This window comes from Catalinimonas alkaloidigena (assembly GCF_029504655.1).
Taxonomy (GTDB): Bacteria; Bacteroidota; Bacteroidia; order Cytophagales; family Cyclobacteriaceae; genus Catalinimonas; species Catalinimonas alkaloidigena.
On the sequence record NZ_JAQFIL010000001.1, the window covers coordinates 5,829,643 to 6,060,328 of the forward strand.

Annotated in this window: 174 protein-coding genes, 1 tRNA gene and 2 pseudogenes (2 of these 177 running past the window's edge); 85 read left to right on the forward strand and 92 right to left on the reverse strand. The window is 41.1% G+C overall.

Annotation, left to right across the window (positions count from 1 at the left end; all coding sequences use genetic code 11):
* A protein-coding gene (locus OKW21_RS23660; RefSeq protein WP_277484262.1) for a PAS domain S-box protein crosses the window boundary here: on the forward strand, positions 1-3,855 show its 3' portion. Its footprint begins 1,809 nt before the window's first position; the window shows 3,855 of its 5,664 coding nt (coding positions 1,810-5,664); its start codon lies off the left edge, out of view; its stop codon occupies positions 3,853-3,855.
* Positions 3,856-3,966: 111 nt separating this feature from the next.
* Here OKW21_RS23660 and OKW21_RS23665 read toward each other — a convergent pair whose 3' ends face one another.
* Both OKW21_RS23665 and OKW21_RS23670 read right to left on the reverse strand, forming a co-directional pair.
* Complete coding sequence (locus OKW21_RS23665) at positions 3,967-4,224, reverse strand: hypothetical protein (RefSeq protein ID WP_277484265.1); 258 nt, start codon at positions 4,222-4,224, stop codon at positions 3,967-3,969.
* A 279-nt stretch (positions 4,225-4,503) separates the two neighbouring features.
* Positions 4,504-5,157 (reverse strand): LuxR C-terminal-related transcriptional regulator, encoded by a 654-nt coding sequence (locus OKW21_RS23670; protein ID WP_277484273.1) that lies wholly within the window; start codon positions 5,155-5,157, stop codon positions 4,504-4,506.
* A gap of 458 nt (positions 5,158-5,615) precedes the next feature.
* Between OKW21_RS23670 and OKW21_RS23675 the strand changes: the two genes are divergently transcribed.
* Positions 5,616-5,936: a hypothetical protein gene (locus tag OKW21_RS23675; RefSeq protein ID WP_277484276.1), complete on the forward strand. Its 321-nt coding sequence runs from the start codon at positions 5,616-5,618 to the stop codon at positions 5,934-5,936.
* A gap of 9 nt (positions 5,937-5,945) precedes the next feature.
* Here the strand turns inward: OKW21_RS23675 and OKW21_RS23680 are convergent, their stop codons facing one another.
* Positions 5,946-7,253 (reverse strand): FG-GAP repeat domain-containing protein, encoded by a 1,308-nt coding sequence (locus OKW21_RS23680; RefSeq protein ID WP_277484279.1) that lies wholly within the window; start codon positions 7,251-7,253, stop codon positions 5,946-5,948.
* Positions 7,254-7,267: 14 nt separating this feature from the next.
* Positions 7,268-10,393: a PVC-type heme-binding CxxCH protein gene (locus OKW21_RS23685; protein WP_277484282.1), complete on the reverse strand. Its 3,126-nt coding sequence runs from the start codon at positions 10,391-10,393 to the stop codon at positions 7,268-7,270.
* Positions 10,394-11,259: 866 nt separating this feature from the next.
* On the opposite strand from OKW21_RS23685, the gene OKW21_RS23690 reads away from it, so the two are divergent.
* The 3 genes from OKW21_RS23690 to OKW21_RS23700 all read left to right on the forward strand — a co-directional run bounded on the left by OKW21_RS23690 (position 11,260) and on the right by OKW21_RS23700 (position 13,129).
* A complete protein-coding gene (locus OKW21_RS23690; RefSeq protein ID WP_277484284.1) occupies positions 11,260-11,808 on the forward strand; it encodes an RNA polymerase sigma factor in 549 nt (182 codons plus the stop codon).
* The gene (locus tag OKW21_RS23695) at positions 11,789-12,058 is read left to right on the forward strand and encodes a hypothetical protein (protein ID WP_277484286.1); all 270 of its coding nucleotides are present in this window, start codon (positions 11,789-11,791) and stop codon (positions 12,056-12,058) included. Before OKW21_RS23690 ends, OKW21_RS23695 begins: the two co-directional genes overlap by 20 nt.
* Before the next feature lie 405 nt (positions 12,059-12,463).
* A complete protein-coding gene (locus OKW21_RS23700) occupies positions 12,464-13,129 on the forward strand; it encodes a ClpP family protease (RefSeq protein ID WP_277484289.1) in 666 nt (221 codons plus the stop codon).
* A gap of 117 nt (positions 13,130-13,246) precedes the next feature.
* On the opposite strand, the gene OKW21_RS23705 is transcribed toward OKW21_RS23700, so the two are convergent.
* The 5 genes from OKW21_RS23705 to OKW21_RS23725 all read right to left on the reverse strand — a co-directional run bounded on the left by OKW21_RS23705 (position 13,247) and on the right by OKW21_RS23725 (position 22,129).
* Positions 13,247-13,882 carry a 3-keto-disaccharide hydrolase gene (locus tag OKW21_RS23705; protein WP_277487771.1) on the reverse strand — a complete coding sequence of 212 codons (636 nt, stop codon included), beginning with the start codon at positions 13,880-13,882 and terminating at the stop codon, positions 13,247-13,249.
* Between the two features lie 182 nt (positions 13,883-14,064).
* Positions 14,065-15,714 (reverse strand): RagB/SusD family nutrient uptake outer membrane protein, encoded by a 1,650-nt coding sequence (locus OKW21_RS23710; RefSeq protein ID WP_277484292.1) that lies wholly within the window; start codon positions 15,712-15,714, stop codon positions 14,065-14,067.
* A gap of 35 nt (positions 15,715-15,749) precedes the next feature.
* Positions 15,750-16,871 (reverse strand): TonB-dependent receptor domain-containing protein, encoded by a 1,122-nt coding sequence (locus OKW21_RS23715; protein ID WP_277484295.1) that lies wholly within the window; start codon positions 16,869-16,871, stop codon positions 15,750-15,752.
* Positions 16,822-18,864 (reverse strand): SusC/RagA family TonB-linked outer membrane protein, encoded by a 2,043-nt coding sequence (locus tag OKW21_RS23720; RefSeq protein ID WP_277484296.1) that lies wholly within the window; start codon positions 18,862-18,864, stop codon positions 16,822-16,824. The genes OKW21_RS23715 and OKW21_RS23720 overlap by 50 nt, the downstream gene beginning before the upstream one ends.
* A gap of 205 nt (positions 18,865-19,069) precedes the next feature.
* The gene (locus tag OKW21_RS23725) at positions 19,070-22,129 is read right to left on the reverse strand and encodes a T9SS type A sorting domain-containing protein (RefSeq protein WP_277484298.1); all 3,060 of its coding nucleotides are present in this window, start codon (positions 22,127-22,129) and stop codon (positions 19,070-19,072) included.
* Between the two features lie 203 nt (positions 22,130-22,332).
* Between OKW21_RS23725 and OKW21_RS23730 the strand changes: the two genes are divergently transcribed.
* The gene (locus OKW21_RS23730; RefSeq protein ID WP_277484300.1) at positions 22,333-23,142 is read left to right on the forward strand and encodes a GNAT family N-acetyltransferase; all 810 of its coding nucleotides are present in this window, start codon (positions 22,333-22,335) and stop codon (positions 23,140-23,142) included.
* Positions 23,143-23,715: 573 nt separating this feature from the next.
* Here OKW21_RS23730 and OKW21_RS23735 read toward each other — a convergent pair.
* The 3 genes from OKW21_RS23735 to OKW21_RS23745 form a co-directional block, all read right to left on the reverse strand.
* Positions 23,716-25,254: an FAD-binding protein gene (locus OKW21_RS23735; RefSeq protein WP_277484302.1), complete on the reverse strand. Its 1,539-nt coding sequence runs from the start codon at positions 25,252-25,254 to the stop codon at positions 23,716-23,718.
* 183 nt (positions 25,255-25,437) lie between these two features.
* On the reverse strand, positions 25,438-26,100 hold the full coding sequence (locus OKW21_RS23740) for an SdpI family protein (RefSeq protein ID WP_277484304.1): 663 nt from the start codon (positions 26,098-26,100) through the stop codon (positions 25,438-25,440).
* Positions 26,097-26,387 (reverse strand): autorepressor SdpR family transcription factor, encoded by a 291-nt coding sequence (locus OKW21_RS23745; RefSeq protein ID WP_277484308.1) that lies wholly within the window; start codon positions 26,385-26,387, stop codon positions 26,097-26,099. The genes OKW21_RS23740 and OKW21_RS23745 overlap by 4 nt, the downstream gene beginning before the upstream one ends.
* A 190-nt stretch (positions 26,388-26,577) precedes the next feature.
* On the opposite strand from OKW21_RS23745, the gene OKW21_RS23750 reads away from it, so the two are divergent.
* The 7 genes from OKW21_RS23750 (at position 26,578) to OKW21_RS23780 (ending at position 38,026) form a co-directional block, all read left to right on the forward strand.
* Complete coding sequence (locus OKW21_RS23750; protein ID WP_277484309.1) at positions 26,578-29,595, forward strand: LpqB family beta-propeller domain-containing protein; 3,018 nt, start codon at positions 26,578-26,580, stop codon at positions 29,593-29,595.
* Positions 29,592-30,878 (forward strand): FAD-dependent oxidoreductase, encoded by a 1,287-nt coding sequence (locus OKW21_RS23755; protein WP_277484312.1) that lies wholly within the window; start codon positions 29,592-29,594, stop codon positions 30,876-30,878. The genes OKW21_RS23750 and OKW21_RS23755 overlap by 4 nt, the downstream gene beginning before the upstream one ends.
* 266 nt (positions 30,879-31,144) lie before the next feature.
* A complete protein-coding gene (locus tag OKW21_RS23760; RefSeq protein WP_277484313.1) occupies positions 31,145-34,492 on the forward strand; it encodes a SusC/RagA family TonB-linked outer membrane protein in 3,348 nt (1,115 codons plus the stop codon).
* Between the two features lie 2 nt (positions 34,493-34,494).
* Positions 34,495-35,958: a SusD/RagB family nutrient-binding outer membrane lipoprotein gene (locus OKW21_RS23765; protein WP_277484315.1), complete on the forward strand. Its 1,464-nt coding sequence runs from the start codon at positions 34,495-34,497 to the stop codon at positions 35,956-35,958.
* Positions 35,959-36,385: 427 nt separating this feature from the next.
* Positions 36,386-36,814, forward strand: coding sequence for a large-conductance mechanosensitive channel protein MscL (mscL, locus tag OKW21_RS23770; protein WP_277484317.1), 429 nt, complete (start codon positions 36,386-36,388; stop codon positions 36,812-36,814).
* A 186-nt stretch (positions 36,815-37,000) separates the two neighbouring features.
* Positions 37,001-37,237 carry a DUF819 family protein gene (locus OKW21_RS23775; protein WP_277487773.1) on the forward strand — a complete coding sequence of 79 codons (237 nt, stop codon included), beginning with the start codon at positions 37,001-37,003 and terminating at the stop codon, positions 37,235-37,237.
* 36 nt (positions 37,238-37,273) lie between these two features.
* Complete coding sequence (locus tag OKW21_RS23780) at positions 37,274-38,026, forward strand: class I SAM-dependent methyltransferase (protein ID WP_277484319.1); 753 nt, start codon at positions 37,274-37,276, stop codon at positions 38,024-38,026.
* A gap of 63 nt (positions 38,027-38,089) precedes the next feature.
* Here the strand turns inward: OKW21_RS23780 and OKW21_RS23785 are convergent, their stop codons facing one another.
* Positions 38,090-38,737, reverse strand: a complete 648-nt coding sequence (locus tag OKW21_RS23785; protein ID WP_277484321.1) for a hypothetical protein — start codon at positions 38,735-38,737, stop codon at positions 38,090-38,092.
* 132 nt (positions 38,738-38,869) lie between these two features.
* Between OKW21_RS23785 and OKW21_RS23790 the strand changes: the two genes are divergently transcribed.
* Positions 38,870-39,256 carry a DUF1801 domain-containing protein gene (locus OKW21_RS23790; protein WP_277484322.1) on the forward strand — a complete coding sequence of 129 codons (387 nt, stop codon included), beginning with the start codon at positions 38,870-38,872 and terminating at the stop codon, positions 39,254-39,256.
* Between the two features lie 18 nt (positions 39,257-39,274).
* Here OKW21_RS23790 and OKW21_RS32815 read toward each other — a convergent pair.
* A pseudogene (locus tag OKW21_RS32815) lies at positions 39,275-39,394 on the reverse strand (DUF6940 family protein); the annotation flags it as partial.
* A gap of 107 nt (positions 39,395-39,501) precedes the next feature.
* Here OKW21_RS32815 and OKW21_RS23795 point away from each other — a divergent pair.
* A pseudogene (locus OKW21_RS23795) lies at positions 39,502-40,329 on the forward strand (IS982 family transposase).
* Here OKW21_RS23795 and OKW21_RS23800 read toward each other — a convergent pair.
* On the reverse strand, positions 40,326-40,790 hold the full coding sequence (locus OKW21_RS23800) for a DUF6940 family protein (protein ID WP_277484327.1): 465 nt from the start codon (positions 40,788-40,790) through the stop codon (positions 40,326-40,328). The pseudogene OKW21_RS23795 and the gene OKW21_RS23800 overlap by 4 nt on opposite strands.
* 86 nt (positions 40,791-40,876) lie before the next feature.
* On the opposite strand from OKW21_RS23800, the gene OKW21_RS23805 reads away from it, so the two are divergent.
* Positions 40,877-41,434 carry a DJ-1/PfpI family protein gene (locus tag OKW21_RS23805; protein WP_277484329.1) on the forward strand — a complete coding sequence of 186 codons (558 nt, stop codon included), beginning with the start codon at positions 40,877-40,879 and terminating at the stop codon, positions 41,432-41,434.
* 80 nt (positions 41,435-41,514) lie between these two features.
* On the opposite strand, the gene OKW21_RS23810 is transcribed toward OKW21_RS23805, so the two are convergent.
* Together OKW21_RS23810 and OKW21_RS23815 are read right to left on the reverse strand one after the other, a co-directional pair.
* Complete coding sequence (locus tag OKW21_RS23810) at positions 41,515-42,405, reverse strand: alpha/beta hydrolase (RefSeq protein ID WP_277484331.1); 891 nt, start codon at positions 42,403-42,405, stop codon at positions 41,515-41,517.
* Positions 42,406-42,472: 67 nt separating this feature from the next.
* Positions 42,473-43,279: an RraA family protein gene (locus OKW21_RS23815; RefSeq protein ID WP_277484333.1), complete on the reverse strand. Its 807-nt coding sequence runs from the start codon at positions 43,277-43,279 to the stop codon at positions 42,473-42,475.
* A 1,433-nt stretch (positions 43,280-44,712) separates the two neighbouring features.
* On the opposite strand from OKW21_RS23815, the gene OKW21_RS23820 reads away from it, so the two are divergent.
* Positions 44,713-45,720 (forward strand): SDR family oxidoreductase, encoded by a 1,008-nt coding sequence (locus tag OKW21_RS23820; protein ID WP_277484335.1) that lies wholly within the window; start codon positions 44,713-44,715, stop codon positions 45,718-45,720.
* A gap of 557 nt (positions 45,721-46,277) precedes the next feature.
* Positions 46,278-47,051, forward strand: a complete 774-nt coding sequence (locus tag OKW21_RS23825; protein ID WP_277484338.1) for a polysaccharide biosynthesis/export family protein — start codon at positions 46,278-46,280, stop codon at positions 47,049-47,051.
* Between the two features lie 138 nt (positions 47,052-47,189).
* Here the strand turns inward: OKW21_RS23825 and OKW21_RS23830 are convergent, their stop codons facing one another.
* The 3 genes from OKW21_RS23830 to OKW21_RS23840 are packed head-to-tail and all read right to left on the reverse strand — an operon-like array spanning position 47,190 to position 50,461.
* Positions 47,190-48,251 (reverse strand): NAD-dependent epimerase/dehydratase family protein, encoded by a 1,062-nt coding sequence (locus OKW21_RS23830; protein WP_277484342.1) that lies wholly within the window; start codon positions 48,249-48,251, stop codon positions 47,190-47,192.
* A gap of 7 nt (positions 48,252-48,258) precedes the next feature.
* Positions 48,259-49,053, reverse strand: a complete 795-nt coding sequence (locus tag OKW21_RS23835; RefSeq protein WP_277484344.1) for a WecB/TagA/CpsF family glycosyltransferase — start codon at positions 49,051-49,053, stop codon at positions 48,259-48,261.
* Complete coding sequence (locus tag OKW21_RS23840) at positions 49,043-50,461, reverse strand: exopolysaccharide biosynthesis polyprenyl glycosylphosphotransferase (RefSeq protein ID WP_338130084.1); 1,419 nt, start codon at positions 50,459-50,461, stop codon at positions 49,043-49,045. The genes OKW21_RS23835 and OKW21_RS23840 overlap by 11 nt, the downstream gene beginning before the upstream one ends.
* 853 nt (positions 50,462-51,314) lie before the next feature.
* Here OKW21_RS23840 and OKW21_RS23845 point away from each other — a divergent pair.
* Together OKW21_RS23845 and OKW21_RS23850 are read left to right on the forward strand one after the other, a co-directional pair.
* On the forward strand, positions 51,315-52,430 hold the full coding sequence (locus OKW21_RS23845) for a glycosyltransferase (RefSeq protein WP_277484347.1): 1,116 nt from the start codon (positions 51,315-51,317) through the stop codon (positions 52,428-52,430).
* The gene (locus OKW21_RS23850) at positions 52,427-53,671 is read left to right on the forward strand and encodes a glycosyltransferase family 1 protein (protein ID WP_277484350.1); all 1,245 of its coding nucleotides are present in this window, start codon (positions 52,427-52,429) and stop codon (positions 53,669-53,671) included. The genes OKW21_RS23845 and OKW21_RS23850 overlap by 4 nt, the downstream gene beginning before the upstream one ends.
* A gap of 2 nt (positions 53,672-53,673) precedes the next feature.
* Here OKW21_RS23850 and OKW21_RS23855 read toward each other — a convergent pair whose 3' ends face one another.
* The 8 genes from OKW21_RS23855 to OKW21_RS23890 form a co-directional block, all read right to left on the reverse strand.
* A complete protein-coding gene (locus OKW21_RS23855; protein WP_277484351.1) occupies positions 53,674-54,930 on the reverse strand; it encodes a glycosyltransferase in 1,257 nt (418 codons plus the stop codon).
* Positions 54,931-55,292: 362 nt separating this feature from the next.
* Positions 55,293-56,078 carry a glycosyltransferase family 2 protein gene (locus OKW21_RS23860; protein WP_277484353.1) on the reverse strand — a complete coding sequence of 262 codons (786 nt, stop codon included), beginning with the start codon at positions 56,076-56,078 and terminating at the stop codon, positions 55,293-55,295.
* Positions 56,065-57,348 (reverse strand): glycosyltransferase family 4 protein, encoded by a 1,284-nt coding sequence (locus tag OKW21_RS23865; RefSeq protein WP_277484354.1) that lies wholly within the window; start codon positions 57,346-57,348, stop codon positions 56,065-56,067. The genes OKW21_RS23860 and OKW21_RS23865 overlap by 14 nt, the downstream gene beginning before the upstream one ends.
* Complete coding sequence (locus tag OKW21_RS23870) at positions 57,308-58,636, reverse strand: O-antigen ligase family protein (protein WP_277484358.1); 1,329 nt, start codon at positions 58,634-58,636, stop codon at positions 57,308-57,310. Before OKW21_RS23870 ends, OKW21_RS23865 begins: the two co-directional genes overlap by 41 nt.
* Positions 58,620-59,564 carry a glycosyltransferase gene (locus OKW21_RS23875; protein ID WP_277484360.1) on the reverse strand — a complete coding sequence of 315 codons (945 nt, stop codon included), beginning with the start codon at positions 59,562-59,564 and terminating at the stop codon, positions 58,620-58,622. The genes OKW21_RS23870 and OKW21_RS23875 overlap by 17 nt, the downstream gene beginning before the upstream one ends.
* A complete protein-coding gene (locus tag OKW21_RS23880; RefSeq protein WP_277484363.1) occupies positions 59,525-60,448 on the reverse strand; it encodes a sulfotransferase domain-containing protein in 924 nt (307 codons plus the stop codon). Before OKW21_RS23880 ends, OKW21_RS23875 begins: the two co-directional genes overlap by 40 nt.
* 75 nt (positions 60,449-60,523) lie before the next feature.
* Positions 60,524-61,912, reverse strand: a complete 1,389-nt coding sequence (locus OKW21_RS23885) for a flippase (RefSeq protein WP_277484365.1) — start codon at positions 61,910-61,912, stop codon at positions 60,524-60,526.
* Positions 61,909-64,266 (reverse strand): GumC family protein, encoded by a 2,358-nt coding sequence (locus OKW21_RS23890; RefSeq protein ID WP_277484369.1) that lies wholly within the window; start codon positions 64,264-64,266, stop codon positions 61,909-61,911. The genes OKW21_RS23885 and OKW21_RS23890 overlap by 4 nt, the downstream gene beginning before the upstream one ends.
* A 673-nt stretch (positions 64,267-64,939) precedes the next feature.
* On the opposite strand from OKW21_RS23890, the gene OKW21_RS23895 reads away from it, so the two are divergent.
* Both OKW21_RS23895 and OKW21_RS23900 read left to right on the forward strand, forming a co-directional pair.
* On the forward strand, positions 64,940-65,866 hold the full coding sequence (locus OKW21_RS23895) for a glycosyltransferase family 2 protein (RefSeq protein ID WP_277484370.1): 927 nt from the start codon (positions 64,940-64,942) through the stop codon (positions 65,864-65,866).
* Between the two features lie 84 nt (positions 65,867-65,950).
* Entirely contained in the window at positions 65,951-66,928 is a 978-nt protein-coding gene (locus OKW21_RS23900; protein ID WP_277484372.1) for a hypothetical protein, read from the forward strand.
* A gap of 106 nt (positions 66,929-67,034) precedes the next feature.
* Here OKW21_RS23900 and OKW21_RS23905 read toward each other — a convergent pair whose 3' ends face one another.
* The 7 genes from OKW21_RS23905 to OKW21_RS32875 all read right to left on the reverse strand — a co-directional run bounded on the left by OKW21_RS23905 (position 67,035) and on the right by OKW21_RS32875 (position 87,994).
* Complete coding sequence (locus OKW21_RS23905) at positions 67,035-71,756, reverse strand: right-handed parallel beta-helix repeat-containing protein (protein WP_277484375.1); 4,722 nt, start codon at positions 71,754-71,756, stop codon at positions 67,035-67,037.
* Positions 71,757-72,168: 412 nt separating this feature from the next.
* On the reverse strand, positions 72,169-75,447 hold the full coding sequence (locus OKW21_RS23910) for a right-handed parallel beta-helix repeat-containing protein (RefSeq protein WP_277484378.1): 3,279 nt from the start codon (positions 75,445-75,447) through the stop codon (positions 72,169-72,171).
* A 731-nt stretch (positions 75,448-76,178) separates the two neighbouring features.
* Positions 76,179-76,514, reverse strand: coding sequence for a transposase (locus OKW21_RS23915; protein ID WP_277484381.1), 336 nt, complete (start codon positions 76,512-76,514; stop codon positions 76,179-76,181).
* Positions 76,515-76,618: 104 nt separating this feature from the next.
* Entirely contained in the window at positions 76,619-84,262 is a 7,644-nt protein-coding gene (locus OKW21_RS23920; RefSeq protein ID WP_277484384.1) for a PKD domain-containing protein, read from the reverse strand.
* Between the two features lie 945 nt (positions 84,263-85,207).
* The gene (locus OKW21_RS23925) at positions 85,208-86,065 is read right to left on the reverse strand and encodes a sulfotransferase family protein (RefSeq protein ID WP_277484387.1); all 858 of its coding nucleotides are present in this window, start codon (positions 86,063-86,065) and stop codon (positions 85,208-85,210) included.
* Between the two features lie 54 nt (positions 86,066-86,119).
* Positions 86,120-87,454: a flippase gene (locus OKW21_RS23930; RefSeq protein WP_277484389.1), complete on the reverse strand. Its 1,335-nt coding sequence runs from the start codon at positions 87,452-87,454 to the stop codon at positions 86,120-86,122.
* A 336-nt stretch (positions 87,455-87,790) separates the two neighbouring features.
* On the reverse strand, positions 87,791-87,994 hold the full coding sequence (locus OKW21_RS32875; protein ID WP_477099979.1) for a transposase: 204 nt from the start codon (positions 87,992-87,994) through the stop codon (positions 87,791-87,793).
* A 2,065-nt stretch (positions 87,995-90,059) separates the two neighbouring features.
* On the opposite strand from OKW21_RS32875, the gene OKW21_RS23935 reads away from it, so the two are divergent.
* The 3 genes from OKW21_RS23935 to OKW21_RS23945 all read left to right on the forward strand — a co-directional run bounded on the left by OKW21_RS23935 (position 90,060) and on the right by OKW21_RS23945 (position 93,645).
* Positions 90,060-90,740, forward strand: coding sequence for a nucleoside-diphosphate sugar epimerase/dehydratase (locus OKW21_RS23935; RefSeq protein WP_277484393.1), 681 nt, complete (start codon positions 90,060-90,062; stop codon positions 90,738-90,740).
* A gap of 209 nt (positions 90,741-90,949) precedes the next feature.
* Positions 90,950-92,116: a glycosyltransferase family 4 protein gene (locus OKW21_RS23940; RefSeq protein ID WP_277484399.1), complete on the forward strand. Its 1,167-nt coding sequence runs from the start codon at positions 90,950-90,952 to the stop codon at positions 92,114-92,116.
* A gap of 113 nt (positions 92,117-92,229) precedes the next feature.
* A complete protein-coding gene (locus tag OKW21_RS23945) occupies positions 92,230-93,645 on the forward strand; it encodes a capsule assembly Wzi family protein (protein ID WP_277484401.1) in 1,416 nt (471 codons plus the stop codon).
* Here the strand turns inward: OKW21_RS23945 and OKW21_RS23950 are convergent.
* From OKW21_RS23950 to OKW21_RS24000, 11 genes are all read right to left on the reverse strand, one after another.
* Positions 93,642-94,490, reverse strand: a complete 849-nt coding sequence (locus tag OKW21_RS23950) for a sulfotransferase family protein (protein ID WP_277484405.1) — start codon at positions 94,488-94,490, stop codon at positions 93,642-93,644. The genes OKW21_RS23945 and OKW21_RS23950 overlap by 4 nt on opposite strands.
* Positions 94,487-95,662 carry a glycosyltransferase family 4 protein gene (locus OKW21_RS23955; RefSeq protein WP_277484408.1) on the reverse strand — a complete coding sequence of 392 codons (1,176 nt, stop codon included), beginning with the start codon at positions 95,660-95,662 and terminating at the stop codon, positions 94,487-94,489. Before OKW21_RS23955 ends, OKW21_RS23950 begins: the two co-directional genes overlap by 4 nt.
* A gap of 4 nt (positions 95,663-95,666) precedes the next feature.
* A complete protein-coding gene (locus OKW21_RS23960) occupies positions 95,667-96,806 on the reverse strand; it encodes a glycosyltransferase (protein WP_277484411.1) in 1,140 nt (379 codons plus the stop codon).
* Entirely contained in the window at positions 96,803-98,308 is a 1,506-nt protein-coding gene (locus tag OKW21_RS23965; protein ID WP_277484413.1) for an O-antigen polymerase, read from the reverse strand. The genes OKW21_RS23960 and OKW21_RS23965 overlap by 4 nt, the downstream gene beginning before the upstream one ends.
* Complete coding sequence (locus tag OKW21_RS23970; RefSeq protein ID WP_277484415.1) at positions 98,299-99,246, reverse strand: sulfotransferase domain-containing protein; 948 nt, start codon at positions 99,244-99,246, stop codon at positions 98,299-98,301. The genes OKW21_RS23965 and OKW21_RS23970 overlap by 10 nt, the downstream gene beginning before the upstream one ends.
* Positions 99,247-99,301: 55 nt before the next feature.
* The gene (locus tag OKW21_RS23975) at positions 99,302-100,480 is read right to left on the reverse strand and encodes a glycosyltransferase family 61 protein (protein ID WP_277484417.1); all 1,179 of its coding nucleotides are present in this window, start codon (positions 100,478-100,480) and stop codon (positions 99,302-99,304) included.
* Positions 100,481-100,504: 24 nt separating this feature from the next.
* Positions 100,505-102,031: a lipopolysaccharide biosynthesis protein gene (locus OKW21_RS23980; protein ID WP_277484420.1), complete on the reverse strand. Its 1,527-nt coding sequence runs from the start codon at positions 102,029-102,031 to the stop codon at positions 100,505-100,507.
* A 108-nt stretch (positions 102,032-102,139) separates the two neighbouring features.
* Positions 102,140-104,488 carry a GumC family protein gene (locus OKW21_RS23985; RefSeq protein ID WP_277484421.1) on the reverse strand — a complete coding sequence of 783 codons (2,349 nt, stop codon included), beginning with the start codon at positions 104,486-104,488 and terminating at the stop codon, positions 102,140-102,142.
* Positions 104,489-104,498: 10 nt separating this feature from the next.
* Positions 104,499-105,209 (reverse strand): polysaccharide biosynthesis/export family protein, encoded by a 711-nt coding sequence (locus OKW21_RS23990; protein ID WP_277484425.1) that lies wholly within the window; start codon positions 105,207-105,209, stop codon positions 104,499-104,501.
* Between the two features lie 271 nt (positions 105,210-105,480).
* Positions 105,481-107,010: a hypothetical protein gene (locus tag OKW21_RS23995; protein ID WP_277484427.1), complete on the reverse strand. Its 1,530-nt coding sequence runs from the start codon at positions 107,008-107,010 to the stop codon at positions 105,481-105,483.
* Between the two features lie 24 nt (positions 107,011-107,034).
* Positions 107,035-107,844, reverse strand: a complete 810-nt coding sequence (locus OKW21_RS24000; protein WP_277484431.1) for a glycosyltransferase family 2 protein — start codon at positions 107,842-107,844, stop codon at positions 107,035-107,037.
* 618 nt (positions 107,845-108,462) lie between these two features.
* On the opposite strand from OKW21_RS24000, the gene OKW21_RS24005 reads away from it, so the two are divergent.
* From OKW21_RS24005 to OKW21_RS24020, 4 genes are all read left to right on the forward strand, one after another.
* Positions 108,463-117,234 carry a PKD domain-containing protein gene (locus tag OKW21_RS24005; RefSeq protein WP_277484434.1) on the forward strand — a complete coding sequence of 2,924 codons (8,772 nt, stop codon included), beginning with the start codon at positions 108,463-108,465 and terminating at the stop codon, positions 117,232-117,234.
* Positions 117,235-118,099: 865 nt separating this feature from the next.
* Positions 118,100-119,266 carry a T9SS type A sorting domain-containing protein gene (locus tag OKW21_RS24010; RefSeq protein WP_277484436.1) on the forward strand — a complete coding sequence of 389 codons (1,167 nt, stop codon included), beginning with the start codon at positions 118,100-118,102 and terminating at the stop codon, positions 119,264-119,266.
* 33 nt (positions 119,267-119,299) lie between these two features.
* Positions 119,300-121,993, forward strand: coding sequence for a PKD domain-containing protein (locus OKW21_RS24015; RefSeq protein WP_277484439.1), 2,694 nt, complete (start codon positions 119,300-119,302; stop codon positions 121,991-121,993).
* 523 nt (positions 121,994-122,516) lie between these two features.
* Positions 122,517-123,980: a capsule assembly Wzi family protein gene (locus OKW21_RS24020; RefSeq protein WP_277484443.1), complete on the forward strand. Its 1,464-nt coding sequence runs from the start codon at positions 122,517-122,519 to the stop codon at positions 123,978-123,980.
* A gap of 46 nt (positions 123,981-124,026) precedes the next feature.
* On the opposite strand, the gene OKW21_RS24025 is transcribed toward OKW21_RS24020, so the two are convergent.
* The 24 genes from OKW21_RS24025 to OKW21_RS24140 all read right to left on the reverse strand — a co-directional run bounded on the left by OKW21_RS24025 (position 124,027) and on the right by OKW21_RS24140 (position 156,726).
* The gene (locus OKW21_RS24025; RefSeq protein WP_277484444.1) at positions 124,027-125,379 is read right to left on the reverse strand and encodes a DUF5723 family protein; all 1,353 of its coding nucleotides are present in this window, start codon (positions 125,377-125,379) and stop codon (positions 124,027-124,029) included.
* A gap of 252 nt (positions 125,380-125,631) precedes the next feature.
* Positions 125,632-128,211, reverse strand: coding sequence for a T9SS type B sorting domain-containing protein (locus tag OKW21_RS24030; RefSeq protein ID WP_277484447.1), 2,580 nt, complete (start codon positions 128,209-128,211; stop codon positions 125,632-125,634).
* Between the two features lie 448 nt (positions 128,212-128,659).
* Complete coding sequence (locus OKW21_RS24035; protein WP_277484451.1) at positions 128,660-129,598, reverse strand: hypothetical protein; 939 nt, start codon at positions 129,596-129,598, stop codon at positions 128,660-128,662.
* A 1,976-nt stretch (positions 129,599-131,574) separates the two neighbouring features.
* Complete coding sequence (locus OKW21_RS24040) at positions 131,575-131,916, reverse strand: DUF5615 family PIN-like protein (RefSeq protein ID WP_277484453.1); 342 nt, start codon at positions 131,914-131,916, stop codon at positions 131,575-131,577.
* Entirely contained in the window at positions 131,913-132,134 is a 222-nt protein-coding gene (locus OKW21_RS24045) for a DUF433 domain-containing protein (protein ID WP_277484456.1), read from the reverse strand. Before OKW21_RS24045 ends, OKW21_RS24040 begins: the two co-directional genes overlap by 4 nt.
* A 259-nt stretch (positions 132,135-132,393) precedes the next feature.
* Positions 132,394-132,849 (reverse strand): VanZ family protein, encoded by a 456-nt coding sequence (locus tag OKW21_RS24050; RefSeq protein ID WP_277484459.1) that lies wholly within the window; start codon positions 132,847-132,849, stop codon positions 132,394-132,396.
* Positions 132,850-132,932: 83 nt separating this feature from the next.
* Positions 132,933-134,042 (reverse strand): DUF6588 family protein, encoded by a 1,110-nt coding sequence (locus OKW21_RS24055; protein WP_277484462.1) that lies wholly within the window; start codon positions 134,040-134,042, stop codon positions 132,933-132,935.
* A 54-nt stretch (positions 134,043-134,096) separates the two neighbouring features.
* Complete coding sequence (locus OKW21_RS24060; RefSeq protein WP_277484467.1) at positions 134,097-135,503, reverse strand: capsule assembly Wzi family protein; 1,407 nt, start codon at positions 135,501-135,503, stop codon at positions 134,097-134,099.
* A 178-nt stretch (positions 135,504-135,681) separates the two neighbouring features.
* Positions 135,682-136,302 (reverse strand): transposase, encoded by a 621-nt coding sequence (locus OKW21_RS24065; protein ID WP_277484471.1) that lies wholly within the window; start codon positions 136,300-136,302, stop codon positions 135,682-135,684.
* Between the two features lie 448 nt (positions 136,303-136,750).
* Entirely contained in the window at positions 136,751-137,185 is a 435-nt protein-coding gene (locus OKW21_RS24070; protein WP_277484473.1) for a methyltransferase domain-containing protein, read from the reverse strand.
* 17 nt (positions 137,186-137,202) lie between these two features.
* Entirely contained in the window at positions 137,203-138,222 is a 1,020-nt protein-coding gene (locus tag OKW21_RS24075) for a glycosyltransferase family 4 protein (RefSeq protein ID WP_277484475.1), read from the reverse strand.
* Complete coding sequence (locus tag OKW21_RS24080) at positions 138,197-139,522, reverse strand: hypothetical protein (protein ID WP_277484479.1); 1,326 nt, start codon at positions 139,520-139,522, stop codon at positions 138,197-138,199. Before OKW21_RS24080 ends, OKW21_RS24075 begins: the two co-directional genes overlap by 26 nt.
* A gap of 134 nt (positions 139,523-139,656) precedes the next feature.
* Entirely contained in the window at positions 139,657-140,556 is a 900-nt protein-coding gene (locus OKW21_RS24085) for a sulfotransferase domain-containing protein (RefSeq protein ID WP_277484482.1), read from the reverse strand.
* The gene (locus OKW21_RS24090; protein ID WP_277484485.1) at positions 140,549-141,886 is read right to left on the reverse strand and encodes a flippase; all 1,338 of its coding nucleotides are present in this window, start codon (positions 141,884-141,886) and stop codon (positions 140,549-140,551) included. The genes OKW21_RS24085 and OKW21_RS24090 overlap by 8 nt, the downstream gene beginning before the upstream one ends.
* Positions 141,887-141,896: 10 nt before the next feature.
* Positions 141,897-144,260, reverse strand: a complete 2,364-nt coding sequence (locus OKW21_RS24095; protein WP_277484488.1) for a GumC family protein — start codon at positions 144,258-144,260, stop codon at positions 141,897-141,899.
* A gap of 929 nt (positions 144,261-145,189) precedes the next feature.
* The gene (locus OKW21_RS24100; protein WP_277484491.1) at positions 145,190-146,470 is read right to left on the reverse strand and encodes a WcaI family glycosyltransferase; all 1,281 of its coding nucleotides are present in this window, start codon (positions 146,468-146,470) and stop codon (positions 145,190-145,192) included.
* A 41-nt stretch (positions 146,471-146,511) separates the two neighbouring features.
* Positions 146,512-147,339, reverse strand: coding sequence for a nucleoside-diphosphate sugar epimerase/dehydratase (locus OKW21_RS24105; RefSeq protein WP_277484494.1), 828 nt, complete (start codon positions 147,337-147,339; stop codon positions 146,512-146,514).
* A 1,406-nt stretch (positions 147,340-148,745) separates the two neighbouring features.
* The gene (locus OKW21_RS24110; RefSeq protein ID WP_277484496.1) at positions 148,746-148,889 is read right to left on the reverse strand and encodes a hypothetical protein; all 144 of its coding nucleotides are present in this window, start codon (positions 148,887-148,889) and stop codon (positions 148,746-148,748) included.
* Positions 148,890-150,010: 1,121 nt separating this feature from the next.
* Positions 150,011-150,709, reverse strand: a complete 699-nt coding sequence (locus OKW21_RS24115; protein WP_277484498.1) for a DNA-binding domain-containing protein — start codon at positions 150,707-150,709, stop codon at positions 150,011-150,013.
* A gap of 692 nt (positions 150,710-151,401) precedes the next feature.
* Positions 151,402-151,548: a PIN domain-containing protein gene (locus OKW21_RS24120; RefSeq protein WP_277484499.1), complete on the reverse strand. Its 147-nt coding sequence runs from the start codon at positions 151,546-151,548 to the stop codon at positions 151,402-151,404.
* 25 nt (positions 151,549-151,573) lie between these two features.
* Positions 151,574-151,792, reverse strand: a complete 219-nt coding sequence (locus OKW21_RS24125) for a hypothetical protein (RefSeq protein WP_277484501.1) — start codon at positions 151,790-151,792, stop codon at positions 151,574-151,576.
* The gene (locus tag OKW21_RS24130) at positions 151,785-151,961 is read right to left on the reverse strand and encodes a hypothetical protein (RefSeq protein ID WP_277484502.1); all 177 of its coding nucleotides are present in this window, start codon (positions 151,959-151,961) and stop codon (positions 151,785-151,787) included. Before OKW21_RS24130 ends, OKW21_RS24125 begins: the two co-directional genes overlap by 8 nt.
* A gap of 450 nt (positions 151,962-152,411) precedes the next feature.
* On the reverse strand, positions 152,412-152,702 hold the full coding sequence (locus tag OKW21_RS24135) for a GIY-YIG nuclease family protein (RefSeq protein WP_277484505.1): 291 nt from the start codon (positions 152,700-152,702) through the stop codon (positions 152,412-152,414).
* Between the two features lie 766 nt (positions 152,703-153,468).
* Entirely contained in the window at positions 153,469-156,726 is a 3,258-nt protein-coding gene (locus OKW21_RS24140) for a PAS domain S-box protein (protein ID WP_277484507.1), read from the reverse strand.
* A 202-nt stretch (positions 156,727-156,928) separates the two neighbouring features.
* On the opposite strand from OKW21_RS24140, the gene OKW21_RS24145 reads away from it, so the two are divergent.
* Complete coding sequence (locus tag OKW21_RS24145; RefSeq protein ID WP_277484510.1) at positions 156,929-157,816, forward strand: metallophosphoesterase; 888 nt, start codon at positions 156,929-156,931, stop codon at positions 157,814-157,816.
* A 55-nt stretch (positions 157,817-157,871) separates the two neighbouring features.
* On the opposite strand, the gene OKW21_RS24150 is transcribed toward OKW21_RS24145, so the two are convergent.
* Positions 157,872-158,486 carry a RidA family protein gene (locus tag OKW21_RS24150; protein WP_277484513.1) on the reverse strand — a complete coding sequence of 205 codons (615 nt, stop codon included), beginning with the start codon at positions 158,484-158,486 and terminating at the stop codon, positions 157,872-157,874.
* 77 nt (positions 158,487-158,563) lie between these two features.
* Between OKW21_RS24150 and OKW21_RS24155 the strand changes: the two genes are divergently transcribed.
* The 4 genes from OKW21_RS24155 (at position 158,564) to OKW21_RS24170 (ending at position 162,924) form a co-directional block, all read left to right on the forward strand.
* Positions 158,564-159,505 (forward strand): exonuclease domain-containing protein, encoded by a 942-nt coding sequence (locus OKW21_RS24155; RefSeq protein WP_277484515.1) that lies wholly within the window; start codon positions 158,564-158,566, stop codon positions 159,503-159,505.
* A gap of 164 nt (positions 159,506-159,669) precedes the next feature.
* The gene (gene gatB, locus OKW21_RS24160; RefSeq protein ID WP_277484517.1) at positions 159,670-161,127 is read left to right on the forward strand and encodes an Asp-tRNA(Asn)/Glu-tRNA(Gln) amidotransferase subunit GatB; all 1,458 of its coding nucleotides are present in this window, start codon (positions 159,670-159,672) and stop codon (positions 161,125-161,127) included.
* Positions 161,128-161,150: 23 nt separating this feature from the next.
* On the forward strand, positions 161,151-162,299 hold the full coding sequence (locus tag OKW21_RS24165) for a peroxiredoxin family protein (protein WP_277484519.1): 1,149 nt from the start codon (positions 161,151-161,153) through the stop codon (positions 162,297-162,299).
* Positions 162,300-162,546: 247 nt separating this feature from the next.
* Positions 162,547-162,924 carry a response regulator gene (locus OKW21_RS24170; protein WP_277484523.1) on the forward strand — a complete coding sequence of 126 codons (378 nt, stop codon included), beginning with the start codon at positions 162,547-162,549 and terminating at the stop codon, positions 162,922-162,924.
* Positions 162,925-163,378: 454 nt separating this feature from the next.
* Here OKW21_RS24170 and OKW21_RS24175 read toward each other — a convergent pair whose 3' ends face one another.
* Positions 163,379-163,891 carry a helix-turn-helix domain-containing protein gene (locus OKW21_RS24175; RefSeq protein ID WP_277484526.1) on the reverse strand — a complete coding sequence of 171 codons (513 nt, stop codon included), beginning with the start codon at positions 163,889-163,891 and terminating at the stop codon, positions 163,379-163,381.
* A 120-nt stretch (positions 163,892-164,011) separates the two neighbouring features.
* Between OKW21_RS24175 and OKW21_RS24180 the strand changes: the two genes are divergently transcribed.
* The 5 genes from OKW21_RS24180 (at position 164,012) to OKW21_RS24200 (ending at position 166,782) form a co-directional block, all read left to right on the forward strand.
* Entirely contained in the window at positions 164,012-164,206 is a 195-nt protein-coding gene (locus OKW21_RS24180; RefSeq protein ID WP_277484528.1) for a hypothetical protein, read from the forward strand.
* 452 nt (positions 164,207-164,658) lie between these two features.
* On the forward strand, positions 164,659-165,303 hold the full coding sequence (locus OKW21_RS24185; protein ID WP_277484531.1) for a hypothetical protein: 645 nt from the start codon (positions 164,659-164,661) through the stop codon (positions 165,301-165,303).
* 4 nt (positions 165,304-165,307) lie between these two features.
* Positions 165,308-165,598, forward strand: coding sequence for a hypothetical protein (locus OKW21_RS24190; protein WP_277484533.1), 291 nt, complete (start codon positions 165,308-165,310; stop codon positions 165,596-165,598).
* Complete coding sequence (locus OKW21_RS24195; RefSeq protein WP_277484535.1) at positions 165,595-165,957, forward strand: hypothetical protein; 363 nt, start codon at positions 165,595-165,597, stop codon at positions 165,955-165,957. The genes OKW21_RS24190 and OKW21_RS24195 overlap by 4 nt, the downstream gene beginning before the upstream one ends.
* Positions 165,958-166,782, forward strand: a complete 825-nt coding sequence (locus OKW21_RS24200; protein WP_277484537.1) for a hypothetical protein — start codon at positions 165,958-165,960, stop codon at positions 166,780-166,782.
* A 61-nt stretch (positions 166,783-166,843) separates the two neighbouring features.
* On the opposite strand, the gene OKW21_RS24205 is transcribed toward OKW21_RS24200, so the two are convergent.
* The 4 genes from OKW21_RS24205 to OKW21_RS24220 form a co-directional block, all read right to left on the reverse strand.
* Complete coding sequence (locus OKW21_RS24205; RefSeq protein ID WP_277484540.1) at positions 166,844-167,800, reverse strand: type 2 periplasmic-binding domain-containing protein; 957 nt, start codon at positions 167,798-167,800, stop codon at positions 166,844-166,846.
* A 154-nt stretch (positions 167,801-167,954) separates the two neighbouring features.
* Positions 167,955-168,314, reverse strand: coding sequence for a hypothetical protein (locus OKW21_RS24210; protein ID WP_277484541.1), 360 nt, complete (start codon positions 168,312-168,314; stop codon positions 167,955-167,957).
* A 27-nt stretch (positions 168,315-168,341) separates the two neighbouring features.
* Positions 168,342-169,124 carry a hypothetical protein gene (locus tag OKW21_RS24215; protein WP_277484544.1) on the reverse strand — a complete coding sequence of 261 codons (783 nt, stop codon included), beginning with the start codon at positions 169,122-169,124 and terminating at the stop codon, positions 168,342-168,344.
* 71 nt (positions 169,125-169,195) lie between these two features.
* Complete coding sequence (locus OKW21_RS24220) at positions 169,196-169,492, reverse strand: helix-turn-helix domain-containing protein (protein ID WP_277484547.1); 297 nt, start codon at positions 169,490-169,492, stop codon at positions 169,196-169,198.
* 126 nt (positions 169,493-169,618) lie between these two features.
* Between OKW21_RS24220 and OKW21_RS24225 the strand changes: the two genes are divergently transcribed.
* From OKW21_RS24225 to OKW21_RS24335, 23 genes are all read left to right on the forward strand, one after another.
* Positions 169,619-170,104: a hypothetical protein gene (locus OKW21_RS24225; protein ID WP_277484552.1), complete on the forward strand. Its 486-nt coding sequence runs from the start codon at positions 169,619-169,621 to the stop codon at positions 170,102-170,104.
* A gap of 3 nt (positions 170,105-170,107) precedes the next feature.
* A complete protein-coding gene (locus tag OKW21_RS24230; RefSeq protein WP_277484555.1) occupies positions 170,108-170,914 on the forward strand; it encodes a transglutaminase-like domain-containing protein in 807 nt (268 codons plus the stop codon).
* Positions 170,915-170,923: 9 nt separating this feature from the next.
* Entirely contained in the window at positions 170,924-171,445 is a 522-nt protein-coding gene (locus OKW21_RS24235; RefSeq protein ID WP_277484557.1) for a hypothetical protein, read from the forward strand.
* A 6-nt stretch (positions 171,446-171,451) separates the two neighbouring features.
* Positions 171,452-171,781, forward strand: a complete 330-nt coding sequence (locus OKW21_RS24240; RefSeq protein ID WP_277484560.1) for a hypothetical protein — start codon at positions 171,452-171,454, stop codon at positions 171,779-171,781.
* A 2-nt stretch (positions 171,782-171,783) separates the two neighbouring features.
* Complete coding sequence (locus tag OKW21_RS24245) at positions 171,784-172,650, forward strand: hypothetical protein (protein WP_277484562.1); 867 nt, start codon at positions 171,784-171,786, stop codon at positions 172,648-172,650.
* A gap of 35 nt (positions 172,651-172,685) precedes the next feature.
* The gene (locus tag OKW21_RS24250; protein ID WP_277484565.1) at positions 172,686-173,345 is read left to right on the forward strand and encodes a hypothetical protein; all 660 of its coding nucleotides are present in this window, start codon (positions 172,686-172,688) and stop codon (positions 173,343-173,345) included.
* A gap of 49 nt (positions 173,346-173,394) precedes the next feature.
* On the forward strand, positions 173,395-173,988 hold the full coding sequence (locus OKW21_RS24255; RefSeq protein WP_277484567.1) for a hypothetical protein: 594 nt from the start codon (positions 173,395-173,397) through the stop codon (positions 173,986-173,988).
* A gap of 58 nt (positions 173,989-174,046) precedes the next feature.
* Positions 174,047-174,457 (forward strand): hypothetical protein, encoded by a 411-nt coding sequence (locus OKW21_RS24260; protein WP_277484570.1) that lies wholly within the window; start codon positions 174,047-174,049, stop codon positions 174,455-174,457.
* Positions 174,457-174,960, forward strand: coding sequence for a hypothetical protein (locus OKW21_RS24265; protein ID WP_277484572.1), 504 nt, complete (start codon positions 174,457-174,459; stop codon positions 174,958-174,960). The genes OKW21_RS24260 and OKW21_RS24265 overlap by 1 nt, the downstream gene beginning before the upstream one ends.
* 1 nt (position 174,961) lies before the next feature.
* Entirely contained in the window at positions 174,962-175,273 is a 312-nt protein-coding gene (locus tag OKW21_RS24270; protein ID WP_277484573.1) for a hypothetical protein, read from the forward strand.
* The gene (locus OKW21_RS24275; protein WP_277484575.1) at positions 175,260-175,592 is read left to right on the forward strand and encodes a hypothetical protein; all 333 of its coding nucleotides are present in this window, start codon (positions 175,260-175,262) and stop codon (positions 175,590-175,592) included. The genes OKW21_RS24270 and OKW21_RS24275 overlap by 14 nt, the downstream gene beginning before the upstream one ends.
* Positions 175,593-175,620: 28 nt before the next feature.
* On the forward strand, positions 175,621-176,598 hold the full coding sequence (locus OKW21_RS24280; RefSeq protein WP_277484577.1) for a hypothetical protein: 978 nt from the start codon (positions 175,621-175,623) through the stop codon (positions 176,596-176,598).
* A gap of 94 nt (positions 176,599-176,692) precedes the next feature.
* On the forward strand, positions 176,693-176,878 hold the full coding sequence (locus OKW21_RS24285; RefSeq protein ID WP_277484578.1) for a hypothetical protein: 186 nt from the start codon (positions 176,693-176,695) through the stop codon (positions 176,876-176,878).
* Between the two features lie 6 nt (positions 176,879-176,884).
* Positions 176,885-177,331 (forward strand): hypothetical protein, encoded by a 447-nt coding sequence (locus tag OKW21_RS24290; protein WP_277484580.1) that lies wholly within the window; start codon positions 176,885-176,887, stop codon positions 177,329-177,331.
* The gene (locus OKW21_RS24295; RefSeq protein ID WP_277484586.1) at positions 177,324-178,025 is read left to right on the forward strand and encodes a hypothetical protein; all 702 of its coding nucleotides are present in this window, start codon (positions 177,324-177,326) and stop codon (positions 178,023-178,025) included. Before OKW21_RS24290 ends, OKW21_RS24295 begins: the two co-directional genes overlap by 8 nt.
* A gap of 3 nt (positions 178,026-178,028) precedes the next feature.
* A complete protein-coding gene (locus tag OKW21_RS24300; protein WP_277484588.1) occupies positions 178,029-178,610 on the forward strand; it encodes a glycoside hydrolase family 108 protein in 582 nt (193 codons plus the stop codon).
* A complete protein-coding gene (locus tag OKW21_RS24305; RefSeq protein WP_277484590.1) occupies positions 178,601-179,032 on the forward strand; it encodes a hypothetical protein in 432 nt (143 codons plus the stop codon). Before OKW21_RS24300 ends, OKW21_RS24305 begins: the two co-directional genes overlap by 10 nt.
* A 57-nt stretch (positions 179,033-179,089) precedes the next feature.
* Positions 179,090-179,710, forward strand: coding sequence for a hypothetical protein (locus OKW21_RS24310; RefSeq protein ID WP_277484594.1), 621 nt, complete (start codon positions 179,090-179,092; stop codon positions 179,708-179,710).
* Positions 179,707-179,940 (forward strand): hypothetical protein, encoded by a 234-nt coding sequence (locus tag OKW21_RS24315; protein ID WP_277484597.1) that lies wholly within the window; start codon positions 179,707-179,709, stop codon positions 179,938-179,940. The genes OKW21_RS24310 and OKW21_RS24315 overlap by 4 nt, the downstream gene beginning before the upstream one ends.
* Positions 179,940-180,317, forward strand: coding sequence for a hypothetical protein (locus OKW21_RS24320; protein WP_277484599.1), 378 nt, complete (start codon positions 179,940-179,942; stop codon positions 180,315-180,317). The genes OKW21_RS24315 and OKW21_RS24320 overlap by 1 nt, the downstream gene beginning before the upstream one ends.
* A 7-nt stretch (positions 180,318-180,324) precedes the next feature.
* On the forward strand, positions 180,325-180,615 hold the full coding sequence (locus OKW21_RS24325) for a hypothetical protein (protein ID WP_277484602.1): 291 nt from the start codon (positions 180,325-180,327) through the stop codon (positions 180,613-180,615).
* A 685-nt stretch (positions 180,616-181,300) separates the two neighbouring features.
* Positions 181,301-183,301, forward strand: coding sequence for an STM2767 family DEAD/DEAH box helicase (locus tag OKW21_RS24330; protein WP_277484604.1), 2,001 nt, complete (start codon positions 181,301-181,303; stop codon positions 183,299-183,301).
* Entirely contained in the window at positions 183,302-183,919 is a 618-nt protein-coding gene (locus OKW21_RS24335) for an STM2766 family helicase-associated protein (protein ID WP_277484606.1), read from the forward strand.
* 150 nt (positions 183,920-184,069) lie between these two features.
* Here the strand turns inward: OKW21_RS24335 and OKW21_RS24340 are convergent, their stop codons facing one another.
* Complete coding sequence (locus OKW21_RS24340) at positions 184,070-184,630, reverse strand: recombinase family protein (RefSeq protein WP_277484608.1); 561 nt, start codon at positions 184,628-184,630, stop codon at positions 184,070-184,072.
* A gap of 261 nt (positions 184,631-184,891) precedes the next feature.
* Here OKW21_RS24340 and OKW21_RS24345 point away from each other — a divergent pair, with 261 nt between their 5' ends.
* The 11 genes from OKW21_RS24345 (at position 184,892) to OKW21_RS24395 (ending at position 205,377) form a co-directional block, all read left to right on the forward strand.
* Positions 184,892-185,395, forward strand: coding sequence for a BrxE family protein (locus OKW21_RS24345; protein WP_277484611.1), 504 nt, complete (start codon positions 184,892-184,894; stop codon positions 185,393-185,395).
* A 2-nt stretch (positions 185,396-185,397) separates the two neighbouring features.
* Positions 185,398-186,183, forward strand: coding sequence for a BrxA family protein (locus OKW21_RS24350; protein WP_277484614.1), 786 nt, complete (start codon positions 185,398-185,400; stop codon positions 186,181-186,183).
* On the forward strand, positions 186,164-186,736 hold the full coding sequence (locus OKW21_RS24355; protein ID WP_277484616.1) for a BREX protein BrxB domain-containing protein: 573 nt from the start codon (positions 186,164-186,166) through the stop codon (positions 186,734-186,736). Before OKW21_RS24350 ends, OKW21_RS24355 begins: the two co-directional genes overlap by 20 nt.
* A gap of 19 nt (positions 186,737-186,755) precedes the next feature.
* Complete coding sequence (brxC, locus tag OKW21_RS24360; RefSeq protein WP_277484618.1) at positions 186,756-190,403, forward strand: BREX system P-loop protein BrxC; 3,648 nt, start codon at positions 186,756-186,758, stop codon at positions 190,401-190,403.
* 1 nt (position 190,404) lies between these two features.
* Entirely contained in the window at positions 190,405-194,568 is a 4,164-nt protein-coding gene (pglX, locus tag OKW21_RS24365) for a BREX-1 system adenine-specific DNA-methyltransferase PglX (protein ID WP_277484620.1), read from the forward strand.
* Complete coding sequence (locus OKW21_RS24370) at positions 194,568-197,090, forward strand: PglZ domain-containing protein (RefSeq protein WP_277484623.1); 2,523 nt, start codon at positions 194,568-194,570, stop codon at positions 197,088-197,090. Before pglX ends, OKW21_RS24370 begins: the two co-directional genes overlap by 1 nt.
* Before the next feature lie 2 nt (positions 197,091-197,092).
* On the forward strand, positions 197,093-199,180 hold the full coding sequence (brxL, locus tag OKW21_RS24375; RefSeq protein WP_277484626.1) for a BREX system Lon protease-like protein BrxL: 2,088 nt from the start codon (positions 197,093-197,095) through the stop codon (positions 199,178-199,180).
* 38 nt (positions 199,181-199,218) lie between these two features.
* Positions 199,219-199,665, forward strand: coding sequence for a hypothetical protein (locus OKW21_RS24380; protein ID WP_277484630.1), 447 nt, complete (start codon positions 199,219-199,221; stop codon positions 199,663-199,665).
* 242 nt (positions 199,666-199,907) lie between these two features.
* Entirely contained in the window at positions 199,908-200,684 is a 777-nt protein-coding gene (locus OKW21_RS24385) for an HsdM family class I SAM-dependent methyltransferase (RefSeq protein ID WP_277484632.1), read from the forward strand.
* 2 nt (positions 200,685-200,686) lie between these two features.
* Positions 200,687-200,902: a hypothetical protein gene (locus OKW21_RS24390; RefSeq protein ID WP_277484633.1), complete on the forward strand. Its 216-nt coding sequence runs from the start codon at positions 200,687-200,689 to the stop codon at positions 200,900-200,902.
* Positions 200,899-205,377: a DEAD/DEAH box helicase gene (locus OKW21_RS24395; RefSeq protein WP_277484635.1), complete on the forward strand. Its 4,479-nt coding sequence runs from the start codon at positions 200,899-200,901 to the stop codon at positions 205,375-205,377. Before OKW21_RS24390 ends, OKW21_RS24395 begins: the two co-directional genes overlap by 4 nt.
* A 30-nt stretch (positions 205,378-205,407) precedes the next feature.
* Here OKW21_RS24395 and OKW21_RS24400 read toward each other — a convergent pair whose 3' ends face one another.
* The gene (locus OKW21_RS24400; protein WP_277484637.1) at positions 205,408-207,438 is read right to left on the reverse strand and encodes a hypothetical protein; all 2,031 of its coding nucleotides are present in this window, start codon (positions 207,436-207,438) and stop codon (positions 205,408-205,410) included.
* Positions 207,439-207,774: 336 nt separating this feature from the next.
* Between OKW21_RS24400 and OKW21_RS24405 the strand changes: the two genes are divergently transcribed.
* From OKW21_RS24405 to OKW21_RS24440, 8 genes are read left to right on the forward strand one after another with little or no spacing between them, the layout of a single operon-like run.
* Positions 207,775-208,785 carry a hypothetical protein gene (locus tag OKW21_RS24405; protein ID WP_277484638.1) on the forward strand — a complete coding sequence of 337 codons (1,011 nt, stop codon included), beginning with the start codon at positions 207,775-207,777 and terminating at the stop codon, positions 208,783-208,785.
* A 35-nt stretch (positions 208,786-208,820) separates the two neighbouring features.
* On the forward strand, positions 208,821-209,555 hold the full coding sequence (locus tag OKW21_RS24410) for a P-loop NTPase family protein (protein WP_277484642.1): 735 nt from the start codon (positions 208,821-208,823) through the stop codon (positions 209,553-209,555).
* Positions 209,552-210,247, forward strand: coding sequence for a hypothetical protein (locus tag OKW21_RS24415; RefSeq protein WP_277484644.1), 696 nt, complete (start codon positions 209,552-209,554; stop codon positions 210,245-210,247). The genes OKW21_RS24410 and OKW21_RS24415 overlap by 4 nt, the downstream gene beginning before the upstream one ends.
* Positions 210,247-213,936: a LamG domain-containing protein gene (locus OKW21_RS24420; protein WP_277484647.1), complete on the forward strand. Its 3,690-nt coding sequence runs from the start codon at positions 210,247-210,249 to the stop codon at positions 213,934-213,936. Before OKW21_RS24415 ends, OKW21_RS24420 begins: the two co-directional genes overlap by 1 nt.
* Before the next feature lie 32 nt (positions 213,937-213,968).
* On the forward strand, positions 213,969-214,664 hold the full coding sequence (locus tag OKW21_RS24425) for a hypothetical protein (RefSeq protein ID WP_277484649.1): 696 nt from the start codon (positions 213,969-213,971) through the stop codon (positions 214,662-214,664).
* Positions 214,661-214,996 (forward strand): hypothetical protein, encoded by a 336-nt coding sequence (locus OKW21_RS24430; protein ID WP_277484651.1) that lies wholly within the window; start codon positions 214,661-214,663, stop codon positions 214,994-214,996. Before OKW21_RS24425 ends, OKW21_RS24430 begins: the two co-directional genes overlap by 4 nt.
* On the forward strand, positions 214,989-215,306 hold the full coding sequence (locus tag OKW21_RS24435) for a hypothetical protein (RefSeq protein WP_277484653.1): 318 nt from the start codon (positions 214,989-214,991) through the stop codon (positions 215,304-215,306). Before OKW21_RS24430 ends, OKW21_RS24435 begins: the two co-directional genes overlap by 8 nt.
* A complete protein-coding gene (locus tag OKW21_RS24440; RefSeq protein ID WP_277484656.1) occupies positions 215,263-215,766 on the forward strand; it encodes a hypothetical protein in 504 nt (167 codons plus the stop codon). The genes OKW21_RS24435 and OKW21_RS24440 overlap by 44 nt, the downstream gene beginning before the upstream one ends.
* A gap of 27 nt (positions 215,767-215,793) precedes the next feature.
* Here OKW21_RS24440 and OKW21_RS24445 read toward each other — a convergent pair whose 3' ends face one another.
* The 5 genes from OKW21_RS24445 to OKW21_RS24465 form a co-directional block, all read right to left on the reverse strand.
* Positions 215,794-216,273, reverse strand: a complete 480-nt coding sequence (locus OKW21_RS24445; RefSeq protein ID WP_277484658.1) for a hypothetical protein — start codon at positions 216,271-216,273, stop codon at positions 215,794-215,796.
* 107 nt (positions 216,274-216,380) lie between these two features.
* Positions 216,381-216,776 (reverse strand): helix-turn-helix domain-containing protein, encoded by a 396-nt coding sequence (locus tag OKW21_RS24450; RefSeq protein ID WP_277484660.1) that lies wholly within the window; start codon positions 216,774-216,776, stop codon positions 216,381-216,383.
* Positions 216,773-216,958: a type II toxin-antitoxin system HicA family toxin gene (locus OKW21_RS24455; RefSeq protein WP_277484662.1), complete on the reverse strand. Its 186-nt coding sequence runs from the start codon at positions 216,956-216,958 to the stop codon at positions 216,773-216,775. The genes OKW21_RS24450 and OKW21_RS24455 overlap by 4 nt, the downstream gene beginning before the upstream one ends.
* A 57-nt stretch (positions 216,959-217,015) precedes the next feature.
* The gene (locus OKW21_RS24460) at positions 217,016-218,179 is read right to left on the reverse strand and encodes a site-specific integrase (RefSeq protein WP_277484665.1); all 1,164 of its coding nucleotides are present in this window, start codon (positions 218,177-218,179) and stop codon (positions 217,016-217,018) included.
* Positions 218,180-218,398: 219 nt separating this feature from the next.
* Positions 218,399-218,471, reverse strand: a tRNA-Lys gene (locus OKW21_RS24465).
* Positions 218,472-218,535: 64 nt separating this feature from the next.
* Between OKW21_RS24465 and OKW21_RS24470 the strand changes: the two genes are divergently transcribed.
* Both OKW21_RS24470 and hflX read left to right on the forward strand, forming a co-directional pair.
* Complete coding sequence (locus tag OKW21_RS24470) at positions 218,536-219,288, forward strand: SH3 domain-containing protein (RefSeq protein ID WP_277484668.1); 753 nt, start codon at positions 218,536-218,538, stop codon at positions 219,286-219,288.
* A 109-nt stretch (positions 219,289-219,397) separates the two neighbouring features.
* Positions 219,398-220,642 carry a GTPase HflX gene (gene hflX, locus OKW21_RS24475; RefSeq protein ID WP_277484671.1) on the forward strand — a complete coding sequence of 415 codons (1,245 nt, stop codon included), beginning with the start codon at positions 219,398-219,400 and terminating at the stop codon, positions 220,640-220,642.
* A gap of 58 nt (positions 220,643-220,700) precedes the next feature.
* Here the strand turns inward: hflX and OKW21_RS24480 are convergent, their stop codons facing one another.
* The 3 genes from OKW21_RS24480 to OKW21_RS24490 form a co-directional block, all read right to left on the reverse strand.
* Positions 220,701-222,803: a hypothetical protein gene (locus tag OKW21_RS24480; RefSeq protein ID WP_277484673.1), complete on the reverse strand. Its 2,103-nt coding sequence runs from the start codon at positions 222,801-222,803 to the stop codon at positions 220,701-220,703.
* 19 nt (positions 222,804-222,822) lie between these two features.
* Positions 222,823-223,569, reverse strand: coding sequence for a 3-oxoacyl-[acyl-carrier-protein] reductase (fabG, locus tag OKW21_RS24485; protein WP_277484675.1), 747 nt, complete (start codon positions 223,567-223,569; stop codon positions 222,823-222,825).
* Between the two features lie 143 nt (positions 223,570-223,712).
* Entirely contained in the window at positions 223,713-224,201 is a 489-nt protein-coding gene (locus OKW21_RS24490) for a GAF domain-containing protein (RefSeq protein WP_277484677.1), read from the reverse strand.
* 220 nt (positions 224,202-224,421) lie between these two features.
* On the opposite strand from OKW21_RS24490, the gene OKW21_RS24495 reads away from it, so the two are divergent.
* Positions 224,422-224,868 carry a DUF4174 domain-containing protein gene (locus OKW21_RS24495; protein ID WP_277484679.1) on the forward strand — a complete coding sequence of 149 codons (447 nt, stop codon included), beginning with the start codon at positions 224,422-224,424 and terminating at the stop codon, positions 224,866-224,868.
* Here OKW21_RS24495 and OKW21_RS24500 read toward each other — a convergent pair.
* Both OKW21_RS24500 and OKW21_RS24505 read right to left on the reverse strand, forming a co-directional pair.
* Positions 224,865-225,662: a DUF3108 domain-containing protein gene (locus OKW21_RS24500; protein WP_277484689.1), complete on the reverse strand. Its 798-nt coding sequence runs from the start codon at positions 225,660-225,662 to the stop codon at positions 224,865-224,867. The genes OKW21_RS24495 and OKW21_RS24500 overlap by 4 nt on opposite strands.
* A 273-nt stretch (positions 225,663-225,935) precedes the next feature.
* Positions 225,936-226,973, reverse strand: a complete 1,038-nt coding sequence (locus tag OKW21_RS24505; RefSeq protein ID WP_277484691.1) for an aminopeptidase — start codon at positions 226,971-226,973, stop codon at positions 225,936-225,938.
* 218 nt (positions 226,974-227,191) lie between these two features.
* Here OKW21_RS24505 and recA point away from each other — a divergent pair, with 218 nt between their 5' ends.
* The gene (recA, locus tag OKW21_RS24510; RefSeq protein WP_277484692.1) at positions 227,192-228,265 is read left to right on the forward strand and encodes a recombinase RecA; all 1,074 of its coding nucleotides are present in this window, start codon (positions 227,192-227,194) and stop codon (positions 228,263-228,265) included.
* 51 nt (positions 228,266-228,316) lie between these two features.
* On the opposite strand, the gene OKW21_RS24515 is transcribed toward recA, so the two are convergent.
* From OKW21_RS24515 to OKW21_RS24530, 4 genes are all read right to left on the reverse strand, one after another.
* Entirely contained in the window at positions 228,317-228,961 is a 645-nt protein-coding gene (locus OKW21_RS24515) for an alpha/beta hydrolase (protein WP_277484698.1), read from the reverse strand.
* Positions 228,962-229,015: 54 nt separating this feature from the next.
* Positions 229,016-229,447: a hypothetical protein gene (locus OKW21_RS24520; protein ID WP_277484704.1), complete on the reverse strand. Its 432-nt coding sequence runs from the start codon at positions 229,445-229,447 to the stop codon at positions 229,016-229,018.
* Between the two features lie 16 nt (positions 229,448-229,463).
* Entirely contained in the window at positions 229,464-230,372 is a 909-nt protein-coding gene (locus OKW21_RS24525; protein ID WP_277484710.1) for a hypothetical protein, read from the reverse strand.
* A gap of 107 nt (positions 230,373-230,479) precedes the next feature.
* On the reverse strand, positions 230,480-230,686 hold the final stretch of the coding sequence (locus tag OKW21_RS24530; protein WP_277484713.1) for an ATP-binding cassette domain-containing protein. Its footprint extends 2,877 nt past the window's final position; only the last 207 of its 3,084 coding nucleotides appear in the window; the start codon falls outside the window, past its right edge; its stop codon occupies positions 230,480-230,482.

The following is a 230,686-nucleotide window of genomic DNA, read 5'->3' on the forward strand; positions in this document are numbered from 1 at the left end:
CTATCTGCCAGGGTGGTAGATGAAAGCTCTCAGGAAAATGTGATCCTGGTCCTGTTTGAAGAATATGACAAAAGGAGCGCTTCTATAGAAACCCGGACTACCAGCAGGGACAAAGCGCCTAATTCTGAGCAGGTAAAAGAACTTAGCCGTGAACTGCAAGATACGCGGCAGCGCCTGCAGGCAGTGATAGAAGAATATGAAACCAGCCGGGAAGAAATGAAAGCCTCTAATGAAGAGCTGCAATCGGCCAATGAGGAACTGCGCTCTACGCTGGAAGAGTTAGAAACCAGCAAGGAGGAGCTGCAATCTATGAACGAAGAGCTAACCACCCTCAACCAGGAGAACCGACACAAGGTAGAGGAGCTGGGGCAACTCTCAGATGATCTGCAAAACCTGATGGCCGCTACCGATATTGCCACCCTCTTTCTGGATAAAAAGTTACGCATACTGCGCTTTACACCTCAGCTCGGAGAGCTGTTTAATGTCCGTCCGGCTGACAGAGGGCGTCTGATCTCGGACCAGACGCATCAGCTGGGTTATGATGAGTTGATCTCTGACGCGCAAAAAGTACTCAGGAAACTGATACCGATAGAAAGGGAGGTAAAAGACAGGAATGGCAACACTTACCTGACGCGGGTACTGCCCTACCGTAGTGCGGAAGACCGGATAGAAGGGGTAGTCATTACTTTTATTGATATCTCTGCAAGAATAGAGGCAGAAAAGCAACTCAGGAATAGTGCGGAGCAATTTCGAGCTCTGGTGGAGGCTTCTGCCCAAATGGTGTGGACCACCAATGCCAAAGGTGAAATGGTAGAAGACTCTTCCTCCTGGCGCGCCTTTACCGGACAAACTTTTGATGAATGTAAGGGTTTTGGCTGGCTGAATGCGGTACACCCTGAGGACAAGAAGCTAAGCGAGAGCAACTGGCAAGCATGTGTGAAGGAAGAAAAAGCGGTGAACATGGTGGCACGTTTGCAGCATAAAGGTGGCGAATGGCGCTGGACCACCCTACGTGCCGTACCTTTAAGAAACGAAGAGGGCTCCCTGCAGGGATATGTAGGTATGAATACAGATGTTACTGAACAAAAACAGGCGGAAGAAGCGCTGCTAGAGAGTGAAGAACGTCTCAGTCAGTTACTTGAGCAACTACCTGTTGGCGTAGGTATGCTTGACAGCAACGGGAGTTGGCTGCTTCAGACTTCACTTATCCGGGAGCTGACTCCTCATTCTATCCCGTCCCTTAACGCATCGGAGACTTTTAGGTGGAAAAGCTGGGCCAAGGATGGCTCTTTGGTAGATCCTTCTGAATGGCCTGGGTCCAGAGGGTTAAGGGGAGAGGTGGTAAGCCCGGGTATGGAATTCCTCTATACGCCTGAAGACGGTCCTGAGCGATGGATACGCGTAAGTAGTGCACCTTTTCGTGATGAAGAAGGAAAGCCTAAAGGCATCATTATGGTTACTGAGGACATTACTAAACAAAAGGAGATTGCTGAAAAACTGCGTAAGAGTGAAGAGCACCGTTTGCTGGCGCTTGAATCATCCGGAATCGGCGTCTGGCAGTTAAACCCCGAAACAAATGAGCTTTACTGGTCAAAGAGAGTAGGTGAACTGCTGGGCCTGGCGCCAGACATTCCTGAAGATTTTGATATGGCTCTCGAGAGAGTCCACCCTGAAGACCGCTCCATTGTGCTTGAAGCCGTTTCAGAAGCTACCGGACCTGAAGGGACAGGAGCATTTGAAATTGAGTATCGGGTTGTCCATCCTGATGGTAAACTCCTTTGGATCAGTTCCCGGGCAAAAACCTTAGAAATAACAGGAAAAGTAGGTCGTAAGACTGATTATCTGTTTGGAGCCATGATAGATATTACCGCACGCAAGCAGGCTGAAGAAGCCCTACGACAATCAGAAGAGCGTCTTCGGCTGGCTACCGCCTCAGGAAACATGTACTCCTGGGAGCTGGATATGGCTACGCAGGAGTTTCAGTATTCGGGCAGTGCCAGCTGCGTAATCGGCCTTCCCTCTGAAGAGGATTTACCCAAAAGCCTGGATGAGATGATACGGATGGTTCATGAAGATGACCGGGAAAGAACACAAAAGGAACTTGAGCTGGCTCAAAAGGAGGCAGAAACCTATAGTATTGCCTTTAGAATTAATAGCGGTGACAATGGTATCATCTGGCTGGAGAAAAATGCCAGAGTATTTCGTGATCAGCAGGGCAAAGCGGTACGCATCATTGGTATCGCACAAAATATTACCGATCGCAAACTTGCCCAGGAAGCCCTGGAAAAAGCAAAGCATGAAGCGGAAATAGCCGCCCAGGCTAAAGATGAGTTTCTTTCTACCATGAGCCACGAGATACGCACGCCGCTCAATGCCATCAACGGACTTACCAGTTTGCTGCTACAGAAGCACCCCCGCCGTGACCAGCAGGAAAACCTCAATACGCTGAAGTTCTCCGCCCATAGCCTGCTCATCCTGATCAATGACATACTGGACTATAGCAAAATTGAGGCAGGCAAGGTAGAGTTGGAGCATGTAGATTACCAGCTTTCTACTTTGGTAAACAGCATCCGGCAGGCGCATTTGCCGCTGGCTGAGCAAAAAGATAGTGAACTTTACTTTCACATCGCTGATAATGTGCCAGATGTCCTCAAAGGTGATCCCCATAAGCTGGCTCAGATCCTCAATAATCTGATCAGTAATGCCATTAAGTTTACCGAGCATGGCAGTATCTACCTGAATGTGAAGCTTGAGAAACTGGAAAAAGACGCCGCCTGGCTTTTCTTCGAGGTAGAAGATACCGGCATTGGCATTTCGGAAGACAAAATCAAGAAGATCTTTGGGAAATTTACCCAGGCTGACAGCAGTACGGTACGCCGATACGGGGGCACAGGGCTGGGGCTTTCCATTTCCAAGTCATTGCTGGAGTTTATGGGCAGTGAAATCGGAGTAGAAAGTGAGGAAGGAGTAGGCTCCGTATTCTCCTTTAGCCTGGTGCAGGAAATTGGCAACCAGGCCCAGCTCAAAATGGCAGAACATATGTATACAGAAAGCAATAAAGATGCTGCCCTTTTAAGAAAAGTAAAAATCTTGCTGGTAGAAGACGCTGAGATCAATCGTATGGTGGTACTACAACATCTGGAAGAATGGTGGGGGCTAAAAGCGGATGAAGCTATGAATGGAAAAGAAGCTGTGGAGAAAGCCCGCCAGACCCAATATGACCTTATCCTGATGGACAAGCGCATGCCGGAAATGGATGGGGTAGAAGCCACGCTGCAGATACGTAAGCTTAATAAGCACTATGCCCAGATTCCCATTATCATTCTGTCGGCTGATACTTCCATGACCGAAGAAGTTTCGGAGGAGGGAAGCAGACTCTTTGATGCCATGGTAACCAAGCCTTTTGAGCCGCAACAGCTGATGAAAACTATTATTTCTCAGGTGGTCGGAGAAGGGGATTCACTCTCCGTTTCATCCAGAAAGCAGGAAGCCAGGCCAGATAAAGACATACTTGCTCCAGACTTTGCCAAAGTGGAAGATCATTTCAATGATTCAGTAAAAAAGAAAAAGCTATTCTATCAAAAGGCACTTAAGGCACTGCAATCGTACCAGGCTGAATACCTGGAAGGACTGGAACAGCAGGATAAAGCACAACTGGAAGACAGCATGCATAAAGCAAAAACCTTATATACCATGCTGGGACTGGAACCCTTTTACGAAAAAATGCTGGATTTACGTCGTCAGGTAGAAGCAGGCACTTCAGCAGAAGCATTAAAAAAAGAAAGGGATGAGATACGAAAGGACTTAGAAAAGCTGATCGCTAAAATCCAGCAAAGGCATGAGCAACTGGGCTAGCTACTTAGCTTTGTTCGGTCAAAGATTCAGGAAAAATCATCGGGCTTTAGCTTATGAAACAGCTCGTGAAGAGTAGTCAGATCTCCCAGAGCAACGGAATAGCTATGCGGCTTATTGCATAGCTACCCGCTGGAATAGCTCTTTGCTAAGGTAAGGTTCAAGCGCTTTTGTATTATTCAATACTTTGATCTTTACGATACCTTCCCAGGGGATGTGGCTGGATGACCATATTTCAACAAACTGTCCACTTATACTGTAAAGCTTGATATAGTAATAGGAGTTAATACGAGTAGTGAGATAATTGCCATACCTCTTTAGCAACCTGATTCTGTCATGATAATTGAGTGAACGAATACTTTGTGCTTCCATATAAATACAATAGTTTAGATAATTATTTCTATTACTTTAAAACAACAAAATAAAAGCAGCTTTATCCATATCCATTTCCATTCAAATTTTCCCGTGATTCTACTCAATTTCCATCTAATTTGAGCTTCCTAGTATGACTGCCTGGATTCCCCTATTTACTAAGCTTATTTACTCATACATAAAACGAATAGTGAGGGCAGAGGTGGATTTTTTTTCAGATTCAGGTAGCCGCCAGCTTTGATTTTATTATCTATACAATAAGCTCCTGCTACGCCCGACTTACCATTTATTCGCATTATCCAGATATAGCCTTACCAGCTCCACAGTATTGTTTACATTGCATTTCTGTAACATATTGGCCCGGTGGTTAGAGACTGTACGCTCACTCAGGAAAAGTTTATCAGCGATTTGCTTAGAGCTCAACCCCTCAATCAATAATGTAAGTACTTCTTTTTCCCTCCTGGTAAGTGCATTGATAGGATTCTGATCACTCCCGCTGGCATCATTCCTGTTTTTAAAGCCTTTGACAATGATCTGGCTGATAGGCTGGCTGTAATATTCTTTACCTTCCTGTATGCTTTTGATCGCCTCTATCAGCTCATTCTTTTCCGCCTGCTTGGTGATGTAGCCGGATACTGAGCTGTTGAGCGCTTTGTACACATAATCAGGAGAGTCGTGCATACTAAAGATAATGACTTTTGTAGGCAATTCTTTATTTCTGATTTCCTCAGAAATATCAAAAATTGATTTCCCCGGCATGTTAATATCTGAGATAAGGATGTCGGGCTGAAGTTCCTCCACCAGTTTGTGTAACTGCTCTCCATCAGAGGCAGTAGCTAAAAGTTCTATGTCCTTACAATCCGAGAGCAGAGAAGATGTAGCCTGAGTGAGAATCACATGATCGTCAGCCAATACAATCTTACATTTATTCATGACAAAAAAATTATAGTTGAAAAAAAACAATTTGGCGGCTTCTAATAAAAAATAATCAATGATTGTTAAGTATATAATAGTGTAAAAGTTGCCAAATATCAACTTTTAATACACGAATTAGTTTGAGGTTTATACCTATTTCTCATGGGTATCGCTAAAGAAAACAGCGTATTTTTATATTTTCTGTAAACGGAAGCTACACATTCGCTAAAATAACCCTCCCACGTATTTGCCAGGCAAAACCGGCTAAGCAATAAGGTAAAGCACAGTTCAGCTTCACTGTTCGCTCATCCGGCAAAATCTTCATAATACAGCGGTTCTCCATCAGGCTGACTGAGGCGAATGTAGTCTACAGCACCGAAGACCATGTCAACCGGGGCATATCCATTTACCGGCAGTGGTTTAATACACTTATTGAGAACCTGCTAAGGGAGGGTAAAGATGAGCAGGCTAAAGAGGTGCTGGATAAATATATGCAGGCAATGCCCCAGCAAGCCTACGCTATGGACTTTAACACTGTACACATTGTCAGGTACTTATTTCAACTGGAAAAGCAGCAGGAAGCCCTCGTGCTGAGTAAAGCGCTGCACGAAAATGCTACTGAGCTACTGGACTATTACCTGAGGGGAGAAAATACTACCGACAGGCTGGAAATCAACAGGCATTTGTACGTACTCAATGTACTGGCTGAGAGTTTACAAGCATACCAGCCTGAGCTTGCAGAGAAGGTAAAGCAGGACTTCATACAATTTTACGCCAGGCTGGAAGGCAGCTTGTAAGAGATGGTATTATTTTCCCCCATAGCCTTCATTATAAAAAATGCAAAGCCCGTCTTTTCCGGCTACCACAATATCATTTCTTCCAGTACCTCTCAGGTCTACTACGGCAAAATAAAGTCCCGCGCCTTTGCCTTCTCCGTAAGGGCCATAGTCTATGGTGTGCTTGGTGAATGAGTCGCCATTCCACTGAAAGTAGTATAAGCCCAGCGGGTCATGGCCGCCCGGATCACGGCCGTTATGAGCACGATAGCGTTTGCCAGTGATGAGTTCCGCCTTGCCATCTCCGGTTACATCTTCCCACTCCATCGTGTGAAACTGTGAATTATAAGGATCAATAGGATGCTTGACCCAACTGCGCTGGCCTGAGTCATCAGTGCTTTGCTCGTACCAATGCAGTCCATACCCATGCCCCTGCCCGACAATGATATCATTCTTTCCATCTTCATTGACGTCAACGATCAGCACAGGGACGCTGGCTGCTCCTATGTTAAATTCTTCATGCATTTGCCATTCACCATCCAGAGGGTTTTCAGGAGCTTCCAGCCAGCCATTGCTAATGATAAAGTCTCCCCTGCCATCTCCATTGATATCTCCGAAGCCTAATCCATGGCCCTGCTTATCGGCTACATCGTAGCGGGTAAACTCAGCAGTACCTTTCCCCTGCTCATCTCGTTCCAACTTATAAAACTTGAGTGCACTACCGGGATTATTCGGTACGATTTCCAGATGTCCGTCACCATCCACATCCCAGGCACGGGTACATTCTACCGGGCCGGTGGTATCAATTACCGTTTGCTGCCAGTTGTCGGTGTTCCCCGGATTCTTCAGCCAGACAATATGCTGACTGCCCCAACCTCCGGTTACATAGTCCTTATGCCCATCGCCATCAATATCTATGAGGATACTGGAAAAGTCATTATAGTACTCATGCCCGAAGCGGCTTACCTCTGTTACAAAATGCCTGTTCCTATAATCCGGACCTTCATACCAGAATGCACCGGAAATAATGTCCAGTGTATCATCCCCGTTGATATCCAGTACCCCCACTGACTCATAGCTTTCCGAAGCCACCATCTTCTTCTTGAACTGTACTGGTTTGCTGATATCATTTCCCGTTTGGGCCAAAGCAGAATCCAGGCTGAACAGGAGTAATAAAGGAATAATTAGTGTGGAAAAGCTACAGTATCCGCTTAGTATGTCATTCCGTAGGAATCTTTTCTGTATTGTAAAAAGTATTGAATTTGCTTTATCGCAAACATACTTGTAAAGCCCTGTGTCTTCACAGACCCTGGAGTACGAGTTAAGATGGCGTTTCATTGGAATAATGTTCACTATTGTTGGTTCAAAAGATATGAAAGTAAGGCATTAAAATCTTCCTGAGGGAGAACTTCTCCAAAGTGGTCAGGCATCAGGGTGTATTCTGAAGGCTCTCGCTCAGCAATATTACTTTTGGCTACGGAAAACTCTTCTCCGTTCATATTCGCAAAGACGATGGCTTCACCTTCCTCCCGGCGGAATAAACCTGTCCTGACCTGTCCATCTTTGGTTTTGATGGTATAAGTGCGGAAAGCTTCTGAAATATTACGGTTAGGATCCAGGATTTTAGTCGCCAGAGCTTCTGCGCCCCAGTTACCGATTCCGGTGAGCTGAGGGCCGATCATACCTCCCTCATTAGTTACCCGATGGCAGCTTTTACAATTCCGGTTAAATACCATTACTCCCGGCTGCACCAATGAATCGGCATCGGTAAAATTAGCCATACGCTCCTCAATCAGCTCATTTTTCTCTTCCGTGAGCGCCGGAACGTTAGCCACCAGTGCTTCAAACGTATTCAGCTGGGCATCTGAGATATTCAGGAGCAAGCGTTCTTTAACTTTTGGGTCCACCAAAGCACGGGCATATACATCTCCCTCCTGTACTTTCTGGAAAAGAAGATCCCTGCCCTGGGGTGAAGAGGACAGCGCTGTCGCTACTTCTTTTTGCAGGTCAGGAGAAAGATTGCTGACCTCAGCCAGCACACTAGTCGTTGTAGCAGCAGGCATTTCGCCCAGCATAGCGATCAGGCGTCGCTTCACATCTACTGGCTGCTGCTCATCCCGCAAAAGGTCCTCTACCAAGCGTATATTTTCCTCGGGAGCAATGGTCAGCAGAGCCTGGGCGGCAGCCACTTTCACTGCGGGATCATCGTCTACAGAGGTCTGCAAAACTGTTTTCATCTCAGGAGCCAAAGCAGCGAGCTTATAATTTCCTGCCAGTTCTACCGCCAGCTTCAGCTTCTCTGCGTCTTCAGCATTGATTTTGGTGGTGTCAGCTAGCTCAGGCACACTGTTTCCCGGCAGATAGGCCATAAACAGATTCTCCGCAAGCTGTCCTCCCCACGCTTGCATGGCAGTCTGATTTTCAGCGCCTCGCTGTAGCAAGCCTTCCTGCATGGCTTTGAAGATACTGAAGCTTAAGTCCAGATCTTCTCCTGCCTTTTCTCTGCCTAGCCGGATTACTGCTGTCATACGATTGGGAGGCACAAAGCGTACTGCATGCTGTAAATTGACTGCCAGCTTTTCATCAGCATCAGTTGAGGCCAGATAATTATAGAGGAAGAGTCCGGCACCGGTATTTTCCACGCCTACCATTACATCCGCTAAGGTAGCTGCCTGCTGCGCATCCCAACCCATGGTTGCTACCCTCTGCATTATCTCTTCATCACGCATGAGGTTGCGCAGCATCAGGCGCAGGGTGTAGCGATAATGGGTGTCGTAGTCAGGAATCTTATCATTTTGTCCCAGCAGCAATTCCATAGTTTGTATACCTGGATAGTTGGCAATGGCTTCTACCGCTGCCCTTTGCACGTGTAGATCATTATCATTCAATGCTTTCGTGACAAGCTCATAATACCTCTGCTCAGCATCATCGGTTTCTCTCAGTATCCGCATTACATGGGTTCTGACGATAGGGTTATCATGTGCTGCTGCTTTGCGGAGGATCTCTTCGTCCAAAGCGTTCAGCCGATACAATACCCAAAGGGCGAGCGTATAAGGCTGAGCTTCAGTAGAAGCATCATTGAGCAGCGCTTTAGCAGGGGCTACTGCCTCTTCTCCTACCTGATCGGCCAGTTGATCCGCTGCCATCATACGTACTGTGATGTTGTCATGTGCAAGCGCAGCTATCAGTTCTTCTACCGTATTATCAGCCAAGTTGGTATCTTCTGTTTGAGCAGCACCGGTATAGGTAATGCGCCAGATTCTGCCTCTCACTTTATCCCGCCTGGGATGGTCTAGTGGCACCTCGTAGTGCCCGATGATGGAGTTATAAAAGTCAGCAACATAGAGCGCGCCATCTGGTCCCAGTTTGATGTCTACCGGACGAAACCAGGGGTCGGCACTTTTCACCAGATCTTCCTCTGCCTTAGCCACCGGGGTAGAGCCTTTGAACTCAAAAGAATTGCGGTGTACCCGGCAGGTCACCACATCACCGATATAGAAATTATTCCGATATTCTTCAGGAAACTGCGTAGCATCATAAAGCGCTAAACCTGATAAGGCGGTAGATTCTTCACCCATTGGCTTGGTATCGGGCCCAAAGCCGATACCGATTTCTTTCTTGCCAAAGTGCGGATAGTCGGCTCCGCGAATCAGTTGGTAAATCGGTGAAGTGTGGCAATCAGTAGAATACATATAGCCCAATTCATCATAGGCTAAACCGAAGGGATTTACTTGTCCAAAAGTCGTTTGCTCCACCCGGCTGCCATCGGGCAGAAAGCGGAAAGTATTGCCGGAAGTCATGCTGATGGAATCTCCGTCGGCACCGGCTATGGTAGAGGTATTGGTGAAGCCATGACAGGTATACACCCAGCCATCGTAACCCCGGGTCAGATTATTGACCATACCATGGGTATCCACGTGACCAAATTCACCGAGTACTACCTTGCTTTGATCGGCCTGATCATCGCCATTATTGTCGGTAAAACGATACAGATTGGGAATACTATAAGCAATGGCTGCATCTTCTATCGGCAGCAGACCAATAGGAATGTTGAGCGTATCTTCATAATGGGTAAATGTATCAGCCTTGCCATCGCCGTCAGTATCTTCCAGGATGGAAAGGCGATCAGTCCCCTTACCCGGCTCGGCAGGAAAAGGATATTCGTAAGACTGCGTGACCCAGAGTCTGCCCCGGACATCAAAGGCGATATTAAGCGGTTTTCCGATGTCTGGCTCTGAGGCAAAAAGCTGTATTTCAAAACCTTCGGGGAGTATGAATCCCTGCCGTTCTTCTTCCGGTGTACGGGCTTCAGTCGTTCTGATGTGCTCGCTGAATTTGCTCCCGCTGTACTGCGCTTCGTTTTCTTCTTGTTCTTCAGGAGCGGGATTACAGGCGCCTAGAAACAAAGCAGTACTTATAGCAATAATGGCGAGCGGCCCACTTTGCAAAAGCGCACCAGGCAGATGATTTACTGGCATAAAATACGTAGCATTAGGTTGTTGTATTCAAGCATATCTCAACTTTACGTTTAGGTAAAGTTTTGATAAGATATCTCTATAATGTTACTATTTTTTATTCGTATTCAAAAGGAAGAGAAAGCTGATGAAAGCTAAACAATGGGTATGCTTCCATTACACCCATACGTTTAGCAGGAATTTCTTCAAATGATGCCAGCTAAATTTCTCTAGTTCAGTACTAGATATAAACTCGAGTCTTCCACTACAGCTTAATATTACCTTCAGCAGCGGGTAAAAAGTGCAATCTGAGGCTCAGATTACACTCGGAAGGCATGACATTGCGTGTTAGGAGGCTCATTTTGTGCGTTTTTGAGGGCAAAATATACAGCCTAAGCCTCAGAATCGCTGTGTCACCTGCCTCCCAAATCTTTCTGAGGCTCGTTTTGTGAGTTTGATGCTACCTCCCATGAGTATCATTAGCCTCCGGCGCACCATGGTCACCTCTGAACTCACTCATCTGAGACTCAACTCGTGCATTTATGCCTAAAATATACTACGGTACATTTTCTGAAGTGGGCTGTGGGACACAAGCCCACGGTGTCTGAGCCTCGGTTTGTGAGACACAAACCGAAAATGTACCGTAGCATGGCCTAAAAGATGTTGATTTATAGGCCTAGGGGGTCTCTTTTTTGAACCGAACCTGCCTACCAGGTCTGCATGTTGTTGTCTTTTAAGCTAAACCATCGGCCGTATTAGCTTAAGGGGTGCCCTCTCCCGCTATCTTTTGGAAGCATATATTCGTTAAATTTAGATTAAGCATAAAAAATTTACCCAATAAAGGTGATACCTGCTTTACAAATGACACATGTATATAAAAACCCAGGCTTATGATTAACTATGATTATCCTGAGCAGTCCGGCGAAGTAAGAGAGCAGCTTTTTCTTGCGCTTTATCAGAAAGCTTTTCCGCTGGTGGCTCAATATATCAGTAAAAGAGGAGGGGCATTTGAAGAAGCCAAAGATGTGTTTCAGGATGCGCTGGTCATCTATTATGAAAAGGTGCTGACAGCACAAGACACGCATGTGCAGCATGAGCAGGTATACATATTGGGTATCGCCAAACATCTGTGGCTGAAGAAGTTCAGAAAAGAGCAGCCTTCCACTACGCTTGATCATACAGATGCGGATATAATGGTGGAGGAAGCAGCAGAGCAGCCTTCCTCTACCAAGCTGCTACGCTTTCTGGAATCTTCCGGCAGAAAATGCATGGATATGCTACGAGCCTTCTACTACGACAAGCTGCCTCTGGCAGACATCGCCCAGCGCTTTGGCTACTCAGGCATACGTTCGGCTACGGTGCAGAAGTACAAGTGCATAGAAAAAGTAAGAGATACCGTCAAAGAAAAATCACTGCGCTATGAGGACTTCCTTGAATGAAATCAAAGCCATAGAAGAGTATCTCTTACAGGAGCAGCAGCCGGAAGATTTACTGCTTTTTGAAGCCCATATGATGCTGGATGAAGCTCTGAAAGAGAAAGTACAGCGGCAGCAGCGGATTTATCAGTTGGTGCGGGCTTACGGGCGTCAGCAGCTCAGGGCTGAAATAGAGGCAGCACATCAGCAACTGTTTACCCAGGCCAGACACAGAAGCTTCCGGCAGAAAGTGCTGCGTCTCTTCACTAAATAACCAATAAGATCTGTCAATTACTTAAGATAGCAGGCAAACCCTTTTGCACTGAAAGGCATGCTATTGCCTATTAAGTAAGGTGACACTATTAGTTTAAATCTTTGCTTTGTAGCAAGATACTCGCTTCAGTTTCTAACTGAAGTGGACACATGAAGCAAAGTCTCAGACTTTGCCCTCATTCATGATTTCAGTCTTCAAGACTGAAACCAGTTTTTAGTTTAATGTAAATAAGTCTTCATACTTAAAGATTATTACCAACACTTTATCAGCACATAAAACATGCATCTTATAGGTTTGTGAAGACACAAACCAAGGCTTAGGCTACTCCTACGATTACAGGACATCCTTATTCATCCCTGCACATTCATCATCAATCAATATTCATTCACCATTAAATAAATTCTCATGTCAATCAACGCAAGTGTAATTCCGATGGTCATTGACAACAGTGGTCGCAGCGAAAGGGCCTATGATATTTATAGCTTACTGCTCAAAGAGCGCATCATTTTCCTGGGCACCGCCATTGACGACCAGATCGCCAATGTGATAGTAGCGCAATTGCTCTACCTCAACAGCCAGAGTCAGACGCAGCAGATAGACCTATACATCCAGAGTCCGGGAGGCAGTGTGTATGCCGGTCTGGCCATTTATGATGCCATGCAGATGATCTCCGCGCCGGTCTCTACCGTAGCGATTGGCTTCTCCGGTAGCATGGCTACGGCTTTGCTCTGCTCAGGGCAGGCGGGCAAACGCTATGCACTTCCGCAGGCCACCGTGCATATGCACCCCACCGGAGGAGGCGCCAAAGGCTATACCGAAGATGTGCGTATCGCTACCCGCGAGCAGGAGAGACTACAGACCCAACTTTTTCATATCATGGGCAGGCATAGCGGCCATAGCTGGAAAGAAATAGAAGACTACTTCCTCCGTGATCGTTTTCTGAATGCCAGGGAAGCCCAGGAATTCGGACTGATAGACGAAGTACTGGGTGATACCGGCAACCTGATCATGCTAAATAAAAGTGAGCTGGAAGTAAGCTTATATAATGGGAAGAAACTGCCGAGCAATTAAGTGAACCCGGACTACCATGGTGGATATGAACTTCGACAAAGCTAAAGCCATAATGGTTGTAGCTTTGTCGAAGTTTTCAAACAACTTGCAGAGGATCACAATGTCATCTTCAAAACCTTAAAGCGGGCGTACCATAATGTCCTTATAGTAGACTACACTTTCGGGGTCGTGGCCCTGCAGGGCTACGGTGCCACTGGAAAGCTTACGTCCTGACATGCTGTCATCACGCTCTAAGTTTTCTGGCTCGGTATAATCCACCACCGTTTTATCATTAATCTTCACTGTGATATTATTCCCCTTTACGATGATATGCTCAGTATACCACTCATTGTCTTTCACATAGACTTCACGTACATCATCAATGGCATAGAGGCTGCCGGTACGACGCCAGTCGGTATGGGAGTTGTTCACCTGTATCTCATAGCCTTTGCTGGGCCAGCCCTCCTCCTGGTACTCCGTATGGATGTACATACCTGAGTTGGAGCCCGGCTTGGTCATGACCTGTGCTTTAAACTCAAAGTCATCAAAGTTATGGTTCTCTACGGGTCCCTGATAAAATAAGTGTGCCCTAGGACCTGCCACTTTGATCTTACCATCTTCTATGGAGAAAGTAGAAGGATTCTCACTGGCTTTCCAGCCATCTAACGATTTTCCGTCAAAAATGCTGATCCATTCGCCTTCCTGCTTAGTAGAAAAACTGGCTATTACTGTCAGAAGGAGCACCCAGGCGATGCCATACATGGCTTTTTTCATAGTTTTCATAAGTTTTAGGATGTGTATAAATTCAAAAAGTTGGCTGTATATCCGGCTCTTAGGGATAGCACATACCATTTATTCCTGAAATATACTAAAATATGAAAGCAGACTGCCCTACAATGAAAAAAAACAGCTCCAAAAGATGAAGCTGTTTTAATGAGCAGGATGAGACGCTCAACTTAGTATCCCTGGTTTTGTTGAATAAGATCTCTACCGAGGTCAATCTGACTTTGAGGAATAGGCATATATTCATGTGTACCTTCCACGAAAGTAGCTCCTGTCAGATGAGAGCGGCGGGTTTTCTCCACTTCCAGATAGTCGTTGATCACCTCCGCGGCGATACCCCAACGTACCAGGTCAAAAAAGCGGTGACCTTCGTGTGCCAGTTCCAAACGACGCTCTGTGCGCAGGGCTTCTATTGCTTCATCATAGCCGGCAAATGCTTCCTCGTATGTAGCCAATTGGTAATTTCCGGCATCGGTAAGCCCGTCCAGCATCTTGACTGTTTCGCTATTCATGGCTCGCTCACGTAGCATGTTAATGTATGAACGGCCCGTTTCCAGGTCACCTAGTTCAATGGCTGCTTCGGCCTTCCATAGCAACAGGTCTGCATAGCGTATTACGTAATAGTTCAGGGCATTCACATATGGCCAGACCTGTAAATAGTGATTAGAATTGGCAGAAACCAGGCGTTTTTTAGGACTATAAGGACCGTAAGTAGCTAAGTCCCGGGCCCAGCTATCTTCGTAAAGCATTCCAAGATCAAGATAAGGAACACCGGGACGTGCCAGCGTATGATCTAATCGTACATCAATGTAATCTTCTTCTGTCAGGTTTTCATTGTCCATCACCGGCAAACCATCTTCATCTGTCTTATAGGCATTGACCAGGTTTTGTGTAGGGCGGTGAAAACCGTATTGAGGATACATCGGGCCACCGGGTGCCGTCAGGCGGTCACCGATAGAGCCGTTATAATTGTTCGGGGAGCCATCGTTGATAGAATGTTGCACGGCAAAGATTACTTCGGGGCCATTATCATTCTCAGGTAGAAAGACATCTCTGAAATTGTTCATCAAAGCATAATTGCCGCTATTGATCACCTCATCCGCAGCGTCACTGGCTTCTTGCCATTTTTCCTGAAAGATATAAGTCTTGGCCAGATAAGCTTTGGCAGCCCATTGGGTGGGCCTGCCAGGATCATCCTGTGTTTCCGGCAAAGCATTGAAAGCCGCAGTAAAATCCTCCTCTATCTTTTGCCAGAGCTGCTCAGAGGAAAGTGCCGTGTTGGATACATAATAGTCTTCTATGTCTTCCGCTGTCTCGTCAATGTAAGGAATCTGATTGTAGGTTTTCTTCAGCTCAAAATAAAAGTGAGCACGAAGAAAACGCATTTCGGCAATGCGCTGTGTTTTCAGGTCTGCGTCAAATGCCTCCGAACGATTAAGCAGGCGAATTGACTGATTGGCACGTTTTACGCCTTCATACAAAGCCAGCCATTTACGCTGTACATCCAGTATGCTTGGGTCGGTATTGTAAATCTCCATTTGGTGGATATTGTTCTGGTCACCAGTACCTCCACCACCTTTGTAGGCATCATCGGAGAGCACATCACCAAAGCTCCAGTTAGAAGCCGGAGAATTGTAAGCGTTTGAAGCTTCATCAATTTGTCCGTTAAGTACACTGTAGGCAGAAATGATCACGCCTTCTACATTTTCTGGCTCCAGAATCTGCTCTGGCGACAATTCCCCTATCGGATCTTCCTGTAGGAAATTATCCTCGGAGCAGGCATATAGAGACAGTATTACGAATAAGCTTAATATCTTTTTCATCATCATATATATTTTGATGCTTTTTTATAAATGAATTATAGCCCCAGGTTAATCCCTAGCTGAAAAGTACGGGAAGGAGGATAAATCCCCCGGTCCACACCGATGTCAAGATTACGGTTATCTGAAGAATAGTTCTGTAAACCTACTTCAGGGTCCATGCCTTCGTAAGGAGTAAAGGTAAAGAGGTTCTGTACCTGGAAATACACCCTTAGGTCCAGCTGCTCACTTACCGATGCAGGGAGCGTATAACCAAGCTGGAGATTTTTCAGCTTAAGGAATGAGGCATCCTGCACGTAGTAAGAGGAAGGGCGCGCATTTCTGTTGTTATCATCCAGTGAAAGGCGGGGTACGCTGGTATCTGTATTGTCCGGTGTCCAGGCATCCATAGTACGTTCCTGTTTGTTGTAGGCAGATAAGTTAAAGAAATCGCCGTAGTATCGGGTCAGGTCATAGACCTCATTGCCCTGAGAGCCAAAAAAGAACAGTGACAGGTCGAAAGCTTTGAAGTTAGCCCCCACAGTAAGTCCGTAGGTAAAGTCAGGATGGGGCGAACCGATAAAAGTACGGTCTTCATCATTTATCACACCATCTTCATTAATGTCTCTGAACCTCAGGTCACCGGGCTGCGCTCCCGGCTGCTCAGCATGCGCACTCACTTCTTCCTGGGTCTGGAAAATACCAATGGCATCATGGCCATAGAAGGAAGCAATGGGCTGCCCCACATCAGAGCGGGATACCTCCTGGTCAAAGTTGGTGGTATGCAGGACAGAACCGGGGATAGAAAGAAAGTCTATGTCTTCCGGCAGGCTGGTCAGCTTATTTTGTATGGCAGCAAAATTCAGGTCTACATGAAAAGAAAAATCTGTATTGATTTCATCCTGATAAGCCAGTAAGAACTCAAAGCCTGAGTTTTCCATCTCTCCCACATTGTCCCAAAGGGTCTGATTGGTTCCACCTACAGCCGGAGGTAGCGGACGTTCTACCAACAAATCTTTGGTTTTCTTGTAGAAATAATCAGCTCCCAAGATCAGGTTATTCTCCAGTAAAGCCATATCCAGACCTATGTTGATCTGAGTAGTGGTCTCCCACTTAAGTCCGGAATTGGCATTACGGGTTTCGGTAAAGCCCTGCTGTACGCTGGGACTGCGCCCCGTCAATGGCGTAGTTGGAGTAATAAGGATTGCTGGCAAAGCTGGAAATGGTAGAATAAGCAGGAATATCCTGGTTACCATTCTGCCCCCATCCTACTCTAAGCTTTAGCTCATCGATAGCCGGAACATTGAAGAAATCTTCTTCTGAAAGCCTCCATCCTGCGGAGAAAGCAGGGAACGCTCCCCATTTGTTTTCGCCCAGTTTGGAGGAGCCATCTCTACGCAGTGTAAAAGAGAGCAGGTAACGCTGATCGTACTCGTAATTCAACTTGCCGAAATAGGAGAACAAAGCCCACTCAATGGCATCACCATTGTTCTGCTGCAGGGCACCATCTCCACCATTCAGGTACTGAAAGTTAGGGTCACCATAGGGAAAGCCCTGACGTGAAGCCGCAAAACCTTCTGAATAAGAGTTGACTGATTCTACTCCCAGTAATACATCTATGGAGTGATTGCCGAAATCTTTGATATAGTTCAAAGTATTAGACCAAACCCAGTCGGTACCAAAGCGGTTTTGAGTGCTCAGGCTGCTGGCCAGGTTTTGCGACAAAATATCATCATAGGTAGGGGAGAAAGAACGGAAGTTAAAATTGGTGTAACTCAGGCCAAAGTTGGTACGGAAGTTCAAGCCTTCAGCAATCTCCAGGTTGGCAAAAGCATTTCCGAAAAGGCGCAGGTTCAACTGCTGATTATCCCGGTTACGATAGAGTTTACCCAGAGGGTTTTGCACATCATTAAGTGGATTACCGCCAAAATTTCCATTGATATCCCTTACCGGCACGATGGAGGGAAATCGCATGGCATCATAAACAACACTTCCCAAAACGGAATTGGTGGTGGTTGTGGTCTGCCAGCTATAGGCTACCGACATGTTTTCTCCGATCGTCAGCCTGTCCCAAAGCTTATAGTCTGAATTGACACGCGCGGTGATGCGCTTAAAGCCTGTATACTGCAAAATACCTTCCTGATCATAATAACCAAGTGAAAGCAAAGAGTGTGATTTATCAGTGCCTCTGCTAAAATCCAGGTAATGAGACTGAATTAAAGCAGGTTCAAAAATTGTTCCCAACCAATCTGTATTGGCTGAAGGGATTGTCTGCTCATCGTTCAGATATTCAGGAACGATAGGGTTGGGGCCATTGCCGTAAATATCGCTTTCCGGCACTTTGCCGTCATTGCGGTTCGCTTGCCAGAGCATATCTCCATATGCCTGTGCTCCCAGCAGATCAGGAAGGTTAAACGCCTGCTGCACACCGGCATAAGACCTCAATCTAATGGATGGCTCTTCTGTCTTACCCTTTTTCGTTGTAATAATCACTACCCCATTGGCGGCTCTTGAACCATAAATGGAGGCAGAAGAAGCATCTTTGAGTACCTGCATGGACTCAATGTCGTTGGGATTGATCAGGTTGATGCCTGATGTAGTAGGGACGCCGTCAATGACATAAAGCGGGTCATTGTTACGAATTGTGCTGAAGCCCCTTACGCGTACGGCAGTATTACCCCCGGGTGCATTGTTGCTGATGACATTGACACCGGCCACCCGGCCTTCCAGCATCTCATCGGCCCCGGCTACCGGGAAGCTCTGCACATCTTCTATTTCTACAATTGAAACAGCTCCGGTCAGGTCTTTCTTGTCTTGTGTGGTATAACCAGTGACTACAATTTCAGAAAGCTGCTGTGCGTCACTTAGTAATTGCACATCAATCACAGATCTGCTTCCTATCTCCACTTCCTGCGAGGAATAGCCGACAAAAGAAAAAATGAGTGCTTCGGCTTCTTCGGAGATGGTGAGCCGGTACTCTCCTTCAATGTCGGTCACCGTACCGGCAGAAGTCCCTTTGACGACCACATTCACTCCCGGAATGGGAGCATCCTCTTCGTCAGTCACCGTACCGGAAATGGTGCGGTCCTGTGCGTACAACAAGCTGCTCAATCCCAACAAAAGGGATAGCAAACACAAGCTGTACCTGGGTAAAGTCAGTAATAGTTTTCTCATAGCGATATTGTTTAATCAAAAAAATGGTAGTGACGCGATTTGCGCGCAAAGGTAGAACAAAGTGGAAAGGCTAATGTTAAGCCAAGATTAGGATTATATGATCAAACTATGACCCAGATGAAAAAGAGGTTAAGCTCAGATGCAAAAAGCCGGCTTACACCGGCTTCGTTTCAGGCTTATTTTGGCTGCAAAAGGGATACACCTCCTACTGGTTTCTTCGAATCAGGCGAAATACTTTAGCCCTCTCTAAAGCTTTGGGATGCACTATCAGGAAGTACACCCCTTCCTGATAAGCCGAAAGATCAAGCTTTAAACTTTGCTTATCTATTTCAACTTTCAAACCTCTTATTGCTTTACCTTGCAAATCGTAAAGGCTGAGGTCACTTTTTTGAAGGCCCTGAGTCTCAACCTTCACTGTAAAGGCACCCTTACTAGGATTAGGAAAAGCATTTTCACTGACCTCAATTTTATCACCAATGGCGGTGATCAGTTGAGGAATATAAGTAACTTCTTCTGAATGGGCTGACTCTCCTGCTACGTTGTAAGCTTTCACCTGATAACGGTAGGCGGCTTCTGTATTGATACCACTATCCGTATAGGAAGGGATAAAGACGGTATCTATCGCCACAAAGCTATCTCCTTCTGCTCTTTCAATAATAAAGCCGATCTCATTATCCGATAAGTCTTCCCAGCTTAAATAAAGGTTATCATTTTTCAAAGCAACAGTCAGTCCAGCAGGTGCACCTGGCAAGCTGATTTCTGAGGTAGTTGCCCTGGCTGTATTGGAGAAATCAGATACCAAAGTATCTCCTATGCTCACTACCATGTAAGCATACGTAGAAGCCGGGTTCACATCCTGATCCCAATAGGTCGTAACATTGGCATCTACACTGTCTACGAGGACATATGCTGAGCTGTCTCCACTTTGACGGTAAATCCTGAAGCCGGTCTCATAATCGGAACTGTCCTGCCACTGCAACTTAATGCCCATGGCTTTGTCTACAGAAACCAGCAGATCGGAAGGCGGACGGGGCGTGGCAATATTGAGGCGGACAATTCCGGAAAAGCCAGGAAAATCGTTGACCTGAGAAAATGAGCCATAGACCAGTACATGCTCTTCATTTTCTCTGATTACGCCCTGAGCACTCCGGTCTAAATCAAAGCGAAAATCGTTGTAAACTCTGCCCTTTAGGTCAAACATGGCTAAACTTTTGCGAGAGACACGGTTGATTTTATTAAAACTACCAGCAAGGATATAAGTAGAATCTGTATTTGGAAATATTTCGCTAATAGAAGAGTTTCCATTCACTCCTACAGAATATATATCTTGTACTTCTCCTTCTAAACTAGATTGAACGATAGGATTAACATCATTATCGCTATAACCGAAAACATGCCCTCCTGCGGTAATAATCGTATTGTTTTTTGTAAGGCTTATAGCATGTATACCGTAGGGCTCCAACTTGGTATCTACGATGAAAGTAGAATCCAGCGAGCCATCCAAATTTAGTTTTCTCAGATACCCAACTGTTTGCCAATCATCCTTATATGTTGTCCCCCCAATCAGTATACTCTCATCAGAAACCAATACATCACTTATCTGAATCCAATCGTTTTGTGACTTTGGAAAGAAAGATTTATCAATAGCCCCTTTATTGTCAACCTTAATTAGATTAGAATACCTTTCGTTTTCATAGCCCTTCTCAATCCTACCAGCTAACAAAATGCTACTATCTTCAAAGACATGGATATCATTTACGCCTGGCCCCACATAAGGCAGATAAATATCGCTTTTGAATTCTTCATCTATTTCTCCTTGCTCATTCAATCTAATAATCCCACTTTTATCTTGTCCATTGAACTTTCTGAAGCCTCCTCCAACTAATATTTTTCCATCTTTTTGCTCAGCTAAGCCCTCAATCCTTCCGTCAGGTCCTATCCCAATATTTTCACTGAACTCAGCAACAACCTCCCCGCCTGATGATATTCTGGCAATGGAATTAGCCTTAACTTTATTGATTTCATAAAAATTACCTGCTAAAATAATGTCTCCGTTTTTAGCCAGTACCGCTTTTTCAATAGTGGCCTTCCCTCCCAGGTCAGGAGAAAAATCTGTGATAATATTTCCACTTTCATCAAATGCTACTATCCCTTTAACCTGCTTATCATCCACTTTATAAAATGAACCGCTCACTAAAGTTCTTCCTTCACTGTAGGCAATGCTACCTATTGATCCGCCATTCTGATGGAAAGAACGAAAAATCTCATGGCTTTCAATAGTGTTATCGAGAGAGCCATCTTCGTTGAGCCAGATCAGGCGGGTAAAGCTTCCTTTTTCCTGTTCATAATTATAACCGGTGACTACATATTTTCCCGAGGGAAGCTGGAATATCGCTGACAATGTGTTTCGAAAAGCATTGGCAGTAGGTCCAGGAAGCACAAAATTTTGATCTAATGAACCATCTGCATTAAGTCTTAACAGCCCCGGGCTTGGTGTATTGTTATAAAAGTCAAAATATCCATATACTATACATTTGCCATCCTTCTGCGGTATTATATTTTGTATGCTGGGATGATTCCCTCTAAGCTCACCAGTAAACTGAAAGGTATCGTCTATGGCGCCATCCTGATTCAGCCTTATTATAAATGGCGCATCATTTTCTATTCCGTAAACCAGCACTTTACCATCAGCCTGTACTACAGGTTTCATGTAAGCTTTATCTCTTTGAAGCACAGTAAAACTACTATCAATTTTTCCATCCTCCCCTAAGCGTAATATGTAATTTTCTGAACCTCTATGATTCCATATACTTGCATTGACAATACACTTATCGCCTTGGATATCAAAACTATGAATATTCCCGGTATCCTCATTTATTTTAAACGCTTCATCTACCGAACCATCGCTCAATATTCTATTCAATCTTGTACTATAATTCTCTCGCTCTTCCATTAAATACAGTCTATTCCTGGTATCTACTCCATTACCATAGTAAAGTGCCCAAATTTTGTGGGGAGGAGTGTAACTCATATCTAGCGACCCGTCAGTATGTAATCGGACCAAACCTGATGTTTTTACATATCCAACACTTTCAACATTGCCTACTACTATGATTTTTCCATCGGATTGAACTATGGTTTTATGAAGAGAAGGATAGGCTCTCAGAAAAGGCTTAAACTGATGATCAATATTTTGGCTTTTGAGCAGATTAGGTAGCCACAACACTAACACCCCTACAGCAAATATTTTATAAATTTTAATCATATGATTTTTAATTATATTTTTCAGTAATGACACTCAAATATATTATATTTTTTAATATATTATTTAAATTTTAGTGTTATCACATGAGTATACCCGATATTGCCCCTAATTGATTGACCTCATAAAATAGTAGCTACACATAGACTCAAACCGCTTGGTTTTAGCAGCAGAATTAGATACTTTCCTTGGTAATCCTAAACCTCATGTTTCGCTTTAATACAATATCAGCTACCGATCTGGCATCTTTACGCCAGCAATGTTATCAGTCGCTTACAGCTCCCCTGGATGGGATGTGGGATAGCCTGATCCATAAGGCGGTGGTCAAAGGTATTTTTTATCAGGATGACTGCATCGGATATCTGTGTCACGATCAGGCATTTACACTTATCAACTTTTTTGTGCTTGATGACTGGTTGAACCGCAGGGCAGAAATCTTCTCTCAACTGCTGAAAGAACAAGCTTTCCCCCAAGCTTACGTTAGCACTAACCATCCGGCTTTTCTGACCGCATGTATGGAGTTTGCCAAACGTGTCTCAGTGTATTATTACCTATTTGAAGACCGGCAGGACCAGCAATTCCAGCCTATGCTTTCGCCCGCATTTATAGAAGCTGAATTTGTACAGGCAAAATACAAGGATACAGAGAAGGTGGTTAGTTTTTGTCAGCAAACGACTTCGGCAGACAAAGCCTGGCTGAACAGCTACATTCAGGAGTGGACGGATAAAGACGGAATGTACTACCTGCAACTGAAGGGCGAAATTCTAGGGACCTGCGAAATAAGAAAAAGTGATACGCAGCCTGGTTATGCGGATTTAGGAGCCATAGTGTCGGCCAAATATCGCGAGCAAGGCTTAGGTACTTATCTGATGCTCAAAGGGAAAGCCATTTGTTATGAAAGAGGATTAAAACCCATTTGCTCATGTCGGTATGATAATGCCGGATCCAGAAGGATGATCGGGAATGCGGGATTTATCAATAAAAACCTGATGTTAAAAGTAAATTTTCTGATCTGAGCTTATAGCTTCTCCACAAAAAAAAGCGGCTGAGTTAAGGCCGCTTGCAAACAATAAAATAATACGATTGAGTAGTTAGGTTGTGCGTGTAGTAGTTCTCAATAATTATGTGCCTTAATTATTTTTATGTTCGCTGGTTACAAATTTGATAAAGTTATCAGTAAAAGTCTTACAGTTTTTTGTCAATTGTTAACATTATTTTGACATAAAAAAATACTGTTCCTGAATGAATGAAATAAGAAAATAAAAAAGGGCCAACAACAAATTTATCATTTGTCATTAGCCCCGTTGAAGCTTAAAAAATTGGATTAATGTCTTTTCACTTCCCATGACCCTTATTACTACCCAATGGTTGTCTTCGCTGGTAAAAATATTCCTGTAAGAATATAACATTTTGATTATCAGATAAATAAAAATCATAACCTTTTGCACTTTTATCAAAGTGCTAACCAGCAAATACCTTAGTTTGAGCTTCACAACACTGCTTTTTGGGGTACGTACCCATTTGGATGCTTCCACTCAGCGCCAGGCAATTTAGAAGCAGGGGTTCGTTGAAAAGACTTATTCCCCAGTTCAGGGCTTAGTAGCCATATTCTGCTTAGCACTTTGCAGGGTTCCGGTTGGGGTTGCCAAACGCAGACGATCAGCGAAGCCATTCAGGAAAGTACCTTTCGGATTGAAGCGAAGCATCACCCTTTGCCACTGGTCAAACCTGGGGTACCATTGACAAATCAATCCGGGCTGCCCATCCAGACGGTTAGTGATTTTACCCCAGTGCGGCTTACCGCCCATTTTCAGGTTCAGGTCCTGATAGGCGTTGAGAATTAGCCTTGACTTACGCTGTTTCACCAAAGCAGGATTACCGATGTAGCAGGCATCCATCTGATATTCCGGGGCGATAAACGCATCCGAGGCTTTGACAAAACGAATGGTCGGCGAAGAACTGGGATAAACACCTACATGCTTTACCAGTTCATCTACTTTGGCAAAAATAGCTTCCACCACCTGTATATACTCCTCGGGTTTATGTCGGTCGTAAGCAAACTCAGCACCATGCCCCTGGCTGGCAATGAATTCCAGTCCCTGAAAAAGTACTTTATACGATTTGTCTACATAAGTCTGATCCCTCACCGCTTTGATGGATTGGTTCAGTGAAGCCGGCACCAGTTTCGGCAGATAATTGACGATCAGTAAAGTCAGGTAATAGGTGATGGGTATGCTGCCCAGGATAAGGCTCAGCAGGTTACGACTCCTATCTCGTAACGTCCGGTATCTGGGCTTATCTACCTCAAAAGTGCGAGCAACCATACAACTGTGATTCCCACCCCTCTTATAAGGATTGACCACAATGAACAGACTCCTGATAGGACGCTTTACCTGCTTGCCTTCAAGCTTGATCGGATAATCATCAAAAACAGAACCATCCAAAAGTTGTTGTTTCAGCACAGACCACTGCATGACGTCCCGGTTTTCGTACAGCCAGTAGCGAGGACGCACTTCTATGATGTAAGAATGTACAATACCACTATAGCCCATACTGACGACAGCGCTGTAAAATACTTCATCGTCCTGTACCAAAGTAACTTCATCCTCCTGATGCTGTGTGACTGTAGTGATACCCTGAGAAGGCTCTATTCTATATAATTTCCCTTCAGCCGCTACCAGCAGTATGGAGCGCACCATCCCAGAAAGAGATTGTAAATTTCTTCCACCTCCATGCGTTCCCGTAGCAATGGCCCCGCTGATCGTCTGGTTGTCAATGGCTCCCATATTGATGAGCGCCAGTTTTTTCTTATCCAGTACACGGTTGAGTTTTTGGACAGTAATACCCGCCTCCACTTCTACCAGGGAATTGCCTTGAGTTTTTACTTTGTCATTTTCCAATACTTTCACCTTTTTGAGATAGCGCATATCCAGCAAGAAGCCATCGGGCATAGCTACATCTGAGTAAGAGTGACCAGCCCCTACCGCGCGTATTCTGAAGCCTTCCCGCTCTGCTTCCCGTACAGCATCCTGTACATCTTTCAAATTTTCGGGAAGAAGATATTTGTAGGGAAAAACCTCATGGCGATTGATTTTATTCTTCCATCGGCGGTGACGAAATTCTTTCATATCAGGCTGGGGCTGGTAGTTAGGCTTAATTTACAAAAATTTAGGCTTAGGTAAATATTCATCAGACATTACAGGCAGAGGTATCCCGACTTTCAGTCTGTCAGACAAAAATGGAGTTCATCACAGCAGTAAGGAAATACAGAAGTATCAGCCTGCCCCCATAAAATGAAGCGTAGGCAAGTACTAAGGTTGGGTCTTGCGATAAAGCAAGTATGAATGGATAATGGGGAAAAATATCAATACTAATGTAGTAGCAGCAAACAAAATATAGTATGCTGTATTGCCCAGCCGAAATACAAATAACAGCAGAACGAGTGAACAGGATACCCAGAGTTTGGAAGCTACTCTGTGTACCTGACGCCAGACTTCAGGGCTTTCCAAGGTCCAGGGCGTACGGATTCCGGCAAAGTAGTTGGGCGGAAATTTTGACATCATATTGCCCAGTACAAGATATAGCGCAATAATACAAAGCTTCGCAATCAGAATGATGTCAAGTGCGTAGCCTGTAGCCTTGAGTACCACACTTCCCATCACTACGGCTAAAAAAGCCATGACGATCATACGAACAAGGCGCAATGGCTTGATAAGACGTTTGCTTTGCGGCTTTGGATCTATATAGGGCACTACCGAAAGTATCGCATAGGTAAATAAATTTATGGCTATCAGAAATATCAAGAAAGAAGTTTTATCCTGATAGCCATTAGCCTCTCCGTTCAGGCCCCAATGTGTAGCAAATCGCTCAGGGAGCTGATTCCATAAGGATAATGTTAATACAAGCGGAAGCAGTAGAAATAATAAGGCAAGCCAATCTTTACGTAAAAACTCACCCAGTTTTAATTCTTTCATAAAGGTTTTCTTTTTTGTTCAGATTTGTTTTTAGGCTGATTCAGATCCATCAGCCAGCTTATGACTTCATCTAATACAGTGGTATTCAGCGAGTAGTAGATATACTGCCCCTGCTTGCTGGCAAAAACCAGGTCAGCATTTTTCAATAAGTCAAGATGATAAGAAATACTGGGCTTGCTGATATGAAAAGCTTCTGAGATTTGGCCGGCTGTCAGGTCTTTATCTTTCAACATCTCCAGTATTTGCCTTCGGGTAGGGTCGCCCATCGCTTTAAAGAATCCTTTCATATAGATATTTAGTTAACTATCTAAATATACTTATTCTTCATTGGGAAAGGAAATGAAACCTAAGGATTTTTTGCTCTGAATACGCAAAGTCAATAAAATAATATTCTTTATATTAATAATTTTTTAGAATTTAATTTCATTTATTAAACACTTTGCTATTATTTTGCTGAATAAATATGAATTACACAATATGAAAGCTAAAGCTTTACTACCTTCAAACCTAATCATCCTTTGGGCTTCTCTTTGTTTGTTGGGTTGCTCCGCAGACTCACAAAGCACACAGGATGAAAAACTTATTACTACAGAGGTACTTTTGGAAGAAGGCACCAATATGGCAGTTGCTCTTTCTCCCGATAGCACTACCCTTGCCTTAGATTTACAAGGGACCATCTGGGTAATGCCTGTATCAGGAGGTAAAGCCCGACCCATCACCGATGGCATGGGAGATTGTCATGAGCCTGCCTGGTCACCGGATGGGACTAAACTCACCTTCCATTCTTACAAAAGTGGCTACTATCACATCTGGAGCATTCAAAAAGATGGAAGCCAGCTCAAGCAGATTACGTATGGACAATTTGACGACCGGGAGCCTCACTGGTCGCCAGATGGGCAGCATATCATTTTTTCTTCCGATAGAAATGGTAATTACGACATCTGGAAAGTTCATCTCGGCTCAGGCAAACTACAAGCTCTAACAGATGATGCTGCTAACGAATACCACCCTGCTTATGCTCCTGATGGCTCTGCTGTCGCTTTCGTTTCTGAAAACAAGGAGCAAGCAGGTATCTACCTGATGGATGCTGATGGCTCAAACCCAGCACTTAGTGCTGCTTCAGAAAACAGTTTGGCATCTCCTTCCTGGAGTCCTGATCAGCAGCACCTGATTTTTACTGCATATGATGGTAAAAACAGCCAGTTAGTTTACCATACCCTTAACAGCACAGATACTTCAAAGGTCCTTACTGCCGATGAAGACATTTTTCCTTTCCGTACTGCCTGGCTTTCTGAGCAGGAGATTCTCTACACTGCTGATGGTAAGATTAAAAAACGCATCATCGGACAGGAAGGCTTTAGCACCATACCCATGGAGGCTACGGTTACACTCCAGCGTTATGCCTACGACAGAAAAACTTACAACTTCAGCGATACTACTGCCAGACCAAGCCTGGGCATTATGGGACCGGTCATTTCTCCTGATGGGCAAACTGTAGCTTTCACCGCCCTGGGTGATATCTGGCTCAAGCCTTTGGCAGGTGAAGCAAAACCGATGACAAACGATAAATTTGTGGACATTAATCCCACTTGGTCACCTGATGGAGATAAAGTCGCTTATTTGTCTGACCGGGATGGCAATATGGATTTATGGGTACACACGCTTAGCAGTGGTCAAACTGAAAAACTGGTGGACCTGGAAGAAGATTTGGGTTTTCCTGCCTGGTCGCCGGATGGTGCCAGGATCGCTTACTTTGCCCGTGATACTCGTAATGTATGGGGCAGTGGTGAGTTGCAAATTGTAACTGTAAGCACAGAAAAAATCAATGCACTGGAAGACACATACTTCGTCCCCAGTAAGCCCGCATGGTCACCTGATAGTAAAACACTTGCGATCATGGTGCTGCAGGCTGCTTCTACCCGCTACCGTGAAGGTTTGAGCCAGATCATGCTGATTACTACCGAAGGTGAAGTGCTGGACTATGTTTCACCAGAAGAAGGCCGTACACCAGCCATCCGTAATGTCAATGGCCCTGCCTGGTCACCGGACGGAAAACATATGGCCTACATCCAGGATGGTTTGCTCTGGATACTCCCGGTAGACGAACAAGGTATGCCCAGCGGTGCTCCTGAAGCACTTAGTCAGGAGTTAGCTTCAGCCCCCAGCTGGACAAAAAATGGAGAAAAAATACTGTATCTGGCTACGGACACACTTAAGTTGATAGACATTGAAACGAAAGAGATACAACCCATACCTTTAGCTCTGTACTGGAAAAATGAAGTGGCCGATGCGCAGTTTGTGGTACATGCCGGCAAGCTTTTCAATGGGGTGGATTCTACGTATCAGGAGAATGTGGATATTATCGTGGAAGGGAACCGCATCAAAGAAATTACTGCTCACCAGGAGAGTTATAATATTCCGGTGATTGATGCTTCGGATAAGACCATCATCCCCGGACTATTCGAAATGCATACGCATCAACACGCTACAGTTGGAGAGAAACTAGGCAGAATATGGCTCTCTTATGGGATCACCAATGTACGGGAGCCGGGCGCTGACCCTTATGATGCTTTGGAACGAAAAGAAGCCTGGGCCAGTGGGAAACGGCCCGGTCCCCGTGAATTTTTTACGGGAGGGCTTACCGATGGCAGCCGTATTTATTATGGACTGGCCAACAGTGTCATCCATGGAGCACATATGGAACTTGAATTAGAACGTGCTGACAGATTAGGCTACGACCTCATCAAAACTTATGTGCGTATGCCTGATTCAATTCAGCAGATCATCACAGAAGCAGCGCATGAAATGGGCATCCCGGTCTCCTCACACGAAATCTACCCGGCTATGCGCTACAATGTAGATGCGGTAGAACATATCAGGGGGACCAGCCGCCGGGGTTATTCTATGAAACAGTCCAACCTCAAAGCTACCTATGATGACGTTATCCAATTGCTTGCCAAATCCCAGATGAACATAACACCTACCATTGGTTTGCAGGGAGGCTTCTATGTGCTGGCCGAAAAAAACCCCGGCATATATGCTAACCGTCAGCTCAATGCACTCTATCCCGAGCAATATGTGTTGGGTTTAAGATCAAATGTTCAGAGAATTAACAAGATATATCCTGCTTACCTGGAAAACTTTGAGGCTATCCAGAAAGGTGTCTATGACATAGTGAAGGCAGGTGGAAAAGTGGCAGCAGGTACTGACTCGCCCTTCATTCCTTACGGTACCAGTTTGCATGTGGAGATGCAGCTCTTTGTGGATGGCGGGCTGACGCCCATGCAGGCACTACAGACTGCCACGATTAGAGCTGCCGAAGCTATAGGAGTAGCCCGGGACCTGGGAAGCATAGAGGCAGGAAAGGTCGCTGACTTTGTAATTGTAGAAGGTGATCCGCTTACTAATATTGAAGACGCCTGGAATGTGGTAAGTACCTTTAAAGGAGGTACTCGCTATGACATTGATGAATTATTGGAAAAACCAACACTATGAGTTTGCAAAAAGACAGAAGAAAGTGGTTGAAGACCAGCCTTTCAGCATCAGTAGGGGCAAGCCTTTCCCCTTCCCTACTTACCAAAGCAAAATCAGTCAATGCTAACTTTGGTGCTAAACCCACCGCTATTGTGGCTGGAGGCGGCGCAATGGGAAGCTGGACTGCCTATTTTTTGCACAAAAATGGCTACGAAGTCAGCTTATGTGACCCCTGGGGAGCCGGGAACCCACGTGCCAGCTCAGGAGGGGAAAGCAGGCTAATTCGCTACCTGTACGGAGAAAACGAAGTCTACTTTCGCATGGCAATGCGAGCGATGAAACTCTGGAAACAGGAAGAGGTTCAGCTTGGTAAAAAGCTGCTCCACCAAACGGGCATGCTCATTTTCTGCGAAATGCCTCATTATGAGTACGCTGAAATATCTCGCCCCTTTTATGAGAAGGAAGGTTTTGTGCTGGAAAAGATTCCTGCCTCGGAACTCAAAAAGGCATACCCTTTTCTCAATACCGAAGAGCTCAATCATGCCATTTACGATCCTGATGCAGGTTATGTACTCGCTAAAGAAAGTTGCCGGGCCCTCAGCAATTTTATTGTGCAGGAAGGAGGAAAATCTGTTTTATCTACCGCTACTCCCACGAATTTTCAGAACGGGAAATTACAGGGCGTCCGCCTTTCTGACGGAAGCATCAAGCAGGCTGACACTTATGTTTTTGCCAATGGCCCATGGTTGAAGTATAGTTTCCCGGAACTTCTCTCAGAAAAGCTACAGATTACGCGTCAGCCGGTATTTTTCTTCGGTGCGCCAGCAGATTTTGCCCAAAAGTTAGATAAACCTTTTCCTGTGTGGATGAATCGTGATACCGCTAATCAGGAAAGATCCTATGGGGTATATGAGTTGTCTTCCGGTACTTTCAAGTTTGCTTATACCCAACTGGAAGAACAGGAAATAAACCCCAGCCTAGATGACAGACTTGTGCGTGATGATGAAATTGCGCACGCTCGCTACCTCATGGAGAAGCGCTTCGCTTTCATGAAAGACGCTCCTCTGATAGACGCCAAAGTTTGTCAGCATAGTAACACGCCGGATAAAAATTTTATACTAGATCATCATCCAGAAGCCAATAACCTGTGGATATTGGGAGGAGGCTCAGGACACGGGTTTAAGCATGGTCCGGTGATTGGTGAGCTTAGTAGTCAAAGTATACTTCAGCAAAAAAGTATTGAACCTGCTTTTTCTCTATCACGCTTACCTACGCTGGAAAGTTTCACTTCAGCACATAAGTAATTTTGAAAAAACAAGTATTTCTGATATCATTATTTGATATTATTTTGTTTTACAGAATTAAATATTAAAAATAAGATATATATCAATACCTTATATTGATTTTGCCTAAGTAATCCTTTAGGTTTGTCGCGCATAAACTTCTGCATTGTAGCAGTAGAAATTCAAACTACCTAACCTGACAAGTAAAGCATTGTCCAGCCTGTTCATAGCTGCAAAAATCAAAACTCCCTAATTTTTCACATTTCACACTTAAACCCTAATTCACTATGCAAGGAAACTCTACGCATTTTGGCAATCGCCGATGGCTCATTGGATGGATTGCTGTTCTTTTTATTTTATGCAATGCCACGACGGTTTGGGCTCAATCCAAAACCATCAGCGGGAAAGTGACTTCTACTGAAGAAGGAGAGGCACTACCGGGTGTAAACGTAGTGGTAAAAGGTACCACAAATGGTACGATCACTAACGTAGATGGCAGTTATTCTCTTTCCATTGAACCAGATGCTGAAACCCTGGTTTTTTCGTTTATCGGATTGATAAGCCAGGAAGTAGCCATTGGCAATAAATCCGTAGTAGATGTTCAGATGTCTTCTGACACCAAGCAGCTTTCAGAAGTGGTAGTCACCGCACTGGGCTTCGAGGAAGATGCTGACAACAGCGGAGTAGCCTTCTCAAAAGTAGAAGGAGAGTCACTGGTAAAATCAGGGGAAAGCACGCTGATCAATGGTTTATCGGGCAAAGCTGCCGGGGTACAAATATCCCGTTCCAGCGGTGACCCGGGAGCAGGTACTTACATTCAGATTCGTGGACAAAACACGATCACCGGTGAGACGCAACCCCTCATTGTGATTGACGGAATCCCGATGAGCAATACCAATGGTGCTCCTAATGCTGATAAAGCCAACAGCGGCGAGAATACCGGAGGGGTAAGACAGCAGTCTCGCCTTAATGACATCAACCCTGCAGATATTGCTTCTATGCAGATTCTGAAAGGAGCATCTGCCGCAGCCCTCTGGGGTTCTCGTGCTGCCAATGGTGTGATTCTGATCACTACCAAAAAAGGCCGTGATGATGGCAAAGTAGATATCTCTTTCCGCTCTACCTTGTCATTGGATAAGGTGAATGTGCTTCATCCCTTGCAGAACAAATTCGGTCAGGGTGAAGGCGGTATCTACAGCCCCACATCTTCCCGTTCATTTGGTGACAAAATCTCTGAGCGTAGCGGTGGTGCTGATGTCCAGATCACCGATCCCGCAGCGGCAGGGTACTCAGGATTCTTTGAAGCTCCTGATGGTACTCGTTACTATGCCATACCTGCCGGCACTCCCGAAAATCCATCCGGAGGAAAGAACTCCACAGAAACTTTCAATAGCGTAAGAGAAGATCAGGTATTCCAGACCGGTTATTACCTGGACAATTACCTTAGCATCAGTGGAGGCAATGAGAACAGCAGGTTCTTCTTAAGTCTGGGTGACTTAAACCAGGAAGGCATTTATGTTGGAGTAAGTGATTATCGCCGTAGTACAATCCGCCTCAATGCCGACCGTAAGTTTGGAGACATCCTTAAAGTGTCTGGGAATGCGACTTACGCGCGTACTACATCAAACCGAATACAAACCGGCTCAAACGTAAACGGGCTCTACCTGGGTATGTTAAGGGCAGCACCTGATTTTAATGGCACTGACTATATCGGAGACTATTACTCTTCTCCTGAAGCTGCCCCGGTGCCTAACAGCCAGCGATCATATCGCCGTTACCTGGGCAATGGTAATCCTATTTATAATAATCCGCTGTGGACGATCAAAGAGCTACAAAACTCAACGCTGGTCAACCGCTTGATTATGAACAGTGAAGTTACGCTAAAACCCTTACAGTGGTTTGAGCTAATCGCCAGAGGTGGTGTGGATACTTATGATGATGTCAGAAAAACATACTTCCCCGTTAGTTCAGCCGGTTCCAACTATAATGGTAATTACCGGGAAGAGCTTTTCAAAGAAACACAGCTCAACTTTGACGTTATTGCTCGTTTCGACGCGATGCTCACTTCCAATATCAGCAGCAGTTATCTGGTAGGTTGGAACATTAACGACCGTACCTATACCCGCCTGGGAGGTGAAATGCAGAACTTCCTGATTCCCGGTGGACCAAGTGATTTCTCCAATGCAGTGGGAGCCAATCGTTTCCCTGATGATACCGAGACGATCATCCGCAGTACCAGAACATACGGTACGGCTAACTTCGGGTTCTACGACCAGTTGTTCCTGAATATGACCGGGGCTTTTGAGTCAGCTTCTTCTTTCGGGGCCGATAATATGACATTCTTCTACCCTTCTGTAGATTTTGCCTGGCAGTTTACCGAATTACCCTTGATGCAAAACATAGGCTTTTTGAGCTTCGGTAAGTTAAGAGGGGGATACGGAGAAGTAGGTGTTCAGCCTGACCCTCACCGTACCGGTACGGACTTTATCGCAGTAGATGATGAGTTCGGAAGCTGGGGTTCGCTCCTATCCGGTGTAGGCTATGGCAACGGCGCTTTTGTGCAGAGCAATCAGCAGGGTGACCCTGACCTGAAGCCTGAGATCAAAACAGAGTGGGAAATCGGAACGGACTTACGTTTCTTTAACGATCGCCTTACTGCCGGATTCACTTATTATGAAAACGAGATCAATGACCTATTACTGGAAGTATCAGTAGCACCTTCCATAGGGTTTACAGAAAGATATACGAACGCCGGTAGTATGGAGAATAAAGGGTGGGAAGCCGACTTGAGCTTAACCCTCTTCAGCAATAATGACTGGAATGTAAGCCTTTACGGTAATGCTAACCGAAACATCAACCGCGTAACCAGCCTTGGCTCCAGCGAAGGGGATGTCATTACGCTGGGGGGCTTCAGCACCTTGACCAGTTCAGTAGCAGCAGTAGGTTATCCGCTATCTTCACTATTTGGCGGTCAGTATGCCCGAAATACTGATGGTTCCCTTGATCTTACCGAAGACGGCTTCCCTAAGGTTGCTCCGGACTTTGGCATTATCGGAGATCCTAACCCTGACTGGCGTGGAGGCTTCGGTACTGCCATCTCCTGGAAAGGCTTCTCATTAGATGTATTGTTTGAAATATTCCAGGGCTCCAATTTTGCCCCTAACACCAAATCTGTACTTTATAACTTTGGTGTCCATGAAGATACCGGAAACGAAATCATTGTTCCTGATGGTGGTTTGGTCAATTATGCGGGCAACACGATTCCTGAAGGCACTTTAGTAAGAGGAAATATACGTGATTTCGGAGGAGGTCCGGTAATACTGGATGAAAGCTGGTATACTACCTTGGGTCAGGGTTTTAGTAATTTGCAGGAGCAGTTTATCGTAGATGGAAGCTGGACCCGACTACGTCAGCTCTCTTTATCTTACCGTCTGAACACCCCGGGTTTCAGAGAAGCCACTAAACTGAAAGGCGTAGAGTTTTCTTTTACCGGCAGAAACCTGCTGCTCTGGACGGAGGTCGTAGGGATTGACCCTGAAACCTCACTGGATGGGGCTACCAACGCACGGGGGCAAGACTACTTCAATAATCCCGGCACCCAATCTTATGTCTTCTCTATCAAAATTGACTACTAACTATGAAAAAAATTGCGATATATCTTTTCTTGATTTGCTTCAGCTTCGCCTGCGAAAGCGTGGTTGAAGGCCTAAATGATGATCCTAATAATCCTTCAGATGCTCCTGCAGAGCTAATCTTTACGGGGGTTCAGATCGCCAACGCAACTACCCATGAAGGACTCACTGCCCGCCTTGCGGCCATGTGGAGTAGCCAGATCAAAGGGGTAGACCGGCAGTGGGGCGACTTTCAGGCGTACAATGTGGGAGGCTCAAATTTCTCCAACATGTGGGATAATGTATACTATGGCACTTTGCGTAACTCTCGCCTGGTTTTAGACAAAGTAGAGCCCCAGGGCTTAAGGGTCTTTGCTGGTATGACCAAAGTAACGCAGGCTCACTGCATAGGCAATGCTACTGCGCTCTGGGGCGATGTCCCTTTCAGCCAGGCAGCCCTGATAGAAGAGTTTGAAACCCCGCTTTTTGACCCTCAGTCAGATATCTATGCTGAGCTGCAAGCCCTGCTCGATGAAGCGATTGCCGACCTGGAAAGCGGGATTGGGATCCCCGGAAGCGGCACTGATATTTTCTATGATGCCTCCCCCAGTCTGTGGATAGAAGCTGCCTATACCCTAAAAGCACGCTTCTACATGGATACCAAGCAATATGATCTGGCTGCCCAGGCTGCTGAAAATGGGATCAGTACTTTTGCCAATTCCATGTATATGCCTCATGGTACTACCAATGACGTAGATATCAATATGTACTGGGACTTTCTTGGCCCTTCCCGCGGAGGGGATATCGCTGCTGAAGACGATCAGGGAGCTGCTTATCTGGTTGAGCTGCTCAATCCTGAAAGTACTGGCTATCGTGGTCACGCCAAAACGGATGAAAGTGCCCGCTTTAATTATTACTACGTATTGGCAGAAAACGCTCGTAACACGCCTGGTAAAACTGAGCCGAACACTTTCTCAACAGCCCTGGGCGATACCGTTAATGGCTTCTTTGCACAGGATGCCTCTTTTCCTCTGATTACTTATCAGGAGAACTTACTTACTTTGGCTGAAACCGCTGTACGTAACGGAAGCTTTGATGAAGGCCTTGCTCACCTCAATGAATATAGAGCATTCCTGAATAGTGGAGGATATATTGATCCCACATATCAGGAGAGTTTCACCTTCTCATATATGCCATTTACAGCAGCAGATTTTGCCAGTGGAGGTATTGAAAACCCGGATGGGCTTTCAGATAGTGATGCGCTCCTGAAAGAGATTGTAGAAGAAAGGTATGTAACATTCTACGGTCAAACTATTGCCTGGAATGATGAACGTCGCACCAGAGGATCGGTAACGGAAATTCCTATTAGTCCTAATATTGGCAATGAGCTTCCCTGGAGATTTATTTACTCGCAGGATGAGATCAATGGCAACCCTAATGTTCCTAAGCCTGTACCTGGCGCTTTCGTAAACATGAGCATATACGAATAGCAAAAGAAAGCGTAGAACTTATACAGCCCCGGAACTAACCGGGGCTTTTTTTTACTTTGTACTGCTTAAAGATACATTCGGAAGACTTTACTAATACTTTTCCTTGAACCTACTAATTAAAGTCCTTCTATTTCAGAATAAAGTACTGAAACCTCTGCTTTATTTTTTGATTCCTACTGTTAATTTGTATTATTATAACGATTTATGTTGAAAGATTTAAAAAAGCTTTACCGGTTTCGGTACTGCTTTTTTTTATTCACCATTTTTCCGCAAGTATTATTTCACCTCAGCTATCTGCATGTTCGCTTCCTCAATGGCAAATAATTCCGCTGGAACGAAAACTTTTTTATTGTCTAATTTCAGTATTTTGATTAATCTTAATCGCTGATGCTCAGCATTAAATCACTTATATTTTATTTACTCAACTATGGGAATCGTTAAAGAATTTAAAGCATTTGCCATGAAGGGCAACATCATTGACCTGGCCGTAGCGGTCGTCATTGGCGCTGCTTTTGGTAAGATCGTTTCCTCTTTTGTCAATGATATCCTTATGCCTCCAATCGGCCTGTTGCTGGGCGGCGTTGATTTTACCAACCTGGCTATCGTGCTCAAAGCAGGTACCGAAGGCGTAGATCCTGTCACGCTCAATTATGGTATGTTCCTTCAGACCGTGACTGACTTTCTGATCATTGCGGTTAGTGTATTTATGGTGATCAAAGTTTACCAGAGGATGCAAAAAAAGAAGGAAGCAGTTCCAACACCGCCGCCACCTCCTACTTTGCAGGAATCTTTACTCATAGAGATAAGAGATTTGCTCAAAGAGGAACGCAATAAGCCTATCCCTCCTCTGGTATAAGTATATCATGATGCCCTCTATATAAAATTAGAGGGCCATCTTTAAATTGCCTGCCTGCTGATACAAGCCGATAACAATCTTGCTCTATTTACCATCATGCTTTTTGCTGCGGCTCTGGGCATGCTAGGTGAACGCCGCAGGTGATTTGGTAAAATTTCCGGCATTATTGTCACCATTTTCTTTACCATTCTGCTGGTGATGCTACTTGCTTCACGTTTGCTGAACATTAGCCTGGAAGCACTACCCTTCGCCTCCGTTGCCAACGTAGGAGGTAATGCTACTTCTGCTCCTATGGCTACCACCTTTGGACTAAGAAAAAGCCATTACTCCCGCTGTGCTGATGGGGACTTCAGGCAATGTCATTGGCACTTTTGTAGGCATCGGGATTGGCCTGCCCCTTCGCTAAGCCCTTTGTTCAGATGAGCATAAAGCGTAAATTTCACCTAAAGTCTTGTGCTTATGAAAGCTGATGAACGCTTTACCAACAGAGTAGAGAACTACCATCTTTACCGTCCTACTTATGCTGATAAATTGCTGAAAGATCTGGAAAATCTTAAAAACCCATCCGGAGTAAACAGAATTGCTGAGATTGGATCAGGTACCGGAATACTAAGTAAGCAACTACTACAAGCAGAATGGGGAGTGACAGGTATTGAGCCTAATGATGCCATGCGTACAGTGGCAGAAGCGAAGCTTAAGCAGTTTCCTGATTTCTACAGTATCAAAGGCTCCGCTGAAACGACTACTTTAGCTGCTGACAGCATCGGTATAGTATTGGCAGCCCAGGCATTTCACTGGTTTGACCCGGAGGCTGCCCGGAAAGAATTTATGCGTATCCTCAGAGCAAAGGGTAAAGTGGTGCTGGTATGGAATATTCGGCAGCATTCCACAGAATTTCTGAAAGCTTATGAAGATTTTCTACATCGCTACTCTACAGATTACCAATTGGTGGATCATCAGCGTTTTGACTGGAAAGGAGTAGCATATTTTTTCAGGAATCAATATCAGCGTAAGGAAGCTCCTAATTCGCAACTCATGGACTGGCAGCATCTCTGGGGCTACTATAAGTCCTGCTCCTATGCCTTAACACAAGAGCATACTGATTTTGATCAAAGTAAAACAGCACTGCATAAAATCTTTGATAAGTATGCCCGGCGAGGACATGTTGATATGTTTTTCCACACCATCTGGTACAAAGGGAGCTTATCTTAGCGCTCCATCTTCAACAAAACCTATTGTATATCAGCAGATTTCGTAACAGAATCATAGTTTTTGCTAAAAATTATATCGGATACCCCCACCCCCTTGCAAACGTAAAAACAGAGGATCATCAAGTAGTTCTACGAACAATGTGATATCTGCAAATAAGGATAAGGGTACATCATGAAAGGTATAATCCAAGCCCGCTGTAAAATCAGCGCCAAAATCCACGTCGGTTACAGATTCCCAACGATCTCTCCTGTCATTATTGCGCCAGTAACGATAGCGGTAATCTACGGTAGTAGAATGCAGTTGCCCTCCTAAACCTACATACCAGGCTAAGTCATCATTTCCATCAATAGGAATTTGCTTAAACGACAGATAATGTAGCTGTAAGCTTACTGCAGAACGAAAGCGACTATCCAGATAAACGTAACTTTCAAAATATTTATCGTTATCAAACTCTCTTCTAGCACTAAAGTTCCCCATTCCGCTGCGGCCTATACTAAGTTCAAGCGCTCTGCTTCCCAAAAACCTTTTTACAGTAAGTCCTGTTGGATCGCCTACTCTCAGGCCTATTCCCCACTGATAAGCAGTGTGAGGTGTATTAAGTTGCTGAACAGCTTTATGCTCTTCAACCGGCTCCGTATGCATGGCCAATAGCTGTGCCTGTAGTCGAAACCCGATCACTAAAAATATCATAACACTGAATACTTTTTTCATCTCTTGCTATATTTAGTATAATATAAGTCACCCAAAAATAGACTCTTCTGAAATAGTAATTAATGGTTAAAAAGATAGAATATTACATAATCACCAGACCGTAGTTTACTTGATCACTTCTCACCTCTTAGCATGATAACTATGGATGCGGTAGACACATTTATTCAGGAAAAACAAGGACAGCAAAAACTTATTCTGCGACATCTTCACAACCTGCTGACCGATAATCCGGGTGTAAGTCCGAAGCTCAGATTTAAGATCCCTTTTTACTACCGGAAGAGTTGGATTTGTTACCTGAACCCGGTGAAAAATGAAGGTATTGAGCTTGTTTTTCTCAGGGCTAATGAGTTATCTAATGAGCAGGGGCTATTAGAAAGCAGAGGACGTAAGCAGGTCAAAGGGGTTATTTTTTATAAGCTTAACGAAATCCCGGAACAGGCAATACATGAGGTCGTGCAGGAAGCCCTCTTGCTGGATGAAAGTATACCTTACTCTTCAAAAAGGAAGAAGTTCCGCTAACTACTATCCCAAGGTGTGTCAAATGCTCAACTTACGATAAGGGTCAAACTGATAATACTTAGGCCGGGAGTCCAGGCGAATGTGCAGCCAGTATACTCCCAAGCCAGAAGTACTCATCCAAAGTAGCTTTTGACTTACTTTTTCTTCTACTAATTTAACTCAAGTTGCGAATTAAAAGGTTAAATGAAGCATAGTCTGCCAAAAGATTGTTAAAGTGAAGTTACCACACTTTACCTAACAATTACATGACAGACTATACTATTGCAATATATTGTTTTATGGACGATTATTTAAAAATCAGCCAACCCAACATAGACATTCGTCGCAAAGTAAGTGATGCGGAGATATTAACTACTGCCCTGCTCTCAGCCCAGTACTTTTATGGCAACCAGCACACTACTTGTCAATACATGCAGCAACATCATGGGATGGCCAAAATAGACAAGTCTAACTTTAATCGCCATCTGCATCGCCTATCAAATACTTTAATCAGGATCTTTTTAGCATTGGGGGAGAGTCTCAAGCAACTCAACACTGCAAGTCGCTACTTAATAGATTCGTTCCCAGTAGCTGTTTGTAAAAACATTCGTATTGGGAGGTGCAAGCTACTAAAACATGAATCTTATCGGGGATACAATGCCTCCAAACGACAGTATTTCTATGGTTTTAAGGTACAGGTAGTTACCACCGCCGATGGTATACCAGTGGATTATTTGATCACGGCTGGTTCTATTCACGACAATACAGCTTTACAAGCTATGTCCCTATCCTTACCTCAAGGTAGTGAACTTTATGCTGACAGTGCTTATACGCATTATGAGTTGGAAGACCTTTATGAAGAATGCGATCAGGTGCGCCTATTGGTAGAGCGAAAATCTAACTCAAAAAGGCAGGATAACGCAGCTATGCGTTTTTTAAAAAAGCATTACAGAAAGCGTATTGAAACCTGATTCAGCCAAGTTACTGCTCGCTTTCCCGGAAAAATCCATGCAGTTACCCCACAGGGGTTCTTGCTCAAGGTCGTTCTCTTCCTATTTGCTTTTACTTTTAACAAAACATTATCCACAACTTAAATTAATTTACCTAAACGCTCCCAAAGCGCCCTTTGCTGTTTCGTATCCGCATGGCGCACAAAGGTGGCCAGATGAGGGTAGTGATGTGCTGTACTTTCCGGAACAGGAACCAGCAGATGCGCATCTCTCCCCAGATTGCAGAAATCACATACGGGCTGATCAGTATGGGAAAAGTATTGCCTAAATGCTTCTGTATCAGGTTCTACTTTAGAAAGCTGAAGGCTATTTACCAGTACAAACTCAAAGGGGCGTAAGATCGACGATTTTGTAAGTGGAGGACACTCCCAAAAAAATGCTGAAAAAGGGGCTTCTGCCAGTATTGAGCTAAAGAAATCACAAAATGCAATACTCTCCTGCCAAAGACGAAGCACATTAGAAAATGTAAGTTGATGGTCACGCTCTGACAAATAATACTTAAATACCTTTCCTTTTTGTAAAGTTTCCGACGTAGCCTTCCACATTATAGATTGGTTTTTTCAGGATAAAATTAGAAATTAAAAACAAGCTTTCAGAAATTGCTGTCATTATCAAATCATCTTCGTATTTCATGAAAATTGCCTATATACTTTTCAATGGTATCACCTGGCTTGACTTTTTTGGTGTATATGATCCCTTGACTCGTTTGCAGTCTTTAAAATTTATCCCAAAACTTCAGTGGGACCTTTGCTCATTTACTGAAAAGGTTTCCGATAACTTTGGTTTGCAGGTAGTGCCTACTAAAATCAGGGAGTCACTGTCTACCTATGATGCTCTCATCGTTCCCGGCGGTTTTGGCACCCGTCCTTTACGTTTTGACAAGCCTTTTCTTGACTGGATTCGTACTGCTGAGCCGGTAAAACAGAAGATATCCGTCTGTACCGGAAGTCTGGTGCTGGGCGCAGCCGGTTTTTTGATCAACCGCAAGGCTACCACTAACTTTCAGGAGTATGAAACCCTAAAGCCTTACTGTAAAGAGGTCGTAGCAGAACGAATTGTAGAAGATCAAAACATCATTACTGCCGGAGCGGTTTCTTCGTCCTTAGACTTGGGTTTATACCTTTGTGAGAAATGGTCAGGAAAAGAAGCGGCAGCTCAGGTAAGAAAGCGAATGGCATACCGTGGCTAAGAAAGCAACGCCAGATTTGTTTGTAGAACGACCATGAGCCAGCCGTACAGTCGTTCTACTTAAACCGCAATGTGATACGATTAATCGTTCAGGTAGCCGCGTTCCAGCATCCACTCTTCACAAAGCCCCGGCCAACTGGAGAAAGCCGTACCGGGCGCGCCCATCCCAAGTCCGTGTCTGCCTTTTTCAAAAATATGCATCTCAACCGGGATGTTTCTCTTCTTCAGTTCCAGATAAAAGTAGATGCTGTTTTCTGGAGGAACCGACTGATCTTCAGTAGTATGTACTAAAAAAGCAGGAGGTGTATCGTCTGTAACCTGTAACTCATTAGAAAGCAGACGCACCGTGGCGGGGTCAGCATCTTCTCCCAGCAATGAGACACGTGAACCACTATGTTGATAATCTTCAGTGAAAGAAATCACCGGATATAGTAAAACCATAAAATCTGGGCGACTGCTTTCCTGATCAACGGGGTCCGAAGCCCCTTCCATACCTGCATCAAAGTGAGTACCCAGAGTAGATGCCATATGACCTCCTGCGGAGAAGCCCAGCACGCCAATACGCTCTTCATCTATATTCCAGTCTGCAGCATTTGCCCTCACCGTTCGTATGGCTCGCTTGCCATCGTTCATCGGGATAGGATGCTTATAGCCGTTACGTCCCAGGCGATAAGTCAAAATATAGGCAGACACCCCAAAGCTATTAAGCCAGCGGGCAATTTGGTGTCCTTCATGATCCATGGCCAACATATTATATCCGCCTCCCGGACATACAACCACTGCAGCACCAGTAGCTATATTTTCGGGGGCAGGGTAGCGAATCAGCATGGGTTGGTCTTTTTCTTCCTGTCCCATAGCACCAGGGGCGCCTTCCGGCCAGAGAAACAGACTATCTACAGCTTCCTGAGCCCGTATTACTGGCGTGCTCAATAAACAGAAAAAAATGAGTAGCAAAGATTTGTTCAGGTGCATGCTTAGTTTATTTTGAGAATTAAAATTGATCATAGACAATCCGTCTGCTAAAATTGGCGGGAAATATTTATTCGTTTTCTTTTTCTACGGTGAAGTCCATCGGTAAGCCTAGTTCCTCATAGAGTTTCTTACGGGCGGCCATATCAATATTCTTTTCCTCACGAGCAGCGTCGGCGACCTCTAATGCACGCGCTCTGGGTACTACAATGACCCCATCTCCATCGGCTACGATCACATCGCCGGGATGAATATATACACTCCCTACTACGACAGGCTCATTATATGACTCCAGTTCATTACGACCCGGGCGGATGCCTCTGCCCCGCTTAAAATAATCCATGTACACCGGAATGCCCTGCTTGATGATTTCATCGGTATCCCGTACTCCCCCGGCAGATACGATACCTACTGCGCCCTTACTTTTCCAGATCATACTATTATTTGATCCGGTGGTACCGGTATCACCATCATCAGCATTATCAATGACAATGATATCTCCCGGACGGATGTCTTCAATAAAGGGCTCCGCAGAAAGATGGGTGTACCACTGGTCTCTAAAATTTTTGTACTCTTCCCGAGATACCTCTCCTAAAGATTGCATACGATTAGTGGGCACATAACGCACTGTAAAAGCGATCCCCACCATTTGATGTTCAAAATTTTCTATGTCTTTCCAGAGGGGAGAAATTTCAGGAGCCATAAGGCCCACATCCATCAGTCCAAGCATGTCCATGCCATCAGAAACATCAGCTACCCTAAGGCCTTCATAAAGTTTGATAAGTTGCTCATTGGTAAGCGCTGGCTGTGGCTGGGCCTGCAATGTACCCACGCTAAAAAAGACTAGCAGAATTAAATTACATACAAAGGTTTTCATAGGTTGTCGTATATTAATGAATTACAGAATATTGGATTCGTAATATGCTGTGTAGTCTTGGTCAACTCATTCTTCAGGAGCTTAGACTAAGCTGTACAACTTATGTATAAATTTAATAACCAACAATCGTTTGCTGGCTTCATATCCCTGATGTTTTGTCCTCCTTCAGCTTTGTTTCTGTTTTCTACTCAGGGGAAACCTGCTTTGTAAAGGAAACTTCTTCAGTCTACTGTTTTTTGGTTAGCAGAGTGAATTTGCCAGGCAGCATACCTGAATTGATAGGAATATAGTCCGGAGGTTAAGATTAAGAATTGATACGATCTGTTTTTATCATTCTGCCTGCAGATAATAAAAAACCAGAAAAACTTAGGGGTGTAACAAAAAAAGAACAGGAGAGCAAATAACTTACTCCCCTGTGAATGCCAACTGCTGGTCAATCATTTGGTAGGTATCAATTCCAGTGAAAACGCCAACATTATTACTAGTAAACCAATCCAACTCATATTTTTACATTTATATCTATAACTATACAAATGTAATAAAATAATTAAAATAATACAATTTATTTATTTTATATTAAAATTTTTATTTTCTCTTAGCTCCTGAACTTATTAAGTTACAAGATATTTCATATCAAGTTTAGCAGTTTCATGAGGCGGTTAATGATTATCATCAAAACGCAGCAGAAGGCATTCAAATGGCTGAATTCAAGTGTCATTCAAACTGAGTATATTTTACTATTTTTTTTAAGCAGGGGCTAAGCTACATAACTTTTACAGCCTGGTTCTGCTTATATACATGCACGGATAAAAGCATACTTGAAATACAAAAACAAGTGTAATATCAGACCAGCCGCTTTATCCCTGTATATAATAATTTTCTTTTACTTTAATTTATTGGATATATGTCAGCGTATCAGAGTTTCAAGAAGACCGGTTTCAAAACGAAAATCAAGATTGTTGCAAAGCATGGTATCTTTATAGAAAGTCGTCAGGCTTATGGTTGTACTATTCGGCTCTTCGCCATTCAGGATTTTTATATAGAGATATGGAGTTGTTGGCTTTTTCCCTGGCGTAATATTGTCAACATTCGCACTTTTAAAAAGAGCACTAATCTGACCCCATACCTCAACCGCATAGATATAAGGGCACTTTTATCTCGGGGGAGTTTACATAGCTGATGAAATTTTGATTCCTAAATACACGGGGCGTTTCAGGATACCGAGGTAGTAATTCTAAGGGAAGTTTCTTTCTTCACTTCCTCCTTTTAAGCCTACATGACATTCGGTTCTTTTATTTGCTTTTTCAGTCCTGTAATAAAAAAACAAAGTGTATCGAGCAATGTTAGAGAATGTATGCTTGCCTATTTTGCTGTAAGATGCGTTAGGCAATCATAAGTCAAAACATTTTTTATCCTATAATCTATAATTCAAAATGTCTGTCATCCATCTGAGCAATGTTGTAGTAATTACCGGAGCATCGGGAGGCGTAGGAAGAGCTACTGCTCGTGAGTTTGCAAGAAAAGGCTATAAAGTTGCGCTACTGGCCCGCGGTAAAGAGGGACTTGAAGGAGCCAGCAAAGATGTGGAAGCTTTGGGGGGAAAAGCACTTGCTATTCAGCTTGATCTGGCTAATGCCGAGGAAGTAGAAGGAGCGGCCGAACGCATTGAAGAAGAACTTGGTCCGATCAGTATCTGGGTCAACAATGCTATGAATTCCGTTTTTTCTCCTGTAAAGGAAATGAAAGCTGAAGAGTACAAACGGGTTACTGAAGTCACGTACCTTGGTCAAGTATACGGAACACTGGCAGCATATAAACGAATGCGCAAGCGCAACAGTGGCTCTATCATATTGGTAGGTTCAGCCCTGGCTTTTAGAGGCATCCCCCTGCAATCTGCATACTGTGCCTCAAAACATGCCATCCAGGGATTTTTTGATTCTTTCCGTTCCGAACTTATCCATGATGAAAGTAACATAAATGTATCTATGATACAGCTTCCTGCTATGAACACTACACAGTTTGCCTGGGTAAAATCTCGTCTACCTATGAAAGGTAAACCTATGGGCAAAATTTACCAGCCTGAGGTAGCAGCTCGTGCTATTTTTTATGCTGCACATCATCAGCAGAGAAGTATTTATGTAGGTTCTGCTACTGCTCAAACCATAGTGGGTAATAAATTTTTTCCGGGTCTCCTAGACCACTATCTGGCAAAGGTTGGCTATACAGGACAGCAGACAGATGAAGCAGAGGAGCCAGGTCGTCCACATAACTTATGGGAGCCTATCAAGGAAGATCGCGGATCTCATGGTAGTTTTGACAGTGAGGCTACTGATTATAGCCTTGAACTACAGGCTACTACTACCCAACGGAATACTACGCTAGCAGTACTTGCCACCGGATTACTGGCAGCCATTACTTTGCTCTGGGTAAAGAAAAACTAAGGTTTTAACTTTATAATGTTTTCTTGTCGGCTGAGCTTAATGATGCACTGTTCTGTCTGATACTTTCGGTACTCACAGGCAAAGTCTTTCATAAGCCTTTGAATCAACAGTTGATACGTTTATGCCTGTTAGGCTTTGCAATTCCTCCTGATATCACAGCTCTCTTGTTTACTCAAGAATAATATAAGTTTATTCCTATTTCTCTTCTGAAAGCAGGATTGCTGCCTGACATAAACAGCCTAACAGGCAAGATTTTCATATATCTGCAGGCGAGATCATGCTCTCTTTTTAAGAGACATGCTTACCGTAGAATATTATTGCGATAACTTTGCATTAGAATTAATCTTTCATAATTTTCCGAGCTTGATTTTCAGAACAAAATGCATAATAACCCCTGCATTAATCTTTTTTTATTTGCTTATTGTATCAAACGCTCATATTCAAAAAATATAATTTTTGAATAAATTTTTTATTATGAAATCACAAGGTTAATTTGTGACCAAAATCATAATTTTACTAGGTTTTAGTTAAATCCTCTAAATTTATTTCATTCTAAAATGAAATCTTTATCCTTTTTTCTTTTATTGCTACTTACCATTGTCTCCTGTATACCTAACAAACAAGTAGTTTACTTTCCCAATCCCGAATTCAGCACTGAGGTTTCTACAGAGATACATAACCCAAGACAAATCTATCGCCTTCAACCCAGAGATGTATTGTCTGTAAGGATTCTGACTCTTGATTCAGAATCTGCGGCTTATTTTAATATTCAACCAAATACTGGATTTATGAACCTAAATCCAGCGGGCTTTTATCTCAACGGATATTCTATCGATGAAGAAGGTAACATTTTTTTACCTGAAGTTGGGCCAGTTAATGTCCTTGATTTAACGCTCAATGAAGCACAATCCGTCATCGCCGATGCCATAGGTGAATATCTAAGTACGGCAACAGTAATCGTTAAACTTACCAGCTTCAAAATTACTGTACTTGGAGAGGTGAATAATCCAGGTTATTACTATGTATATAACGACCAGGCTAATTTACTTGAAGGGCTTGGCTTGGCAAGTGATCTTACTGAATTCGGTAATCGTGAAAATATTACGCTCATTCGTCAAACAGAAGATGGATCTGAAGTAGTGTTGCTTAACCTTAAAGATCCAGACATATTATCTTCCAAATACTACTTCCTTCAGCCAAATGATGTGATTTATGTCCAACCTCTAAAAGCCAAGAATACGCGCAGCAACTTAAGTACCTTCACGATTCTAAGCGTACTCTTTGGAGCCATTTCCAGCACCATACTTTTGCTTAGATATGTAAATGATTAAGCAGATAGTAGTTTTATAGTTTGATAAAAAACTGAAAAGCCTTTATCACAACTTTTTGATAAAGGCTTTTTTCTTTGGTAATAGCATCGCTAACTATTATTAGCTTGGATATTTGTTTACACAACTCAATAATGATGATTATTTAGCTAGAGAAAACCTACTCTCCCATGACTGATATATCTCTTCAAAAGTAGTTTTCAGATTCTTAGTAATATCCCAGTTAGGATAATGATCTTTTATTTTTGACAGGTCCGAGATATAACACATATGATCCCCTTCACGGTTTTTATCTACATATTCATATTGCATAGGTTTACCTGAAATACCTTCAATTAATTTGAACGCTTCAAGGATTGAAGTTGAGTTATCTCTACCTCCCCCGATGTTATATACTTCAGCTACACGGGGTGCTTTGATAAATTCTTCTATAAAGCGTGTAACATCGTATGAGTGAATATTATCTCTTACTTGCTTTCCTTTGTAACCAAATATCTTATACAGTTTACCCTCTAAGTTACACCTGATCAGATAGCTCAAAAAGCCATGAAGCTCTACTCCGGAATGATTTGGCCCTGTAAGGCAACCCCCACGAAGACAACAGGTTGGGATATTAAAGTATCGCCCATATTCCTGGACCATTACATCTGCCGCCACTTTGGATGCGCCAAATAAAGAATGTTTAGACTGGTCAATGGTAAAGCTTTCCTTGATACCATTTTTGTAAGCTACATCTGCATATTCCCAGCGAGTTTCTTCCTCTTTTAGATTCAGATAGTTGGGTGCATCACCGTATACTTTGTTTGTGGAAAGGTGGACAAACACAGTTTCAGGAAAAAACCTGCGGGTTGACTCAAGCAGATTAAGCGTCCCTACGGCATTAGTATCAAAATCGTCAAAAGGTCTGCTTGCAGCTAGGTCATGACTCGGCTGAGCCGCTGTATGTACAATAGCATCAGGAGATATACTTTCCATAAAGTTAAGTACATCTTTGCGATTTCTGATATCCAGCTCAGTATGTTTAAAATTAGTATATGTGCTTTCTAACCGTTTTTGATTCCAGCGAGTATCTCCTCCTTCTCCGAAAAAATCTGACCTCATATTATTATCTACTCCTATAACATTCCATCCTTCTTCGCAGAATTTCTTAACAACTTCACTACCTATAAGCCCGCTAGAGCCAGTCACTAACATTGTCTTCATATTCAAATTATTTTGTTCTGATTATTAATGGTTTTAAAGAGTACTTTATAAATAGATAGATGAAATAAGAATTCGTATAAAGATATCTCCGCCACAACCTTTTAGGTTCTTTCACTAGACGATAAAGCCACTCTAAACCTAAGTTTTGCATCCATGAAGGGGCCTGACTTACATTCCCCGCATGAAAATCAAAAGCTGCTCCTACTGCCATCATTACAGCGTTTACTTTACCCAAATGATCTGCAACCCATCTCTCTTGCCTAGGACAGCCACGCCCTACTAACACGATATGTGCACCGGACTCATTGATTTTTTGAATATCTTCTAAGTCCTCTTCTTCAGTAGCATCGCGGAATCTGTCTGCATGTATGCCGCAAATTTGTACACCGGGGTAGTTATTCCGAATAAAAGCTTCAAACTTAACCAAGGTACTTTTTTTACTGCCATATAAGAACACTTTCAGATTTTGTTCAGAAGCTTTCTTAAGAACATACAAGGTCAAAGTAGGTCCATAAACCCGGTCTGAGAGTTTGGCCTTATGAAAATAATTTAAAGCCCATCTCACAGGCTGTCCATCAGGAACAACCATATCAATCTTATTTACTTTCTCGTTCAGTTCTTTGCTCCATACTGACTCAATTAGCCCATGCACAGCTAAGGCTGAAAGCCCATAACTGTTATTTTGACTTGCATGCTCAACCAGAACATCGGAGGCAGACTCATAATTGACTAATGAGTAATGAACAGTAAATAAGTTTTTCTTGCTAGGAGAGCGTAATTGATGACTTTTTTCAATATGCATTTTCTTCACCTTTAATCATATTCAGTACTGTAAGCCAGATAATTTTTATATCTAAACTAAGACTCCAGTTTTGCATGTACTCTAAATCGTACTCCACTCTTTTCCGCATCAGGTAAAGCTCTTTTGTCTCCCCACGAAATCCACTCACTTGAGCATAGCCTGTGATGCCGGGAGTAATAGTATGACGAATAGGATATTCAGGGATATGTTTAGAATAATAAAGCAGTTGATTTTGCATATTAGGTCTTGGTCCTACTACCGACATATCACCGATCAATACATTAAAGAATTGAGGCAGTTCGTCTAAACTTGTCTTGCGAAGAAAGGCACCGAAACGGGTAATTCTGGTATCGTTTTTAGAAGCCTGAACTTCAACCTGATTATTCACTTTCATTGTACGAAACTTATAGCACCAGAAGAGACGATTATTTCTGCCAGGTCTCAACTGCCTGAACAAGATTGGGCCGGGAGAATCAATTTTAATGGCCAAAGCGATGATAGGAAAAACGCTGATTGACAACGCAATCAGTACCAGCCCCGAAAAAAGAATATCAAATAGTCGTTTAATTTGAGCATTTACAATTAAACGAAGGGGAGTATTCCTAAAAGAAATGACAGGAATTTTGCCGTCGTCAAACAACTGAGCATCAATTTTCCTCTTCTCGTCGCTGTCTAAGTCAGGCACTATCCCAAGGTAAATAAAATGCCTCTCAGCAAAATCCTGCAGATCATTTAGATAAGACCTGTCGTTGGGTTTGGTGTAATAAATCTCTTTGATTCCATTTTCCAGACAGAATGCTTGTACCTCAGACAGCCCTCCCAAATACCAGGGCTTGAGTTCGTTTAGAAAGGGCTCTTCATGATCAAAAAAACCTTTGAACCGCTGCGTCAATGTAGGAGTATTCTGGAAATAATGGAAAAGGTTAAGCGCACTCTGATTGGTTCCGATTACGATACAGGGTTTTTGATTGAATGGGAGTTTTCGGTAATATCTGTAAAGTCTCAGCATAAAACTTCGAACCAGAACTACTGAGATTACAGTGCTACTAAAAATAAGTGAAAGGTCCAGCCAGGAAAAGCCAGGTAAAATTGAACTTAGCTTTAAGCCAATTAGCAAAGCTGCATATAAAACACTCGTATTACTTGAGTAATACATGATTTTTTCAAGCGTCCCTAAATTTTCTACCTGATAAGTGGACGCTATTAAGCCAGATATTACCCAGCTTAATATTAAAAATGCAGTAACAAGCCCAAGTATAGTTGGCTCATAATCTACTGCCGTCAACCAATTATAATGAATGGAAACTTTTATTAAGCTGTATATAATAAAAGCATCTGTAATCATCAAAAATATAGGTAGCGCGGTAGAGTATTGAAATTTTTTAAGGCTACGATAATAGTTTTGCATTTTTATGCTTAATTCGGTTAGTATTTGAGCTGAAAAAAATTACTGGTTTCTTGTCTGAAGAATCTTTGCCTATTAACGATTCAGAACTACTTTATTAACTCAAAACCAAATTTGTAATCCAATAAAAAAATTCTGTCTGATACCTGTTGTTCATAAGTATCCATCACTTTAACCCAATGTATTTAATCATCCGGAATGCCTAAACCAAACAACGAATTGTCAGACAGCACTCCTTTTTTTAAAACTGAAGCTTTCGATCGCTATTTTGACTTAAACTTGCTTCTGATTAACATCATTTCAGCACCTTTAATGCAGATGAAATGAAAAATTAAACTTCAGGCTCCTAAACGAACAATAATTACATGAACATATGATAACCTGATGCATTAAAAGAGTACAAAAAAGACTGATTAAACAACAGCTCCTAAAAAGCTTAAATTATATTTACAATATTACTATTGTAACATTTATTTTCAAATACATATATATTAAAATTTTATTAAAAAAACTAATAAAAACCCTCATCTCATCTAAGATCAGGTGCCTATTTATAAGAAATTCATTTTTATACTTATATTTTATTGCATTTTTCTTAGTTGACTTTTGAATTATTACTCTTAAATATTACATGCATATTTGTGCTAAGAAAGCTCAATAAAATAGATTCCCCTTAATATCAATTTTTGTGTACATAATGATCTTCTTTAGAACATTATATTTTTGAGTTATTTTTGAGTTATTTTTGCGACATGCGAAGTGTCTCCTGATTTTTTTATCTCTCAAACCTTTAATCTGTTTTCTAAATTTGTAGGCTTTTCCCTTTTGTCGTTACTTGCGATCAATAGAAGTATATATGAAGAAACTTTTAGTAATTGGTCAGACCCCACCTCCCTATCATGGACAAGCCTTGATGACTGAACGGTTGATAAAGGCAAAATTACCGGGAATTAAGATCTACTTCATCCGATTAGCTTTCTCAAAAGATATCCATAACATTGGTAAAGCTGGCTTTAAGAAAGTGTTCCATTTGCTCGAGGTAATTGCCAGGGGCATTTATATCAGTCTTCGCTACAATGTCAATACTATATATTATATGCCGGCAGGTCCCAATAGGACTCCAGTATTTAGAGATATGGCAATACTGGGTATACTTAGAAGGTTTATACCCGCTTCAATATTTCACTTTAGAGCTGCTGGCTTATCCGATTTTATTCAGTCTCAGCCTTCCTGGTTTCACTCTTTAGCCTATTGGGTATACCGCTACCCTAACGCAGCCATTCAGTTATCTTCCTTAAATCCAGCGGATGGGAAGTATTTTAAAGCCAAGAATACTTATATACTACCTAACGGATTAGAGGATCAGGCTGAAGGTATGCTTTCTTCTTCCAGTAATGAAGCGTCTACAAACAATAATATAGTTCATATTTTATTTGTAGGTATGCTCAGTGAGAGCAAAGGCGTAAAAGTATTATTAGAAGCCATTAATTTACTGAAAGATGAGAACGTTAAATTACATATCGTTGGCGAATTTACTTCGGCAGAATTTGAGCAGGAAACAAAACACTTCTGCAAAAAAAATAAGCTTGATGGTATAGTTTTGTGGGAAGGGGTACTGCATGGAAAAGATAAATGGGAAAAATACCTTCATGCTGATATTTTTTGTTTTCCAAGCTTTTATGAATCAGAGTCATTTGGAAATGTAGTTGTAGAGGCAATGATGTTCAAGCTTCCTGTAGTAGCCAGTAACTGGAGAGGAATTCCAGATATTGTGGTGGACGGTACAACCGGATGGTTAGTCCCCCCAAGAGATGTGGAAGCTACGGCCAACAAATTACGAATGCTCATCCAAAATCCTCTGTTAAGGAAACAAATGGGTGAAGCCGGTCGTCAGCGGTACCTTGAAAAGTACAGACTGGAAATTTTTTTAACAAACATGCATAAAATATTATTAACAGAAAGCCAAGCATGAATATCCTTCTCTCTGCATTTGCATGCCGACCTAATTTTGGTAGTGAGCCTGGCGTAGGCTGGAATTTCACGGTAGAATTGGCTAAATCACATCAGGTATATGTAGCTACCCGAGGTGAAAATCGTAAGGCCATTGAGCAGTATGAAGAATATGAGAAAATTTCTAAAAATGTCACTTTTCTTTATTATGATCTTCCCACTTGGATGGGCTTTAAAGATACGGAGTCATCTACAGCACATCTTTATTATTTCCTGTGGCAGATAGGAGTGTTCTTTCAAGCTAAACGGTGGCTGCTTCGCTATCAGATTGATTTAATACACCATATAACATATGGTGTGTTTCGTATACCCTCCTTGCTCGCGTTTCTAGGTAAACCTTTCATTTTTGGCCCTTTAGGGGGAGGAGAAAAATACCCTTTTTATTTAAAAAAGGGGTTAAAAAAACGCCATATTCTAATTGATTTATTCCGAGATCTTGTCAACAAGCTATCAATTTATAATCCATTGCTACGACAAACCTTTAAAAACAGCACACTGATTGCCTGTAAAAACCTTGAAACACTCAAGCAAATTCCTTCCAAGTATCATGAGCGATGTATTATTAATACGGAAATTGGTCTTCAAGAAATTCCAAGAATTTCGGAGAGTCAATCTCAAGACAGTACCCAGATGGAATTGAAACTACTTTACGTTGGACGTTTAGTGTATTGGAAAGGGTTACATCTTGTCTTGGAAGCATTTGCACTATTACTTCAAAAAAAACCTAATTATCAACTCACTATCATTGGCAATGGAAATGATAAACAATGGTTCAATAAGCAGGCTATAAAACTTAATATTAATCATAAAATAACATGGATTGATAGAATCTCTCAGGAGCATTTATTTAGCATCTACCAGAACTATGACCTCATGGTGTTTCCAAGCTTGCGTGAAGCAGGAGGCAATGTTGTTATTGAAGCTATTGCTCATCAATTACCTGTAATATGTCTTGACCTAGGAGGGCCGGGAGAGCATATAACTGAAAAATGTGGTGTGATTATTTCAACCAGAAACAAAAATGAGCAAAAAATAATAAGAGAAATTGCGGAAGTAATTCAATATATAAACTGTAATAGAGGTGTACTAAGTCAGCTTAAGAAAACGACGCAATCTCGTGCAAAACTTTTTTTATTGGAAAAAATTGTTAGCCAAATATATAATCATCCATTGCTTCAAAAACACAGAGAAAGTGTCTATTAAACTTAGTGGATACGAAGCTTCTTCTCGGAGACTCTTTCTCGTTTAACTGACAGCTTCTCATATTCACTCGTCATGGTCTGAGCCTTTTTGAGCCAACTGTTTTCTTTAGCATACTCAAGCCCATTGCTTGATAGTTGATTTCTGTACCTTTTGTTTTTTGCTAATTTTATTAAAGCTTCTTTGAGACGATCAATTAAACTATCATCATTCGGATTTACTTTGATACATACCCCTTCAGGAATTAATGTGCCTGCCCCATGTTGATCTAAGGTTATTACAGGTAGTCCGCATGCCATAGCTTCCAATATCTGTATACCAAACGCATTTCTTAATGGGCAAAACATGAGAATATGATGGCTTAGATAATACTCCCTCAATTCTGAATACTCGAGAGTACCAACAAAGCTAACAATATCTTCTAAGTCGTTTTTCTTTACATTTTTTTTGTACTCATCACCCATTGGGCCCTCTCCTACAACCGTAAGTCTTATATTATGATTTTTCCCTAATCTCTTGAAAACGTCTAAAACTAAGTCCAAACCTTTTTGGGGAAGTAATCTGCCTACCCACAATACATCTATATAATTCTTCACTTCTCTTTTAGGTGTAATTTCTGGCATGAAACCAGCTGAAACGCCACAATCTAAGAATAACTTAACATTTTTTGCATCTAACCTTTTAGCAACATCTGCGGTATCACAACTTGTAGCTAGCACAAGTGACGCTTGGGAAGTAGCATTAGTACTTTTAAATATATTCATGATTACAAAACTCATGAAGCTTCGTAAATTATCTCTAAGCGCACCAGAAGATGAGTATTTTTCTAAAGTTTGTGGAATCTTCTCTCCCCCTCCTACCGGACCAAAAACAAATGGTACGGGTAACTTCCACATATGCGAGCCTAACTGAATAGAACCAAACGTAACGTGATGAACAATATCAAAACCGATTGATGCATGTTTAGCTTTAGCTACCTTGTAAGCATAGTACTGCCAAATAAGGTAATGCATGTATGCCAAAGGAAAGAACTGTGATGCTTTCGTTTTTTCTAGCCAATATGGCAGTTCAATAAAGATAAAACGAAGGTTCTCTACAGGATGAGTTTTTAGTTTATTGAGTATAACTTGCTTATTACTTTGTGCAGTAAAACACCATACTTGATTTCCTAAACCAGCAAGTTGGACTGCCCAATTCCAACCACAGCTTGGCTCACTTCCAGCATCGGGCGCACATGAGTATGCAGACAAAAGAATTTTCATTTCTAATAAAGACAGTAAAAAAAATCAATGATAAAAATATTACGACAAATACTTATCCTTATTGCTTCTTTCATCTTCTATTATGCATTAAACATCTAAAATAAACCCAAATTATAAAAAAAATTACAGATCTATCCTTTCCAAACAAAGACAAAGTGATAATACGACTTTTTTTATAATTAATCTTAAAATAAGCAAACTACAAAAGTATTGATCTGCTTTTACTAGTGCTAAGCAAAGTATTTAAAAGCAAAAACCCTGCAGCTTTATATCTATATGACACATATGCTTATTATTCAATTTCTAACTCGTTACACTAAAGAAAGTTTTCTCAGATTGAATTAAAGCTGGGTAAAATTTATCTATTTGAAAATACTTATGATTTTTAAAGTCCTTCTCACAGGTTTGACAAAAAGTACAACAATTACTTTGTATATAAATTTATTAAGACGTGAGCTTTCTATACTGTATGAAGTATTTTTATTAATAATATAGAAATGTTCTTTTATGCTGGTTTCACTATAACTTTTAGATACAGACTTATTACTTTGATGCCAACGAAAAGCGGCAAAATAAGCGTTCACAAATTTAAACTTGTACCCTCTATATAGTAGTCTAACGAAGAAATCCCTATCCATACATTGGAATAGGTCTTTATCAAGCAGGTTATTATCTTCTATAATTCTACGCCTAAAGAAAAAGGAAGTTGACTGTATAAAAGTTAGAAAATATCCCATCCATCTAACTGGAATGTGAGATCTTAGACTCCTGATCATTTTTCCTTCGGCATTCACAAATTTTACGTTTGAGTAAATGGCATCCACTTTATTATTTGCGAATTGTTCATTTACCTTGGCAAAAGTATCTGGATAATAATAATCATCTGCATTAAGCCACCCTATCACATCACCTGTCGCCCGCTTAAACCCCTTATTAATAGCATCACTTTGCCCTTCATCAGGCTCCGAAATATATTTTAAATGTGGATACTTGTTCAATATCTTTATTGTACCATCGGTGGAACAGTTGTCTACAATAATGTGCTCAAAGTTAGGATAATTTTGGTTTAGTATACTTTGTATTGCTTCCTCAATATATTCAGCTTGGTTAAAAGAGGGAGTTACTATTGATATCTTAATGAGTTTCATTTTCTGCTAAACTAATTTTTCTATGTTTGTCAAGCTTTTCTTCAAATAATCGTAGATATGATTCTGCAACTACTCTAGGGTTGTATTTTTGAAGAACACTTTCTCTCGCTGCTTGCCTAAGTATGCTTTCTCTGTTTTTGTCCTCAGTTACCCAGCTGATTCCTTTTCTTAGATCTTCTGTATCAAAGGGGCGGGCTAGATAGCCATTTTCTTTGTGTATGATCATGTCCTTATTTCCTCCGATATCAAAAGCAGTTACCGGAGTACCACAGGCCAATGATTCCATAATGACGTTTGAAAGGTTTTCATATAATGAAGGAACAACCATAACATCCGCTGCTGAATATGCAGTGACCAAAGCAATATCATCAGATAACTTACCCAGATAGTGGACTTTATATTTTTCTTCAAATACTTCTTGTGTTTCCGAAGCTCCTAATATTACTATTTCAAACTGATCAGTAGGTAAGCCACATATAGCTTCAGCCAATTTCTCAAATCCCTTAATAGGATTACTTTGTTTCATTGCCCCAAAGAAGACCAGTTTCTTTTTACTTGGCAAGTTAAGCATCTTACGCGCTACCTGTTTTTCTAACGGTTTATATACTGTCAGGTCAATGGGGTTAGGAATTACTCTAATCTCTTTATTAGAAAAAAGAGAGCTTTTGCTAGCACATTTAGCTAACCATTGGCTCAACGGTACTACTGTGATATCACTTTCTGAGTAAGCTCTTTGTTTATCAAGAAACAACCTTCTGCTTATATCATTTGCCTTATCAGACTCCAAGGCTTCACAATATCCACATTTTGCCATATAATTCTTGCACTCCATCGCATAATGACAGCCTCCTGTGAATGCCCACATGTCATGTAATGTCCAAACAATAGGAACTTTAATTTTCTTTAGTTCTCTCATAGAGAGAAATCCATCACCTACCCAATGTAGGTTAACAATATCAGGCGATATCTCTTTTATTTTATCTTGTATTGAGTAAAGAGAATAAGATGCAGAAAATACTCTTCTATTCTTATTTCTACTTATAAGTTCAAGGAATAAGCTATTTAAACTGGGCATTAATTTAGCTAATACGATATCCCGCTTGGTATGAGGCGCAATAACTCTTTCACAATTACTAATTTTAGATAATACTAGCATATAAGAGTCTACTCCTATGCTCATCAAACTTTGATGTAAACGGAAAGCAGCTCTAGCAGCTCCTCCTGTCTTATCACGCGTACTTATAATTAATACCCTGGGTTTCTTTTTCATAATCAGAAGACTTGTAAACGGCATATTTTACTGCTACAGATAATACAATCAATAGAGATAGTATTACCCACCCATGAACTGTATAGGCATTGGCAATCATAGACCATATAAAAAACTCAAACCATGTACAAATAAGCCCTACTATAAGCAGTTGGTACTTGCTATCAGGCTTTGAAAGGTAAATTTTGATAATGCTAAAAAAAGGAATACAAAATAGCATAAGCATACAAAATACTCCTATGATACCCCAGTTCACATATGCCCAGACAAAAGTATTATGTGGGGACTCAACTTTCTTGTTATTCAACAACTTTACAGCAATAATATCCCACCCGTTACTGCCATTTCCAATGATAGGGGATTCTCTATTCGTGTATGATATCATAGGCACCCATAAATGTGCGATTCTATATGAAAATGACCCTCCGACCTCTTGCCCAGATAATACCGTATCTGTCTGTTCAAGTACTTCGAGATCTTTCTCAAATTTCACTTGCACATACTCAGAAATATAGGAAAAGCTGGTAATAAAGATGATCCCTAATATTACGAATGAAGATATGAATCTCTTTTTGTGCAGTATAAAAAATAAAATAGGGAGTATAAGGGCAATAAAAAAAGCTGAACGTGTACCATTGTATATTAGCGCTAAGTAGTATGAACCTGCTAACAATAATGTCCATCCCCTGTGCTTTCGTAACCTGATCATCACTAAGATAAATAGGGTAGTCATGAAATGAGCATCTTCATTAGAGGCATGCAACAAAAAATGTAAACGATGCTCATTGTATAGTAATGCAGTTAATGGGTCTATCCCTGAAGTTGCAATCAGATAAGGATAAAATATTAATACCAGGATGAATAAGAGTAAGCATACATTTAGAATGATTTGTATGGTTTTGTCTGAATGGACTATAGCACTGAAGAGAGATACAGCTATAAAAGTAAAGTAAAAGAAATACTTGATGGCTCCTTGTATATTGAACATTTTGTTATCCAACATAAAAAACTGTACCCCTACCAAAATCACAAAGACCGTCATTACTGCTGTTAGCGCTCTTTCGTAAGCAAAAGTAAAGGAATACTTAGCTAGAAGCTGCAGCAAAAAAATCATCATTACACCTAAAGCAAGCACTCTTATATATCCTTCTGCTCCGACCTCAGAGCTAACATTACCTAAAGTACTTAGCTGGAGCAGAGGAAAAAAAAATCTTACCAATAACACTACTAGCAGTAACTTATAAGCGACATTAAAACTATGACTACTCTTATTATCTATTCCATCCATTGAGCATGTCCATTAGTAGCACTTTTTTTACCTTTTTTTTAAAAGGCAACTTATAATATTTCCTGAATTTTTTCATCAGATATATGTTGACCTCAGGGTTTTCCGGCAAATTCAGGTTAATGTTATCCCCTTTTGGTTGAACATAAAATTTTGAAGTAATTTCGCTATGCTTTCCACTCCCATCAAAGCCCGTATTGGTAACCAGAGATTCAACTGGAAAAACCGTATAAGCTTTATTCTTAAACTGTGCATAACAAAAGCGTATTGCCCAGGAGTCTAACAGACCGTGTATCTGTTTCCATAACATCCAACTAAGGTCTTCACCACCTTTATTGAAAGCTTGTCGTTTTCCTTTGCTTTTGAAAAATTCTTTATGGTCACTTACCTCCCAGTCTACTTTATTCCAACGATCTGCCCAGGTTGCCCATCCCCACGAAGAACTTCTGTAGTTTTTATAAACACTTGCACTAACTTGACCTGGTGACTTGACATGAGGATGATAACCACTGATAGAAAATATATCTTCCTTATCCTCATACTTTTCTAATGCCTCATTCATATACGACAAGAACTGTGGGGCACAAATAATGTCATCTTCTAATACTATCAGCTTTTGGTACTTATTGATGACTTCAGAAATCCCATTTATAATATTATGCGCTAACCCATGATTTTGTGCTCTTTTGGTGATATGGACTTTTTTGAATCCATCAATCGTGTCAAGATAATTTCTCAATGCATTTACCTGTATTTCTTCCTCCGGCTTCTGGGCAGCATCCGAATATATATACAACTCACTTTCCCGGGCTCCATCACATTGTTGCAAAGCCCTGATCACTTCCTGAGTATGTTTAAGCCTTTTGTAAACAAAAAGTATAATCGGAGCCATCACAAAATACCTACGGTTTTGGGAAGCTGAAATTTCCATTTACTTAGGTCTTTTTGTATTAAAACCTCGAGTTGCTCAATATCTTCATGAAACCGAGAATATAAGGACGCATGTAACTCCTTACTTAGCTGAGGTTTTTTGTTACTGAATATCTTTGCTATCACTAACTTATCTACCCCCCGAACAAACTTACAAGCTAAACGATCCCCTATGTGCTGCTCTTTTATATAACAGCGTGTTTTTTCATCATTGTATGTGTATTTGAATGGATTACTTAAACTAATAAAACTTTGTCTGGGAATTGAATAGATTACTTTTTGAGGAGTTTTATTGATAACCTGTTCAGGGTTATAACTCTCATCTACTCCCACAAAGCGATAAAGCTTTTTTATCACTTCTTTTTTATTCTTTTTTAATTCATCATACAACAGTATAAGCACCTGATCCTGATTAAAATATTTCAAATAATTTTTGAGGTGCTTACTATACAGGCCAAATTCTACAATCTCTGAATGTCTACCGTAGGCTTTCATATCACCTTCTAAAATTTTATTCATCCCTTCAGACAATGACAACGGAGGTAAAAACCCATCCTTCATATAATGGTAGTAAGCAGATACAGCTCGTACTACTGGGTCACGAAGCATCACAATAAGTTTGATTTGTCCTAATGTTGCTTTAAGACGTGGCGCATACTGCGAACTCCCTAATAAATTTGGTCGTTTGATTCCACACACAAGCTCATTGTTTACATTTTCAAAAAGTGCGTCTAACTTTTGCATACCCCCTTCCTGAAAGTCAGGATCTTCAAAGTAAGGTACCTCATCTTCTGGCATATAGATTTGTGGGTGTGCTGCTAACACACTTTGAACATAAGTAGAGCCCGATTTCTGCCCTCCGATTACAGCAAATTGGATTTTCATCTTTTATTATTTAATGTCTCTATGGATCTGTTCAGCTCTTTTATTTAGTATTTTTATAGCTGCATGAGCTTATTATCATTTTACTATTTGATATTCCTTTCCTCCAAGTGCTGTTTTAATTTGCCTTGAAAGTCTGGGCACAAGGCTAAATGGATTTAGTGAGCTCACTATTATTCTTACTTGTCCTCTATAATTTGCGTTAATAAATAAAGGAGCAATTAAAACATTTGATGCCACTGTAATTAATGTTGCTATAGCTGCTCCAATGATTCCATATGCAGGAATCAAAAAAAAGTTAAGCGCAATGTTAACAAATGCCCCGCTACCCTGTATAAACACTCCAAACCTTTGTTGTTTCTCAATTACAGCCCATTTTCCCCGCACCACGTTCATAAAACCAAATACTGCGGACCATATATGAATAGATAGTACTTTACCTGTTAAGATGTATTCCGGACCGTAAAGCAGGTTTATCAACCAGTCTGATAAAAAAGTTAAGGGAATGGCTACAGATAATGATAATATGACCATGGCATCATATAACATATGTAATTGCTTGCCAAACAGCCTTTCTGATCTATTTTTTGTTTTTACAATGACAGGAAATACTGAACTCATTATTATGGTAGGAATAAAATACCATACATCTGATATCTTTGCAGCGGCCGCATAGTATCCTACATCTTCATCCCCTAACATCTGATTGATCATTACTTGGTCTACTTTAAGATGGATTGATACTACTAAGCCTGATATGATAATTGGCCAGCATTCACTAAATAAATAGGAAACAGCTTTCTTATCAACACGCCAGTTAGTGATACTTCTTCCCTGCCGCATATAAAATATTATGAGTACAGTAGAAGTAATTACATGCTCAAGCATGTACACCAAAGCAAAATAAAACAGGGGAGCTTCTGCTAATATTAGTATAACTTTGATCGCTGATATACTCAGTAAAGAAGTAGTCCTGGCGATTGCCTCAAATTTTGACCGAACCTCAGATTGAAAGAAAAAGCCAATAATATCTAATGACTTGAACAAAAGACCTGCACCGATAATAAAAACAATAATTCTAGTGGAGGCATCCAGCTCCATCAGTTGGCTAGAAAAGAAAACGATAATAAGCAGGATGATACTTCCCAATAATTTCATGAGAAATGCACTTCCCATAAAAATATTATGATCGTCTTCATGCTCTACCAGTTCTTTTACTAAAACATTTTGCAAACCCAAGTTGGCAATTGCTATAAAAAGAGCGATAAAGCTAATAGCAAAATTAAGAATGCCATAATATTTAGGTCCCAGGTAACGAGCCACATATACCCCCACTGCTAAAGTGACAGCTAACATAATCATGCGTTCAAAAAATAACCATGACATATTAGCAGACACTTTTTTAAGCATCTCACTCTTCATCAGCTGTGACTTTAACTCGTTAATTTTGCTCAAAAGTGTCTTCATACCTTATGGTAGGAAATAATATTCTTTCTGTAACCATAGTCGTTATCCGCTACGCTACTGACACCATTATAGATCACATGCAGATTACTGACTTTTCTTTTCAAAAGCATTTCAACTGTAGTTCTAAGAATTGGAGTAGTGGTAACTCCTTGTCTGGCAACTAATAAATTGATATCGAAAAGCGGCTCCATGAACAAATAGTCAGCTACATAACCTATGGGTGGTGTATCTACGATAATATACTGGTAAGTCGATTTGAGCTTTACTAATAAATCCTGAAACTTTTTACTCTCGAGTAAACTAGAAGGGTCAGTAAAATGACTACTGCCCGCGCTTATTATATCTAAATGCCCCACACTAGTTTGCTGGACAACCTCGTGAAAAGATGCTTTATCCGTTATATAGTCTGAAATCCCCGGTGTTTGATGCGCATTAAAGTATCCATTCAGCTTAGGACGATGCAAGTCACCCGAAATAATGATGGTCCTACGACCGGACAGGGCAAAAGAAGCTCCCAGGTGAGCAGTACAAAATGTTTTACCTTCTCCTTCTATGGATGAAGTAATCCCTATGATTTGTCCGGTTCCTTCGCCATACAAACGGTTTAAATGAAGGCGAGAAAATTTAAAGCTCTCATTGACTACAGGGTCTTTGGAAAGGGAAGGCTTTTTTGAATGTTTTTTTTCTAACCTGACAGTCTCTAATACAGGAACTTCTGCGACTCTTTGAATATCATCAAGGCTATTTATATTTTCATTGAACATATCCTTCACAAGGATTAACCCTAGAGGAAAAAAGACCCCGGCAAAAAATGCCAGAAATAACACTTTAACAGGATTAGGGTAAACCGGACTATCGTCAACAACCCTTGCCTCATCTACCATCATTTTATCACTAACACTGGAAGCTATTGCAATGCCTGCCTCTGCCTTTTTCTGAAGCAAATAATTATAGATGTTATCATTCAATGTGAATTTCCTCTGGATATCTACAAGATTTCGTTCATTCTGAGGTAAGCGGTTTAACTGTCTCTCTACAGACTGTATGTTTCTTCTAACTTCTGTCAACCCTAGCTGTGTAGACTTAATTTGATTGTCAACATTTTCTTTTAAAGATTCACGTGCATTTTGGATCTTTCTATTGATTACTTTAAGCACAGGATTGTTATCATTGGAACTATACCCTATAGATACCTTTTCCCTATTTAGGTTTGATAATTCAATGATTAAACTACTAAGAAGAGGGTCATCGATACCTACTGAAGCAGGGGCTACTACATTATCAAAGTTTGGATCCTGCCCAAGATACTGGGCCATGTTTTTATAATATTCATACTGAATCCTAAGCTTCTCTTCTTGTACTTCAAGTTCACTCAGTCTTTTAGCAAGCCTTTCTGACTGGATTCCGATATCAACCAAATTATTGCTTGTCCTGTAGTCTTGTAGTGTACTCTCAGCATCTTTGAGCGAATCTGACACTACTGATAGCTGATTATCAATGAACCGAATAGTTCTTACCCCATGCTGATTTTTTGTAGCTAAATCAAAATCAATGTATGCATTGATCAAGGTATTGATAAAGTCTTCCTCTTTTTCAATCACTGATCCGTTGGTGCTTACCTCAATAATATTTGAATCTTCAGTAAGCTTGATTATACTCAGCCTTTCATAATATTTTTTTACTACGTTATTTTTAGAGTGAAGCATAAAAAAATAGTCTTCACCCACCTCCATGTGTTCAAGACTACTTTCATCTAACCAAAAGCTTAGATGAGGGCTTCTTAATGTATCATTTACCGAAATTTCTTTTTCTATTTCAAGCGCCTTAATTGGTTCTTCGCTTACACTCTCGCCCAATATATCATAAAGATAAACCTCTTCCGCTTCTACCCTTACACGAACACGGTTTTCATCAATCAAACTTAAATAGACTGGAACCCCTATAGGTTGCAAAGTAGATAAATCAAAATGTACTTTAATCTTCTTATAAAACTCTTCCGAGTCAGTGATACCTAGAAAATGATTATCATGATAATATGTAGTGTTAAAATCTAATTGACCAATGGCTTTATCAACCATAAAAAAGGATGAAAGCATACCAATTTCATCATCAATTTCTGAGCTACCCCCTAAACTTGCAAAAGCCACAGTTTCTGAATCAACTTGCGGTTTAGTTTTCGGATCGTTTAGTTTTACAGTAGCTTTTACTTCATATAATTTGGTAGTTGTCTTGAGATAAATCAATGCAATACCTAATGCTATTATCAAGCCAACTGCGAAATAATACCATTTTTGTATACATTTTTGAATAATGAGCTTGAAGTTAAGGTTATCTTCCAAAAAGCTTGTTTTCATTATCTATTGATTTTGATTTGAATGTTAAAATTGCACAATACGCATTGATTATATCTAAACCCTATAGAAGACATTAATTTTTTTTTTGAAAATAGTTATGATTATGTGAATGTTTTCTGTTAATAGGTTGACATCAAATATTGTAAGAGGATAATTTTTAATTTTTATTGTTTTACCTTTGCTCTTAATCTATTGATGTTTTTTTCCAACACTCAACCCCTGCTTTTTCTCTATTTGTATTCTTCTCATAGTAACATCAATAAATCAGACAATAAATTCGTTTCAGTATTTATCTAGGTTTCGATAGCCTTTTAAATGAAATTAAAAATATTGCTAAATAAAAAATATCTTACATACTTATATAGTGCTAAAACTTACCATTGGCTATCTACTAAAAATTTGCGTATAAATAAATAAATTCAAAATTAACGAAAATAATATTAAGAAAAGCAGAATAATGTTAATAATTTTATATTTTTTTACTCTTAATTTTAGAAAACACACCTAACCGTTTTTAAGCATGTCTAGTTATGAAGAAGTGACTTTTATTACAAAAACCTTACCTTTATATTATTTTCTGATGCTCAGAAAGTTAATCGCCAGATATAAAACCAGTTTTTGAATAGCTAAGTATTAATAATTTTTTAATGTCATTTTCAAGCCTAATAAAGTAATGAAATGTTCTGCTAAAGAACCTATTTTTGTTTCAGTCATTGTTCCTGTCTATAATGATACTGAACGTTTGGTACTATGTCTAGAAGCTTTACAAAACCAACAAAAAGGGCGTTTAAGTCTAAGATATGAAGTAATTGTAATTGATAATAATTCTACTGAAGACATCAAAAGTATCTGTGAAAAATACCATGTGAAATACTTGTTTGAGAAAAAAAGAGGTTCTTATGCAGCGAGGAATAAAGGAATTAAAACAGCTAAAGGCGAGTATCTCGCATTTACAGATTCTGATTGTATTCCTAATTTATACTGGTTAGAAAAAGGTATTGCTAAGTTAATAGAGCACCCAGATACAGGTCTTGTGGGTGGGCATATTCAGGTGTTTACTACCAATAGTAAGCAAACATTAGGGGATGTGTTTGACCTTGCTTTTGCCTTCCCCCAACATCATTATGTACATGAAAATCATTTTGCTGCTACTGCAAATATGTTCACTAGTAAAAATACCTTTGATAAAGTAGGTTTTTTTAATCAGGATATGGCCTCCGGAGGCGATTATGAGTGGGGGCAGAGGGTGCATAAAGCAGGCTTAGCTCAATTATTTGCATTTGATGCTGTGGTTAAACACCCGGCTAGAAGTAGCATCAAAGCTATAATCTCAAAAAGCTACCGTGTAAACAGAAATTTTAACAGCAAATATCATCAGCCTGTACCTTCTTATAAGCAGTTGATCAAATATATTTTTGAACTCCTAGCTATTTACATACCCTTATTCCAGGCTTACAGGAAAACAGCTCATGCAAGAGCTACCATAAAGATTTCTTTTTATCAACGCATTCAACTTTTCTTCCTTCTATTTGCAATACATTATGTAAAGACTTTCTCAAGAATAATCGAATGGGTTAAACTTAGAGTTAGTAAATTATAGGTTTACATCATGAGAAAGTAAGCTGCAATAAAAAAAAATGCACATTTTCAGATAACAAAATGTTCAACCTTTCATCTAATTAACATGGGCCTAGCCAAGATTATTGATAAAATTTCTTCCAGAGAAGATATTATTACAAAACCTCCGGTACTCGTAGACATTGGTGCCTCTAATGATATCAACCCTGTTTGGAAAAAAATTGCATCCTTCTCAATTGGTTTGGCTTTTGATGCGGACGACCGTGATTTTGAGTTTATAGAGAAAGAGGATAAGCTGTTCAAAAAGCTTTATGTGTTTAATAAGATTGTAGTTGATAAAGCTGAACATGATGAAATGGACTTCTATCTTACCAAGAGCCCTTATTGCTCAAGCCTTTTAGAACCAAACCTCCCTAAACTTCAGCCTTATCACTATGCAGACTTTTTTGAAGTTACAAATAAGATAAAATTGAAAATTGTCGAACTTAAAAAGGTTATAGAAGAGATAGGCATTGACTATGTAGATTGGTTTAAGACTGATGCTCAAGGAATTGATTTGAGGTTATTCAGCTCATTAAGCCAACAAATGCAGAACAAAACGATTATGCTTGAATTTGAGCCTGGTTTAATTGATGCTTACAAGCAGGAGGATAAGGTTGTCGATGTGTTGAACTATATGAGAGATAAAGAATTCTTTCTCCTTTCTCTTGATGTTAAAGGCCCATTTAGGATTACCAAAAGCGTATTTGACCATACTTTTAAAAGTCAACTCTCTAAGAAATTTGCGAAGCATGGTTTGAAAAGAGTTCCTGGCTGGGCTGAAATGGCTTTTTTAAATGAACTTACTGATCCTGATTGTACAGCCAGAGAGTATATACTTGCCTGGCTCTTCTCCACCTTACAGGAACATCATGAAATATCAGCGGCTTACGCGCATCAGGGCTACGAAAAATTTGGTGAAAAAATATTTCAGGATCTTGAAGATTATTCTTTTAAAGCAATTAAAAATCAAGTCTATAGTTTGAATACTTTGTCAAAGATTGGAAACATTGCACTTAACAAAATTAAGTCGTTTGCAAGGTAATAAGGAGAGGGGCTTTTTAATATCAATATTATCCTGTAGTGAACTTAGCATTAATAAAAAGTAGACAGCCTTATAGCTGCCTACTTTTCTTGTTTTTACACATTTATTATTCTTTATAAATACGCATCTCTGAGTATGTGCTTTCTGAAGATACTTGTAAAATATATATTCCTGCCTTCAGTGAGCTTAAATCTAACTGCAAAGTATTGGAAGTATTTACCTCAGGGTATTTGACCCATTCATTTCCCTGCATATCAATTACCCTTACCGTTACCTTATCTAAGTTTGTAGTAAACTCAACTTTTTGTTCACCTTGAGATGGATTTGGATAAGCGTTGACTTCCAGAAAGTATTTTTCAATCTCTGAAGCGTTGAATCTAAAATATCCCCCACATTGCAAATTCTCATCCTGTAAATAACCTTCCTGGCAGTCTCCATCAAGGTATACGCCTACGCCATACGTTGTGGAAGCTTCTGTCTCAAATACTTCACCATCAATATCTATCTTATCAACTCTAATTCCAGTATATGGCTGATAACCTTTATCATTGATATAGACTACCTGTACCTGAGAAGCTTTGAGTTTCGCACCTTTATGCTCGTATACATATTCCTCAAATATAGGATCATATACATTTCCACCAATATAGTCCCAACTCATCACTGCTTCTCCATCTATTCTTAACTCCATCGTTTCATAGCCAGATTTCCCAGCAGCATAAATAGTCAACGTACTGACAATCTCTTCCTCAGGCGCTTCTTCACCCTGGGTACTTTCTTCTTCCACCGTGACATTATCAATATAGTATGCTTCTTGTAGAGCAGAAGTCCTACTTTCTATAACGATCTGAATTGTCTCGCCTTGAATACCTCCGGTTTCGATATGAAACCACCGGTCATCTTCTTTCAAGTTGCCAGTATGTTCTAATATTGGTTGCAGGCTGCCTCCGTTGATACGATAATAGACATTAAGAAAGTCCCTGGCCGCTCCTGAATTCTCCATGACTCCGGTTTCTTTAATATCTATGCTTACCTTAACGCTTTCTGCTGTTACTATGCTGATTGGCTCACTAGACCATGTCACAGGGGTTACATTTCTAGATATGTAAAGCTTATTTTCTTTGATACCAAACAAGCCCTTCTCATCATCTTCAGTCCAGCTTAAGAACCAAGCTGTTTTATCTTTTTCACTTAATAAATTATCAGCTCCTTCAAAGCCTTCATACCAGGGTAATACCTGAACACGGCTTTCTTCGTATTCGTCTTTTACAGTGATATTATCCACAAAATAAGACTCTGAATTGGCTGAGGTTCTTCCTTCAATAAAGATTTCTAAAGTATCTCCTACCAGCCCTGCCTTTTCTATACGTATCCATTCATTTTGAGTGTGTAGATTACCATCCTGAAGTAAGAGTGCTTGCTTCTCGCCCTTATCTAGGCGGTAATACACATTGATGAAATCGTGCTGTATACCTTCAGCTTCCATCTTTCCCACTCCTTTGATATCAAAACCTATTTTTACACGCTTTGCACCAGTAATACTAATCGGGTAACTTGACCATTTGGTAACACTTGTATGCTCAGAGAAGTACAGACTTTCATCTTTTACTCCAAAAAGCTCATCTTCTTCTTGCCCCACCTGACTAAAAAACCATGCTGTTTCATCTTGCTGTTCTATTAAATCATTTGCTTTAACAAAATCTTCCTGCCATGGTAAAGCCTGTACAGGGCGTTCTACTTGATCCTCACTTACTTTTATATTATCCACATAATAACTTTCAGTATCTGTAGTAGTACGTGCTTGAATGATAATCTGAAGCTTCTTTCCAATAATGTTACGTTGCTCAAACTGATACCAATGATTTTCCTGTTCAAAGCCTCCATACTTAGCGATAATCGTTTTGAGGGGTTGATTATCTACTTTATAGTACACCTTTATAAAATCTCCGGTAGCTTTATCATCTTCCATGATCCCAACATATTTAGCATCAAAGCTTACTTTAGCAGCAGGTTGACCTGAAATGTTGATGGTTTCTGATACCCACGTCACATAACCTGCTTCTTTTTTGGAGGAGGTTTCAGATAACCTAAGCATATTGTCTTCTACCTGAAAGACAGCCTTGCTTGGTGTTACAGTGGATGCATCTAAATGCCATGCTGTACTACCAAAATCATCTCTGGTTTCCGCAGGAAGCGAAAAATCCTCGTACCAACGCTCAGCCGCCTCATAACTTAAAGTTTCTTTGACGAGAAAAGAGACTGACTTCTCACTCAATAATATACCCTTACCATCTACCTCACTATAGACTCTAACCTTAATTGTATTTTCTCCAATAGGTAGTTCTGCAGATTCTTCTCCATGCAAAGCATAAGGAGCTTCATTATCAATACTATAGTTTGTAATGCCATTCAAATCAAAAACTACACTACCAGCATCTCCCTCAACTTCCACATGTATATCCAAGTCATCAACCCTTAGTACAGATTTATCCAGTTCTACAATATTAGACGCTAAATCATACTCATCAAGTGTGTTAGCGTTTTCTTTGTTTACCAAGCTAATATCAGTAATCTCAGCTTTGGGCTCAGTACTACCTGTACTAATTACTTCTATATTATCAAGGAAGTAGAATTCAGTATAATCGCTGTTTTTAAATTTTACGATCAACTCTAATTGCTGTCCTATAACTTCAGAAATACTTACCTTAATTCCTGAACTACCTATCACTCCTTTGACCTCTTTTAAAAGATAATCTACTCCGTCTACCCTGTAATATACTTTAATATAATCCGGGTTATGCCTGTCTTCAAGGTCTCCCTGAGAATATAACATGAGAGAAATATCTATGATTTGACCTTCAATATTAATGCTTTCAGAGTGCCAGCTTCCTTCTCCAACTGCACCTCTTGCCTGCAAACGATTATCAACTACTTTAAAAGCAGCATTACCGGACATACTGCCTCTGTCCAAACTCCAGGCACTACCATCACTAAATCCATTATCATCAGTAGCGCCATCACTGGTGGTAAAGGTTTCTGCCCAGGGAAGTATACCAATTTCAGGCGTTGGAGAGTAGCTAATATCGGTCTGATAAGCGCCTAAGTCTACTGCTATTCCGCTTTCCCAACCCATTGCCTGAGCCACATCTTCAGGTAATGGAGCGCCTGACTTGATTGCCATTGAAGTAGGCTTAAGGTTTAGATTTCCCGAACTAGCATCTACGAAGAATGGATCACTACCACCTTGAATTCCAAAACCATGCTGTTCGTACCCTAATTTACTTCTGAATTCCTGAATAGTCTCCAGGCGCTGCTCTTCGTTACAGCTATTATTATTAATCTTCCACCTAACAGCCAAACTTGGCTTTCCTGCAGTAGAGCGATAATATGCATTATAATCTTGTTCAGCGATAGCATTATCATCACACTCTTTTTTCTTCATATGATACAAAGCTGAAGGGTATTCGCCGATAAAAGCTTCTGAAAGTATATTATTCTTTACTACGGTATTTCTGGTAATGTACGGATCATTAGGGTCTTTCTCGTCCCCACGGGTGCTTTCAAACACCTCTAGCGCTATCTCATTATTATGCAAAGTATTATTAAAGACTCTTACATCTGATGAGTTTGCAACTGAGATACCTGCTCCTATAAACCTCTCATTGCTACCACTTTCCAGCGACACATTACCGGCAATGATTACATCATCGGTGATTTCGCAATGTATCCCATTACGAGAGTTATTCTTTAAGAAATTATTTACCAGTATTGACCCATTACATTTTTCGTCCAGCCAGAGGCCATTTGCATCATTATCTACAAATGAGTTATTGCGTACCTCTACTTCTTTAGACCATAGGATTTTCACTCCGGCAGGCGACCAGCTGTTTCTATTGTATTTCTCCAGATTATTGTAGCTGAAACTATTTCCGATCAGCTTAACCCTATCAGAATAAGCTACACCTCCTCCCTGGCAGGCATTATATGCAAATAAGTTGTTTTTCAATACTACATCATCAGCATGCTGTATTCTGATACCAGCTGCACCATTCCAAACTGCTTCACTGTTTTCTACCGTTGCTCCTGATGAGCCAATAAATATACCTGCGTCAGTATAATGCATCAATTTTAGGCCACGAATGATAATACCAGTTTCTGATACACCATACGTATTTAAACCCCACCATTCTGCACTGATTTCTACTTGTTTGCCAGATGGGTTCGTACCGATATAGACTAGCTTGTTTGAATAGTCAACATAAAATTTCCCGGGACTTACTTCGCTCAATGAGCCTACCTGTATTTGAGATTGTCCATTGATATATACCATATCACGATGGTCAGCCATTGGGTTTTCTACGCCTACTGCTCTTCCGTCGTCATTATTTGGCTTGCCATATAAGTCTGACCAGTTTCCCTTCCAAATATTACCGGATGCTACCCAATCTCTTTTTACTTCACTACCCTTGAGAACCACTTCCGCACCGGGATAAGGCTGAAGAGTTAATCGGCGTGGAATATTAGTACTGTATTTACTAGTACGATAAGTCCCGCCCTTTATTACAATGGTGGTACCCCGAGGTGCTTTTTGCAACGCTGTAGAAAGTGCGCATGGGTTATTCTCACTACATGGCGCACTTCCTGTACCATCTGGTGATACAAAATATGCTCCACTGGGTATACTATAGTTAGCATTTGCTGGCCCATAGGTTCCACCGGGCTGTGCTATTGTTTGAATAGTACAATAACAAAATAACAAACAACACACAGATCTTACCCAAAGCTGCTGGGTAAGTATCCATTCCTTGAAAGTAAAGTTCCTATTCATAATCACTCATTTATTTGTACTATTCAAAGCATCAAATGAGCGACCACTCTGTCTCGTATTTATTGCACTTTACTAATATTATCCAGAAGTGTAATATTTAAACTATATGGTAGATTAGCTAAAAAAATGAGTGCTTTTGTTTTATTCATTCTTTTTCAGGTAGATTAAATTATCATCCTTATAACTTTCATTAGTTAGAATAAAATTAAAATTATAAAACATCACAAACTGAAAATACATTACAACAACATAAATAAAACATTTATACACCCTTCCTAACACAAATTGAAGTTAATTGTACTTTTACAATATCAAGAGAGCGATAAACAATTTGAATCATTGTACTTTACTAATAAAAAAGCCGACTAAATAGTCGGCTTTTTTATTAGTAAACAATTACTCCTCACTGCGGCTAGTCTTTCTGCAAGCGTATATTTTGGATATTACCCGCAGCATCTAGTACTCTCAATATATATATATTAGAAGGTAGGTGTGACAAGTTAAGATAAATGCTTCCTTCCGTACTCACCTGATCTCTTTTAAACATTTCATTGCCTACGTAATCCGTGATCTGCAGATTCACCTTATTATTCGTGGCGCCTTCAACATTAATGGTTATATCATTAACAAAAGGATTGGGTGAAACGCTAACCTCCAAAGGATTGATATTTAGCATTGCATTGTTACTAGCTGGTGAAGCATCATCTTTTACATTAAAATTGATAGTTTTTTGGTCTAGTAAAGTACCCTTTCCTCCTGATTGGCTGTATGCTTTGATTGTGATTGTATGCGAACCGACATTAAAGTACAGCTTTCTATACCCTGCACCATCACCTTGCAAAGCGTAAGGCGCTACACCCTCTACCTGATACCTTGACACGCCATTATAATCAAAAACAATGCTACCAACCGTACCAGAAATATTGACATACATATTAAGATCAGCAGAAGGAAGATCTCTCAAATGAATGGTTTCACCTTCTGTAATAGAGGTATAACCACTGACTTTTTCTCCCGTATTTTCTTTTACTACCGATATACTCTTTATTATATCACCTGAAGGACTTGGGCTTGGGCTAGGACTTGGGCTGGAGCCTGAACCTCCATCGCCTTTAACATTAAAATTAATCGTCTTTGAATCCAACAATGTTCCTTTACCATTTGAATTACTATAGGCTTTTATGGTAATTGAGTTAGCGCCTGGCTGTAGATCTAGATTACTATAGCTTCCACCATTACCCTGCAAAGCATAGGCAGCATTATTTTCTATCTGATAAGCACTAGTACCATTATAATCAAATACCACACTACCAACAGTCTTGCTTAGATTAGCGTAAATATTAAGCCCGGTAGAAGGAAGATCATCCAGATGCACGGTTTCGCCTTCATCAAGAGATGTATAGCCAGGAACCTTTGCTCCTGTACTCTCTACTACAATTGACATCCCCTCAATTATTCCCTTTGAGGGGGTAGCTGTAGTCGTTGAAGTATTAACATTTACATTATCCAGAAAGTAAAATTCAGTATAATCGCTATTCTTAAACTTTACAATGAGTTGTAGTGTCTTACCTTTTATGTTAGATGCCTTCACCTGTACTCCTGAGCTACCCAGTTTACCATTTACTTCTTTGACTAGCTTTTCAGAACCATCTACTCGAGTATAAACTTTCACATAATCTGAAGGGTCTTCCAAATCACCTTGTGAGTACAACATAAGGGATAAGTTTACTTCTTTTCCTTCAATATTAATTTGCTCTGAGCGCCAGCTTCCTTCCCCTACTGCTCCTCTGGCATGCAAACGGTTATTTTGCACATTAAATGCCGCATTACTTGACATGTTTCCTCTATTCAGGCTCCAGGCACTTCCGTCGCTTAAACCATTATCACTTGTAGAGCCATCGCTGGTCGTAAAGGTCTCTTTCCAGGGAAGTGTGCCCGTATCGGGGCTAGGGGCCTGTGACTCACTGATGTTGGTCTGATAGGCTCCTATGTCTACTACTTTGCCACTCTCCCAGCCCATAGCCTGAGCTACATCTGATGGTAAGGGAGCCCCCGCCTTAATAGCCATTGAGGAAGACTTAAGTTTAAAGTTGTCCGAACCGGCATTCACAAAGAAAGGCTCACTACCTCCTTGTATACCGAAGCCATTTTTCTCAAAGCCCAACTTGTTCTTGAACTCCTGTATAGTTTCAAAGCGCTGCTCTTCATTACAACTATTGTTATTGATTTTCCATCTTATCGCTAAATTTGGATCACCTGCAGTAGACCTATAGTAGGCATTATTGTCCTGCTGACTGATGGCATTATCTCCGCAATTTTTCTTCTTCATGTGATATAAAGAAGAGGGGTACTCACTAATAAATGCCTCAGATAAAATATTATTCTTAATAACCGTATTTCTGGTAATGTAAGGGTCATTAGGATCTTTCTCATCCCCTCGCGTATTCTCAATGACATCCAATGCTAATTCATTATCGTAAAGTGTGTTATTATACACTTTCACTCCAGATGAGTTGGCCACGGAAATACCCTTGCCCAAATAACTCTGATGCTTACCACTTTCAAGTACTACATTACCCGCGATAATTACATTGTTTGATATTTCACAGTGGATACCACTACGCGTACTGTTCTTCACAAAATTATGGACTATGACTGAGTTATTACTTCTCTCATCCAGCCAAAGACCATTGGCGTCATTATCTACAAAAGAGTTGTTTCGCACTTCTGCATTTTTCGACCATAACAGTTTGACTCCCGAGGCAGACCAACTGTTCCTGTTATAGTTTTCATAGTTATTTTCCTTAAAGCTATTGTTAATTAGCTTGATACGATCAGCATACGAAATACCCCCCCCCTGGCAGGCATTATAAGCGAACAAATTATTTTTAAGGACTACATCATTGGCATGTTGTACCCTGATGCCTGCCGCTCCATTCCATACTACTTCACAATTTTCAATTACGGTGCCTGGTGAGCCTATGAAAAGACCAGCATCAGTATAATGCATAATCTTCAGCCCTCTGATGGTGACTCCACTCTCATTAAGGTCATAAGTATTAAATCCCCACCATACCGCACTGATTTCCACTTGCTTACCGGATGGGTTCGTACCGATATAAACGTTCTTACTTGAGTAGTCAACATAAAATTTACCAGCGCTTACCTGACTTTTAGAACTCACTTGTTTTTGGGATTGCCCATTGATATATACCATATCACGATGGTCTGCCATCGGATTTTCTTTAATAGCTCTACCATCGTCATTATTAGGCTTACCAAACAAATCATCCCATTGAGTCCTCCAGGTATTACCAGAAGCAACCCAGTCTTTTTCTATTTCACTACCTTTAATAGTTACATTCGCTCCAGGATAAGGCTGGATTGTTAAACGCCTATAAATAGTTGTGCTATACTTACTAGTACGATAAGTACCTCCTTTTAGCACAATGGTAGCACCACGAGGAGCTTTTTGTAATGCTGTAGAAAGTGAGCAGGGATTTCCTTCCCTACAAGGAGCACTCCCATTACCATTAGGAGCCGCAAAATAGGCCCCGCTGGGAATACTATAGTTTTTGCTTACTGTACCAGATGTCCCGCTTGGCTGAGCCGAAATAGTCAAAACGGGAAATACCATCCATAAAGCGATAAGAAAGAGTAGATAGATTCTAGACTGTAAAGTAAAAATCATAGTTAAATTTAATGTGGAGAATTACTTAAAAGCTTTAGTTATTTTTGATGGACAGTCAAAAAGTACTCCAACATCTTATAAGAGATCTACATATGTAGGAAAGAAGTAATAACTAACCTTAAATTATTTCCTCTGAACTGATTTACTCCTTAGCACCTTGGTCAATTCCAAATAATTCTACGGTAGTTGAAAAAATAATATTCAAAGAGGCTTGCTATGCTTATTATATTGATAAGCAGCTTATCAAATTGAAAAACAGGCATTTGTACCTTTTAGTGAGAATTTTACATCAAAGTGTCATTAGTGTATTTTGATAGCTTTATTTTAAGATTTTTTATAAAATATTGACTGTAATATGATTCCATATTTTCTATGCAACTCTGATAATCTACATTCATATACATTTTTGATCAATCATTCTCCTTAAGACATTATACTCAATCAAAATGAAAATATGCTTAGTATAAATACTAAATGTGGTCATGTAGTTATACCTTATTTGTAAGTAAGTGGACAAAACTAAATTGGTATAACAGAGTTTTGAAAACAGATTTTGTCTTCGGTGCCAAAATTCTTCAGAATACTTTTGGCTACTTTAGTAAGCCTACTCCAACTTTTGTAGTGTTCTGGTTTGAGCCATTTATATTTCATTTTTCTCCACAGTATTTCTACAGCGTTCAAGTGAGGTCTATATATTCTGGTAGAAAGAAAATGTACAAATCTTGCGCTTGTCATTGCTCTATTCGCTCATACACAGCTTGACATCGGTAGATGGGCGCATTGTCCACCACCACCACCGTAGGTTTGTTAATGGTTTTCATAAAGTCGTCCCTACATTGCACGATAAACTCTCTAGTTGTCGTTGTTTCAGTAGGATAGGCTGCCAAGCGGTTATTTGAACTCATGAGCCCGAAAATACTCAGCCGCTTACTGTCTCTGGAAACCAGCTTTATTTTCTTTCCTTTCAATTGCCATCCATAGAGGATGTCGGGGTAAGGCAGAATCCCGGTGGGGACCACGGCAAAAAACAAGTCTATATTACCGTTTTTATGTTGCTCCACTAACATGACTAAACGTTTGGCTCTTTCTAGATATTCACCTGGATTCTGTCATTGCAAAAAAAAAACCACCTTCTATAACTGAAGGTGGTTTTTTTTACAACAGATTGTACCTATAATTTAATAATCTCTTTCTGGTATATTTGATCTTTAGCAATGACTTGTACCAGGTATATCCCACTTCCATAACCTCCTAGGCTAAGAGTCATTTGGGAAATCACTTTTGTATCATCAATAAATTCATGCCGTAGTATTTGCCCTTTGGTGTTGATCACTCTCACTTCAAGAGACTCATACAAATCCATATTCATCAATTTGATAGTGACCTCCCCGTTTTGTGTTGGATTAGGGTATGCTAAAATTTCAATACAATTATTACAGGTACCATCAGATGATATTAAGGATGCTCCGTTTAAATTCTTATCACTTTGAGCGGTACGAAGTGAGTTTCCACAATCAACTGCCGGGTCACCTAATCCTGTAGGACTAATGCCATTAGCGGTCAGATGAAGTTTATCCAAATCCGCGCCATCCTCACGATAAGCAAAATCCAAGGTATGTGTACTGCCAGCCGCAAAATCCAGGCTGAGTACCCCTACTTCGCGCCAGTCAAAATTACCGGAACGAGGCGTAACGTTCCATTGTACCCAGCTACCTCCATCTAGCCTCACCCAGAAGGAATCATCATTACCTGAGAGAGCTCGCACCCGGGCATATAGCTGATAGCTGCCTGCTTCATTTACAGTAAAAGTATGGCTTACATGATCCGCACTGGAGCCAGGCGCTGAACCATAGCTATTCAGTCCCGTATTAATCGTTACATAAGTTCCTGCTGAAGCTTCAGGTAGATTCACCACATTCCAGTTCGCGCCTATCACTCCACACTCCGCTTCCAGCCAGATTTCACTTGAGGCTGTGTTTACAGTAACCTCTACCGCATCGGTAGCTTCCACTCCTTCGTTATCTGTCACTGTCAGCGTATATAGGGTAGTACCTACAGGGGCATCTACTGTAATATTAGCCTCTGTGCCTACTACTGTACTGCCATCACTCCAGCTATAACTTACAATCGTGCCATCATCACTGGAACCACTTCCATCCAGCACGACACTCTCTGTTCCATTATCATCACTATCTACTACCATTACATCTTCTCCGGCATCTGCCAGCGGTGCCTGATTGCCCCCACTACTACAGTTTCCTGCCGGGTCACCTAATCCTGTAGGACTAATGCCATTGGCGGTCAGGTGAAGTTTATCCAAATCCGCGCCATCCTCACGATAAGCAAAATCCAAGGTATGTGTACTGCCAGCCGCAAAATCCAGGCTGAGTACACCTACTTCGCGCCAGTCAAAATTACCGGCTAAGGGTGATACACTCCACTGTACCCAGTTACCTCCATCTAGCCTCACCCAGAAGGAGTCATTGGAATAGTTAGTCGCACGTACCCGGGCATATAGCTGATAGTTGCCTGCTTCATTTACAGTAAAAGTATGGCTTATATGATCCGCACTGGAGCCAGGCGCTGAACCATAGCTATTCAGTCCCGTATTAATCGTTACATAAGTTCCTGCTGAAGCTTCAGGCAGATTCACCACATTCCAGTTCGCGCCTATCACTCCACACTCCGCTTCCAGCCAGATTTCACTTGAGGCTGTGTTTACAGTAACCTCTACCGCATCGGTAGCTTCCACTCCTTCGTTATCTGTCACTGTCAGCGTATATAGGGTAGTACCTACAGGGGCATCTACTGTAATATTAGCCTCTGTGCCTACTACTGTACTGCCATCACTCCAGCTATAACTTACAATCGTGCCATCATCACTGGAACCACTTCCATCCAGCACGACACTCTCTGTTCCATTATCATCACTATCTACTACCATTACATCTTCTCCGGCATCTGCCAGCGGTGCCTGATTGCCCCCACTACTACAGTTTCCTGCCGGGTCACCTAATCCTGTAGGACTAATGCCATTGGCGGTCAGGTGAAGTTTATCCAAATCCGCGCCATCCTCACGATAAGCAAAATCCAAGGTATGTGTACTGCCAGCCGCAAAATCCAGGCTGAGTACACCTACTTCGCGCCAGTCAAAATTACCGGCTAAGGGTGATACACTCCACTGTACCCAGTTACCTCCATCTAGCCTCACCCAGAAGGAGTCATTGGAATAGTTAGTCGCACGTACCCGGGCATATAGCTGATAGTTGCCTGCTTCATTTACAGTAAAAGTATGGCTTATATGATCCGCACTGGAGCCAGGCGCTGAACCATAGCTATTCAGTCCCGTATTGATCGTTACATAAGTTCCTGCTGAAGCTTCAGGCAGATTCACCACATTCCAGTTCGCGCCTATTACTCCACATTCCGCTTCCAACCAGATATCCTGTTTTATAACAGCTTCATTAATGTTAATTCTAAAGGAAGTAAGATCAGCATCAGTCACTACAATACCGTTTAAATCAGTAGCTGTTACCTGAATATTAATAGCACCTGTCGCTTCCAGCGGTACAGTTCCACGAACTTCTCCGGTGTTTTCATCTATGGATAACCATGAGGGCAGAGGGTTACCACTTGTCAGTTGTGCCGAATAAGTGAATTCATTGCCCGGGTATCCCTGATCAAAAGCAGTGGAAGCATTGTAAACAACATCATCGCCCCCCGTAACCATAACATCGCTCAGTGCAAATGCGACAAAAGGATCATTTACCGGTTTGATATTAATAAAGTATTGAAGGTTATCATTCCAATCACAATTGGCACTACCCCCTTCGCAACCATCATTCACATAATCCTGGATGACAATATAATGGTTAGGCACTACTTCTCCGGCATAGTTCAACACCTTATATATTCTTATTCCTGATACTTGATCTACCAGATTTCCACTTGGATTACCTCCACTGCTTCTGTAAAGCGCTACCTGTATCCTAAAAGGTTGGGTAATCCTGTTAGAGAAGTCTCCCGCTATTTTCTTATTAGATGTATTATTATTCGTTTTAGGAAATAAGCTTTGATGCCATAGAGGGCCATAGGTATAAGAGAATTGGTTACCTGCTTCATCTACTATAGGCGTATCAGAATTAACTTCAATCAGGCGGGTATTGGCATTACCCGGTCCTCTGAAGGCAGCCAACTGAAAAGCCCTCACCGGTTGGTTCGGATCTGCCTGCTCAAAGACAGAAGCTGAAATCAGGTCACCATGTACTCCACTATTTACATCCTCAGGAAGTGGAGGCGCAGAACTGGGGCGCGGGTCACCATTCATAGAAGTTTTAAATCCTAAGGCACGGAAAAGCTGTATGGAGTTTGACTCATTGCCACTTTCAGGTAATCCCATATAATTACCTAACAATTGTACGGTGTACGAAGAGCCATTATCCGCGTTTGAATGGATAATAAGCTGCTGAGCCCTATCTCCTTTTCCTCCTCCATTCTCTATAAACTGCATCTCTACATCTAAAAACCCATCCGCTGGAATACTGACAGGAAAGCCGACATTTTCTGCTGCTGTACCACCTATGGTATTGATGACGAATTCCGTTTCATCAGTAATGGTCATGGCATTGATTTGGAGGGGAGATACACCCGGGTTATGAATTCGCATGACATTGGTATTGTGCAAGCGTACCGCCACACCATTAGAGTTTGTAGGATCCCGTATATGATGGAAGGAATAAATGCTATCCGCAGGAAAGCCTATGTTAGTATCCGGAATTTTAGTCATATTTTCCAGGCTGATTAGTGCCCCACTCGCCGCCTCTACGCTAAACTGCCGTACTACTTTGGTCTGGTTCTGGTTGGGAGAATCATCCGTACCTGTTACCACCAGGGTATATGCTCCTACCTGATCTATCGTAAATGCGTTGCTATTATTACCTGACTGTAAAGGACTTCCTGACTGATCAAATAGCGTATAAGATAAGTTTACCTGGGATGCTCCGCTAGCATTAGGCGTACTGCTAAAGGATACCTCAACGCTGTTCAGATAAGTTTGCTGGAAATTGTCTCCTGCCAGATTTACCTCTAATGCCGGTGGAGCGAAGACGGAATCCAGTGGTACTACACTTACACTATTGATTTTTGTATTGAAGCCTCCTTCCATCGCATCCAGATTTAACACACCATCTGTTACATGAATAGCGGCAGTAGCAGTGCTGAAGCGTGAAGCCGAGCCATTAGCACCAGAAGGCTGAAACCTGTCAATCACATTAACACCTTCAGCATTGATGTGATGAGTGCTTCCTGTTTCGTCCGCATCGCCTACAGAGACAGTGACTTCATAAAAACCATTGTTAACTGCTACACCCCATACGCCTTCTTCCGGCGTTCCATCATTCCAATTGGAAATATCATCTCCCTGCATATGCATGAAGGTATTCAGCAAAGGATCGCTCGCACTGGTTCGGGCACGGCCATTTCCCGGATCACTCAGGTCCAGTGGTGTACTCATGTCGGTTCTCAACCATCCATAGCTAAGCTGTCCACCTCCCTGTGAGGGTAAATTCCGCAGGGCGTAATCTTCTCCAAAATCTTTAAGCCAATCTTCAGGAGACTCACTAGCCTCATCCTGAAAATTGATCTGGATATCGGTAATAGGATTAACTACATTAGAAGGGGGAATGGAAGGCTTAATAAGTGTAATTTTTCCCATACCGCCCTGTATATCCTGGTATTCTGAAACATACAAATTTCCGGTAACCACATCTTCAATAACGTCCAATGGTTTGTTAAAGGCATTTAGACTGGGGATGTCTTCAATGATATTTTCAATTTCATGATCCGGACCAGCACCCGGTTCCATCACTACCAGTATGCCTGGCGTATACCACACATTGATTAGCTTGCCTGCTAAAGCCCCGTTGAAAGCATCACTCTGATATTCTATGATGCCGTTGGGTGACTTGTTTTTACCCAGGTTGGCCGAGTACCCCCGATAATTGGCATCGACCTGTGTGCCTTCAGGGTACTGGGAAACAACAGCGTCTGGCCAGGGCGTACTTGTGCCGGGGTTACCGCCATTCAATACATACTCTGCTCTTCTGGGGTTAGGGTGACCATAGTACCCTCCTTCTTCAACCCTGAATAAATAATCGTTTTGTGTGGTAATCCCTGATACGTAGGGCACAAGCGGCCCGCCATAGGCCTGGTACTGAGGTTCGCGATAGTCCGTGCTTGCAGGGTCGGAACCTGGGGCATTCGCCAGACCAGCCGAACCATTGGTAGGTACATAGAGTTGGCCATTGCTATGCCAGTCCATATCGTATGCATTACGTATCCCATTTGCGTAAATGGTTAAGGGAGCATTGGTAGCATAGGGGTTAAACGTACCCCCTTCCTCTGTTTGCGCGTCTATCGGTAAGCTAATGCTCTGACTGCTGATCTGGGCTACATCCAATCTGAGCAGACTGGCTGACAGCAGAGTTTCGTGACGATTCCAGGCGTTCTCAAGCGCTCCCATGGCTGACAAAGACCCCTGTAATATGTAGAGCGCACCATCGGGCCCGAACTCTATACTATTGGTTACGTGGTCCTTCTTAGAGCGCGGCAGGTGAATGACATAATCGGTGATTGTTTCCAGATTACTACCTTCCAGCTTACTGATTTTTCCCTGAAAGTTGGGCTGATCCGAAAAGCCATACTTGGTATGAGAGACCCAGACCTGTAAGTCTTGTGCAGTTGCATTGGGGTCAAAGGTCATCCCAACAGCTAATCTGTTTCCGCCTTCAGCATCCCTAAGTGTAGTAATTAACTCCTCATTTTCCAGAAGACCGGTTGAGCGGTCAATGTCCCACCGTTTGATATAGCCATCAGAAGTAATGCCGTAGAGTTTCTCATCCGGACCAATGACCAGAGAAGTATATCCATTACCGCCGGTAGCTACAGTAGTACGTCCCACAAACTCAATAGGACCATTATAAGAAGAAGCTCCATTACCGGTGGTGAAGTATGAACTATAAGGAAGAAATGCAACGCCTGACTGGTCAAGGAGATTTTCGCTTACCTCGAACTTGTACCTGGTATTGGTTTTTAGTTTAGTGTTGGGGGTAAGACTGATTACGTCAAAGCCACCGGAAGTACCGATTGTTGATACTACATTTGTGAGGATTTCACCTCCTTGAATCTCAGGATCTTCTGTCACCTCATAAAGCTTAACATTGGTATTATTAAGCGCAACAGGATCGATACCTGAATTAGGAAGATACAGGTTAAGACTGCTGATTGTAGGCAGAAGATCTACGTCCATGGCCCCATCCGGGATGCTGGTTCCCAGCACCTGTGGTTGCGTACTGTTTTCTGACTCTTCAATGGTGAGAGAGACAAGCTTGGTGTTAAACCCTCCAGTGGCATCCAGGCTAAGCTTACCATCATTTACTTTGACAATGTCTACGCGTGTTTCCAAATTGGATTGTCCGATGGCTGCCTGATAAGAAAGCACATTTTTTCCTTCCACATTGATATGGTGCTGCGTTCCGCTCAGGTTTTCAGAAGCCAGATCTCCCGCAACCACAGTAACCCTGTAGTCACCATTAGGTATTTCTATCTCCCACATGCCTTCTTCGTTTATGCCACTTCCTCCTACATCATCATACTGCATATGCATTAGCGTATTCTGCAGTACAGTAAAGCCGGTTACATTACGATTACGTCCGTTGCCTACCAGGCTCAGGGGCGTTTTGCTGCCATCAATGCTTAGCCAACCATAGGTATACCCATTTGGTTTTACCCCATAAGCGTCACCAAAGTCTGTCTCCCAGCCGGCAGGAGTAGTAGTCTGCGCATCCTGAAAATTAATCTGTACCGGAAAAGTCAATGGTAAGGGTGGGCTGACAGTAAGCTCAGCAGTGAAGCTGGTCGTAGTTTGATTGGGCCCACTGGCAGTCACCGTCGCCTGATATACACCCGCACTCAGCCCGGTCGGATCAAACTCAAAAACAATCTCTGCCTCAGCAGTATTGTGTATGACAGTACCATCAAGTAATTGACCTCCTACTTTGATCCAGCCGGGCGTACTGCCCCCGGAATCAGCGGTCAGGTTAACATCTACCGGAGAAGGCACAAAGTTAGTTGCTGATATAAAGTTACTTTTGTTTACCGGATCAGCATTCTCGTACAGCTCTACTGCCAGACTTGGGTCTGAGAACTCCAGTACTTCATTACCACTAGGATTAACCGATAGTACTTCTACTGAATTTATTTTGGTATTTTTAGACTGACTACTTAGCGGATCTATGGTAAGGCGGCCGTCACTCACTTCTACAGTTACAGTAGCGGCCTGAAAGCGGGAAGGATCACCTGCAGGCAGGCTATTATTTACAATAAAGTCATTAATCGCCACCACTCCTTCCACATTAATATGGTGTACCGACAGATTATTAGGATTCCCTTCTACCACCGGATCACCCACACTCACGCTAACATCATAAAATCCATTAGGCACTTCTATTTCCCAGTAGGCTTCTGTAGCCCTGTTGCCAGTCCATCCTTGAATGTCATCCCCCTGCATATGGATCAGGGTATTTTGAATAAGTGATACCCCTCCTACATTTCGGTTACGCCCTACCCCCGTTCCAGGCGTAGTAAGGTCTATAGGTGATTGGGTAGCCATGCTCAGCCAGCCATAGCTAAGCCCGTCAGACTTGAGCTGGTAGGCCTGCCCGAAGTCAGCCACATAATCTACCGGAGGCACCGTGGCCTGATCCTGAAAATTAACCTTAACATTAAAGTTATTCGTTTGTGCAAAGAGTGTATGCATGTGCAGCATAGCACAGTAAAAAGTCAATAAAAATGTAAATGATGCCTTCATAGTGTTATTCCAGTACTTAAGTAGCTTAAAATAATGTGTTGGATCTTTCTGTCAGAAGGTTTATAATGCAGATCAAACCGTTTAAAAAATCAATATTTACTTACATTGCATTCTAATTAACAATTTTAGCATTAATTAGATTATTTGTCAAGTATTTTAAAAATTCTATGTGTGTTTGTTAACAAAATGCAAAACGAATAAGGAATATCAAAAACAATCATAAAACACCCTATTGCATTTTACTAATATGGTACATCTGAAAATCCGATTTTATGACAGAAAAGTATTTATTGACAGCCCATTAACCCCTTTTCCTAATCACCTATTTTAGCAGCTATATTTTACGTTTATACTTTACTAATAAGCACACGCACGGGTGTACAGAACCTGCTTCAGTCCACAAAAAAAAAATTCTTTATTTAATCCCAATATTTCTTTCTTCTTCTATACTAATAGTCATGGCTTGATGCCGCTTCTGTATGTTGCAGGCCGGGACTAAAAGACTATAGCACAAGAAAAGATCAGGGAATGACGACAGGCTATAGCCTGGATGATAAGCAGATTTTACAGATTGCTCTTTAAGCGCCTCCACTCAAACTCTACACAACCCCTCATTATTACTTAGGTAGCAGCGTTATAAATGGCTGAGCATAAATAATAAAATATTTATTTGCTGTAGAAGGTTGACATACCAAATTTTAGGCTTGAAATAAAATAGTACCCGGCCTGGGTCGCTGGTGCTTAAAACGAGACGGAAGGACTTTTCACTTCAGGACAGTAGCCTGAATAGCACCGATTGAGAAAATCATTATTCGTTTTAACATGCTAATCGTTTGTCTAACATTATTGACTAAGCTGAAGTCTTAAGGGACATCTTCAGTCTTACTCATTGCTTTACAGCAGGCTTTGTGCTTCAATGTGGGCTATCAGTTCCTGATACTGCTGTTCAGTCTGGTCCTGAATAAGCTTCTTTTGAGACGCACTAAACAGCTGATTGTATTTTAGCAAACGGGTATCCTGCAAGCCTTTGCCCACTTCTTTCTTCCAGGGTTCTTCTTCACTGGTTATTTTCGTGTTTCCTGAATCAATCATCTGTACATTCACAGCATAACCCTTGAGCTCGGTAAAAGCATATAAAGCTTCTATCTGTTGACTTGGTTCAGTAATCAGCTTTTCGTAGAGCAGGAAAAAGTGTCCCTTTTTATGTATAAAATCAATACTCTTAGAAAGAAAATACTTATAACGATCAATACACTGCTGCACGGTATTTTGATCTACCCAAAGGTCAGCATATTTTTTTCCGGCATCATAAAGTGAGGCGATGTTATCACGTGGATCGCGGATGGTATGGATGAAGATTGACTGCTCAATATGTCTGTCAATTAGCCGGATGTAGCCTACATGTTCGGGTGATTTCTCTACCCAATGAGTCTTTTTGTCTGCCAGTGCTGCGGTGGTAAACAGATGATCCAGTAACTTTACCGTATCCGAAAGTTTTCGACAGGCCCTGGCATCTCGCTCATACTGCCGGTACAGCTCAGGAAACTGAGTGGCAAGCTTGTCCAGGGCGGAGTCTACACTTTTTTTGTGAAGGGTAAAGTGATCCAGAAACCTGAGACCTGCTGTTTGTCTCCTCATACGATGAATAAAATGTGTTTCGCGGGTAGAGAAGACCTGAGGGTGCGCTGCCAGGATGGATTGTGTAAGTGTTGTCCCTGACCTGGGAACGCCTACGATAAAAATCTTTTTCATTTGATCAATAGCTTCCAGGATAAATGTATTTCATGACTTGAAAATCCAATTTTCTCATTTGTAGGTAAATAGTGCTTTTACTTTTAATACAAAGACCCACCGTAGCTTGGGAATAAAGTATTCCAGGCATAAGACGATAAATATGGCTGCCAAGGTCGCGATGGCAGAACCTACTATCCCGTAGTAGGGAATCATGATGAGGTTCAGACCTACATTGCAGAACGCTACCAAAGCCTGTCTTACAAAAATTGTGATATTATGTTTACGGATTAGTAATAGCTTGTTGGTAATAATGCCCAGATAGATCATGGGTATGGTCCAGATCAGTATATTGAGCACCTGATAACTCATAATATATTCTTCTCCGTACAGCAGACTCACCGCATAGTAAGAGATAAGGTTAATGCCCACCGCCAACCCTGCCAGTGCAAAAAAAACGCCTCTAATGATGCGAACAACGGTATTTTTTTCTTTTTCCGCATCCAGGTTGAGGTTAATTAATTTGGGGTAAATAGACTGCCCCACGATCATCGGAATAAAATTAAACACTTCAGCCAGACGTACTCCCGCGGCATATACACCTACACTCTCCGCGTCCAGATAACTTTTCAGCATGATCTGGTCTATTCTCATTCCAATAGAGATAGAGATGCCGGAAAGTATAAGAGGATAACTCTCTTTGAGAATTTTACCGGCCAACGCTTTATCGAAAGACCAACTCCCGATGCTGAAGTACTCTTTCTTATAGTAAAAGACCAGGCGTATCGCATTGAAAACCGAATCCAGCAGGATTACTCCTCCGAAGGCCAACAGAGGTGCGTCCATGAGGATAAGTACTACTTTAAGGACCGTCATGATGCCAAAACCCAGCAGATTGGCCAGCACCATATACTTAGACCTGACATCTGCCTGAAAAAGAAAGTCTATGACATTGACACTTTTGAAGATCATACCAGCTGCAATGATGAGGGTCAGCAGCCGGGTCAGGCTATCTTCTTCCGACAAGCTGATACCAGACATTATAAGTAGTATGGCCAGACTGGCCCCGCTGAGCTTAATAGCAAAGGCGGTACCCAAGAGCACTGAGCGCTTATCGGGTTGCCTGACTAACTCCCGTATTACGATCTGGTCAATGCCCAGGGAAGCTACGGCAGCCACCAGGGCTACCAGGCTCTGTACATAACTGAGAATACCGTAACGGTCTGGACCTAAGTAACGGATAACCCATACCGCTACCAAAAAGCCCATGCCCATCCTCACGACATTCTGTAAGTACAGCCATGAAAAATTATATATATACTTTTTAGCTCCTCCTCCCAGCTTCAGCTTTTGTAAGCCTTTCTCCAATAAGACAGCATAGGCAGGGGGCTTGTTGTCCGTTTTACACAATCAGCTAGTAATTATCAAAATACTATACATAGATAATAGCGAATATGATAATACTAAGATATAATTCCTAAAGGATTGGCAACAATAATGCTTGAACATTATTGTTTTGTGAATATTGTGATCTTTACTTAAAATGCTCCATATCAACTCACCAGTATATTATAGATAAATCACAAAGATTGTGTATGTGAAAATTAATGGGGAGTGCTAACCTTTATTTTAGCTGAGGAAACATCGATTTTTTTGAATTCCTATGGTATTTTGTCCGCTTTAATTCGGCCCATTACACAGTAGTAATTTTTGAGGGAGAATTAATGCCTCATAAAGACAGTCGCTTTAGAAGCAAAGAATCTCTTCTTTGAACTCATCAAGGGGCTCTATTTTCCGTTCCACAAATTGTCTTTTACAGATTTTACACTTATGATTCTGTCGTTCGGCGATCCGATTGCCATTATATGTTTTGCCTTTCTTAAATGTATATTTACTTTGGCAATGTGGACAAGGGAGAGTTTGTTTGAGTCGCATTTTGCAAACTTCCATCCCATTGCTATTCTTTCAAAATTCCTGTCCTTACAAAAAGATCACTACCGAAACAGATGTGCATTATAAAATGAGTGATGCTGAAATTTTAGCTACAGCTCTTATGGCAGCACGCTGCTTTCAGGGGAATATTTATTCAGTGATGGGATATATAGTACCATCGTGATGAGTCACCTTCAGCCAAATCACGAACTTCTTTGTAAAAAAAATTCATGCGCTCACTAAGGAGGTTCTATACGTAAACTTGGACTTTACATTCTCACCTTTACGCTTTGTCAACTAGCTTGACATCTCGCAATTTAGATTAATTATGTCTATGTGCTTACTTACTCTTAATAAGCGGCAAACTTATGGATCAAGAGGCTATCAAATTGAGAAGCAGGTTTTTTTATGACTCATTATCTTAGCATAAAGCCTCAGTTTTTCTTTTTTGTGCATGTAAGTTTTTACAAAAAAAAGCAATATATTAAAACAATAATGGTAATATTTTCTAAACTTATATTTATATAGTATAAATAGTAACACTAGGTAAAGTAAATTATTTAAATAATCATACTACAGGGTTAGACCATAGCATGTAATTATTAATAATATTTTAATGTATCATAATGAGAAATCACCAACTTTATAATTTCGCATATAATTAAGTAGCATTTTTGATTAAATTGACATAATGTCATAGCAATAAAAATAGTACTGCTGTTTTACAATTTATTTATTAAATAAATTGTAAAAAGTGCTCATTACTTGGGTAAATACAAATTTGAGCTGATAGAAATGTAGCAGGTGACTACATGTTATTAAGAGAAATTATCAGCTTAATAGCATCACATTTTGGCTACCAAAGAGGTGGTTAACTACCCGGATGAACTTTTAGGCAGGGAGAAGGTCTTTCAGTTCCCTCTAACCCTAACTCTGTGAGCCTAGTTTTTTACTGTAGGAATCTGGCATGATTATACCTGATAAGTGACGGATTGCCGATATATTGCCTAAAGCCAGAGCTCATTGCTGTAGCGGAAAACGCTTCTTAGCCAGTGTATCAGTAGGCAGGTTGGTACTATTTATTTTGTTCATTTTGACTTCTTGTTTAATAAATTTTGAGAATTATCAATGAGCTAGATGATTAGCTGAAGTAAAGATTTTCTGTATTATCATTCATAGCCTTAAATTTCTGAGATTCCTTATTAGTTGGTTATCCGCTAAAGAGAGGGATGAGATAAAATTCGTATTTAGGTCACTGATACTTAGTGATCAATTTTTCTACATTCCCACTCTGTATTTAAATGAATCTTGATGTTTCTGTTTATTTTACTCAACCCAGCCCTCCAGTTTCTTTCCTTCCGGGTCTTCAGGGAAAGTGTATAAGTTGATTTTTTCATGAGTTGCTACCTCAGCACGGTCACCAGGTTGGCATAAGCCCATTTGCACTTACCTCTGCTTTTGATCAAAGTAATCAAGAGATTAGCCAGCATGGCTGCCCCATCTGGATCTCAATAGTGTTTTGATTATCTCTTTGCACAATACGTTAAGAGAAAATTCTGTTTGAGCGGCTTGAACAACAGCGCTATCGGTCACAAAAACAAGCAATTGTTATCGCTACACCCCGAGGCTATCTGCCTGTAAGGGTGTTTCTTTTTTAGTGCTGCCGTAATAGGGTGTGGTATTCCTCAAAAGTAGATTTATAGCATTAAATGCATTTTATGTAAGCTACTTGGTTGAAATTTTCTCTTAAACCTCAAGTAAAGTATTTAATATTTATAAAAATTAGTTAAATATTTAGTTTATCTGGCGCTATTGCTTTATATTAATAAGGAAAAATAGGATATTTTATTTCTTGCTTCATATTTACTACTAAACATATTATTAGTTAAATAATCCCTGCCCATTATGGGCAAATGGCTTTTGTGCGTCATCTCTTTAAAAGGGAAGAGCTAAAATTTGTATATTCTAAACTAACCAGCTTATTGTCATGAGATTATTCAATACAAAGAGTATTTACTCTAGGACACTCCTATTGATATTAATGACAATAGATATCATATGCATTTTAATAGCATATAAGCTAATGAATGTATTAGGGTATAGCCAATATTCGTCTACTACGATTATGACTACTACTCTGCTCTGGATAGTAATATGTATTCTTTTCTCCTTCTATGATATTTTTCAACTTATTTATTTCAATAAGATTTTTCGCGTTACCTTCTTTGGCAGCTTTGTATGTTTTTCTATTGTCAATTTAACTGCTTTAGTCCCCTTTGATAGTTTTTATGAATCGACATATTTTCACCTTATTCTGGGATCAGTAATGATTCTTATCAAAGGTGTCCTTACTATTTCTATAAAATTTTGGAGAAACTCTTCCGGTAATTATTCTACATACATTGTTATCGGCTATACAAAGGCCGGACTAAATGTTTATCAAAAGATTGATGGTTTAGGCTTGGGGCATAAATTTGCCGGTTTTTTTGATAACCATACACTTAACGAAAAGGTAATAGGAAAGATTGATGACGTAAAAGATTATTGCTTAAGTAATAAGATTTCCCATATCCATTATGCCCTGCCTTATAATACGAAGATTGTTCAAAGCTTAAAAAATTTTGCAGATAAGCAGTTTATCTATTTCAGCCTTGTTGACAGTTTGGAGCCTGAGGACCTATATGATAAGGATACAAGAAAGCGCTCTACGCTTGCCTATAATCACACTACTTCAAATACTCAAAAAGAACGTATACAAGCTTAAATACTACTCCTATGTTACTACACCTACGTCTTGAGAACACTGCATTGATATCTAACGGTATAATAAGGAACTGTAGCTTGAAATGTTCTAGAATGAAAATATAAACGACTTCATTTCCATTTGAGTAAGCCACTGAAGGCTTTCATAGCCAAATATATTACTAAACAACCATCAAAGTCTAATCACTACACATTTATACCTGCCAAACTATGAAATTGTTATGTTTTGCTAATACAGACTGGTATCTTTATAATTACAGGATGCCCATTGACTTAATCTTGAAAGAGAAAGGCTATACGATAGTAATGGTATCTCCCCCTGGAAAGTATGTAAAAAATATAAAAGCAGCAGGGTTTCGCTGGAGACCTATTACGATGAGCCGATGTGGAATGAACCCATTAAGAGAAAGCAGTACAATAAGACAGCTTACAAATATTTATGAAGAAGAAAAACCAGATATTGTACATCATTTTACAATAAAATGTAATCTATATGGATCCATTGCAGCAAGGTTAGCTCATGTTCCTATCGTCATTGACTCTATCGCTGGCTTAGGATACGTTTTTGCCAGCCCCGCCATAAAAGCCAGACTACTGAGGCCCTTTGGTTATTGGAGTTACAAATTATCATTGTCAAATAGTAAGGTCATATTTCAAAATACTGAGGATCGTTTTAGGTTTGTGAGTAATAATTATGTAAAAGAAAAGGATGCTTATCTGATCAAAAGCTCAGGCGTTGACTTAGCTAAATTTTTACCCCAACCTATTCCACAAGATCAAATTAACATCTTATTAGGCTCTCGCATGTTATGGACAAAAGGAATAGGTGAGTTTGTTGAAGCCGCTAAAATAGTAAAAAAGCAATACCCCCAGGTTAATTTCCTCCTTGCAGGTGATGTAGATAGTGGGAATCCATCTTCCATTACTCCTGAAAAACTACGCTCCTGGGAAGATCAGGGGTATGTCAAATGGCTAGGCTTTCAGGAAAACATGCCTGAACTTCTAAAAAATTGTCATCTAGTATGTTTTCCATCTAAACATACAGAAGGAACTCCTAAATTTTTAATTGAAGCAGCAGCTACTGCCCGTCCCATTATTACTACTCAAAACCGAGGTTGTAAAGAAGTAGTTGATGATAATGTCAATGGTTTTTTGGTACCTAAAGGTGAGCATATTAGCCTTGCTAATGCCATATTTAAACTTCTTAACAATAGAAGCTTAGTTGAAAAGATGGGAATGATGAGTAGAATAAAAGCAGAAAAAGAATTCTCCCTTAACAAAGTAGCTCATGATACACATCAGGTTTATTCAAATGCTTTGCAAGAACTCAGAGAAAATATGCTTATGCCTAATCTTGACTTTCAACCTACAAACTAATTTATTCTAATTTGACAATTAAGAAGGTATTTTTATTTCTCTTAATCATTAAACTTGATTTCGCTTACGCACAGTTTTTTGATAGCTTAACTTATGAAGTTAACTCTTTAGCTGTGTTATCATTTGATAAAAATGCTCCTCATTATCTGGTTGCAAATCAATATGGGCTAGTTGAGGATACTTCATTTAATCAGTTGATTGGACTTGGTATCAACAGGGCTTTCGAGAAAGATAAACCATTATCATTTTCTTTTAATGCTACTATCTTTGGACGCTATACTACAAAAGGAACTGACTTATTTATTCAACAAGGGTATTTAGGAATAAAATATAAAGCTATTAGCATATATGCAGGGCGCAGAGAACAAACTTTGGGTGTTCACGTGCCTTCTCTATCTACAGGTTCTCTGGCAATCAGTCAAAACATCAGGCCTTTTCCCATGATACAGATCGCTATTGATAGCTTTGTAAATCTTCCTTTGACAAATGGATTTGTTAAAATTAAAGGAACGTTTGGGCATGCCTGGTTGGAGAAAGACAGGTACATTGAAAACCCCTATTTACACTTTAAATCTTTTTACTTGAAAAGCAATGTGACTTTGCCTGTGAATTTTTACGTGGGTATTAATCATTTTGCACTTTGGGGAGGTAACCACCCTAGAGGAGATACGATTCCACAAAATTTTGGAGATTATTTCAGGGTTATCTTAGGAAAATCATCCAGAAGCCAAAGTTTAAGAGGAGAATATATTAATGCGCTGGGTGATCATTTAGGAATCGTTGAATATGGTATTACTGCCCACGCCAAGGATTTTGATCTTAAGATTTATAACCAAATGCCTTTTGAAGATAAAACCGGTCTTAAGAGGTTCTTTTTTAACAGGGATAGACTGGTAGGGGTAGATATTGATTTACAAAAAGGGGGCATACCGATCCGTTTTCTTTACGAGTACCTTTATACACTCCACCAAAGTGGTCCAGGTACACCTGACCCTCCTGAAGGTATATCTCGCAAAGACCTTTCTTACAATTATGGTCACTATTATGGAGGGCGAGATGACTATTATAATAATGCCCTATATCGCTCTGGCTGGACTTACATGGACAGAATAATCGGCAATCCATTAATTATGACAGAAGAGCATGCTTCAAAATACTTGGATAATGTTAATAGTTTCTTCCAATATATTGTTAACAATAGAATCAAAGCCCATCATGTGGGAGTAGAAACTTTTTCAAATAATCTGAGCTTCAGATTTTTGGGTACCTATTCTAATAATTATGGCACCTATGCAGGATTGAATGGCGGCCAGGAGGGGTGGTTAAGTAAAGAAGCTGGGTTTGAAGATTATGAATATGCCTTTAAACAACCATTAAGACAGTGGTATTTAATGATAGAGTCTACTGCTTCTTTGTATAAAAATAAGCTTAAGGGCACTGTAGGGTTTGCTTATGATACAGGAGAGATATACAATGCTTCAGGAATCATGGTAGCGCTAAAATGGCAATATCATAGACATAAACGCTAGTAAATTTTCTTCCAGGCAGGTAAACTTCTCTCCAAAAGCTCTTCCACAAAAAGCACATCCTTTTCAAAGACAGATAACATCCGGAGCTTTTCTTCCTCTGACAAAGATGGTAACTCTTTTCCTCCGCTGTACACCTTATTAAGCCCAAGAGATTTACCGATTTTAACCATTTTATGCATATTATAGTCTTTTAGCTTCAGTACCATTTTTGCTGCGTACTTGGCAATTAAGGGATATTTTGGCACACCGCTTTTATTGACTTTTTCTTTTAGCCTGGTAGGTTTATAGTTGTTATTCGCTCCAATAAACTCAAGCACTTCTCTCAGCACTTGATCGGGAGATGAAGCTATATCTTCTAATAAGATTACTTTTATTTGCTCCGGCTTAAAGAAATGTTGCCACCGTGATATGTGCTCACTATACTTTCCTGAGTCCACTATCCTGGGCATCTGAACTATTGCTTCACTAAACCGTCTGCTTACCCTTCCTTTTCTGTAGTGATGAAGAAACAAAGACTCAGCTCTCTTGACAGGATGTCGTAAAGAAATGATAATTTTTGTTTCCGGAAAATGTTCATGTATTCTCTTAGGCACTTCTGATTCATCAAAATAACCAGGTGTTATCTCTCCTAAGACCTGCCCACCTTTTCTATGACTAAAATACTCCCAATACTCGCTTAGCCCTCTCTGATAGTATAAGTCAAAAAACTGAACTTCTTTAACAAGCACAGGCAAGCATACTTCCGGATGATCTTTAAGGGTCTCATACAACCAGGTAGAGCCAGTTTTTTGGGGGCCTACTCCGATAAAGGAGATGCTATGTGAGGAATTTAAAGTTGCCATCATGTATTGTCAATAAGTTGCGAAAAAATCCTGTCATACTTTTGATAATATGCCTGGTAAGTAAAATTTTCTTGAGCTATACGTTTTCCTTGCCCCCCCATCTTCATTACTAATTCTGGTTCTTGAATCAGAATTGATAGTTTTTCAACCATCCTGTTTACATCATCCACATCAACTAAAAAGCCACTTTCTTCTTCGAGTACAGCATCAGGGACTCCCCCTACTCGCGTAGCCACTACAGGCAATCCTACATGCATGGCCTCATGGATTACTCTGGGGATTCCTTCATTATAAGAACATAAAACTAAGACATCGGCACATGACATCAATTGAGGAATATCGGTACGCCAGCCTAGAAAAGCTATGTTAGTGGCTAGTCCATAAGCTTGTACTGTTTCCTGCAGCCTTTGGTAGTATGCTTCGTCTACCACAGGTCCTACAAATTCTACGCTCAATTGAGGGAATTTTTCTACTAAATGCTTAACCACTTCTATTAGCATCTCCTGATTTTTCCTCGGGCCTATGGAACCCACTGAGATAATTCTAAAAAAATGATCACCCTGCTGTTTTCCATTGAGCTGCTTGATAAGTTGCATTTTATCTTTATCTATCCCAGGAAATACATAATGCATTTTTCTTTGGTATAAGTGAGTCAACATTTGGCCAAACATATCGACATGTTGAGACTTGCCCTGAGTAATTACCAAGTCAGCCAAATTTAAACCAATAAAGTGTAGTAGCTTCGTAAAACCTTTAAAAGCATCGCCTAAACCAATATCCCAGATAAGCGGAGCTCGGGTAAAAAGGCCGGCAAACCCAACAAAAAGCACTCCTTTAATATTTCTAGACCAAATAAGCCTTACTTTATTTTTCTTGATAAATTGTACCAAGGAGCGATTGTAGCCCACGAGTTTGATAAAGCCTAATATTTTTTTCCCAAACCCATATTGTAATGCTTTGCCATCCTGTACATCCAATATTGATGGTAAAGGAAAAATGACTACCTCAATATTTCTTTGTTTCAACTCTTCTACCAGTAAGCTCTGTCGTTGGGTAACCACAACTGGAGTAAATTTACGCTTGTCAAGCAGTTCTACTAAAGTAATTAGAGTTCGCGGACCACCAGTCAGTGTTTTGTTAAAAGGAAAATAAAACAGAATCCGGTGTTTGCTCATATATTTAGTTGATCAGTAGGCTTTGCATTAATTTCTCATACTGATGAGCAATTTTAGAAGCTTCAAAATCCATTGCTCTTTTCATACCATTTTTCCTGAGCGTATTTCTTAATTCTTGATTAAGCAATAACTCAGACATAGAAGTTGCCAGCTTATCTGGATCTTTTACAGGTACCAGCCAACCATTAATTCCATGTTGTATGATCTCACTAGGTCCATGGGGACAGTCCGTTGAAATTACAGGAGCATTACATGCCATTGCTTCCACGATCACATTTCCAAAACCTTCGTAAACAGAAGAAAGAACAAATAAATCTGCTGAAGCCATATATTCATAAGGGTTGGCACGAAACCCGAGTAGTTTTACATGATCTTGTAAGCGGTAATCTTTGATAAGTTGTACCACCTCATCCATCAGCTTACCTTCACCCAATATTAGCAGTGTTGCTGGCACTTTGGAGCGCATTTGAGCAAATGCTTTAATCAGGTAAGGGTAGCCTTTTTGAGGAACCAGCCTACCGCAGGCTAATACTATAGGTCTATTTTCAGAAATAGCTATGGGAGAGGCTTTTGTCTGTAAGTCCTGATCAATTCCAATATTATAGATAATCATTACTTTCTGCTCCAGAGCAGGCATCAGGTGCAGTAAGTCTTGAGCTACCCCCTGAGAGATAGCCACAATTTTGTCAATTTTATGATATTGAGAAAGAATGGATGAGTATATGATCTTTTTTGTTAAGCTAACGGTCTTGCCATAGGTTTCGCTTATAGTGTTTTGCACCAAAGCGATATGTTTTACTTTCCTTTTGACCCCTTTAGTAGCATAAAGATAAATCAAAGTATGTAAATCGGTGACAGTAATCACCAAATCAGGTTGAAGACGATTGATCTGCTTACGCAAAGGTAATATACAACTTAACCTGGCCAGGGTAGCAGAAAGCTGAAAGGCTTTTTTGCTTCCAATTTTGATAAGTCTGATATGAGGCAGCAAATCCTGCTCATATGTTCCTTTTTTATTTGGAGTAACTACATATATCTCAAATGCCTTTGGATCAAGATGATTTAATAATCTTACCGTATGTTTTTCCGCCCCCCCACTTCCCAGATAAGACGCAAAAACTAATAGCTTAAACGGCCCTTTCATGTGATCTTTCTTAAATGATTTAAATTAATCCTTGGTGGAATAGCACCTATGAGCCAAAGCAGCAAGAGTACAGGCATTAGTTGCTGAAAACACTTAATCATACCCAGATTACTAGGTCTGAAATAAAACAAGATAATGATAAATATGACATTAAATGCCAAATTTCCCTGGTTTGCCAACAACATTTTGGCCAGCCACCTGAGTACACATCCGTACAAGAAGAAGACAAAAAATACACCTACTATATGAAAGTTCCAATAAGCTTCTACTACATCTCCCGGTGGTTTACCCCCTGCCGACCCGTATAATAATGTACCCGTGTAGTACCCAATGCTATGTGGTTTATTTTCCCAGACAACTCTAGGCACAAAGAAGAACAAGCCTCCCAAATAGGTTTTGCCCCACAGCATCCCTTCACTTTGTATTCCTTTTTCTAAGGCGGTCAGGTCAGGTTGTTGAGTATCTCTGTGTTCAGTATCCTTTATGTATAAGTCAAGTGCGGTACTAAAACTAAAATCGGTTAGAATTTCCCAATTCACCTGATTACTACCAAAAGTACTTTTGCGAAGCGCACCCAATACCCCTAGCGCATTTACCGCAATAAAAGCTACGATGAGAATTCTTACCGTGGGAATATTTCTGTTTTTGATGATGTAAATAAGCAGAAACAAAAGGGCAGCAAATACTATGGAAGATCGAGAGCCTCTCAAAATAAACTGAGTAGGAATGGTAGTAGCCAAGGCCAGCCAAAATATCGGATTTTTATAAGCCTTATCATCAAAAGCAAACCAAATCAATGTGGCTAAATATCCAAAATTAATCAATACATGGATAACACCATCTTCTCCCACCGCATTTTCTCTTCCTAAACCAAAAGTAGAAAAATGAGCTGTAATACCTCCTCTAGACTGAACATACAATACCAGCCAAGCAAGAGACAATAAAATGATGGGGATGGTAACACTCTTTAGTCTTTTCGGCCTCCAATAGGGTAAATTGAAAGTTTTCAACTTAATAGAGGTAAAATAGCCGGCATATATACCCACAAGTGACAGGATATTGAGCAAAACTAATTTAATCTCTAGAAATGATAGCTCAGCCTGATTATAAACGGTAAGAGGGCCGGAAGTTACCTCTACCTTACCATACATGGGCTCCAATATAAGAAATGAAATCAACTGTTCTGGGCCCTCCATAATGCTTTGCGCTACTGATAAAAGTACGATAAATACCAATGGGTGTAAAAAACCCACTTCTCTTCTGAAAAAAAATATGGGTGCAAATAAGAGCGTTTTGTACAGCAGGTTTAAAGTATAACGAGTATATGAATAAGGCACCAGGGTTTCTACAAAAAGTAATTTTAGCAGAGGCACCAAGGCCTCATATAGCACGAAATATAGAAAAATCAGCACAAGGTACTCATACGAAATAGACACATAAGGATTCTGCTCCTCCTCCAGTGAAGGCACTCCTATAGCAGGATGGTTTAGTGTCAACGCCATGCTATCAGATTTAGGTTAAAAGCTTTTTCCAATTCATCATTGTAAGGCACAAAATACTGATCAAGAAGCACTAAAGCCTCATGGACATTAGTCTCCGGTTTTGAGTTCTTATGCTGTAATGAAAAATACATCTTTTTTGCCACCTTTTTAAGGTTTCCGGCAGGAATAAATGAAGAAAATGAATTTAAAGCCTTATGTATATTTTTGTGCTTTATGGTATAGGTTCTGTTTCTTCTTTTGAAGTCATAATCTCTATAATAATTAGCATTAATCCCCAGGCTATCTGCAATTTTTGTCAGCACCATTCCTGGTTCACGCACCATATCCTCAAATAAATAGATATCAATATTGTCTATCCCTGCTGCCTTCTTCCATCTTTCTAAAAAGAGAATATAGGTACTATAGTACAAATCTTTTTTCAATACATATAAACTCCTTTTGCGACTTACATAATTATCTAATTGCTCCACTTTGCCAGAAAGTAATATGTCAGTATAATCCATGAAGGAAAAGTCTTTTTTGAAAGCAGACAGATTATTTTTAGAGTATTCAAATGAAGAGAGTATTCTTTGGGAGGGTTTTCTGAGAAGGAATATCAATTTGGGTCTGGGCTCAACAGCACTCAGTACTTGCAAGGCCGTCTCTTGATACATATAATGTGTTGTAGCTTCAAAGGGAAGCTGCATATCCGTTTTATCAAGAAAAAAATTCCCGTATTTTTCCAGTCCATCTTTATGAAAGTTTAACTGTTTATTATGTAAGGGATTGTCCTGATCCATAAGAAAAAAAGTTTCTTTAGGATTAGCCCCTGCCAGTTCAGGATGATCATTAAGCCATGTAAAAAGTGAACTGGTACCACATTTGGGAGCACCACATATCACCATTCCGGGCAGTACGAGTTCTCTACTGTGAATAGAAGCTTGTTTTTTCAAATGCATAGATCTGTCTTTTTACATTACTTTTTTTACCTCCAAGCAAGAAACGCTGTTATTATTAGAACAACATTCGGCTTTCAAATACTGATTCTAAGCACTCGCGAAGTTTTTCAAGATCTATTCTCACAGATCCTTTTACATCTTTTTCTTTCCTTAAGTAGGAATGCTCTCTTTCAGCAATCAGAGGAAAATACTTTAGTTCAAGTAAATTGGCCATGTGACAATATAAGGGCTCTACATAGGCGGGATTGAAAATTTCAATAAGTGTAGTATTAGATTTACAATATACGATATTGGTTAAACCGGCTCCGTGTAGCCCTATAATTACCTTAGCATGATAAAAAATTTCAGCCTGTTCTAACACTCTGTACTCTTCCAGTTGTACAACCTTCCAATTACCAAACTCCTGGAGCTTTTCCAGTAGTCCTTCTTCATTTTCTACTGTACGTCTTCCTTTACGCTGAATGTAAATCAGATCAGCGTGCTTAAGCTTATCTTTATTGATTTTATCACAAACTAATTTGCGTATGAACTGATAAGTATCTATATCTTTTAAGTTTACAAGGGTATTTTGATGATGATTTCCTGGCAAAGATGAGACTATCAGTTCTTTGGCAACAAGGTGAGTATCCTTTTTTAAAGGAATAATTTTACTAGCTGGGATATCAAATATTTTTGCCAGGTCCCTTTGAAATGGCTTCTCCTGCACTATGTAATAGTAATCAGCAGTCTGCCCTGCTTGACGAAACATGCTAAGCCTGCTTATCACATCAAATGTGAAATGAAAATAATTGTAGTGTGGCCCACAGCTCAATACCATAACCCTCCCATCTATGAAACCTGGCTTGGGCATCTTGCCACGGCTTATCAGAAAATGATGATCTTTTCTTCTTGGAATTTCAGGGCATACATCGGTCAGAATCATGCCATCAGGTGTAATCACATCTCCTCTTTTGCCAAAAACATGCCCTCTACCAATCTTAGCTACAAAGGGCTGGGTAAAGCTGATATTTTCTGGCACTGAAAACCGTTCTTTGAATTGATCACTAAAATACTGGGCTTGTGGCTGAACTCCTCTCCATAGTATAGTAGTGTGCTGTGCATCAGCTATATTCACATTTCCAACTTTTTTTGGACCAGGATGACTATATCTGAATTGATTTAGTACATTCCATACAAGGCTACGAGCACTTCTTTTTAACAGACGTATATGTTCATAATTGATTGATATACTCATAGCGCATCAATTTGGTTATATCAACTATCCATTAGCTTTTGACTGTACAAACAGTTTATCTAAAAAAGATATTTTTTTTGTCAGATTATCTCCTATCATTTGAATAATCCATATGCCCTCGCTCCCCCAGTATTGAGAAGGCAAGTAACGAATAAGGGCTAGTACCGAAAACATAAAGCAAAGTGCACTAGCTGCTACAATAAGGAAGGAAGACAGTCCTATTGAAGCCATAAAATTTACTAGAAAGAAAATGTGGATATTCAGAAGAAAACTGATTAATAAAGCAGGTTTAAACAAGTTTAATATACTCATCCAGGATAACTTAGGTAAGATCTGGAGTGTCAAATGTGTCATAAGTAAAAAGTGCAGTACAAAAGCTGCTGCTACTCCCACCGCTATACCTGCCAATCCGAAATACTGACCAACAAAAGCCCCTGATAATACAGCACAGGCATATATCACGTGACGCCTTGCTACCCGAAATACCTGACCTTTGGCCCGGGCCAATGAATCGTTCATTTTATAAGCTACTCTAAAGATAAGTGTGGAAGCCAGCACCTGAAAAGGGAGGACAGCTAATGACCACCCCTCTCCCAAAAAAACATCAATGATTTCTTTTGCAAGAATAATAGCGAAGATACTAAAGGGTAAAATAGCCAGTGCTACCAAACTCATGCTTCTTCTGTAGGCTATCTCCAGTTTCTCAAGATCTTCCTGCTTCCTTGACATGGCCGAAAATGATACCATATCTACCACATGTCCGAATAAACTAGCGGATGCGGCCATCAGATTATAGGCTCGTCCATAAATTCCTAAAGGTGCGGAGCCTAAAAACCGCCCAATAATGATATAATCACCTTTCATGGCTAGGTAGTTGAAAAAATAAGTCATGGTCACTCCACTCCCAAAACCCATCAGTTCTTTTAGAGACTTTCTGTTGATTCCAACTTTTAAAGAATGAGGCTGAGCATAAAAAAGCAGTGCACTTAGGATAATGTAATTGGCAAAATAACCATAGACCAAAGACCAATAACGATGCCCTAAACTTGAAAAAACGATGCCTATCACAAAATAACCTAAGAAACCAAAAAACTCTGCTTTGGCAATTTTGCGATAAGCCAGATGTCTGAATAACAGACTCTGGGACACCGATGAAATACTTCTGATCGGAAAAAGCAGTGCCAAAGCTATTAGTACGCTGTGTAAATTTTCAAATTGGAAAAATGCCTCAATCCAGTCAGCTGTAGCCCAAACCATCAGAGCAAGGAAGCTCCCAAAAAACATTGTAATCGTAAAAGCTGTAGAAATATGGCTTTTGGTAAGCTCTTTAAACTGTATCAATGCAGGCCCTATACCAAACATTGAAAAAAGCTCCAGAAAACCAGTTACAATAGTTGCTGCTTGCACCAAGCCAAAGTCCTCTGGGCTCAGTAGCCTGGCAAGAATCGAGACTGAAATAACTCTCAAGGTAGCAATACCTGCCTTCCCGGTTAACATCCAGAGTAATCCATCTACAGACTTCTTCGTAATATGCTTACTTGTTTCGCTCACCAGAAGAAACAGTTATGTGTTGATACAATCTTTTTGTGGATAAGCATATAGGGTTAGTTAACCTTTTCTATTTTGAATAACTCAAGAGCAAGAAAGCCTCAGTTATTTTTATGAATTTAGCTTTTGATACTTATCGGATTTTTTACTCTTTCCATTTTGATTATAGTAATGTCCATAACCATATGCATATCCATATCCATAACTATTATGCTTCTTAACGTCATTGATTACGAGTGAAAAGTTTTTATATTTCCCCTGATGGAAATCCTTATCAAGATTAGTGAGAAAATAAGTTTTTGAATAATCTAATCTTACCACATAAAGAGTTACATCCACATTATTCATGATAGTAACATAGTCTGTCACCAAGCCAGTAGGAGGAGTGTCAATCACTACAAAGTCGTAGTATTGTCTTAACTCGTAGATCAATTTTTTCAGGTTACCTGACTCTAATAATTCTACGGGATTAGGAGGAATGGGTCCACTAGATATCATTTGAAGGTCTTCAATATAGGTAGGCTGTACAAGCTCTTTCCAATCCATTCTACCCACCAAATAATTACTTAATCCATATCTGTAGCTTAGCTTTTTATTATGGTGAATGAGTCTAGGTTTACGAAGGTCAGTTTCCAGAAGTATTACCTTCTTTTTCGCCAGCGCAAGTATACTAGCCAGATTGTACGCACAGAAAGTCTTGCCTTCTCCACTCACCGTAGAAGTAACCCCTATTACTTTAGGCTCCCCACTTAGTGAGAAATACTGTAGGTTGACTCTTAACGTCCTGAAACTTTCTGCAAGAATAGAATTTGGCACATTGCTTATCGTATTACCAGATTTCACGTGTACAATTTTACCTGCTATAGGAATAGAAGTTAACTTTTCTATTTGCTCCAGGTCTGTAATTGTATCTGTAAGTGATGTCTTGACCAATATGAAGAGGGTAGGTAATATTAAAGTAAGCACTGCGGCAAGAATATAAACCAAAGATTTCCTTGGAGAAACCGGCTCTCCCCCCACAATACGAGCCTGATCCACCATCTTATGATCGGGCAGGTTGGATGCCTTGGCAATTCCAGCTTCAGCTCGTTTTTGGAGCAGAAAGTTGTAAAGATTATCACTCAGGTTAAACTTCCTCTGAATTCGCATTAAATCTTTTTCATTCTCAGGTAGTTTCTCTACAACTCTACGCACCTCTGCCAAACGATTGTTAACCTCTTGCAGGGCTATTCTGGTAGATTCTATAATGTTCGTAACATTTTCTATTATGGTACTTCTGGCATTTGCGATCTGTAAATTCAGAAGTTCTAATTCATTGCTCTTTGCAGTACGGGTATAATTGATGGCTACTCTTTCTTTGTGCAGCCTTTTAAGCTCAATAATCAATTCATTTAATAAGGGGTCTGCTATTCCTACCGAAGAAGGTGCAACGACACTATTGATATCTGTACTATCCTGTAAGTATTTTAAAAGATAATTGTAATACTTTAGCTTGATATTCAAATCGGCTTGATCCGTTTCTAAACTACTAAGCTTGGTTGATGCATTGGCAGCAGTGAGGCTAATATCCATTACATTCTCCTGAGTCTTAAAGCTTTCCAACTGGTTTTCTGCTCCTTTTAAAGAATCTGAAACATCAGACAACTGACTATTGATGAAGTCTATCGTCAAACTGGCTGTCTGATTCTTTTCCTGTAAGTTTCTCTTGGTATAAACTTCACTAAGCTTATTCAAAAAGTTAATTTCCTTTTTTGGCAGACTCCCGAATACACTTAGTTCCAACAAGGTAGATTCACTGCCCAGTCTTTTAATTACTAGGTTTTTACGATATGCATCTGTAATTTTTGTTAAATCATTGATAACAATGCTATATACATCATTTTCATCCGGAAGTTTTTTGAAGCCTTTGTAAGCCTTAAAAGAAAAAAATTCAGACTGACATGCTTCACCAAAATCACAGACCTGCTCATGCTCCACAGCATCAACCTGGACCTTATATTGTTTTTGTGTAAGAGGTTGTATCCTCATGGGTACACCTCTTAGCTGATAAGTTGTTGTATCAACAGTAAGCCAAAAAGGAGCACTGTGATACAGTTCACGGTTCCCAAAAAACTCTTTTTTAAAATAGGAAACCTCAAAGTCCAGAGACTTTAGAGTCTCGTTTATAATAGTATGGGATTGAATAAGTCCTATTTCATTCTCCAGATTTTTATTCCCCGCCTGAGGATATATATCCTGCATAATCATTTCTGTACCCGATATACCATCCTCATCCTGTACAAGCAAAGAGGTACTCATCAGATACACTGGCACAGTAAACTTAAGATACACTACAGCAAACACTCCACAAATTCCTGCTGTAATGAGGAAATAATACCAATAACGAAATATCTTACGGAAGACATCTTTCACATTAAGTGAATGCATATCCTGCTGATGGGGTGGTTGATAGGTCTTCACGGTGATCTAATTAATTTCTGTTAATAAGTGTCAAAATAGCCAATCCTAATGAAGCCACAGAAAGTGTTAATGACAGAATTCTCGTATTAAGTGTGAATGCTCTTGCCCTCACGGGCTCAACATAAATAGCATCATTCGGTAAAAGAAAATAATACTCAGAGCTTACGATAGAAGGATCTGTTAAATCAAGATATACAATTTGAGGCCCCTCATCTGTTTCTCTTACTAACTTCACTTCTTTTGCATTTCCGAATTCTGTCAAGTTACCAGCTTGTGCTATAGCCTGTAAAAGTGTAAACTTTTCCTCATATACATATTGTACTCCCGGACGTACAACTTCACCAAAAACTGTTACTCTGAAGTTAATCAATTTTACCGAGACAGAGGCAAACTTCATATATTCTTCTAAGTTCCGGTCAATCTTTTCTTTGACCTCACGAGTAGTTAATCCCGCTACCATAACCTTACCAAGCATTGGCAAATCTACATAGCCTAAACCACTAACAATAAACCCCCTCATAAACAACAATGCACTACTCACCTGATTACTTCCATTATCATTAGCCATCGGATTCGCAAAATACTGAGTAGTATTTTGCTCTAAGCTTGTGAGTTCTATTGACAGAATGTCATAAGGCTTTACTTTGTAGTCATAGGTACTATAATTTGAGTACTGCTGTTCAGTTTCTCCATTTAAGTATACCAACTGTTTGTATTTCACGCAGGATGCACATAGAAGAAGTAGAAATATGAAGGCGAATCGGTAGTAGTAGTTCACAGTAGTTTAAAGTATAATATCTTAGAAAAACAAAAAAACTCTTCTAACTATCAAATAAGCAAAATTATGGATTAAAAAAAGAGTTTGTGTAGAAAAATAAATTCAGAAAACAACTTAGATAAAATAAATTCATTACATATTACACTATATATTAATAATAAAATACTTATGAGACATATATATTCAGGAAAAAGTACACATATTATTGTTTTGATTAATGTTTATAATTCGCTCTACGCATTAATTTAAAGCTTCTATCCTCTACCAACGACAATAAATAAGACAGCACAAATACCATAAATATAATCTGAAGTATGAATACATAAGATTGATACCTCTGATAATGCGAAATGAGGATATAAGGTGATAACTGCAGAAAATATATCAGTACGCCCCACTGGAAAACCTTACTGCTTCTGATCTTCTTTATGAATGCTCCCAAGAGAATACATACAAAAGGAATCAATGAAAAAAGAATAGCTTTCATTAAACTTTTATAATCTCCTTTTACCCTTCGGTAAATTATCTTTTTGGAATTCCAGTCGGATATAACAGCGCTTTGGTTAGTGAGATTTAATTCTTGGATATTATTAATAAAGGCAGACCGCTCAAGATCCAGGGCAATCCAGTTGCCTTCATGAATATACCCCACGCTTATAAGTTTGATAAGATCCTCAGCATGAAAAGCTTCAGTATCTGCCTTATGGGAAAAGCTTGTTCTAAGGCTATAAAAGAAAGCTACTTTAAGCCTGTTGGCAAGCCTGGAAAGATACTCTCTGGCTTTAAAATTTTCTTTCACTTTTAAGGCAAAAAATTCACCAAACTTCACTTCTCCAAGGTCCTTATAGGTCTGTAAATGCTTACCTCCATAGAAAGGATGATATACCACAAAGGTACGGAGATCAAGTACTCCATCATCATCTAGCATATTTGCCTGATAAAACTCATACCAAAAATTTGATTTAGATGGAATAAACTTCCCTAAGGATGCGTAATTCCTACTACCCCAGGTGAGTGTAGAAAAAAAGGAAACCACGAGCAGCACAATTACTATTACAGCTTGTCGTACTACAGAGAAATTAATAGTGCTCAAACGCAATTTATGCGTATGTAAAACCTTACTAAGGTCAATAATGAAAAAGGCCGCTAATAAAATCGCAAATGCCAGAAACAAACCTGGTGAAATTAGTGGCAACGCAATGGCAATTAGTATTAGGGAAACTAAATTTTTATCTCCTGCCCTGAATTTAAGAAGTTCATTCAATGTAGCTATTGTCATAAAATTGATAAGCGCTACATCCATGATGTTATCTAAAAATGACCTGTAGTCAAGAAGTATCAGGATCAGAGAAAGAAAAACAAATAAATAAGCATACTTTTGAATGCCCGAAAACCGATTAAGCACTTTGAAACACAGATAAATTGTTCCTGCCCAAAGCATGCAGTTGAGTACAATTACCGCCCACATAGCCATGGTGGTTTTTGTACCAAACAAGAAGAAAATCAAAGCAAAAATGCAGGTATTGACTGGTAACATCCAGGCGGTGGGGCCACTTTGTGCTGTAAAGACATTGGCATACCCATTTCCGTTAGCCAATGATGCAGCTATGTTTCCATATTCATAAGCAAAACCAAAATCTTCAGGGGCTTGGTCATAATGTAATACGATGCTGATAGACAAGAAGAGGAATAGGGCTAGTAGAAATACATACTTATCCTTTTTAAAAAAATACATATAGGTCATAGAAGCGACAATTATGCGTATATCTTACCTAGGCAACACATTGTATTTAAAAATACAATAGATGGCTCTGAATCCATCTTTCCAATTGATTTTCTTGCCTTCTGCATATGTTCTCCCATAGTAGGAAATACCTACTTCGTAAATTCTTATGCCAGGAATACGACTTATTTTCGCTGTAACTTCCGGCTCAAACCCAAACCTTTTCTCATTGAGACTTAAGCTCTGTATATGTTCTTTCCTGAAGAGCTTATAGCCTGTCTCCATATCTGTCAAATTAAGATTAGTGAACATATTGGAAATGAATGTTAAAATACTATTTCCCAAAGAGTGCCAGAAAAATAAGATCCGATGTGCATTTCCTCCCATAAAGCGAGACCCATACACTACATCAGCATGACCATCTAAAACAGGCTGCAACAAAATATTAAACTCTTTAGGATCGTATTCCACATCTGCATCCTGAATGACTACAAAATCACCAGTTGCACATTTAATTCCAGTATGAATAGCCGCCCCTTTGCCCTGATTTTTTGAATGACTAATGAGCTTTATGTCCATATCATCATGACTTTCCGAGAACTTCTCTATAACTTTTGCAGTGTCGTCAAGAGAGCAATCATTTACTACTATAATTTCTTTCTGAGTCTCATTAATCAAACTCACATTTCTCACTCTTTCTAAGGTATAAGAAATTGTAGACGCTTCATTATAAGCAGGAATAATAATAGATAATGTTTTTACATCTATCTCCGGCACTACATTATTCCTCTGCCCCAGTGTAGGATTGACTGCTTTAAATTGTAATTGAGTGTCTGTTTTCTTAATAGGATTCATAACAGGTCTGAGTTTGGTTAGCAGAGTAAAAGTTGTAGAAAATAGAATGCTGTTGAAAAACACCAGGCTTTCCTTCACATCATAAAGAAATAGTTACATCTATATTATTACAGGGCTTAAAATATTACTTGAGAAGTAATCAGAATATTATTCTTTTTTCTTTAACTAAATCAACAAGATACGTAAATAAAATACATTATATACTAAAATATATTTTATTTAGTCTAAAGTATCAAATATTTGTTTTTGAAACAACACTTCATTTTAGTTTTTTTTCTATTTTTCTCCTACATCTGTACAATGTTTCGTTATTCTTGTTTTTTTTTGAGATAACAACCTTTCAAAATATTAAATAAATACTTTTTTTTATTAAGACAAATTTTCACTTTGGTACTCAAATCACTAAAGGGCAAAAGCCTTAGCTATTCCCAATAGGTGTATTGGCCAGCTTACCTTATTATGAGTATTTTCACTAACGTTAAATAATTTAACCTTATACCTGCCATAATTTACATATTCTAAGGATTTTGTTTTAGGCCAAATAAATTCATGTAATATTCAATGCTTTTATTTAAATTTATAAATGTATCTTATCTTAATCTGAAAGATTCTTATCCTATGAGTCATATTATCTTCTCACCTCTCCGAATTCTCTTTGAAGAATTAAGGATACCTAGTTTCAAATGCTTATCAAAGCGTTGTAGTAGCCTTTTACTAATAGTAGGGCTTTCTATATGTATCTTAGCTCCTAAATGTGCTTTTGGGCAACTACCCACCGATTTTCAAAAGGTAATACTGCTAAACGGACTAAAAAACTCTGTAAATTTTGAGTTTTCACCTGATGGTAGAGTTTTTATTCTGGATAGGTATGGAGAAGTACAGATATATAATACGGATACACAAATTACCGTATCCGCAGGGACTATTGACGTCTTTCACGAACTGGAAGATGGTCTATTAGGAATTGCGTTTGACCCAGATTTTGAGAATAACAATTACATATATTTACATTATTCACCTGCTTCAGTTACTGTTAACCGGGTCTCACGATTCCAAATGAACGGAGATCTAATTAATATGTCATCTGAAGTAGTAGTGCTAGAGTGGCCCACGCAAAGAGAATGCTGCTACCATGCAGCCGGAGATATGGCTTTTGACTCTCAAGGTAATTTATACATTGCTACAGGGGATAATACAAACCACTCTCAATATTCTACGCTTGATGAAACTAATCCCAACTTCAGCTCTGAAAATACCTCTTCTAATACCGACGACTTAAGAGGGAAAATACTCCGTATCAAACCTCAGCCCGATGGAACCTATACGATTCCCGGAGGTAACCTGTTTCCCAATGGAGTAGACGGACGACCGGAAATCTACGTAATGGGAGCCAGAAACCCATTCAAGATTTTTGTTGATAATACGAATACCGACTGGTTATTCTGGGGAGAGGTGGGTCCGGATGCCAATGTGGATAGTAATCTGGGCCCAAGAGGTTTGGATGAGATTAACCTTACCAAAAGTGCGGGCAACTATGGATGGCCCTACCTTTCCGGTAAAAATGAACCTTATCTGAATACGTATTCAAATCCAAACTTTTACTATGACCCTGATAATCCGGTGAACTTATCACAATGGAACACCGGGATTGTCAACCTCCCACCTGCCCAACCCTCCTGGCTGGAGTTTCTACACGAATGTTATCTAGCTGGTCCGAGGTACTATTACGATCCTTCTATTGACAACCCCAAGAAACTACCTCTGATTTTTGACAGCACCTATTTCTACTATGACTTCAATAAGAGTAAGGTATGGGTAGTAGACATGGATGAGGAAGGGAATGCTTTATCTACTGAACAATTAGCGCCTGATATCGTGAAAGGCGCCGGCTTTATTGACTTAAAAATTGGGCCGGACGGTCAACTGTATATATTAGAGTATGGAGCGGGGTGTTGTCCGAGCAATACCGGCACCGGAAAGTTAGTACGTATTGACTTTACAGGCATAGACCCCAACCTTACCCCTCAGGTAAATGTAAGTGCAGACAATACCTCCGGTGCGGTCCCTCTAACTGTCAATTTTTCAAGTGCCGGTACCAGCGACCCTAATGGAGATGAACTTGTCTATGAATGGGACTTCCAATCCGATGGAACGGTAGACTCTAATGAAGAAAACCCCACTTTTACTTACAGTCAAGCAGGAATTTATGATGCTCAACTACGAGTAGATGACCAGAATGGAGGTGTAAATGCTAAGTCTATCAGGATATATGCCGGTAACAATGCTCCAACTTTTGAATATATATATCCTCCTGATGGGGGAATGATCAGTTGGGATGATCATATTGACTTCCATATTGAAGTAAATGATGTGGAAGATGGTTCTACTTCCGATGGAAGCATTGATTGCAGTGATTTAACTGTAGTACCATCGCTTGGCCACCTGAATCATTTCCATGATGGGCTCGCCATCAATGAATGTGCAGGAACCATTCACCTTGATGCTACAGGCCACAACGCAGAGGGAGAAGATGATATTTTCTTTGTCCTAAATGTTAATTATACCGATGCGAGCGGCTTAACTTCATATGATCAGATCTCTGTTCACCCTAAAAGAATGGAAGCTGAATTCTATGACAATCAGGACAAAACCAATGTGATCGTCAATTCTGATCCATTGGGTGGTGGAAGAAGCTCCGTCAGGGCACTAGAGCATAACGCCTATATCGTACTCTCTGACAGAAATTTGCTCAACATCAATTCTGTCACCTATCGGGTGGCTTCTCCCCAGGGAGGTACCATTGAAATTCATGCTGGCTCTCCTAGCGGTCCTCTTCTCAGTACTGCACCGATACCCGTTACAGGTAGCTTTGATGACTGGACCAATGTAGAGGCATCTGTCACTGACCCTGGAGGTAAAAATGACCTCTATTTTGTATTCAAAAACTCTGGAAACATCAACTTATTTGATATCAATACAATAGAGTTCAATGGTAGCGGGATATCAAAGGATAATACGCCTCCTGCAATCGTCTCCGTGGAAGCCTTAGCTCCTAATCAGGTAAAAGTGAAGTTTAATGAACTGCTTCAGGAAAGTTCCGCGGAGCAGACCGCTAACTATTCTATCAATAATGGTGTCAGTATTTCATCCGCTGTTTTGCAGGATGATGACAGAACAGTATTTCTGAATATATCCCCCCTATCTTCTCAGGTTCAATATGAATTAACAGTCAACAATATCCAAAATGTGAGTGGAATACCGCTCACTCAAAGTCTGGAAGAAAACTTTACTTTGAGTGGAAGCGATGTATTTCTGCGCATTAATTCCGGTGGCCCGGCAGTGAGTCTTAATAATGTTGATTGGAGTGCAGACCAGTACAGTAGTGGAGGTTCACCCTATTCCAATACTTCTCTTCCTATCAACAATACTACCTCTGATGCTATCTATCAAACCGAATTATATGGCGATGTAACCTATAATATCCCTGTTCCACAGTCTGGTTTTTATGACATCAATCTGCATTTTGCGGAGATATATCATGGCGTAGAAAATAACAATGGAGCGGGTGCGAGAAAGTTTGATGTGCAGATAGAAGGCGGGCAGTACACATTAAATGATTATGATATCATTGAAAATGCAGGAGCGACAGCCACAGCCATTATTGAAGAATTCAAAGGTATTGAAGTTAATGATGGCACTTTGACCTTAAATTTTACTTCTGTAGTAGATCAGGCAAAGGTTTCGGCCATTGAGGTTTCTTATGGGGTTGAGCAGACTGATCCATCCATTACCATTTTGAGTCCCAACGATGGTGCTACCGTAACACAGCCTTTTGATGTCACCTTTGAGATCAGAAACTGGGAGGTTGGCAGCGGGACCACACATTTTCATTTAATGGTAGATGGCGTAAACTTAGGAGGGGTATATAATACCGACCCTATTACCTTCAATGAGTTATCAGTAGGAAGTCATACCATTGCGCTCGAACTCATGCATGCTGATCACAGTCCGACGGGCATCATGGATCAGATTCAGGTAAATGTTGTTGCAGGTGATTGTATTGATAAACCTTTTCCAGATCAGTGGAGCGAGGTAGTAATAGGGAGTGAAGTGCCTTACCGTTCAGTATACATTTTTTCCGGAGATATAGACGGTGATGGATACAAAGATATCATCACAGGAGGATGGTGGTACAAAAACCCAGGTAGCCCTGCGGGCAATTGGGTTCAGAATACCATAGGAGCACCAATGAATAATATGTCGCTTCTCCATGATTTTGATAATGATGGAGATTTAGACGTTTTCGGAACCCAGGGTACTTATGTCAGTGCAGCAATGGCCTGGGCTGAAAATGACGGAAACGGTAATTTTACCATTCATACCAATATTCCAGCTGGCACCTCTACTTTTGAGGAAACCTTTATGGCTGGTGCTGCTGTTGGCAACTTTAATAATGTCGCCAACACCCAGATTGCTATTGTCTGGAATGGAGCGGAGTCCAGTGATTCTTATGTACAGATGTTAAACGTACCCACTGATCCGGTAAACCAGAACTGGACAATCACTTCCATTAGCCCAGATTCTTATGGAGAAGCTATCACCGCCGGAGATATAGATGGTGATGGTGACCTGGATCTCTTTCAGGGAGCCAACTGGTTGAGAAATGAGGGCGGAAGCTGGACTACTTTCTCAACAGGTATAACCCTCTCATCTCACTTTGACCGTAATACCTTGGCTGACCTGGACCGAGATGGTATTCTGGATGGTGTGGTTAACCAATTAGGTAATGACCGAGATGTAAACTGGTTTGATCCTCCTGCTGACCCCACAAACGCCTGGACTAAAAAGATCATTGGTAGTCTGGTTGACAACGGCTTAAGCTTAGATGTAGTGGACATGGACGGGGATGGTGATCTGGATGTACTCACAGGAGAGTGGAAAGGAAATCACCGGCTTTTAGCTTTTGAAAATGACCTTTGTAATACAGGCACATGGATACAACATGTGCTACATCCCGGTGGGCCAATGGACCATCATGACGGTACCCAGGCAGTTGATATTGATAATGATGGGGACTTAGATATTATTTCTATAGGATGGGACGTGCGTGTGCCAAGAATATATGTAAATGGTAGTGCCGGGGGACCTGCTAATGATCCTCCTACTGTAGAGGCAGGGCCTACTCAGAACCTTACCCTGCCTGCCAACAGCACTTCCTTCACTGCTCAGGCTTCAGATACCGATGGTACCATCACTGCCTATAGCTGGCAGCAAACCAACGGCCCTTCTACTGCTACCCTGACCAATGCCAACACCGCTACACTCAGTGTCGCTGACCTCATAGAAGGCACCTACACCTTTGAAGTCACTGTCACTGATGACCAGCAGGCTACCGCAGCCGATCAGGTGCAGGTCATCGTCAGCCCTCAGTCCGGCGGTGGAGATACCGAAATCTGGCTGGAAGCTGAATGCATCACCTTCGGCAGCAGCTGGGCCATAGGAAACAGTGCGGCCGCTTCCAATGATGCCTATCTCTTTGTGCAAAATGGATTCCGGAGCACCGGTGCCGCCCCTACTGATCCCCAGGCTATCGCTACCTTTTCTTTTGAGGCTTCTACTGCAGGAACTTATGCTATCTTTGCCAGAGCGCTGGCTGCCAGTGGAGGGGACAATTCCTTCTGGATCAGTATCAATGGAGGACCCTGGAACCAATGGGCGACTATTGTAGGTAATGCCTTCAACTGGAATAGCTTCTATGAGTCAGCGGTCCTCTCTCTGGGGACCAATACCATTGCGGTGGCCTACAGAGAAGATGGGCTGCAACTCGATAAGCTATACCTTACCCTGAATGCCAATTCCCCTTCGGGTATCGGTACTGTAGGAACTAATTGTTCGGGGGGACCTGCTAACGATCCTCCTACTGTAGAGGCAGGGCCTACACAAAACCTTACCCTGCCTGCCAACAGCACTTCCTTCACTGCTCAGGCTTCAGATACCGATGGTACCATCACTGCCTATAGCTGGCAGCAAACCAGCGGCCCTTCTACTGCTACCCTGACCAATGCCAATACCGCTACACTCAGTGTCGCTGACCTCATAGAAGGCACCTACACCTTTGAAGTCACTGTCACTGATGACCAGCAGGCTACCGCAGCCGATCAGGTGCAGGTCATCGTCAGTACCGGGGGACCTGCTAACGATCCTCCTACTGTAGAGGCAGGACCTACACAAAACCTTACCCTGCCTGCCAACAGCACTTCCTTCACTGCTCAGGCTTCAGATACCGATGGTACCATCACTGCCTATAGCTGGCAGCAAACCAACGGCCCTTCTACTGCTACCCTGACCAATGCCAATACCGCTACACTCAGTGTCGCTGACCTCATAGAAGGCACCTACACCTTTGAAGTCACTGTCACTGATGACCAGCAGGCTACCGCAGCCGATCAGGTGCAGGTCATCGTCAGCCCTCAGTCCGGCGGTGGAGATACCGAAATCTGGCTGGAAGCTGAATGCATCACCTTCGGCAGCAGCTGGGCCATAGGAAACAGTGCGGCCGCTTCCAATGATGCCTATCTCTTTGTGCAAAATGGATTCCGAAGTACCGGTGCCGCCCCTACTGATCCTCAGGCTATCGCTACCTTTTCTTTTGAGGCTTCTACTGCAGGAACTTATGCTATCTTTGCCAGAGCGCTGGCTGCCAGTGGAGGGGACAATTCCTTCTGGATCAGTATCAATGGAGGACCCTGGAACCAATGGGCGACTATTGTAGGTAATGCCTTCAACTGGAATAGCTTCTATGAGTCAGCGGTCCTCTCTCTGGGGACCAATACCATTGCGGTGGCCTACAGAGAAGATGGGCTGCAACTCGATAAGCTATACCTTACCCTGGATGCCAATTCCCCTTCGGGTGTCGGTACTGTAGGAACTAATTGTTCGGGGGGACCTGCTAACGATCCTCCTACTGTAGAGGCAGGGCCTACACAAAACCTTACCCTGCCTGCCAACAGCACTTCCTTCACTGCTCAGGCTTCAGATACCGATGGTACCATCACTGCCTATAGCTGGCAGCAAACCAGCGGCCCTTCTACTGCTACCCTGACCAATGCCAATACCGCTACACTCAGTGTCGCTGACCTCATAGAAGGCACCTACACCTTTGAAGTCACTGTCACTGATGACCAGCAGGCTACCGCAGCCGATCAGGTGCAGGTCATCGTCAGTACCGGGGGACCTGCTAACGATCCTCCTACTGTAGAGGCAGGACCTACACAAAACCTTACCCTGCCTGCCAACAGCACTTCCTTCACTGCTCAGGCTTCAGATACCGATGGTACCATCACTGCCTATAGCTGGCAGCAAACCAACGGCCCTTCTACTGCTACCCTGACCAATGCCAACACCGCTACACTCAGTGTCGCTGACCTCATAGAAGGCACCTACACCTTTGAAGTCACTGTCACTGATGACCAGCAGGCTACCGCAGCCGATCAGGTGCAGGTCATCGTCAGCCCTCAGTCCGGCGGTGGAGATACCGAAATCTGGCTGGAAGCTGAATGCATCACCTTCGGCAGCAGCTGGGCCATAGGAAACAGTGCGGCCGCTTCCAATGATGCCTATCTCTTTGTGCAAAATGGATTCCGGAGCACCGGTGCCGCCCCTACTGATCCCCAGGCTATCGCTACCTTTTCTTTTGAGGCTTCTACTGCAGGAACTTATGCTATCTTTGCCAGAGCGCTGGCTGCCAGTGGAGGGGACAATTCCTTCTGGATCAGTATCAATGGAGGACCCTGGAACCAATGGGCGACTATTGTAGGTAATGCCTTCAACTGGAATAGCTTCTATGAGTCAGCGGTCCTCTCTCTGGGGACCAATACCATTGCGGTGGCCTACAGAGAAGATGGGCTGCAACTCGATAAGCTATACCTTACCCTGAATGCCAATTCCCCTTCGGGTGTCGGTACTGTAGGAACTAATTGTTCGGGGGGACCTGCTAACGATCCTCCTACTGTAGAGGCAGGGCCTACACAAAACCTTACCCTGCCTGCCAACAGCACTTCCTTCACTGCTCAGGCTTCAGATACCGATGGTACCATCACTGCCTATAGCTGGCAGCAAACCAGCGGCCCTTCTACTGCTACCCTGACCAATGCCAATACCGCTACACTCAGTGTCGCTGACCTCATAGAAGGCACCTACACCTTTGAAGTCACTGTCACTGATGACCAGCAGGCTACCGCAGCCGATCAGGTGCAGGTCATCGTCAGTACCGGGGGACCTGCTAACGATCCTCCTACTGTAGAGGCAGGACCTACACAAAACCTTACCCTGCCTGCCAACAGCACTTCCTTCACTGCTCAGGCTTCAGATACCGATGGTACCATCACTGCCTATAGCTGGCAGCAAACCAACGGCCCTTCTACTGCTACCCTGACCAATGCCAACACCGCTACACTCAGTGTCGCTGACCTCATAGAAGGCACCTACACCTTTGAAGTCACTGTCACTGATGACCAGCAGGCTACCGCAGCCGATCAGGTGCAGGTCATCGTCAGCCCTCAGTCCGGCGGTGGAGATACCGAAATCTGGCTGGAAGCTGAATGTATCACCTTCGGCAGCAGCTGGGCCATAGGAAACAGTGCGGCCGCTTCCAATGATGCCTATCTCTTTGTGCAAAATGGATTCCGGAGCACCGGTGCCGCCCCTACTGATCCCCAGGCTATCGCTACCTTTTCTTTTGAGGCTTCTACTGCAGGAACTTATGCTATCTTTGCCAGAGCGCTGGCTGCCAGTGGAGGGGACAATTCCTTCTGGATCAGTATCAATGGAGGACCCTGGAACCAATGGGCGACTATTGTAGGTAATGCCTTCAACTGGAATAGCTTCTATGAGTCAGCGGTCCTCTCTCTGGGGACCAATACCATTGCGGTGGCCTACAGAGAAGATGGGCTGCAACTCGATAAGCTATACCTTACCCTGAATGCCAATTCCCCTTCGGGTATCGGTACTGTAGGAACTAATTGTAGTGGCAGCAGTGCACGCCTTGCAAACCTTTCCAGAAGTAGCGCTGATGCCGAAGCTCCCTCCCTGAATAATGAAAACATTTCAGATGGTGGTCAATATGAATACTTAGTTATTCACCCTAACCCGTTTAAGGAGGGCATTTATATATCTTTTTCAGCAGCTGTAAATGTTACTGATTATAATTTTAGCCTCATCACGAATACTGGCGTTGAACTAAACGTAGACCACACAGCTCTTCGAATGAATGAACGTGTAGTATATTTAGACCTTGCTCCATTGAATTTGAGTAATGGGACTTATACTTTAAAATTATACAATCACTCAGACAAGCAGCATTGGTTTGAGAAAGTTGTTAAACCTGATTAAACCTTCATGAGATTTGAGAAATGATTGAACCAGACTAAAAGAAGCTTGTTTGGTTCAATCATTTCAACTCTCCTTCAAAATTTACCCGCTACTACCGATAATTTTTATCAACCAGCCGATTCCCCACTGATTTTCAACCCTTTAGCAGAACTGTGGTATAAGTAATGTTAAAAGTCATCAGGTTTTTAGCATAAAAGATTTAGTTTTTTATGCCTATACAAATTCTTTTATGATGCAAAAAGAAAGTGTTTGCTGTAAGAAATTTGATTAAAATGTTAAAGACACTGCCATCTATAAGAAGAAATGAAGGTTTTGTTGTAAAATTATTTAATATACTGCTATCTCATTTTTTTCCTTCTCATCCATGCTCATTTTTCCTTCTCAAAAAGATAAACTCCTTTTTTTTGCTTTCTTACTCATTAAGCCCTTCTTATAAAAAATCCTGTTCCTTCATTCACATAATTATTCATGAATATAAAAAAAGTACAAATTAGGTGGTATATATTTAAATATTGACAACTTTTTAAATATTTTCATATTGGTAAACACCTTCTACTTCTTAAAGATGCAAAAGGATATTCTAAAGAAAATCATTATAAATATAATACAATAAAATATAGGTATATTTATATAACATAGGCTTTTTTACCTGAATATCTCATCTACATACTGCTAAATTACTCAAGTAATGTTTAAAACAAGCTAGCAGCAATTCATCCACGATCTTGTCATCATTTTTGCAGTGTGCTCCATTCAGAAGAAAATTTATAAATTTAACAGAGCACATATGAAGATGATTACTAGAAAAAATTCAATTTTGTTTTTCAAAAAAGGAGGCAAGTGTAGCAAGTATTCAATTTTACCAATGTCTATTTTCGCTCTTCTGCTTATAGCACCTGCAGTGAGCATAAATGCAAATTCTTTAAATAATTACTCTTCCAAAAAAGGTATTATTTCTGAAGATATCCCTGATAGTAACACTAGTAAAAGTATAAAGCCTACAAATGATAACTTACCCTCTGAAGGAGCGGCTCAGATTACTTTTAGTTTGTACGACGCACAAACTGGTGAACCTGTAGCAGGCTATAATCCCATACAAGAAGGGGCAATAATTAACATATCAAGCGTTGGAAAAGAACTTACCGTGGTAGCCAATCTGGTAAAGAAGCAGGCCGGGAGTGTAGCGCTAAAATTTAATAAAAGCAAAAATTTCCAACTGGAAGAAATAGCCCCCTATGGTATAGGACTGAATTTTAATCTTTTGAGCGATGATAAGCTTACTATCTACGATAGCTGGGCGCCTGAGTTGGGAAGTAATGAAGTTACTGCTATTGCATACCAGGAAGAAAGAGCAAAAGGAAATATCATCGGTAAAGCCAGTATTAGCTTTACAGTTGTCGATGAGCCTATTGACAATGCCATTACATTCAGCTTATACGATACAAAGACCCAACAAACTGTTCCGGCTTACGATCCTATACCCGAAGGCGCAGTAATAGACTTAGCTGAGGTAGGAAAAGATGTGCAGGTGATAACTAATGTAAAAAACGCTAAAAGTGGTAAAAGCATATTGTTAGGATATAATGACAATAAAAATATCCATCAAAAGAATGAAATTTTGTCCCTGGCCGGCGATGTAAACAATAACCTTAACATCAAAGGATGGACACCCACAATAGGAAGAAACTCCCTGAGTGCGAAAAGCTTTTCCGGCCTAAATGGAGAAGGCGGTCAGATTGCTACTAGCTCGATACAGTTTGATATTATTAATAGCAAGGCAGCTGAAGACCTGATCAAGGTTAGTGCTTACCCTAACCCAACTGTTGATGAACTACATATTTTGTCTGAAGCAAAAGACAATACAAGCTTTACATTGATTGATAATGCAGGAAATGTAGTAAGATCAGGAATTATTGATGAAATTCAGGGAGAAGTAAAGATAAATGTACAAAACCTGGTGAGTGGAATTTATTATCTAAAGACAGTGACGGAGAATGGTTCTTCAACCAAGAAAATTTTTATCAGGAAGTAAATTGTACAAGACGACAGAAATAAAGCAATGAAAATGAAAAATATTCTACTACCCATAATATTCTGCACCTGTTCTCTTTATGCATCTGCAAAAGAAAACATTTCAGAAAAGACAAGCCCCAAACACAGGATTGAGGCAAATACAAATAATGAAACAGGCGTATGGTTAGAAGCTGAATGCGCTTCAACCCTAGGAGATAAGTGGCAAAAGCTATCCAGTTCTTCTGCCTCCAGTGGTTCTTATATCAGTATCAAAGACGGACATAACAGCACCGGCTCAGCACCTTCAGCCAGTCAGGATATTGCTTCTTTTAGCTTTAATACCGCAACTGCCGGTAGCCATAAGCTCTACGGACGTATCATGGCTGAGAGTGGAGGAGATAACTCTTTTTATGTGCGTATTAACGGTGGCAGCTGGAATCAATGGTCTGTTAAACCGCAAAGTGGATTTGTATGGCATTCATACTCCGATCCCGTTGAGCTGAAAGCAGGAACAAATACTATTGAGGTGAGCTATCGTGAAGATGGCACCCTGCTCGACAAGTTTTTTATTAGCATGGACGGTTCTACGCCTTCTGGCACAGGTAGCGCTGCCATCAACTGCGGAGGTGAAAGTATCAGAAATGAAGCCCCTAAAGTAAGCATAAGCGGTTTGCAAAACCTTACCCTGCCTACCAATAGCACGTCTCTTACCGCTCAGGCCTCTGATGCAGATGGCAGTATTTCATCTTATAAGTGGGAGCAGGTAAATGGCCCTACCCAGGCTAAGTTGAGCAATACCAGCTCTGCTACTGCAAAAGTAGATGGCCTACAGGAAGGTTCTTACACTTTCAAAGTCACTGTAACTGATGATCAGCAGGCTACAGCCTCCGAACAGCTACAACTTACAGTAGAAGGAGAATCAGAAGCCGTTGAAGCCCCTGCAGATGAAACAGGCGTATGGTTAGAAGCTGAATGCGCTTCAACCCTAGGAGATAAGTGGCAAAGACTATCCGGTTCTTCTGCTTCCAGTGGTTCTTATATCAGTATCAAAGATGGACATAACAGTACCAGCTCAGCACCTTCAGCCAGTCAGGATATTGCTTCTTTTAGCTTTAATACCGCTACTGCCGGTAGTCATAAGCTCTTCGGACGTATCATGGCTGAGAGTGGAGGAGATAACTCTTTTTATGTGCGTATTAACGGTGGCAGCTGGGATCAATGGTCTGTTAAACCGCAAAGTGGATTTGTATGGCATTCATACTCCGATCCCGTTGAGCTGAAAGCAGGAACAAATACTATTGAGGTGAGCTATCGTGAAGATGGCACCCTGCTCGACAAGTTTTTTATTAGCATGGACGGTTCTACGCCTTCTGGCACAGGTAGCGCTGCCATCAACTGTGGTGATGTAGAAATTGGTAATCTTTCTCCCTCTGTAGATGCAGGGGATAACAAAACCTTAACTTTGCCTGATAATAGCATTACCTTAAAAGCTCAGGCCTCTGATGCAGATGGCAGCATTTCATCTTATAAGTGGGAGCAGGTAAATGGTCCTACCCAGGCTAAGTTGAGCAATGCCAGCACTGCTTCGGTTAAAATCAATGAGCTGAAAGAAGGTAAGTATACTTTCAAGGTTACAGTGACTGACAATGAAAAAGCTACCGCATCTGATCAGCTGCAACTTACAGTAGAAGCAGAAGCCGTTGAAGCCCCTGCTGATGAAGTATCAGATATTGTAATCAAGAATACTATCAATTTAACCAGTGATAAAAAGATAAATAACAACTGGTTAATCGGCAGCCATACGCGTATCACAAGCTCAAATGGAGCAGTTATTAAAATTGATGGATCCCGTATACAAGGAGGATTAGTACTTAATGGGGTAACTGATGTAATCATTGAAAATGTTACCATTGATATTAATGCGGAACGTAACTTTGTCACTGGCATCTGGCTGGAAGAAACCAGGAATGTGATCATCCGCAACTGTAGATTTATTAACAGCAAAAAATCCATCGCTGACCCTGACTGGACACTGCATGGTATCAATGCTCGTAATATCAAGTTCATCAAAGTACTCAACAATTACTCTGATAACTGCCAGCTAAAACTGAACGGCGGAAACTATAGTGCGGAGGATGTGGTAATCTCAGACAACTACATCAGAGAAGTAACCCAGATGGGTATATCTGTAGTAGCGCAGCCAACCAGTGGACGTGTAGTGATGAGAAATATCACGATTGAGAGAAATACCATGGAAAAAATAGACAATCATGGTATATATGTAGGGGTTGATCATGGAAAAGGGGAATATGGTGCTCCTACCATAGTAGAGAATATCGTGATCGTAGACAACAACATGAATGAAATGGCTTTCTTAAACAGTAGTCAGAGATCTAAAGGCATCCTGGTAAATGGAACCAAGGAGTCTAAAAACATCAGGATTGAGAATAATAAGGTCTCTACTCCAACCAACTTTGATAAGCAAATCATGGGTATACAGATTAAGTGTACAGATGGAGGCCATACCAAAAACCTGAAGATATCAGGAAATGAGGTGTCAGGCTTAAGTAGCTTTGGTATATACTTAGAAGGGACGAGCGGACTTGACATATCCGATAACTACTTCAAAGAGGGAAGAGGTATTGTGATCAAGAGCAGTGCGGATGGAGAAGTATACGATAACTACTTTACCAACACCAATGGTCAGGTAAGAATTGAAAGCTCTTCTGATGTTACAGCAGAATAATACAGTACTCACTTGACAATCATGCTTAGCTGTTTCAATAAGACAGATTAACAACAGCTAATGATCAACTTACTTGTCCTACTCTTCTCCTCAAAAGAGGAAAAAGAGTAGGACATTTTTTATTGTACCCATACAACCTTTTGACTGCTTACAGTCGCCTTTGCCTTAAGCTGCATGCTATACACCATACATTTCCGGTTTGTGGAGCCCCTCCAGGCCGGACACTAACCGGGGCATACATGCCGTGGACTTGTGCGGGGCACCCCGTGCCGCCGTGGCCCGCCGTGGCGACTGCCGGTCCCACAGCCCACTTTCAGGAAATATACCGTAGCATAGTTGCATACTATTACTTCCCTATCACCTTTCGTTCTTAGCTCCCGGAAGCTTCACAGCTTAGCAGTAACAAAGAATTGGTATTACACTATATTTTTATAGGATTCCTTCTCCTAAACCCATCCTTTTTATTATTTTAATAGAAAGATTTTTTATTCTGCTTATGAAACTCCCCCGAATACAAATAAGCGTGGCTATCCTATTTTTTTCCGGAAGTGCTCATGCGCAGTTTACAGACTCCTTACAGTTGAAAATAGGCACAACAGCCACTGTAGCTACCCAATCTTATCAACCCCTCTGGCTCATAGCAGGTCGTTTTGGTACCATCGCGGATAGACATGCAGACCTGTCTACGCATATAAGGGTTTCCAATAAACATACATACCGCGCCAAAAGCCCTCTCTATCATTATTTTCTTGAGAATAATGAAGTGCCCGATCTATACCTCTCCTATGCACTGGATGTGTACAATCATAATCACCTGGGCGAAACTTTCATTCAGGAGGGAAATGTTACGTTAAACTATAACCATTGGCAGATAAGGGCAGGCAGATACGAAGAAATTCTGGGAGAGATTAACCCCGAGCTTTCCAGCGGCTCTTTAGGCGTAAGCGGAAATGCCCTACCGGTTCCTAAAGTAAGCCTGTCTGTAAGAGAATATACCGATGTTCCGCTTACCTATGGCTGGGTACAGTTTAAGGGGCTCTTCAGTCATGGATGGATGGGAAAAGAAAGACTAGTACCCAACACCCTTCTACACGAAAGAAACCTCTACCTGAGAGTAGGGCGTAAGCCATTCCATGCATACGCAGGCTATAATCGTTTTGCGATATGGGGAGGAAAGCATCCCGACTCCGGTCAGCTGGACAATTCCTGGAATGCCTTTAAGACAGTGGTTATGGGCAGACCCATAGATGATGCCCGCCCTTATACCGAAGCCAAAGAAGGGCGTCTGGGAAACCATCTGGGATTTATGGACTTTGGTTTTTCTTTTGATTTCCAGGAGCTCTCCCTTAGCTTTTATCATCAGATCCCTTTTGAGGACCGCTCTGGCATCAAACCGCTGACCAACCCTGACAAGCTGATGGGAGTATCTATCATCAACCATGCAGAAAACACAAATTTCTCAGCCCTTACCCTGGAATTCGTAGATACCCGTTACCAAAGCGGAGACGTGAAGTCGGGGCATGATAACTATTATAATAACAGATTGTATACGAATGGATGGACTTATAGAGGACGAATCATAGGCACTCCTCTTTTTGTAGACCGAAACAAAGCAGCGATTTATCTGCAGGAAGACATCGTAGATGCGGAACGCTGGGTGGTAACTAACAATAGAATCCGGGCATTCCATATGGGCATAAAAGGACAAATGTTACCCACTTTACACTTTCGTACGCTGGCTACCTATACTGAAAACTACGGTAATTACTTTAACGGAGGGCAGTTTACACCCTACAAAATACAGTGGTATTTTTTGCAGGAGCTGGTTTTTTTACATAAAGCATGGACCTTCACTACTGGCTTAGGATTTGATACCGGTCAGCTCAGTGATAATTTTGGTCTGTCCCTTGGAATAGAGTATCACCTGAATAGTCTCTCAAAGAGCGTCAGCAGGCTCAGACAAGCTTATCCCAAAATAAGCCCTTAACCCCTGGCATGCCTTTGCCCCTACTACATGATGTGATGAATACTGCTTATGGGCAAAGAATAGCCCTGGAAGCAAACAGTGACTTGTGCCAGCTCAACCAAAAGCCCAAGTGAGAGCTCCCTCCTTTGTTAGGAAGCAATGCCGGCACATGAGGGATACCCACACTGATATGCTTCCACATCCATGCTACTCCCGTCTGTAAACCGTAGGCGGCATCATATTCCAGCGGTATGGCAAGCCTTCCCCATGACTCCAGCTCGATAACGGGCACCCCACTCACTTTCCAGGATTGATGTAATTTTACTTCAGCCTGCTGCCAGGTATGCAAATTTATCTCTGTGGTAAAAAAAAGAGAGAGATTCTTCCTTACCACCACCATCTCTCCTCTAAACCTGAAGGGCAGACTCAAAGATAGCCGCTCGTATTCTTTTGTCATACTTAGAATTTCGGAAATACTGTCCTGTATTGCTATAGGGCTCGCAACTTCATCTATTAAGTGGTCCAGTTCAATGCGCCGATTAGTTTCTTTATTTATGCCATAATAGTGTAATGACTTCGGTGAAAACCCAATCCTTCCCCAATCCAGCAGACTGATGCCTGCCTGTTCTATGTGCCATTTTTTCTTATTCAATGGTGCATGCTTACTTTGCCATTGCAGGCCAAAATCAATACCCAGCCCGATAGCCTGTGGTTTCCAGAAGGCGGACCAGTTTTCATTGGCTGAATAGCCCGGGCTGTAGCGAGCATCCCATCGGTAGGCATGGACATAGATCACATTAGAATCCCTGAGCTCATAATCCATATAGGGAAAATGCATTTGCAGTACCCCATTGCCAAGAAGAAGATGCAGGCTGCTCCCTATATACCAGCTACCTAAACGGTTTTCTGCCATGAGATAGGCATAGCTGAAATGCAGATCCTCCCATTGTGTGCTGTTTAATTTAGCATGTACCCCCACCCGCTCTCTTTCATAGGTACTTTCATCGGAAAATTCGGTAATGATATCACGCGCGAAAACCGCTGCGGTAGACATCTGTGCCTGCCAGCGATACTGAATCCCCAGGGCCAATCTGGTCCTGTCGTTCAGAACAAAGCTCATGGATGGCCCCTGAAGCTTAAGCCAGCTATGCTGCGTTGCTGTGCTTTTGAAATCAGTGCTGGCATACAGTAAGGAGCCATTCAGACTAGGGTATAACAAATGACTGCGCCAGTCTGCCCCCAGTCCTGCCACTCCCCAATCAGCTTCTCCATCAGGAAGAAAAAGCGCTGCCGGCTGCTCGCCTACTCTTAACACTCCCTTGGGGCGCAAAGCAAACTGACCGCTAAAGGACTGCGCGCAGACAGGAGTGACAAAAAATGACATGTCCCATGCTAGAAGGAGTAGTAGGAAAGCACGCATAGTTTGACGAAAAAAGCTATTCTACAAGTAAGAGTCTACAGAACCCTACACAAAAAGGAAAATATATCTGACTTCTAAAAGCCTGAACTACTAAAACCTTAGCATTACATTCATTTGCCTGACCAGAAGTATAATCAGGCTGGCTCTTATAGTATCTTCATAAGGTACAAAAAAAAGTTTAATTCACACAATAACATTAAGCAGTCTTCTGAGGGAAAAGAGCAGTAGCTATAACTACGGTTATCATACTACTTACCTCACCAGACTTATACTCCCCTGATACTTTCTTATTTCTCCGTCCATAAATTCGACTTCTATTTTGTAGACAAAGGTAGAGGGAAGAAGAACTTCACCATGCATCCTACCATCCCACCAATAGTCCTGAGCATTTATATCAAAATTAGAAGCATGGTATACCAGCTCACCCCAGCGGTTGTAAATTATATATTGCCTGACCTGCCTTACCCGGGCGGATCTGCCAAATAGCTCAAACCTATCGTTCAGGCCATCTCCATTCGGACTGAAAGCATTAGGAATATAGACTGTATTTTCAGCGCAGGACTGGTTAAAGTCCGGATCATTGGGTGCCATGCATTCTCCGCAGTCATCCAGTACGGATGTGCCATTCACGACTCCGGCGCAGTCGGTACAACTCTGGTTAAACTCAGGATCGTCTGGGGCTAAACACTCTCCACAATCATCCAGCACCGATGTGCCGTTCACGACTCCGGCACAATCAGTACAACTCTGATTAAACTCCGGATCATTTGGTGCCATGCATTCTCCACAATCATCCAGCACCGATGTACCATTGACGACTCCGGCACAATCAGTACAACTCTGATTAAACTCCGGATCATTTGGTGCCATGCATTCTCCACAGTCATCCAGTACGGAAGTGCCGTTTACTACCCCGGCACAGTCCGTACAACTCTGGTTGAACTCAGGATCGTCAGGCGCTAAACACTCCCCGCAGTCATCCAGCACCGATGTACCATTGACGACTCCGGCACAGTCGGTACAGCTTTGGTTGAACTCAGGATCATCTGGTGCTAAACATTCTCCGCAGTCATCCAGCACCGATGTACCATTCACGACTCCGGCACAGTCGGTACAACTCTGGTTGAACTCAGGATCGTCGGGTGCCAAACACTCTCCGCAGTCATCCAGCACCGAGGTGCCGTTCACGACTCCGGCACAGTCCGTACAACTCTGGTTGAACTCAGGATCATCGGGTGCCATGCATTCTCCACAGTCATCCAGTACGGAAGTGCCGTTCACGACTCCGGCACAGTCAGTACAGCTTTGGTTGAACTCAGGATCGTCAGGGGCTAAACATTCTCCGCAGTCATCCAGTACGGAAATGCCGTTCACCACTCCGGCACAATCAGTACAACTCTGGTTAAACTCAGGATCATCGGGCGCCATGCATTCTCCGCAATCATCCAGCACCGAGGTGCCGTTGACCACTCCGGCACAGTCGGTACAACTCTGGTTAAACTCAGGATCGTCGGGTGCCAAACACTCTCCGCAGTCATCCAGCACCGATGTGCCATTCACGACTCCGGCGCAGTCGGTACAACTCTGGTTAAACTCAGGATCGTCTGGGGCTAAACACTCTCCGCAATCATCCAGCACCGAGGTGCCGTTCACGACTCCGGCACAGTCGGTACAGCTTTGGTTGAACTCAGGATCGTCTGGCGCCATGCATTCTCCGCAATCATCCAGCACCGAGGTGCCGTTGACCACTCCGGCACAGTCGGTACAGCTCTGGTTAAACTCAGGATCATCGGGTGCCAAACATTCTCCGCAGTCATCCAGCACTGAGGTGCCGTTCACCACTCCGGCGCAGTCGGTACAGCTCTGATTAAAGTCCGGATCGTCGGGTGCTAAACATTCTCCACAATCGTCCAGTACGGAAGTGCCGTTCACTACCCCGGCACAGTCGGTACAACTCTGGTTGAACTCAGGATCGTCGGGTGCCAAACACTCTCCGCAGTCATCCAGCACCGATGTACCATTGACAACTCCGGCACAGTCGGTACAACTCTGGTTGAACTCAGGATCGTCAGGGGCTAAACACTCTCCACAGTCATCCAGCACCGATGTGCCATTCACGACTCCGGCACAGTCCAAGCTTACTGAGGAGATGGCACAGACGGCATCTATCTCCGGCCCCAGGGTTGACTCCGCGAGCCCTCCTCCTCCATCACTGATGGAAATGGCATCAAACAATAAGGTCTCTGCTGCATAACCCGGCAAAACAATATCTATGTCAAACCCATCAGATCCCAGGACATTTCCCACATCATAATAGCCATCCATGTCCGCATCGGTAATACCCAGCATTTGTAATTGCGATTCGGTAAAGGCATTGGCGGGCCTCAGCGCCAGCCTGCTTAATTCCGCTGAGCCTACTTCAAAAATCCACAGATCGTCAGTGGCATCTCCGGAATTGGTAAGCAGGTTATTGGTAAAAGCCAGTTTTAAATTTCCGTTCTCCCCCAGGAAGACAAACTCAGTCAGACTCGGAAAGGCGCCTGTCCAGTCACTCACCCCCAGTGCGGCGGAAGGGTCCAAGCCACTAAGGCTCCCCCCCGGACTATACTCCAGCACTTCATCGGCAAAAGTAATTCCCTCCCCACACCTTGTACAACCATCATTGGGCAGCGCCTGACAGTCATTATCTTCACAGTCAATGAGCCCGTCACCATCATTATCTATCCCATCGGCACAGCCTATAGAAGTATTCTCCTGAGCCAATATCCGGCCCGGCAAAGTCAGCAGGATCAGGAGAGTGAAGTGTAGTAATAAGTGTTTATACTTGAGCACCTTTAGGCTTGGCTTAGGCAGTAATGTATATAATATCTGTTAATCATGCTCGCTGTGCTTATGCAAACGCAGCCTCCATCGTTTTACCGGCGGAGGACTAAAAATATGACCCATGAGTCTCTGAAATCAGCACCGCACTTTTGAATATAAGTAAAGTCCTGAGAATGTGCAATCAAAAACTTTGGCGCTTCTGTTCACCCTGCCAGAGTAACAGCAGCAATAGCCTATCTGGTCAAAGTAGCATATGTAGCCTTGAGCCTCCCGACCGGATCTTCCAGACCGGGTTCTCCAAACCGGTTCCTCCGGACCGGTTCCTCACAATACCTAATCATATGTATTGGGTTTGGCCTGTAAAGAAGTGAACCGCCAGGAGTCTGCATTGCATTGCTGTTTGCAGCGCCTGCTCTTTCTGTTTCAGCATAATATCAACCCCACAAAGAGGGTAAGCTTACTTCCGCTGATAAAAGAAGAGCCTGGGTTTAATGCTAAAACGCTTTTCGCTCAGGGTAAAGAAGCCACTGCCATCAGCGCTAAAGCCAATACTTTCTCCCTGCGGCTCCACCTTATAGGGCAAAATAGCGGGGCGTGTTTGTAACAGGTCCGACAGCGGTGTATGCTGATCTTCCCGCCTCCAGTAATAGATGTGGTTATATGATTTGATCAGTAGCTCTCGCCCATCCGGGCTAATAGCGGCGGCGGTGACCTGGTCCAGCCTGCTTTTCACTTTAGGGTATAAGCGGCATACTTTTTCCAGTACTATTACTTCTTCTGCGTATTGCTGCTGATACGGCAGGCGATATACTTCCGTGCTGTCCCGGCTTTTGGAGAGCACATATACATCTCCGCTGAAAGGTTCCACCATCAGCGCTTCCGCATTATGCTGTGGCCCCGGACCCGGATAACGAAAACGAATAGTCTCTACTGCTTCCAGCCGGCGCAGGGAATCAGCGGGAGGCAGGCTGACTGGCTCTCTGATTCGCAATATACTTTTGACCGCTCTCTTCCTGCCATTATCCCCTATATCGCCTATGTACAGATAGGCCGGTCCATTTTCTGATGCCGGAACCCTGCCCACCGCCATGTCTTCCCAGTCCTGATGGGGGGCGTTGACCAGATGAAAAGTAGCCCGTGTTTTGCCTTTCTCATCTATAAGAAAGAGGTAAGGCGCATGCCCACTGTCGTTGTGCACCCAATAGTGATGAGGGTACTTGCCGCTGGGGGCTATGCCGGAAATTTCTGACAGTCGCTCATCCCGGATGATGCCCTGCACCTTAGCATTTTTGAAAGCGCTCTTTGAGGGGACATGCACTTTCTCCGGCCGTTTCTCCTGCGCATAGACCAAAGGTGAAAGCACGTAAAAGAAAAGGGCCAGGGACAAAAGCTTCATATACATGGCTGTAATATAGAGATAGCTTCACGCTTGTACAATACCACTCCCTCACCCCCTTTTATTGTGTAGCATATAAGCCACTGAAATGACAATAAGGTCGTTCTTTTTCTCCAATGTCATCCAGTCGGACAGCCGGGGCGGCCCCGCCGATGCCGAAGGAACTTTTTAGTAAGATCCACTAAGCTCTGGCTATGTTATATTTTTCTTTTGAAACACGTCACCTTCCGCCTCATCCTTAACTTTAAGCAGGTCCAGGCAAGGTTCTTTCGCGGCCGGCCAGGCTGAATGACAAAGTAGTAGAGATGTCATCCAACACCGGGTGCTCCACGCAGTGTGCTCCACACCGGGTATCGCATACCGGGTGTCGCATACCGGGTGTCGCACACTGCGTGGAGCAAAAAGAACCTTTAAGTGTAAAGCAGTAAACATACGTATTAAACCAATGCCCTATTAGAAGTACATTATTTTGCATCACATCACCTTCCGCCTCATCCTTAACTTTAAGCAGGTCTCAACAAGTTTCCTTCGCGGCCAGCGTGGCGCGGAGTGCAACTCGCGGCATGCAATGCGCGGAGTGCAACTCGCGGCCAGCCGGGCTGAAGGACTAACCTTCTCCATTTTGTCATCCAGTCGGACGGCCGATGCCGGTGGACCTTTTAAGCGAAGCGCACTAGCCTCTGTCGGCATCCTGTTTTTCTTTCTAAGCTCATCACCATTCGCCCCACCCTAAACCTTAAGCAAGTTCTGATAAGTTTCTTCCTGAATGACAAGAGGGGAAGAGAACTGTCATCCAACTCTGGGTGCTCCACACCGGATGCTCTGCGGCCATCCTTCCCTGTCATCTCGTAACGCAGTGAAGAGATCTTTTCCATCCTGAAAGTACCTTTTTTGTGAATTGCACAAAGTATGCTCAGCTAAAACCAGATACTCCATTCAAAGCAATCGTCTTAACTCATTTATCGCCTCAAGACTTATGAAGCGGCAACACCAGCACCCGAGCACATATCCCAGCAGCCCAGCAGTGTACCCAGGCTATTTCGCATGATATTATCAAAATTATCAGTACTGCTATGCATGTATGGTACTCCCTCAGCAGCCCTTCACACCCCTCTGACTCCCTGAAGGGAGGCAGGCGCACTATGCAATACGAGCTAGGTTTCTTTCTGTTGCTATATACTTCTGCGGAAGGCTTCAGATCATAAACGCCTCCTCCCTGTCATTCAGGTGCCACCGCAAGGACCTTTTTAGTGAAATACACTGAATATAGAAACTTATACAATATTTTATTGAAAGCACATACTTGAATATGCCTCTTTTCGTACCTACCCTAAACTTTAAGCAGGTCTCAACAAGTTTCCTTCGCGGAGTGTAACTCGCGGCCGGCCAGGCTGAAGGACAAAAGGGGAAGAGAACTGTCATCCAACTCCGGGTGCTCCACACGGGGTGTCCCACACCGGGTGCTCCACACCGGGTGCAATGCGGCCATCCTTCCCTGTCATCTCGTAACGCAGTGAAGAGATCTTTTCCATCCTGAAAGTACCTTTTTTGTGAATTGCACAAAGTATGCTCAGCTAAAACCAGATACTCCATTCAAAGCAATCGTCTTAACTCATTTATCGCCTCAAGACTTATGAAGCGGCAACACCAGCACCCGAGCACATATCCCAGCAGCCCAGCAGTGTACCCAGGCTATTTCGCATGACATTACCAAAATTAACAGTACTGCTGTGCATGTATAGTCCTCCCTCAGCAGCCCTTCACACCCCTCTCCTCCCTGTCATCCAGCCTGGCCGGCCGCGAAGGAATCTTTTTTATTAGGTGCACTCATCTCCCTCATAAAACAAACCTTACCTGGAGGTAGGAATCTCAGCTACTCGTATAACCAGCGCTTATCAAGCCGCAAAGTTTAATCTATGAATCTGTAGCTTTGGTCTGTGCGTTTGCCCTGAGCGTCTATGCTTTCATATATAATGTTATGGCGCTTTTATCAGTTCAAGAATGTCATCGGAGCCAGAGCTGAGATAATGATTGACTCGCATGATATTGCCCATCAAAAGTTCAGTGATATTTTTAGTGGTTAGGTTTCCAGTGTTGAGATAGACAATTTTCGGGGGGGTTCCATGCATTGCATTAAGATCAACAAAGTCAGCATCAAATGTAACCACTGCGAAATCATTCTTCCTGGCAAACTGAAAAATTTCAAAATCTGAAGCGTCTTCAAGTCCTACAAACCTCACCTGTTGGCAATTTGAAAATTGTTTCGGCAGGATTTTTAGAATCCTAGGTGATATGTTCTGATCGAATAGAAGATTCACGTGACAGAGATCAATCTTCGTTCTTTATCTGCCGCATAAGCCAGACAAGCATTGATCATCTCATCAGTGAGTTCCCCAAAATCAGATTTAATATCCTCTCGACTCATCCCGTTAGATAGCCAGTTTAATACATCGTAAACGCTAATCCGAGTTCCCTTGATACAAGGTTTTCCAAATCGCTTATCTGCTCTGATTTCTAATAACTTTCTATAGTCCATAAGCTAAAGATACGAAAATGTATCAATTTGGATATGCTCCATTATGCAATACGGGCATGGCAAGTCCCCATGAGAGCAAAAATATTACCCTAATACCTTTTGCTTTAAAGCAATACTATAGCAAGTCTAAACAAGATCCCTCCTGGAGGACATAAACACACCCTCCTGTCATCCTGGAAGGACTTGTTAGTTAATAGCCCTTATCTCCCTCATGAAAACAAATCGCCCTTGAGAGCAGCAAGCTCAGCGGCTTGATTGGTTAAACCTTATACAGTTGTAGTATCGGCATACGAGTACATAGCCCATAGCCCAGCAGTGTGCCCAAACCATTGAGCATGATATCGTCCACATCAAAATTACCAGTGCGACTGAGAATTTGTATGCTTTCTACCCCGCTGCTGATCAGAAAACCCAGCAACAGCGCCCACCACCATTGATTAGGAATAAACTTAAGCTGAAATAAGATCACTCCCATAGGGACAAACAAGAGTATGTTCCCTCCTACATTGGTAATCAGTTGCTGAAACTGTGCCCAATTGGCATACTTCCAGGCATTACGGAAGTACTGACTGGTGGTCTCCAGTGGAACAGGATTGATATGCCTTTCTACTGAATGATCCAGACGGTTGACGCTGGTAAAAGGAAAGAAGAACAACAGCCAGCCGGCTATCCCCACATACACCACCGATAAAACTATAAATAACCATTTTCTCATGCCATCTCACGTTTGCGAATAATACGTAAATAACATAATTGATAATGGCTGGCTAATATGTGGATCACTTTCTTCATAATCTGCTATCGTAATATATTAACTCCTAAACCCGCAGTGATATTCTTGTAACGCCCCAGACTTCCTTCCAGTTTTAAACTTAAAATCCCAAGCTGGTAGGCTGCCCCGCTTGTGAAACTAAGCTGCGCTGAACTGGTACGCAACTTAAGCGGATCTTCTTCATCATGAAAAAAATAAGCATAATAAGGAGCCTCAGTACTGGAGCGAACATCCAGACGCGGATAAATACCTTCGCTGATTACCTCCATAACTCCTGTAGTATAATTAAACCCGGTATAGAGCGTAAAAGAAGATAGCTTTTTAGAGAGTAAAAGCTCTGTACTCCATGCCCCTACTGCTATATGTAACTCCTGGCTGTTATAAATCTGCTGGGCCTGCTGTTCAGGCGTCCTTTCAATTTCCTGTCCATTGGTATGAGGCCATGAGCCTATAATTTTAGGTTTCCCCTTAGCATCCTGCTGCCCATAGGCCAAAGCAATAATGATATCAAAGGGTAAAGTTTCTTCTGATAACCACTGGCTCAGTACATGTCTGATTCCCAAACCCCAAAGGGAGTTCGTATAATCCGTATCACCCGCGGAAAAATTCACCTTAGGCAATGCTCTTAGCATAAGTTCTGTTTTATAAGGAACGCCTACATTAAGCTGGGCAGAGGCCATAGGCAGTAAAGGGACACCCATACCATCAGGCGTACTAAAAGTAGCCAGAGGGATTTCTTCTCCATCAGCAGGGCTTTCAGCTTTTACTTCCAGCACCACTCCATTGATATGATCCCCTATGGCCGTTGGAGTAAGTATAGCTTCTCCCTCTGCCACAGCTACATGCTGACTTAATCCCAATGCTGAAAGATCAAATTGCTGATCCTCTGCCGGAAAGAATGTAGCGGAAGCCTGTAAACGCAATTGTACCTGTCCTGCATTCAGCATGGCCCCTCCCTGCATCCATCCATTGCCCAGATTATTGTACATACTTTTGCCCAGAGGATTAAAGTACGCATTGGCCAGCTTATGCGCATTTTCCCTTCCACTCAGGATAAAAAAAGAAACTTCACTTTGCGTAAAGCCTATGCCAGGCAGGAGTGAACCTATAAATAATAATAAAACAGACTTCTTCAATATGTAAATGTGTATGGGCTGTTTATGTAAGCAGAAAGAAAAATAATGAACCTTCTAATGAAATGTTTTATTTACTTTTACCATAGCCCCAAATGCATGCTCATAAAGATTTCCTACATCCAGCGCTGCTTCATAACCTACACTAAGCCCCTTATTCAATTTCCTTTCGCCCTCAAAATAGGCGGAAAACTGCCCTACCTCTTCAAAAATTCCATATTCAGGTGTGTGTGGTATCCTCGGCCCATTAAACCAAAAATAGGGTACATCACTAGTTTCAAAAGTTCCAAAGTTGCGGGAATAAGAAAGCTTACCTGTAAAACTCCATTGTAAGCTAGAGGCAGTAGCTCCCAGATGAAAAAGCAAGACTCTGTTATTGATAAAGTAATCACTTAGGTCATGTGATTGTCCTTCCCTGGCTTCATGGGCCGGAGTAAAGAAAGGCGTGCCCATGCTTCTTCCCTGATAAGAGTAGCCTTCAGCGTAAACTTTATGATTATAATAGTGCTCCGGTCCGGAAGGTGTCCACTTAGACCAGATCTCACCCGCCTGATTTTTAGAGTAAAGCACTTCTAGCAAAAACTTCTTCCACTGTAAGCCTTCAGCAATTGTTTGCATATTGCTCAGTGATATCCCATTTAGTCCATCATAGAGATTGGCCAGATAACCAATAGCTCCCTTATCGTAAAAATTCTGTCGGTACAGCATTAGCCTAAGTTTATCAAAAGTGTAATCCAGACCTACGTCTATAGAACCTAGGTGATTACCCACCTTTGATACTGACCAACTACCTACCACATTTTTACCTGTGAATACATATAACAACACCTTTTTAGATGGAATTACAAGATCTTTACCATAAATATTTTTATCATTTCCCCAATAGACAACATGATTGATTCCACCATAGAGTTTTAGTTTACTATCTGAACGACCAATACGTCCAAAGAATGACTTTTGATGAATAAAAGAGTTTACTCTCTTAGGCGCGTTAGGATATCTGACTCGAACATCTCCTAGCCATCCATGAACAAAATTACCCTTAAACGCAAAAAGGCCGCCCCATAGGGGTAGGGCGTAAAATTCTGGTACAGAAAGTTCTATTTTAGGTATGCTCAAAGCATTGCCCGATACCGCATAAGAGCCGGAAGAAAGGGTAGAATCTACCAGACCTACTATGTTTTTCTCGCGCCCAGCTTTAAATTCAAATATGCCCAACCTACCCTTTACATAGCCTTCTATTAAAAGAAACTCAGCTTGTTCTCCCAGGTTTGCTCTACCTTCCAGAGAGAACCCCCAATCCACCAGCTTGCTTTGTGCACTGTCATACTCCCGGCTTAGATGGCCTAAAACACTAAGAGAAGGCCCGGAAAGAGGAATACTACCATACTGATTAGCTGCCATCCAGAAAGGTACTCTCTCTGAGGAAGTATAAGTTGCCTGAGTGCCTATACCATACTTCATATTTTTGATCTGAGCCTGGCTGTCTGTTAGTTGAAGGCTACACCAAGCGACAGTAAATAGTATATATCTATAATATTTAATTTTACAAGTAATTATAAGGTAAGGTAGTGGCTCCATATTTTAGGACAGGTTTTTTCTTTTTTTAGTAGAACAATTTAAAGGTTTAAGCTGAAACGGTTTAAACTTTTTGAAGATAGAGACACCAACTGCACAAGGCATAGATATGATGCCAAGCCCTCCAACTCACTAAAGTTTTGTCAAAACGATTTAGGAACCTGCGCCATGCATCCATCCAGCCATTAGTTCTTTCAATAACATAGCGTTCCTTGTACATGAGTTCATCAAAATAGTAATCGCAATCAGCTAAATTGTTGATGTTACGTGTGTTAAGCGGTGCATTTAGTTGAATACCGTGCCTGAAACAGGTAAGGCGAAAGCTATTGCTGTCAAACCCAGCATCAGCGTTGAGAAATAGTCCATCTACGTCAATATCGCTTTTTTTCAAGTCGGCAATCTGATCTTCTAATCGTGTTTCTAATTCATACAGATCATGATGATTACCCGAAACAGGCGGTAAAAACCCAACTACTTTTCCTGCTCGATCCGTCATCCAGATTGTGTTGGTAGTGCGGGTCTTCTTCCAGCCTTGGTAGCCCACGTGACTACCTCCCCGTTTTACCGGCGTATGTGTGCCGTCAAGCACGGCTAAACTCAGGTCAAGCAGATGCTTATGATCCTTAAGTAGAGGAATCCAAGTGCGTTGCCAGCTTCCATCCGCGCCGCATAGGCCTTGGCCCATTTGCGATAGTGGTGATAGACGGCACCGTATTTTATCTTGTTGCTGCTAATCAGAGACTTGCAGGGCAAAAGATACCATCGCCGGGCGACCCCGTGTACATCCGTTTTAAATTTGTAAATAATTGCGTTCACAATCTCCCAAAGTGGTGCGCGACTGCAATACCCTCGTTTTGCCTGGCTTAAATATGGGATAAAGTGTTTAGTTATCATACCTTTGCGTAGAATGCGTATCATATGAAATGTTATTAGTAGGAGTTAAGCGTCTTTCTAATAACTTACGGTACGCATTTTCTATTCTTTTTCTCTAAAAGTTTAAATCACTGTCCTATTTTTGGGGTCCATTATATAATGCTGCTTAAATGTTGGCAAAGAATTAAACCAATATAGCATAGAAGTAACTGATAGGGATCTATAACTTATCAGGGTTGGGAAAGTAAAACCACATAAGATTATCGCTGACTGTGTAGCACATCTTTAAGTTTAAAATTTTTATTCAAGTATTTCATATTGAGCTCTATCTTATCATCACCCTGGGTAAGCCAATTTTGCAGTTTATCTCCTTTTTTGCCTACTCTTAGCATTTCTAATAATGTCTTATGGGGAGAGTAGCAATGATGTAAACCCGCATGTACCACTACCCAGTCAAAATGGTCAGTAGCAAATGTTATATTTTCAGCATCCTGAAAGCTCCACTGATAAGGTTCAAATTCGTTACCTTTCATTCTGCTATCAAGATTTGAAATGGTTACATTTTGAAACCCAAGGCTATTAAAAACTTCTTTATCATAAGTGCCTGCACAAATGACTAATATACTGTTTTTTTCTGAGAGTAGTTTATCATTGATCGCGCTTTTAATGATCTTATAGTAAATCTTATCTTTCATTATATACTAATTTGAATTTATATTTCATTGCGTACCACGCCTGATAAAATCTTGATGATATTCTCACCAAAATTATCTACTGTAAATGTCTTGGAAGCATAGGCAGAGTTCCATTTGCTCATTTCAACCAGAGATGGAAGATTAGCTGTTATTCTTTTTAAAGTTTCTGATAAACATACCGGATCACGCTTTTTCACAAAAAATCCATTTTTCTCTGATACCACATCCGGAATCCCCCCCTGCCTGGTGGTAACGATAATATTTCCACTTGCCATAGCTTCCAGAATAGAGATCGGTTGTCCCTCAATTTTATAATATGTGGGCAAAACAAATACATTAGCTTCCAGCAAAAGCTTATATTTCTCCTCTCCTTGTACCACTCCTAAATAACTAAAAGAGTGAGGATCTAACTTATTCATCTTATTTTCTACCTGTTTTCTGGATTCTTCCTCAAATCTACCTGCCACTTTGGCTTCAAAATCTATGCCCTCCCTTTGAAGATGATGAAGCGCTTCCAAAAATTCCAGTATTCCTTTTTCTTTCATCAGATTACTTAGATAAACTAACCTTAATTTATCAAACTTCTTCTTCTCAAAAGTAATATTATAGAGTTCCGGAAGAGCAAAATTTTGAACAGAATGAATGTTACGAGATAAAACAAAAGGAGTGAAATTTTTCTTCAGGCTATCAGAAAGAACAATAGCTCCTGAGGAAGGGCTAATAAGCTTTTTCAAGATTACTTTTTGCCAGGCTGAAGCTAATGCTATGGTTTTGTACAAATAGTTTCCATGTAAATGGAATACATAAGGTTTCCGCAGCAACTGAGCCATAATTATAAATGGGGTATACTTAAGTACTCCCAAAAATGTCTGGGCAATAGTAATATAAATTACGTCGTATTTTCTTATTTTGTAGATGTGCCAGTATTTATTTAAAAAAGACAGTACTTTCGTAGTAGAAAAACTTCCGTGTGAACCCTTTACCAATTTGTATCCTGAAGTATCAATAATTTCATGTTGATAATTTTTCGTATTCATAAATTTTGACAAGGTTTGATTTGCCAATGACTCTCCGGTAACTGGTTCGGGAAAAGGGCCAATGAGTAAGGGTTTCATAACCTCTTTTTTTATAATTTAATACATGATTAATACATATTGCAAATAGTGGTAATTTAACATAATTAGAAAAAGTAAAACTAATGCCCACAAGCACTACTAATAGGTATAGAATAGTAAATTTGTTAGCATATGTTTTCGCTCTTACGTTATTAATAAATGCCTTTGATAAAATATATATACAGCTTAAAATAGAGGTAATAATGCCCAATAATCCAAATTTGCACAACACATAAGAAATACCTAAATGAAAAACTTTAATTTCCATATTTCCTTGATGTGCAATTACAACACTACTATCGCCAGTATTATTCATTGATACATACCCCCCTAATCCTTGACCAAAAAACAATTGAATAAAGCTTAAACTACTCTTTTGTACGATAAGGAAAAATTCATAAACTCTCTGAGCTGTAGAAGGGTCTAAAAAGTAAAATGCATAAGAAGGTATTTCAGACAGTCGGTTTACTAAATGAAGTGATTTATAATCAAAAGAATTTATTAATAAATAAACTTTATTCAAACCTTCTGAAGTCGATTTAAAATCCTGTAACTTAATTTGAAGATTTAAGATCAAAATACCTATCACAAATATTGCTATTGAAACTAAGAATGTTTTTCTATTAAAAATTAGAAAAGATACTAAAATAATTGTTAGTTGAATGAAAAAAATCTTACCTACAGAGTAAACATAAATTAACACTAGAAAAATAATAATAGCTTTATAATATTTCTGATCTACTATATAGAATAAGAAAAAAACTAATAATACATTATAATCAAAATAAAAGTTATAAGAGAATAAAAAGCGACACAGGATTATTGGAATAAGAAGAAGTTCAAAAAGAATAAGATATTGTTTAACAAAAAATGTAATATTCTTTTGCTTTGCCAAAACATAAAATGTAACCGGAATGCAAAGCAAAAAGAAATCGGAGAGCACAAAGATTAGCGGATTACCTCGGATTAAACCATATATAAAATAAAGTAATAATATATTTCCACAATAGGTTTTTAAAATACTATAAATAAATTCTTTATAATAAAAAATAAGAAAAATTCCTACAAAGCTGTAATTCACATATTTTGCAGCTGTGAATGAATGCAATCCAACAAATTGTAGAGATAAATTAATTAATACAGCCACACATGACTGAATCATGATAAAGTATAAAAATTTATTCTCTTTTTTTAATCTAAAGATTGTTGTATTGACTAACATAAAACTACAGTAGAGAAATAATTTTTCTTTTCTAATTAATTTAAAATGATCTTTATACTAAGTATGATTCATTTATGCTTTTACTAAGCTTTATGGAGAATAAATATGGGTTTTCTCTTTCTTGTAGAATTATGTTAATCCCAAACATTGAGGTTTACTCCAATCAGTTCTGATAAAATTGCATTCCTAGGTTGAAAATACTCTTTGAGCTTATCTTTAAGAGAGTCATCCATTTTTGGAGGTATAAAATTCTTACTGTTGAACTTTTCAATTTTAGCTCTAATTTTCATTCTTAATGTAAGAGGAAAATATTTGGCAACGCTTACATATTTACCTGGACTTACTAGCCTAGCAAAAATTTCTGACTTAGCAGCCACTGCAGAATTAACTTTTTCTCGTGTATCAAACTCATACCTTTTACATCCAATTTTTGTTGCTATTTCATTTAAAATGACGTTTGGATTAGCTTTAAAACTTTCAAATAAAAACACATTAATATTTTCGTTGGGGAATATATCATATACGTTTTTTATATGTTTAGAATAGTCACTTTTATCCAAATAATTACAATTTGCTTTGGCATGCTTTGATTTAAAATTCTTTCTTTTTGAGAATATTGCTTTATCAATATTTTTCTCTGATTCCCACCCTCGACTCCTCGCATACCAATACGCAGAATAACATCTTTCTACTGGATTTCTTAATATCATAAATATCTTAACATCTTTATTATGTTTGTACAACCTTTTCATACTTTCCGGATCATACATGATATCTACATTTTTTGCAAAAAAATACTTACCCTGAATATGTAAATCTTGAAATAAAGTTTTAAAATATTTTTCATATTCAATTTGATAGATGGAATCTATCGAAAAGTAACTAAACTCATTTGTTTTATTGTGTGATGGTGATATTATTTCAGGATGTTGCCTTATATACTCATTTATTGCAGTAGTTCCAGCTTTTTGTGCACCTATTAGGATTGAGTCTACCTTTCTAATAGTTGTTTTTCTATTAGTGTTCTTATCCATTATTTTTAAATATGTTAAATGTTAATATACCTATATTAGTTTTGATATAGATTGCAGAAGAAATATTCCAAATAGTCATACTTACTAGGCTAGCTATAGCAGCACCTGATATACCATAAATAGGAATTAGCCAAGTATTAAGCAGTACATTGAGGATTGCAGCAACAAAAATAATTTTTTGAAATTGATTCTCATTACCTGTCATCTGTAAAATATAGCCAACAGAACCACAAATAGAATTTACAAACTGACCTACTACAAGAAGTATTAAGGCCCAATAACCTGAAGTAAATTCTGTACCAAAGATTCCTAATACATGTTTTGGAAATATTGTAATCAATACTAAAATTGGGCATGATATATAAAAGATCAATTTTGTAGCATGCTGTACCACTCGTTCAAGCCCTTTAATGTCTTTTGTACTCCACATTTCAGCAAACTTAGGGGCTGCAATACTGTTGATGGCCATTAAACTCACGCTTGTTAAGTTTGAGATTTTTAGACATACACTATAAACTCCTACCTCTTCTTCGCTTCTCAAGCCACCTAGCATCAGTGTATCAGTCCATTGCATTATTAAAAACATAGAGTTAGCTAATAGCATAGGACTTGCTACCTTTAATAGCTCAACAAAACTAGTATTCTTTACCAAGGTAACAGTAGAATTATTTGACCGGCTATATTTACTTCTCCAAAGTATAAAACTACCTATGCTTACTAGAATAATAGAGCTAATGTATGCTATAGTAGGTTGAATATCTGAAGGAGATAATAAATACATAGTTAATAGAAAAATACTACCTCCTAAATAAGGAAAAACTCCTTGTAAGATAGCATACAGTTTTATTTCTTTTATTCCTCTTAGACCTTCTGTATTAATATATAAAAATGTAAAAGGAACAATGCCTATTGCGGTAATTCGTAAATGATATTCTAATTGATTATTTCTAAGTATAGCTTCTGCTATCCAGGATGCTGAAAAAAAGACTGTTATGCATATTATTAATGAAAAAGGCAAAGCCAACTGTAAAGATTTCGTGTAGATTACCTGTATGGATTTCCAATTTCCTTTTGAAGCATGTTGTGCGACAAAACGTAGTAAAGCAGTATCCAGCCCTAGTTTACCTAATATGGATGCTATTTGTAATATAGTGAATGATAAGGCAAAGAATCCCATAGCCTCAGCTCCATAGTACTTAGCTACAAAAAATGTAAATATGTAAGTACACCCAATTCCCACTATTTTCAGGACAAATGCCACAGCTGAGCCATTTACTAGCTCCTTAAGATCATTGTCCTTACCTACTTTGGCTTTCAGTTTCGCCAGCATTTTATATCTCTTATAATCTTACAAAGGCCTTTTTACTTTTGCCCCTATGTTTCCCATTTTGATGATAACTACCGTACCCGTACCCATATCCATAAGCAGTTGCGTTTTTCTTTTTGGCATCATTCATCACCACCATAGGATGATTGAGTTTTTTGTTCCGGTATATATCTTCTACTATGCTCAATTGCTCCTTAAAGGCATAATTATAGCGGACAATATAGAGGGTAGAGTCTATATAGGGCGCCAGGTTAAAGGCATCGGCTACCTGCCCTACCGGGGAAGAGTCCAGGATGATATGATCAAAGTCTTTTTTCAGCTCTTCTATCAGTTGCTTTACTTTATCTCCCATCATCAGTTCGGCCGGATTAGGGGGTATAGGTCCGGAGCCCATGGCATATAAGCCGGGCACTTCGGCTACTGCCTTTGTCAAAGCTACCACACTAAAATCATCACTCACCAGGTAATTTGTAATGCCCAATGTATCCTTGAGCCTCAAGTCTTTCATCAGACGGGGCTTGCGCAGGTCAAAGCTGAGAATAATTACTTTTTTTCCTGATAAGGCCAGGCTGGCCCCCAGATTAATACTAAAGAACGTTTTACCTTCTCCGCTGCGGCTGGAAGTTACCAGTATTACCTTATTTTCCTTACCCAGGGTAGCAAAATGCAGATTAGCCCGGACCAGCCTGAACATCTCCGCTACTGCCGAATGTTTATCACCCGTTACTACCAGGGCTCCTTTTTCCTCACTATGCATCACTTCTCCCAACACAGGCACTGCTGTAGCTTTCTCTACGTCTTTTTGCTCATCTACTTTATTATTTAATAGTTCTTTTACATTAATGAGTACAAGAGGGAGTCCAAGACTTGCAAAGATCACAGCCAATATAACAATATGCTTCTTAGGACTTATTGGTTCATCGTCTGCTTCTGGGGGGTCAATTATACGAGAGTTAGCGATGGTGGAGGCCTGTGAGAGGGCTGCTTCTTCTCGCTTGGTCAGCAGGAAAAGATAGAGTTCCTGTTTAATGCTCTGTTGACGATTGATCTCTAGCAACTCTCTTTCCATTAAGGGAACTTGGCGGATACGTGATTCAAAACGCCCTGAACTGGCCTGGAGATTCTGAAAGGTAATTTCTTTACTATTTTTTATGCTCTTTAGGTTCTCCAAAATATTTACACGTAAATTCATCAATTGCTCATTGATGGAGGTCACCATAGGATGATTCGGTTGAGAATTTCGTAATAACTTGACTCTTTCCAATTGAAGTTCATTGAATTTAGAGATCAATTCCATTAAACTAGGATCTTCGTTGCTTAAACTAGTTGGTACTAATTCAAATTCGTTATCCATATCCTGAAGGTATTTTTCAATTGACCTAAGAACATCAATTTGTATTCTCAATTCTGAGATCTTCTCATTATACTCGCTCGCTTGTTCTAAGTAAAGCTCAGCGTCAGTAGTAACATTAGTCAACTCATTTCGTCGTTTATAACGCTCAACATCTTTTTCCACATCGGCCAATTCATTAGTAAGATAGCCTAAGCGTTCATCTATAAACTCAATGGTATTGGTCGCCATTATGTTCTTATCATCTATAGCTTCTATTTTGTATAGTTCTATGAGCTTGGCAAGGATGGCTACCCCCTTCTGAGGCACAGCATCTATCATGCTGATCCGAAGCACACTAGCGTCATTGTTTACAGGATTGACCACTAGTTTTTCTCTATAATCATCTGCTAATTCACCTATGTCATGAAACTTAATAATGATTTCTTTTTCCTCCAGCATATTAGGTTGACCTATCAGCGTAAAAGTAGCATAAGGCCTCTTCACTTTTTGTCCCAATTTATAAGGAAAAACATTTATATTCCCTTCCTCATCCACTTCTTCCAGCTCAAAATTATTGCCCTTAGTCCGCACAATAACACTTTGCTCAAAAGCGGTAGAGTCCAGGTGACTGATGATCGCTTTTACCGGTGTGCCTTTACCGTACACTTCCACATCCCGCACCTGTCCCTTCACATAATAGGTAGTTTGCAGCCCCAGTTCAGTCAGCACCCGCTCCATCAGACTACGGGAGCGTAATATCTCTATCTCATTGTCTATATTTCTGGAGCTCTGAAAGATATTTAAGTCACTCAATACTTCCTCTCCTGAAAAACTCGAGCCTTTCTCATCCTCTTTGATCAGGATGGTACTGCTTATACTGTATTCCGGTGTAGTATAACGCAGATAAATAAAAGCCAGGAATAAACTGCCCGCTACTCCTATTACAAACCAGTACCAGTAGCGTACATACTTACGAATCATCGCTTTTACATCTATAGGCTCAGCTTCTTCCAACTGCCATAATGCGTTTTCCTGCTCCTTCATAGTTCAGCTAAATATTAATGAATATAGGTTGCCGGGGCTTCTCTCCCCACTTTACGAATGCTTAGTGTATTGATTTTAGCTTTTACACCCTGGGGCATCCATTGCTACAAAAATCAATACTATAATTTAATTTACTCCGGGTTTGAGATGAAGAAATTGTAAAGTCTCTTAGCTTTTGTTGATTGTCTGATAACAAATATAAGGGTATAGGGTGATTTTTTACAACAAAAGTGCAACAATTCAGCAATATTATAGCAATTTTTTTAATAATACGGCCTGGGGTAAGTAGAATGTGTATATTCCCTACTTATTGTCATCCAACACCGGGTGTCCCGAAAAGGACTTTGTCAGTACCTGTGTGGGTTATGCTTTTGGGCTTTACAAGTTTGAGACCTTGGATTGAGACCTTTTAGTGTTTAGTAATTTATCTTAACAGAATTTCATCAGAGCGCTTGTCACTTTTTGCTTCTCCCCGGTACTGCAAGCATAGTCTGGCAAGTTTCCTTCGCGGCCTGCGAGGCGCGGCCTGCGAGGCGCGGCCGGCTAGGTTGAATGACAGAGAGGAAACATTTCATTCACACCCTCCCAGCCATCCAGGAGCCAGCGTGGCGCAAGGGCTTTTTTGTCATTTGTAGGAGATACATTCCAAAAAAAGCAAACCACCTTGTAAGCAGCAACATCATTCCTTCTCTTCTCGCTCTGATCAACCTTCCTGAAGGTCCTGGCAAGATCCTTCCAGGAGGACAGTGAGGGGGTAGTGACTTTAACTGCTGCGCCTTTGCAAGACCTGCTATAGTATAGAAATGCATCAAATACACGCCTTCTCTTCTCGCTCTAATCAACCTTCCTGAAAGTTCTGGCAAGGTTCCTTCGCGGCCTGCGAGGCGCGGCCGGCTAGGCTGAACGACAGAGAGGGGACAGCAATAATATTAAGCTTCTGCCCTATCTATGATGGGTTCACCCACCATTAACTGCCCTCCTACCTCAGCCAGATCACTCTCAAAGCGGGTAAGTATGCTGTCTATGCAGAGATACTGCCGGGCATACTGCCGGGCATGGGCACTGTAATCTACCTGGCTACGTTTAGCAAAATACTGCTCTATGCTATAGAGCAGGCTCAGCTCATTTTCGGCATCCGCCAGCACCCCCATCCGATGTTCTTCAATCAGGCGGCGCAGGCTCGATCTTTCTTCGGCGGCTACCAGAGGCACCCCTCCGCAGGCCAGTATGCCCCCCAGTTTGGAAGGCATCACCAGATCGGTAGCTCCTTTTTTCTGCAGTATCACATGCAGATCGGCCATGTTCAGCAGATCCGGCAATTCTTTTTTCGGTACCAGTGGAGCAAAACGTACATTCTCCAGCCTCAATTCTTCTTTGAGCGCCAGCAGGCTTTTCTTGGCCGCCCCTTCACCTACCACAAAAAACTTCAGCTCACTTTGTTTTTCCTGCGCTATGGCCGCCGCCCTCAGTAGGCTATCCAGCCCCTGCTTCTCTCCCAGATTACCACTATAGAGGACTATCTTATCCCCCGGCTGATAGCCATATTGCTGTTTCAGGCCAGGCTTTTCAGCTTCATCATAAGGAAACAGGCGCTGTGTATCTACCCAGTTAGGAAAAAGCTTCAGCCTATCCTTCGCTACCCCTTTGGCCAGCACCTTCTTCCGCATGCCTTCGCTGATGGTGGTCACCAGGTCTGCTCTGCGCATAAAGTAACGCTCAAAACCTTCCAGGAAATTAAGCAGCCCTTTGCGGCGGATAATGCCTAACTGCCGGGCGGCATCCACCTGCAGGTCCTGTATGTGAAACACAAAAGGGGTGCCTTTCAGCCATTTGCAGAGCAATGGGAAGACACCAATGGGTAAGGGAGGGTAAATACAAAGTACCAGATCAAAATTACGGGGGAGCTGCTTCATCCACGACCAGGCCGAACTGGCCAGGAAAGAGAACTCATGCAGCAGGCGGGTATAACCGCTTACATTTTTGGGCACATAGAAAGGTCCACGATGCACCCTCACCCCATTGATCACCTCGCTATGCCAGCCCTTGCCTTTATAGTCTTCATGTACATCCCATTCGGGATAGTAAGGCAATGCGCTGATTACTTCTATCTGATGTCCCTGCCGGGTCAGCCATTCACACATCTCTGTGGTATACTTACCAATGCCGGTCAGTTCAGGGTAGTAGTTAATGCCGTATACAAGTATTCTCATAGGTAGTCAGTTGATCGTTTAGTATATCATTTTGTTTACCTCTAATGGGTAGCTGCTACCAGCCTTCGTCTGTTCAGCCGAAGTGCCAGCCATTTCTTCCGCCACTGCCTCCGTCGCGAAGGCTGGTAACCGATAAGAGATAAGCCTTCAGTAAGGTCAATATGGTCCAGGGGCCCTGCCTGGTATTTCAGGCCTGGCATCAGAAAATACAGATATATGTAATGCTGGTTGGCGAAATCATACAGTCCACCAAGCTGGGAAGCGCCTTCTCCGCAGATGTAAATGGCATCTACCTTATGATTTCTACAAAAGTCGGTCACATCTACCATCCGCCCTCGTATATAGGCGCCCTGTGAGCGATCATCAAAAAAGCCAAGGAACCGGTGATGCTTTCCTACCCTTTTCAGATGTCTCTGTAATAGTCTGGCTTCAGGAGTGTAGCCCAGTATAATAAACCCAGTGCCATCCCCTTTACGCCTCCCCCGATACAGGCGAAGCAACGCCATTCTACTTCCTAAAGACACAGCTGCCAGCCAGCAGCAGAAGAGCAAAAATACATCTGGCCTAAGCTCCATCCCAGGCAATAGATAATAGAGCATGCTACCTGCCAGCAGTTCAACAGTCAGTGCTTTAGTTAGCGCAAGGCTCAGGCGAGGCCAGGATACCAGCTGGGGAGGGTTATAGAGTCCCGAAAACCCTGATGCACACATCCAAAGGAGGGTAAGAATATAAGTAAATTCAATATCTGTAAGTAGTACCGTGCTTTGTAAAGCTGTCCCCAGGGATAGCCATATGCCGAAAGCGAAAACATCCGGCAAAGCTAAAATAAGTATGCATACTTTTGAATATGCTGATTTTACTCTTCCCATGAAGATCAGGTCTAGGCTACTGAGTTGTTGATTACACTAAAGACAATTTGTCAGATAGAAAGCATAGTTCACCCTTCAGATGATTGCTTATGAATCACCCGTGATATACAAGCTCACTATCGTAAAAATTTTCTTTTTTAGATTACTGGCTGCTAATACGCGATTATTTATTACATGCCGCAGCCTTGGCGTTTTATGGTATTTATTATCAAAATTTTATCAATGGAGGAGTTTCATTAGCTAAACACTCACGAAGACTTCTTTTCATTATGAAAATCTAACCTATGAAATATTTTTTTTCTTTGCAATGGTATGTAATAGTACACATCAATGCCATTGCTCGTTCTTCATACCTCATACTTATATTTTTGAAGTACTTATACATATGGAGTAGATTGAGAATTTTCATTTTTATTGCTACACTAGCCAAACATTTTCCAGCAATATTTTAATAAAAGTGACAAATTTTCAACTTCATGAGCTCAAAATATTCAACCATTTTTCAATAAATAATATACCGAAAATTTATTTTTTTTCTAAGAAGTAAAGTCAGTGAAATTGCACTGCGTTTGCTGATGAAAAAATGTACTGAAATTTAAGATTGATGAATTATCACTAGGTAAGAGTAAGTACAGACCTCAGGTATTTATCTAAATAAATACAGTATTTTAATCTAAAACTGTCTTTAGTAAAAATTGTTTGTTCTAATGTACCATTATTTTAAGTTAAAATAATAATATTATATATAGAAAAAATACATTTATTGTGTTGGTAAGTTTAGCCCTCTCGTTTGTCGGCAGTATGTCATTCGTATTCGATCATATGAGATTACAATAAAAGAACATACTCCAGGTAAGTTTGTTCTAAGCACAATCACAGTGCTTTGCTTTAACAGGTAAATGCAAGTCTGAATATCAATACTTAAGATCACGTTCATATTGTATAAAAGTTTCCACTATCTACTTGCGCATTTCAAATGCATGCTAAACCTGCCACCCAAAAAAAGCTACTTTTGTATCTCCCTGCGGCTTAATTGCATAAGGAAGATGCACCATTAAACAAGGTGATATTTGTGGGGCGATAAATTCCTCTGAGCAAGCTTTGCTCAGCTAGTCGGGGGACAGAAAACAGCTTGCAGGCAGGCACCTTCCGGGCATCAGCTCAGAGGGGAAAGGTATTTATTACGAACACTGTCACCCAACACCGGGTGCTCCACACCGGGTGCTCCACACCGGGTGCTCCACACCGGGTGTCGCGGCCGGCTAGGCTGAAGGACACATCTCCTCCCACTGTCATCCAACACTACGTGTCGCGAATGGACCTTTTTAGTGAGATGCACCGAGTATAGGTATTAGATCAACTTTTTTAAAGGCACACACTCCTACTCATCACTTTTCGCACCCACCCTAAACCTTAAGCAGGTCTGAACAAGATCCATTCTGGAGGACAGGGAGAGAAGTGTCATCCAGCCCCTGAAGGACAAACCTTTTCCATATTGTCATCCAGGGTGGAACTTGTAAGTTAAGTGCACTGGTCTCTGTCTGCATCATACGTTTCTTTTAGGCACATCATCTTCCGCCCCACCCTAAATCTTAAGCAGGTCCAGGCAAGATTCTTTCGCGGCCTGCGTGGCGCGGAGTGCAACTCGCGGCCTGCGAGGGGTGAGGGCAAAACAAAATCAGCACCCTAAGCGGTATGCTCAGGAAATAAGCCTCATAGTAGTCGAGCTGGAGTAGCCATAGTCGACTACTATGCCTATCCAAAATGGCCCACGATTGATAGCCGTTGTCGACCACTATGGGTAGTGAAAGTGGTCGACAGTCAATCAGGGAGATGGGCGAGTCTGGTACAAGCAGGAAACCGGAGAAGGTTTGGAGTAAGTCGGCATACCTAAGGTGGCAGTTGATAAGAATGCTAAGCGGCGGGCAAAGGAGAAGATGAAGAGATGGTATCAGGGTGATTTAGGATATTCCGGTGAAACCCCAACCTAAAAGGCCAATTAAAATTATGCACAAAAAAGAGCTCTTTGAGGCCCCCAGGCCCGGCTGGGGCTAAACGCTAAGCATTATCAATTTGCACCATCTGTCATTTCAGACTGCGACCCTCATGGAATGACGAAGCCGCCGGGGATCAGGAAGCTTAACCACCCCTGCAGATGAAGGACTGCATAGCGGTAAAGTGCTCCTCACCGGGTGTTCCACACGGGGTGCTCCACATCGGGTGTGGAACACGGGAGGCAACTCGAGGTCAGCCAGGCGCGGCCAGCCAGGCTGAAGGACTAACCTTCTCCATTTTGTCATCCAGGGTGGACCTTTTTAGCGAAGCGCACTAGCCTCTGTCGGCACCCTGTTTTTCTTTCTAAGCTCATCACCATTCGCCCCACCCTAAACCTTAAGCAAGTCCTGATAAGTTTCTTCCTGAATGACAAAGGGGGGGGATAGGATTGCTCCACACCCGGTGTGGAACACGGGGTGTCCCACACGGGGTGCTCCACACTGGGATCTCGGACAAGATGATAAACATCCTGGGGGTATGTACAAGAGATACCATATGTATTGATACACATACATTGCAATAAAGCTAAACAACAGTAAACCCTCAGCTTGGGGCTATTGTGCAAAAAAAAAAGAGGCCGAAGCCTCTTTCAAAAGATATGTTGCGCGATGAATAATTATGTGATTGTTAAAATAGCACTAAGGCTGCCTACTTTCAGTTCCTTAGTGCCCAGATTGGACCGCAGTTCCAGCTGATAGTTTCCTGCCGCCAGGCCTTCGGGCACCACAAAGGTCACCGTCTTAGGCTCATTGTCCAGGATAAAGTCAGCTCTGCTTTCCTCATCCGTACTGCTGTTGATCAGAAATACCCCCTGTAGCGGATCGGCTGCGTCAAATTTCAGCTTATTCCCCTGCAGGCGGGCAGGCTTACCCGCAGTCAGTGTCTGGTTCTTCTGCTGGCTGGCCATATCCATCAGGGCAGTAGGCACAGGAACATTCACGATAGGAGCTATTTTCTCCACAGGAATTTCCTTCGCGATCTTACCCAGCTTATTTCCGGGCAACAGCCGGAGCTTCACCTTATGCCTGGCAGGGTCAAAAGGAGCATCCTCACTTTCAAACACGCCCTTCACCTTAGGAGAGAGCTTAAAGAGAGAAGTCTCAATACTCTCGCCCCTCAGTAAGAGGAATTCCATGGCTACGAACAATTCCTCCATCACGCCCGTCACTTCCACCCGTGATACACCTACGGGCCGGTGCATCATCATGTCAATAATGTCCTCCAGGTCATTGGTCTTACCTTTGACCGTTTCTGCACGATAATCATTCGGATCAGGTGTCAGATGATTATCCTTAAGAAAGAATTTTAAACTCATTAGAAATAAATATATTATGCCCAACATACCTTTTGTTATGATAAGTAGAGCAGCAATTTATGACACATGCACACAAAATACTCATGCGTATCTGACAGATTAATACTCGGGCATATATTTGCTTTCTATACTTATTTGTGAGTGATATACACAGGTATTCACGCGTATATTACCAGGATTTAAGCATTATAGAATATTATTATAGGGGGAGGGTAAAGAATAGTTGGTGATCGGGAGGCGCATTCACACATATATATGTGCATACACTTAATATGAAGTATATATCTGCACAAAAAAGTATTTCTACAGCAAACAGGGGGTGAGCGTGCGTCTGGCAGGCAAATAGGTGGGCTGGCGTAAAATTATTACACAGAGGCAGGCTGAAGGACAGGCTTCATATTGTAAGCAACTCATTTGTCATCCAATACCGGGTATCGCATACCGGGTGTCGCACACTGCGTGTCGCGAATGGACCTTTTAAGTTTAGAGCAATTAAGTATAGGAACTAAAACAAAGCTTTGTTATAAGTACACACCTCAAAAATCACTTTTCGCCCCCCTCTCAAACCTTTAGCAGTTCCAAGCAAGGTTCTTCGCAGCGTGCAACGCGCAGCCGGCCAGGCGCGGCCAGCTAGGCCGAAGGACAGAGCGACTTGATTACTAAGAAAGGAAGTGACAAAGTAGACTTATAAACTAGGGCACTATAATTTCTATATCTTCAATACCAGAAAAATCTTTACTATTAAAGGTTGCTATCCGGGTGATGCCGTTAGCAAGTGCAATTGCTGCGATCTCATAATCATGCACTTTGAGGCCACGGGGCTGATAGTGCTCCAGCAACGCTTTTAGTTTAAGGAAAGAACGCTCATTTGTAATAATGGCTGACCACCCGCAAAGCGTCTAAAACATTTAGGATAGGCTGATTGCCCCGGGTAGCGGCGCAAAGCAACTCACTTATATTTTTTGAGGTAGTAAAAAGCGTATACTCATTAGCATTCAGAATAACCTGACTTTGGAATTGCCGGGGAGAGTTGTTGTCAATAGCATAGAGAAGCAGGTTAGTATCCAGCAATATTTTACTCATATGCTTCTTTTCTTAGTTTCATCTTATCAAACTTCCCTCCCAGGTCAAAAGTGGGCAGCCCGTCGGTTCTTTTTTTAGTTTTCAAAGAGATAATTAGCTTCTCAAGCTTTTCTACCTCTTCATCACTCAAACTATCTATCTCCTGTTTTATCTTTTCTCTAATATTCATTACTATAGGTTTTATACTCAATATAACGATTTTATGCCAGGCAGGGTACAGCAGGGAAGCTTGTTTGTCTTGATGCAAGATAAACACATCATTTTTTCGCACCCATCTCAAGCTTTAAGCAGGTCCAAGCAAGATTCCTTCGCAGCGTGCAACGCCTAAAGGACAGAAGGAAGAGAACTGTCATCCAACACTGCGTGTCGCGAATGGACCTTTTTAGTGAGATGCAGTAAGTTTAGGTATAAAACAATGCTTTCTTAAAAGTACTCACCCACATCAATACACCGCTCTTCGCCCTATCCAAAATTTTAAGCAGGTCTCAACAAGTTTCTTCGCAGCATGCAACTCGCGGCTAGCTAGGCTGAAGGACATGGAATAGATAAATATAAGTGAGGGATACTAAACCTTATTAAGCAAACAACACTTTATGAAACGTAGTAAACCAAAGCTGACTCAGGGAAGCAAAAACTTCCATTGGGGATTAAAAGCACTGATAAGATCTTCTTTCTTTTGTCTGCTGAGATCTTTGATCTCTTTCTCCCGTTCTATTGCCTGCTGTACATCTGAAAATCGCTCATAATACAGTAGTCTATAGCAATAGTACCTACCCGCAAAGGTATCTCTTTTTCCTCTATTCGCATAGTGCTGTTGGAGCCGCGTGGCCAAATCGTTCGTGAGGCCAGTATACAATACCCTTTTACCAGGATTGGTGATGATATATACAAAATAGTTGCCTTTGAGCATACAGAAAATTCCTAAAAGTGCTTATTGGATAGACAATAGCAAAAATAATGTCATTTTGTACTATATGTCGCATCTTGTAGATGGGGAGGAGGACTGTCCACCAGGAGCCAGCGTGGCACAATCACCTGGGCTGAATGATAATGAGCTAGTTCTTTTTTTCAATGTCATCCAATACCGGGTGTCGCACACTGCGTGTCGCGAAAGGACCTTTTAAGTGAGATGCACCAAGTATAAGTACGAACACAATACTTTGTTAAAAGCACTCACATGTAGTACATTTATCTACGCATCGCTTTTCGCACCCATCTCAAGCTTTAAGCAGGTTCAAGCAAGGTTCTTCGCAGCGTGCAACGCGCGGCCGGCTAGGCTGAATGACAAAAGGGGAAGAGAACTGTCATCCTGGAGCCAACATGGTACAATCACCTGGGCTGAATGATAATGAGCTAGTTCTTTTTTTCAATGTCATCCAGAAGGGACCTTTTAAGTGAGATGCACCAAGTATAAGTACGAACACAATACTTTGTTAAAAGCACTCACATGTAGTACATTTATCTACGCATCGCTCTTCGCACCCCTCTCAAGCTTTAAGCAGGTCCAAGCAAGGTTCTTCGCAGCGTGCAACGCGCGGCCGGCCAGGCGCGGCCAGCTAGGCTGAAGGACAGAAGAGAACTGTCATCTTTAGTAAGATGCAGTAAGTATAGAAGCTAAAACAATGCTATGGTAAAAACACACGTCAATTTTCCCTATGCCTCCTTAATCGTATACCCTAAGCTTTCACCTCTTTCTTCCGAGGGAGCTGCTTTACGATCTTGTGGTACAGCTCATTGGGATTGAAGGGCTTGGTGACAAAGTCATTCATGCCTACCTTATAGACTCGCTCCTGTATCTCCAGCATGGCTGATGCCGTGAGCGCGATGATGGGTAGGTCCGGAAAAACTTTACGGATATGTAAGCTGGCTTCATAGCCATCCATCACCGGCATCTGCAGGTCCATCAGGATGAGGTCATATTGCTCCCCTCCCAGCACCCTGTCTACCGCTTCCTGCCCGTTTTCAGCATGCTCAAACGCGAGCTTCCACTTGTTCAGGAACTGGCGCGCCACAATGACATTCATCTTATTGTCTTCCACCAGCAACACCTTATAGCCTTCCAGGCTGCGGAAGGCTTCCTTGCCCTGTAAAAATACCGACTTATCTTCTACCACCTGGCTACTTGTCCTGAAGTCCAGGCTGAAGTAGAAGAGAGAGCCTCCTCCTTCCTCGCTTTTGAGCTGTATCCGGCTGCCCTGTAGCTCCAGTAGCTTTTTGGTGATCGCCAGGCCCAGTCCGGTGCCACCATAGTTCCGGGTGGTATCCGAGCTTGCCTGGGAGAAGCTGTCAAAAATGTGGTTTTGCTTATCTTCAGGGATACCAATGCCACTGTCCTCTACTTCAAAGGTGAGCTTTACTTTTCCTTCCTCCTGAGCAGCAATTTTTACCCTGACCTCTACGCTGCCCTGCTTCGTAAACTTGATGGCATTGCTTACCAGGTTGTTCATGATCTGGGAAAGGCGGGTAGGATCACCCGTCAGGGTTTCCGGGATGGCTTTGTCCTGACTGATGCGTAGGGCCACTCCCTTTTCCTCCGCTTTGAAAGCCAATGAGTGTTGAATGCCTTTCAGGAGCTGGTTCAGGCTGAAGTCTACATCTTCAAATTCTATCTTACCGGCTTCAATCTTGCTGAAGTCCAGGATGTCATTGATCAGTGCCAGCAGGTTTTCACCGGAAAAGCGCAGCGCATGCAGGTTCTCCAGCTGCTCAGGCTTGGGATCATCCTGCAGCAGCAGGTGAGAAATACCAATAACCGCATTGAGGGGCGTACGGATCTCGTGACTCATGGTAGAAAGGAACTGCGCCTTGGCCATGGAGGCATGCTCGGCCTGCCTTTTTGCCTGTATCAGCTCTTCTTCCTTGTGTATCCGCTCCAGGGTAGCGCTTACCCAGCGGGCAAACAAACGAACAAACTCTTTAGCTTCATCAGAGAAGTCCTCCTCACGAGGGGAAATATCCATAAAGTTGACGATGCCATATATTTTATCGTCAATGCGCAGAGGCGTACCTATATAGCTCTCCATTCTGATTTTGGCATAGGCAGGATGTTCTTTATAAGCTGAAGCTTTCATATCAGATACCGCTACCACATCATTTTGATGATAAGCCAGGCTGCAATAGGTATGATCCAGGGGCATACGCATGCCCTGCATATCAGGAAGACTGTTGGTAGTACGTACAGAGTGGCTGACATGGCAGTAGTTTTCCTCCACCCGGCTGATCACCCCCAGGGGCATGCCCAGGAAATCCGCCACTTCTGACAATGACCTGTCTATCTGGGTTTTAAAATCCAGCTTACTGTGCGAGGCGATAAGGTTTAAAGTTTTTAAACCTTTCTGAAAACGCTTCTGATGCTGTTCCGCTTTCTTGGCTTTACTGATGTCCTGAAACACTCCCTTAAGCTTATAAGGCTTCTGGTTGCGCATTATGGTTTTGCCCAATGTCCTTACCCACATACGCTTCATAGCGGGGATAGACATTTCAAGCTCCAGGTCAAAATTACTTCCCTCCTGCATAGACTTACGCACATGCTCCTCAAACAGCTGGCGGGAGTGCTTACTGAAGAAATTAAGGCCCCGGTACAGGTCAGGGCTGAAATCCGATTTTGCCCCGATCAGTTTTTTAAACTGTGGGGAAAGGCTAAGCTTGCCGGTCTTGATTTCCAGCTCCCAGCTGCCAATACCCGCCAGCTCCTGTGCCTCCTCCAGTTCTTCCTTGACCTTTAGCAGCGCTTCTTCTGCTTTTTTCTGTTCGCTGATATTCTGACTTACCAGCAGCCCTCCTTCAATTTGCCCCTCTTCGTCGCGCAGAGGTACCGTACGATGACTATAGTACTCACCTTCAGACATAACACTGGAATGGACAGACTCTCCCCGGACCGTAGCTTCAAAGATAGGCTTGAAATAATTTTTGATGTTCTCCGGCACTGCTTCTTCCAGATATTTTCCCTCATATGCCTCAGACCTCTTCCCCTGTTTTTGCATAGTAGCTCCATCCGCCAGGATCAAGCGCATATCTTTATCAAAAAGGAAAATGTCGGTATCAGGAATATTAGAGGCCAGACGGCGGTAGTTACGCTCACTGACTTTGAGCTGATCCTGCGCTATATGTTGCGTAGTAATATCGCGGGAAACGGACTGAATGGCTACCACTTCACCTTCAACAATAATTGGAGTCAGGTTGGTCTGCAGCCAGATGTACCGTCCATCTTTTCTGCGCATCCGGTACTCCATCCAATTATCCTTTTTGTCTTTCATGGCGAGGTGAAGATAAGCGTCCTCTATTTTAGGAATATCTTCAACATGGAAGAGCTCATAGGGGTTTGTGCCTATCAATTCTTCTTCGGCATAGCCTAAAATATGCTTCACTGAAGGGGATAAATAGGTGAAAGAGGCATCTGTATGGTGCATACAGATCAAATCCTGAACACTGTTGGCGATAAGCTTATATTTCTCCTTTTCAGCTCTCAGTTCCTCTTCGGCCTTTTTATTGTCTGTGATGTCCAGAGTGGTACCGTATAAACCTACTTTCTCACCCTTTTTATTCTTAAGAGGCTTTACTGTGGTCTTAAGGTAGCGCACAACATTCTTCCGGCTGAGGATGCACTTCTCAAAAGTAAGCTGATCACTATGGTATGCCTGGGCAAAGGAGGCCCTGACTTGCTCACGGTGATTGGGATGAATGAGCTGATAATAGTCCTCAATGTCGGGGGCTTCTTCAGTAAGAGGCCAGTCATAATGCCGGGCCACTTCTTCCGACCAGTCAATTTTGCCAGTCTTCAGATTAGCTGTCCACCAGCCAACACCGGCAAACTCATAAAGCTCTTTTAGATTAACTGCCATCAGGCTGCCCGGAAAGCCAAGTTGCTGGCGGCTATGTTCCAGTGCTGCTTCCAGCTCACTGATTTTTCTGATGGCTTGCGCTAATGTTTTCATATGCGGAGTACCCTAGTATAAGCTCAAATTTACCGCATAGTACCATAGCATAAGCTTGAGATTAGCCCAAAAATGCATTAATGTAATTTTTGAAAGGCTATAAACGTGAAGCGCTTGCGCTGCCATCTCATTAAAATACCGCTAGTGCAATTTTTTTTTTCCAGGCCTAAACAAAGCTCCCACAAATCAGTACTTATTGAAAATGTACGATATCATCGGAGACATCCACGGACAAGCAGATAAGCTGCAGCAGCTTCTGACATTTCTAGACTATCGCCTGGGTGATAACGGCTACCATCACCCTCAGCGCAAAGCAATATTTGTGGGAGATTTTATCAATAAGGGGCCGGCATCAAGGGAAGTACTGGAGACCGTCAGGAACATGGTAGCACAAGGGGCAGCCTATGCTGTGGCGGGCAATCACGAATATTACCTGATCGGTTTCTTCCACAAACATGCTTATGGCGCATACATCCGTGAGCATAGCGAGAACAATACCAGCCAGCACGCACCTACATTCTCTTCCTTCGGACAGGACAGAGAGGCTTTACTAGACTACCTTCGCTGGATGAAGACCTTACCGCTCTTTCTTGAACTGCCGGGAATCCGGGTAGTGCATGCCTACTGGCATCGGCAGAGCATTGACTTTATCAGACGGCACCATCCCCAGGCCTGCCTGGATGACCAAATGCTGCAGGCAATGCTCCCCGGAAGCGAAGTGACGCAGGCGGTGGAGGAGCTACTGATAGGGCTAAAACTTCCCCTCCCCTCCTATTCAGCCAGCCCCGGCTTTAAAGCCAAATGGTGGGAAGTGGGTAAGACACATCAGTACAATGCGCTGGCCATCCGGCCGGACAGCACTTTGGGGAACCCTCACATTAGCTACGGAGACATGGTAGCTGAAACATACCACTATCCGGAAGGTGAAGTCCCCCTTTTTTTTGGCCATTATAACCTGCCCGGCAAGCCGGAGCTGCTGGCACCAAATTATACCTGCCTGGATTTTAAGCTGGAGAACGAGCCGCTGCTGGTAGCCTATCGCTGGGATGGAAAAGCTCAGCTAAGGCATGATAAGCTTGTATATGTATGAGTTGAAGGTTTCAGGTTAAGGGTTTCAATATCCTTCAACTTCAAACTCCACTAACTCAATCCTCCACCTCTACGATCATCTCAATTTCTACAGCAATATTGTTAGGCAAGGAGCCCATACCTACCGCGGCACGTGCATGTTTACCCTTCTCACCAAACACTTCTACGATAAAGTCCGAGAAGCCATTCATCACCTTGGGCTGCTCAATAAAGTCAGTGGTACCATTGACCATCCCATGGACTTTGACCACTCGGCTTACCTTATCCAGATCCCCGATTTCAGCTTTCAGGGCAGAGAGGAGCGTGATCCCTGTATAGCGAGCGGCCTGCTGCCCTTCTTCTATACTTAAATCCTGGCCTAATTTGCCGGTCACATAATTACCCTCAGGCGTTACCGGCCCATGCCCCGCCAGGAATACCAGATTGCCGGTCCTGACCGCTCTTACAAAATTGGCTTCCGGTACCGGCAGGTCATAGAGTTCCACGCCCATATCGGCCAGCTTTTGCTCAATGTCACCTGTCTGGGACACTCCTGTCTGGGACACTCCTGTCTGGGACACACCTGTCCGGGACACACTGGCTTCTTTGACTTCCTCCTGCTGCTGACCGGGCTGGCAGGCACACATTATACATAGCGTAAATAAAGCAGTGATTTGTTGAATTTTTAGCATGAGTTTGAGGTTAGTTTTGCATAAATATAGAAAACTTTCTTATTATCGTCACCCGTTTTCACTATACCCTACTGAGTATGAATTTTGTGGCGCTGGATTTTGAAACCGCCAATCACCGAAGAGAGAGTGTTTGCGAAATTGGTATTGCCATTGTACAGGACGGCATTGTCCGAGAGCAAAAGTCCTGGCTGGTGAGGCCACGCGACAACTGGTTCAACAGCATGAACACCAGAATACATGGTATAGATGCCACTAAAGTAGCTGATGCACCGGAGTTTGACGAGTTATGGCAAAGCGTAAGCGGGTATTTTGAAGGGGCCAATGTCATCGCCCATAATGCCAGTTTTGACCTGAGTGTGTTGCGCCATGTACTCGCTCAGTACGAGCTTCCCTTTCCCGAGCTGAGTTATGCCTGTAGCCTGCAGGTAGCCCGCAGAGCCTGGCGCGGCTTTCCCTCCTACGGACTTAGTGCTCTTTCTCAAAGGTTCGGCATATCCCTCAACCACCACGCCGCCGGCTCAGATGCTGAAGCCTGTGCCCACATCATGCTCAGGGCGATGGAGGCCCACAGCCTCAGCCATTTTGGAGACATAGAAGAGGCTTTTGGCTTACGTATCGGCAAGCTTTACACCCAGGGCTATATCCCGGCAGGACGTATCCGGCCGGAGAAGAAAAAGAAGCCTAGTCTGCACAGCATGCCGCTGGACCTCTCCAGGGTAAGCAAATCACACCCTCTCTACGGAAAGACGGTGGTGTTTACCGGATCACTGAGAAGTATGAGTCGTGCTGAGGCACAAAAAAGCGTCATTGAGGCGGGAGGACATTCTAGCAATTATGTCAACGAAAGAACCCACTATCTGGTACTGAGCGAAAGGGTCTTCCTCAATATAGAGCAGGGGATAAATAACAATAAGGTACAACAGGCAAGGCGCCTGACTTCCGGAGGGAATGGGGTTACGCTAATCTCTGAAAAGGAGTTTCTGAACCTCTTACAGCATGAAGTGTCAGGAGGGTCTTAAGTTTACTGGAGAAGAAGTACGGAAAGCAAATTCTTTTCAGCACTCATAATCCACAGGCAATCAGCCGTTTTCTTCCTCATCTTTCTACTAAAGGAGACATCATATCATTGCAAAACTGGGAGAAAAAACCTTAAGTTTGTATAAAATAGCTACCTAAGCGGATCATGTTGGATAAAAATACAAGAGAGAAGTATACAGTAGTCATAGGACTGGAAGTACATGCGCAATTACTTACAAAAAGTAAAATATTTTCTTCAGACGCCAATCAGTACGGGGCATCGCCTAATACCAATATCAGCGCTATTACTTTGGGACATCCGGGTACGCTGCCTCTCCTTAACAAACAGGTAATAGAATTTGCTATCCGCATGGGCCTGGCCTGTGGCTCGGAGATCACCCGCTATAATATCTTTGACCGAAAAAACTACTTTTACCCTGACCTTCCCAAAGGATATCAGATCATGCAGGATAAGACACCCATTTGTGTAGGAGGGGGCATATACATCCGCGATGAGGAAGAGGAGAAACAGATTAAGCTTCACCACATCCATTTGGAAGAAGATGCCGGAAAATCTATTCACCTGGATAATGAACCCGAAACCCTGGTAGACCTCAACCGTGCAGGGGTGCCGCTGATAGAGATTGTCACTGATCCTGACCTTCGCAGTTCCGACGAAGCTTATGCCATGCTCACCGAGATTCGCAAGCTGGTCCGTTACCTGGATATCTGCGACGGTAATATGGAAGAAGGCTCTATGCGCTGCGATGCCAACGTATCTATCATGCCCAAAGGTGCCAGCGAATACGGAAAAAAGGTAGAGGTGAAAAACATGAACTCAATCCGTAATGTGCAGCGTGCCATTGACCATGAGGTGGAACGGCAGATATTACTGCTGGAGGCAGGTGAAGAGGTTATCTCCGAAACCCGCCTCTTTAATGCTGATAATGGTAAGACTTTCAGTATGCGTACCAAAGAGGAGCTGAACGACTACCGCTATTTTCCTGAGCCCGACCTCAGCCCGGTAGTGGTATCGGAAGCATGGCTGGAGGAGATCAAAGAAAGTATGCCGGCACTGCCGCACGAATTATGGCATAAGTTCGTTGACACCTATGAGCTGCCGCCTTATAATGCCGAAGTGCTGACCGATACGAAAGCGATGGCACGTTATTTTGAAGAGGTGTGCTGCCATACCAGGCATTATAAGGGGGCCTCCAACTGGATGATGGGGCCGGTAAGGTCGTATCTGAATGATGCTTCGCACAGCATAGAGAAGATGCCGGTAAAAGCAGAGAGCCTGGCCGAGCTGGTAGAGATCGTTGCCGCTGATAAGGTTAGCTTTGCGATAGCCTCACAAAAGATATTCCCTTATATGCTGGAAGACTCAAGTGGTAAGTCGCCGCTGAAAATCGCTGAAGAAATGAACCTGCTACATGAGAGCAGCTCGGATCAGATACAGCCTCTGGTGGAAGAGGTACTTGCCGACTTCCCTCAGAAGGTAGAGCAGTACCGTAAAGGGAAAAAGGGGCTCCTGGGCATGTTTATGGGCGAGGTCATGAAGCGCAGCCAGGGTAAAGCGAACCCCAAAGTAGCTAATGCATTATTAAGAAAAGAATTAGATTAAACTAAGTCATTGAACACAAAACCATGAGAATCATAAGATATTGTATCATTATTATATTGGGCACTTATCTTTTTACCGCCTGTTCCCAGAGCAGATCTAACGGGCAGCAGCAGTCTCCGAAAAAGAATGGGCATGTACAGATAGAGGGCAGCATCAACCATCCTTCAGACAAAGGCTATGTGGTGCTGGAAAAAATCGGAGAGAATAATATTGATATTGTAGATACACTGATGGTTTCCAGCGACAGTACCTTCCGTTACAGCCTGGATAATAACGCTCCCGGCTTTTACCGACTCAACCTCTATGATAAGCAGTACGTCAACCTGATTCTGGATGATGAAGATGTAAACATAGTAGCCGATGGAAACCGGCCGGATGGCTTTGTAGAGGTCAGTGGGTCTACCGATACAGACCATTTTTATGAAGTCAATGAGCTTATGCGGGAGTTTCAGCAAAAAGTGAATGAGCTGAATGCTGACTTTATGAAAGCCCGGGCTGATGAGGATGAAGAGGCCATGCAGGATGTAGAATCCCGCTACGCTAAAATAGAAGCAGATAATACAGAAAAGCTCAAGGCCAAGATCAATGAGATGGGGAATTCTATTGCTGCCTTTTATGCAGTTAATTTTCTGGATGCTGAAAAAGAGTTCGCTTATCTGAATGAGCTTGCCGAGAAGTTTAAAGATAACCTACCTGACTCTCGCTATACCGAGCAGTTTGTAGACCAGGTAGAAGAATTGCGCCGACTGTCTATCGGGATGGAGGCACCGGACATTGCGCTGCCCAATCCTCAGGGAGATACGGTGAAGTTATCTTCTCTTCAGGGTAAATATGTGATGATTGATTTCTGGGCCGCCTGGTGTAAGCCCTGTCGTATGGAAAATCCCAATGTGGTTCGTTTGTACAATAAATATAAGGACAAGGGCTTTGAGATCTATGGAGTCTCGCTGGACAGAACCAAAGAGGCCTGGGTGGAAGCCATCAAGAAAGACCAGCTAAGTTGGGTGCATGTTTCCGATCTGAAATACTTTGACTCTGAAGCTGCTTCTCTTTATAATATCAATGCCATCCCGGCTACCATACTGCTGGACAGAGAAGGTAATATTATTGCCAAAAACCTCAGAGGGAAAGCCCTGGAAGACAAGCTGGCAGAGCTTTTTGATGAAGCTTAGTCATTAATAATTTCTTTCAAAGAAATGATCCTGTGCTGAAAGGCCAGGATTTTTTTATGAACAAAAATACAGGAGTATTCTTTGTAATTATGGTCAACTGTACTAATATTATTTGTTAGGTAAAGCATGCAAAAATCAGCTTTATGGTTAAAACATTACACATTTAGCAACGATAAAAATTATTGAAAGCGAGAAATCAGTCTCTTTGAATTTGTATTGGTATGATATTTCTCATTATTTTTTTACTATGAAAGTACTCATGATTGATGATAACGAGCTCGATTTACTTATCAGTCGTAAGCTTATATCCAAACAGGTAAATTCACTTGAGTTCACTGAATACAATAATGCCACTGAGGCGTTACAGCATTTAGCGGGTCAGGAGGAAAATGATTTTGATATTATTCTTCTTGATTTGAATATGCCGGAAATGAACGGCTGGGATTTTTTGGAAGAGTACCGAAAACTTCCCGTTCACAAAGCAAATGTATACATTTTGACCTCCTCTCTAGATACAAGAGATAAACTTCGCTCAAAAGAATATGAGGCAGTGAAAGGTTATTTTGACAAGCCTTTAAAAAGCAATTATATCGCGGAAATCGTGGCTTTTCACCAGATTCATTAATTTTTTTTCCCGCATTTACTTCTACTTTTATTTTCTTAATACTGCTCATTTTGGCAGTTAAGCCATTCTTTCTTTTCTCATCTTGATTGTTTTATTGTTTGCCAGTGATGCAGCACACCAAATGTTTACTATTTTTATTTGTTAAAAAGCCTTTAGACATTACGTGTTTCCCTGGGGAACAAAAATGCACCCACTATAAGGTGAGATTTTTTGTAGAAACCTTAAAAGTGAGGGCAGACAAACTTAACGGAGATACCCACCTTTTCTCGTGAGAGACTTGCTCCTCTTCTGATTTTCTAAAAATATTTTACTGAAATTTTCCCTCTTGCTTTATAGTAGGCATAACACACAAAAGCCTTCATACTTAAATATGAAGGCCTCAAATGCGTTGGTTAAAAAAAATGTGAACCCGCTGGGATTCGAACCCAAGCTCACAACTTATTGAAAATTAGCCTTATACAGCAATCTTTCGCTGCAGGGTAACTGGACCAGTAGACAAAAGATTAATTTCTCTTACCACTGCGGCCATACTTCCAGTTACCTTAGGCTTTACCGAAACAAACTTTTCAACAATATTAATAAATCTATTCTTCTCTTCCTCAGCTTTTAAAAGTTGTTTCTTGAGATCCTCTATTTGCGCTTTGTAGATATCTTCAACTTCATTTTTAATTTTTGCTAAAACATCTACATCGATTTTCTCAGAATGGTTAGATGATACTGCGATTAATTTTTCATCCACTAAATCATCTTCCTTAACCATTTTTTTACCCTTGCCAGTTAAGAGCCAATACAAATCAACATTACAGATTTCAGAAATCTGAACCAAGGTATCAATACCTACCTTAATGCGCTCTGATTCATACTGACTAATCGTACTGGAAGTCTTACCAAGTTGTTTAGCCAACTCAGTGGCGGAAATGGAAGCAGCTTTTCTAGCTTCACTAATTCTACTACCAATGTTAGTCATAATTACTCTATTTTATTTTAAATAAAATATTATTTGATTATTTCAGTAATAATTAAATATTTGCTTAAAATTAATATATTGAAGTATTAATAATAATTTTTAGTAAAAATAATAAAAGCTATGCCGGATACAAGTGCCAAGCTTAAAAAAGATTCTTTTTTTATAAGTATTACTAAATGGAAGAAGGATGGGATAAAACAGCTTTCAATGAGAAAAGCAGTCAATCTATCACAATTAATAGAGAATTTTTTAACGGATCACTTTGGAGAAGAGCTTGAAACCTTTCGTCCATTGAAAGAAAAGGAAAGAAGCTAATAATTAAGTATACCGAAAGTCTATGACGCAAGAAAGCACTCCCAATTGATGAAAGTGCTTTCTGGTACTTTAAAACTTTAATTAGTCTCAAACCACAAGATTTTAAGACCTAATTATCCACAATAAAACACCTTAAGAATGAAAATCATTAAGCCACCTTAATCATTCATGACGATATAGAACTCTCTAAAATTAGCGACTCGCAGCCGGTTTAAAATTGCTTGTAACTGATTTTGAGGAAAGTCCGCATTGGCGGTATTTATACTGCGGAATTTGCTCCCAAGATAGCAAAAAATTCCGAGAAGAGAATCTTATTGTCCGAATAGCAACAAAGCTATTTTTTTCAGGATTGACTTAGTTTTCCATTAAGCCCAAACTATGTTTTCAACATAAGTTCTCTACCCTTTATACTTTCTTACTTTAAAACTTTAATAAGTTAACTAACGCAAGCTATGCCTAATAAAAAATTTGAACTTGCTCCCTACGATACCGATAATGCTACCTACATGCAGGTGATCAGATTTCTGAATGGAAAAGTGATACCGGGATACAGCAAAAAAGTAGGCTTTGATGAAAATGTAGATCCTACCAATACGCTGACCAACTTCATTTTGAGAATGTATGTAAAAGGCTATCTGAGGCCTAGTGACAGGATTACACCGGTTAAGGAAATCGAATATAAGCTGAATCAACCACCCTATACAACTATTGTCACCTGCACCTATAAAATGCCTTATTTAAACCCTGAATATTTACAAGATAAAAGGCTCAGTAAATGGCTTAGCGCATTCTATGATGCCATAGAAAGAGGTCAACCCATAGAGCATATAGAGCGAAACTTTCATCGACAGGGAAGAACTTCTGAAGTGGATAAACTGGATTCCAATCTGCATGCCTTTCTGAATCCCAGGCATCTGTTACAGTACTGCATAGAGCTCATAGAAAAGAATGAATATCCGATAGGACACGTTATTCATTTCTACCAGAACTGTAAAAACAAGTACTTCAGCAGGATTGATACCCGAAAGTTTGACAATGAGATGTTCAACCGCACTCAGAACCTGGCTGAAGAAGCAGCCCTGAAATTCAAATTCTGATACTATGCACTACCTGGATGTTTACATACAATCAGTAAGGATCAAAAACAGAGTTCGGCTACAACCTTTAGCTGACCAGCATATTCCTCTACTTTTTGTGTCAGCATCCAGGAAGTCTCGCTTACAGTGGCCGGTGGGTACCATCTTCAAAGTAGATTTGGTATTAGTCAAAAAGGAGAAGATTAAGAATTTCTATCGCTTGAGAAAAGGACAGAAGCTGGAAAGAGCCATTGAGTACTTTGATCATAACCTACAGCTGCAGCAAAATGAATCTTCCAAACTAGAGCAAACATGAACAACCCTAGCATGAAATATATCTGGCTGGAAATCCTTCCTGAAACTGATACTGAAGGTAGGTATAATCCCAGGCTCCTTGCCTGCCATACCTGCAATGAATACGACTTCTTATTGGCATTGAACAAACTTTTGGAAGTTCATGATGTCAACATTTGCGAATTAGTCAATGAGTATGCCTGTGACAGTGTAGAGCATATGTTGAGCAATGACCTATTGAAAAGAGGTGCTTATATGCCTTTTACCAGTAATAAGCTTTCCCACCGTTACTACCTCACCAAGTTTATCACCTATGCAGCCTGGAAAGCCAAGGGCTTCTTACAAATCAATGATCAACAGGTGCGTAAAATCTACTTTTGAATGACAAAACTCTACGAAAAGGCAGCGGATTCGCTTTTCTCGCTTCCTCCTATTTTGATTGGATTCTTTGCCATCTTTGGTTATTTGATTTTTGAATCCCAAGCGCTGATCAGTGGCCTGCTCCCTGCTGAGATGGGTGATCTATCCAGGGAGGTTGCCGCTGGCTTTCTGGCGGTAGCCATACATCTGATGATTTTGCTCACTGCCACCAATAGTAAACTGGTAAGTCATGCATTTACTATTTTCTATGCATTTTGCTCCTATGGTATCACTGCCCTTTTCTTTGATGCCTTTGAATTTTCGGGTAAAAGTAACAGGGCTATCTTTTCAGCGCACCTATTTTCAGTCCTTATTGCCAGCATCAATTACCTGGTAGTATATCTTTTGGTAGGTAAGTATTATGAAGTAAAAGACAATCGCTCAGCAGTAGAAAAACTACAAGATGCTAACGAACTGCTTTCGCAAAGGGAGGAAACCATCCGACTTCTCAACGAAACGCTTACGTACAAGGAACGGCAGCTAACGAACTCCCAACAGGAAGCAACCAAGTCCAACGAGTCAGTTACCAAGCTCAACGAAGCATTACAAAGGGTGAACCAGGAATTTACAGAATCTAAGGAAGCAGCTACCACTTACTATCAGAAACTCAGCGAAGCCCAAGAACAGAAACAAAGCCTTGAAAAAGAACTCCACCAAACTCAACGAAGCTTAAAGGATAAGCAAGACAAAATATTCAGAGCATATGAGAAATTGTACTGCCCTCACTGTGAATCATCATTTACTAATGTAAATGCGCATAACGTCCATAAAAGAAATTGCAAATGAAAAAATCATCACTAGGAAGCTTACTATTTTGACTTCATTTTCCTATTTATCATAGCATTCGCTATTTGATACTTTCATAAGCCATTTGCAAATGATTCTCTGAAATTTGCTCTCGGGTTTTTGTTGCAAATTGTTCAGTAAAATAGAGAACCCGTCCATCATGTGAGTCTATTAAGCAGTATAGATATAAAGGATTAGTATATTGTACTACCCCAGTAGGTATAACAATCGGATATACAAACCCCTTTTTGTGATTAGTAATGATATCAATCGCATTCTTGTCATTTGATGATTGGTATTGATATCCATACATTTCTTTCAGACTTCCATCATTGATTACTGACTGTAAACTAGAAGTAATAACTTTGTCATAAAGTAATAAGCTTCTGTCTTGTAATTGCGGAGAACGATTAGAAATTTCTTTTTTAAACCTCGAGTTTTTGTCAATACCATTGTTGGTATAATCAAATAACTGATTTTTAAGATGTTGTATCATAAATGTCATTGATATCTCCGGTACATCAACTAAAGGTATTGCAGAACGAACTATGGCCTTCTTAGGTTTACCACCCCAAACAATCATAGCATATGAGGTAATATTATTAGGACCCAATGGGCCACCAATTTTACTGCTAGCATTACCCGTTCCAGTGCTCATTCTGTAATTAGCGACAGAAATTTTTTCTAAGATACAATACTCTGGATTTTTGCTTTTTTTTATTTGCTCTGCCCTTTCAGGACTTACAAATTCAAAACTCTGAGAGACATCCCATTCTCTTTCAATAACTGTTTTTAACATTGAGTTATACTTCGTAACGCTCTCTTTGTAAGATTTTAACTCATCTGGATTATCTTTTAGTTTTTTAAGTTCCTTGGTATCTTCCGTCTGAAGAACGACAGCTAAAGTTGTTTCGGATACCTTTTCAACGTATTTACCATTCATTGGAACGTACTGAGCAAACACCTTAAAATTGCTTACAACTATTGATAACAAAACGAATAAGAAGAACTTTTTCATTAATTGTGAATTTAGTATTACAGTGAAAAATGCAAATAAGTATTTAATTACTTTTATTTTTCATTAATCAATTCACAATAACATACCGTGTAATTTTTGGTGGATATAACCAGTGAGAATTAAGAGTAAGTACTCTACTATTAAATTTTAATTCCTATTTCAATCTTTTTACATTTTCCTTTTTCAAAACTAAGCTCCTAATCAACAACACCCCTCCCAATATTGCTCCTCCAATAAGCAATGGCTTAGGAATATCCCCAAAGCCTGCTGCCATGACTGAAGAATCTTCAATGCTGGGAGTATTTCGTACTCTATTGGCAATACGGGCTTCTCTGGCTTGCTGTACTGAATAAGTACTTCCGGAATTACTCCTTACTGAATCCCGAATGATCACTCCTTGCTCGTTGGTCATATAGCTTTTTGGTGCATAAGGATCATAATTTCGCAAACGAGGATCATAGTCACTGGATCTGTTGAGTGTTCCTAATTGCTGAAAATCATGTTGATCTATCATTGAATGTAGAGTTTGTAATTGGATGAATTAGTTGTCATTACGCTTAGCCATTTTCTTGAGAAGGACCAATCCCAAAAGCCCAGCCCCAATATAGATTGCTTTTTTGGAATCTATATCTCCAAACGCAGCCATCATAGGATTTGAGGTAGGTCTACCCCCTTCTACTTCTAATTGACTGTACTGCATCATTAGACTCAAGGTAGATGAATCACCATTGCTTTGCTGGTATTGAGCAATGATATTTTGCAGCTCAGTGTATTGAGTTTGGGTAAGTACAAAGCCTTGTTCCTCTACTTGTTTGGCAATTTCTTTAAACTCATTCAGATAATAGGTAGCCTGCATCCTTTGGCTATTTTCTTCCGGACTTTCTGCCCGGGTTGCCCTCTGTCCAGATTGTCCGGTAGTGACTTGTCGGGGAGCATTAGAATCATGCTCTACCCCACTTCTGCCTGTGGTCTTGGTCACTGTACTCGTGCTATTTCTACTTCCACCACTTGAAGAGGTACTACCACTAGCAGCATTTCTGCTGGAAGATGAACTATTGTTTGAACTTGTAGCAGGCGCAGAAGCAGTCCTATCCTGAGCCTGATTGACTACTTGGACTGCTCGGGAAGTAGCATTTCTCAAACGGTCCAGAAAGGAAGAACTGGTAGCACTTGACCTGCTGGTAGAAGAACTTCCGGAACGAGAGCTGTTGCTGGCAGAAGTTCTGCTTGTAGAACTACCAGCGGATCGGGCATTGGTATAGGCAGTGGACCTGGTAGTCCCTAGGTTATCCTGATTTTGATTGAACTCTAGCTGATCTATCATATGTACAATATTTACTGGGTTGTTGGTGGTTGCTCATGGTTGGAATAGGCTCATGGGCTAATCTTACGTTATTAACAAGCTAACTTTGTGTTATTCCAAGAGCTGCTCAACTCATAGTCAGCGATATCTTCCAGGCTTCGGGGAGAAAGGGAGTAGGTATTAAAAAAGGCGGAAACTATTTCAGAATCAAGCAGTTCGTATCTTTTTTGCTCAATACCTTGCACCCGCTTCATCTTCCTTTTCAGCGTGGCCTCACTAATTCCCAAACGGTCAGCCAACTCCTTTCTACTTACAAATCTTCGCAAATATATCCTCATCATGCTTTTATGGTTTTTGCTTTTTTTAAGAAATATAGAGAGCTCAAGCATTAAAAATTTGTCAAAATCCCCAAAAAGTCGACATGGTACACCTTAGTACTTCATAGTTGGTCAGGCAGTTGGATGAAAGCCAGAAAGCTCCCAGTTTTGGGACATAACAAGCCCAATACAGGTGCTATGAACAAGTCAAATTTTGCATTATTATCGGCAGGTTTGGTTGCTGCCGGAGGTTACTACCTCTACCAACTCAAAGCAACCGGAGAGGCACTGGAAACCGTCACTGACATCAAGCTCCATAGCCTAAGCATGGATCGTGCTGTACTCAAAGCCCATGTGAGGCTGATCAATAAAGGCACGACTACGCTTAGGATTGAAAACCCCAATGTGGAGGTGTTTTATGTCCTTCCTAAAGGAAGCCAAAAATCAATTCTAGTCACCAAACCTCAGGATCAAACCATAGTGGTAAAACCTGGCGGAAGTAGTGAATTTGACCTGTACCTGGAGACCTTATCCAAAGCAGAGTTACTCTCTATTGTCGGGCATAGCAAAGCTTTACAGCTGATCACCTCAGGCTTGACCTTCTTAATGAAGACTAAAGCTAAAGTGAACTACTTCATTCCTATTGAGGAAGAAGAACCCATAGTGCTCAAACTATTCAAATAGCTCATGCAGTCAGCCAAAAGACAAATTCTTCCCGGGACGCAGTACGATAAGTACTTTTCTAAAGCCAAAGGCCTAAGACAAATTATTGTCAAATCCGGAGGCAGTGTAGAGGAAACCGTAGCGCTTTGCAAAAAAGTAGTGGCGGAAACTTTATCAGAGACTAAAAAGATAGCTCCAGTTTTGAAGGGAGAGACTCATGAGCAAACTGCTAAAAACATATGGGAGTTTATTGTGACCTATGTCCAGTATCAGTTGGATAACCGGGCAGAAGATGTAGGGGCAGTAGAAAGAGTGAGAACTCCAGCCCGTACCTGGCATGACCGTAAGATGGGAGCAGACTGTGAGGACTATTCTATTTTCATTAGTTCAGTATTGACCAATCTGGGCATTCCACACTCTTTCAGGATTACCAAATACAATGGTAAATCCCACTGGCAGCATATCTATGTAGTGATTCCACAAGAAAATCAAGCAGGTTATATCACCTGTGATCCAGTGGTAGACTACCGCTTCAACTATGAGGTGCCCTATAGTCAGAAGAGAGATTATGAGATGCCTATTTCCTTAAGCAAAGCAGGTTTATCAGGCATATCCACTAACACCCTTTGCTGTGCGGCAGGCATTGATGCTGCTGAATTTAGTGATGATAATCATCTGGCAGGTTTGCCAGCAATGAGACTGCCTCTATATCCTAAAAGAACGCTTAGTGGGTTCAATGCAAGCATGCTGAAAGCATATGCTACGCCAAAAAACATAGCCATTACTGCAGGGGCAGGTATGCTGCTTTATCTCTATTTCAAAAGAAAATAATATTTCAATATGAGCAATATAGATCAATTAGAGTTTGCTACCAGCTTTTCAGGCTTGTCAGGTTCCTCCAAAGCTTCCCATGTGGCCGAGTGGTGGAAAATCATTTACCCTCAGGGGAATTATGCAACTCCGGAATCCCTGGCAGATCGTACCAAGTCAAGTTTGGAATATGTAAGCAGGCAAAAGCAGGCTGATCATCCACTGTATAAATATGCCGGATTATTGGCTAAAGGTTGGACTACGGCAAGAGCAGCCATTGTGGCTGATATCAAAGCCAATTGGGTTTATATCACAGGAAAATCAAGTAGTGCCCCTTTACCCAATGGAGGCAATGTACAAGCCACTTCTGCCCCTAATATGAATAGTGCTCCAGTGAATTCATCCAACTCCACTACATCCGTGCCTGCAGTACCTACAAGCACAGAGGTTGCAATTGCTGAAGAGGAAGGATTCAAGAAGTATCTCACTACTAAGAACATGATTATTGGTGGCGTGGCTACAGCAGCCATTCTCTATTTCGTGCTAAAATAATCACTCATGAGTATTGACAGTAAAGAATTTCAATCCTTAGGGAGAATAGCCAGATCTTCAGCGGACATTATCTCTGACATAGACGCTGAAATTGATACCTGGGCGAATAGCGAGGCAGCCAATAGCAATACCAACAGTGGTGGGAATTGGTTGGATACAGTTACCAAAGCCACCACCACAGCAGCTGATCTGTTTAGCAAGTATACCCAATCCAAAACGCCTACAGTAACCCAAAATCAGATACCCAGTTCTGCTACACCCTCATGGTTGCTGCCGGTGGGCCTGGGAGCAGCAGCGCTTATTCTCATCATCGCTTTTAACAGCAAGAAAAACTAATCATGCAAATACAACTATTATCAGGAATAACTGAGGCTAAAGGTTTGCGGGAATACAGCACCACTGCTGTAAACGCTGGTCCTAATCAAGTGAAGAGGTTAGGAGTACTCATCGGACTCAAAATAGATTGGAATAAAACTGCCGATAAATTGCGGTGGGGCTATTTGAAAACAGAGAGTCTTAGAGGCCGAGGGCTAAATGATAGGCAAATCAGCAATCTTAAAAGCAGACTTGCCCAAGCGGAAGCAGAGTACACTAAGCTGGGAGGTCATCGTAAAGACTTTGCTAAAGCCATTGTGGAAGGATTTGGTAACCGGGACCAGGCAGTGAAAGCGGCCGTCGCTACGGTGGATTATGATACACTTGGTGAGATCTCCATTAGAGCAGAAGAAAGAATACTGCTTACTTCACCCGCTCAACTACTTGCTGATCTTAAAGCTGGTATCAAAAGCTCTTTTTCAGGATTAGGCAATACAGAAAGCAATTCTAATGCGGATGCTTTTGCCAAAGCAGGAAGTACACTTTCCAAAATTTCAGAGATTGCTTCAGGAGTTTCAAGCATCACCGGATCTCTTGCTACCATCTCCCAAACAGAGGATAAGGTCAATGCCAGCATTGATGAAGCACCTGCTACACAACAAGCAGGCATGGGTTCCTGGATGGATACCCACAGAAAGAAACTTCTGGCAGGAGGAGCACTGCTGTTTGCGGGGCTTTTCATTACCCAGATGAAGCATGCCGATGGTGATCCGGGAAATAAATCTCGCCCAAGAACCAGAAACTCTGGTACTAAGAAAACTACCAAACCGAAGAAAAGACCAGTTAAGAAAAAGTCTACTTCCTCTTTAGGCATAATACCACTTCAATAATTCACTCAATCAAATATCTAAATCAATTCATTTCCATGAGAAAAAAGAGAAAAACCGCTGCTGTAGCTACCAGAAGTGCTAAGAAAATAGGCAGCCGTTTGGGCAATACCGCTCTTCTGTTGCTGCCTGCGATTGCGGGTGGTGCTGTGGGTGCCGGTATCGGACGTAACAGCTTTTTAGCTGGATTCGCTTTGCTGGCTTCGGCCAATCACTTCAAATGGCCGGAATGGACCAAAACCATGGCCGTAGGTATGGCAGTCAATGGGGTGTCAACCACCAAACCCGTTACAGAGTCGCAAAAGGTAGCAGAAGCAACTACAGATAGCGCTACTGTTTCAGGTTTCCTTCCTTCAGGTCTGATAGAGGACAACTTCAAAGAACGGGGAGAGCAATACTTGAAAAACATCATGCTCAATGCCTACATAGACAAAATTCCTATGGTCAATAAAATGGTAGGACTGGCAGGCATTGAATCAGAAAGCATGTTTGCTCCCAACAAATCCGCTAAGATCAACCTGAAGCCTCATCAGCGACAGGAACTTAATCGCCTGATTGCTGAGATGAGCAGTGTATCCGGTATTGATCAGACTGAATTTGCTGATCGCACTACTGAGCTCAGCAGTATGGGAAGCATTGATCAGTATGCTTTTGAAGAATCATCGGTTAGAGCCTTTGATCGCAGAAGAGCCTCATAAGTAAAAACTCAATCAATAATCAATTAACATCTAAATCAGAATCAAAAAAATGGGATTGCTAACTCAAATTAAAACCTCTCGTGAGCACTTCATTGAGCAAGCGAAAGCTTCACAAAACCCCGACATTAGAAAAATTGCTGAGGCGGTGGCTGCTGGTCGCTCCCGACTGGCTGACTTTGCTGCATACTCTATTGTAGATGGCAGCAGTAAAACCATGATCCGCTTCTTTGAATCTCAGGATAAAGAAGAGATCGGTATCAAGAACATTGCTACAGCACGATTAGAGAAGGGCGAAGTATTTATGGCAACGTCTATTGCCATTCTTGCCAAGACCAGTGTAGAGGCTACTTATGATGCGGAAGCCATGTCCAAACTCAAATTCGGTATGGTAGATGACATCCCTGGTCTTGCCAATGGTGAGTGGGAGTTTGAGGTGAACAACTCTATCATTGTTCCCAAATCTTCCATGCAGATGTTTGTGACTACGGGCTTCAATGTTCCGCTGGGAATTTGTCCGCTGACCAATCCAAAAATCCTGGAGGATAATGTGCCGCTGTCCTTGACCATAGAAACCAAGATTGCGCTTCCGGCCAAGACCGCTTTGAAAGCTATTCTTTACGGAACAGTCGCAGTACCTGCTTAATACTCTGGTAAAAAGGCGGATAAATACACCGTCTTTTTACCCTACTACAAATTCAATTATGCAACAAGAGCAATTAGAAAACTATAAAGTAGCCTATAAGACCTTCAAGTTTGCAGCTACTGAAGAGGGCCTTGCCAGGGAGGCCAATTTTGAGCTGGATAAAAACACAGTTTTTGTTACCGGCTTCCAGTTGGGTTCAGACAACAAAAGTAAGCTCAACTTTAGAGGATCACTGGGCCTGCGCATAGGAGGGGATACGCTATTGGAAAATGGCACACCCTGCCAGTTGTTTGTCTCTTCAGTAGGCGTAGCAGTAGAAAAGCGCTTCTTTCCGCTGGGAGAAGTTAAGCCAGGCAACTACAAAGTAGAGCTCAACTTCCAGGATGAAGACAATGCCATTGCTCCTTTTGAAGCTGGGTATACCGTCTATATCACTTTTGCCTATTTACTTCCGAAAGACAATTTGTAATGCTGAGACACAAAGTACTGCATAGAACCTTAGCCGGAGGCCAGGAAAAGGAAACTAAAAGAAGGTTGCTTGCCAAACGTATTCGGGTAGAAAGCAAAGGAGCTTACAAAGTGGCTACTATGGATATTGATGGCTGCAAAGTAGTGGGTGCTTACATTATTCCGATGGTTTACGTAGATCAGCCCATCAAGACATTTAGAAGATTCTATGGGGTAGGGGCAGCAGGGCAAAACTCAGCATCATTTATCAATTCACTTAATCAGGAACTGATCCAGAGTAAGATCGGACAGGTATCTGTGAGTGCAGGATTGAATGAGCATATCTATATCGCTCAACCGATAGAAGCAGGTTTACCACTGCTTTCCTATGGAGGTCTATCCGGTGGGTTTAAATCACCCTTGACAGTCTCAGTAACTGATCCTCAAACGGGAGCTGCTATGGACTATTATCTCTTTGAAAGTTTGAATGATAATTTGGGACAAACCACCATTGAAATCGCATAAAATGATACCCTTTTTAGGTGAACTATCGCTGCAATCCAGAGATACATCGGATCTCTTTTACCAACACCAGGTAGAAGCCGCTTTCATTACTAATGAAGTAGAAGATAATCAGCTCATGGATGTTCCCTGCATCAACGGTTTTGATACGGATACAAATCTGGATTATCCACTGGTGCAAAGCCTTCCCGATCTGGAAATGATACCGCTGGAACTGGAAGCAGGTAACCAGGAAGTAAAAATCATGTACCGGGATGCGGAGCAATTTGATGCTCAATACGAAGTCATTGTCTACCTCTTGATTGAAGAAGAATAAGATGGATGCTACACTACTCAAAGAACTCATTGCGCAGCGGATTACTGAAAAAGGCTATTCAGTCCAAAAGAGCCAGATTGTGTACCGGGATATTGCTCTACCAGCTAAAGCAACCAAATCATTCAATGCTTACAACCAATTATGGATGCTCATTGATGATGTTCCAGGAATCAAAATAGAAAGCAGCTATGGGATGTACAACCTCTCCAACATTGTAGCTGATGAACAGCAACACGAACACACCGACCAGATCACCATTGAAAACCTGACAACCCAAGCGACACAGGTCAAAATGTATCAGATCATTCTAAAAAAATGAAGTCACCACTACTAAACATTAAAAACTCATGACTACCCAGGAAAACCTTACCCTTCAAAAATATTCACATGTGGTGGAGGACATCATGAACAACCGCTCTACCTCTCAGATGCTAAGAAAAAACTACCTCATAGAAAATGGAGTGGAAAAAGTAGCCGAAGACACCATTTATGGATTGCGCCAGATGGTAGCAAAAAAGAAAGCTGAATTAAGACGCAAGGGGCTATCAGGGATTGATGCCCAGGATATTACCGCACCTAATACAGAAATAGCAGGAAACTTATCCGTGACCCATGGTGGTGGCTACAACGCTCAGCAACCCATGACCACATCTTCCACCGGTCCCACATACGCTGATGAAAGACCTGCGCCCAATTACATGCAGGCTCCTATCTCGGATATGCAGGCCCATGTGCAAAATGCTGAGCTAAGAGCGGAAATCCGCTTTTTAAAGCATCAACTCTCAAGTACTGAAAAAGAGCTTAGTAAGCTTCAAAATGAAGGACTGGGCAATACCAACCTAAATACCGAGCATATCTTTTTAAAACGAGATTTTTCCGACCTGCAAAAGCAATATGATGAGGCCAGAAAGAAGCTGGAAAGCTTAGAGCCTGAGTATGAAGATCTCAAAGAAGACGCTAAAACATGGGCCAAGCTGGAAAAAGCAGCAACGCTAATTACTTCTCAGCCGCAGATGTTCGTCTCGGTCTTATCAGCCATCAATCCGGTAGCAGGTAGAAATGCGGCCAGTGCTTTAGCTGGCATGTCGGGAGAACAACAACAATTGCCGGCAGGATCACAGACTGCTATGCAGATCGCTCAAGCCATAGACCAGGCTTTCAACCAGGATGAGCAACGACAGCTGGCCCAAATCATCAACCACTGTGCAAGCAGAAAAGAACTTGTCGCAGAGCTTGCCTATATGCTGCAACGCCGATTAGAAGAGATTGCCGCCAAAGCAGAAAAGCTTACTGCTGAAGGCTCAGAAAACGCTGAAATGATTTAGAGATCCTGAAAAGAGCCCCTGTGGGACAGCCCCTGTGGGACAGCCGCCACGGAGTGGTTCAGGATGACGGAAAAAACGAGTAAAAGTAAAAACAATGGCAGATTTTAAAATGGAAATCCTTGTAGATGCGAAAAGCAAGGAAGAAGCGCTCAAACTCAAAGGTATCATTCTGGAAATGTATCAGGATTATGGTACCGAAGGCTTAATGGGCTTGTACCAGTTGGGCAAAAGCCCGGCAGGAAAGATGTTCACGAGCAAGTTTAAAAAGAAGAAAAAGTAAGCCGCTATGCTCCCGCTCATCGCTTCACAATTGGCAACCAAAGACAATATGGATAGTCTGGGAGAGGCTTTATCTACTGTGGGTAAGATTGGACTGGGTATGCTGGTAGCAGGGGGAACCTTCATGCTTTTACGCTCTGGTTACCGTCAGCTGACAGCTGACTTACAGGACGATAAAGCCACTGAAATGGGCACCCCTGCTTATTATGCCGCCCAGATTGGTAAAGCCATTCATACCGGAGATGTGTGGTGGGGATGGCTGCAGGATGATGATGAAGAGTACCTCTACAACATCCTGCGGGAAATTCCTTCCGGAACATGGGAAGGCGTGGAGATTGCCTTTAGGCAGCTCTTCAACAATAAAAGCTTGACGAGCGAGCTCTTGCGTGCCCTTTCTACTTATGAGTACACTAAAGCACTTTCCATCATCAACAGCAAAAAGAGTAATGGCTAGATATAGACAAAAATTAACCTCTGGAAAAATCATCATGTATGCCGCTGGCGCCGGAGCTATTCTGGGTACAGGCTATGTGGGTTACAACTTCCTGCGAGACCTCAATTTTGGCTCAGGCAAGACTAGTGAAGATTTTCCTAATGGCAGTGGCTCTACTGCTCCTAACGGAAATAGCGGAGTAGTTGGACCGAATGCTACTTCTTCTTTGCCCAAACCCACCTATCATGATGCTTTTCCACTGGAAGTAGGAGACAGGAACTGGTATGTGCAGCAAATGCAGTTGGCCCTCATCAATCATGGAGGCAAAGCCAAAGACTTGATTGAACAGAGTGGAGGTGCTGATGGCGCTTTCGGTCAGGGTACTTTGGATGCATTGGTGGATGCCCGATACATTGGCGTTCTGGATCAGTATTTAGGAGCCAGAGTCACGGATGTCACCTATGAGCGAATCCTTAACAAAGGTTCGCTATCAGGACTTTCTGGTCTGGGCTATGCTCCTAAAGTGGCGATTACTACCCAACAGACCTTTATGATTAATGCTGACTCCATTAACCAGGCTGATCCCCAGGCCTATCCGGTACAACAGAGCATATTACTCGGCTACCTGATGGATGAAAGCAAAGGCTTATCCAAGATCCAAACCGAGCAAGGGGATATTTTCTATACCGTTTCTTCAGGCATTAAAGTAATCTAAATCATGAGCTTTGAAACAGCATATAACCATCTGATGCAATTTGAAGGCAATTATGCCCATGTAAAAGGAGATATGGGAGGCGAAACCTATAAAGGCATTGCTCGTCGCTATCATCCGCATTGGAGTGGATGGGCAACTATTGATGAATACAAAATTAAGCACGGACCACTTAAAAGGAATCATTACATCCCTGATCCGGAGCTGGACCAAAAAGTAAAAGCATTTTATCTGGCTAACTACTGGCATGAGATTTACTGCAGCAAAATCGCGGATGAACGAGTGGCCCACCTCATGTTTGACTTCTATGTGCATAGCGGTCATGTAGGCATGAAAATAGTCCAGCGTTGTGTGAATCAACTCTTAGACCGGGATGTACTCAAAATTGATGGTATTGTTGGTAAAATAACACTCAATTGGATCAATAAAATACCAGGAGAGTTACTCCATGATCTCATCAAAGAACGGAGGCGGGACTTCCTGGAAGGACTAGCTTCTCGGCCAGGTCAAAGTAAGTTTTTAAAAGGCTGGATGAGACGTGTTGATTCATTTCCTACCCTCACTGATGAAGCTGGATCATGGGTATAAAACAAATGCTTACCAGCCTCTTTTCAGGAGGACTCGCTGAAATCCGCCAATTGGTAGATGAAGTCACTACCAGCAAGGAAGAAAAACTCAGGCTGCAAAACGAGATTGATAAGATCTTTTATGGATTGCAGTCTCAGTTGTTTGAAGCAGATCTGAAGCGCTTTCAGGAATCTCATGAGACTTTCAGAAAAGACGGGCAAATGCAGAAGGTATATGCACTAACTTTTCTAATTGCTTATGTGGGTTTATCGGTCGTGATGCTTTTGATCATCACCCGCATGACTAACCTACAGGATTATGCGATATCACTGATATCCACCATCTGGGGAGGGATGTCGGTCAAAGTCAATACCATTACTGACTTCTTCTTTGGCTCTTCTTCGGGAAGTCAACACAAAGATGATAGAATCCTAAAAAAATAAGTTTACCGAATGAGTTTTACTGCCCAGCTATCAACTTACTCCAAAGTGAATTCTTTATTGCGAAAGCTAAGAAGCAAGGGCTATAGGATATTTGATCGGCCCCTGGAGTTAAACCTCATTGCTGAGCGTAGCAATACTGTGCGCTCAGAAGTCATGGATGATAGCCTGCATATGCTTTACAAGAATCTGGAAGATAAGTGGGTACTCAAAAGCTATCAGGTAACCACCGATCCAAGTGCCTACTACATTGACAACCCGATTGTACCGCAAGGCTATGGATTCATCAAAAAAGGACAATGGCTGAATGCTTATTCACTCGGCTATCATAAAGGAAGACCAGCACTCGTGCAGGTAAAACCCATTACAGTCATTAGAAACTATGCCTTGAAAGGCATTTTTAAAACCTATACTGGCACTGAAGAAACAGGAATCTTTGGCAATAACATCCATGATATGAAGGGTAGTATGATCAATGCCTCAGCAGGTTGTGTGGTCTTTGCCCAAGACAATGACTATCAACAGTTTTTAAACCAATGCCAGGTGCATCGGAATCGCTATGGCAATGCATTTACCTTAAGCCTGCTGGATTTTAGAGACAATAACAAGACCCGCAATACCATGATCGCGGCAAGTCTATTAGGTCTGGGAGGACTAGCAACCATACTTTTGAAAAAATGAAGAAAAGCGATAAAGTAAGTTTAATTAGTGGCCTTGCTGCCATTGCAGGGGTGTCTGTCCATGAATACCTAAAAAAGAAAAAGCTCATCAGTAAGCAGGTGAAGACTATCTATACAGTAACGCCTATCTCATTACTGTCAGCACTCATTGCCAATAGTGTAATCTCAGAAGATGCTCCCCGGACTTATGATGATTACTTGCAGGAGATAGCTCAAAAGAACGTCAGATAATGGAAAGATATGTACAGCTTAACCAAGGAGAAAACGGCACTTACTTCATAGGAGATAGTAAGACCGGAATCATCTATGCGGCTACCGGTCCATTGACTGAACTTAAGAAAAGATATCCTATTCAATTAGGTTTGGGTACACTGGGAATCATTCCAGTAATTGTAGGAGCGGTGGCCGCAGTAACACCTGCCGTGATTGGTGCGGTGAATGCTTCCAAGAACCGCAAAGCAGCTGAAAAGGAAGCTGCCCGACAACAGGATATGTTGCAGCAACAAGCCTATATGCAAACTTCAACTCAGGCCAACCAACAGCAAATGATGATGATGCTGGGAGGCTTAGGTTTAGCAGGACTCTTAATGTTTATGCTTCTTAAATAACACTCTTATGACAAATCAAGCTTATCACTACTCTTCTCAGCACAACCGTAACTACCAGCAACATGCAGAAAGGCAACAAAGACTCAAAGCGATTGAGTTTTCAGGAGAAGATGACTTCAAAATTAAAGCCTACACCAAATCAGAGTTAGCCGATATGTATGGCGTGCACGTCAATACCCTATCCAAATGGATAGACAGGCATTTACCTGCTTTTGAAGAATTGGGCTATACCAAAACCCTAAAGATGCTTGACCCTGCTATGATTAAGCTTTTCATCAGTATTTTTTCTACGCCGTAGTTGTAGTTAAAGTTATCCTTAGTTTAAATTCTATATTCAAAATGCTAAGAGTAACCCTAAACTTAATACTTTAGGCAAAGCTAATGAGGATTGGCATTGATTTGTATTATCATAATATTTTATTTTCAAACTTTTCGATATACAATGCTAGATGCAAATCAAAAAATAAGTTAATCTCTAGCTATCATAATTTTTTGAAAGCTATATCTTAGGATAAAATATGTAAAACTAGTAAATAAGTATCAATGGTTGTTGGCAAACATCAAAAACTCAATCATATTCATAAGTTTTAAATTATGACAAGTAAAAATCTCTAAATACGAGGATGGTACAGGCGACCACAATACAATTGGTTTCTTCAATGAATGGGCAAAATATTCGCTCACTATTGAAAGCGGAATGTTTCTAGACACATACGCAATTGTGGAATTGGAAGATGGGGAAGTCAAGAACATTAGGCCTAATCGACTCAAGTTCATTGACAATTTTTGATTGAGTATTGTAGGTAACGAGCTTCATAAGCAATACCAATCGAAAAGTGAAATATAGAAGAATCTAACATACTTTCTTTGGTAAAAAAAAGGGGGAAAGTAAGCTAAATCGTATATTCTGGAATAAAAAAAAGAGGTTTGTGTCTATCATATAGCAATTAAATAGGCCAATAAAATAAAGAAATCCATCTAATATGAGTAGTTACTTTTTCCTTGAAGCTGAAAAGAATGCGAAGAATGCAGTTCTAATTGATAAACTAAAAAATTTTTCAGAGTCAAATCAGACTTTGATATACGTTTTAGATAAACCATTAACTGATCAGAAATATTCATACAAGTATTCTGATGCATTAATCTTGCTTTCCTCGAGAAGAAAAATTGCCATTATCAATTATGGGAGCGAAGAAGATCAATATGAAGATTTTGTTGAAGACGTAATAGAAGATATTGGCTCAATTGCCGATAAATACCAATACAAAGAAGTTGTGGGCAGACCCCGTGTTTGGAGAAAATCCTTGTTGGAAACAGAAATATCAATTGATGACATTACTGATATAAATATTTTTTTTGACCACCTCGTAGTAATAGACGAAACTGATAATAAGAAGCTTGATTTACTTATTTCACTTTTTATTGGAAGCATCAATGATATAGACCGTGTAAAAGATACTATCCCTTCGACTCTTCTTGATAAAGTAAAACAAAAGATTCAGCTTTTCGATGGAGATCAAACTAGATTTATTTATCAGAATCCAGATAAAAAAAAGATTCGTATTCAAGGGTTGTCAGGTACAGGAAAAACCGAACTCCTTCTCCATAAGCTTAAAGACCTGTACATAAATGATATAGACTCAAAAATATTTTTTACCTGTCATAACAAAATTTTAGCTGATGATTTAAGAAAACGGATTCCTGATTTTTTCAACTTTATGAAAGTTGAACAACAAATTGAGTGGAATAGTAGACTTTGGTGTACTAATGCATGGGGCTCTAGTTCAAATTCTAATTCAGGTGCATATCGCTATATTTGTGCGTTTTACAACATACCTTTTTACAGGTTCTCATATCAAATGTCTTTTAGTAAGGCGTGTCAACTCGCGATCGATGACATTAAAGAAAAATACAACGATAACCTCCCTTTTGCTTTAACTTATATGTTCATTGATGAGAGTCAGGACTTTGATGATACATTTTTTGAACTATGTGATTTAGTTACTGAAAAGAATGTCTACATAGCGGGAGATATTTTTCAAAGCATATTTGAAGAGAACATTTCAAGCACTATAGAGCCTGACTTTTTATTAGGTAAATGTTATAGGACAGACCCAAAAACACTAATGTTTGCTCACGGTTTAGGAATGGGGCTTTTTGAAGAAACTAAACTAAGATGGTTAGAAGAAAAGGAATGGAAAGATTGCGGTTACAATGTAGCAATCAAAAATTCCAAATATCACCTTAGCAGAGAACCTTTGAAAAGGTTCGAAGATCTAGATGAAGATTTCGAAAGTATAAAGATTGTAGAAATCCAAAAGAATTTTTCTGATACTGTAATTGAGACGATAAATGAAATTAGACTACAAAATGAAACAGTCAAACCTGAAGACATTGGCATAATTCTCTTAGATAGTACTCGTGATATTTATCGTTTTGCAGATATAGTTGAAGTCAAAATTCAAAAAAAGTTTGGTTGGAATGTCAACAAAGCATATGAATCAAAAGAAAATAAGCCTGACACACTCCTTATAAGTAATCGGAACAATGTAAAAGGACTTGAGTTTCCATTTGTTATATGCGTCACGAAGAAAATAACGGATAGTCCTAGCTATAGAAATTCTCTCTATACTATGCTTACAAGATCATTCATCAAATCATTTTTTGTTACCCAACCAAGGACAATGTCAGGTCTAACAGAAGACATGTATAAAGGATTAAAACATATTGTTTTAAAAAAAGAGATGGTTATTCAAGAACCATCTGATGAAGAAAAGGAAATTATCCAAACCAGATTTAAGTATAGTCTAAAAAAGCTATCTCATTATGATTTAATGATGGAAATATTTAAAGAACTAAAAGTAGACAAAGATTATCAAGAAACTCTTTTACAAGCCACTCAACAAATGGATATGATTGAGAGCGATCAAAGCATTCTTAAAGCATTCGTAAGAGACAATCTGAAGTATTTAAAGGGAAAATAAATGAAACTAATCGAGAGAGAGATATTTCCGTTTAAAGAAAATGAGTTTTTTCAGCCTTTAAGAGATAAGATCGATTTTGCTCGAATTATTATCTATTCAGCAAGGTATCTTTTATTAAACTTCCCGACAGATGATATTGAGTGTAATTCAAAGATAAAACTTTGTATTGACAAAATGAGTCGCCTCTTCTTCTATAAAGAGAAAAGGTACTTTAGCGTTTCTTTCCCATTTTCAGTTCAAACTGATGGAACTGAAATAACTGACATGAGCACTTTATCAGGCAAATCAATTAATAGCAAATCGCTTTCAAGTGTCGTATCAATTTTAGAAGACCCTGCCTTTAAATTAAATCCTTCTCTCACTGATTATTACATAGATTCTGACACTGCCGAATCTATTGGTATAAGTATTTTAGAAGAAGTTTTTCAATCTGAGCCAGGCTATATTCGATATGATAATGATCCAGAAAATGAAGACGGAAAAATACACCCACTAAATCATTTAGATGTTAACTACTCTTCATACGGAACTTACAAAATTGGATTAGATAATGAAATTGAGACTGTATTTTTTGATGATATATTAAACATTAGGACAGATTGCTCATTTCTAAAATAAAATATCCCCACCAATAAACCTACTTACTAGCACCTATAAAATGATATTGTTTGAAAAACATATTTCAGAATCAATTGAGATTTTCATGGAGTCTTCTCCCTCAGGATCTTTAATTGCCATAACTGTCCTGTCCGTTAATACTAATCGTTTCTAATGTATTTTTGAAGTCTTCACATACTTATAAAGCGTAGGCTTAGAAATATTCATCATCTGGCAAATTTCTTTCACTGATATGTTGTCATCTTTGTATAACTGCATCAGGAGCTTTTGCTTATCTTTAGTCAAGGCCTTGGGTCTACCTCCCATTTTACCGCGGGAACGTGCGGCCTGCAAGCCAGCCATCGTTCTTTCACGGATCAGGTTGCGCTCAAATTCTGCCAATGCACCAAACATATGAAATACCAGTTTACCGGTAGAAGAACTTGTATCAATAGATTCTTGAAGACTTACTAACCCTATCCCTCTTTCTTCCAGGTATCCGGACCAGTTGATAAGGTCTTTGAGCGAACGGCCCAGACGATCCAATCTCCAAACTACCAATGAATCTCCTTCACGAAGTTGCTCTTTAACCTTTTCCAGACCAGGACGAAGTACAACAGATCCACTAATGGTATCAACTATGATTTTTTCACAACCTGCATTGGCAAGTGCATCTTTCTGAAGGTGTAAGTTTTGGTCTACAGTTGAGACTCTAGCGTATCCTATTTTCATGATCCAGGGGTAAATAAACCCTAATTTAGAGAAATTAACTTTACCTAGATTTTTTAACACATTTTCTTTACTATATTGGAAGGCAAAATGAATAAATAAGGAGGGTGAAAGTACTTACGCTTAGTGGTAAACTTAACCTTCATTTATTTTACACTATAGCTAATTAGTCAATTTGAGCAGTTCATTAAAAATAAAGTAAAGCGCCTGGTATCATATGCTCAAGTAGATTGATATTCTTGCAAGGGTTAGTAGAGTAGTAATATGAAGTTAAAAGAGATACAACAAATTTGCGAAACTAGAATGTTGATAGGTTTCTTAGGTGAAAAACAACAAGCGTCATGGTGGAATTCTTCTTTCTTGTCATCCTCAAGCAAAATGTTTCTTTCACATATTTTTCCAAATTCAATAGTATTAGCACAGTATAGTAGTGTTTGCAAAACAGCATCGATAGTACATGATGAGCATATTGGGATTGGTAAACACTATCATCTATATCGCCTTCCAGATTCCATTGAAAAGGCACTTTTCAAGTTTATTCAAGACAAAAGTTTTGGCGAGAATTTTTCTCAATATACAGCTAGTAAGGATTCAGCCTTTTCTCGGCTTCAAGAATTAGGTGTAGAACAGATTCAAAAAGCAGAGGGGCCTGTGGCAGTTGGTGATTACTCAGATAAGAGTTTGGGTGCTTTGATTAATATATCCAGATCTCATTATAATGATGCTCTTACAGTAGGGTATAAAACTTTTCCATATATGAGATGCTAATAATGAGTGATAAGAAAAAATTCTATACTACACAGTTACAAGCAGGACTTGGTCTAATTGAGGAAACAAAGTCTTTACTATCAATTTATGAGCCTGGGTTGACCTCTTCCCAACTACATGAAAAAGCACTTGAGTCTGGCCTCTTCCCAATGGTTTCTGCAAGACGATTAAGAAATATAATTACAGAGTGCTTTACTCCAAGATATATAAAGCCTGATTCGGCTAAATATCTCAAACCAATAAGTCAAGTATTACCAGCTTCTACCTTTAACCAATTTCTATTGGTATTCACTTCTTTAGCAAACCAAATATTATTTGATTTCATCATAGAAGTATATTGGAATAAATATTCCGGAGGACGAGATACGCTATCCACTTCTAATGCCAAGGACTTTGTCACCAATGCAGTAAATGAAGGGAAAACACAATCAGTTTGGTCTGAAACTACGATACGAAGAGTTTCTTCCTACTTGATAGGATGTTGTGCAGACTATGGCTTGCTTTCCTCAAATCGCTCATCGGAAAGGCAGATCCAATCAATTAGGCTACAGGAACACACTTTACTTTTTTTTTCTTACTGGTTTCACCTCCATGGCATGGGTGATAATAGCATTATAAATCATAGCATTTGGAAGATTTTCGGTTTGGAGCCAGGGGATGTAAGAGAGGAATTGAAACGGATTTCTAAAAAAGGCTGGCTAATTGTACAGACAGCCGGGGATGTTACAAGGATAAGCTGGAGTTTTAACAATTTAGAAGAAGTCACAAATGTCATCATTGAAAGCTGATTTTAACGAATTAATAGAACGAATAAGAGTTGGCCGCGAATTTGGTCATGCCAGTTTTGAACCAATATTTTATCTCGTTTTTGCTCCACAGCAAATCCTGGAGGTAAAGCGCCAAATGCCCGCGTGGATGGCCAAGCTTAAAAATGAGGGTTGGAAAGTAAAAAACTTCTCTATAGCATCTAAAATTGATCAGATAGTTAAAAAAGCCCCACTTCGTAAAATCTGGCTAGCTGCAGATTCAAAGTCGCCATTACATTGGGACAAAACAAATAAGGCCTTAGCCAATGCACTCAATAATGGAGCATTGCAAAAAGAACTGGAAATGGTTTTAGAGGACTTGGAAGGTGACTCACGAAATATACTTTTGGTCACTGATATAGAAGCGCTGCACCCCTATATGCGTATTGGGGCTATAGAAAGTCAGCTTCAGGGTAAATTTAGTGTGCCGACTATATTCTTTTATCCTGGTACAAGGACCGGTAAAACCAGATTAAAGTTTCTAGGATTTTATCCGGAAGACGGTAACTACAGATCAGTTCATGTTGGAGGTTAATAAAACGCAGGGATATTCTATGGAAATTAAAACTTTATTTGACTCTAGTAAAAATATCTATCGCACCATTGAGAAAGTTATTACCTATGGTGTGTCCCAAGAAACGCGACTGAAAGCGGAGATATCGGAATACGTAGTTACAGAGAGCATTGAAGAGCAATTTGAAAAACTGCTTAGTAAAATGCAGGCTGCGATGGAAGCAGGTGGAGAAAACGAGGTGGGAGTTTGGGTCTCTGGATTTTATGGATCTGGAAAAAGCTCTTTCACAAAGTACCTTGGACTTGCTTTTGACGACAACGTAAAGATTGATGGTATTCCATTCATACAACATTTACAAGACCGTCTAACGAAATCAACCACGAAGGCATTACTAAATGCTGTTGCTAAAAAGTTTCCTGCAGCCGTACTCATGCTTGATCTGGCCAGCGAACAAGTAGCAGGTTCCACCATGGAAGAGGTTTCAACTGTACTCTATTATAAAGTACTCCAATGGGCTGGTTACTCACGAAATTTAAAGGTGGCTGCGTTTGAACGAAAACTAAAAAAGGAAGAGCGTTATGAGGAATTTCTGAATATTTTTCGTGAACAGACTGATGGACAGGAATGGGATGATTATCGGAATGATGAATTAGTAGTAGACAGTCTCATCCCTGAGATTGCCCATCAAATGTATCCCACCCTATTTAAAACTTCTTCTTCTTTTACAACTGAAGCAAGTGAGGTAATTCGCTTTGAAAATGATCGAGTAGGTGAAATGCTTGAAATAGCCCGAGAAGCAACGGGTAAAGAATATATTATCTTCATCGTTGACGAAGTTGGCCAATATGTTGGGTCACGCCAAAACCTTATTCTTAACCTGGATGGCTTGGCTAAAAACCTGAAAAATATTGGAAATGGAAAGGTTTGGATTATTGGAACTGCACAGCAGACATTAACAGAAGATGATCCTAGAGCATCTCTGAATTCACCAGAACTTTACAAACTAAAGGATAGATTCCCTATTCAGATTGATCTTGAGGCAAATGATATCAAAGAGATTTGTTACACCAGGCTTTTAGGAAAATCGCCAGAAGGTGAAAACACTCTTGGAGGTCTTTTTGATAAGCATGGCCAAATGCTACGTCATAATACTAAACTCGTGGATGCCAGAGTATATGGTGCTGATTTTGACCGTAAAACTTTTATTGATCTATATCCATTTCTACCAGCGCATTTTGATATCCTGCTGCACCTTCTGGGGGCACTAGCAAAGAGTACTGGCGGAATTGGCTTGCGTTCAGCAATCAAAGTCATTCAGGATATTCTTGTTGAAGGTTCAGATGGGAATACCCCTATAGCAAATCAATCGGTTGGATGGATAGCAACAACGGTTACCCTATATGATACACTTGAAAAAGATATAAGCAGGGCCTTTCCATCTCTTCATCAATCTGTTGGTAAAGTAAAAATACGTTTTCCTGACAAGCCCTTGCATCAGGACATCGGTAAAACTGTATGTGTTCTTCAAATTCTAGGAAACCTGCCCGTTTCAATTCAAAATGTGACCAGTTTAATGCATTCTGGTATAAGTGAAAGCTCTTCATTTGATGAAGTAAAGGCAGCTATTGAAGATCTAATTAGTGACCCAATTGTACCTTTTGGAGAACAGGACGAGCAACTACGCTTTTTCAGTGAAAAACTAAACGATATAGAACAGGAACGTGCGACGATTCTATTGCGAGGTGTAGAAATTCGCCGCATTCAAAATGAAGCTTTGAGAGAAGCATATTCTCCACTCCCCAGTACACAGTTAAACGGCACACTAAATGTTCAAACTGGGCTAAAAGCTCAGGCATCCAGCGGGCTACATGTTTCTCTAGCTGGTGAACGCAATACGATACAAACCATCGTTGAGGTTATTGATCCCAAAGAATATGATATAGCCAAAGTCCGACTGACAGATGAAAGTAGGCAGAAGTCTGCTCAATACTATGTTTTCTTATTTGGACGCTCTACTCCTGAAATGGATGAGTTGACCAATGAGATTTACCGTAGCCGTGAGATTGTTGGAAAATACCGAAGTGAGCCAGACCAGGAAGTGAAAGATTACTGCAATGGTCAAATTGATCGAGCTCACCGTCTGATGAATGAGTTGGAGCGCCTCATTAAGCGCAGTTTGGTGCAGGGGTCCTTCATTTTTAGAGGTGAAGTTACTGCAGTTGAGAGCTTGAATAATGAATTAGCTGAAGCATCACGCAAACATTTAGCAGGTGTTGCCGAGCAGGTATTTGACCGATATTCTGAAGCACCTACTAGGGCAGGAACCGATCTTGCAGAGAAGTTTTTACGTCTCGGGAATCTTACAGGTGTTACGGTACAGACAGACCCTTTAAACCTCGTTCAAACCCAAGGTGGTAGACCATCAATAAATACAGACCATAAAGCTATCACCAGCATTCGGGACATAATTGAGCGCCAGGGTGCAATTGAAGGTAAAAGGCTTATTGATATTTTTACAGATGCTCCTTTCGGCTGGTCACAAGATACATTGAGATATTTAGTGGCAGCAATGTTAATAGCTGGTGAAATTAAACTAAAAGTAGCTGGTCGAGAAGTTACTGTCAACGGGCAGCAAGCTATAGATGCTTTGAAAACCAATAACAGTTTCAAAACCGTAGGCATCTCCCTTAGAGATGAGCGCCCAGGAATGGAAGTTTTGGCTAATGCAGCTGAACGACTTACTGAGCTAAGTGTAAGCGGCGACATAGTTGTTCCACTTGAGGATGAAATAAGTAAAGCTACCACCAAGCTTTTTCCACAATTACAGCATGCCTATGGGCCTTTGGCTGAAAAATTAAAGTCTTTAGGACTACCTGGTGCAGACCGCCTGGAAACACTGAGCCAGGATATTAAAGATATTCTTTTTAATGACGCATCTGATGCTGCACAACGGTTGGGTGGAGAGGATTCTGTTCTTTATGCTAATTTAAAATGGGCATCTGAACTTAGACAATCATTGGAATATGGCCTGGAGGATACACTTCGCCAACTGCAAAAGCACAGAAGTGAAATAGATACCTTTCCAAATAGCGGTACGCCAGGTGTGTTAAAAAATGAATTAGCTGATGAATTGGGACAGCTCAAAGAGCGCTTATCCCGACCTGACTTTTTCAATTACAGTACTGACTTTGCATCATCTCTTACCCACTTCAAAGCAAGGGTAAGAGATGCTGTAATAGAAATGTCTGAGGAACAGCAAAATCGGATCAAAGATGGGGAACAAGAATTAGTCCGTATTGATGAATGGAAGGAACTTACTGCTCAGGAACAAAATGAGCTATTGGCTGATGTGGAAGCATTGGCAAGTGATGCTACTGAAGACCTGTCCGGACTTAGGGAGCTAGTGAATCAAGATTATGCTATTCAAAGCCAATTACAAGATCTGAAGGTACGAGTGCAGCGAATCGGTCACCAACGCTTGCAAGAAAAACTCAAAGAGGAACAAGAAAAAGCGAAAAAAGAAGGAAAGAAAATAGCTCGCCACTTAAATTCTCAAAAAAGGATTACCAAGCTAGAAGATCTTGATGAATTGATACGTGAGCTTCAGCAGATACGTGGCGAACTGCAATACGCTAATGAATTTGAAGTGACTTTCGACATTAGAGAAAATAAAACGGAGGAAGCTTAATATGGCATTTGATCAAAGTACTCGTAACCGTCTTCAAAAATTTGTTTCCGAATCAAGGTCTATTCTAACCGAGGAGTTTACCCGACAGTTGCAGGCAACTTATGGAATGGACCCCAAAAATGGAAGTATTGCCGATATAGATACTTTAAAATTCCTAGATAATCAGGGTAGAGAGACTGCTACCATTCTCCAAGAGACGGTGGCTCACTATATGGCTTCCATCTCTGGAAAATCCGAGAAGGAAAGAACCAAACAAGCTTTAGAACGCATCGTCAGGGAACAGGCATTTACGGTGCTCAATCGTCTGTGTGCTTTGCGGATGGCCGAAGCCCGAGGCTTTTTAATAGAATCTATTACCAAAGGCTACAATTCAAAAGGCTTTCAACTTTATCATAGAGTTGCAGGCACTTCATTGGGTGAAACCGGTACTGCTTACAGCCAATTTCTTTTTAGTTTATTTGATGAGTTTAGCCTTGACCTGGCGGTACTTTTTGACCGCCATAGTTCGCAGGGACGACTTTTCCCGCGTGAAACCGCATTGCTTTCCCTACTTGAGCAGATCAACCATTATGAGATTGAGCAGCTCTGGGCTGAGGATGAAACGATCGGTTGGATATACCAATACTTTAATTCTCAAGAGGAACGCAAAAAAATGCGGGCAGAATCTCAGACACCCCGCAACAGCCGGGAACTGGCAGTGCGTAATCAATTTTTTACACCCCGCTATGTCGTAGAGTTTCTTACAGATAACACCCTGGCGCGAATCTGGTACGAGATGACTCAGGGAAAGACCGGCCTAATGGACACCTGCCGTTACCTGGTGCGGAGACCAAACGAAATATTTTTAATTGAGGATGAAACCGCTCCTGAAGACGATACAGAAGTAAATGAAAGCCTATCTCAGGAAGAGTTATTAAAGCAGCCGGTGTATATTCCCTTTCGGGCATTAAAGGATCCACGAGAAATTCGCATGCTTGACCCTGCCTGCGGATCTATGCATTTTGGGCTGTATGCCTTTGATCTTTTTGAAAAAATTTATGAAGAGGCCTGGCAACTAGAAACAGAACTAGGAGCTGATGCTTTTAAACGTCCCATAGCAATGGAGTCTCTACAAACTTCTTTTACGAGTTTTGAAGTATTTCAAAAAGCTATTCCAAAACTGATCATTGAGCATAATATACATGGGGTGGATATTGACCCCCGTGCGGTGCAAATAGCCGGTCTCTCCCTTTGGCAAAGGGCGCAACGAGCTTGGCATCAATTGGGCATTAAACCTAACGAGAGGCCGACCATCAAAAAATCTCATATCGTATGCGCGGAACCCATGCCCGGGGAGAAGGAAATGCTGCGAGAGTTTACCGCTAAATTAGACCCTCCCATTCTAGGACAGTTTGTAGAAGCTATTTTTGAAAAAATGGAACTAGCAGGTGAAGCGGGAACGCTTCTGAAGATTGAGGAGGAAATAGCAACCACTATCAGTAAAGCAAAAGAAGAATTTAATAAGGAAATCTTGCGCCAAAAGCAGGAACAGGGGTACTTGCCCGGTATGGCACCTCCTAGACAAGCACGCCTCTTTGACTTTGATGATTTGACCGATGATACCGGCTTCTGGGATACCGCAGAAGAGCGTATTTTGAAGGCTTTGCGTGATTATGCTGACCAGGCGGAATCTGGTGATGGTCAAAAAAGACTTTTTGCAGAAGATACAGTTAAAGGATTTGCTTTTATTGACCTGTGCCAGAAGAGGTTTGATGTGATAATAATGAACCCTCCGTTTGCAGAGGCAAGTATGAGAACAGAGAAATACATAGATCAACATTATTCCAAACCGTCATCTAGAGCTGTCTATGCTCCTTTTATTCTTAGAGCATCAAATATGTTAAATTATACAGGCAAAGTAGGCGCCCTATCTGCTAGAGGAGCCTATTTTCTAAGTACATATGATAGTTGGCGTAAAAATATCTTAAAACATAATAAGGTATCTTATTTTATAGATCTTGGATTTGGAGTTTTTGAAGGTCCAGTTGTAGAAACAGCTGCTTTAGTACTTACTAGAAATATTCTTTCAGAGGAAACCGATACTATTTTTATTAAGCTTTTAGATATTACTGAAAGAGAGCCTATACTAACTTCCTCAATTAATTTTAATTCGAAAAATAGAATATTTATAAAAAATACTAATGATTTTAAGCTAATTCCAACTGCTCCATTCGCATATTGGTACCCAAATGATTTCTTTAAATTTTTCAAAAACTGGAAAAGCTTAAAATCACAATCATTTACTGCATGTCAAGGAATGTCTACAACCGATGATTTCCGGTATTTGAGGTTAAATCAAGAAACAACCAACGATGAAGATATAGGGGATTTTCCAGTAATTGCAAAGGGGGGGGAATATGCTACTTATTATTCTAATTTAGATATGCGAGTAAACTGGACCGAGGATGGAAAAGAATTGAGAGCGAACAAAAAGTCTGTATTAAGAAACTACAGATACTATTTTAACCCTGGAATTACATGGACTGAAGGTACAACATCTTGTTTTTCTGCTAGGTTTCTCCCACCAGGCTCAGCAATTAGCGGTTCGGGTCAAGGGATTTATTGCCTGATAGATGACGAAAATCAAGAGCTAATTTTTGGTTTATTGGCTTACCTAAATTCTAGACTTGCTCATGCCTTTATTGAGGCAATGGTTAGCTCTGGAGACTTTTCTCAAGCAGGTGGAGTAGTTAGACACTATACAACAGATCTTATTGGTAGAATTCCAATTCCAGATAATTCAAGTTTGAAGCTGCTTGCGAAGAGCGGAATGAAGATTTTTGATATTCAACGAAAAATATCAAATCTACATTCTTTAGAAGGATGGGATCTCGATAAGGTACTTAAGGATATTGTAAGTTCTTCTTTAGAGTCATTATGTCAGAATAATTGGAAGAAAATTGGCTTTCTTGCTGGAGAAGCGATATGTGAAGTTAATAAAATTGATCAGCTTATTGCTGATATTTCTGCTATAGACTTACCTTGGCTTGATACATTGTCAGGCCCCCTTTTGTCTTGTGAAAAAGAAGGCAACAATGATACCTACATATTACAAGCATTATGTTTGTCTGACAAGGAACTTGCAGATCAAGTTTTTACACAATTACCACTACGTCGGATAAAGAAACTTGGATTTTATATAAATAGAAGGCTCGAGAATATTGCCTTGTTAACTGGTTCTTCAATAGCGGAAATAAGTAAACATTTACACCTAGACTCAAACAACCCTATCTCTAGGCAAAATTACTCTTACATATTAATTACAGAGTTAATTACAGGCTCTAATGAAAAAATTAATTGTGGAGTTATAGGTGAATCCGATAACAATAGTTGCACGATATCAAACATTGTTAAAAATAGAATAGCAAATTTTGAAGGAGATTCAGAGCAATTAGAAAAATATTTAGTTGAGCCTTTTGGGTGTGAATTTTTTTCGCAGATATTCAAAAATGTCGATAAATACTTTTCTTTTCATTTCGCAAAAAGCTCTGCAAATCGTAGATATGCACCTACATTGCTTCCTCTTCAAACACCATCTGACTCCTACACCTTGTGGGTATATTACCACCGCTTAACCGAACAAACTCTTTATACCTGCGTCAATGATTTTGTAGAACCTAAGCTGAAAACGGTTACTGAAGAACTTAGTAACCTTCGCAACAAATCTCCCCGCAGCAGTGCTGAAGAAAAGGAACTGGCCAAGCTCATTGATCTGGAGTCAGAACTCAAAGATTTCCGAGATGAATTGCTACGCATTACCAAGTTTTGGAAGCCAAACTTGAATGATGGGGTGCAAATTACCGCAGCCCCCTTATGGAAACTGTTCCAACACAAGCAGTGGCAGAAAAAGCTGAAAGAAACCTGGGAAAAATTAGAAGATGGGGAATACGATTGGGCCCATCTTGCCTGTAGCATATGGCCGGAGCGGGTACTGCGCAAATGTCATCAAGACCGCAGCTTTGCCATCGCCCATGATGTGGAAGACGATTTCTGGGAAGAGGTGGAAGTACCAATAATCCGTCGGGGAAAAGATACGGGAGAAACAAAATTTGAATGGCAGCCCAAAAACCTGTCAGAAAATGAATTGCGTGATTTGATTCAGCAAAAATTAGTGGATTTAGTATAATGGATATCAAGTCATTTATCAAAAAAGAAGTATTAACGCCACGGCTACAGAAAAAACAAGTGCTGGTCGTATATGATCCGGATCACCGCTATCGTGATCTTTGTCTGGAAATGGCAGATGAAAAAAGGGTAATCGTAGATGCAAGTGAATCCAGTATCACCAGCCGGGAAGAGGCCATGAATGCTCTCAATGCCCTAGGTCGGAATGAAATAGAACAACTGCTTGTCTACGTACCTAAAGCGAAGCCTATAGAAGAGGAAGAGAAGCAAAAAGATCCTTTCGCTATCTATCTGGTATGTGGAGCAGTTTTTCCCGATGGGGATGGTGACAGCTATCTAAGCTTATGTTTAAAAGCGAAACCAGATTATCCAACACAGGTAAGAGCTGTTTTTGAAGAGAATGTAAGTCCTGAGTTTGCGGTAGTAGATGCTATCGGTGGCGGGCTTAGCTGGCCCAACTTAAGGGCTTTACTCCGGGTAGAATCTACCAGGGACATTTTATTTGCTCTACTTTGCCCCAATGAGAAACAACAAAAGGCTCTTAAAGAAAACGAAAGCTGGGTTTCAGAAGCGAAAGAACTTCTAAAGATAAGTATCGGACTTGGCCTGAAAACAAGAGGAAAAACATGGTCCTCTATCGCAGACGAGCTCTGGCGTTTCGTCCTGTTCAGTGAGTTTGTCTTTGATTTACCCCAGGACTTACCGAATAGCCTAGTTGAAGTGCCTCATGCTAGTGATGCTGCCAGGCCACTTATTGAAGATATTTGCGAGCGACTCCGAAGTGATAGACGTACCCAAAATAACTATATCCAAAGGGCAGAGTCTGTAGAAGTTGAGCTGAATCTGGCAGATGTCTGCAAAGATATGAAAGATCTAGGGGTACGAGATACATTTCCTTTTGAGGAGCGAACCTTTTTACGGCAGGCCATTTCGTTTCTGCTGGAGGATAAGGTTGATCAAACACGCGAGATACTTGCTCGGCATGCGGAGTCCGTATGGACTGGGAAAGGTGAAAGTCAAGTACAATGGGATTTCCTACATTCCTCCTTAGTATTAATAGAAAGCTGTCAGGATAATGAGCGTGCACTGAGCAACAGAGCTCGTTCTATGGAAGAGTTGATTGACTTTTATGTTGGTCATTTGAGAGAGGTAGACCAACGACATCGAGAGTTTGAGCAGTCTGTAAGCAATTATGTCTGGCAGGATGTTCAAGGGCTGATGACTCCTGTGCAGGAATATGTTAGAAAGCAGTATGGGAAACTGATTGAGAAAGTTCAATTTATCTTTACTAAGCATTTTCAGCAAACCGGATGGCCAATAACTGGCCGAATGGCAAATGTGGAGGTTTTTGATAAGATAGTTGCCCCAAAGCTTGAAATCAGCGGGAATAAGGTAGCATTTATCATGGTAGATGCTTTACGCTATGAATTGGGAGTTGCCTTAGAAAAGCAACTATCTGAGGATGCAAAGACAGAAATTACTCCTACACTTGTCCAATTACCAGGCATCACTCCAGTGGGAATGGCAAGTCTACTTCCTGGAGCATCATCAGATTTTCGTCTGACAAAAAAAGATTCAGGTTTTGTACCCCAAGTTAATGGTCAGATTGTGGGTAATGTGACACAGCGGATGGAGGTGATTCGGAAAAAATATGGGAATCGTTTTCAGGAAGGTCGTCTAGAAGAGTTTGTCCGTAAGCGCTTTGATATCAGTCCTGATACTGATCTGCTGGTTTTACGGTCCGTAGAAATTGACTCCCACTTTGAAAACAACCCAGATACTGCACCTGCCGAAATTACGAATGCTCTTAAACGTATTCGTGTAGCAATACATAAATTAAAAGGGGCTGGATTTGCTGAAGTAGTCATTGCTACGGACCATGGTTTTTTCATGAATACCCATGCTGGACCAGGAGATACTTGTTCAAAGCTTTCCGGTGAATGGATCAATATTCATGAGCGCTCCTTATTGGGAGACGGTCCATCTGACTCAAAGCATTTCTATTTGAGTGCTGAGGAGGCTGGAATAAATTGCGACTTCAAAAATTTTGCTGGCCCGCTAAGTCTTGCGTCTTATAAAAGTGGTTTACTTTATTATCATGGAGGATGCTCACTCCAAGAATGTATTTTACCTGTGATCCAATTGCATTTAAATGACGATGGTTCTCCAGATGTGAGCGATGTGAAAATTGAGCTATCTTATAAAAACGGTGCTAAGCGAATTACGACCAGGCTTCCAGTGATAGAAGTATCTGCACATTCACAAAACTTGTTCTCGGTAGATAAAGACTTTGAGATTCTATTAGAAGCGTACGACAAAAAAGGGAATGTTATAGGAGAAGCGAAGGCAGGGGGTGTTGTCAATCCTGCAACTGGGACAATTATCCTAAAACCAGGTAGTAAGGAAAAAGTAACGCTCAAGATGAGTATGGAATTTGAAGGAAAGTTCAAGATTAAAGCCCTCAACCCTACAACTATGTCGACCTACGATCAACTCGAACTAGAAACGGATTATACAGTGTAGCTATGGATGCATTAGATCAAAAATTAACTACAGCTTTTGATGGTAAAGTTGTTCGTAAAGACCTGCTTCATCGCATTAAAAAGGGTACTAACGTTCCTACTTTTGTGCTTGAATTTCTGCTGGCTCGGTATTGTGCAAGTGATGATGCAGCTGAGATTCAAGCGGGGCTTGAGGCAGTCCTGGATACATTGAATGATAATTATGTGCGTCCCAATGAGGCGAACAAAGCTCAGTCAAAAGTTGCGACCAAAGGCAAATACCGTTTTATTGACAAGGTCCATGTCAATTATGTGGAAAAAGACCGCCGCCATTGGGCTGCTTTAGAAAATTTTGATTCTAGAAAGGTTGCTATTAGCGAAAAGTTCTATCGCGATCATGACCGATTGTTACAAGGAGGTCTATGGGCTGAGGTCACAATAGCCTTTAATGAAATCGAGGATGATGATTATGCGTTTTACATTGAAGATTTGAGACCGATTCAGCTTAGCCGTTTTGATTTTGACAGATATTGTGAAGGAAGAGCTGAGTTTAGCCGAAACGAATGGATGGATATTATTTTACGGTCAGTTGGATTAGAGCCTACGCTTCTTTCACACCGCTTAAAGCTTCACTTCATCGCGCGATTATTTACACTGGTAGAACCCAACTTCAATTTTATTGAGCTAGGCCCTCGTGGTACTGGAAAATCATACTTTTTTAGTGAATTTTCACCATATTCGACACTTATTAGCGGGGGTCAAGCCACTAAAGCAACCTTGTTTTACAATAACCAACGGAAAAAGATTGGACTTGTAGGTTTCTGGGATACAGTTGCTTTTGACGAAGTTGGTGGAATCAAGGTGAAAGACCAGGATACCATCCAGATCATGAAAGATTTCATGGCGAATGGAAGGTTCTCCAGAGGAGTTGAGGTAATAGCAGACGCTTCTATGGCTTTTGTTGGTAACCTTGATTTATCTGTAGAACAGATCGTCAATTCTGAGGTTTACGATCTTTTCCAGCCTCTTCCAAAGGAATTTGATTTGGCAGTGATGGACCGCTTTGCCCTTTATCTCCCTGGCTGGGAGATGCCTAAGAATAGCAGTGAGTATTTGACAAAGAATTATGGTTTTATCACTGACTATTTGGCTGAGGCATTTCATTATCAATTAAAGCATACCAATCGTTATGAAGAGGTTAGTAAACGTATCCAACTGGGGGCTTCTGTTGAAGGACGTGATGAGAAGGGGATCAAAAAAGCAGTAGCCGCTTTCTTAAAAATTCTTCATCCTGCAGGAATGGCATCAGATGAAGAATTTGAAGAATATGTTGCCTATGCAGTAGAATGCAGACGCCGCGTCAAAGAGCAGATGAATAAGAGAAAGTCAGATGATGAGTTTGCAAAAATTGACTTATCATATTTTAATAAAGCTGGTGAAGAGGTAAAAATTTACTGCCCTGAATCAAAATCTGCTGGAGCTACGCAATCCCCTATTCGGAAAAATATACATGATGAATCACAGGTAGTTGAAAATAAGGTTGAGAAAAAAGAAGTACAACGAGAAACTGTTAGTGCTATTGAAAACGAAGTTGAATTTGTACCGGAACAAGTAGAAAACGAACTAGAGGAAGTCCAAGAGCTAAAAGAACAGCACTATACTATACATTACGGAGCTACGGGATATAGTTATGAATCTATAATATCGCCTTATCTGGTCGGTGCTAAAGCGGTAGAAATTGAAGATCCCTATATACGAGTAACACATCAAATTCAAAACTTTGTACGTTTCTGCGAGGCTATTATTAAAACGACTTCAATACGGAAGATTACGCTCTGTACCACTTATGATGACCAAACCGATATGAAAGAGCTTTCTGAACGTCTTACAGATGTAAAGCAAAGCTTACTAGAATTGGATATTGAGTTGGACATTAAGATTAATGAACATCTCCATGACAGAGAGATCCGAATAGATAACGGCTGGACAATCAAAATTGGCCGAGGTTTAGATTTTTACCAAAAGCCTGACACTTGGTATAGCATAGGAAATTACGATTTAAACTTGAGGAAGTGCTTAGAAACAAAAGTGGATATTTTTTATAGAGAATAACCTATCTGCAAATTCTATAACATTAAACTATTACAATTATGGAAGTAAACTTTTGGAAACTCTCTCAAGGAAAGGATTTCTTTAAAGCGGGTGATATTTTGGACTCTATCAGTAATGGTATCGTTTATGTGCATAAAGACACCAAAGCTAAGGGCAGGTCAATTACCCCTCAGGCAAAGAATTTTGTAGAAGCGCCTGTAGGTGACTATTTTTATCTCACCCATGGTAACTACGGCATATATTGTTTAGGCCAGTTTACTGGTCCAGCAAATCTATTTTCTGCCAAGGGGGAGGGCTGGTTGGACCGTCCCTTTCGGTACATCAAATCCAGTTTAGAAATAAATTACTATGAAGGTAGACAAAAGCATTGGACCCCGAATGATAACAGTACCTTCATAAAAGTACCAGCAGCAGAGATATCCCTTTTTGAAGAGTATATTCTTCAGCCTCATTTTGATTTTAAACTGGCTGATTTCGGCCTATAAATTCCTATTTTATTTTTTAACATATTTAAAACAACACTAAACTACTTTTAAGTTTATCCTTCCCTTTTTACTGCCCTGAACCCAAGCTCGTATTTAACAGCTATTTGTAATTGCCAGTAAACGCCAACCAACTTTTTGTAAATTATCCGCTTGCAAGAATTTAAATAATATACCATATTAAACTCCCCCAATCCACAATACCTAATTTCACCTCCGTTACCTTGTCCCCTTAAAAAAAGGGAATGCCAGAATTGGAAGTCTTTTCAGGGGTACAAGCAAACGCTAAACCCGAAATAGAAGCGATGATCCGCAGGAAAGATGCTGCGGGAGCCCCATATAGTGAAGAAGAAAAAACGCTGCTAAGAACATATGAAGGTGCCGGTGGCATTTCTGATGCTGAGGATGAATATGCAGGGGCAGCAGATGAGTTTTATACACCGGATTTCCTTATTAAAATCATGTGGGATCTGGCCAAACACTATGGCTTTCCGGATAACGGTAAGACACTTGAGCCCTCATGTGGTACAGGGAGAATATTTGACCATGCACCGGATCAGGCAAAATTGTATGGTTTAGAAATTAACCCCATCTCCTTTAGGATTGCCCAAATATTGCACCCCAAAGCAACCCTTTACAACCAGTACTTTGAAACCCTGTTCCTGGAAGCACCTCGTTATACTACTAAGGCAAGTAACCCCTGGATCGGAACCGACTTTGATCTGATCATTGGAAATCCTCCATATGGTACTCATTTAGGGCCGTATGCAAGTTACTTCAACACTAAACCCAGGCATCACACCATTGAGAATTTCTTCCTGTACTACGGTCTAAAACTGCTAAAAGAAGGTGGCCTTATCGTATTCCTGACTTCTTCCAACTTCCTGCGCAATGGAGATAAGTATAAGGAGATCAAACAAGCTATGGGTAAGGTAGCAGATTTGGTGGATGCTTACCGATTACCGGCAGTATTTAGAAATTCCAGCGTACCCACTGACATTCTAGTGCTTAAAAAACTATAGTCATGAGCAAAAAAAGAGAAACGACCATTATCCAGCTACGTCAAAAAGTGCGTGATCTGCTGTTGAATCTTGATCCGGTAAGCTATCCGGGCATTGCTACTATTCTTAATCGTGCAGACGGATACCGACAGATGGAAAACATGCTGCTCAATTATGCAGCTACCAACCAAATCAGCTTGTCAGCGGCAATCAACCAACTGGAAATGGAGCTCTCATGAAACAGTCTCCCAGCTTCTACCGGGCAAGGATTCAAATCATAGAGGATTACATCAATGAGTTACCTATTGACCGAAATGCAAAGAATGATGTACGTTCACTGCTCAAGCAAGGCTACATCTCTCCGGAGTTTTATGCTCAGGATAATCCTTTCGTCTTACCAGCTGCTGAAAGTGAAGAAGCACTCATTAATGACTATCTCTTTGCTAATCTGGTTTCTGAAGATCCATTGAGCTTTGAAGAGAAGGCCAGTTACTCCACCTGGTTTGCCATGCATCCTGAAAAGCAGTTGGGAGAAGAGAAAGTGACTTCATCCTTTCACTTTCCTCTGCAGATCAAGGGTAAAAAAGCGGATATCCCCCGATTGATCAGAGCACAGCTAAATAAGCAGTCCACAGAACAAGCCACACCACCAACCGACACCAAGCAGAAAAAACTACTGGCTGTAGTGAAAGCTAAAGCCATCATCATCAAAATGAATATGCTCAAAATGAAGAATACGAATAGGACCACTCAAACTACTCTCTCAGGACTTGCTGGTTTAGCAGGACTCTCCGGTCATCAACTCCATGCTACTTTGGGAGCATTGCCTACCAGTACTTTAGGAAAGCTAGATGATTATACCCTGGGAAGACTGGTTAAGCCTGAGCGAAAAGAAGAAGGCAAACGCAGCTTTGAGGAAGTGATCAAAATGTATAATCAGGGCATTAGTGAAGATGAAATCAAAGTATGGGTGTGGTATCGCAGATCTCTGGGCTCTCCCATGACCAGCTGGAAGAAATACTTTCTGGACAATAATACCAGTGCGGATAGAGATAATGTTGCGTACGCCAACGCTGCTACTTCGATACTGGACAATCAATGGCACAAAATAGCAACTGTTCCCACTGGTTCAATTCTGGGAAAACCTACCAGATTTGAGCATGAATACAACCAAAAAGTATATCTGGTACTCACCAATCCACAGGGCCAAAAAATCATTGTGCAGAAGGATCATTGTACCATCAAAGCTACCACTCAGCAGGTCAGTGAAGAAAGCCTTACTGGCTTTGTCCAAAAAGGATTGCTTTTCTACTCCAATGGAGAATTATTGCCCTTACCCATTTATGCCTATGGCAATATGTATGAAAGGGCGAAGCAGTTAGAAGAAGACAAAGAAGAAATTATCTCAAGGTTTGGGGAAGCAGTATATGCCAAGCACCAAAACATCATTGCTGAGCGTACACCCAAGCCTATTTCTATTCAGCATGTAGATCCCAATGAACGGCCTAAGATTCTTGCTTTCTCTGAATTTTCTAAATCCTTCATGATTGAAAACTTAGCTGAGGAAACCGGCTATGAAATCGCCGATAGTTATAAGGACTCCCAAACTGCTAAAATCTCTCTTAGAGATGCTTTCTGGCATTATTTGCAGACTTTAGAAAGAACGGATTTTGGCAACCTGTCTGCGCATCAAATCTATTATTATTATGTGCTGGGCAGAAGCATGAACCGCATGGATAAAGCCGAGCAGCAGATGATCATGCAGTATGGTCCGGAAGAAGGGGAAAAGCTTTTCTCCCGATTCCTGCACGAAGGCTTACCACTGGAAGACAAGCAAAAGATAGACTTTGAATGGAACAGGCTATACAATGGTACTGCGGATATCATGTATCACCGCATCCCGGTAGGCTTTGAGTGCAGCAAAACCTTTGGCAAAAACCATGGTACACTGCAGTTCACCCCTCCCCAAAGAGAAGCCATTGCTTTCATGCAGGCCGCTGGTTCCGGAATAGTCGCTTATGATGTAGGCGTAGGTAAAACCATGTCTGCCATTATTACTATGGCGAATAACCTTTATGAAGGAAGGGTTAAACGTCCGGTGGTAGTGGTTCCCAATCCCACCTATGAAAAGTGGAAAAGAGAAATCATTGGCTATACCGATAAAAAAAGCAAGCAGTTTGTGCCGGGAGTGCTCTCTCATACCGCTATTACCATCAATGACTGGTATAACCTGGGTACCCAAATCAGAAAGGGATTAAATCTTGAGCAAGAAGTACCGGAGAACAGCATTACCCTGCTTACCTACGAAGGTTTTATCCAGCTAGGCTATTCAGAAAATCTGCAAAGAGAATTCTTTGATGAGCTCAACGACATCGTAATGATGAAAGATGTGGGCAAAACCAATAGGGATTGGTCCAAGATGAAAAAGAAGAACCAGAAAACGGTGGGTCAGGCGCAGAAAGGAACCCGGGTAGATGTAGACAGTTTAGGCTTTGACTTTATCGTAGTGGATGAAGCCCATAACTTCAAGAATGTCTTTACCAATACACCTACGGATGATGAAGGTAATAAGCGTTTCAAAATGGAATCGCAAGCCTCAGACCGAGCCATCAAGATGTTCTTTATGACCAACTACATTCAGCGTAAGTTTGGTCGTAATGTGATGCTCTTAACCGCTACGCCTTTCACCAACTCACCGCTGGAAGTATTCTCTATGTTGTCCATGGTTGCTTATGACAAGATGGTGCAGATGGGATTAAAAAATATTGGCTCCTTTCTGGAAACCTTTGTGCTACAGGAAATGGAATATGCCAACAGCTATGATGGCACCATCCAGCAGAAATATGTGGTGAAACGATTCAACAACCGATTGCTGCTCCAAAAGCTCATTCACAACCATATCAGCTACAAAACTGGTGAAGACGCAGGGGTATTGAGACCTATCAAAGTCAATCTTCCCAAACTCTACCGTACTACCCCTTCCGGAGAAGTACAGCGCTTAAAAGGGGATGAGCAGATCCTTACCTACCTTACCATGACTGAAGACCAGTATGCGGTGCAAAATCAGGTGATCAAACTGGCTATGGACAAAAGTAGGGGAGGAAGCATACTGGAAAGCATGGGTCAATCCTTAAGCAATGCCATCAGTCCCTACTTTACCAAACTCTACAATGGTTTGCCCCCCAAAGACTATATTGAGTTTGTCAAAAACTCACCCAAGATTGACTATACCTGCCAGTGTATTGCATCAGTAAAGCAGTATCATGAGGATAAAGGAGAGCCAGTATCAGGCCAGGTGATATATATGAACCGGGGGAAAGACTATTTCCCTATGCTCAAAAAATACCTCATTGAAGAAGTAGGCTATCAGCAGAACGTCAAACACAACAGAAAAACTTTTGACGAAGTAGAGATCATTACTTCCGGTATATCCGGAACACGAAAGGAAGCTATCAAAGATGCTTTCCAGGCCAACATTGTCAAAGTAATTATCGGAACCAGCACTATTACCGAAGGTATTGATTTGCAAAATCATGGTACTGTGCTCTATATCCTGCTTCCCGATTGGAATCCTACCAGCATCAGACAGGTAGAAGGAAGAATCCACCGGCAGAAAAACCGCTTTGGCTATGTGCGTATTGTGATGCCCCTAGTCAATGATTCCATGGATGTGTTTGTCTTTCAAAAGCTGGAAGAGAAGTCCAGCAGGATCAATGACATCTGGTATCGTAGTGATAGAGGCAATGTACTGGATCAGGAGTCGCTTGATCCGGAAGAGGTAAAGTTTGCCCTGTACACCAATATCGGTGAGCTGGTCAAAATGGAGTTGGACAAGCAGGAAAAAGAGAATACCCGCAAAAAAGAAGTGCTGGAATCTGAGCATAAAACCTTGCTTACCCTGAAAGGTAGAATCAAGACCTACCAGAATTTCAGAGACAGTCTGCCTCGTAAAATGGAAGAATTGATCAACCGTGTCAATGATTATTTCTTCGGTATAAGCAAGAACTACGAGCAACAATACTACTGGCGCATCAAAGATGAAAAGCAGCGTAAAGCGTTGTTAGAACGTGTTCAGGATGTAGTCAAAGATGTGCAGGAGTTTCTTGCTTCTTCAGATAGAGATGATAAAGACCTGATCAGGGTAGGAAAGCGACTGCTTAATCTTTTAGGAGATATCAATTCTTCTGACTGGCAGTTCAATACTGACTTTTCCGAATTCAGAGCCATTGTTCCCCAGGTCCGAAAAGCTGAAACTACCACCCTTGCCAAACGAAGTATGAGCATCCATGATGATCTTTCTCCGATTTTGGAAGAGATGGAAGCTGAAATTCAGAAGGTGGAAGAAGAACGGCAGTTTTTACGCTCAGAGGAAAACCTGAGCAAACTGGAAGCCATTGTACGAGAAAAGAAAGCCAAACTGCAGATCAGGCCAGGAACTATCACTGAACGAGCTCAGGAATTTGCATCCCTCAACTATTTGCTGGACTACTCTCAGGCAGATACCATGAATCAAGGTCATACTTTACTGCCTAATGAAGTAGACGCTTTCGCTGACGAAATCAATAAGCTCCAACAGCATAAGCAGATTAGTATGGTTAGGGAAGTAGATGAAGAAGAACGAGAAGTATTATCAGTTGCTGCTGGCAAGCTCAAAGCCAAGGCAAAAGCTGTTATTATTAAGATGAAGATGTTGAAAATGAAGAGGGCTGCTTGAAATATATTCTTATATACTACACTATATCACTTAGCCCATAAATAATTTATCAAAAAATGGAGCATGTCTTGTTTCTACCGCTCTAATAAGTTGCTCAAAAGTTATGACTTCAATATGCATATTTAAATCAGGATAGATTTTAAAAAGAGTTCCGAAGGGAGTTTTTCGATATCCTCTACCTTTATTGTATTCTTCTAAGCGAGGAGGAATAACATCTACAATAACATAGCCATATTTAGGGGTATTAGTATGGACAATTACATGCCTACCTTTATAATTTTTTTTATCCTGTCCATACAAAAAGTCATCAAAATATTTTTCAATTAGTTCCGAAAATTCCCATCTATAATCATTTTTAGATTTTTGATGTGCAGTTTCTCCCGGTCTTTTAAATTCAAAAATCACCATTGATTGTAATTCTCCAGACGGAGAAGAAGCAAAACTAATGGGATTTTCAAACATCTCTGGCTTTTCATCTAGCATAAGTAAGTCTGGCTCACTTCTACTTTTCTTTTGGCTAACTCTAGTAATGGGCTTATCTGAAGCAATAAAACTATAGGTAGCAAAACGTTCATCAAGAATCCATAAATTATGAGAGTCATAATCAATCTCATTTTGAGTAACTCCCATTGGAAATATTAAGTTGTGGATATCTTCTTCGAGTTTATAACTACCATTCGTATCAGCTTCTAAAAATTTTTTGAAAATGTCTATAATCGCCCTCCTCCTGAACATATAATCTGCTAGGCTATCAATATCAGAAGAAGTTTTTTCAGCAAGTTCTTTTTTGATTACCTGAATTGTTTCCTCGTTAATCTCTTTTTTATTAATAAATTCTTGTATGTTTTTTTCAATTCTTTTCCTATCATGATATGAAATTTTAAAGAGATATTCTTCTTTTTTTTCGTCAGAAAGGTTTGGAGGAATGGAACTTAATATCTCGGGTTTATTAGCATACCTTCTATATTGCGGAGCCTCCTTAAGAATATATTCTTTTAAAATTATATTACTTTTTTCCTGTGTCTCCTTAACATAGGAATTATATTCATTTGTTAAGATCTGAGCAAGACTATTTTCTATCTCCTCATAAGTAATTGATTCAGATGAAAAAATTCCTAAATCCCTTTCATAGGGTATCGCAAATCCATTTCTTGAGCTATAAACTTTTTTATTCAGAAAATCAGAAACTAGATATACATCCAAAAAATAATTTCGCCCATTATTGTCAGAAATTGGATACATAAAAAGGCTATTTGATTTAGCCAAATTCCTACCACTACCGACTACTCGTGAGTTAGCACAGAAGTAGGAATAATGATTTTTCCTATTATTTGCTTTCTCAGTTTTTGTTATGTAGCACTTGAATTCATATTCACCAATATTAAATGACCTCTCTCTTTCTTTTTTTAAATTTTCATATTTTTCATTTACCACTGAAAGTTCACTACTATCTATGTCAAATATTTCAATACGTGGTAAATCTCCACTCAAATAGTAGATCAAACAGTGATTCATTAATTCTTCAGCAATGAATTCAGTAGTTCTAGCAGATGAATTTTTGATAGAATGATTATATAAATTTCTTAGATGAACAATGGTTTTTTTTTCCTTTCTATCACTTTTACCTATCTCCTTGTTATGAATCTCCTTTTCGGGATCAAAATCAAACCTGATCATTTTCCATTCATTATTTTCAAAATAATGACTTTCAATTTCAATTTTTTCAAAGGCAGCAAGAATGGTAAATCTACCTACACCTTTACAACCAAATTCTTTATTTTTATGAGAATAAGCAGTATCAAATGACTCTAAGTTCACAGAGGTAAACCCCTCTCCATTATCAATTATCTTAATTGATTCAATAGTTTTTTGGTTGTCAAATAATTCTGGATTAGTAGGATGGTCGCCCCTTTCTATTTGGATTTGAATTTTCTTCTTAGAGCCGTTATTTATTTGCATCAAACTAATTATAGAATTGACCACACATTCAAATAGGGGAAGAAAAGTATCATTAGGCCTTAAATCTATTTCACTTACTATGTTCTTTACAGGTAGTTTCATGACAAACGGTCAGGTAGGTTCTCAATAAATAACAAAGGAATTCAGTTTTATTAATACATTTTTACAAAAGACTATAATAGTTTATTTCATGTAGCTATTTAAGATTCTTTCTGATATTTTTTTTGATCATGTTCCAGAAGTACATGTTAGTGTGATTTCAAATATGACCAATTACACAATTAAATTTCTGCTAGCGAGTATTTTTGAGAATAGTATTATTATTCTCTTTAAAGTTATTCCAAAACTACTCATCTCCATTTTGACAACTAGTGCTTTTGTAAATAGCCTTCTAAATTAAAATGAACTGATAAGCTATATTTTACAAGCAACTATAGTATGAAAATAAGCAAAAGTGACTACAATAATCTCTTTAATGCTAATGTAGTTAACAAAATGCCTTCTGAACTAAAAGAAGCTCATAACTTCTATAAGGAGTCCATACAGTTCTATGAGGAAGTGCCGGAGGTTAAAGAAGCCATAGATTTATATCTGGAAAATGTTTCAGATTGGATGGAGAAAGCTAAGAGTAAGCCCAAGCAGAACAGCGGTAAAGAGAAAAAATCTACTACCAGCAAAAGCAGCAGTACCGCTAAAAAAACTAGCTCAGCTGCAAAGAAAAGAAGCAATCCGGCCAAAAAGAAGTCAACTCCCAGAAAATCTACCACAAAAAAGCCTGCCTCAAAGAGTAAAGCTACAGCTGCCAAAAGGGCAAAAACAAGCCAGAAAGAGACTGGGAGAAAAGAGAATGCAAAGGCAGTCAATAAAATCAGTGCTGAGGTCCGCTTTGCTAAACGTGCTAAATCCCTACATGAGAAAGTAGCCACCAAAACTCAGATTGCCGCCTTTGTAAAAGCTTTGCAAAGAGCCATTCTCAATAAAGAGATTCGGAAGAACAGTCCTCATGCTGATTTTATCATGGATATGCAGCGAATGCTGGTCAACTTCCACAATGGCATGAGCAAATCTCAGGAGAAATTTAACCTTCCTGCAACACTACTTAAAAAAGCAGTAGATCTCTCTGATGATGAAAGGGTAAGAGATTCGGTGAGGCTGGTCAACCGCTACATTGGCTTGATCAACACTGATAAGGTTGCTTCCATGAAGCGTTTACTGGAAGCCATTGAGAAAGCGATCAAGCAGGGCAAGATCAAAAAAGATGATGACTACTATTCTGTCATCAACAGTATCACCAAAAAGCTGAAGAATCATACAAGTAATCACACCGTGCTGGATGCCACGCAAACCGAATTGGCTGGACTACAGGATGTACTCAAAAAATATAATATTCTTCCCTCCAGACCTGCTCAGCCTAAAGCGAGGAAAGCCAGCGCTGTAAAAAAAAAGTAAGTACAAGATCAGTAAAAGCTAAGCCCAGAAAGAAAATGCTCATTCAAACTCCTGTGGTTGCTAAAAAGGTTGCTCCAACCACCAAAAGCAAAGCTGCTGTTTTACCAGGCTTTCAATCTGTGGACCAGCTCAAGAAATCGGAGAATACCTTTAAACTCAAAGGAGACATTGGGAAGCTCTTGGGTGATCTTGAAAAGTATATGCTGGCACTCACCATAGAAGGTGACCAGGGAGCAGGTAAGACCAGATTCACCTATCAACTGGCAAATGCCTTTGCAGGCTCAGGTTTTGATGTAGGGGTGTTTTCTTTAGAAATGGGAGATAAATCTGATGTCGTACGCAAGATGATCAATAGCTACATTTCTAAACCCAACAGAACAAAAGTACAACTGACAGGAGAAGCCAGTGAAGGGATACAAACCATCCGTAAGTATGCCAAAAACTTTGATGTCGTGATCATTGACTCCTGGAACAAGCTGGATACCGATTCCAGTGAATTTGATAAGCTGAGAAAAGACTTTCCCGATACGATTTGGGTGGTGATCTTCCAGCGTACTACCCAAGGCACGATCCGGGGAGGAACAGCTCCTTTATATGATGCAGGCATTAACCTGGAAGCTGTCAAGTCTGATACTGGCTTTGAGCATAACTATGTACAGGCTACCAAAAACCGTTATGGAGAGACCTTCATCCCTTACTCTATTGCTACTAAGAAAATCATCCAGCCCCAGCAGGAAAAAGAAAACAAACCTACTCAAGAACTAGTATGAGCCTATTTACTGAAGTCCTAAGCAAACTCAAGCCTAAGAACTGGCAGAACGGCAATCATTTCTTTGTGCTGGATTCTCATTATGTAGAGTTTGCCTATCAAGCTACTGTGAACTACCCCTGTGGAGCTATAGTCATCTTTCAGGGTAAGTTCTACCAGCGCAATCAGGTGGTTACTGACTACAATCCGGGTATTGCTCCCACCAATAGCAACTACTGGATTGCTGCTAATCCGGGAAGAGACATAGGAGATCATCTTTCTTTACTAGACTTACAAACTGCTCATCCCAATCCTGCTCCGGGAAGTATTGCAACTGTGGAAGACGAAGATGCTTTTTACAAGTGGGACAATGACAATGGAGAATGGGTGCCTATTTCCGGCGGTGGTGGTTCTGACTTGCTGGTATTGTTTGATTCCGACCTGGACACGGTTAGCCCTCCACTGATGTTCAAAGGGTTGATTGAGAATATACAAATCAATCTCCCTGTCAACTTAGCAAGCTACTCTTTTCAGGCAAGGCTCAACGGTGGTAGCAGTAGTGTATTGGCCGATATTAATGCCCTGCAAAGCTGGATTAATACCAATGTAGTGGCCGATGATACCCTTTGGATATTGGAGATTATTGTTAGCTATTCAGTTGGGGAAACAGGTGAGGCAATTGTATTGATGCAGTACGAAAAAACGAGTGTGTAATGATGCTGGTAGTCTCAAAAAGTAAGCAAGCCAGACAGGATAGGGTAAATGTGGATTCAATGGTGTCCTTTGATGGGATAGATCAGTATGCCGATGCTGGTGTGAATCCGAATGTGATTAATGCTATTGATGTAGATACCGTTTATAGCGTATCTTTTTTTCTTCAGTTTACCGACCAAGCGACTGCTAATAGAATATTTTCCATTTCTAATGCATCGGTAGATGGTTCAGTAGATTGTTATATACAAAAACATGATACTGAGAATCTCTACCGTATTGGTTGTTTCTTTCAAAAACTGGATAGCGGAGCGTATAGAGTTAGTCGCAGCGATTATATTCTACGCCCCAATGCATTGTATCATATCGTTGTAAGAAAGCTTAACAATGGCTTTCGTGATTCGCCTGGAAATACGACAACCTTAGATTTTATAGTGAATACTATACCATATCCAGTCGCAAGTGTTTCAGGAGTTCAGGGATTAGATGTAACAGCACACCGATATGATTCTAGGTTATATATTGGGGCACTTGTAAACTCTAATGGAGTATCTCCTGTATTTCCTGGATTAATTAATCATCTGGTTTTTTGTAACAGAGCAGTCACAATCAATGAAGCATCCCAAATGCATAGCAAAGGTGGCATTGTTCCCCGTTCGCTTCATTCCGCAGTAGTGGCGCACTACCCATGCACACACAGCGAAGGTGATGTGCTGGTAGATGTGGTAGAGCAGTATAATTATGCGAAGCCACTGAGCAATATTTACATTAATTATGGTAGCAATAATGATGGTAGTGGAGAGTGGACAAAAAGCAATGGTGCAAGTGTAAATTTGTTGGCGACCTATATTACAATCGGTAATAGTGCCACTACTAGCAAAAGAATTTATACTCCTACCAATGGACTAAGCAAATACAGGTATATAGCAAATATCAGAACAGCTAGAGCAACAGGTGTTTTTGAGGTATATCAGGATAATATTTTGATTGCTGCAAGTAATGGCTTTGGCAACATTAATAATGGCAATTTAACTCAAAACGTAAGTTTTGATTTTGAAGTCGCTGGAAGCTTTGAAATACGTTACAGGCAGACAGATCAGGGAGCAGGTTCTTCTAGCGACCTTTTCCATGACACACTGAAAAACACTAAGGCATTGACTCCATACCATGCCTATCTGCAAGGCTTTGCTGACAGTGAGCATACAGGTGCAGCGCAAACTGCCTGGAAGGATTTTTACAGCAAATTGCCCGTAGCAAACTATGGCGTTCACTTTGCCAGCAATGGTAGCGAATGGACAGGTACGCATATCAACAATACGCCCCTGGTAGGTAACTCTTGGAGTACGATGATTGAGTTTACTCCAACTACACAAAACTCTTATCCCAATGACAATTACTCTTTTAGGTTTGGCTTTGATACAGTGCTACAATTCAGGATTAGAGGTAACCAATATGCTCAAAAATTATTATTACAGCATTTAAATAATGTGGTACAAGATGACTTTTTAACTGGCACTATCACTTTAAATCAGGTACATAAAATCATCCTTACCTATGATGTAGATAGCAGAGAGCTGACTTGTTATCATGGTAATGCAGTCAGGGTATTTTCTAATGTTCCTCCTATATCAGCTACAAATGGCTATTACCAAGTCAACGAATCAAGATATTCAATTTCTGCTTATGCTTTGTTTCGCAACGTATGGTATAATAAATCCTTATCGGTAAAGGAAGTAGCTGAACTACAATCAGGCAAAGAGCTGGATAGTGCTTTTATGGATTATGCCTTTACGGACTTTGAAGGTGTGCAAAACAGAATTGGTAGTCAGCCTACTTGGCCTTTGAGCTATACCGGAGGAACCGGACAAATCATTGATAGAGAGTTACAACCTCCCTTTACCAACAAATCCCTGCAAATACAGGCTACAAGCAAAGCGCAAAGGATATTGCTTGATTCGTTGACTGAATCCTGGAGTGGAGAAATGCACTTCTTTCTGTACTTAGATAGTGTGCCTTCCGGAGCGGAGCGATACCTGTTTACCTCACAACATAATAGCAGCCAGACGCACTTTTACATTGAGAATGGCAACCGACTAAAGTTTGAGAATAAATATGGCCCTGGTCTAATCCGTATGCGTTCTGATGTGATCAGTATTCAAAAAGGATGGAATCATTTCGGAATCAGGTGCGGAAGTGTGGCAAATTCCAATAGTTTTAAATTCTATCATCAAGGCCGATATGTTGGCAATAATGTAGTGACCAATAACTACAACTCCATTTACAGTGATTTTTTCCCTAAATACATTAGTCGTCAGTACCTTTTTACCGCATGGAGTAGTAGCAATAATACCTTTCCTGCTAATACGCAAATAGATTGCCGTTTGGTGGCTTTCTATGCCAACAGAAGCACTTTTACCAAAAGTGATAAAGAAATCCTGGAAGCCTATAACAATGGGCTATTTCAGGGATTGAACAAAGCGCATACTGTCCTATATGGAGATTACAACAATGTACATACCCTCAGTGATGCCAATAGCAACTTTACCACTGGTCATAGCTGGGCAACGGGTGAAGGATGGTACATAACTGGTGATACTTTACAATTTACCGGAGCAGGGGGAGGCCGTAACAGTTCGGTAGCAGTGAATGGCATTGGCGATGGTGTAAGTCATTATGGTAAAAAAATAATGATTACGGTCAATGTATCGGCAATTGCCAGACCTAGCGGTGGTAATGGAATCGGTTTAGCACTTGGCAGTACCTCTAACAAGAAATACATCAATAGTGTGGGTTCGCATACCTATGAACTAACCTATGAAGGGGGAGGTCAGGGCAGGCTATTTATATCTAATGATAATGGAGCTGACAGCTATACCATTACTTCTATTATGGTCTGGTGGTACAATGTAAAAGACATTGGTAATGCCCGTAGTTGTGTGCTGGAAAACTATACGCCCAACGATGAATCTCCTATCATCCCCATTGACCGATTACAATCAGGTGAGTTGGACACGAAGTATAGCCCTTATCCAACCGTTTTTGGTAGCCGTACAGCCAGAATTAGCTGGAATACCGATGTAGATGAGACAAAGTTTTCAGTATCGTTCTGGTACTATGCAACAGGCTATAACGGTAGTACAGGTGCTAATAACCTCTTCTTTGCTGGATTGGCAGGTGGAGGCTATGTTACGGTCAAATACCAAAAACCAAGCGAGCCGCTATATTTTGTTTGGACACATACCGGAGATGGCAACAATAATGCGGAAAGAACAAGCATTGATGTAGGTGATGCACGTGTAGGCAACTGGACACATATAGCATTGACTATTGAGCAAAATGTAGAAGGTAAGATCAACAGGCATGGGTATCAGGTGTCAAGTGCTGACAATGTATTCTTAGCTGGAGCTATCAGCTACATTGGCTTTTTTGGTAGTGCCGATGGCAATGAAAATCCCGCACCCGCTTTTGTACGCAATCTGCAAGTGTACAATGGTCACGTGCTGACAACCGCAGAGATCAATGAACTCAGGGCATTAGGCTACAATGCGATTAATCCTCCTATACACTTAGTCAACAAGCTTAGTCTGCATGCCCCATGCATGCAAAAGTCCGGTGTGCCAATGGATTTGATCAGTGGCAAACGTGCTTATATGGAGGAAAGTAGATTACAATGGGCTACTATTCCTGGATAGAAAAATTCACTTTAAAATTAAGATAATGAGCTATGATTACTTATAAGATTAATGACCTGGATGTCAATGTATTTGCAGATTTTGTGGATGATGAAACGGATTGGCGCATTGAGTACCTGGATGCCGATGGATTGCTAAACCGCTACAAGATTAAAGGTTACCCCATACCCTTCAATAAAAGAATCAAGGTAAGCTATTCTTATGCCCTCATCAGGCTGAGTAATGGAGAAGTGCTAAAAAGCTATGCTGATGCTTACGATGAGCCTAATGTCTCTACCTTTTACCATACAGTTCTTCCCTCAACTGTCAGCTATGGCTATTTTGCTGCTTTTCAAAGCCTGAATGGTTTATGTGCCAGGCTACCTGAATTAGCAGGCAATAATCAACATCCACATAAAGGTTATAGGCCCTTCAATATGGTAGGTGAATTTGTGCAGCCGGTACAATTCAGCACTGAAATTACCAATGAAACCCAATCATATCAGGAAATTGAAGGACAACAGCAGCTGGTTGCTAACCGTGATGGCACTATTTCAGTGACTGTTATCAATGGAGTGGGGCCATATGAATACAAGCTGGATGATAATAGCTATCAGTCTAATGATGTATTTGAGAACCTTACTGCCGGAGATTACACCATCTATGTACGGGATAATGTAGGTACTGAGCGATATGCCCAGCTCACAGTAAAACTACAGGATTTAGAAAGTGAAGCCATTCAGATATGATCATACTTCAGGTGATAGAAGCCACTAACGCCCTGATGGAAACCAGCAAGGAGCAGGGGTTTCTGGTGTTTTTCCTTTGCTTTTTGTTGGTGGTGCTTGGTGGCTTGATTTGGTGGTACATGCAAAAGCTAGAAACCAAAAACCAGGCAATACAGGATTGCTACAAAGATCAGGTAAAGGTAGAAGTCTCTGTCCAACAGTATGCAAAACAAGTGGATGAAAGACTAAAAGATATCAACATGGCTATGAGAAATAATGACACTCATCTATTAAGACAGTTGATTGCAGACTTAGGATTTTCGGTAAGGAATAATCACAGCAAAAATGAATAAGGGATTGATTTTAGGAATAATCGTGATCGCTATCGTGTGGGTAACGATCACACTAGCGCTAAAAAAACAGGAAGAGCAACAGATACAGATCAGACGCATTGAAATGCATGTCCAGGAGCAGGATTCACTTATCTCATCTTTAGTTAGTGCCAATGGTAAACTTCAAACTACAATTATCCAGCGGGATTCTCTCTTGCATCATCAAAAGCATCTTATTCACAGCTATGAACGGGCCATGGATAGTTTGTCTGTTATCATGCAGTATCTTGAGCGTAGTGACTTGTCAAAACGCTATCGCTCAAGACAGTGATAGCCTGATCATTGAAAGAGTAGCGATTCCTCCATACCTCTCCGGACAGATCAAGAAAAGTGATATCCTGATTGACAGAGCCACTTATCATTTCCTATTAAAGGATCTGGACAAATATGATAAGTTCAAAAGTAGATTTGCAGCCCTGCAGCAGCAAAATGATAGCTTGTTTGCTAAATTAAGGTTCCAGATAGCCCAGTTAGATCAGCTTTACCAAAAAGCGGATCTTCTACAAAACAAGCTGTTAAATAATCAAATAGAATTGATTCGTACCGAAGAGTCTCTCCAAGACTACAAGGTGAAGTATGACGAATATCTGGATGAAGTTGGAGCTCAGGAAGAGAAGATCAGGTATCGGACTCGCTATATTTTCAGAAATAAACAGGAAAGAAGGTGGTTCTGGATCACCTGGGGGATTTTTACATTGGTGCCTGCTGGTGTTGTGATACTTACACGATAGGTATGCTTGTTGAAGCTTGTAATTAAATTATTTTAATATTTTCATCATTGCTACCAAAAGTGCTAACACACCCGAAAGAAACCATATAATTGGCATCCATTTAGCAAATAGATGCCTCTTTATTTCAAGAAGTTCAAACTTTGATTCAATAAGGGCTACCAGTGTTTCATAATTTGAATAGGCCATTTTAGCAAGACCTATCTTTTTACCACTTTTCAAAATTAAACATACCCTAAAATGGTAACCAGATAATTGATCTGAGCTTTCCTCCAACATAAACCCTTCAACATCTGAGTAAGTAATGTCTAATCTTCTCATGGAGAAGTAACCTCTTAATTTCAATTTATCATGTTCAAATGTAATTGTTGAGAATGCATAATCAATTCCCCATAAAAAACCCGCTCCCATCAAAAATATGAATGATCCACTTATTCCCACTATGGCATCAAAGTAAGGACTTAAAAATAGCATCAAAGACATTAAAATGAATGCAATTGATATTCCCAATAACAGGGTTGGGGTTTTTGGTTTTATTTTCTATTCTATGAGCTGTAACATTAAAAATTAACCTACCCTTTTGAAGAAGTTTGAAGGTATCTCTTCTACTTCAATCTTCATCTTAGAATGAGATTCATTTCCGCCAGTTCCTGCCCGATCTGATGAATCCCATCTAATATCTTCCTTTGTTGCTTGGGAGAAGGCGTTTTTTTGCCTTTAGCATACTGAGAAAGCAATGAGGCATTTACGCCAATACGTTGGGCAAGCAGATTCGCATTGATGATTTTGTACTCCTGAAAAAAGTGCTGCCAGTCTATTTCAAACTGTATGTTTGAAGCATCAGCAATATACCCTTCTTCCTCAAAGTAAAAGTTCACAGCCTCAACCGTGTTGCCTAACAAATCAGCCACTGACTTTCCAGTGGTATAAATAGGATAGTCCTTAGCATATGCAGAAAATCCCGTATTGGTCTTTTCTACTACTATCGGTATTTTTTTTCTTAGTTTTTTCATTTTAATCCGGCGTCTTTTAAGATTTTCTTTTCTAATCCTTTACCCATCTCCTGGCTTCCATGATTAGGAAAAATGATAATACCCTCTTTTGTAGGGTGCTTCATTTTTACATGAGAGCCTTTCTGAGATATAGGGTACCATCCGTCTTTCTTAAGAATTCTAAATAATTCTGAACACTTCATTCACGTAAATTTAACAAAAAAAGGTAAATAATAATTTACCTTTTTTTCTGATATTTTTTATAGATCAATATTTGAGGTCTCATTGGCAATCCTCTTTTCAGAAATATCAACGTAATATGATAATGTGGTTTTCGTACTACTATGACCATACATACTACTCACCACCTCCAGGCTTACGTTTTTATCAAGAAGCAAATTGCCAAAGGTTTTTCTGGCCACATGAGAAGTCAAATTCTTCTCAATTCCACAGATAACCGCTATTTCTTTCAGATATGCATTATACTTTCCATTTGATATTCTCTCAATTTGACCACCTAATTTCACTAATACCTCTTGAGTAGCTTTGAAAAAAGGTATCCTACATGAGCTTTCCTCCACCTTTTGACGACTTGCAAATATCCACAATTTGCCGTCGACACCTGGTCTTATCCATGTTTGATTGAAATTCATAAGTTCGGTATAGGCAAAACCAGTATAACACTGAAATAGAAATAGATGAGCTATTTTTTGAAGTCTCCAACTCGCAAACTTATGATTTTTGATAAGGTCTAACTCATAAGCGGAAAGATAAACCTTCTTTTTATGATTCAACTTTTGGCAACGATAAGAGCTAAGTGGGTTATATTCTATCCACTCTTTTCGCACAGCAAAATGCAGTACAGTCTTTACAAACCTGACAATCTTGTTCACATGGCTTTGAGAGTGCCTAACCTCTACCCTGAGATAATTTTCCAGATTGGATAGGAAAGGAACATTAATTTCCACAAGTTGCCTGTCACGATCATTGATCCAATTGAGATACTTGATCACATTTTTACAACGGATTTCCATTGTCTTGATGGTACCCTGGGAAAGCTGTTCTTTTTTTCGCTCGTCAATGTAGCGAAACATTGCTATTTTAAGACTGACTGTACTCAAAATAGCACCGGTATAAATGTCTTTGATGATTTTGGCATTTATCGCCTGTCCCCTCCTTTCCAGATCGTTATAAATACCCTGAATCTCGGCTCTGATATTCACTAGCTTTTCATTATACGAAGCTGCCAGTTTATCATTTCCTTTTACAAACCCATTGCCTCCTGCCTGCCAACTGTCAGGCTTGATAAATATTCCGGTAGAGAGGTTTACAGGTTTTTTACCTTGAACGGTAATTTTGGCGTATATCGGTGCCAGGCCGCTACCGTTTAGCTTGCTTCCTGCAAGCCAAAAGCAGAGTCTCATTTTATATAGTCTTTCATCAAGGAGAACGAAGAAATGTAATGATTAACACACCTAAGGTAAACACAGGAAAAAGCCCGATTTCACCTGAGTATATTTACCGGTAGATCAAATCGTAAAAAGGTAGATGGAATGGTAGATCAATTTCCGGTAACCTATAACAACAAAAAAGCCTGAGAATTGGCATTTTCAGGCTTTAAAGCTAATTTTCATTAAGAAAAGTGAACCCGCTGGGATTCGAACCCAGGACCCACGCCTTAAAAGGGCGTTGCTCTACCAGCTGAGCTACGGATTCTTATTAGAATTTTGATTTTTTGGAGCGTTTCTCCGTAATTGCGTTGCAAAGGTAAGAGGCATATATGAAAATCCAAAACCAATTCAGAAAAATTATCCTCCTTTTTGAACTGCTCTTTATCAGCGTACTTTGGGGAGCGAATAGTTATGCGCAATCAGCTGAAAATAGCCTCGCACAGGCAGACTCTCTTTTTGCTGATCAGCAATATACAGAATCATTTAAGCTCTACGAGCAACTCTATACTGAAGCAAATATGGCTTCTCCTGCTATGTTGCTCAAAATGGCTTTCATTCAGGAAGGTTTGAATGAGTACAGTGAGGCACTCTATTATCTAAGTGAATATTACCTGATGACATCTGATGATGCGGCGGTTGCAAAGATTAGTAAACTTTCTTCAGAGCATAACTTAAGAGGTTATGAATTTACGGACTTTGATCTGATTCAGACTTTTTTCAAAAAAAATCAGTATGTTTTTATTTATGTTATCCTGGCATTGGCGCTAGTAGGACTGGCTTACTTTGTCTTTAGAAGAAATAAAATTAAGGAAAAGCCATATGGTTTTGGCATTACCTATGTGTTATTGTTAGCACTCTTATTTTACCTTTCAAACTTTCCTCTGGCACCTGAGCATGCCATCATTACGGATAGCAATACCTACATCATGACAGGGCCTTCAGCCGGAGCAGAGGTGCTTAGAGTAAGCGAAAAAGGACATAAGGTAAAAGTGGCAGGACAGGAAGATGTATGGACTAAAATTGAATGGAATGGTGAAACTGCTTTTGTCAGAGAAGATAACCTTCGTCTGCTTAAGCAGTAGTAAGGATTCTGGAGCAGTTTTTTTATTACCTTATCTGTTTTTTGAACTTTATTTTTTTTATTACTTTTCTATATATAGATCATACACATTATTCACTAATTATAACTGAATGATAGAAACTTTCTCAACTGCCAAAAAGAAAGAAAAGGCTGTGTTGGTGGCATTAATCAATCAATCACAGCCTGAGTATAAGGTAGAAGAGTACCTGGACGAACTGGCGTTTTTGGCAGAGACTTCAGGTGCTATTACAAAAAAGAAATTTACACAAAAGCTTGACAAGCCTGACGTTACCTATTTTGTAGGTAAAGGTAAACTGGATGAAATCAAAACCTATGTACAGGCCAATGAAATAGACATGGTCATTTTTGATGATGACCTTTCTCCTTCGCAAGTGCGTAACCTTGAAAATAAGCTGAAGTGTAAAATTCTGGACAGGAGTTTATTGATTCTTAATATATTTTCTATCAGGGCTAAAACTGCCCAGGCTAAAGCACAGGTAGAACTGGCTCAGTACCAATATTTACTTCCTCGCCTCACCAAAATGTGGACGCACCTTTCCAAACAAAAAGGAGGTATAGGGATGAGAGGACCGGGTGAAAAAGAACTGGAGACCGACCGTCGTATCGTACGGGATAAGATTGCACTTTTTAACAAGAAACTTGAAAAAATTGATAAGCAAAACGCTACTCGCCGCAAAGCACGCCAACAGGTGGTACGGGTGGCGCTGGTGGGTTATACCAATGTAGGCAAATCCACGCTGATGCGGCTGCTTTCTAAATCAGATGTATTCGCTGAGAACAAACTTTTTGCTACTGTGGATTCTACAGTGCGAAAGGTAGTGATCGGAAGAATTCCTTTTCTGCTAACTGATACGGTTGGGTTTATCCGGAAACTTCCTCACGCACTGATAGAATGCTTTAAATCTACACTGGATGAGATCCGTGAGGCAGATGTACTGCTGCACGTAGTAGATGCTTTCCACCCTTCTTTTGAGGAGCAGATTAGTGTGGTGAAGAACACCTTAACTGAAATAGGAGTAAGTGACAAGCCTGCACTGCTGGTCTTTAATAAGGTAGATAAGCTGATGAAAGAAGCTGACTTAGCTGATGACAATGGACATGATCTTGCTGAAAATGGTCTGGTCACTGAAGATGTAGAGATTGATTACCATCCTCCTTTAACCCTGGAGCAGCTAGAAGCTACTTATATGGGAAATGGAAATGAAGATGCGATTTTTATCTCCGCGGTTGACAGGCTTAATATTGATAAGCTAAGAAAATCTATTTATGACAAGGTAGCGGATAAGTACTTCACGATTTATCCCAACTATGTACAAAATGGAATGTACTACTAAGAAAGTTATTGACTAAAAAGACCATAAAGGCTATCCTTAAAAGATAGTCTTTTTTTGCTTAGTAACTTCCCATATACTTCCGGATAGCCCATTCTGTGCTGATCAGCAGTAAAAGCACAAAAAACAGCCATTTTAAATTGATGATAGGTAGAAAAGCTTCGCTGGTATAAATTTTACCTCTGGCTTCCTGGCTCTGTAGCTGCGAAGCCATATTTTCCAAACTCTCCTGCTTGAAAAATACTCCTCCAGAATTAGCAGAAATATCCCTTAGCAGTTGATGGTTTGCGGTCAGGTTCAGCGTTTCTATTTGCAGACTTCTGACAGTAAACTCTCCATTGCTTACCATCTGTTCACCATCAATCTGAGCAGTCGCTCTGTATTGGTATATACCTTCGGGCAGATTACTGATTCTGTACTGCGTATTACTTTCGTTGGTGATGTAACTGTATTTGCGTGTTTCTCCAGACTCATCAGTAAGCGTCAGAGCGATATTAAATCCATAAATCTCTTCATAAATTTCATTATAAATTTCAGTCTCAAACACTACGGCTTCTGTATCGTCAAAAACATCCTGCTCTGGATATACTCTAAACCTTCTTTTGTCTTCTTTAGCAGATAAGTACTGGCTTAGCTTACTAACAAGTGCATCAAAGGCCTGCGTATTTTCGTATTTGGCATACTCTTGCAAACGCCACTGCCACAAGCCTTCCGCTAACATCACTGCTGACTTACGTTCGTCTACTTCTCCTACTACCAATAAAGGTTTACTAGTCTCCACCGAACCTACTTTCTGATACAGAAGCACGTTAGCATTATTTTTCAATTCTACCCTTCCAAAGGGCACTGAAAGTGGTAAAAACTCTTCAATAATTGCCTGGGTTTCACCTTCAATCTGGAAACCGGTAAAACCGTTGTTGTACACTGCCTTTACCTCATCAACATCATTATTCACACTGGCAATATTCAGGATCGTATTATTTTCACTTAATGAAAAAAGATCGGTCTGATTGCCGACAATGAACCAGCTGGCACTGGCTTCGTTGATGTATTTTCTTACTAAAGCATTATCCAGATTCCTGCCGGGCAGCTGATGAAAAATGACCAGGTCATATTTGATGTCAGCCAACTCACGTTCACTAACTTCATCTACACTCAAAATCACGCTGCGCAGTTCGTAATTTTTATTGTCTTCAATCGCCAGTTTCAAAGCTTTGATATCTGGATGTGGTGCCTGAGCTAATAATAAAATATTTTCTTTTCCTTCAATAACTTCTACATATGCCTGGCTGGTATTATTCTGCGTTGTAAACTCACCATCTAGTGATTGTACTTCTACCTCATAACGCTGCATACCTTCTTGTGATGCATCCAGCAAAAACTCAATTGAGCTAACATCTCTGGCCTGATCAAAGCTGAGTGTTTGACTGCTTATCACATTGCCTCTGTTTTTTACACTCACATTAACTGTTTCTCCCTCAAAGCCGGTGTTGACTATTTCTGCTACCAGTGGAAATTTATTCCCCTGATAAGCGATTTTGTTATAAAAGAGATTTCTGACATTAATATCCTGCTTTGGAATCGTATCTCCCAAACCCACCGTATTGATACGAAAACTGTAGGGGCGATAGGTTGGCGACACTCCTTCATTGTAGATACCATCAGAAAAGAGTACCACAGAGGCCAGGTTACGCCCTTCATACTCAGAGGATATACTGCTTAGCAGTTCGCTCAGATCACTGCTGTTATGTCTAAAATTAAGTGAATCTAGATTTTGCGATCCCTCAAAAGTCCGATACTCCAGGGTATAATCATTATCCATCAAATCGGCTGAAACGCTTTCCAGACTTTGCTTAAATGTCTGCAGAGCACTACTATCCTGCACTGCGGAAATGGAGCTCGAGTTATCAACCGCAAATACTACAATGGGTTCTTCCAGTGTATTTTTGATCTGCTTAATAAATGGACCAACCAGCAACAAGCACAATAAACTTACTAATACAAAGCGTAATCCGGTCAACAGATAATTAATTTGCTTATCCCATGACTGATGACGAAAGCCTTTATTCTTGAGGTATAACAGCGCCGCATATGCCGCACCCACCAGCATACTGGGGATGATAAGCCAGGGAGAGTTATCAAAGAGAAGCTGTACTTGTTGCATAATGAATATTATTGTTCTACTAGGTGAGCATGCCGCCATCAACTTGCAGCACCTGTCCCGTCATATAGGCAGATCTGTCTGAAGCCAGAAAAACTGCACAGTCCGCTACATCTTCAGGAGTTCCTCCTCGCTTAAGGGGAATGGCATCTCTCCAGCTTTGTACTGTTTTCTCGTCTAACTTTGCTGTCATTTCTGTTTCTATAAATCCTGGTGCGATAGCATTAGAACGGATATTTCTTGAGCCTAATTCCAGGGCTACTGATTTGGTAAAGCCAATGATACCTGCTTTGGAAGCTGCGTAGTTGGCCTGTCCCGCATTACCTTTAATACCTACTACCGATGTCATATTGATGATAGAACCGCTCTTTTGTTTCATAAAAGTACGTGTAGCTGCCTTCACTGTATTGAATACAGACTTCAGGTTTACGTTGATCACTTTATCCCACATTTCTTCATTCATCCTCATCAACAGGTTATCCTGGGTAATACCGGCATTATTGACCAGAACATCCAGTGATCCAAAATCAGCGACTACATTATTAATTAATTCTTCAGCGGCAGCAAAGTCTGAAGCATCTGAACGATAACCTTTAGCATTTACGCCCAGCCCTTTCAGTTCATTTTCTAGCGCTTCTCCCTGCTCTATACTAGAGAGGTACGTAAATGCTATATTTGCTCCTTCTTCAGCAAACCTTAGTGCTACTGCTTTTCCAATACCTTTTGAAGCACCGGTAATAAGTGCATTTTTTCCTGATAACAGTTTCATAGCCATTTTATTATATGATGCGTTTTTGCAAACTTAATTAATTCTTTAGCTAATCACATTCAATTTAAAGGTACAGGAAGTAATAGCAATAAAAAAAGCCATCAAAAAGATGGCTTAGCGTGTAATAACATGAAATATAACTATCAGAGAATTTCTTCCAGCAGGTGCATTAGTTCTTCCATATAACGCTTATCAGTATCATCAAAGTTTTTCATTTTATGGCTATTGATATTAAAGATCAAAGCTACTTCTCCTTTATGAAAGGCAGGAAGTGCAATCTCAGATTTATCAAGCTCTGAACAAGGAACGTAGCCGGCAAACTGCTCCACATCGTCAACGATGATCGTACATTCTTTGGAAAGCGCTGTACCACACACTCCTTCTCCCAGCGCTATCCGGGAAACTGCAGCAGGTCCCTGGAATGGACCGAGTACAAGCTCATCATTTTTCACCAAATAGAAGCCTGTCCAGTCAAAGCCCATGGTATGGTGGATTACGGCGACGATGTTTCCAAGATTAGCTGTAAGGTCATCTTCATTAGAGACGATGTCACGAATTTGTTGAAGCAACATTTTGTATTTTTGCTGCTTGGTCTGGTGTGTGGGAGTAGTTACATTTTCTAAAATAACCATCTTTTATAACATTAATGATAAGACATATTATATATACAAGCACATATGTATATGTAACTTTTTATGTAAAAACGAAATCTCTTTAACAAAGTAGTGAAAATAATGTTTATTTGCAATTTTTTATTAAAAAAATCAAAAAACATTGATTCTATGAAAAAATCTCAAAAAGGTCTTTAAAACAAGCCTTCGTTTTGCAGGTTTTAAAAAATAAATATGGCAAATGAAGATAATAAATATTTATTTAATCATCATCTTAATCAGCATGTCCAAACCTGCACTATCTCAGGGCATCCAGATTCCCGGACCATATCACTGGAAAAACAGGATTATATTACTTTTTTCTTCAAATCATGGAGATAAGTACCAACAGCAGTTAGAAGTATTTAATACTGAGAGCGCAGGTATGAAAGATCGTGATTTAGTAGTTTTTTATATCAAAGATAATATCGTAGAATCTCCTAAAGGAAAAACGTATAATGAAAAAGAAGCTGAACGATTAAGAGAACAGTTTCAAATAGTGGAAAACGCTTTTTCTGTCATACTTATTGGCAAAGACGGAACACAAAAGTTAAAACAAGATGAAGTCCTGAGTACGGATAAACTCTTTGCAGTGATTGATGCCATGCCTATGAGAAGAAGAGAAATGCGCCAAGATGGAAATTATTAGTTACGCAAATTATTCATTTCTTTGATATCAATTTCCAGAGCTCCAACTGCCAATTCGGCTTTTACCTTAAGAGGCACTTTATTCAAATCATCAGATATCCACGCTTTTACCGGTTCTTTACCATTAAAGAAATCATTTTTAGGAATAATAGGTGCGATCACAATAGATTTAAAAGTACCCAGCTTTGTTTTAAGCTCTTCTCTGCCTAGAAATTTGACTTCCAGATCATAGACTTCATCATCAAAGAAACCATTTAACTTGATGACATCCCCTTCGTTGTATTTATCGTAATCTATGGTACGAAGGAAATAATATCCCCCTACGATATCCAATATATTATCCGGCACCTTAAATTCTTCCTTTTCTTTTAGTTTACGGGTTTCTTTATCAAGGCGAAGGACTGTAGCCACATCTCTGGCATGATTGAAATTAATAATCTCGTTTTTTCGGTATTTATTTTCTTCAATATGGAGGTAGGCTTTCTGAGGCAGTATAGATGCGGTATCAACGTAAACGCCCCAATTGTCCCGTACTTTTACCATCCAGTCTACCACCCCCGTGGTAGTACCATGTACGTCTATTTTGTAACAAGGTCTGCCATTCACCATATAATGCTTATCACTGATCTGCATGACAGCTTCAGCTGCATTAATAAATTTCCAGTGTACCCTGAACTTAAGTACCTCACCTGCTCCAAAACTACTGTTATCTACATACCGATAATGGTCCTGCCCTGAAGATGAGGTTAAAATAAATATAACACATGGTAGTATTAAGGAAACAAATCTTTTCATACGCACTTTTACATAAACAATAAACACGCCATCATTTTCTATTTACGTAAGGTCTATATTCATATGTTTTACAAAAAATTTACCATGTACGTTCATGTACATCTACTGCACGGTAACGAACATAATGAATAACGTAAAACTTAGCTGAATCATTATTAACGCATATGGCATACTTGTTGGCTATGGGCTAATACAACATTAACCCAACTTCTCATTGACGTTTTAGTTAAAATTGAACATGTCATTAAGGGCCGGAATCTATTCCGGCTTTTTTTACGCACCATATTTTTTCTTCAGATATTCTAGAAAAACCTTAATATCTCCCTCAAACTGCTCTTTGAATTCTTCTTCCAGAGAAGATACCGTAGCCTGATACCTTACATAACGTTTAAAAAAAGTGTTATTAGGCAATTCATCCTGCCCCGATAATTTGGAAACCAGCATACGATACCTCTCGCTCCTGAAACCCAATGCCCTGGCATCGGTCAGGATAGAACGTATTTCCCTTTCCTTTAGTACCTGCTTGTCTTCCAAGCGCATATTTGGAGAAAAAGAACGATAAAGGCTATCCAAACGGTGTACTCCTTCAAGCATATGCTCAGCAAAGAGTTTACGATCATATTGGTAATTAACGTACTGCAAAAATGGCTCGGACTTGTCGCCATACTTACTCTTTAAAAATAGCTCAGCCCCTTTATCCCCTACAAATGAAGCCAGGTTTTCATTGAATTTCAGGTCATTTTTCACAAATAGTGTGGCGTGTGTAAGTTCATGCACTATGGTATTTGCAAGTTCTCCTTCTGACCTGAAAAGTAAACCCGACATGATTGGATCATCCAGTATACCCAAAGTGCTCCAGGCACTTACAGTACGTATACCTGTATCATAGCCTTCTGCTTCCCATTTTGCTTTTTCTTTCAAAGCTTTATTGTAGTCAAAAAAACCTTTGTAGGAGAAGCTTCCAAGTATAGGGAACTCCCATTTTTTATCTTCCATTGAAAAAGGTTCACAGGCGGTGACTACCCATAATACAGGCTTTCCTTTTTGGTCAAACACACTTTTATAGCTATCCGAATCATTTACTCCCAGCGACTCAATCGCAAACTCACGAATATCCTGCGTAAGCAGTATCTTTTGCTTCAAAGAGTCTGCTACCGCAGGATCATTTAAAACTTCCTCTATCGGTCTCGCATTCCAAATAATTTTAAGCTGCCCCTCAGCCTGGCCCAAGCCATATACGACCAATTCATATTGCCACACCAACATTATCAACAGTAAAAAGGCTACTACACCAAATATTTTCTTCCACATAAATGATATCGTAATTTAGATGGCACCATAAGTAAATTTCTCATGTTTAGGTTCAAAATCCGATCAAAAAGAAACCTACATAATACTTTAACCAAGTATTGTTTTTATACTTAAAATAAGTATATTTGCAAATGTTAGTTCTGACCAAATTAACAAAGTAAACTTGTGAAAAGTACACTAAAAATAGTACCTTCATTTTATATTAAAGTAGAGATTTTATGAGCGATCAATCTGAGAAATTAAAGGCTTTACAGCTTACTATAGACAAACTAGATAAGACTTATGGCAAGGGCACAGTGATGAAGCTTAGCGATGAGCGTGTCGTGGACGTTCCCGCCATTTCAACGGGCTCATTAGGGCTGGATATTGCCTTAGGTATCGGGGGGATCCCCAGAGGGAGAGTTACTGAAATTTATGGTCCTGAGTCCTCAGGAAAAACCACACTGGCTATGCACTGCATAGCTGAGGCACAAAAGCAGGGAGGCATCGCTGCCATTGTAGATGCTGAGCATGCATTTGATAAAACTTACGCTGAGAAGCTAGGTATTGATACAGAAAACCTGTTGATCTCTCAACCTGATAATGGTGAGCAGGCTTTGGAAATTGCTGAACACCTTATCCGTTCAGGCGCTATAGATATTATTGTAATTGACTCCGTAGCAGCCTTAGTACCTCGTGGAGAGTTGGAAGGTGATATGGGAGATAGCAAAATGGGCTTACAGGCACGCTTGATGTCCCAGGCTTTACGAAAACTTACCGGTGCAATCAACAAGACTAAGTGCTCTTGTATCTTCATAAACCAGTTACGAGAAAAGATTGGGGTTATGTTCGGTAATCCTGAAACTACAACTGGTGGTAATGCTCTCAAGTTTTATGCTTCTGTACGCCTGGATATACGAAGAATAGGTCAGATCAAAGAGGGAGCAGACAATGTAATGGGAAACCGTACCCGTGTGAAAGTAGTAAAAAACAAGGTAGCTCCTCCATTTAAGGTTGTAGAGTTTGATATCATGTACGGGGAGGGCGTTTCTAAAGTAGGAGAGATACTTGATTTGGGAGTGGAAATGGATATTGTAAAAAAATCTGGTTCATGGTTCTCTTACGGAAGTGAGAAACTAGGTCAGGGTAGAGACGCTGTAAAAAATATTCTGCTTGATAACCCTGAACTCATGGGCGAAATAGAAAGAAAAATCAGGGCGACAATCAGTGGTATTAGCCTAGAGGAAGAGCCGAAAGAAAAAAGCAAGGAGCCTGATGAAGCAGAGTTGAGTACTGATGGGAAAGAAAGTTGAGAACAAATATTTTAAAAATTATGCAAAGCCGCTGACTAGGAAGCGGCTTTTTTATTCTATAAGCTTTTGAATCAAGGACTGAGGAACTTCATGCTTACCAGCAAATTTCACGAATTTGACCTCTAATCCATAGCGTTGAAATTTACCATTCAACTGTTCCATACTTCCTTCTTTAATATAAGGATCCTGGTCACCGTATGAGTAATAGCAAGGCTTATTTGAAAATATCTTTTTGGAGGCTGCTGAGTCAATGTCTTCAGGAAATGAGCCTGCACACATAATCAGCTTGTCAAAGCTAATCTGGGAAGAAACTATCCACCGAATCAGCGTAGAAACACCCTGAGAGAAGCCTAATAATGTTACTGAGCTTGGATGCGATTTTCTTTCATGTAAAACAGTATGATAGACCTGATTTAAATAAGAAAGATAGTTAGTAATTGCCATATGTCGGTTTTCCTTAGTCATCCAAGATGCTCCAACTCTACCGCTTGTACTTTGCAGGTAAAAAAGAGAAAGCCCTTGGGGAGCAACTACCAACGCTTTGTCTTCTAAAAAGCTGAATTTTTTAATAAAATAATGTGCGAGCTGGCCATAGCCATGTAGTACAAACCATAAATGATCAGCAGTAGTATTTTCATTAGAACAATATGTTGACTGAAAATTAAAGTCAACCGTACGTATCCGAGATGATGACATAAAAAAAGCCTCTTATGTAAAAGAGGCTAAGATAATAATATTATTAGGTAGTGCTTATCGCTTAAAGCCCAAAACAGACCCTCCACAATGGTTTTTAGATCCTTCAAAAGTAAAAGTAATGTAGTAAATACCAGTAGCATTACAAGGATAGATAATCCCCTTATTGAAGTTTCCGTTGGCATAACTGGTTCCTACTTGCTTACGGTTGGAATCGTACAAGTTCAGCACAATACCATCTGTGCCTTCACCTTCCGCACAGATACTAATAAAATATTGAGTGCCTTTAGCAAATACGTATGAGTACTCAATCTTTTCTTTAGCTCCACCTTCACCGTTTATTTCGTAACTTTTTACAAAGTTAAACCCCTCTGCAAGTTGAGGAATACATGCTTCAGTATGCTTTGCAGGATCACACTGAGCTTGCACCACTATATCCAACATGAGTATCAACGAAACTATGCCAAACAGGGATATTAAAGTTTTCATATAACTCACTAATATTTTAATTAATAATATAATCTCTGATTTGAGCAGTAGTTGCCGCAATCTTTTTCACATCTTCCTGAGTAATATTAATAGAGCTAGTACTTTTGTTAGTAATAGTAACTATTCCATTCACCTCTTCTAAAGTAGACTCAGCATAAGTCTGAGTAATTTGTATGTTCTCAAACTGTACTTGTAATTGAGCAACCTGCTCAGTCAGATCACCGATATTTGGATCGTTGTCACTATAGAAAGACAACAGCAACATGATACTCTCAAGGATAATTTTTTGTTCACCTATTCTCTCAATCAATTCCTGGTTATTAGGATTTTTTTCTGACACCTGACATAGGATATGTAGCGCCTCAATCCAGCCACCAGTTAACAATAGTACACTCAGATTAGAGCGCTGCTGATTTTGTAAGTAAGAATTAATGCTATTAAAGTTCTTAGTGGTAATCAGCAATAAAGAGTCCAGGTTTCTACTATTGGTAGCTAATCTTTTGATCGTACCGAAATTAAAAAACTGGCCTATGCTTAATCCATCAGACAGGTCACGTATCGAGTTTAAATAAAAGATTGCATCCTGATTCTGTTCGTAAATATTGGTATATCCCAAATCTGTACCATATACTCCCAAATTAAGTGCCTTTTTGAAATTACTGTTGTAGGCGGATATTTTATCGGTTTCATTCAAAAACTTCTTATTGTAATTCGTTCCTGATTCTTTTAACAATACGGAGATCTCTAAAGGTGAAGGGATTTGCTGAAGAATACTCTCCAGTACATCATCAGAAATAACAGGAGCTTCGTTGGAAGCATTATCCAGGCTATCCAGGAAAGCCTGCTCGTTTAGCTTGGGATCAGAATCACAAGACCAGGTAGCAAACGAGAATATTCCTAAGGACAAAAGCAGCAGTCTTTTCATGAATATCTTCAAAGTTTTAGATTGACAAATGTAGGCTGTGTGCGGATACACCCAAACCCAAATTATAGTGATTTATTACGTATGAATTATTTCTAAATCAAAACAGATTATTTACTTAGGGTAGGAATTTTAAGGTTGCCGATACGCTCCATAAGTTTGGCAAACAATTCGTAATACAAAGTGATATACAACACAATTGTCATCAACCAGATTACAGCGATATTAAAGTAATAAGTATCCATTAACTTACCTGCAAACTGTTTCTTGGGGGCAAAGAAGTGAGTTCTATAATTAAAGAAGCCAGTATTTACCAT

Coding starts and splice junctions, on each gene's coding strand:
- OKW21_RS23935 (WP_277484393.1), top strand. CDS start 90,060: ATGAATGTATTAGGGTATAGCCAATATTCGTCTACTACGATTATGACT.
- OKW21_RS24490 (WP_277484677.1), bottom strand. CDS start 224,201: ATGGTTATTTTAGAAAATGTAACTACTCCCACACACCAGACCAAGCAG.
- OKW21_RS23835 (WP_277484344.1), bottom strand. CDS start 49,053: ATGCATATTGAAAAAAGTCATCAATTACGCTCTCCTAGCAAGAAAAAC.
- OKW21_RS23905 (WP_277484375.1), bottom strand. CDS start 71,756: ATGAATAGGAACTTTACTTTCAAGGAATGGATACTTACCCAGCAGCTT.
- OKW21_RS24080 (WP_277484479.1), bottom strand. CDS start 139,522: ATGTTAGTCAATACAACAATCTTTAGATTAAAAAAAGAGAATAAATTT.
- OKW21_RS23685 (WP_277484282.1), bottom strand. CDS start 10,393: ATGCCAGTAAATCATCTGCCTGGTGCGCTTTTGCAAAGTGGGCCGCTC.
- OKW21_RS24260 (WP_277484570.1), top strand. CDS start 174,047: ATGCAACAAGAGCAATTAGAAAACTATAAAGTAGCCTATAAGACCTTC.
- OKW21_RS24150 (WP_277484513.1), bottom strand. CDS start 158,486: ATGCTAAAAATTCAACAAATCACTGCTTTATTTACGCTATGTATAATG.
- OKW21_RS24370 (WP_277484623.1), top strand. CDS start 194,568: ATGGATATCAAGTCATTTATCAAAAAAGAAGTATTAACGCCACGGCTA.
- OKW21_RS24185 (WP_277484531.1), top strand. CDS start 164,659: ATGCCTAATAAAAAATTTGAACTTGCTCCCTACGATACCGATAATGCT.
- OKW21_RS24520 (WP_277484704.1), bottom strand. CDS start 229,447: ATGAAAACTTTAATATCCCTGTTTGGCATAGTTTCGTTGATACTCATG.
- OKW21_RS23725 (WP_277484298.1), bottom strand. CDS start 22,129: ATGATTAAAATTTATAAAATATTTGCTGTAGGGGTGTTAGTGTTGTGG.
- OKW21_RS24470 (WP_277484668.1), top strand. CDS start 218,536: ATGAAAATCCAAAACCAATTCAGAAAAATTATCCTCCTTTTTGAACTG.
- OKW21_RS23890 (WP_277484369.1), bottom strand. CDS start 64,266: ATGAAAACAAGCTTTTTGGAAGATAACCTTAACTTCAAGCTCATTATT.
- OKW21_RS23995 (WP_277484427.1), bottom strand. CDS start 107,010: ATGACCTATATGTATTTTTTTAAAAAGGATAAGTATGTATTTCTACTA.
- OKW21_RS24460 (WP_277484665.1), bottom strand. CDS start 218,179: ATGAGACTCTGCTTTTGGCTTGCAGGAAGCAAGCTAAACGGTAGCGGC.
- OKW21_RS24225 (WP_277484552.1), top strand. CDS start 169,619: ATGAACAAGTCAAATTTTGCATTATTATCGGCAGGTTTGGTTGCTGCC.
- OKW21_RS23960 (WP_277484411.1), bottom strand. CDS start 96,806: ATGAAAGGGCCGTTTAAGCTATTAGTTTTTGCGTCTTATCTGGGAAGT.
- OKW21_RS24505 (WP_277484691.1), bottom strand. CDS start 226,973: ATGTGGAAGAAAATATTTGGTGTAGTAGCCTTTTTACTGTTGATAATG.
- OKW21_RS23670 (WP_277484273.1), bottom strand. CDS start 5,157: ATGAATAAATGTAAGATTGTATTGGCTGACGATCATGTGATTCTCACT.
- OKW21_RS23850 (WP_277484350.1), top strand. CDS start 52,427: ATGAATATCCTTCTCTCTGCATTTGCATGCCGACCTAATTTTGGTAGT.
- OKW21_RS23695 (WP_277484286.1), top strand. CDS start 11,789: ATGAGGACTTCCTTGAATGAAATCAAAGCCATAGAAGAGTATCTCTTA.
- OKW21_RS23750 (WP_277484309.1), top strand. CDS start 26,578: ATGAAAGCTAAAGCTTTACTACCTTCAAACCTAATCATCCTTTGGGCT.
- OKW21_RS24410 (WP_277484642.1), top strand. CDS start 208,821: ATGCTCATTCAAACTCCTGTGGTTGCTAAAAAGGTTGCTCCAACCACC.
- OKW21_RS23855 (WP_277484351.1), bottom strand. CDS start 54,930: ATGAAAATTCTTTTGTCTGCATACTCATGTGCGCCCGATGCTGGAAGT.
- OKW21_RS24100 (WP_277484491.1), bottom strand. CDS start 146,470: ATGAGAATACTTGTATACGGCATTAACTACTACCCTGAACTGACCGGC.
- OKW21_RS23745 (WP_277484308.1), bottom strand. CDS start 26,387: ATGAAAGGATTCTTTAAAGCGATGGGCGACCCTACCCGAAGGCAAATA.
- OKW21_RS24480 (WP_277484673.1), bottom strand. CDS start 222,803: ATGCAACAAGTACAGCTTCTCTTTGATAACTCTCCCTGGCTTATCATC.
- OKW21_RS24035 (WP_277484451.1), bottom strand. CDS start 129,598: ATGAAGCTTTTGTCCCTGGCCCTTTTCTTTTACGTGCTTTCACCTTTG.
- OKW21_RS23870 (WP_277484358.1), bottom strand. CDS start 58,636: ATGGATGGAATAGATAATAAGAGTAGTCATAGTTTTAATGTCGCTTAT.
- OKW21_RS23965 (WP_277484413.1), bottom strand. CDS start 98,308: ATGGCGTTGACACTAAACCATCCTGCTATAGGAGTGCCTTCACTGGAG.
- OKW21_RS24075 (WP_277484475.1), bottom strand. CDS start 138,222: ATGAATACGAAAAATTATCAACATGAAATTATTGATACTTCAGGATAC.
- OKW21_RS24110 (WP_277484496.1), bottom strand. CDS start 148,889: ATGATGCAGACAGAGACCAGTGCACTTAACTTACAAGTTCCACCCTGG.
- OKW21_RS23820 (WP_277484335.1), top strand. CDS start 44,713: ATGTCTGTCATCCATCTGAGCAATGTTGTAGTAATTACCGGAGCATCG.
- OKW21_RS24045 (WP_277484456.1), bottom strand. CDS start 132,134: ATGGACTATAGAAAGTTATTAGAAATCAGAGCAGATAAGCGATTTGGA.
- brxC (WP_277484618.1), top strand. CDS start 186,756: ATGGAAATTAAAACTTTATTTGACTCTAGTAAAAATATCTATCGCACC.
- OKW21_RS23765 (WP_277484315.1), top strand. CDS start 34,495: ATGAAAAAAATTGCGATATATCTTTTCTTGATTTGCTTCAGCTTCGCC.
- OKW21_RS23825 (WP_277484338.1), top strand. CDS start 46,278: ATGAAATCTTTATCCTTTTTTCTTTTATTGCTACTTACCATTGTCTCC.
- OKW21_RS23845 (WP_277484347.1), top strand. CDS start 51,315: ATGAAGAAACTTTTAGTAATTGGTCAGACCCCACCTCCCTATCATGGA.
- OKW21_RS24250 (WP_277484565.1), top strand. CDS start 172,686: ATGAGAAAAAAGAGAAAAACCGCTGCTGTAGCTACCAGAAGTGCTAAG.
- OKW21_RS24115 (WP_277484498.1), bottom strand. CDS start 150,709: ATGAGTTTAAAATTCTTTCTTAAGGATAATCATCTGACACCTGATCCG.
- OKW21_RS24010 (WP_277484436.1), top strand. CDS start 118,100: ATGTCTATTTTCGCTCTTCTGCTTATAGCACCTGCAGTGAGCATAAAT.
- hflX (WP_277484671.1), top strand. CDS start 219,398: ATGATAGAAACTTTCTCAACTGCCAAAAAGAAAGAAAAGGCTGTGTTG.
- OKW21_RS24085 (WP_277484482.1), bottom strand. CDS start 140,556: ATGGATAAGAACACTAATAGAAAAACAACTATTAGAAAGGTAGACTCA.
- OKW21_RS24105 (WP_277484494.1), bottom strand. CDS start 147,339: ATGGGAAGAGTAAAATCAGCATATTCAAAAGTATGCATACTTATTTTA.
- OKW21_RS24255 (WP_277484567.1), top strand. CDS start 173,395: ATGGGATTGCTAACTCAAATTAAAACCTCTCGTGAGCACTTCATTGAG.
- OKW21_RS24165 (WP_277484519.1), top strand. CDS start 161,151: ATGAGAATCATAAGATATTGTATCATTATTATATTGGGCACTTATCTT.
- OKW21_RS24450 (WP_277484660.1), bottom strand. CDS start 216,776: ATGAAAAAACTAAGAAAAAAAATACCGATAGTAGTAGAAAAGACCAAT.
- OKW21_RS24190 (WP_277484533.1), top strand. CDS start 165,308: ATGCACTACCTGGATGTTTACATACAATCAGTAAGGATCAAAAACAGA.
- brxL (WP_277484626.1), top strand. CDS start 197,093: ATGGATGCATTAGATCAAAAATTAACTACAGCTTTTGATGGTAAAGTT.
- OKW21_RS23885 (WP_277484365.1), bottom strand. CDS start 61,912: ATGAAGACACTTTTGAGCAAAATTAACGAGTTAAAGTCACAGCTGATG.
- recA (WP_277484692.1), top strand. CDS start 227,192: ATGAGCGATCAATCTGAGAAATTAAAGGCTTTACAGCTTACTATAGAC.
- OKW21_RS24240 (WP_277484560.1), top strand. CDS start 171,452: ATGAGTATTGACAGTAAAGAATTTCAATCCTTAGGGAGAATAGCCAGA.
- OKW21_RS23950 (WP_277484405.1), bottom strand. CDS start 94,490: ATGATGGCAACTTTAAATTCCTCACATAGCATCTCCTTTATCGGAGTA.
- OKW21_RS24500 (WP_277484689.1), bottom strand. CDS start 225,662: ATGAAAAGATTTGTTTCCTTAATACTACCATGTGTTATATTTATTTTA.
- OKW21_RS24200 (WP_277484537.1), top strand. CDS start 165,958: ATGACAAAACTCTACGAAAAGGCAGCGGATTCGCTTTTCTCGCTTCCT.
- OKW21_RS24330 (WP_277484604.1), top strand. CDS start 181,301: ATGAGTAGTTACTTTTTCCTTGAAGCTGAAAAGAATGCGAAGAATGCA.
- OKW21_RS24395 (WP_277484635.1), top strand. CDS start 200,899: ATGAAACAGTCTCCCAGCTTCTACCGGGCAAGGATTCAAATCATAGAG.
- OKW21_RS23710 (WP_277484292.1), bottom strand. CDS start 15,714: ATGAAAAAGATATTAAGCTTATTCGTAATACTGTCTCTATATGCCTGC.
- OKW21_RS24315 (WP_277484597.1), top strand. CDS start 179,707: ATGAAGAAAAGCGATAAAGTAAGTTTAATTAGTGGCCTTGCTGCCATT.
- pglX (WP_277484620.1), top strand. CDS start 190,405: ATGGCATTTGATCAAAGTACTCGTAACCGTCTTCAAAAATTTGTTTCC.
- OKW21_RS24305 (WP_277484590.1), top strand. CDS start 178,601: ATGGGTATAAAACAAATGCTTACCAGCCTCTTTTCAGGAGGACTCGCT.
- OKW21_RS24280 (WP_277484577.1), top strand. CDS start 175,621: ATGACTACCCAGGAAAACCTTACCCTTCAAAAATATTCACATGTGGTG.
- OKW21_RS23720 (WP_277484296.1), bottom strand. CDS start 18,864: ATGAGAAAACTATTACTGACTTTACCCAGGTACAGCTTGTGTTTGCTA.
- OKW21_RS24325 (WP_277484602.1), top strand. CDS start 180,325: ATGACAAATCAAGCTTATCACTACTCTTCTCAGCACAACCGTAACTAC.
- OKW21_RS24420 (WP_277484647.1), top strand. CDS start 210,247: ATGATGCTGGTAGTCTCAAAAAGTAAGCAAGCCAGACAGGATAGGGTA.
- OKW21_RS24170 (WP_277484523.1), top strand. CDS start 162,547: ATGAAAGTACTCATGATTGATGATAACGAGCTCGATTTACTTATCAGT.
- OKW21_RS24495 (WP_277484679.1), top strand. CDS start 224,422: ATGAAGATAATAAATATTTATTTAATCATCATCTTAATCAGCATGTCC.
- OKW21_RS23805 (WP_277484329.1), top strand. CDS start 40,877: ATGAAAATTGCCTATATACTTTTCAATGGTATCACCTGGCTTGACTTT.
- OKW21_RS24140 (WP_277484507.1), bottom strand. CDS start 156,726: ATGAAAACATTAGCGCAAGCCATCAGAAAAATCAGTGAGCTGGAAGCA.
- OKW21_RS24095 (WP_277484488.1), bottom strand. CDS start 144,260: ATGAAGGAGCAGGAAAACGCATTATGGCAGTTGGAAGAAGCTGAGCCT.
- OKW21_RS24515 (WP_277484698.1), bottom strand. CDS start 228,961: ATGTCATCATCTCGGATACGTACGGTTGACTTTAATTTTCAGTCAACA.
- OKW21_RS24195 (WP_277484535.1), top strand. CDS start 165,595: ATGAACAACCCTAGCATGAAATATATCTGGCTGGAAATCCTTCCTGAA.
- OKW21_RS24405 (WP_277484638.1), top strand. CDS start 207,775: ATGAAAATAAGCAAAAGTGACTACAATAATCTCTTTAATGCTAATGTA.
- OKW21_RS24220 (WP_277484547.1), bottom strand. CDS start 169,492: ATGCTTGAGCTCTCTATATTTCTTAAAAAAAGCAAAAACCATAAAAGC.
- OKW21_RS24430 (WP_277484651.1), top strand. CDS start 214,661: ATGATCATACTTCAGGTGATAGAAGCCACTAACGCCCTGATGGAAACC.
- OKW21_RS24130 (WP_277484502.1), bottom strand. CDS start 151,961: ATGAATATTAGAGAAAAGATAAAACAGGAGATAGATAGTTTGAGTGAT.
- OKW21_RS24065 (WP_277484471.1), bottom strand. CDS start 136,302: ATGGGCCAAGGCCTATGCGGCGCGGATGGAAGCTGGCAACGCACTTGG.
- OKW21_RS23975 (WP_277484417.1), bottom strand. CDS start 100,480: ATGAGTATATCAATCAATTATGAACATATACGTCTGTTAAAAAGAAGT.
- OKW21_RS23785 (WP_277484321.1), bottom strand. CDS start 38,737: ATGAAAAAAGTATTCAGTGTTATGATATTTTTAGTGATCGGGTTTCGA.
- OKW21_RS24285 (WP_277484578.1), top strand. CDS start 176,693: ATGGCAGATTTTAAAATGGAAATCCTTGTAGATGCGAAAAGCAAGGAA.
- OKW21_RS24155 (WP_277484515.1), top strand. CDS start 158,564: ATGAATTTTGTGGCGCTGGATTTTGAAACCGCCAATCACCGAAGAGAG.
- OKW21_RS24335 (WP_277484606.1), top strand. CDS start 183,302: ATGAAACTAATCGAGAGAGAGATATTTCCGTTTAAAGAAAATGAGTTT.
- OKW21_RS24435 (WP_277484653.1), top strand. CDS start 214,989: ATGAATAAGGGATTGATTTTAGGAATAATCGTGATCGCTATCGTGTGG.
- OKW21_RS23680 (WP_277484279.1), bottom strand. CDS start 7,253: ATGAAACGCCATCTTAACTCGTACTCCAGGGTCTGTGAAGACACAGGG.
- OKW21_RS23800 (WP_277484327.1), bottom strand. CDS start 40,790: ATGTGGAAGGCTACGTCGGAAACTTTACAAAAAGGAAAGGTATTTAAG.
- OKW21_RS24230 (WP_277484555.1), top strand. CDS start 170,108: ATGCAGTCAGCCAAAAGACAAATTCTTCCCGGGACGCAGTACGATAAG.
- OKW21_RS23910 (WP_277484378.1), bottom strand. CDS start 75,447: ATGATTTTTACTTTACAGTCTAGAATCTATCTACTCTTTCTTATCGCT.
- OKW21_RS24270 (WP_277484573.1), top strand. CDS start 174,962: ATGATACCCTTTTTAGGTGAACTATCGCTGCAATCCAGAGATACATCG.
- OKW21_RS24455 (WP_277484662.1), bottom strand. CDS start 216,958: ATGAAGTGTTCAGAATTATTTAGAATTCTTAAGAAAGACGGATGGTAC.
- OKW21_RS23865 (WP_277484354.1), bottom strand. CDS start 57,348: ATGAAAAAGAAACCCAGGGTATTAATTATAAGTACGCGTGATAAGACA.
- OKW21_RS24385 (WP_277484632.1), top strand. CDS start 199,908: ATGCCAGAATTGGAAGTCTTTTCAGGGGTACAAGCAAACGCTAAACCC.
- fabG (WP_277484675.1), bottom strand. CDS start 223,569: ATGAAACTGTTATCAGGAAAAAATGCACTTATTACCGGTGCTTCAAAA.
- OKW21_RS24025 (WP_277484444.1), bottom strand. CDS start 125,379: ATGCGTGCTTTCCTACTACTCCTTCTAGCATGGGACATGTCATTTTTT.
- OKW21_RS24205 (WP_277484540.1), bottom strand. CDS start 167,800: ATGAAAAAGTTCTTCTTATTCGTTTTGTTATCAATAGTTGTAAGCAAT.
- OKW21_RS23900 (WP_277484372.1), top strand. CDS start 65,951: ATGGGCCTAGCCAAGATTATTGATAAAATTTCTTCCAGAGAAGATATT.
- OKW21_RS23790 (WP_277484322.1), top strand. CDS start 38,870: ATGATAACTATGGATGCGGTAGACACATTTATTCAGGAAAAACAAGGA.
- OKW21_RS24090 (WP_277484485.1), bottom strand. CDS start 141,886: ATGCTGGCGAAACTGAAAGCCAAAGTAGGTAAGGACAATGATCTTAAG.
- OKW21_RS24215 (WP_277484544.1), bottom strand. CDS start 169,124: ATGATAGATCAGCTAGAGTTCAATCAAAATCAGGATAACCTAGGGACT.
- OKW21_RS23815 (WP_277484333.1), bottom strand. CDS start 43,279: ATGAAAACCTTTGTATGTAATTTAATTCTGCTAGTCTTTTTTAGCGTG.
- OKW21_RS24400 (WP_277484637.1), bottom strand. CDS start 207,438: ATGAAACTACCTGTAAAGAACATAGTAAGTGAAATAGATTTAAGGCCT.
- OKW21_RS24350 (WP_277484614.1), top strand. CDS start 185,398: ATGAGTGATAAGAAAAAATTCTATACTACACAGTTACAAGCAGGACTT.
- OKW21_RS23740 (WP_277484304.1), bottom strand. CDS start 26,100: ATGAAAGAATTAAAACTGGGTGAGTTTTTACGTAAAGATTGGCTTGCC.
- OKW21_RS23955 (WP_277484408.1), bottom strand. CDS start 95,662: ATGAGCAAACACCGGATTCTGTTTTATTTTCCTTTTAACAAAACACTG.
- OKW21_RS24050 (WP_277484459.1), bottom strand. CDS start 132,849: ATGAGAAAATGGTTATTTATAGTTTTATCGGTGGTGTATGTGGGGATA.
- OKW21_RS24145 (WP_277484510.1), top strand. CDS start 156,929: ATGTACGATATCATCGGAGACATCCACGGACAAGCAGATAAGCTGCAG.
- OKW21_RS23915 (WP_277484381.1), bottom strand. CDS start 76,514: ATGTTAGTGGAGCAACATAAAAACGGTAATATAGACTTGTTTTTTGCC.
- OKW21_RS23690 (WP_277484284.1), top strand. CDS start 11,260: ATGATTAACTATGATTATCCTGAGCAGTCCGGCGAAGTAAGAGAGCAG.
- OKW21_RS32875 (WP_477099979.1), bottom strand. CDS start 87,994: ATGGAAGTTTGCAAAATGCGACTCAAACAAACTCTCCCTTGTCCACAT.
- OKW21_RS24015 (WP_277484439.1), top strand. CDS start 119,300: ATGAAAAATATTCTACTACCCATAATATTCTGCACCTGTTCTCTTTAT.
- OKW21_RS24525 (WP_277484710.1), bottom strand. CDS start 230,372: ATGAAAAGACTGCTGCTTTTGTCCTTAGGAATATTCTCGTTTGCTACC.
- OKW21_RS23780 (WP_277484319.1), top strand. CDS start 37,274: ATGAAAGCTGATGAACGCTTTACCAACAGAGTAGAGAACTACCATCTT.
- OKW21_RS23920 (WP_277484384.1), bottom strand. CDS start 84,262: ATGCATACACTCTTTGCACAAACGAATAACTTTAATGTTAAGGTTAAT.
- OKW21_RS23895 (WP_277484370.1), top strand. CDS start 64,940: ATGAAATGTTCTGCTAAAGAACCTATTTTTGTTTCAGTCATTGTTCCT.
- OKW21_RS23730 (WP_277484300.1), top strand. CDS start 22,333: ATGTTTCGCTTTAATACAATATCAGCTACCGATCTGGCATCTTTACGC.
- OKW21_RS23705 (WP_277487771.1), bottom strand. CDS start 13,882: ATGAAAAAAGCCATGTATGGCATCGCCTGGGTGCTCCTTCTGACAGTA.
- OKW21_RS23940 (WP_277484399.1), top strand. CDS start 90,950: ATGAAATTGTTATGTTTTGCTAATACAGACTGGTATCTTTATAATTAC.
- OKW21_RS23860 (WP_277484353.1), bottom strand. CDS start 56,078: ATGAAACTCATTAAGATATCAATAGTAACTCCCTCTTTTAACCAAGCT.
- OKW21_RS24355 (WP_277484616.1), top strand. CDS start 186,164: ATGTCATCATTGAAAGCTGATTTTAACGAATTAATAGAACGAATAAGA.
- OKW21_RS23830 (WP_277484342.1), bottom strand. CDS start 48,251: ATGAAGACAATGTTAGTGACTGGCTCTAGCGGGCTTATAGGTAGTGAA.
- OKW21_RS24290 (WP_277484580.1), top strand. CDS start 176,885: ATGCTCCCGCTCATCGCTTCACAATTGGCAACCAAAGACAATATGGAT.
- OKW21_RS24390 (WP_277484633.1), top strand. CDS start 200,687: ATGAGCAAAAAAAGAGAAACGACCATTATCCAGCTACGTCAAAAAGTG.
- OKW21_RS23755 (WP_277484312.1), top strand. CDS start 29,592: ATGAGTTTGCAAAAAGACAGAAGAAAGTGGTTGAAGACCAGCCTTTCA.
- OKW21_RS23810 (WP_277484331.1), bottom strand. CDS start 42,405: ATGCACCTGAACAAATCTTTGCTACTCATTTTTTTCTGTTTATTGAGC.
- gatB (WP_277484517.1), top strand. CDS start 159,670: ATGTTGGATAAAAATACAAGAGAGAAGTATACAGTAGTCATAGGACTG.
- OKW21_RS24235 (WP_277484557.1), top strand. CDS start 170,924: ATGAGCAATATAGATCAATTAGAGTTTGCTACCAGCTTTTCAGGCTTG.
- OKW21_RS23925 (WP_277484387.1), bottom strand. CDS start 86,065: ATGAAAAAGATTTTTATCGTAGGCGTTCCCAGGTCAGGGACAACACTT.
- OKW21_RS23665 (WP_277484265.1), bottom strand. CDS start 4,224: ATGGAAGCACAAAGTATTCGTTCACTCAATTATCATGACAGAATCAGG.
- OKW21_RS23880 (WP_277484363.1), bottom strand. CDS start 60,448: ATGAAAATCCAATTTGCTGTAATCGGAGGGCAGAAATCGGGCTCTACT.
- OKW21_RS23700 (WP_277484289.1), top strand. CDS start 12,464: ATGTCAATCAACGCAAGTGTAATTCCGATGGTCATTGACAACAGTGGT.
- OKW21_RS24345 (WP_277484611.1), top strand. CDS start 184,892: ATGAAGTTAAAAGAGATACAACAAATTTGCGAAACTAGAATGTTGATA.
- OKW21_RS24060 (WP_277484467.1), bottom strand. CDS start 135,503: ATGAAGTATGGTATAGGCACTCAGGCAACTTATACTTCCTCAGAGAGA.
- OKW21_RS24070 (WP_277484473.1), bottom strand. CDS start 137,185: ATGAAAGATAAGATTTACTATAAGATCATTAAAAGCGCGATCAATGAT.
- OKW21_RS24125 (WP_277484501.1), bottom strand. CDS start 151,792: ATGAGTAAAATATTGCTGGATACTAACCTGCTTCTCTATGCTATTGAC.
- OKW21_RS24340 (WP_277484608.1), bottom strand. CDS start 184,630: ATGAAAATAGGATACGCTAGAGTCTCAACTGTAGACCAAAACTTACAC.
- OKW21_RS23840 (WP_338130084.1), bottom strand. CDS start 50,461: ATGCAAAACTATTATCGTAGCCTTAAAAAATTTCAATACTCTACCGCG.
- OKW21_RS24415 (WP_277484644.1), top strand. CDS start 209,552: ATGAGCCTATTTACTGAAGTCCTAAGCAAACTCAAGCCTAAGAACTGG.
- OKW21_RS24180 (WP_277484528.1), top strand. CDS start 164,012: ATGCCGGATACAAGTGCCAAGCTTAAAAAAGATTCTTTTTTTATAAGT.
- mscL (WP_277484317.1), top strand. CDS start 36,386: ATGGGAATCGTTAAAGAATTTAAAGCATTTGCCATGAAGGGCAACATC.
- OKW21_RS24295 (WP_277484586.1), top strand. CDS start 177,324: ATGGCTAGATATAGACAAAAATTAACCTCTGGAAAAATCATCATGTAT.
- OKW21_RS24210 (WP_277484541.1), bottom strand. CDS start 168,314: ATGATAGATCAACATGATTTTCAGCAATTAGGAACACTCAACAGATCC.
- OKW21_RS23875 (WP_277484360.1), bottom strand. CDS start 59,564: ATGGAAATTTCAGCTTCCCAAAACCGTAGGTATTTTGTGATGGCTCCG.
- OKW21_RS24245 (WP_277484562.1), top strand. CDS start 171,784: ATGCAAATACAACTATTATCAGGAATAACTGAGGCTAAAGGTTTGCGG.
- OKW21_RS24265 (WP_277484572.1), top strand. CDS start 174,457: ATGCTGAGACACAAAGTACTGCATAGAACCTTAGCCGGAGGCCAGGAA.
- OKW21_RS23760 (WP_277484313.1), top strand. CDS start 31,145: ATGCAAGGAAACTCTACGCATTTTGGCAATCGCCGATGGCTCATTGGA.
- OKW21_RS24320 (WP_277484599.1), top strand. CDS start 179,940: ATGGAAAGATATGTACAGCTTAACCAAGGAGAAAACGGCACTTACTTC.
- OKW21_RS24175 (WP_277484526.1), bottom strand. CDS start 163,891: ATGACTAACATTGGTAGTAGAATTAGTGAAGCTAGAAAAGCTGCTTCC.
- OKW21_RS24000 (WP_277484431.1), bottom strand. CDS start 107,844: ATGAATCCTATTAAGAAAACAGACACTCAATTACAATTTAAAGCAGTC.
- OKW21_RS24380 (WP_277484630.1), top strand. CDS start 199,219: ATGGAAGTAAACTTTTGGAAACTCTCTCAAGGAAAGGATTTCTTTAAA.
- OKW21_RS24300 (WP_277484588.1), top strand. CDS start 178,029: ATGAGCTTTGAAACAGCATATAACCATCTGATGCAATTTGAAGGCAAT.
- OKW21_RS23735 (WP_277484302.1), bottom strand. CDS start 25,254: ATGAAAGAATTTCGTCACCGCCGATGGAAGAATAAAATCAATCGCCAT.
- OKW21_RS24005 (WP_277484434.1), top strand. CDS start 108,463: ATGAGTCATATTATCTTCTCACCTCTCCGAATTCTCTTTGAAGAATTA.
- OKW21_RS24425 (WP_277484649.1), top strand. CDS start 213,969: ATGATTACTTATAAGATTAATGACCTGGATGTCAATGTATTTGCAGAT.
- OKW21_RS24135 (WP_277484505.1), bottom strand. CDS start 152,702: ATGCTCAAAGGCAACTATTTTGTATATATCATCACCAATCCTGGTAAA.
- OKW21_RS23970 (WP_277484415.1), bottom strand. CDS start 99,246: ATGCATTTGAAAAAACAAGCTTCTATTCACAGTAGAGAACTCGTACTG.